This is a genomic window from Ruegeria sp. AP7, from assembly GCF_056539905.1.
The window spans coordinates 57672-287032 of the sequence record NZ_JBQFVT010000005.1 but is presented as its reverse complement, the minus strand read 5'-3'; the positions used below and the strand labels follow the sequence as shown (position 1 = coordinate 287032).

At 54.4% G+C, this 229361-nt stretch carries 204 protein-coding genes, 1 tRNA gene, 2 pseudogenes and 2 riboswitches (1 of these 209 only partly in view); of the genes and pseudogenes, 88 read left to right on the top strand and 119 right to left on the bottom strand.

Annotation, left to right across the window (positions count from 1 at the left end):
- Positions 1-122: 122 nt before the first annotated feature.
- From ACR0KN_RS12445 to glyA, 5 genes are all read right to left on the bottom strand, one after another.
- Positions 123-545, bottom strand: a complete 423-nt coding sequence (locus ACR0KN_RS12445; RefSeq protein WP_010441645.1) for a universal stress protein — start codon at positions 543-545, stop codon at positions 123-125.
- A gap of 78 nt (positions 546-623) precedes the next feature.
- A complete protein-coding gene (locus ACR0KN_RS12440; protein WP_029621957.1) occupies positions 624-1997 on the bottom strand; it encodes an alanine/glycine:cation symporter family protein in 1374 nt (457 codons plus the stop codon).
- Between the two features lie 25 nt (positions 1998-2022).
- A complete protein-coding gene (gene lipA, locus ACR0KN_RS12435) occupies positions 2023-2967 on the bottom strand; it encodes a lipoyl synthase (RefSeq protein ID WP_260027102.1) in 945 nt (314 codons plus the stop codon).
- Between the two features lie 14 nt (positions 2968-2981).
- Positions 2982-4361, bottom strand: a complete 1380-nt coding sequence (gene lpdA / locus ACR0KN_RS12430; protein ID WP_480653884.1) for a dihydrolipoyl dehydrogenase — start codon at positions 4359-4361, stop codon at positions 2982-2984.
- Positions 4362-4372: 11 nt separating this feature from the next.
- Positions 4373-5626, bottom strand: coding sequence for a serine hydroxymethyltransferase (gene glyA / locus ACR0KN_RS12425; protein WP_480653882.1), 1254 nt, complete (start codon positions 5624-5626; stop codon positions 4373-4375).
- 146 nt (positions 5627-5772) lie between these two features.
- On the opposite strand from glyA, the gene ACR0KN_RS12420 reads away from it, so the two are divergent.
- From ACR0KN_RS12420 to ACR0KN_RS12405, 4 genes are all read left to right on the top strand, one after another.
- On the top strand, positions 5773-6375 hold the full coding sequence (locus ACR0KN_RS12420; RefSeq protein ID WP_480653880.1) for a helix-turn-helix domain-containing protein: 603 nt from the start codon (positions 5773-5775) through the stop codon (positions 6373-6375).
- 91 nt (positions 6376-6466) lie between these two features.
- On the top strand, positions 6467-7426 hold the full coding sequence (locus ACR0KN_RS12415) for a dihydrodipicolinate synthase family protein (RefSeq protein WP_480653878.1): 960 nt from the start codon (positions 6467-6469) through the stop codon (positions 7424-7426).
- Positions 7417-8352: a 4-hydroxyproline epimerase gene (locus ACR0KN_RS12410; protein WP_480653876.1), complete on the top strand. Its 936-nt coding sequence runs from the start codon at positions 7417-7419 to the stop codon at positions 8350-8352. Before ACR0KN_RS12415 ends, ACR0KN_RS12410 begins: the two co-directional genes overlap by 10 nt.
- Positions 8353-8369: 17 nt before the next feature.
- Complete coding sequence (locus tag ACR0KN_RS12405; protein ID WP_480653874.1) at positions 8370-8849, top strand: putative molybdenum carrier protein; 480 nt, start codon at positions 8370-8372, stop codon at positions 8847-8849.
- Here the strand turns inward: ACR0KN_RS12405 and ACR0KN_RS12400 are convergent.
- The 3 genes from ACR0KN_RS12400 to thiB are packed head-to-tail and all read right to left on the bottom strand — an operon-like array spanning position 8837 to position 12019.
- Entirely contained in the window at positions 8837-9529 is a 693-nt protein-coding gene (locus ACR0KN_RS12400) for a thiamine ABC transporter ATP-binding protein (protein WP_480653872.1), read from the bottom strand. The two genes, ACR0KN_RS12405 and ACR0KN_RS12400, sit on opposite strands and share 13 nt — an antisense overlap.
- Positions 9516-11063: an ABC transporter permease family protein gene (locus ACR0KN_RS12395; protein WP_480653870.1), complete on the bottom strand. Its 1548-nt coding sequence runs from the start codon at positions 11061-11063 to the stop codon at positions 9516-9518. Before ACR0KN_RS12395 ends, ACR0KN_RS12400 begins: the two co-directional genes overlap by 14 nt.
- Positions 11039-12019 carry a thiamine ABC transporter substrate binding subunit gene (gene thiB, locus ACR0KN_RS12390; RefSeq protein ID WP_480653868.1) on the bottom strand — a complete coding sequence of 327 codons (981 nt, stop codon included), beginning with the start codon at positions 12017-12019 and terminating at the stop codon, positions 11039-11041. Before thiB ends, ACR0KN_RS12395 begins: the two co-directional genes overlap by 25 nt.
- Before the next feature lie 32 nt (positions 12020-12051).
- Positions 12052-12157, bottom strand: a riboswitch (TPP riboswitch).
- Positions 12158-12333: 176 nt separating this feature from the next.
- On the opposite strand from thiB, the gene ACR0KN_RS12385 reads away from it, so the two are divergent.
- A complete protein-coding gene (locus ACR0KN_RS12385) occupies positions 12334-12564 on the top strand; it encodes a type II toxin-antitoxin system CcdA family antitoxin (protein WP_170543922.1) in 231 nt (76 codons plus the stop codon).
- On the top strand, positions 12564-12863 hold the full coding sequence (locus tag ACR0KN_RS12380) for a CcdB family protein (RefSeq protein ID WP_319544483.1): 300 nt from the start codon (positions 12564-12566) through the stop codon (positions 12861-12863). The genes ACR0KN_RS12385 and ACR0KN_RS12380 overlap by 1 nt, the downstream gene beginning before the upstream one ends.
- Before the next feature lie 70 nt (positions 12864-12933).
- On the opposite strand, the gene ACR0KN_RS12375 is transcribed toward ACR0KN_RS12380, so the two are convergent.
- The 4 genes from ACR0KN_RS12375 to ACR0KN_RS12360 form a co-directional block, all read right to left on the bottom strand.
- Positions 12934-13344: a universal stress protein gene (locus tag ACR0KN_RS12375; protein WP_010441631.1), complete on the bottom strand. Its 411-nt coding sequence runs from the start codon at positions 13342-13344 to the stop codon at positions 12934-12936.
- Between the two features lie 13 nt (positions 13345-13357).
- Positions 13358-14665, bottom strand: coding sequence for a TRAP transporter large permease (locus tag ACR0KN_RS12370; protein WP_480653865.1), 1308 nt, complete (start codon positions 14663-14665; stop codon positions 13358-13360).
- Between the two features lie 161 nt (positions 14666-14826).
- Positions 14827-15876 (bottom strand): TRAP transporter substrate-binding protein, encoded by a 1050-nt coding sequence (locus ACR0KN_RS12365; RefSeq protein WP_010441629.1) that lies wholly within the window; start codon positions 15874-15876, stop codon positions 14827-14829.
- A 66-nt stretch (positions 15877-15942) separates the two neighbouring features.
- On the bottom strand, positions 15943-16443 hold the full coding sequence (locus tag ACR0KN_RS12360; RefSeq protein ID WP_170543928.1) for a TRAP transporter small permease subunit: 501 nt from the start codon (positions 16441-16443) through the stop codon (positions 15943-15945).
- Between the two features lie 630 nt (positions 16444-17073).
- On the opposite strand from ACR0KN_RS12360, the gene ACR0KN_RS12355 reads away from it, so the two are divergent.
- Complete coding sequence (locus tag ACR0KN_RS12355) at positions 17074-18549, top strand: aminotransferase-like domain-containing protein (RefSeq protein ID WP_170780536.1); 1476 nt, start codon at positions 17074-17076, stop codon at positions 18547-18549.
- 314 nt (positions 18550-18863) lie between these two features.
- Here the strand turns inward: ACR0KN_RS12355 and ACR0KN_RS12350 are convergent, their stop codons facing one another.
- From ACR0KN_RS12350 to ACR0KN_RS12340, 3 genes are all read right to left on the bottom strand, one after another.
- The gene (locus ACR0KN_RS12350; protein ID WP_480653862.1) at positions 18864-20141 is read right to left on the bottom strand and encodes a hypothetical protein; all 1278 of its coding nucleotides are present in this window, start codon (positions 20139-20141) and stop codon (positions 18864-18866) included.
- A gap of 32 nt (positions 20142-20173) precedes the next feature.
- Complete coding sequence (locus ACR0KN_RS12345; protein ID WP_480653860.1) at positions 20174-20416, bottom strand: hypothetical protein; 243 nt, start codon at positions 20414-20416, stop codon at positions 20174-20176.
- 143 nt (positions 20417-20559) lie between these two features.
- Positions 20560-21789, bottom strand: a complete 1230-nt coding sequence (locus ACR0KN_RS12340; protein ID WP_480653858.1) for an AGE family epimerase/isomerase — start codon at positions 21787-21789, stop codon at positions 20560-20562.
- A gap of 430 nt (positions 21790-22219) precedes the next feature.
- Between ACR0KN_RS12340 and ACR0KN_RS12335 the strand changes: the two genes are divergently transcribed.
- A complete protein-coding gene (locus tag ACR0KN_RS12335; protein ID WP_480653856.1) occupies positions 22220-25222 on the top strand; it encodes an ATP-binding protein in 3003 nt (1000 codons plus the stop codon).
- Here the strand turns inward: ACR0KN_RS12335 and ACR0KN_RS12330 are convergent.
- Together ACR0KN_RS12330 and ACR0KN_RS12325 are read right to left on the bottom strand one after the other, a co-directional pair.
- Positions 25219-26871, bottom strand: coding sequence for a peroxidase family protein (locus ACR0KN_RS12330; protein WP_480653854.1), 1653 nt, complete (start codon positions 26869-26871; stop codon positions 25219-25221). The genes ACR0KN_RS12335 and ACR0KN_RS12330 overlap by 4 nt on opposite strands.
- Positions 26872-26889: 18 nt before the next feature.
- Entirely contained in the window at positions 26890-27957 is a 1068-nt protein-coding gene (locus tag ACR0KN_RS12325; protein WP_480653852.1) for a catalase family protein, read from the bottom strand.
- A 331-nt stretch (positions 27958-28288) separates the two neighbouring features.
- Positions 28289-28496: riboswitch (cobalamin riboswitch) on the top strand.
- Positions 28497-28734: 238 nt separating this feature from the next.
- On the opposite strand from ACR0KN_RS12325, the gene ACR0KN_RS12320 reads away from it, so the two are divergent.
- Genes ACR0KN_RS12320 through ACR0KN_RS12305 form a run of 4 tightly spaced genes read left to right on the top strand, consistent with a single transcriptional unit; the run spans position 28735 to position 31852 of the window.
- Positions 28735-29091 carry a DUF1636 family protein gene (locus ACR0KN_RS12320; protein ID WP_480653850.1) on the top strand — a complete coding sequence of 119 codons (357 nt, stop codon included), beginning with the start codon at positions 28735-28737 and terminating at the stop codon, positions 29089-29091.
- Positions 29088-29873, top strand: coding sequence for an ABC transporter ATP-binding protein (locus ACR0KN_RS12315; RefSeq protein ID WP_480653848.1), 786 nt, complete (start codon positions 29088-29090; stop codon positions 29871-29873). Before ACR0KN_RS12320 ends, ACR0KN_RS12315 begins: the two co-directional genes overlap by 4 nt.
- A gap of 16 nt (positions 29874-29889) precedes the next feature.
- Positions 29890-30837 carry an ABC transporter substrate-binding protein gene (locus tag ACR0KN_RS12310; protein WP_480653846.1) on the top strand — a complete coding sequence of 316 codons (948 nt, stop codon included), beginning with the start codon at positions 29890-29892 and terminating at the stop codon, positions 30835-30837.
- Position 30838: 1 nt separating this feature from the next.
- Positions 30839-31852 (top strand): FecCD family ABC transporter permease, encoded by a 1014-nt coding sequence (locus ACR0KN_RS12305; protein WP_010441617.1) that lies wholly within the window; start codon positions 30839-30841, stop codon positions 31850-31852.
- A gap of 151 nt (positions 31853-32003) precedes the next feature.
- Here the strand turns inward: ACR0KN_RS12305 and ACR0KN_RS12300 are convergent, their stop codons facing one another.
- The 3 genes from ACR0KN_RS12300 to ACR0KN_RS12290 form a co-directional block, all read right to left on the bottom strand.
- Positions 32004-32369 (bottom strand): lysylphosphatidylglycerol synthase domain-containing protein, encoded by a 366-nt coding sequence (locus ACR0KN_RS12300; RefSeq protein WP_480653844.1) that lies wholly within the window; start codon positions 32367-32369, stop codon positions 32004-32006.
- An 8-nt stretch (positions 32370-32377) separates the two neighbouring features.
- Entirely contained in the window at positions 32378-32776 is a 399-nt protein-coding gene (locus ACR0KN_RS12295; protein ID WP_480653842.1) for a hypothetical protein, read from the bottom strand.
- Positions 32777-32921: 145 nt separating this feature from the next.
- Complete coding sequence (locus tag ACR0KN_RS12290; protein WP_480653840.1) at positions 32922-33266, bottom strand: O-methyltransferase; 345 nt, start codon at positions 33264-33266, stop codon at positions 32922-32924.
- A gap of 320 nt (positions 33267-33586) precedes the next feature.
- On the opposite strand from ACR0KN_RS12290, the gene ACR0KN_RS12285 reads away from it, so the two are divergent.
- The 8 genes from ACR0KN_RS12285 (at position 33587) to ACR0KN_RS12250 (ending at position 42921) form a co-directional block, all read left to right on the top strand.
- Positions 33587-34039: an Lrp/AsnC family transcriptional regulator gene (locus ACR0KN_RS12285; protein WP_010441613.1), complete on the top strand. Its 453-nt coding sequence runs from the start codon at positions 33587-33589 to the stop codon at positions 34037-34039.
- A 227-nt stretch (positions 34040-34266) separates the two neighbouring features.
- On the top strand, positions 34267-35277 hold the full coding sequence (gene dctP, locus ACR0KN_RS12280; RefSeq protein WP_480653837.1) for a TRAP transporter substrate-binding protein DctP: 1011 nt from the start codon (positions 34267-34269) through the stop codon (positions 35275-35277).
- A gap of 7 nt (positions 35278-35284) precedes the next feature.
- Positions 35285-35827 (top strand): TRAP transporter small permease, encoded by a 543-nt coding sequence (locus ACR0KN_RS12275; protein ID WP_480653835.1) that lies wholly within the window; start codon positions 35285-35287, stop codon positions 35825-35827.
- On the top strand, positions 35827-37119 hold the full coding sequence (locus tag ACR0KN_RS12270; RefSeq protein ID WP_480653833.1) for a TRAP transporter large permease: 1293 nt from the start codon (positions 35827-35829) through the stop codon (positions 37117-37119). The genes ACR0KN_RS12275 and ACR0KN_RS12270 overlap by 1 nt, the downstream gene beginning before the upstream one ends.
- 17 nt (positions 37120-37136) lie before the next feature.
- Positions 37137-37541 carry an OsmC family protein gene (locus tag ACR0KN_RS12265; RefSeq protein WP_480653831.1) on the top strand — a complete coding sequence of 135 codons (405 nt, stop codon included), beginning with the start codon at positions 37137-37139 and terminating at the stop codon, positions 37539-37541.
- A 49-nt stretch (positions 37542-37590) separates the two neighbouring features.
- Positions 37591-38787, top strand: a complete 1197-nt coding sequence (locus tag ACR0KN_RS12260; RefSeq protein WP_480653829.1) for a cytochrome P450 — start codon at positions 37591-37593, stop codon at positions 38785-38787.
- 191 nt (positions 38788-38978) lie between these two features.
- Positions 38979-40415, top strand: a complete 1437-nt coding sequence (locus ACR0KN_RS12255) for an aminotransferase class V-fold PLP-dependent enzyme (RefSeq protein WP_480653827.1) — start codon at positions 38979-38981, stop codon at positions 40413-40415.
- Positions 40416-40863: 448 nt separating this feature from the next.
- Entirely contained in the window at positions 40864-42921 is a 2058-nt protein-coding gene (locus ACR0KN_RS12250; RefSeq protein WP_480653825.1) for an adenylate/guanylate cyclase domain-containing protein, read from the top strand.
- Between the two features lie 266 nt (positions 42922-43187).
- Here ACR0KN_RS12250 and pta read toward each other — a convergent pair whose 3' ends face one another.
- From pta to ACR0KN_RS12205, 9 genes are all read right to left on the bottom strand, one after another.
- On the bottom strand, positions 43188-44195 hold the full coding sequence (gene pta / locus ACR0KN_RS12245) for a phosphate acetyltransferase (RefSeq protein ID WP_480653823.1): 1008 nt from the start codon (positions 44193-44195) through the stop codon (positions 43188-43190).
- Positions 44196-44402: 207 nt separating this feature from the next.
- Positions 44403-45467 (bottom strand): aldolase/citrate lyase family protein, encoded by a 1065-nt coding sequence (locus ACR0KN_RS12240; RefSeq protein ID WP_480653822.1) that lies wholly within the window; start codon positions 45465-45467, stop codon positions 44403-44405.
- Positions 45468-45480: 13 nt separating this feature from the next.
- Positions 45481-46281, bottom strand: coding sequence for a 2-oxo-hept-4-ene-1,7-dioate hydratase (hpaH, locus tag ACR0KN_RS12235; RefSeq protein ID WP_480653820.1), 801 nt, complete (start codon positions 46279-46281; stop codon positions 45481-45483).
- Complete coding sequence (locus tag ACR0KN_RS12230; protein WP_480653818.1) at positions 46278-47132, bottom strand: fumarylacetoacetate hydrolase family protein; 855 nt, start codon at positions 47130-47132, stop codon at positions 46278-46280. Before ACR0KN_RS12230 ends, hpaH begins: the two co-directional genes overlap by 4 nt.
- A gap of 91 nt (positions 47133-47223) precedes the next feature.
- Positions 47224-48075: a 3,4-dihydroxyphenylacetate 2,3-dioxygenase gene (gene hpaD / locus ACR0KN_RS12225; RefSeq protein ID WP_480653816.1), complete on the bottom strand. Its 852-nt coding sequence runs from the start codon at positions 48073-48075 to the stop codon at positions 47224-47226.
- A gap of 42 nt (positions 48076-48117) precedes the next feature.
- Positions 48118-49629 carry a 5-carboxymethyl-2-hydroxymuconate semialdehyde dehydrogenase gene (gene hpaE / locus ACR0KN_RS12220; protein WP_480653814.1) on the bottom strand — a complete coding sequence of 504 codons (1512 nt, stop codon included), beginning with the start codon at positions 49627-49629 and terminating at the stop codon, positions 48118-48120.
- A gap of 3 nt (positions 49630-49632) precedes the next feature.
- The gene (locus ACR0KN_RS12215; RefSeq protein ID WP_480653812.1) at positions 49633-50031 is read right to left on the bottom strand and encodes a 5-carboxymethyl-2-hydroxymuconate Delta-isomerase; all 399 of its coding nucleotides are present in this window, start codon (positions 50029-50031) and stop codon (positions 49633-49635) included.
- Positions 50032-50177: 146 nt separating this feature from the next.
- On the bottom strand, positions 50178-50891 hold the full coding sequence (locus ACR0KN_RS12210) for an aspartate/glutamate racemase family protein (protein WP_170543985.1): 714 nt from the start codon (positions 50889-50891) through the stop codon (positions 50178-50180).
- Entirely contained in the window at positions 50888-51592 is a 705-nt protein-coding gene (locus ACR0KN_RS12205) for a GntR family transcriptional regulator (RefSeq protein WP_480653810.1), read from the bottom strand. The genes ACR0KN_RS12210 and ACR0KN_RS12205 overlap by 4 nt, the downstream gene beginning before the upstream one ends.
- Positions 51593-51695: 103 nt before the next feature.
- Here ACR0KN_RS12205 and ACR0KN_RS12200 point away from each other — a divergent pair, with 103 nt between their 5' ends.
- Positions 51696-53390, top strand: coding sequence for a thiamine pyrophosphate-binding protein (locus tag ACR0KN_RS12200; RefSeq protein WP_480653808.1), 1695 nt, complete (start codon positions 51696-51698; stop codon positions 53388-53390).
- Here ACR0KN_RS12200 and ACR0KN_RS12195 read toward each other — a convergent pair.
- Positions 53351-54271, bottom strand: a complete 921-nt coding sequence (locus tag ACR0KN_RS12195) for a LysR family transcriptional regulator (protein WP_170774415.1) — start codon at positions 54269-54271, stop codon at positions 53351-53353. The two genes, ACR0KN_RS12200 and ACR0KN_RS12195, sit on opposite strands and share 40 nt — an antisense overlap.
- 97 nt (positions 54272-54368) lie before the next feature.
- On the opposite strand from ACR0KN_RS12195, the gene ACR0KN_RS12190 reads away from it, so the two are divergent.
- The 6 genes from ACR0KN_RS12190 to ACR0KN_RS12165 all read left to right on the top strand — a co-directional run bounded on the left by ACR0KN_RS12190 (position 54369) and on the right by ACR0KN_RS12165 (position 60635).
- Positions 54369-55502, top strand: coding sequence for an enolase C-terminal domain-like protein (locus ACR0KN_RS12190; RefSeq protein WP_480653806.1), 1134 nt, complete (start codon positions 54369-54371; stop codon positions 55500-55502).
- A complete protein-coding gene (locus ACR0KN_RS12185) occupies positions 55499-56749 on the top strand; it encodes an NAD(P)/FAD-dependent oxidoreductase (RefSeq protein ID WP_480653804.1) in 1251 nt (416 codons plus the stop codon). Before ACR0KN_RS12190 ends, ACR0KN_RS12185 begins: the two co-directional genes overlap by 4 nt.
- Positions 56750-56801: 52 nt before the next feature.
- Entirely contained in the window at positions 56802-57776 is a 975-nt protein-coding gene (locus tag ACR0KN_RS12180; RefSeq protein ID WP_480653802.1) for a TRAP transporter substrate-binding protein, read from the top strand.
- Positions 57777-57844: 68 nt separating this feature from the next.
- On the top strand, positions 57845-58378 hold the full coding sequence (locus ACR0KN_RS12175; protein WP_170406962.1) for a TRAP transporter small permease: 534 nt from the start codon (positions 57845-57847) through the stop codon (positions 58376-58378).
- A 4-nt stretch (positions 58379-58382) separates the two neighbouring features.
- Positions 58383-59696 carry a TRAP transporter large permease gene (locus ACR0KN_RS12170; RefSeq protein WP_010441588.1) on the top strand — a complete coding sequence of 438 codons (1314 nt, stop codon included), beginning with the start codon at positions 58383-58385 and terminating at the stop codon, positions 59694-59696.
- Between the two features lie 126 nt (positions 59697-59822).
- Complete coding sequence (locus ACR0KN_RS12165) at positions 59823-60635, top strand: hypothetical protein (protein ID WP_480653898.1); 813 nt, start codon at positions 59823-59825, stop codon at positions 60633-60635.
- Positions 60636-61245: 610 nt separating this feature from the next.
- Here the strand turns inward: ACR0KN_RS12165 and ACR0KN_RS12160 are convergent.
- Together ACR0KN_RS12160 and ACR0KN_RS12155 are read right to left on the bottom strand one after the other, a co-directional pair.
- Complete coding sequence (locus tag ACR0KN_RS12160; protein ID WP_010441586.1) at positions 61246-62568, bottom strand: UDP-glucose dehydrogenase family protein; 1323 nt, start codon at positions 62566-62568, stop codon at positions 61246-61248.
- Positions 62569-62887: 319 nt separating this feature from the next.
- Positions 62888-63805 (bottom strand): LysR substrate-binding domain-containing protein, encoded by a 918-nt coding sequence (locus tag ACR0KN_RS12155; protein ID WP_480653799.1) that lies wholly within the window; start codon positions 63803-63805, stop codon positions 62888-62890.
- Between the two features lie 189 nt (positions 63806-63994).
- Between ACR0KN_RS12155 and ACR0KN_RS12150 the strand changes: the two genes are divergently transcribed.
- From ACR0KN_RS12150 to ACR0KN_RS12135, 4 genes are read left to right on the top strand one after another with little or no spacing between them, the layout of a single operon-like run.
- Positions 63995-66448: a GcvT family protein gene (locus tag ACR0KN_RS12150; protein WP_170544003.1), complete on the top strand. Its 2454-nt coding sequence runs from the start codon at positions 63995-63997 to the stop codon at positions 66446-66448.
- Positions 66449-66463: 15 nt separating this feature from the next.
- Positions 66464-67984 carry a trimethylamine methyltransferase family protein gene (locus ACR0KN_RS12145; RefSeq protein ID WP_170544005.1) on the top strand — a complete coding sequence of 507 codons (1521 nt, stop codon included), beginning with the start codon at positions 66464-66466 and terminating at the stop codon, positions 67982-67984.
- A 60-nt stretch (positions 67985-68044) separates the two neighbouring features.
- Positions 68045-69058, top strand: coding sequence for an Ldh family oxidoreductase (locus ACR0KN_RS12140; RefSeq protein WP_480653796.1), 1014 nt, complete (start codon positions 68045-68047; stop codon positions 69056-69058).
- 11 nt (positions 69059-69069) lie between these two features.
- Positions 69070-70308 (top strand): NAD(P)/FAD-dependent oxidoreductase, encoded by a 1239-nt coding sequence (locus ACR0KN_RS12135; RefSeq protein ID WP_480653794.1) that lies wholly within the window; start codon positions 69070-69072, stop codon positions 70306-70308.
- Here ACR0KN_RS12135 and ACR0KN_RS12130 read toward each other — a convergent pair.
- Genes ACR0KN_RS12130 through ACR0KN_RS12120 form a run of 3 tightly spaced genes read right to left on the bottom strand, consistent with a single transcriptional unit; the run spans position 70289 to position 72867 of the window.
- Positions 70289-71677, bottom strand: coding sequence for an MATE family efflux transporter (locus tag ACR0KN_RS12130; RefSeq protein WP_480653792.1), 1389 nt, complete (start codon positions 71675-71677; stop codon positions 70289-70291). The two genes, ACR0KN_RS12135 and ACR0KN_RS12130, sit on opposite strands and share 20 nt — an antisense overlap.
- Positions 71678-71689: 12 nt before the next feature.
- Positions 71690-72277, bottom strand: a complete 588-nt coding sequence (locus ACR0KN_RS12125) for a helix-turn-helix domain-containing protein (RefSeq protein WP_010441577.1) — start codon at positions 72275-72277, stop codon at positions 71690-71692.
- Between the two features lie 11 nt (positions 72278-72288).
- Positions 72289-72867, bottom strand: a complete 579-nt coding sequence (locus ACR0KN_RS12120; RefSeq protein ID WP_480455438.1) for a carboxymuconolactone decarboxylase family protein — start codon at positions 72865-72867, stop codon at positions 72289-72291.
- 317 nt (positions 72868-73184) lie between these two features.
- Here ACR0KN_RS12120 and ACR0KN_RS12115 point away from each other — a divergent pair, with 317 nt between their 5' ends.
- Genes ACR0KN_RS12115 through ACR0KN_RS12100 form a run of 4 tightly spaced genes read left to right on the top strand, consistent with a single transcriptional unit; the run spans position 73185 to position 76581 of the window.
- On the top strand, positions 73185-73931 hold the full coding sequence (locus ACR0KN_RS12115) for an amino acid ABC transporter ATP-binding protein (RefSeq protein ID WP_311201795.1): 747 nt from the start codon (positions 73185-73187) through the stop codon (positions 73929-73931).
- A 1-nt stretch (position 73932) separates the two neighbouring features.
- Entirely contained in the window at positions 73933-74775 is an 843-nt protein-coding gene (locus ACR0KN_RS12110) for an amino acid ABC transporter permease (RefSeq protein WP_170780493.1), read from the top strand.
- A gap of 36 nt (positions 74776-74811) precedes the next feature.
- A complete protein-coding gene (locus ACR0KN_RS12105; protein ID WP_010441573.1) occupies positions 74812-75645 on the top strand; it encodes a transporter substrate-binding domain-containing protein in 834 nt (277 codons plus the stop codon).
- A 54-nt stretch (positions 75646-75699) separates the two neighbouring features.
- Positions 75700-76581, top strand: a complete 882-nt coding sequence (locus ACR0KN_RS12100) for an amino acid ABC transporter permease (protein WP_170475251.1) — start codon at positions 75700-75702, stop codon at positions 76579-76581.
- A 7-nt stretch (positions 76582-76588) separates the two neighbouring features.
- Here the strand turns inward: ACR0KN_RS12100 and ACR0KN_RS12095 are convergent, their stop codons facing one another.
- The 3 genes from ACR0KN_RS12095 to ACR0KN_RS12085 all read right to left on the bottom strand — a co-directional run bounded on the left by ACR0KN_RS12095 (position 76589) and on the right by ACR0KN_RS12085 (position 79093).
- Positions 76589-76906 carry a non-heme iron oxygenase ferredoxin subunit gene (locus ACR0KN_RS12095; RefSeq protein WP_480653789.1) on the bottom strand — a complete coding sequence of 106 codons (318 nt, stop codon included), beginning with the start codon at positions 76904-76906 and terminating at the stop codon, positions 76589-76591.
- A 3-nt stretch (positions 76907-76909) separates the two neighbouring features.
- Positions 76910-77854 carry a fatty acid desaturase family protein gene (locus ACR0KN_RS12090; protein ID WP_480653787.1) on the bottom strand — a complete coding sequence of 315 codons (945 nt, stop codon included), beginning with the start codon at positions 77852-77854 and terminating at the stop codon, positions 76910-76912.
- A 153-nt stretch (positions 77855-78007) separates the two neighbouring features.
- Entirely contained in the window at positions 78008-79093 is a 1086-nt protein-coding gene (locus ACR0KN_RS12085) for a hypothetical protein (protein WP_480653785.1), read from the bottom strand.
- Between the two features lie 95 nt (positions 79094-79188).
- Here ACR0KN_RS12085 and ACR0KN_RS12080 point away from each other — a divergent pair, with 95 nt between their 5' ends.
- Both ACR0KN_RS12080 and ACR0KN_RS12075 read left to right on the top strand, forming a co-directional pair.
- Positions 79189-80118, top strand: a complete 930-nt coding sequence (locus ACR0KN_RS12080) for a LysR substrate-binding domain-containing protein (RefSeq protein ID WP_480653783.1) — start codon at positions 79189-79191, stop codon at positions 80116-80118.
- 95 nt (positions 80119-80213) lie between these two features.
- Positions 80214-81263 (top strand): aromatic ring-hydroxylating dioxygenase subunit alpha, encoded by a 1050-nt coding sequence (locus tag ACR0KN_RS12075; RefSeq protein WP_480653781.1) that lies wholly within the window; start codon positions 80214-80216, stop codon positions 81261-81263.
- Positions 81264-81298: 35 nt separating this feature from the next.
- Here ACR0KN_RS12075 and ACR0KN_RS12070 read toward each other — a convergent pair whose 3' ends face one another.
- Entirely contained in the window at positions 81299-82087 is a 789-nt protein-coding gene (locus tag ACR0KN_RS12070; RefSeq protein ID WP_480653779.1) for a phytanoyl-CoA dioxygenase family protein, read from the bottom strand.
- 286 nt (positions 82088-82373) lie between these two features.
- Between ACR0KN_RS12070 and ACR0KN_RS12065 the strand changes: the two genes are divergently transcribed.
- From ACR0KN_RS12065 to ACR0KN_RS12040, 6 genes are all read left to right on the top strand, one after another.
- Positions 82374-83624 (top strand): FAD-dependent oxidoreductase, encoded by a 1251-nt coding sequence (locus ACR0KN_RS12065; RefSeq protein ID WP_480653777.1) that lies wholly within the window; start codon positions 82374-82376, stop codon positions 83622-83624.
- A 13-nt stretch (positions 83625-83637) separates the two neighbouring features.
- Positions 83638-83895: a sarcosine oxidase subunit delta gene (locus ACR0KN_RS12060; RefSeq protein ID WP_480608030.1), complete on the top strand. Its 258-nt coding sequence runs from the start codon at positions 83638-83640 to the stop codon at positions 83893-83895.
- Positions 83882-86749, top strand: a complete 2868-nt coding sequence (locus tag ACR0KN_RS12055; protein ID WP_480653775.1) for a 2Fe-2S iron-sulfur cluster-binding protein — start codon at positions 83882-83884, stop codon at positions 86747-86749. Before ACR0KN_RS12060 ends, ACR0KN_RS12055 begins: the two co-directional genes overlap by 14 nt.
- A 1-nt stretch (position 86750) precedes the next feature.
- Complete coding sequence (locus ACR0KN_RS12050) at positions 86751-87248, top strand: sarcosine oxidase subunit gamma (protein WP_480653773.1); 498 nt, start codon at positions 86751-86753, stop codon at positions 87246-87248.
- A gap of 14 nt (positions 87249-87262) precedes the next feature.
- Complete coding sequence (locus tag ACR0KN_RS12045) at positions 87263-87676, top strand: RidA family protein (RefSeq protein ID WP_480653771.1); 414 nt, start codon at positions 87263-87265, stop codon at positions 87674-87676.
- Between the two features lie 80 nt (positions 87677-87756).
- Positions 87757-88689: an AEC family transporter gene (locus ACR0KN_RS12040; protein WP_260026967.1), complete on the top strand. Its 933-nt coding sequence runs from the start codon at positions 87757-87759 to the stop codon at positions 88687-88689.
- A 14-nt stretch (positions 88690-88703) separates the two neighbouring features.
- Here the strand turns inward: ACR0KN_RS12040 and ACR0KN_RS12035 are convergent, their stop codons facing one another.
- The 7 genes from ACR0KN_RS12035 to ACR0KN_RS12005 form a co-directional block, all read right to left on the bottom strand.
- Positions 88704-89993, bottom strand: a complete 1290-nt coding sequence (locus tag ACR0KN_RS12035; protein WP_480653768.1) for an amidase — start codon at positions 89991-89993, stop codon at positions 88704-88706.
- Positions 89990-91183, bottom strand: a complete 1194-nt coding sequence (locus ACR0KN_RS12030; protein ID WP_480653766.1) for a YlbE family protein — start codon at positions 91181-91183, stop codon at positions 89990-89992. Before ACR0KN_RS12030 ends, ACR0KN_RS12035 begins: the two co-directional genes overlap by 4 nt.
- Positions 91180-91806 carry a hypothetical protein gene (locus ACR0KN_RS12025; protein WP_170475220.1) on the bottom strand — a complete coding sequence of 209 codons (627 nt, stop codon included), beginning with the start codon at positions 91804-91806 and terminating at the stop codon, positions 91180-91182. Before ACR0KN_RS12025 ends, ACR0KN_RS12030 begins: the two co-directional genes overlap by 4 nt.
- Positions 91806-92438 carry a hypothetical protein gene (locus tag ACR0KN_RS12020; RefSeq protein WP_319544545.1) on the bottom strand — a complete coding sequence of 211 codons (633 nt, stop codon included), beginning with the start codon at positions 92436-92438 and terminating at the stop codon, positions 91806-91808. The genes ACR0KN_RS12025 and ACR0KN_RS12020 overlap by 1 nt, the downstream gene beginning before the upstream one ends.
- On the bottom strand, positions 92435-93817 hold the full coding sequence (locus ACR0KN_RS12015; protein ID WP_480653763.1) for a Rieske 2Fe-2S domain-containing protein: 1383 nt from the start codon (positions 93815-93817) through the stop codon (positions 92435-92437). The genes ACR0KN_RS12020 and ACR0KN_RS12015 overlap by 4 nt, the downstream gene beginning before the upstream one ends.
- Positions 93818-94060: 243 nt before the next feature.
- Positions 94061-95521 carry an aldehyde dehydrogenase family protein gene (locus ACR0KN_RS12010; RefSeq protein WP_480653761.1) on the bottom strand — a complete coding sequence of 487 codons (1461 nt, stop codon included), beginning with the start codon at positions 95519-95521 and terminating at the stop codon, positions 94061-94063.
- Entirely contained in the window at positions 95522-96544 is a 1023-nt protein-coding gene (locus ACR0KN_RS12005) for a succinylglutamate desuccinylase/aspartoacylase family protein (protein WP_480653759.1), read from the bottom strand.
- Between the two features lie 125 nt (positions 96545-96669).
- Between ACR0KN_RS12005 and ACR0KN_RS12000 the strand changes: the two genes are divergently transcribed.
- From ACR0KN_RS12000 to ACR0KN_RS11990, 3 genes are read left to right on the top strand one after another with little or no spacing between them, the layout of a single operon-like run.
- The gene (locus tag ACR0KN_RS12000; protein WP_480653757.1) at positions 96670-97764 is read left to right on the top strand and encodes a pyridoxal phosphate-dependent aminotransferase; all 1095 of its coding nucleotides are present in this window, start codon (positions 96670-96672) and stop codon (positions 97762-97764) included.
- Positions 97764-98312: a decarboxylase gene (locus tag ACR0KN_RS11995; RefSeq protein ID WP_170544048.1), complete on the top strand. Its 549-nt coding sequence runs from the start codon at positions 97764-97766 to the stop codon at positions 98310-98312. The genes ACR0KN_RS12000 and ACR0KN_RS11995 overlap by 1 nt, the downstream gene beginning before the upstream one ends.
- Entirely contained in the window at positions 98309-98881 is a 573-nt protein-coding gene (locus ACR0KN_RS11990) for a thiamine pyrophosphate-dependent enzyme (protein WP_480653755.1), read from the top strand. The genes ACR0KN_RS11995 and ACR0KN_RS11990 overlap by 4 nt, the downstream gene beginning before the upstream one ends.
- Here the strand turns inward: ACR0KN_RS11990 and ACR0KN_RS11985 are convergent.
- The 5 genes from ACR0KN_RS11985 to ACR0KN_RS11965 form a co-directional block, all read right to left on the bottom strand.
- Positions 98868-99758, bottom strand: a complete 891-nt coding sequence (locus ACR0KN_RS11985; protein WP_480653753.1) for a LysR substrate-binding domain-containing protein — start codon at positions 99756-99758, stop codon at positions 98868-98870. The two genes, ACR0KN_RS11990 and ACR0KN_RS11985, sit on opposite strands and share 14 nt — an antisense overlap.
- A gap of 69 nt (positions 99759-99827) precedes the next feature.
- A complete protein-coding gene (locus ACR0KN_RS11980) occupies positions 99828-100409 on the bottom strand; it encodes a helix-turn-helix domain-containing protein (RefSeq protein WP_480653751.1) in 582 nt (193 codons plus the stop codon).
- 173 nt (positions 100410-100582) lie between these two features.
- A complete protein-coding gene (locus ACR0KN_RS11975; protein WP_010441544.1) occupies positions 100583-101362 on the bottom strand; it encodes a carnitinyl-CoA dehydratase in 780 nt (259 codons plus the stop codon).
- Positions 101363-101365: 3 nt separating this feature from the next.
- The gene (locus ACR0KN_RS11970; protein ID WP_480653749.1) at positions 101366-103381 is read right to left on the bottom strand and encodes an acetate--CoA ligase family protein; all 2016 of its coding nucleotides are present in this window, start codon (positions 103379-103381) and stop codon (positions 101366-101368) included.
- 7 nt (positions 103382-103388) lie between these two features.
- On the bottom strand, positions 103389-104549 hold the full coding sequence (locus tag ACR0KN_RS11965) for an acyl-CoA dehydrogenase family protein (protein WP_260026939.1): 1161 nt from the start codon (positions 104547-104549) through the stop codon (positions 103389-103391).
- A gap of 96 nt (positions 104550-104645) precedes the next feature.
- On the opposite strand from ACR0KN_RS11965, the gene ACR0KN_RS11960 reads away from it, so the two are divergent.
- Positions 104646-105563, top strand: a complete 918-nt coding sequence (locus ACR0KN_RS11960; RefSeq protein ID WP_480653747.1) for a GlxA family transcriptional regulator — start codon at positions 104646-104648, stop codon at positions 105561-105563.
- An 8-nt stretch (positions 105564-105571) separates the two neighbouring features.
- Here the strand turns inward: ACR0KN_RS11960 and ACR0KN_RS11955 are convergent, their stop codons facing one another.
- Both ACR0KN_RS11955 and ACR0KN_RS11950 read right to left on the bottom strand, forming a co-directional pair.
- The gene (locus ACR0KN_RS11955) at positions 105572-108007 is read right to left on the bottom strand and encodes a GcvT family protein (RefSeq protein ID WP_480653896.1); all 2436 of its coding nucleotides are present in this window, start codon (positions 108005-108007) and stop codon (positions 105572-105574) included.
- A gap of 440 nt (positions 108008-108447) precedes the next feature.
- A complete protein-coding gene (locus ACR0KN_RS11950) occupies positions 108448-109422 on the bottom strand; it encodes a LysR family transcriptional regulator (RefSeq protein ID WP_480653745.1) in 975 nt (324 codons plus the stop codon).
- Positions 109423-109699: 277 nt separating this feature from the next.
- Here ACR0KN_RS11950 and ACR0KN_RS11945 point away from each other — a divergent pair, with 277 nt between their 5' ends.
- Positions 109700-111388, top strand: coding sequence for a Na/Pi cotransporter family protein (locus tag ACR0KN_RS11945; RefSeq protein WP_260026933.1), 1689 nt, complete (start codon positions 109700-109702; stop codon positions 111386-111388).
- Between the two features lie 69 nt (positions 111389-111457).
- On the opposite strand, the gene ACR0KN_RS11940 is transcribed toward ACR0KN_RS11945, so the two are convergent.
- Positions 111458-112435: a LysR family transcriptional regulator gene (locus tag ACR0KN_RS11940; RefSeq protein ID WP_260026931.1), complete on the bottom strand. Its 978-nt coding sequence runs from the start codon at positions 112433-112435 to the stop codon at positions 111458-111460.
- A 175-nt stretch (positions 112436-112610) separates the two neighbouring features.
- Between ACR0KN_RS11940 and ACR0KN_RS11935 the strand changes: the two genes are divergently transcribed.
- The 3 genes from ACR0KN_RS11935 to ACR0KN_RS11925 all read left to right on the top strand — a co-directional run bounded on the left by ACR0KN_RS11935 (position 112611) and on the right by ACR0KN_RS11925 (position 115773).
- A complete protein-coding gene (locus tag ACR0KN_RS11935; protein ID WP_010441535.1) occupies positions 112611-113606 on the top strand; it encodes a taurine ABC transporter substrate-binding protein in 996 nt (331 codons plus the stop codon).
- Positions 113607-113704: 98 nt separating this feature from the next.
- On the top strand, positions 113705-114511 hold the full coding sequence (locus ACR0KN_RS11930; protein WP_010441534.1) for a taurine ABC transporter ATP-binding protein: 807 nt from the start codon (positions 113705-113707) through the stop codon (positions 114509-114511).
- Positions 114508-115773 carry an ABC transporter permease subunit gene (locus tag ACR0KN_RS11925; RefSeq protein WP_170475181.1) on the top strand — a complete coding sequence of 422 codons (1266 nt, stop codon included), beginning with the start codon at positions 114508-114510 and terminating at the stop codon, positions 115771-115773. Before ACR0KN_RS11930 ends, ACR0KN_RS11925 begins: the two co-directional genes overlap by 4 nt.
- 616 nt (positions 115774-116389) lie before the next feature.
- Here ACR0KN_RS11925 and ACR0KN_RS11920 read toward each other — a convergent pair.
- From ACR0KN_RS11920 to ACR0KN_RS11865, 12 genes are all read right to left on the bottom strand, one after another.
- A complete protein-coding gene (locus ACR0KN_RS11920; RefSeq protein WP_480653742.1) occupies positions 116390-117316 on the bottom strand; it encodes a carbohydrate kinase family protein in 927 nt (308 codons plus the stop codon).
- 38 nt (positions 117317-117354) lie between these two features.
- On the bottom strand, positions 117355-119211 hold the full coding sequence (locus ACR0KN_RS11915; RefSeq protein WP_480653739.1) for a family 1 glycosylhydrolase: 1857 nt from the start codon (positions 119209-119211) through the stop codon (positions 117355-117357).
- A gap of 67 nt (positions 119212-119278) precedes the next feature.
- Positions 119279-121192, bottom strand: coding sequence for a beta-galactosidase (locus tag ACR0KN_RS11910; RefSeq protein WP_480653737.1), 1914 nt, complete (start codon positions 121190-121192; stop codon positions 119279-119281).
- Positions 121189-122049: an SMP-30/gluconolactonase/LRE family protein gene (locus tag ACR0KN_RS11905; protein WP_170544082.1), complete on the bottom strand. Its 861-nt coding sequence runs from the start codon at positions 122047-122049 to the stop codon at positions 121189-121191. Before ACR0KN_RS11905 ends, ACR0KN_RS11910 begins: the two co-directional genes overlap by 4 nt.
- Positions 122046-122651, bottom strand: a complete 606-nt coding sequence (locus tag ACR0KN_RS11900) for a 2-dehydro-3-deoxy-6-phosphogalactonate aldolase (protein ID WP_170544084.1) — start codon at positions 122649-122651, stop codon at positions 122046-122048. Before ACR0KN_RS11900 ends, ACR0KN_RS11905 begins: the two co-directional genes overlap by 4 nt.
- Positions 122648-123541, bottom strand: coding sequence for a 2-dehydro-3-deoxygalactonokinase (locus tag ACR0KN_RS11895; RefSeq protein WP_480653734.1), 894 nt, complete (start codon positions 123539-123541; stop codon positions 122648-122650). Before ACR0KN_RS11895 ends, ACR0KN_RS11900 begins: the two co-directional genes overlap by 4 nt.
- 4 nt (positions 123542-123545) lie before the next feature.
- Positions 123546-124313: an SDR family NAD(P)-dependent oxidoreductase gene (locus tag ACR0KN_RS11890; RefSeq protein ID WP_260026920.1), complete on the bottom strand. Its 768-nt coding sequence runs from the start codon at positions 124311-124313 to the stop codon at positions 123546-123548.
- Positions 124313-126022 carry an IlvD/Edd family dehydratase gene (locus tag ACR0KN_RS11885; RefSeq protein WP_480653732.1) on the bottom strand — a complete coding sequence of 570 codons (1710 nt, stop codon included), beginning with the start codon at positions 126020-126022 and terminating at the stop codon, positions 124313-124315. Before ACR0KN_RS11885 ends, ACR0KN_RS11890 begins: the two co-directional genes overlap by 1 nt.
- A 58-nt stretch (positions 126023-126080) precedes the next feature.
- Complete coding sequence (gene melA, locus ACR0KN_RS11880) at positions 126081-127421, bottom strand: alpha-galactosidase (RefSeq protein ID WP_480653730.1); 1341 nt, start codon at positions 127419-127421, stop codon at positions 126081-126083.
- A 22-nt stretch (positions 127422-127443) separates the two neighbouring features.
- Positions 127444-128292 carry a carbohydrate ABC transporter permease gene (locus ACR0KN_RS11875; RefSeq protein WP_170475148.1) on the bottom strand — a complete coding sequence of 283 codons (849 nt, stop codon included), beginning with the start codon at positions 128290-128292 and terminating at the stop codon, positions 127444-127446.
- A gap of 1 nt (position 128293) precedes the next feature.
- Complete coding sequence (locus ACR0KN_RS11870) at positions 128294-129220, bottom strand: carbohydrate ABC transporter permease (protein ID WP_480653728.1); 927 nt, start codon at positions 129218-129220, stop codon at positions 128294-128296.
- A 93-nt stretch (positions 129221-129313) separates the two neighbouring features.
- A complete protein-coding gene (locus ACR0KN_RS11865; protein WP_480653726.1) occupies positions 129314-130573 on the bottom strand; it encodes an ABC transporter substrate-binding protein in 1260 nt (419 codons plus the stop codon).
- 140 nt (positions 130574-130713) lie between these two features.
- On the opposite strand from ACR0KN_RS11865, the gene ACR0KN_RS11860 reads away from it, so the two are divergent.
- The 3 genes from ACR0KN_RS11860 to ACR0KN_RS11850 all read left to right on the top strand — a co-directional run bounded on the left by ACR0KN_RS11860 (position 130714) and on the right by ACR0KN_RS11850 (position 133682).
- Entirely contained in the window at positions 130714-131508 is a 795-nt protein-coding gene (locus ACR0KN_RS11860) for an IclR family transcriptional regulator (protein WP_170544097.1), read from the top strand.
- Positions 131505-132563 carry an ABC transporter ATP-binding protein gene (locus ACR0KN_RS11855; protein WP_480653724.1) on the top strand — a complete coding sequence of 353 codons (1059 nt, stop codon included), beginning with the start codon at positions 131505-131507 and terminating at the stop codon, positions 132561-132563. Before ACR0KN_RS11860 ends, ACR0KN_RS11855 begins: the two co-directional genes overlap by 4 nt.
- 63 nt (positions 132564-132626) lie before the next feature.
- Entirely contained in the window at positions 132627-133682 is a 1056-nt protein-coding gene (locus ACR0KN_RS11850) for a trans-3-hydroxy-L-proline dehydratase (RefSeq protein WP_480653722.1), read from the top strand.
- A 3-nt stretch (positions 133683-133685) separates the two neighbouring features.
- Here ACR0KN_RS11850 and ACR0KN_RS11845 read toward each other — a convergent pair whose 3' ends face one another.
- Positions 133686-134267, bottom strand: coding sequence for a YceI family protein (locus ACR0KN_RS11845; protein ID WP_480653720.1), 582 nt, complete (start codon positions 134265-134267; stop codon positions 133686-133688).
- Positions 134268-134365: 98 nt separating this feature from the next.
- Between ACR0KN_RS11845 and ACR0KN_RS11840 the strand changes: the two genes are divergently transcribed.
- The 6 genes from ACR0KN_RS11840 (at position 134366) to fcl (ending at position 138972) form a co-directional block, all read left to right on the top strand.
- Positions 134366-134698, top strand: a complete 333-nt coding sequence (locus ACR0KN_RS11840) for an RNA polymerase sigma factor (protein WP_480653718.1) — start codon at positions 134366-134368, stop codon at positions 134696-134698.
- Positions 134698-134889: a sigma factor-like helix-turn-helix DNA-binding protein gene (locus ACR0KN_RS11835; RefSeq protein ID WP_480653716.1), complete on the top strand. Its 192-nt coding sequence runs from the start codon at positions 134698-134700 to the stop codon at positions 134887-134889. Before ACR0KN_RS11840 ends, ACR0KN_RS11835 begins: the two co-directional genes overlap by 1 nt.
- A complete protein-coding gene (locus ACR0KN_RS11830) occupies positions 134886-135623 on the top strand; it encodes a hypothetical protein (RefSeq protein WP_480653714.1) in 738 nt (245 codons plus the stop codon). Before ACR0KN_RS11835 ends, ACR0KN_RS11830 begins: the two co-directional genes overlap by 4 nt.
- Positions 135624-135682: 59 nt before the next feature.
- Positions 135683-136765: a helix-turn-helix domain-containing protein gene (locus tag ACR0KN_RS11825; protein ID WP_480653712.1), complete on the top strand. Its 1083-nt coding sequence runs from the start codon at positions 135683-135685 to the stop codon at positions 136763-136765.
- A gap of 94 nt (positions 136766-136859) precedes the next feature.
- Positions 136860-137984, top strand: coding sequence for a GDP-mannose 4,6-dehydratase (gene gmd, locus ACR0KN_RS11820; RefSeq protein WP_480653710.1), 1125 nt, complete (start codon positions 136860-136862; stop codon positions 137982-137984).
- A 1-nt stretch (position 137985) separates the two neighbouring features.
- Entirely contained in the window at positions 137986-138972 is a 987-nt protein-coding gene (gene fcl / locus ACR0KN_RS11815) for a GDP-L-fucose synthase (RefSeq protein WP_480653708.1), read from the top strand.
- Between the two features lie 33 nt (positions 138973-139005).
- Here the strand turns inward: fcl and ACR0KN_RS11810 are convergent, their stop codons facing one another.
- The 9 genes from ACR0KN_RS11810 to ACR0KN_RS11770 all read right to left on the bottom strand — a co-directional run bounded on the left by ACR0KN_RS11810 (position 139006) and on the right by ACR0KN_RS11770 (position 149919).
- Positions 139006-139677, bottom strand: coding sequence for a hypothetical protein (locus tag ACR0KN_RS11810; protein WP_480653707.1), 672 nt, complete (start codon positions 139675-139677; stop codon positions 139006-139008).
- Positions 139653-140081: a DUF2793 domain-containing protein gene (locus ACR0KN_RS11805; protein WP_480653705.1), complete on the bottom strand. Its 429-nt coding sequence runs from the start codon at positions 140079-140081 to the stop codon at positions 139653-139655. Before ACR0KN_RS11805 ends, ACR0KN_RS11810 begins: the two co-directional genes overlap by 25 nt.
- 192 nt (positions 140082-140273) lie before the next feature.
- Positions 140274-141710, bottom strand: a complete 1437-nt coding sequence (locus tag ACR0KN_RS11800) for a mannose-1-phosphate guanylyltransferase/mannose-6-phosphate isomerase (RefSeq protein WP_480653703.1) — start codon at positions 141708-141710, stop codon at positions 140274-140276.
- A gap of 70 nt (positions 141711-141780) precedes the next feature.
- Positions 141781-142674, bottom strand: coding sequence for a UTP--glucose-1-phosphate uridylyltransferase GalU (gene galU / locus ACR0KN_RS11795; protein ID WP_170475110.1), 894 nt, complete (start codon positions 142672-142674; stop codon positions 141781-141783).
- 253 nt (positions 142675-142927) lie between these two features.
- Positions 142928-144733, bottom strand: coding sequence for an ABC transporter ATP-binding protein (locus tag ACR0KN_RS11790; RefSeq protein WP_480653701.1), 1806 nt, complete (start codon positions 144731-144733; stop codon positions 142928-142930).
- Position 144734: 1 nt separating this feature from the next.
- Entirely contained in the window at positions 144735-145664 is a 930-nt protein-coding gene (locus ACR0KN_RS11785; protein ID WP_170475103.1) for an ABC transporter permease subunit, read from the bottom strand.
- Positions 145665-145675: 11 nt separating this feature from the next.
- Positions 145676-146599: an oligopeptide ABC transporter permease OppB gene (gene oppB, locus ACR0KN_RS11780; RefSeq protein ID WP_010441494.1), complete on the bottom strand. Its 924-nt coding sequence runs from the start codon at positions 146597-146599 to the stop codon at positions 145676-145678.
- A gap of 66 nt (positions 146600-146665) precedes the next feature.
- On the bottom strand, positions 146666-148294 hold the full coding sequence (locus ACR0KN_RS11775; protein WP_480653698.1) for a peptide ABC transporter substrate-binding protein: 1629 nt from the start codon (positions 148292-148294) through the stop codon (positions 146666-146668).
- Between the two features lie 389 nt (positions 148295-148683).
- The gene (locus tag ACR0KN_RS11770; RefSeq protein ID WP_480653696.1) at positions 148684-149919 is read right to left on the bottom strand and encodes a lytic murein transglycosylase; all 1236 of its coding nucleotides are present in this window, start codon (positions 149917-149919) and stop codon (positions 148684-148686) included.
- 147 nt (positions 149920-150066) lie between these two features.
- Between ACR0KN_RS11770 and ACR0KN_RS11765 the strand changes: the two genes are divergently transcribed.
- Genes ACR0KN_RS11765 through ACR0KN_RS11750 form a run of 4 tightly spaced genes read left to right on the top strand, consistent with a single transcriptional unit; the run spans position 150067 to position 154049 of the window.
- Complete coding sequence (locus tag ACR0KN_RS11765) at positions 150067-151014, top strand: cytochrome ubiquinol oxidase subunit II family protein (protein ID WP_480653694.1); 948 nt, start codon at positions 150067-150069, stop codon at positions 151012-151014.
- Positions 151011-153101, top strand: a complete 2091-nt coding sequence (locus tag ACR0KN_RS11760; RefSeq protein ID WP_480653692.1) for a cbb3-type cytochrome c oxidase subunit I — start codon at positions 151011-151013, stop codon at positions 153099-153101. Before ACR0KN_RS11765 ends, ACR0KN_RS11760 begins: the two co-directional genes overlap by 4 nt.
- Positions 153098-153730, top strand: a complete 633-nt coding sequence (locus ACR0KN_RS11755; RefSeq protein ID WP_010441483.1) for a cytochrome c oxidase subunit 3 — start codon at positions 153098-153100, stop codon at positions 153728-153730. Before ACR0KN_RS11760 ends, ACR0KN_RS11755 begins: the two co-directional genes overlap by 4 nt.
- Positions 153723-154049, top strand: coding sequence for a cytochrome o ubiquinol oxidase subunit IV (locus ACR0KN_RS11750; protein ID WP_170475091.1), 327 nt, complete (start codon positions 153723-153725; stop codon positions 154047-154049). The genes ACR0KN_RS11755 and ACR0KN_RS11750 overlap by 8 nt, the downstream gene beginning before the upstream one ends.
- Positions 154050-154136: 87 nt before the next feature.
- Here ACR0KN_RS11750 and crcB read toward each other — a convergent pair whose 3' ends face one another.
- The gene (crcB, locus tag ACR0KN_RS11745) at positions 154137-154499 is read right to left on the bottom strand and encodes a fluoride efflux transporter CrcB (protein ID WP_480653690.1); all 363 of its coding nucleotides are present in this window, start codon (positions 154497-154499) and stop codon (positions 154137-154139) included.
- Positions 154496-154864 (bottom strand): fluoride efflux transporter FluC, encoded by a 369-nt coding sequence (locus ACR0KN_RS11740; protein ID WP_480653688.1) that lies wholly within the window; start codon positions 154862-154864, stop codon positions 154496-154498. The genes crcB and ACR0KN_RS11740 overlap by 4 nt, the downstream gene beginning before the upstream one ends.
- A 255-nt stretch (positions 154865-155119) precedes the next feature.
- Here ACR0KN_RS11740 and ACR0KN_RS11735 point away from each other — a divergent pair, with 255 nt between their 5' ends.
- Entirely contained in the window at positions 155120-156700 is a 1581-nt protein-coding gene (locus ACR0KN_RS11735) for an FMN-binding glutamate synthase family protein (protein WP_480653686.1), read from the top strand.
- A 6-nt stretch (positions 156701-156706) separates the two neighbouring features.
- On the opposite strand, the gene ACR0KN_RS11730 is transcribed toward ACR0KN_RS11735, so the two are convergent.
- Genes ACR0KN_RS11730 through ACR0KN_RS11715 form a run of 4 tightly spaced genes read right to left on the bottom strand, consistent with a single transcriptional unit; the run spans position 156707 to position 160623 of the window.
- Positions 156707-157363 carry an ABC-type transport auxiliary lipoprotein family protein gene (locus ACR0KN_RS11730; RefSeq protein WP_480653684.1) on the bottom strand — a complete coding sequence of 219 codons (657 nt, stop codon included), beginning with the start codon at positions 157361-157363 and terminating at the stop codon, positions 156707-156709.
- Positions 157360-158676, bottom strand: a complete 1317-nt coding sequence (locus ACR0KN_RS11725; RefSeq protein WP_480653682.1) for an MlaD family protein — start codon at positions 158674-158676, stop codon at positions 157360-157362. Before ACR0KN_RS11725 ends, ACR0KN_RS11730 begins: the two co-directional genes overlap by 4 nt.
- A gap of 5 nt (positions 158677-158681) precedes the next feature.
- Positions 158682-159497 carry an ABC transporter ATP-binding protein gene (locus ACR0KN_RS11720; RefSeq protein ID WP_170475076.1) on the bottom strand — a complete coding sequence of 272 codons (816 nt, stop codon included), beginning with the start codon at positions 159495-159497 and terminating at the stop codon, positions 158682-158684.
- 1 nt (position 159498) lies between these two features.
- Entirely contained in the window at positions 159499-160623 is a 1125-nt protein-coding gene (locus ACR0KN_RS11715; protein WP_480653680.1) for an ABC transporter permease, read from the bottom strand.
- A 399-nt stretch (positions 160624-161022) separates the two neighbouring features.
- Here ACR0KN_RS11715 and aspT point away from each other — a divergent pair, with 399 nt between their 5' ends.
- The 5 genes from aspT to ACR0KN_RS11690 all read left to right on the top strand — a co-directional run bounded on the left by aspT (position 161023) and on the right by ACR0KN_RS11690 (position 167589).
- Positions 161023-162708: an aspartate-alanine antiporter gene (gene aspT / locus ACR0KN_RS11710; RefSeq protein ID WP_480653678.1), complete on the top strand. Its 1686-nt coding sequence runs from the start codon at positions 161023-161025 to the stop codon at positions 162706-162708.
- Between the two features lie 18 nt (positions 162709-162726).
- Positions 162727-164343, top strand: a complete 1617-nt coding sequence (locus tag ACR0KN_RS11705; RefSeq protein WP_480653676.1) for a bifunctional aspartate transaminase/aspartate 4-decarboxylase — start codon at positions 162727-162729, stop codon at positions 164341-164343.
- A gap of 55 nt (positions 164344-164398) precedes the next feature.
- Positions 164399-166300: a PAS-domain containing protein gene (locus tag ACR0KN_RS11700; RefSeq protein WP_480653674.1), complete on the top strand. Its 1902-nt coding sequence runs from the start codon at positions 164399-164401 to the stop codon at positions 166298-166300.
- A complete protein-coding gene (locus ACR0KN_RS11695; RefSeq protein ID WP_170544146.1) occupies positions 166301-167002 on the top strand; it encodes a response regulator transcription factor in 702 nt (233 codons plus the stop codon).
- 107 nt (positions 167003-167109) lie between these two features.
- Positions 167110-167589 (top strand): hypothetical protein, encoded by a 480-nt coding sequence (locus ACR0KN_RS11690; RefSeq protein ID WP_480653672.1) that lies wholly within the window; start codon positions 167110-167112, stop codon positions 167587-167589.
- Positions 167590-167609: 20 nt separating this feature from the next.
- On the opposite strand, the gene ACR0KN_RS11685 is transcribed toward ACR0KN_RS11690, so the two are convergent.
- The 3 genes from ACR0KN_RS11685 to ACR0KN_RS11675 all read right to left on the bottom strand — a co-directional run bounded on the left by ACR0KN_RS11685 (position 167610) and on the right by ACR0KN_RS11675 (position 171109).
- The gene (locus ACR0KN_RS11685) at positions 167610-168917 is read right to left on the bottom strand and encodes an HlyD family type I secretion periplasmic adaptor subunit (RefSeq protein ID WP_480653670.1); all 1308 of its coding nucleotides are present in this window, start codon (positions 168915-168917) and stop codon (positions 167610-167612) included.
- Complete coding sequence (locus tag ACR0KN_RS11680; RefSeq protein WP_480653668.1) at positions 168917-170656, bottom strand: type I secretion system permease/ATPase; 1740 nt, start codon at positions 170654-170656, stop codon at positions 168917-168919. The genes ACR0KN_RS11685 and ACR0KN_RS11680 overlap by 1 nt, the downstream gene beginning before the upstream one ends.
- 279 nt (positions 170657-170935) lie before the next feature.
- Positions 170936-171109, bottom strand: coding sequence for a hypothetical protein (locus ACR0KN_RS11675; protein WP_480653666.1), 174 nt, complete (start codon positions 171107-171109; stop codon positions 170936-170938).
- Here ACR0KN_RS11675 and ACR0KN_RS11670 point away from each other — a divergent pair.
- Genes ACR0KN_RS11670 through ACR0KN_RS11660 form a run of 3 tightly spaced genes read left to right on the top strand, consistent with a single transcriptional unit; the run spans position 171097 to position 171870 of the window.
- On the top strand, positions 171097-171357 hold the full coding sequence (locus ACR0KN_RS11670; protein ID WP_480607905.1) for a DegT/DnrJ/EryC1/StrS family aminotransferase: 261 nt from the start codon (positions 171097-171099) through the stop codon (positions 171355-171357). The genes ACR0KN_RS11675 and ACR0KN_RS11670 overlap by 13 nt on opposite strands.
- A 50-nt stretch (positions 171358-171407) precedes the next feature.
- A complete protein-coding gene (locus ACR0KN_RS11665) occupies positions 171408-171524 on the top strand; it encodes a hypothetical protein (protein ID WP_480653664.1) in 117 nt (38 codons plus the stop codon).
- A complete protein-coding gene (locus tag ACR0KN_RS11660) occupies positions 171487-171870 on the top strand; it encodes a DegT/DnrJ/EryC1/StrS family aminotransferase (RefSeq protein ID WP_480653662.1) in 384 nt (127 codons plus the stop codon). Before ACR0KN_RS11665 ends, ACR0KN_RS11660 begins: the two co-directional genes overlap by 38 nt.
- Positions 171871-172024: 154 nt before the next feature.
- On the opposite strand, the gene ACR0KN_RS11655 is transcribed toward ACR0KN_RS11660, so the two are convergent.
- The 5 genes from ACR0KN_RS11655 to ACR0KN_RS11635 form a co-directional block, all read right to left on the bottom strand.
- The gene (locus ACR0KN_RS11655; protein WP_480653894.1) at positions 172025-173038 is read right to left on the bottom strand and encodes an NAD-dependent epimerase/dehydratase family protein; all 1014 of its coding nucleotides are present in this window, start codon (positions 173036-173038) and stop codon (positions 172025-172027) included.
- A gap of 127 nt (positions 173039-173165) precedes the next feature.
- A complete protein-coding gene (gene phnY, locus ACR0KN_RS11650) occupies positions 173166-174614 on the bottom strand; it encodes a phosphonoacetaldehyde dehydrogenase (protein ID WP_480653660.1) in 1449 nt (482 codons plus the stop codon).
- 55 nt (positions 174615-174669) lie between these two features.
- On the bottom strand, positions 174670-175020 hold the full coding sequence (locus ACR0KN_RS11645; RefSeq protein WP_480653658.1) for a carboxymuconolactone decarboxylase family protein: 351 nt from the start codon (positions 175018-175020) through the stop codon (positions 174670-174672).
- An 11-nt stretch (positions 175021-175031) separates the two neighbouring features.
- A complete protein-coding gene (locus tag ACR0KN_RS11640) occupies positions 175032-175793 on the bottom strand; it encodes an amino acid ABC transporter permease (RefSeq protein WP_029621928.1) in 762 nt (253 codons plus the stop codon).
- Between the two features lie 10 nt (positions 175794-175803).
- Positions 175804-176544: an amino acid ABC transporter ATP-binding protein gene (locus ACR0KN_RS11635; protein WP_480653656.1), complete on the bottom strand. Its 741-nt coding sequence runs from the start codon at positions 176542-176544 to the stop codon at positions 175804-175806.
- Between the two features lie 119 nt (positions 176545-176663).
- Here ACR0KN_RS11635 and ACR0KN_RS11630 point away from each other — a divergent pair, with 119 nt between their 5' ends.
- Positions 176664-177434, top strand: a complete 771-nt coding sequence (locus ACR0KN_RS11630) for a transporter substrate-binding domain-containing protein (RefSeq protein ID WP_170544166.1) — start codon at positions 176664-176666, stop codon at positions 177432-177434.
- 45 nt (positions 177435-177479) lie between these two features.
- The gene (locus tag ACR0KN_RS11625) at positions 177480-178217 is read left to right on the top strand and encodes a creatininase family protein (protein WP_480653654.1); all 738 of its coding nucleotides are present in this window, start codon (positions 177480-177482) and stop codon (positions 178215-178217) included.
- Positions 178218-178251: 34 nt separating this feature from the next.
- Here ACR0KN_RS11625 and ACR0KN_RS11620 read toward each other — a convergent pair whose 3' ends face one another.
- The 7 genes from ACR0KN_RS11620 to ACR0KN_RS11590 form a co-directional block, all read right to left on the bottom strand.
- Positions 178252-179958: an ABC transporter ATP-binding protein gene (locus ACR0KN_RS11620; RefSeq protein WP_480653652.1), complete on the bottom strand. Its 1707-nt coding sequence runs from the start codon at positions 179956-179958 to the stop codon at positions 178252-178254.
- Between the two features lie 4 nt (positions 179959-179962).
- Complete coding sequence (locus tag ACR0KN_RS11615; RefSeq protein WP_480653650.1) at positions 179963-180913, bottom strand: ABC transporter permease; 951 nt, start codon at positions 180911-180913, stop codon at positions 179963-179965.
- Positions 180910-181887 carry an ABC transporter permease gene (locus tag ACR0KN_RS11610; RefSeq protein WP_480653648.1) on the bottom strand — a complete coding sequence of 326 codons (978 nt, stop codon included), beginning with the start codon at positions 181885-181887 and terminating at the stop codon, positions 180910-180912. Before ACR0KN_RS11610 ends, ACR0KN_RS11615 begins: the two co-directional genes overlap by 4 nt.
- 25 nt (positions 181888-181912) lie before the next feature.
- Positions 181913-182857, bottom strand: coding sequence for a glutathione S-transferase family protein (locus ACR0KN_RS11605; protein ID WP_480653646.1), 945 nt, complete (start codon positions 182855-182857; stop codon positions 181913-181915).
- A 3-nt stretch (positions 182858-182860) separates the two neighbouring features.
- A complete protein-coding gene (locus ACR0KN_RS11600) occupies positions 182861-184426 on the bottom strand; it encodes an ABC transporter substrate-binding protein (RefSeq protein WP_480653644.1) in 1566 nt (521 codons plus the stop codon).
- 149 nt (positions 184427-184575) lie between these two features.
- Positions 184576-186156: an ABC transporter substrate-binding protein gene (locus ACR0KN_RS11595; protein WP_010441423.1), complete on the bottom strand. Its 1581-nt coding sequence runs from the start codon at positions 186154-186156 to the stop codon at positions 184576-184578.
- Positions 186157-186365: 209 nt separating this feature from the next.
- Positions 186366-188672 carry a Tex family protein gene (locus tag ACR0KN_RS11590; RefSeq protein ID WP_480653642.1) on the bottom strand — a complete coding sequence of 769 codons (2307 nt, stop codon included), beginning with the start codon at positions 188670-188672 and terminating at the stop codon, positions 186366-186368.
- 169 nt (positions 188673-188841) lie between these two features.
- On the opposite strand from ACR0KN_RS11590, the gene ACR0KN_RS11585 reads away from it, so the two are divergent.
- From ACR0KN_RS11585 to ACR0KN_RS11570, 4 genes are all read left to right on the top strand, one after another.
- Positions 188842-190308, top strand: a complete 1467-nt coding sequence (locus ACR0KN_RS11585) for a DUF4153 domain-containing protein (protein ID WP_480653640.1) — start codon at positions 188842-188844, stop codon at positions 190306-190308.
- On the top strand, positions 190286-190963 hold the full coding sequence (locus tag ACR0KN_RS11580) for a response regulator transcription factor (protein ID WP_170774238.1): 678 nt from the start codon (positions 190286-190288) through the stop codon (positions 190961-190963). Before ACR0KN_RS11585 ends, ACR0KN_RS11580 begins: the two co-directional genes overlap by 23 nt.
- Positions 190951-191916 carry a sensor histidine kinase gene (locus tag ACR0KN_RS11575; protein WP_480653638.1) on the top strand — a complete coding sequence of 322 codons (966 nt, stop codon included), beginning with the start codon at positions 190951-190953 and terminating at the stop codon, positions 191914-191916. The genes ACR0KN_RS11580 and ACR0KN_RS11575 overlap by 13 nt, the downstream gene beginning before the upstream one ends.
- 211 nt (positions 191917-192127) lie before the next feature.
- Positions 192128-194341, top strand: coding sequence for an NADP-dependent isocitrate dehydrogenase (locus ACR0KN_RS11570; RefSeq protein WP_480653636.1), 2214 nt, complete (start codon positions 192128-192130; stop codon positions 194339-194341).
- Between the two features lie 389 nt (positions 194342-194730).
- Here the strand turns inward: ACR0KN_RS11570 and ACR0KN_RS11565 are convergent, their stop codons facing one another.
- The 12 genes from ACR0KN_RS11565 to ACR0KN_RS11510 form a co-directional block, all read right to left on the bottom strand.
- Positions 194731-195837 carry a transporter substrate-binding domain-containing protein gene (locus ACR0KN_RS11565; protein ID WP_170475001.1) on the bottom strand — a complete coding sequence of 369 codons (1107 nt, stop codon included), beginning with the start codon at positions 195835-195837 and terminating at the stop codon, positions 194731-194733.
- A gap of 44 nt (positions 195838-195881) precedes the next feature.
- Entirely contained in the window at positions 195882-197144 is a 1263-nt protein-coding gene (locus ACR0KN_RS11560; protein ID WP_480653634.1) for a type 2 periplasmic-binding domain-containing protein, read from the bottom strand.
- 23 nt (positions 197145-197167) lie between these two features.
- On the bottom strand, positions 197168-197947 hold the full coding sequence (locus ACR0KN_RS11555; RefSeq protein ID WP_480653632.1) for a PP2C family protein-serine/threonine phosphatase: 780 nt from the start codon (positions 197945-197947) through the stop codon (positions 197168-197170).
- Complete coding sequence (locus ACR0KN_RS11550; protein WP_480653630.1) at positions 197947-198912, bottom strand: FHA domain-containing protein; 966 nt, start codon at positions 198910-198912, stop codon at positions 197947-197949. The genes ACR0KN_RS11555 and ACR0KN_RS11550 overlap by 1 nt, the downstream gene beginning before the upstream one ends.
- 199 nt (positions 198913-199111) lie before the next feature.
- The gene (locus ACR0KN_RS11545) at positions 199112-201307 is read right to left on the bottom strand and encodes a serine/threonine-protein kinase (protein WP_480653628.1); all 2196 of its coding nucleotides are present in this window, start codon (positions 201305-201307) and stop codon (positions 199112-199114) included.
- 340 nt (positions 201308-201647) lie between these two features.
- Complete coding sequence (locus tag ACR0KN_RS11540; protein ID WP_480653626.1) at positions 201648-202937, bottom strand: dynamin family protein; 1290 nt, start codon at positions 202935-202937, stop codon at positions 201648-201650.
- On the bottom strand, positions 202934-204976 hold the full coding sequence (locus tag ACR0KN_RS11535; protein ID WP_480653624.1) for a dynamin family protein: 2043 nt from the start codon (positions 204974-204976) through the stop codon (positions 202934-202936). Before ACR0KN_RS11535 ends, ACR0KN_RS11540 begins: the two co-directional genes overlap by 4 nt.
- Positions 204977-205046: 70 nt before the next feature.
- The gene (locus ACR0KN_RS11530; protein ID WP_480653623.1) at positions 205047-205895 is read right to left on the bottom strand and encodes a hypothetical protein; all 849 of its coding nucleotides are present in this window, start codon (positions 205893-205895) and stop codon (positions 205047-205049) included.
- Positions 205896-205919: 24 nt separating this feature from the next.
- Positions 205920-206321 (bottom strand): hypothetical protein, encoded by a 402-nt coding sequence (locus tag ACR0KN_RS11525; protein WP_480653621.1) that lies wholly within the window; start codon positions 206319-206321, stop codon positions 205920-205922.
- Between the two features lie 25 nt (positions 206322-206346).
- Positions 206347-207990, bottom strand: a complete 1644-nt coding sequence (locus ACR0KN_RS11520; RefSeq protein WP_480653619.1) for a dynamin family protein — start codon at positions 207988-207990, stop codon at positions 206347-206349.
- Between the two features lie 8 nt (positions 207991-207998).
- Positions 207999-209999: a dynamin family protein gene (locus ACR0KN_RS11515; protein ID WP_170780399.1), complete on the bottom strand. Its 2001-nt coding sequence runs from the start codon at positions 209997-209999 to the stop codon at positions 207999-208001.
- Positions 210000-210001: 2 nt separating this feature from the next.
- Entirely contained in the window at positions 210002-210415 is a 414-nt protein-coding gene (locus ACR0KN_RS11510) for a hypothetical protein (RefSeq protein ID WP_170474967.1), read from the bottom strand.
- Between the two features lie 765 nt (positions 210416-211180).
- Here ACR0KN_RS11510 and ACR0KN_RS11505 point away from each other — a divergent pair.
- A tRNA-Leu gene (locus ACR0KN_RS11505) sits at positions 211181-211265 on the top strand.
- Between the two features lie 126 nt (positions 211266-211391).
- Here the strand turns inward: ACR0KN_RS11505 and ACR0KN_RS11500 are convergent.
- Positions 211392-211787 (bottom strand): annotated as a pseudogene (locus ACR0KN_RS11500) (GNAT family N-acetyltransferase); the annotation flags it as partial.
- Between the two features lie 26 nt (positions 211788-211813).
- Here ACR0KN_RS11500 and ACR0KN_RS11495 point away from each other — a divergent pair.
- Positions 211814-212992, top strand: coding sequence for an NAD(P)-binding domain-containing protein (locus ACR0KN_RS11495; protein WP_480653617.1), 1179 nt, complete (start codon positions 211814-211816; stop codon positions 212990-212992).
- A 17-nt stretch (positions 212993-213009) separates the two neighbouring features.
- Here the strand turns inward: ACR0KN_RS11495 and ACR0KN_RS11490 are convergent, their stop codons facing one another.
- The 3 genes and pseudogenes from ACR0KN_RS11490 to ACR0KN_RS11480 all read right to left on the bottom strand — a co-directional run.
- Positions 213010-214941 carry a BTAD domain-containing putative transcriptional regulator gene (locus tag ACR0KN_RS11490; protein ID WP_480653615.1) on the bottom strand — a complete coding sequence of 644 codons (1932 nt, stop codon included), beginning with the start codon at positions 214939-214941 and terminating at the stop codon, positions 213010-213012.
- A gap of 446 nt (positions 214942-215387) precedes the next feature.
- On the bottom strand, positions 215388-216446 hold the full coding sequence (locus ACR0KN_RS11485; protein WP_480653613.1) for an adenylate/guanylate cyclase domain-containing protein: 1059 nt from the start codon (positions 216444-216446) through the stop codon (positions 215388-215390).
- Positions 216447-216655: 209 nt separating this feature from the next.
- Positions 216656-216823 (bottom strand): annotated as a pseudogene (locus ACR0KN_RS11480) (transposase); the annotation flags it as partial.
- 68 nt (positions 216824-216891) lie between these two features.
- Here ACR0KN_RS11480 and ACR0KN_RS11475 point away from each other — a divergent pair.
- The gene (locus ACR0KN_RS11475; RefSeq protein WP_480653611.1) at positions 216892-218628 is read left to right on the top strand and encodes a L,D-transpeptidase family protein; all 1737 of its coding nucleotides are present in this window, start codon (positions 216892-216894) and stop codon (positions 218626-218628) included.
- Between the two features lie 281 nt (positions 218629-218909).
- Here ACR0KN_RS11475 and ACR0KN_RS11470 read toward each other — a convergent pair whose 3' ends face one another.
- The 3 genes from ACR0KN_RS11470 to ACR0KN_RS11460 all read right to left on the bottom strand — a co-directional run bounded on the left by ACR0KN_RS11470 (position 218910) and on the right by ACR0KN_RS11460 (position 220551).
- Positions 218910-219320: a phage integrase central domain-containing protein gene (locus tag ACR0KN_RS11470; RefSeq protein ID WP_480653610.1), complete on the bottom strand. Its 411-nt coding sequence runs from the start codon at positions 219318-219320 to the stop codon at positions 218910-218912.
- Positions 219321-219427: 107 nt separating this feature from the next.
- Positions 219428-219568 (bottom strand): Arm DNA-binding domain-containing protein, encoded by a 141-nt coding sequence (locus ACR0KN_RS11465; protein ID WP_480653608.1) that lies wholly within the window; start codon positions 219566-219568, stop codon positions 219428-219430.
- A 365-nt stretch (positions 219569-219933) separates the two neighbouring features.
- A complete protein-coding gene (locus tag ACR0KN_RS11460) occupies positions 219934-220551 on the bottom strand; it encodes a TetR/AcrR family transcriptional regulator (RefSeq protein ID WP_170474907.1) in 618 nt (205 codons plus the stop codon).
- Between the two features lie 161 nt (positions 220552-220712).
- Here ACR0KN_RS11460 and ACR0KN_RS11455 point away from each other — a divergent pair, with 161 nt between their 5' ends.
- The 5 genes from ACR0KN_RS11455 to ACR0KN_RS11435 all read left to right on the top strand — a co-directional run bounded on the left by ACR0KN_RS11455 (position 220713) and on the right by ACR0KN_RS11435 (position 225258).
- On the top strand, positions 220713-221642 hold the full coding sequence (locus ACR0KN_RS11455) for an AEC family transporter (protein ID WP_480653606.1): 930 nt from the start codon (positions 220713-220715) through the stop codon (positions 221640-221642).
- Between the two features lie 103 nt (positions 221643-221745).
- Positions 221746-222579 (top strand): S-formylglutathione hydrolase, encoded by an 834-nt coding sequence (gene fghA, locus ACR0KN_RS11450; RefSeq protein WP_480653604.1) that lies wholly within the window; start codon positions 221746-221748, stop codon positions 222577-222579.
- Between the two features lie 3 nt (positions 222580-222582).
- Positions 222583-224043, top strand: coding sequence for a Si-specific NAD(P)(+) transhydrogenase (gene sthA, locus ACR0KN_RS11445; protein ID WP_480653602.1), 1461 nt, complete (start codon positions 222583-222585; stop codon positions 224041-224043).
- The gene (locus ACR0KN_RS11440) at positions 224040-224495 is read left to right on the top strand and encodes a YaiI/YqxD family protein (protein WP_480653600.1); all 456 of its coding nucleotides are present in this window, start codon (positions 224040-224042) and stop codon (positions 224493-224495) included. Before sthA ends, ACR0KN_RS11440 begins: the two co-directional genes overlap by 4 nt.
- 142 nt (positions 224496-224637) lie before the next feature.
- Entirely contained in the window at positions 224638-225258 is a 621-nt protein-coding gene (locus ACR0KN_RS11435) for an HAD-IA family hydrolase (RefSeq protein ID WP_480653598.1), read from the top strand.
- Between the two features lies 1 nt (position 225259).
- Here the strand turns inward: ACR0KN_RS11435 and ACR0KN_RS11430 are convergent, their stop codons facing one another.
- The gene (locus ACR0KN_RS11430) at positions 225260-226501 is read right to left on the bottom strand and encodes an MFS transporter (RefSeq protein ID WP_480653596.1); all 1242 of its coding nucleotides are present in this window, start codon (positions 226499-226501) and stop codon (positions 225260-225262) included.
- A 147-nt stretch (positions 226502-226648) separates the two neighbouring features.
- On the opposite strand from ACR0KN_RS11430, the gene zapE reads away from it, so the two are divergent.
- Positions 226649-227707 (top strand): cell division protein ZapE, encoded by a 1059-nt coding sequence (gene zapE, locus ACR0KN_RS11425; RefSeq protein WP_480653594.1) that lies wholly within the window; start codon positions 226649-226651, stop codon positions 227705-227707.
- 65 nt (positions 227708-227772) lie between these two features.
- Here zapE and ACR0KN_RS11420 read toward each other — a convergent pair whose 3' ends face one another.
- Both ACR0KN_RS11420 and accD read right to left on the bottom strand, forming a co-directional pair.
- A complete protein-coding gene (locus ACR0KN_RS11420; RefSeq protein ID WP_480653592.1) occupies positions 227773-229047 on the bottom strand; it encodes a bifunctional folylpolyglutamate synthase/dihydrofolate synthase in 1275 nt (424 codons plus the stop codon).
- On the bottom strand, positions 229044-229361 hold the 3' portion of the coding sequence (accD, locus tag ACR0KN_RS11415) for an acetyl-CoA carboxylase, carboxyltransferase subunit beta (RefSeq protein WP_480653590.1). 615 nt of this gene lie beyond the right edge of the window; the window shows 318 of its 933 coding nt (coding positions 616-933); the start codon falls outside the window, past its right edge — the gene reads right to left on this strand; the stop codon is at positions 229044-229046. The genes ACR0KN_RS11420 and accD overlap by 4 nt, the downstream gene beginning before the upstream one ends.

Sequence of the window (229361 nt, the reverse complement as noted above, 5' to 3'; positions counted from 1 at the left end):
CCCCAATGGATACTGAACAGGCATCTCCCACCCAGCAAAATCAACCAACTTACCACCCAACTCAACATGCAAAGCGTGAAGAGGCGTGCGTTTAATCTCGCCCATAGCCAGAGCCTTTCTAATCAGCGGGATTGGTCACGAACGACTGTTACAGTGCAATGCGCGTTACGCACGACACGTGACAGGTTCGGGCCAATCTCATAATTCGGGAAATCGCCTTTGGTCGATGCCATGACGATCAGATCGAAGCCTTCCTTGTACGCAAGCTTCAGGATTTCGCGGTAGACGCTGCCTTCTTCGACATGTACTGGAACGTCACCGGCATTGCCGTGATCCAGAATGGCCTGAATCGCGTTGCGTACATGCTCTTTGGCACCCGCACCATAGTTGGCAGGCAGGTTAGGGAGCTGGATGATCTCGGGGATAACGGCCACTGCGTGCAATTCAGCACCATAGAATTTTGCCTGTTCCAGCGCGAGCGGCAGGGCGTTCTTCCATGAGCGGTCGTCGGTGTGATCAATTGGCAGCAGGATTTTCGTGGCCATCACGTCTCTCCTCGAGATATAGAAATCTGTTTCAAAGCCCGGGGGCCACTCTGGCCCCCGGGGTATGTTTATCCTGGTTTATTCGGCTGGTGTGCCACCTGGCTCTTCGGACTTGCCACCCGAAGCAAAGAACTCTTTCGTCAGCTTGATGACGATCGGGCTCAGCAGCGCCAGGGCGATCAGGTTCGGGATAGCCATCATGGCGTTCAGCGTATCGGCAAGCAGCCAGATGAAGCCTAGATCCGCGGTCGCTCCGAAATAGATCATGACAATCCACAGGACGCGGTAAGGCATCAGCGATTTGACGCCGAGCAGGAACTCGACACATTTTTCGCCGTAGAACGACCAGCCCAAGATAGTGGTGAAGGCAAAGATCGACAGAGCGATGGCGATCAGATATCCACCGATCCCCGGCAATGATAGCTCGAACGCGTGGCTGGTCAGAGCGGCACCGGATTCACCAGACGTCCATGCACCCGACGAGATGATCGCCAGACCGGTGATCGAGCAAACGATGATAGTGTCGATGAACGTCCCCAGCATCGCGATCAGGCCCTGGTTGACCGGACCTTTGGTCTCGGCTGCGGCGTGCGCGATCGGAGCGGAACCCAGACCCGCTTCGTTCGAGAAGACACCACGTGCCACACCAAAGCGGATCGCAGCCCAAACAGCGGCACCCGCGAAACCACCTTCGGCGGCCGAGGGGGTGAAGGCGTAGGTGAAGACCAGTGACAGCGCATGTCCGATGTTGCCGATGTTGATCAGCAGTACCAGCAAGCCCGCGATGATGTAGGCGATTGCCATGAACGGAACCAACTTACCGGCAACTGCACCGATCCGGGTGATGCCGCCCAAGATCACGGCTGCTGTCAGAACCATCAGAACAACACCGGTGACCGAGGTGTTGAAACCGAAATTCGCTTCCAGAACCTGGGCGACACCGTTGGCCTGTACACCGTTACCGATGCCAAAGGCTGCGACAGCTCCGAACAGAGCGAACGCAACGCCCAGCCAGGCCCATTTCGCACCCAGACCGTTTTTGATGTAGTACATCGGTCCGCCGACATAGTTACCCAGCTCGTCTTTCTCGCGGTATTTCACGGCGCAGACAGCTTCGGCATATTTGGTGGCCATGCCCACCAGGGCGGTCATCCACATCCAGAACAAGGCGCCCGGACCGCCCAGGAAGACAGCAGTGGCCACACCGGCGATGTTACCCGTACCGATTGTCGCCGACAGCGAGGTCATCAGCGCGTTGAACGGGCTGATCTGCCCTTCGCCCTGACCTTCACGGCCTTTGAACAGCAGGCTGAAGCCTGTGCCGATGCGCAGGATCGGCATGAACTTCAGCCCCACCTGCAGGAAGAAGCCAACGCCGAGGATGAGGACCAGCATTAGCGGCCCCCACACGACGCTATTAATAGCCCCTACGATTGAATTTAACGCTTCCATGGTTTCCCTCCCATTTGCGTCAGGTTTATGCCCTGTTTGCGATGGCCCGCTGGCGGGCTTGCTTAAGGGCGGCAAAGTCTTCGTCCGCGTGGAACGACGAACGGGTCAGCGGGGTTGCTGAAACGTGCAAAAAGCCCTTGGAACGCGCGATTTGTTCCAGTTGGGCGAATTCTTCCGGAGTCCAGAATCGGTCGATCGGGTGATGTTTCGGCGTCGGCTGCAGGTATTGACCGACTGTCAAGAAATCGACGTTTGCAGCACGCAGATCATCCATGACTTGTCGGACATCATTCAGTGTTTCACCTAATCCAACCATCAAACCGGATTTGGTGAAAACTTCGGGATTTGCGCGTTTGGCATCGTCCAGCAACCGTAGCGAAGTATAGTAGCGCGCACCCGGGCGTACAGTTGGGTAGAGGTGCGGAACAGTCTCAAGATTGTGGTTGAACACATCCGGAGCGGCCTCGAACACCACTTCTGAAGCTTCGCCCTTACCCAGAAAATCGGGTGTCAGAACCTCGATCGTCGTGGTAGGGTTCTGATGGCGGACCGCACGGATTGTCTGTGCAATATGCTCAGCCCCGCCATCGTTTAGGTCATCGCGATCAACAGATGTGATGACGACATGACGCAAGCCCAGTTTCTTCACCGCTGCGGCCACCCGACCAGGTTCGAAAACATCCAGGGCATCGGGACGCCCGGTTGAGACATTGCAGAATGAACAGCCGCGCGTGCAGACTTCGCCCATAATCATCATGGTAGCGTGCCGCTTAGACCAGCATTCACCGATGTTTGGGCAGGCTGCCTCTTCGCAGACCGTCACGAGATCGTGGTCCCGCATCAGGCGGCGGGTTTCATAAAACTCGGGGCCTTCTACCTTTTTCTTGCGAATCCACTTGGGTTTGCGTGGGATGACGCTATCTGCCTTTTTGGCTTTTTCCGGGTGACGGGGACGAAGCTGGATGGTCATCTGGCGGCTCCGGTTTAGGCGTGAATCGCGCGGCCTAGGGCGTCAAGGCAGGCTTCTTTGACAGCCTCACCCATCGCAGGGTGCGCATGGCAGGTTGCAGCAACTTCGGACACGGTTGCCTCCTTGGTCATTGCCAACACCAATTCTGCGATCAGATCGCCACCATGAGCACCACAGATATGCGCGCCCAGAATCTTGCCGTTAGTGTCTGCCAGTACCTTCACCGCACCGTCTGTTTCTCCGGTCGAGCGCGCGCGCGAGTTCGCCATGAAGGCGAATTTGCCGACGGAATACTCGGCCCCGGCGTCTTTCAGCGCTTCTTCGGTCAATCCTACCGAGGCGACTTCGGGATCTGTGTACACAACGCCCGGCACGGTGTTGTAATCGACATGCCCGGCTTCGCCTGCCAGCATCTCAACGCAGGCAACACCGTCTTCCTCAGCTTTATGTGCCAACATTGGGCCAGGAATGCAGTCACCGATGGCGTAAATGCCTGGCACTGATGTCTGGAATGTATTGTCAACTGCTATGACGCCACGTTGGTTCACAGCCACACCCAGCTCTTCCAAGCCAAGCCCTCGGGTGACGGGGCGGCGACCGACAGCGATCAACACCTTGTCGGCCTCAATCGCTTCTTCCTTGTCCTTGCCAACGCGATCCACGGTCAAGGTCAGACCTGCATCCGTTTTGTCGACCGATTTCAACGCCCGACCCAATTGGAACTTCAATCCACGTTTGGACAGGGCGCGCTGCGCCAGTTTGGCAATCTCACCGTCAATTCCGGGCAACACCCGATCCAGATATTCGACCACCGTGACCTTAGCGCCCAGACGTGCCCAGACCTGCCCCAGCTCCAGACCGATAACACCTGCACCGATCACCACCAGATGTTCGGGAACCGTCTCCAATGCGATCGCACCTGTTGAGCTGAGGATGTCCTGCTCGTCTATCTCGATTCCCGGCAATGGTGTGGGTTCCGAGCCCGTGGCAATCAGGATGTTCTTGGCTATGTGGACATCTTCTCCAACTTTAACTTGCCCGGCGGTGGGAATGCTGGCCCACCCCTCGATCAGATCGACGCCATTTTTCTTGAACAGGAACGCGATGCCTTTGGTCAGGTCGCCTACAATCTTGTCCTTGCGGCCCATCATCGCTGGTACATCGATGCTGGCCCCCTCGACCGCAATACCGTGGGAGGAGAGATGTGCAAGTTCGGCATATTTGGCCGAGGAGGTCAGCAACGCTTTGGAGGGTATACACCCCACATTCAAACAAGTCCCGCCGAGCGCACCACGGCCCTCAACGCACGCTACTTTCATGCCCAATTGAGCCGCGCGGATCGCGGCGACATAGCCGCCAGGTCCGCCCCCGATGACAATAAGATCGTAAGTCATTTAGTCTTCTCTCAGTAGATCGGGTGGCTTGCGCAAAGGGCGCGGACTTTTTCGCGGGTTTCCTTTTCGACGGCTTCATCCCCGTCCGGCGATTGGGCCAATGCGTCCAATACATTGCCGATCAGGTGACCGATCTGCTTGAACTCTTCCGGACCAAAGCCGCGACTACAGCCAGCTGCGGTGCCCAAACGAATGCCGCTGGTGATCGTTGGTTTCTGGGGGTCACCCGGAACGCTGTTTTTGTTGCAAGTGAAGCCTGCACGCTCGAGCGCAGCTTCAGCGTCTTTTCCGGTTACGCCGATTGGGCGCAGGTCGACCAGCATCAGGTGGTTTTCGGTTCCACCCGAAACGATATCGCAGCCGCGCGCTATCATTACATTCGCCAATGCTGACGCGCTATCCACGACACGCTTCATATACTCTTTGAATTCGGGTTTCAGTGCTTCTCCAAATGCAACGGCTTTTCCTGCAATAACATGCATCAGAGGGCCGCCCTGCAAGCCGGGGAAAACGGCTGAGTTCATCTTTTTTGCTAACGCTTCGTCGTTGGTCAGAATAACCCCGCCACGCGGTCCACGCAGGGTTTTGTGCGTGGTTGATGTTACAACGTGGGCGTGGCCAACTGGCGAAGGATGCAGACCTGTCGCGACAAGCCCTGCTATGTGGGCCATGTCGGCCAGCAACCAAGCACCAACTTCATCCGCGACGGCGCGGAAGCGTGCAAAGTCAATTTTTTGCGAATAGGCCGATGCGCCTGCAATGATCAGTTGGGGTTTTTCGGCTTTGGCAAGTGCCTCAACCTGATCATAATCAATCAGCCCGGCTTCGGTCAGTCCGTACTGGACCGGACGGAACCACTTGCCGGATTGGGCAGGTTTTGCGCCGTGAGTCAGGTGGCCACCAGCATCCAGCGACATTCCCAGGATGGTATCGCCAGGGCTAAGTAGCGCCAGTTTGACGGCCCCGTTGGCCTGTGCACCCGAATGGGGTTGGACGTTTGCATACTCGCAACCGAACAATTGTTTCAACCGTTCGATCGCTTCGGCCTCGACTTCATCCACATATTCGCATCCACCATAATAGCGGCGGCCAGGATAGCCTTCGGCATATTTGTTGGTCAGCACAGAACCCTGTGCATCAATCACAGCCTGAGAGACAATATTTTCAGAAGCGATCAGTTCGATCTGTTCAGCCTGACGTTTGCCTTCGCGCGCAATCGATGACGCGATGACCGGATCGGCTTCAATGAGCGACTTTTTGAACATTATCTCCTCCATCGACCATGTTCCCCAAACAGGAAAATAAGTTTCCTATAATGGAGAATGCGCCGATAAGGCAACAAATATTTAGCAACAGGAAAGTTGTAGGATGTTGTGGAAACCTTTAACCTTCAGAAAAAGGGGAGAATTATATGGTTGAGGACCACCCAAATGATACTTCTGGACCGGATGAATTTGGCGATGGAGCTGTACTAGGACGCTCGATCCGTGATGCGCGTCGTGAAAAAGGCTGGACTTTGGAAGAGGCTGGTCGGGCAGCGGGAATCGGTCGATCCACGCTTTCGAAAATTGAGAACAATCAAACGCGACCTAGTTTTGACATCGTGCGAAGGCTGACACAGGCACTGGGTATGAGCACGCCTCAACTGTTCCTGCAGTCAGGACAGACCGGCATATCAGGGCGACGCGATTTCACCGCCAAGGGTGAGGGTGAAATCAAGAACACACCTACCTATTTGCATGAGCTTCTGTGCACAGAGCTAACAAGCAAGCGGATGCTTCCCTATATCGCGACGATCAAAGCCAGAGATATTTCAGAGTATGATACTTGGATCAGGCACAGTGGCGAAGAGTTCATGTATGTAATCAGCGGCGAGTTGACGTTTGTATCCGAACACTATCGACCATTGCCCATGAAAGCTGGGGATTCACTATATTACGACAGTAGTATGGGGCACGGATGCATCTCAACCAGCAAAGAAGATGCCCAGGTGTTGTGGGTATCGCTCGAGTGAAACCGATGTGACGGTTTGTTTTGATAACCGCGTTGTTGTTGGGACGGAATTAGAATTTGAGCACTCTCAATCCGAACAAAAGAAGAAGCACATGACACAGAATATCTTTGCCGGCACGATGCCTGCATTAATGACACCCTGCCTGCCTAGTCGGGCGCCGGATTTCGATGCTTTGGTCAAAAAGGGCAAAGAGATGATCGACGCCGGCATGTCTGCCGTGGTGTATTGCGGATCGATGGGCGATTGGCCTTTGCTGACGGATGCGCAAAGGATGGAAGGCGTTGAAAGGCTGGTTGATGCTGGATTGCCTGTGGTTGTTGGCACAGGTGCCATTAACTCAAAATCAGCGGTCGCGCATGCAGCTCATGCGCAGAAAGTGGGCGCATCAGGTCTGATGGTTATTCCACGTGTTCTTTCGCGTGGCTCGTCGATCGCGGCACAAAAGAACCATTTCAAAGCCATCTTATCAGCAGCACCCGACGTACCAGCGATTATCTATAACAGCCCAGTATACGGTTTTGCGACCCGCGCTGACTTGTTTTTCGCACTCCGGGCCGAACATCCAAATCTGTTCGGTTTCAAGGAGTTCGGAGGCAAAGACGATCTGAGATATGCTGCCGAATTCATTACGTCTAAGGACGATCAAGTTACGTTAATGGTCGGTGTAGACACCGAGGTCTATCACGGTTTCGTAAATTGTGGAGCCACAGGGTCAATTACCGGGATCGGCACGGCGCTGCCGAAAGAGGCGCTGCTGCTTGCGGCACTGGCCAAGAAAGCCGCGACTGGTCACGCCGAAGCCCGCCTGCGCGCACGCGAATTGGATGAGGCGTTTGGCGTATTGGCCAGTTTTGACGAAGGTACGGACCTCGTTCTGTATTATAAACATCTTCTGGTTTTGAATGGCGAAGATGAATACCGCCTGCATTTCAACGAAACAGACGAGTTGTCTGACGCGCAGCGAAACTATTGCGAACAGCAGTATGAACTTTTCCGCAACTGGTTCAACGACTGGGTCCAAAAGGGTGGGGTCATCGCTGAATGCATGTGATCGACAGCCATACCGGGGGAATGCCAACGCGTGTCATTCTGGATGGCGGTCCCGATCTGGGGTCTGGCTCGGTGGCAGAGCGGGCAGAACGATTGGCGATGCAGCACGAGCAGTTCTACAAATCCATTCTGCTAGAGCCGCGTGGCCAGTCCGGAATGGTTGGTGCACTTCTTGTGGAGCCCGCAAACCCGGCCTGTGCCGCAGGCGTTATCTATTTTGACGCTGATGCGGTGCTGGGAATGTGCGGGCATGGCACGATCGGTCTGGGTGTGACACTGGCTCATTTGGGTCGGATCGGAGTCGGTGTGCACCGGATCGAAACCCCTGCAGGAGAAGTGGTGATTGACCTGAAGGACCCAAACACCGTTGAGGTTACGAATATCGAAAGCCGCCGGGTGCGTCAGGCGGTTAATATTGATGTCGACGGATACGGGCCAGTGACCGGAGACGTAGCCTATGGCGGCAATTGGTTTTTTATTGTCGACCCGAGCCCAATGACAGTTGAACCTGCAAACATCCGTTCATTGACTGACTTTACCATTGCTATCCGCGAAGCCTGTATCTCCCATGGTGTTGGCGGTGAGAATGGCGAGCCTGTCGACCATGTTATTTTGCAAGGCAAGTCTCCGAATAAAGGGGTCCACAGCCGAAACTTTGTTCTATGCCCTGATAACGATTATGACCGTTCACCCTGCGGCACCGGCAGTTCGGCGCGTTTGGCTTGTCTGGCGGCCAGCGGGCAACTGCAAGCCGGAGAAGAGATTGTGCAGGAAAGTGTGATCGGAAGCAGCTACCAGTTGTTCTATAAACCCGGAAAGGGTGGGGGTGTTGTTCCAAGTTTAACCGGGCAAGCATACGTGATGGCTGAAAGCACATTGATCTTTGCTGAGGACGATCCGTTCCGAACCGGAGTAATCAGACCGTAACCAAAGGGCAGAAATGAATGTCTGTTTCCAAAATCGTGGCGGGTGGGCAAACGGGCGTTGATTTGGCTGCACTGGATTTCGCACGAAAGCACCATATCCTTTATGGTGGTTGGGTTCCAAAAGGCAGAACAAACGAGGCCGGTCTGATCCCTGTTGAGTACGCTGGATTGGTCGAGACCCATTCACCGGAAGTGATCGAGCGGACAAAGCTGAACGTTCAGTCCAGCGATGCAACGCTGATAGTTGTGAATGGTTCAGACAGTCCTGGCACGCAACAAACAGTTGTTTTTGCAAGGGAGGCCGGAAAGCCTTACCTGGTGCTTGATGTCAGGCAGGGAACGGAGTTTTGCCAACAAAAACTGCGGGATTGGTTGCGCGCAAATCCAGTTGAAGTCTTGAACATTGCCGGTCCGCGCGGGTCAGAGGCGCCCGGTCTGGATGTGCAGGTGCGAGATCTGCTTGAGGGTTGTATCGATGAATTTGCCTACCCCAGATAATCACGCAGCGCAGGAGGTGGATTTTCAAATAGCTGCTTGGTTGCAACAGGTGCGTGTGCAACTTGATCCGTAATAAATACCGTTTGCTCGGTTATCCGAAGCGCATCCTGAGGATCATGACTAACCATAAGCAGCGTTGTTCCGGTCTCAGCCACCAGATCCGCCACCAGATCTAACATCTCGGCCTTTAGCGCAGGACCAAGGGCGGCAAAGGGTTCATCCAGCAACAAGACATCTCGCTTTTGAACCAATATCCTGGCCAGCGCAACCCGGCTCTGTTGTCCTCCGGACAATTCGGCAGGTTTTCTGGTTCCCATTTCCGGTAGGCCAACGCGATGCAAGGCTGACCTCACCATTTCCTTTTCTTCATCTGATAAGCGCCCATTCGGGCGGATGCCCAAGCCAACATTTTGGGCGGCGGTCAGATGCGGGAACAAATTTCCGTCCTGAAACAGCATCGCAAGCGGTCTTTTCCCCGGAGGCAGGGTGGTCAGACTTTGGTCATTCCAGTGCATTTGCCCGGCCTTCAAATCCCGAAATCCGGCGATGGTTTCCAGCAACGTAGATTTGCCCGCACCAGATGGGCCAATGACCGCGACCTTGGCTCCGGTTTCGATTTCGAAATCGGCATTCAGCAGAAAGCGGCCGTTCATGATGCTGCATTCGTCAAGCTTCAGCATGCCAACGCCCTCCACGATCCAGTATCCAAAACACACCCATCGAAAGCAGAAGCAGCAACAACGCTCCGCCCGCAGCCGCTTGCATTTGGTAGGCCCCCATAAGGCGATAAATCTGCAATGGAAGGGTTGCGATCTGCGCATCAGCGAACAATGCGATTACGCCAAGGTCACCCATCGACAGGGCAGCAGCCAAACCTGCAGCAAAACCGATTTGAGGGCGAAGACGCATCACTATGATACGGGTGAAAAATGTGTGCTTGTTCATATCCAAAGACAGGGCCAAACGTCTGTGCCGTTCTATCGTGTCGCGCGCAGCGGGCACGAGTATTCGAAGCGCGAAAGGCAAGGCCATCACGGCGTTAACCAGTGCAGTGACGGGAAGGGCCAGCATAGCTGGATTGGCGACAGGGCGGATCAGAATAAATAGACCGGTGCCGATAACCAGTGGTGATGCAGCGAGGCCGAGAATGCCGCACAGTTCAACGATGCCATACCTTCCGGTCGCCGCAGAAACAGCCATAGGCACCGCGAGCAGCAACAAAAGCATGGTGCTGATGGTGGCCACTAGGATCGAAGTGGCGGCTGCGCGAAACACTAGGGTGGGTAGTTCGAACAATCCCAACGCGCCTGAAATCACCACAGATGCCAATGGCAAAAGTAGGAATGTTGCTGCGGCGATAATCCAAAACGCGTCCAACAGAGGCGTTCCACCATCCCAACGGCGGACTGCACGGTTGAGGCCCGTCCCAAAGCCGTCCCCTCTCGAAAACTTCAGGGCCGCCAGTGCGGCAGCCGCAGTCAGGGCCAGTTGCAACGCGGATAGCAGCGCTGCACGGCCAAGATCGAAATCATATGTAAACGCCTGATAAATCGCGAGTTCGATCGTGGTCGCACGCGGGCCGCCGCCTAACGTTAGAGCAACGGCAAAACTGGTCAGGCAGATGGCAAAGATAACGGCCAGCACGCCGGGCAAAACGCGCCGCAGCATGGGCAATTCGATTAATCGAAACATTGCCATCCCATCGCATCCAAGCTGTGCGGCAAGACGAAATCGCTCTGCTGGAACCTCCTGCCATCCTTGCAAAATCAGCCGCGTTGCAAGAGGGAGATTGAAGAACACGTGGGCCAGAACGACACCATGCAACCCGTAAATTTGGATTGGGGGAAGGCCAAATACACCCAAAACATCCGAGATCCATCCAGAGCGGCCAAATACCTGTAGCAGTCCCAATATCGCGACGATCACCGGGAGGATGAATGGCGCCCCCAAGAGCGCTATCAATACCCGTCGTCCACGAAACCGCCGCCGCGCCAATGCGCGTGCCACTGGGATGGCCAAAATAGCACTGAACGCTGCAGAGAGCGTTGCTTGCAAAAGCGTAAAGCGCAGTGCCGCCCAGTCAGAGGGATTGAATCCGCCGCTGGTTTCGGCACGTAAGCCAACGGTGGCCAAAGTTCCCAATATCAGCGCGGCGACAAGGACCGCCGCGCTGATACCTGGCCATGAGCTTACTGGCTGAGTGCGCCCAGCCATTCCGTCAAAGCCTCTTCTCTTTTGGTTGCAGCTTCGCTGGGATCAATAATCAGAGATTTCTGAGGAACAACCAGAGTGTCAAAACCTTCGGGCAGCCCCGAGGACGGGGTGACGGCTGGATACATCCAGTTGGTTGTCGGGATGATCTGCTGGAACGCGTCGGAAACCATGAAATCCAAAAACTGGTCGGCCAATTCTGAATGATCCGAGCCAGCCAATTTTGCCGCAACTTCGATCTGCATATAATGGCCTTCGTCAAAGGCTGCAGCTGCTTTGCTGGCATCTTCCTCGGCAATCAGATGATAGGCAGGAGATGTTGTGTAGCTCAACACCATGTCAGCCTCGCCATCGAGAAACAGCCCGTAAGCTTCGGACCAGCCTTTGGTCACAGTCACGATGTTGTCGGAAAGGTCAGCCCAGATTGCCGGGGCTTCATCACCATAAGCCGCCTTGACCCACAATAGCAGGCCCAGACCCGGCGTAGATGAGCGTGGGTCTTGAATGATGATTTTAGCCTCGCTGTCCGCCAGTTCCCGAAAATTGGCGGGCGCTGACGCATCAGCGTTGTGAACAAAGGCAAAGTAACCCCAATCAAAAGGAACGAAAGTATCGTCGGTCCATTGGATTGGCAGCGCGTAATCAGCGGTTACCGAATGAGGGGCAAACAAGCCGGTTTCCTTGGCGGCGGCGATCAGATTGGTATCTAGCCCCAGCACAACATCTGCATCGGTGTTCTCACCCTCAAGACGGATGCGTGACAACAGGGCGGCACCGTCTTCGACACCCACAAGATTAAGGTCACAGTCACATACTGCCTCAAATGCTTCTTCGACTTTCGGGCCAGGGCCCCAGTCCGAGACGAAGCTGTCATACGTATAAACGGTCAACTGTGGTTTGTCGGCTGCAACAGCCGATGTTGCAGTCAGTATTCCCGCAGCAATTGCCAGATGTTTCATATCATCCTCCAATGCGGCGAGAGGGTAAGGATGGACAAAACCTGTACCTTTCCCTCCGCCGGTTCTAGCCGGTTCAGGTTCAACGGGTTTGCCAGTGGACATCTCAGCGCAGTATCGCGCGCACCCCGAGGTAGGGCTGTGATTAGGGTGACACGAGCGCAAATACAACCAAAATCCTGAGCTTCAAGCCTGCAGCATGTCGATTTTTGCCGACTCATCGTTCAGTTTGATGCCGAAATTGATGCGCGCTTTTATACGCATATTTGACGCGCATAATATATGGTGCTAAATTTGCTTATGAGGAGGTTGATTATATGAATGTCCAGGCACGGAAACCGACCAATCTGTCGCTCGATCCCGCTTTGCTTACCGAGGCTCGAAAACTGAAAGTGAACCTTTCGCGGGCCGCGGAGGAGGGGGTTCGTGCAGCCGTGGCGGCAGCCAAGGCAGAGCAATGGCAAGCGGAGAACGCCGAAGCTCTGCAAAGCTCCAACTCTTATGTTGAAAAGCATGGATTGCCTCTGGAGCGGTTTCGTCAGTTCTGATGCCGAAATACGATGTGTTTCCCAACCCGTCTGGCGATGGCTTCTTGTTGGATGTCCAATCGGATCTTCTGAGCGATCTGAACACACGTGTGGTCGTACCCCTATTGCCGAAACCGTACGCGCCGAAACCTGCAACCCGTCTTAATCCAGAGTTCATGATCATGGATGAGCCGGTTGTCATGGTGACCCAGTTTATGGCGGCTGTTCCGACAGGGGTACTCAAGTCGCCAGTAGGGAATCTCGTTGACGAGTTTGAAAAAATTACCGTTGCTGTCGATATGCTGATGCAAGGCTTCTGAAAAGAAATGGCCGGCCAAATAGGCTAGCCATCATTAAATTGCAGAAGCGGAGGGTTATTGGTCTTCGGTCCTATTTTCCACGAAGCACAACAACGCTGCATTGGGCATGCCGGACAACACGTGCAGCCGTTGAGCCGATCAGATAGTCCGAAAGACCCGGCTGATGCGACGCCACGATGATGCAATCCGCTTTGTGCTTTTCAGCCCAATCGAGGATCGAGTTTGTTGGATGCCCGGTCACGACATGCGTACTAATGTTCGAAGCCTCCACGGCTGTGCCCAGTCTCTCTTCAAACTCTGAAACGCTTTTCTGAACCTGTTCTGCAGGAAAGTACGAGCCGATATACGAAGGAAGTTCTTCGAGAACCGATAGCACCGATACGGTTCCTCCGTCTGCCAGCAGACGGCTTGCAGCATCCAGAGACAAGGAGCAGTCGTTGATGTGATCGGGTGCGACTGGAACGAGGATATGGTTATACATCGGAACCTCCGAATTATTTCAAGATGCTTGGCAGCCAGGTTGCGATCTGCGGGAAGATGAAGATTAGTGTCAGACCAACAAACTGCAGCACAACAAACGGGCCAACCGAGTTGTAGACGTCGCCCATGCTGACATCTTTGGGTAGCACCCCTTTGATCCAGAACAGCACGAAACCAAACGGAGGTGTCAGATAGGCGATCTGGATGTTCACGATGAACAATGCACCAAACCACAGCTTGTCGATTCCCAACTCGTCAATGATTGGGATGAAAAGCGGGGTGCACAGCATGATGATGGCCCAATCGTCCATCACCATACCCAGCACGAGGATGATCAGCATCATCATCAGCAAGATGCCTGTGCTGCCGCCCGGCATGGAAAGTACCAGGTTGGTCAAAAGGTCCTGGCTGCCCAGAGTATTGAACACATTCAGATAGACAGTTGCACCGATCAGGATCCACAGACCCATGCCGCTGAGTTTCAAAGTGGAAACCAGCGATTCCTTCAAAACTTCCCAGGTTAGCTTTCCGTAGATCAGGTTGATGACAAATGCACCCGCCGCACCAAATGCCGCTGCTTCGGCAGGGGTCGCGATTCCGCCCCAGATGACACCCAGAACGATGATGATCAGCAGTGCAAATGGCCAGATGCTGAGAACTGCTGTCAGTTTTTCGGCGCGGGTGAATTTCTGATCTGCAGGCAGCGCGGGGCCCAGTTCGGGCTGAATTTTGCAGCGTACGCCGATATAGATCGTATAGAATATCGCCAGCATCAGGCCCGGCAAGAGGCCTGCCATGAACAGATCACCGATCGAAACCTTGGCCAGCAAACCATAAAAGATGAAGGGAACGCTGGGAGGGATCAGCGCGCCCAACGCTCCGCCGGCTGCGATACAGCCAATTGCGATACGGCGATCATATTTATAGCGCATCATTGACGGGTAAGCGATTTGACCCATTGTGGTCGTTGCCGGTGGTGTGATGCCGGTGATGGCAGCAAACACCGTACAAACCTGTACCGTGCCCATGGCGAGACCGCCATGAATATGGCCGATCAGTTTGTACACAGCATCGTAGGCCGTCTCGGCTATCCCAGAAAATCTTATTAGTGAACCCATAAACAGGAATAGGGGAACTGTGACCAGAACCGAGTTCCAGGGCGTTGAATAGAAGGCACTTGGTACCGAAAGCAGCGCGCGGGGTTCAAAAACTAAAGCAAACAGCACTGCTGTTCCGCCAAGACCGAACGCAACTGGCAGGCCCATAAAAAGGATCCCAAACAGTATTAAGAAATACAGCGCTGTGATTAGTTCGAGGCTCATGATCTTTAGTTTCCTTACCTAGTGGCCGTTCGCGCGGTCTATGTCAGGTTGCTTGCCTGCAATCTTTCGAACGCTGGCATGCGCCTATCTAATCTGCTGGCCCAACAGTCGGGCCAGCAGAAGCGTTTTAAGCAATGCGTGAGCTTTCACGCGGCGCAGGATTATTGCGCGTTTGCCTTGTCTTCCAAGAACTTCTTGAAGATTTCGACGCCTTTGGCGTTGCCATCCGAAGCAGCTGCAACCTGCGGCCACACCTCGGCAATTGACTTTTCGCGCATACGAGCAACTTCTTCGTCGCTCAGCTCAATCACTTCACCACCGGCATCACGCAGGATCTGCAGCGCCTCTTCCACGCCTTCCGCATGCATGCGGCTGGTTTCGAAGTAGGTTTCTTCAAAGACGCCATCGATCTTTTCGCGCTGCCAGTCGGTCAGGGCATTCCAGCTTTGCAGGTTGATAAAGATTTCCTGATGCTGGGCAGGGTTCCAGCCGGGCATGATCGCATAATCGATCACTTCGTGGAACGACATGTCGTCGATGCCGCCAGTGTCCCAGTATGTGCCTTCGATCGTGCCCAGTTTGATGGCAGTATAGATTTCGCCACCATTCATCGATACCGGTGCACCGCCCATGGTCGAGTGGAAGATGGCCTGAGGACCACCGGCACGCATTTTGTGCCCTTCCAGATCTTCCATCTTTTCGACACGGAACTTGGTGAACATCGCGTTCGGGCCCTGATTGGTCCATCCAGCCCAATGCAGGTTACGGGCATGCGCCGCTTCCTGAACGATGTCGCCTACGCGATAATCAGGGTTGCCCCACATCACTTCCCAGGCTTCTTCGGTGTTGTTGGCGCCCATAGCCATACCAAACGCCAGCATGCCTTCGGGCATATCGCCACCATAGACCGAGCCCCATCCGGCATAGCCGTCGGTCAAACCAGCTGCGGCGGCGCCAAAGGCCTCTGCTCCACTGACCAGTGCCCCGGCGGGCTCAACGCGGATTTTAACGGTGCCTTCGGTCGCTTTTTCAACAGCTTCAACCCAAGGGATCAGGCCGTTGTCCCAGCCAGCATCGGTCTGGTCAAATGCGGGCTGGAAAGTCCACTCAGTGACTTCATCCGGCGGCCCGTCCTGAGCGACGGCTATGCTTGCGGTCACCGCAAAGGCGCCCGCCCACATCGTGGTGTGCATAAACCTGTTTGGTTTCATGTTAGTTTCTCCTCGTTAGTGGATCAGTTTGTTTTCGTTAAATTATGAGTAACCGGGCAAACGGCCTTAGCCCCGCCCGAAGATCGTTTGCAGATCGCGGAGCAAGTGTTTCAAGACCACCAAAAGTACCATTACACCGCTAAGCGGAATGGCAAACTTGATTGGATAGATCGGGATCGGGATAGATGTCGGAGTTTTCTGGTTGAGCATCAATGACAATGACGCGGCCTCGTATCCTTTCCAGATCAAGGCGACCAGAAACAGAATAGCGATCGGCGCCGTCAGGACGTCCAAGATCGCTTTTGATCGCTTGCTTGCATTTGCGTAGAACAGGTCAAGTTTGACAAAGCTGTCATGCTGCAGCGCGTAAACACCTCCGGTACAGGCCAGCAATACCATTGCTGCCTGCAAAGTGGTTCCAATCCACTGTGATGGTGCATTGAGTACGTAGCGCATGAACACATCCGACACACCAAATGCCATGCAATACAGGATCAGGAACCAACCGATACGGCCCATGACCTCTGAGATTGCGCTTGTCAGTTTTTCCAATCCGCGCATCAGCATTCCGACCTCACTGTGTTTTTCATGGATATGGTCCTCCCTCAAATTTCCGAGTGTAACTTCGATGTTCTCTGTCTTTGGCGGCAAAGTTCAAAGGTAACTAACTCAGACGTATTCCATACAGTCGTTGGCTGAAGCTCATCTCAGAGTGTTGACGCGTATTCCACTCATGCAAAACCATGCGAACGGTCTCCCTCCCTTATCGCATCGAACGACCCGAACTACTCATAGTTTCAGTGCGGAGCCTTCCGGATCGCTACAGCAAACGCGATGGAGTACCGCTGAGAAAGATACAGTTGCTTGTAATAATGGGTACAGATTGTATCGCGCGAGGCGTTCGGTGATCGCCACGATTTGTATCTGACCGCATACTGATGACGGGTGAACATACACACCTACCGGACCCTTATTGAAGTCACGTTTCGGTAGAAGCGCTTTTATTACATGAAGTTGGTGGAAGTTTCTTTTTGAGTTATCATCAATCGACTCGTAATCAGATCACCTGTTTCCGACTGCGATTCCGGAGAGACGAATGGGCATAACTTGCCTTTTGCCTTTCGCAAGGAACACTTGAAAACAAGGATACAGTTTGCAAGTCGCGCGGCGGAAACGTTGACTGGGGCCCTGTAGGATATGACACAACGATTGAGTATTGATAAATCTCAGTCCAGCGGCTTGCGTGACCAAATTGTCTCGCAGATATCGCGGCTCATATTTGAAGGTTTGATGCCGTCCGGTCTGAAGCTTGCGTCCTGCCGCGTGTTGGCGCGGGATTTAGATGTTTCTATTAATACGGTTGTCGCAGCCTATCGTAAGCTTGAGGAAGAACAACTGATCGAGGCACGGCCAAGATCCGGCTATTTTGTGTGTTCTGACCGCGGGATACGAACGGACAGTGATGCGATTGGCCGGTCGAATACCAGGCCCGCTACATCAATTAGCCAGAAACTGAACAAACTGCGTCGTACTGAAGAGATTGAGACAATCCCGCGCCCAATAGACTGGTATAAATACGCTTATCCCTTTGTGTGTAATCAGATCGATGATGGTGTGTTTCCAGTTGCGGATTGGCGTGAGTGCACCCGGTTGGCAATGAACCGAAAAGACCTCAAGATCTGGTCTGCAGATGGACTTTATGATGACAGCCTAGAGCTTGTCGAACAGGTCAGGCAACGCATTTTGCCACGGCGGGGAATTTTCGAGCCCAGTGAATCGATACTGATTACATTGGGTTCACAGAATGGGCTTTTTATTACCAGCCTGCTCTTTGGCGGGCGTGAACGTACTGCGGTAATGGAAGATCCGGGTTATCCGGATGCTCGCAAGATTCTTCAGGCCAATTTCGGCAAGGTGAGCTTTCAACCCGTGGATGAGGAAGGTCTCATTGTTGACGAGCGGCTGCGCGGCGCGGATCTGGTGTTCATCACGCCTAACCGGCAACACCCAACCACAGTCACGTTGTCTGAACGCCGTCGGCGAGCACTGTTGCAAGCTGCTGAGGATTATGACTTTTACATTGTCGAAGATGACTACGAATGCGACGTGGACTATCGTCATTCACCGCTTCTGCCGTTGCGGAGCCTGGATGATACCGACCGCCTGATCTATCTGGGCAGCTTATCCAAGGGGCTCTCGCCGGGTTTGCGACTGGGGTATCTGGCAGCCGCGCCTGAGTTTATCGATGCAGCGCGAGATTGCCGGGGCATGATGATGCGCCACCCACCCATGATACTGCAACATACTGCCGCCGCGTTCATCAGGTTAGGATATTACGACGGTTTGCTACGCCGGGTGCGGCAGAACTATGAACAACGCTGGCATTTGGCAGACTCGATGATTCGTGAGCGGTTACCCAGCTTTCTGAGAGCAGGTGAATTCGGTGGTACTGTTTTCGTTCTAGCCGATCCCGATGAAAAACTCGAGGCTAAGACAATTTGTGATGCAGCACTCAGACGGGGCGTAATCGTAGAGCCGATTGGACCGTGTTTCTCGAAGGCAGCGGAAGGGAAGCATCATTTCCGAGTTGGTGTCTCATCAATCCAACCGGGGTTAATCCCGCAAGGAATTGAGCTGTTATCCAACGTCGTGACTGAGTTGCAGGGCACGTGAAGGCTTGTTTGAAATGAAGCCCAAGCTGATCCCGAGAAGTCTGTGTGTAGGAGTCCGGTAAGTTTAATCGCCGAGAGCGGAGTTTTCACCCGTGAAGACCCGCACAAGCAGGCTCGAGATCCAGCTTAGGGCGTACCATGTCAGTAAAAAGCCAACACATTCCAATGCAAATGAGCCCCATTTATAAAATAAGTCGGCTATGACGAATGCACTCAACAACCACGGTCCTTCTTGGCGCAAAAAAGACTTTATTCCTTGTGATTTCATCGCTGTATGCATGGTATGATCCAATCTTTTGAAACTAATCTAGTTGGTTAGACTATTGCAGGAGGATGACGTCGAGGCGCGTCATAGCGCTGCTGTGAGAACCAAGTCATTGTTGGTTCGATGTCGCTTTGCGTGCTCCCACCTTGCAGCGTGTAGCCAGCGGCAAGCCAGGTAAATCCGTCATCTGCAATCTCGGCACAGTTCGTGTAGTCTCCCCATTTGCCCAAGGACGGCGTATGCATTCCTTGCCGCGCGAGGGACAAGCGCCAAACTCCATCTATATCGTCATAGGTACCAATGACATGACTTGGATGCAGATTGCCCCCACCGGCGAAAATCGACAGCCCGACGTCGCCGAACCGATTTACGGCTGTCGAGGGGTAGGAAAACGCGATCTGATCATTCCAGATGTCAGGTTCGTCGATCAGGGACATTGTGGCTTCGTTGATGCGAACGGTCCGGACAAATGGGTTTGGCCTGTTGGCTTGTTGGTTGGCTGTCCACATGAACCCCAGCGCGCCTCGCCCTAACCAACCTGCCATTATGCGTGGATCGGTCCTGGACATCCAGTCGCCGCCTCCGACTGTAGGCGCGGAATAGCTGCCCGCAAACCACGGGGTGACATCGATGTCGAATTCATCAACGTCCGGTGAGTTCTCTGGCCACCTGAACACACGGATTTGCGAGTTCGAATTGTGGCTGGCGAAGTACATCGAACCGCGCGCGCCCTGAACACAACGTAGTGAGAAATTGTGCTGCGTTTCGAATATGTCAAAAGATAATCCAGCGGCAGCTGCAAGTTCGTCCAGCGATATTCGCAATATGACGCACCTCCTAAAAAGGTTGCTGCTGGCCGAGAACACGTTGGTTCCCGCATACAGGTAGTTTTCTGAAAGAGAGACATGGTTGTAGTCAAACCATTCGCCGTTCCACGATGGGTCAATTCCCGCCGGTGTGAAATCCCAGAGGTTCCAGTTGTCATTTCCAAGTGTGCGGCCTTGCTTGACCGCAACACGTAATGTGTTGGTCCCGTTCTGTTCGATATATTGAAGCAGCCAGATCAATAAATCCCGGCTTGGGTCATAAATGGTGGTCTGATCGCAGCAAAAACCTCCATCTGCTGGCGGAAACAAGGTGAAGGGGCTCATATGCGACCAGCTTTGGCCACCATCCAATGACCGGCTGGCGTACCAGTTTCCAGTGGCCAGTATCTGATTTCCGTTGTTTGAGACTGTGGGCTCGCCGACTGTCGACGTTTGCCCGTTTGTATCAAAATCTGTTAGATTTACTGTGTTGAATATCCTTGGCTGATGGGTCGAGGGCATGGCAGCCTCCGTAATATTAATGTCAAAATGTGTCAGTAATCCAATTCGGTTGGATCTGCCTCGCTTGCAGAACTGGCAGAGTTGTCTTCCTCTAATGGCGGACCACCCTTTCGGCGAACCTTTGAAACTTTCTCGTCGCGTTCACTAAGAGTTTGGGGTGTCATCAGGCCCGATGCTTCTGCCCTTTCACCTAAAGCTGATTGGGCAGACGGTTGCGGTCGAACCTCGACATTTCCTTTGCGGGTAATGTGCTTTTTGCTAGCTTGATTTGCCATTCATCTCTCCTATCCGTTCGTTTGGAAACGTATCCGAATTGGCAGGTCGTCAGATGATGTTGAATATGGCTACACTACCAGATTTCCCCCGATTCTTCAATTGAAGGGCTTCTGCACGCTTTTGAATGACAGGGATTGGCAGGTCAAAACGGCAGCATTCTCGATAGGCGACCTGAACACGGAAACAGGCAGGCCTGTAGGGAATGATAGATGTCTGGTTTCCCGTTAAAGATGGATGTTATGACCTTGCCGTTTTCGTCCACAGCCGGAAACCAGCCGCCGTTTTGATGATCCACAAATCGTTCATTCGCATAACCCCAGAGAGTTCTGTACCAGTGCTCATCTTCTGCTTTTCTATCAATTCTGATCAATGCAGCGACGGCACTGATCGCTTCGGTTACAGGCCACCAGAACCGGTTCTCGTTTGAAACTTGTCCATCAAAGTCCAACGTATAAGCGATGCCTCCGCCGGGAAGCCAGGCATCACGCAGGGCCTGTTCAATCAACTGACGCGCAGAATGCGGTGCGTCGGTGTTCGGGCGACCCGACAGATCCCAATATTGCAATTGCAATCGTCCCAATTCAAACGAATGTCCTGGAGTTGTACCGGCTGGCCTAAACATCGGGTTGCCCGCATATGTGCGATCAATCTGCCAGTCGCTCGTGTAGTGTTCTGGCAATCGCCAGTTTTCTTGGGGTGCGACTTTGCCGACAAAGAAATCCAGAATGCGGCCTGCACGAGATAAATATACCTTGTCCCCCGTTGCTTCAAACGCGGTAAGCAAGGCTTCGACACCATGCATATTTGCATTCATCCCGCGATAGTCGGAGAACGGCGTCCAATCTCTGTTCCATTCGTCGCAAAACAGTCCCGCTTCTTCGTCCCAAAAATGTGTATCCAGAACCTTTCGAGCGTAAGTCATGAGCCTGTCCGCGCCCGGATGACCTGCCTGCTTTGCGCTCGCCGCCGCAAGAAGAACAAAGACGTGCCCGTAAGCCAGTTTGCGATCATCAACGACGCGGTCACCTTCCAGCGCCCAGAAAAATCCACCAAATTCCGCGTCTCGGTGATAGCGCTCAAGATATGCCATACCCTGGTCAACTATCTTTTCGGTACCCTTAAATCCGAAGAGATGACCCAAGGCATAAGAATGGATCATTCTGGTGGTCGTGTGCAGTTCCTGCACCTCGCCAGGCAGGGGGGTGCCGTCATGATCAAGCAGAAAGAAACCAGGCCCATTTCGGCAGCTTGCACTGAAAAATTCAAGCTGATGACGAGCCTGTTCCATCAACCAGTTCTGGTGCTCTGGCGTGTCCAGCCAAAAACCTGTTTCAGAATCCAGCCCGACCGGAAGTAGCTTATCAGTTGTCATTCTTATCGTCCCACCTGCGTTAAACGACGGTGCACGCCGCGTCTCACAATACCGCCATTGAGGTTTTCAATGCTGCAATCGCATCAATTCTTCCAGAATGGTAGATGCCTAATTTTGAGGAAACACTACCACCCCCGATTTGTTTGACCAGACCACGGGAGTTTAGGGCAATTTTTGTGTAGTGATTGGTGAAATTGGACCAATGAAGTTTCGCACGGGAAGGCAGTCTGCACATGAGTAACGCTGGACATAGCCAGATAGCCTTGCATCATATAGGCTGTGTTCGCAGCTTACATGGCGCCAGACTGCGATGGCGAGTGCAGGTTTATATGAGGCTTTGCGAGGGGGGCATGTTCTCATTGTTCAGTGTTGGTTCAATTGTGAGCAAACAATCGCATAGTCATGCGATGTCTGAAAACGGTGTGAGCTGATGGTACTACACCCGGCTGGTCCTGATACTGATCTTGGCGCGATGGAGCATCGCCATCTCACAGTCATGATGGTGGATCTTGTCGGATCAACTGTTCTTGCCCAGACCCTTGATCCCGAGGATTTGCTATCGACCACGCTGCGCTATCAGAAATTGGTCGAACATGCCACCAATGCCTTTGGAGGCAGCGTGCTGCAGATCGTCGGTGACGGAGTTTTGGTGGTCTTTGGGTGGCCTTCTTCCTGTGAAAACAATGCCGAAAGGGCCATGCGCTCGGCTTTGCGCATACATTCTGATCTGGCCGAGTTGTCTGGCCCGACCGAATTGAAGTGCCGCATCGGAATCGCTTCTGGCGTCGTGCTGGTCGGGGATATTGCACTCGGGAGCAACATCCAGCCGGATGCGATCTTTGGATCTACGCTGAATCTTGCTGCGCGGTTACAGGCCCTTGCTGAACCCGGTGGGACGCTGATATCCGCTGCGACCCGCGCACTGGGGGGCGAGCAGCTTGAGTTCGATGGCCTGGGTGCAAAGAGCCTTGCAGGATTTGATCGGCCCGTTCCAGTGTATCGCTTGGCAGGTGAGACCCGAATTCAGGTATTGGATAAAGACCGGATACCTTTGATCGGGCGGGACGCTGAGAGAGCACAACTTCATGCGGCTTGGTCTGACGTGGAAACCGGCAAAGGAAGGGTAATTTATCTGCAAGGTGAAGCAGGAATTGGAAAATCCCACTTGATCCGGGACCTGCGTACGTCGGTGGGGCCCCAGGCCTGGGTGACGTATCATTGCAGTCCTTTTCATGTGAGCTCACCCTTTTTTCCATTCATCTCACAAATTGAACGCTGGTGCGGAATTCTCGACAGCGACGACATCGCGATCCGACGAAACCGAATGACGGAACATCTGGGCTATATTCTGGATGACGGCCAGTTGGGCACCTTGTTTTTTGTTCTCGCGCCAGGACCCGGCGATCATGGACCCGCCAGCGAAGAGGCGCTGCGCGCCGAAATCGTTACGATATTCCGTCGTGTCTTTGAAGGGTTAAGCCGCGAAGGGCCGGTGCTTGTCGTGGTCGAGGATTTGCAATGGGCAGATCCGTCGACCCTTTCGGTTCTTCAAGCTGTGGCAGAGCATCTTAGCAAATTACCTGTTCTGCTATTGTTGGCCGGGCGAAATCCTGTCACGCGGGCTATGGAAGAAAGCATCCCTTCGCTGCAGATAACTGCACTATCACCGCTGGATGATGACACCGCTGCGGTTTTGGCCGGTGCCGCATCAAATGCGCGGCTTAGTGATGAAACCATGGCGCAGATCGTGACCCGTGGGAACGGCATTCCTCTTTTCATCAAAGAATGCGCGACTGCTATGGCAGCATCACCCCAACGTGGGCTGGGGGTCATTCCCGCGACACTTCACGACCTATTGGCGCAGCAAATAGACGAAGTGGGTGAATTGCGCCGTACAGCTGTCGAGGCGGCAGTCATAGGTAGTACATTTGGCGTACCTATGATGGCGCATATCAGCGGCATCTCAGAAGCCGAAGCTGATGAGGCAATACGCCAGTTAGCATCAACAGGTTTACTGCAACACTTACCCGGTACAGGGAAAAATGCGAGCGGGGCCTGGCGGTTCAGGCACGAACTTGTCCGCGAAGCGGCCTATCAAAGCCTCGTACGAGACCGGCGGGCGCATTTACATCGACGCGCAGCCGAAGCACTGAACGCACAGCCTGAGGCGGCCCGAAAACCGGAACAGATTGCACGTCACTGGGAGTTGGCAGGTGCGCCCGACAAAGCCGTGGCTGCCTGGATCGAAGCCGCTCGCATAAACCTGCGTCGCCATGCCAATCAAGAAGGTGCGCAGCAAGTTAGAAACGGACTGCGATTGCTGCAGAAACTGCCTGCCGAACATCGTGAAGAGGCAGAACTTTCCTTGCAGTTTCTACTTGCAGCCGCCGAACGCGTCCGGATCGGATATGGCGCGGATTCTGCAATTTCAGCGTTCGACCGTAGCTTTGAGCTTTCCAAGAAACTCGGAGATCGCCGCACTTTGGTGCGCGCCGGTAGGGGTCTCTTTACCGCTGCGATGGTCAAAGGGGATTATCGCAAGGCCGAGCATTGGGGACAGGCGATGATCGATGCCCATGATGATCACCATACGTGCATGGTCGGCAATTACATACGTGGATCAGCGCTTGCACCGCGTGGACAGTTCATAGCTGCGGCGACTGCGCTGGAAAAAGCAGCTTTGCACGCCGAAGCACACGCTGCTGAGGCAGGAAACGATCCGGATGTCGCGGCGATGTTACAGATCGAGAGCATGGCTGCCTTGGTCGACAGTTTCCTGGGGAATACTGAACGTGCTTTGGCTCGCGCCAAAAGTGCGGTTGATGCTGCAGGGGCATCGGGGCAGTCGCTGACGGTGGCAAATGCGATGCATTGGCAGACCGAGATCTACATGCAGACCGATCATCCGGATTATCCGCATATGGCAAAGACTTTTGCAAAGATCGTGCGAGACAGTGTTGGCCCATATTACAACGCGGTTGCAACCGCGCATCTCGCGGGTGCGTCGATACGTTCGGGCGAACCAGCAAAGGGCGTCGCCTTGCTGCAATCGGCCTGGGAAAAAATGCATGCGACCGGAGCCAAGGCGGCAGGTGTTCTTGTCCATACTGAACTTGCGCGTGGCTTTCTCGCGCTTGGTCAAATCCTGCAAGGTCTGGAAGCAGTTGATGCTGGTTTAAGATTTGCGGATCAAACCGGAGAGCGGAATTACGAAGCCGAGCTAAACCGGATCAGAGCTGCGCTGCTGGCAAAGCAGGAAGACGCTTCTGATGAGGCCGAGGCCGCGTGCCGAACGGCGATACAAGTGGCCCGTGATCAGGGAGCTGCTCTGTATGAGAAACGAGCATTAGAAGATCTGGCCCGTCTGCGACCAGTTGACCCTGAGATTGCTGCACGTCTTGCCAAGCTGAATGATGCCGGGGTTTCGGCCTAGCGCCTTCGGCCCAATGCACAGTCATCCGGGGCAAGATTCAGACCAACAAATTCAGCGACCTGCGCAAATGAAGAGGTTTTTAGCAGCAGCCGATGACCCGTTTGCGAAAAGGTCTTGGCCGAGTACAGGTTCTTTGAGACCATTGGGTTGTTCATGAGTTGCGTGATCGCGTCATACCCCACCATTGACGTCATCAAGTCACCCATAATGACGGTCCCCTTGTGCTGCTCGGCGAACAAGCCCGGAAACAACTCGATCCGATCAACATTGCAATACATTCTGCTCAGGTCGGCGATTAGCTCGTCGGCGAAGGGCTGATCCCCCACAAGATCCGCGATGCTCGAGTGTACTCGACGTTTAAAATGATGACGATAGGCGTTCAGTGAGGGAAGTCGTGCTTTGCGTGTAAGGGCAATCGTTGCTTCGACCGGTGAGGGCACACCTTCTGCAGGCCTTTCGAACAGAAAATCAGGTGTATTGCGCAGCGATATCCTGGCTGCTGGTTGGCGCGAGAGCGAGCGGATCATTTCCTCAAGTCCCGTTTGTTCGACGAGGCGAGGGTTGAACCGGAATCCAGTCGGCTCGACCTGAGTGCCGTCGATGATGAAACGCTCGGGGATCATTGAATGCCAACGGTAAAGCAAATTGAATTCAATCGCGATTTGGTTTGAATGATGCCAACGCTGCCAGCGGTTGACGCCGACCGGCAGATGAAAAGGCATGTTTGCCACGTGGCTGATATAGTCCTCAATCACCAGCTTGATCAGCAGCGCGATCAGAGTGCACCGCGTGGTTTGGAACACGCGCTCTTTATCCCAACCGTCAGTGCCGCGTTTCTCGCGCCAGAGAAGATCGGCAAATGTATTGTGCGCGCGCATCATCAATGTGTTGATGGCAGTATAGCCGATCGTGCCGTTGCCGTTGTCCAGGCCGGTTGCGTGAAAATCAAGCAGCCTTTGATCGACTTGTTGGCGTGTCAGCTCGGGATGTGCGCGTTTCAAGGAGTTACGCAGCTTGCACGGATCATGCAGGGGCCGCGCGGCATTGTCACCCTCGGCGAGACTGCCATCAAATGGCGGGGCCAGCTTAACTCCACCGGATTGATCTTTTTTGAACAGCTTCGGCGGCCACATCTCGCCATTGTCGTCCATCCGAAACGCCAGTCGGTGGGTCATTTCGCCTGTTTCGGGGTCTCTTTCGCGCAGCATATCAGTTTGAAAATCGTTCAATCCGTAGATCTGGCATAAATCGACTTCGTGGTTTGAATCAGTCTGATCAAACGGTCCGGTTGGCCCGAAGGTCCGCAGAAAGCTGTCGGTGAACCATTGCGCGACCGAGATGAAAAGAACGGTCGTGCCTTGCGGGCACAACAAGGTAAGCGGGCTGCCATCTATCTGAGTTCTTCGGCGAAACAAGTCGGCCACTTCACTTTCCGATGGCAGGATCGGCGAAGGATCTTCGGGCGTTGTGTGACGACCAATCCAACGGTTGGAATAGACGCCTGGCCAGCTGGTATAGTCCGCGCCCAATGTATAGGGTCGCGGCCGGTGCACCCGCGCTGCATTCGCAAGCCTCATGGCTGAGATATAGCTTGTCGTGCGTGGTGCGATCTTGAACCCAAGATTGATAAGATCATCAATATTCAGCATCTAAATGGCTCCAATTGATCATCGGTTTGGAAAACGGGCGCGGGCGAGGCTAAGGTAAGTCTTAAGCCGGATTGCGTTGATCGGGCCCAGAGGTTTGTGCTCGGCGGTCACACGCCATGGCGAAAATGACAGGGTATCACCATCGAGCGGATCGAATTCTGCATCTTTTTCCATGATAATATCTGCGATGGGTGTAACCGTTCGATGAAACGGGTCGAGTGGTGCGTCCGGCTCTGGACCGCAGGCCCATCTGACGCGGTTGTCGAGCGGATCGAAGTCGCCATCGTTTCGCGGTGGTTCGATTATACAGAACTCAAATCGATTGCCGTCACTGGCGACGTCCTGACGGAGTTTCAGGCTGATGCCGTCATGCTCGTCCACCGGTTTGGTTGCTACCTTATGTCGAACGCTGCGGGCGAGGTATCGTACTGTCAGGTCAGTCCCCAGCCGATAGGGCGTCGTTGACCAGAAATGCGCCTCGAATGGCGACTGCATGTAGTTCGAGGCAAAATCGCTCGCAGTCTGAAGACTTCGCCTGCCTTTTTGTGTGGCAAATGCGCGAAACAGGGCCACCAACCCTCGAGTGATCAGCTTCAATGACCAGCTGCGACGCTTATTTGCCGCGTGTTGTAGGGCTTGCAGAGTAGCGATCAGTCTGCTTAGCCGTTCATAATCGTCGGAAAGGTAGCTGGGGAAAGTGTCCCGATCGACAAGAACAAAGTCGAACTCATCGCTGATTTGCGAGATGTTGAGTTGTGAAAGTGCCTCGACGTCGATCAGTTTGGTGCCCGGCACATCAAATAGCTTGACCGCCATTCCATGGGCATCGGTTTTACGATCATCCAGATGCGCACCGTTGGAAAAGCGAACTGCTGCAGAATAACTTACTGCTTTTTCGAAAAGGCCATGGCGCAACCTTTCCGGCAGATCGTCCCGGATTGTGAAAGTGGCTTTGACACATCCATGGCTGCGCCCATGTTGCGCTCTTAACCTTCGACCTTTCCACTTCGCGATCGCTTCAAAATTCTGATCGATGATATCGTCAACCACGTCTTCAGGTGAAGTGTTTGGCAAAGAATGTGTCACGAACCCCCTTTTCCCGAGCAAGCCCAGGCAATAATTAACCTCTACAAAAATATCCGACAGCCAGCCCCTTCTAAATGCCCGTAGATTAACCCTTTTTGGTTTTTCTTTCAAACGAAGTGACTTATGGCAGCCTTATTGCCTCATTCCCTTCGATGTCAAACAGCCGTTTTCGCGTCAGAATGAAGTATACCGGTCAATAGTTGGTAGGGTGGGATTCATCGATTTACGACTTCAAAACGGACACGGTTGGCGCCGTATTCGCTAGTGTTGCGTTGGCTTACTTTCGAAGACTTAAGCTTGGAGAAAGTTATTGACGCATTTCTTGATCTCGGGCACTCAGGCAGCAGATGGTTCCCAACGATACGTCAGAGGGATGAAAAGGGAATACGGTGAGGAATGCCAAGCGGCGCCAATTCCGTAACTGCCCCCGCAACTGTAAGCGGTGAGCTATGCCAAATAGCCACTGACCCCAAGGGTCGGGAAGGTTGGCCAAGCGCAGACCCGCAAGTCAGGAGACCTGCCATCAATTGTTCAACCAACCCGGGGCGGGGCGTCCTGGAAGGAGGTATTGATGACACGTTTCACACGTGTGCACACGACTGGCAGCTTCCGTCTGCGCTTGGAAACAAGCGGAGTGAGAAATGCGAAAATAGCTGATCAATACATTGTCGACAACGTGAACCGCCGATGCGGGGAGCCCAACGCGGTGTTCAGAATAATCAGAGCGTTACGATATAACATTGCAAAAACTTTAATTGCGCAATAAACGGTGGCGAGATGACGAACAATGTTGATCATATCCTTCTTGTCTGCGCGAGCTGCAGAAGTGGCGAAAGTGCAGACAAAGTACCCCAGGCGTTGAAGCATATATTGCCGAGGGAATTTGTGATCCGCTCTGTGAATTGTATGGCGGGTTGTGAAAGGCCAACCACCATCGGCTTTCAGGCCCGTGGCAAAGCACAATATCTATTTGGTGACATTTCTACAGATGAAGATTTGGACGCGATCGTTGAATTTGCCCATCAGTATCTGCGCAGTGGCGATGGTTGGACAAATGCCACTGATCGGCCACGGGCATTGTTCACGAAAACTCTCTCACGCCTGCCGCGTATTGAGCTTGAGGAAGCGCTATGACCAAGCAAAGCTTTCTGATTGCCGAAAATCTGGAATATTACGCGCTTAACGGAGATATCTTGTTGCAAGGCGTTTCGTTCGCCTTGGACGAGGGCGCTATTCTTGCGATCGCTGGTCCGAACGGGGCAGGTAAAACAACGCTTTTGAATCTACTCTGTGGTGCCGAAGCACTGGCATTGGGGGATGTGCGTATGAATGGACAAAGCCTCAAGCACCTATCCGCAAAAGAACGCGCCCGCATGATAGCCGTTGTCAGCCAGCAGGAATTTCCTGATGGGCGTCTGTCACTGCGTGATTATGTGGCATTGGGTCAGATTCCCATTCGCGCAGATCGCTCGGCCGAAGATCATGCATGCGAACTGAACCGGATACTTGACCTCACTGATCTGGCTCCATTGGCAGAAAAGCGGATGGCTCAGCTTTCTGGGGGCGAGCGTCAGCGTGCGCATATTGCGCGCGCCTTGGCACAAAACCCCTCTTTGCTGTTTCTCGATGAACCCACCAATCATCTGGATCCAGACGCAAAGGGGCGGATGCTATCGCTGGTCGCCGATCTTGGGGTCACAGTGGTAATGATCGTGCACGATCTGGTCATGATCCCTGAATTCGCCACACATGTTGCTTTGATGAAATCCACGCGCCTGACCGGATTTGGCACGGTCGCCGAAGTTCTGACGCCCGAACGGGTCCGTGAAACCTTTGGCGTGGATTATCTGTGCTTTCACCATGAGGGTCGCGTGATACCGGCTCTTGATATCCGAAGAACCACTGTTTCTACATAAACTCAGGAGAATATTGATGAAACACATCTGGTCCGTGGCTTTGGTCACTGCCATTGCAAGTAGCGCTGCAGCGCAGGAAGTCACCGTAGACAATTGCGGCGAACCCCTTGTGTTTGAGACGTTGCCGGAACGGTTGGTCGTGCATGACATGAACATGACGGATATGGCTTTTGCTTTGGGGCTACAGGACAAGATCGTCGGCCTCACCGGGATCACCGGCTGGTACAAGACCAGCCCGGAATTCGATACCTTGCGGGGTGACATTCCGGAGCTAGCGCCGAAATACCCCACTGTTGAGAACCTCGTCGCAGCGGACCCAGATTTGTTTTTCGCGGGCTGGTATTATGGAATGAAACCGGGTGGGGATGTGACACCAGCCACATTGGAGCCCTTCGGGATCAAAACCATGATCCTGACCGAAAGCTGTGTGCATTTGGACAAGGATCGCCCCGAGTCCAGCATGGACCTGCTGTTTGACGATGTTCTGCGTCTTGGCAAGGTTATGCAGGTCGAGGACAAGGCCGAGGCGCTAGTGAGCGAATGGAAAGACGAATTGGCCGCGATCGAGGCGCAAACGACCGAGTTGCCGAAACCTCGAGTTTTCTTGTTGGATGGTCCGGCGGATGCACCGTTCACTGCTGGGAAGTTTGCCATTCCCGATGCTATGATCGCTGCGGCGGGTGGTGAGAATGTCACCCATGACATGGATACAAGCTGGGGGCGTAGTTCCTGGGAAGCCGTGGCCGCATCTAACCCCGAATTCCTGGTGCTGCTGGATTATCAGACCGGCAACGGCGCGGCAGATACCTTCAAATTCCTGCAAGAGCATCCGGTGATGTCGCAGACAGATGCCGTCAAGAATGAGCGTTGGATCGGCTTGCGGTACGAAGAATTGACACCTGGCCCCGCAAATATTGAGGCGATCTCGAAAATGGCTCAAGCGATGCATCCGGGCCTCAACTGATATGGGCCGATTTGGCTTAACACTTCTGCTGGGGGCGGCTATTTTGGCCGCCCTTGTGCTGGTTTCCACGATTTACGGAACCACCTCGATCCCGGTGTCTGAGACATTTACTGCAATTATGCGTGGCACGGGTATCGACGACGGCGAGATGTCTCCGATGCACCGGATCGTGTTTGATCTCAGGTTGCCCCGTGCATTGTTCGCCGCTGTGATAGGCGCCGGACTTGGTATCGTTGGCGTCGTCCTACAAACCACCACTCGCAACGATCTTGCCGACCCTTTTCTCTTTGGCTTGTCTTCGGGGGCCGCCGCAGGTGCGGTGTTTGTCATCACCGTAACCGGAGATGTGCTGGGTTTTTGGACACTGCCGCTCGCCGCCTTCTGCGGAGGGCTCGTCGCGTCGGGCGTTGTATTGGCGCTGGTTCACGGTTTGCGCACAAGTGCGCCAGAGAAACTAATCCTGGCGGGATTGGCGGTTTCATTCCTGTTTTCAGCCATCACCAATTACTTGATATTTGCGGGTGACAACCGCGCTGCCCACTCGGTGATCTTCTGGATGTTAGGTGGATTGGGCTTGGCCCGCTGGGAGACGTTTCCCCTTGTTTGTGTTGGGCTGATCCTGATCCTAACGTATTCGCTGTATCGCAGTCGTTGGTTGGACGCGCTGCTTACGGGGGATTTAACCGCAGCAACTCTTGGGGTCCCTGTTCAGGGATTGAGATTCAGCATGTTTTTCACGGCAGCTTTGGCAACTGCAGTTTTTGTCTCAGTGGCGGGTGTGATCGGATTTGTTGGCCTAATGGTGCCACACATAGCCCGCGGAATTGCGGGACCTTTGCACAGCCACCTTGTACCGACTGCCGCGATTGTTGGCGCTGCGTTATTGACCGGTTCGGATATTCTCAGCAGGCTTTTGCTGGCGCCACAGGAGTTGCCAGTAGGGATTGTCACGACTTCCATAGGTTCGGTTTTTGTATTTTTGCTTTTGTTCAGAACAGCAAGAAACCAGCGGTGAATTTAAGTGACTAACAGCCGCAGCTATCGCTTTCCGGATTTAATCGCATCTCCGCTTCTTGATGGTCGCAATGAGCCTAAAACTGCCAACTTCTCAATAGTTTACTCTATTTGAAAGGTGCAGTCGGGCTACAAGTTTGGCAAACAAATGATCATTCTACTTTTGGCGAGATACGCCACAGAAAAGCGCCGCCGATAAAGAATGCCAGATCACCGAGTGATGTGACCACGCGGAACAACCCGATTGCAATCAGCGCTTCTGCCTCAGGTATGTAGGCCTGTAAGAAGATGAGCAGAACAAACTCACGTATTCCGATCCCTCCAGGCGCGCCAGGAGTGACATAGCCTAACAGCCAAGACGTCACGGCAATGACTATGATGGCAGGGTCATAGTCACCGGAAACCAATCCAACCAATACCAACAAAGTAAAGCCCATGGCTAAGAAGAAGATGGAAGCAAGCAACGATCCGTAGATAAGCCTTTGTCGCGACGGCGTGTTGGGGTGCGCTCCAAGCATTCTTCAAATTAGTTGATCAGCAAAATGGCAATAACCATCGCTGTCGGTACAAGCCAATGAATAGGTATGACCTCAGATATTTCTAGTGAGTGGGGAGCTGCACCAAATGTAAATCCAATTAGAGCGAAAAGCCCGGCGACCAGAATAAGAGTGCAAATTTCAAGAATATTTGCGAGTGCCAACCCACCCTGACTTGCTCCATGGTCAGCCATAAAGAAATGCCGGCCCAAATATTGAAACACGGCTCCCGGTAGATATTTCGCGATCTGCGTTTTGGAGTAGGTTGAAAACGTCAGTGCACGTGAAAATGTTTGGTCTTGCGTTCCCTGGACCAGCCCCTGCCAAAGCTCGGCCAATAGCAGCAAAGCGGTTGCATAATAAAATATTGCCGCAAATACGATTGCCACGCCTGCCAGCCAGGGGACCAAGCCGCAATTTGGGACCAGTGCTGTGCAACCGCGACGGTAAAATGGTACAAAGTCACGGCAAAAATGGCCCAGCCTATCACGCGTAGCGCGGGGCGCTGTCCACACCCTAACTTGTTTGGAAGTGTCATTTCTCTGCTACAGGGGTGGGTTGGATCAGTGTCGTTTGATCGGGGTAGGGCAGTGATGGAACGCGCCCCCGGTAGGTCTTGATCTGTGCCTCTACCGCTTCAATCGGGCTGCGATACTCCCGTCTGCCAGAGTTATCAAATACGATCATGCCACCAGGTGCAACGTGTGCTATCCCGTGCCTCAAACAAGCCACCCGTGCGCGTCCGTGTATGATGACGTCGAATGGACCTTCTGCGCCTTCGATTGCAGTGACATAATTTTCGAAGCTGCGCGAAGTATTGCCAGGTTTTTTTGATCCGTATTCTGGATTGTAGTTGGCATCGGGCTCAATCAGCCTCAATTCAACGTTGGAAAACGCGCTCAGCCGGTTGGAAATTACAGGATGCCAATCGACATCATGTTCGACACTGGTGACATGATGAGCGCGCCGCGCGGCCCAGATTGTGCTTGCACCGCTGCCGTATTCAAAAGCGCGTGGGGTGTCTCGCTGGGCGAGAAAAGTGTCGACCTTGTCGATGGACGAGTCTGGCGGTTGATAGGGCTCGATTCATTTCGTGGGGTCAGAGAAATCGTGGCAGACCCAATACTATTGTGTTGTGTGTAAGAGATTCCTGTGTTTTTTGTTGTTTTGTGGGTCAATTGAATGAATTGCGTGCGTATATGGATGACAAAGACTTAAAAATCATTGAGGCATTGCAAAAGAACAGTTCTCTTTCTCAGCGAGAGCTTGCCGAAAAGGTCAACTTGTCTCAGAACGCCTGTTGGCGACGCTTGCAGCGGTTGAACGAGACCGGCGTAATCGTTGGTTCGACGGTGCGCGTTAACCGCGAGAAACTTGGCCTCGGCTTGGTAGTCTTCATGATGGTGAAAACGCGCCATCATTCGACGGAATGGCTTGATGCATTCCGCCGCGCCGTATTGAAAATTCCGGATGTCGTAGATTTTTTCCGGATCGGGGGCGATTACGACTACATGATAAAGGTCATCACTGAGGATATGAACTCGTATGATCTGGTATATCAGCGCTTGATTTCAGAAGTAGAGCTTGACTCGGTTACCTCCTATTTCTCTATGGAAGCAATTGCTGAGCAGCGGCCATTAAAAATCTCTTGAACTTTGATATTCACGTGAACAGCCCGATTTGGTTGGTCCAAACTAATTGTAAGTGCATGATTGGATTGTTTTCGATTGGGAAGAATCGCACTAGGGGCGATCGCAAGCTTTAGGCGAAGTTTTCCCCATTCTTGTGGTCACATACACAGGATAATCTGAAATCGGTTGATATTTTGGTGATAATATTCACCAGGTCGCAGATATCATTTCCATCAGGAGGACACGATATGAATAGACTTATCCAAGCTGCCGCATTCGGTATTTCGGGTATAGGAGCAGCCATTTCGCCAGCGATGGCCGATGAGTGGCGCTTTAACAACTTTCTTCCGGAAACGCGCCCGGAAACGGCTGAGCTGGAGCAATTCGTCGAAGATGTGAACGGCGCACTCGCGGAAGGCTCTGAGATTACTCTCTACAGCGGCGGTTCGCTGGGTTTGCCCAACACGGATACCTTGCGTTTTTTGCCCAAAGGCGCGGTGGAAATGAGCTTGATGTGGGCCAACTATTTAGGGCGTGACGCTCCTGCGCTAAGCTCCGTAGTTGTTCAGGGCACCATCGGCTCGATCGAGGAGTTCGAAAAAGCAATCCCGACAGTCCGCGATATCTATGAAGAAGAGTTTGCTGACTGGGGTGTGTCCTCAGTGGGTTATGTCGCAATCCCGATGCTGTCGGTTTCAGTTTTCTGCCGGGATGAGCCCGTGCGCACCCTTGAGGATCTGAAATCAAAGAAGCTGCGTGTCTGGGCGCGTGATCAGGTCGAAACCTTCACCCGTCTGGGTGTTGCCGCGCAGATCATCCCACAAGAAGAAATGTATGTGGCGCTCAAGACCGGGGTCGTTGACTGTGCCCTTTACCCGGCGCTCTATGCGCATACGGTCTCGTTGCAGGAAGTGGCCAAGTATGCGTCATTCCTTTATCCGATGGCATCCGGCCCATACGTAATCGGTGTGGCCACCGACAAGTGGGACGCGACGGATGAGGCGACCAAAGCGGCGATCACTGCAGCAGCAGATGATTTGTGGGACCGTACCAACCAGTATGAAGATGACTTCGAGCGTGAGCTTGCTGCCCGTGAAAAACTTGGTGAAGAGGGTGTGACCTGGGGTGAAGACTTCTCTGACGAAGACCGGGCCCTCTTTGTGTCCTCGGTAACCGAAACATGGAAAATGCTGGCGGAAGAAGCTGGTGGAAACGCACCGGCCTACCGCGAACGTATTCTGACCGCTTTGGGCCGCTAATTCAAAGATGGCAACAAGATTAAAACACCTAATCGCGCGAGGGCTGGATCGTCTGGCCCTTGCGTGTGCGGCGGCATCAGCACTGGGAATGATTGCCATTGTTGGCATTATCGTAACCAGTGTCCTGATGCGTAAGTTTGCCAACTCGCCTCTTCACATCACAGAGGAAGTGGTTGGACTGTTATTGAGCGTCTCGTTATTTTTGGGTTTGCCGATGGTCACCTTGCGGGCCAAACATGTGCGCGTTTCGCTGTTGGCCGACAGGCTAAAAGGCAAGATGCATGTCGTTGTGCAGATAACCGCGCTGCTGGTTGGTATAGTCTTCTTTCTCTGGTTGATCGTCGAGACGATTCCTTGGTTCGAGTTTGCTTTCAAGCGCAATCTCAAGACGGAAACCACCCGGATTCTGCTCTATCCCTGGATGGCGTTAATGCCGATCTCTCTGACGCTAACCCTATCCATTTTTGTGGCCCGTCTGGTCGGTGTTCTAGACCGAGTGGATGACTCAGAAACAGATATGGAACAGAGCTTTACCGACGAGGCCCGCTAATGTCATTTTGGCTTACTCTGATTGGGGTGCTGGTTGCCACCGCCGGTACTGGCGTCGCTTTGGGTGCCGCATTGGGCCTGACTGGGCTTATTATCCTTTACTTTTTCTCAAACGGCGCGACCTCGCTTGCAATCGACGCAATCTGGAGCGTTTTCAACTCGTTCACACTCAGCGCGGTGCCAATGTTCATCTTGCTTGGTGAGGTGTTGCTGCGGAGCGGAATCAGCGAGAAAGCCTATTCCGCATTCTCGCCTCTGTTTTGGCGAATTCCAGGTGGGTTGCTGCACACTAACATTGCGGTTTGCACATTGTTTGGAGCTGTCAGCGGTTCGAGCCTTTCGACAGCAGCCGCGGTCGGATCGGTTGCTTATCCTGAAATGTCCAAGCGCGGCTATGACAAAGACACCGTGGTTGGAAGTCTGGCCGGCGGAGGCACACTGGGATTACTAATACCGCCGAGCCTATCTTTCTTGATTTACGGCGCATTGACGGAAACCTCGATCGGCCGCCTGTTTGCCGCAGGCATTATTCCGGGTTTCCTAGTGGGTCTGATGTTCATGGCCTATCTGTTCGTCAAATGCTCTCGCAACCCATCGATCGCTCCACGTAACCAGGAGCCGGTATCGTTGTGGCAAGCCTTAGCAGGCTTCAAACAGATTTGGCCTCTCCTAGTCCTGATTTTTGCCGTGATCGGCAGCATTGTGGGTGGTTTGGCTACGCCAACCGAAGCCGCAGGTGTGGGCGTTGTGCTGGCAGTCATTATCTCTTCGATTTGGGGGGATTTGACCTGGAAGAAATTGGTTGAGGCGGTGTATCAGTCCGTTCTGTTGTTCGCTGCAGTTGGTTTTCTGGTGCTGGGCGCAACCATTTTGGCGAAATCCACAAGTATCCTGGGTGTCCCTCAGCAAATTCTCGAGGTGGTCGCAGAAAGCGGCTTGGGAACCTACAGTGTGCTGTTAATCGTCGTTCTGATTTATCTGATCCTGGGATGTTTCTTCGACGGATTGTCCCTGATGATCATGACGTTGCCGGTCGTATTTCCGCTTTTGACGGGCTTGGGGTTTGATCCGATCTGGATCGGAGTAATCATCACCATCGTGATCGAGATCGGACAGGTCACACCCCCGGTGGGACTTAATCTTTCTGTCCTGACGGCGCTGACCAATAATGAAGTCAGCTTGGGACGCGTCGCGGCGGCAACAGTGCCTTACTGGTTGATCCATTTGTTCGCCATTCTGGTGCTGACCATGTTCCCTGCATTGGCGCTTTTCCTGCCAAATCTGCTATTCTGATAAAGGAGCTCAGCCCTATGGTTCTGAAAGTGAGGCCCAAGAGTTTCGGACCGGTCTTTGTGTTCTTCGATGGAAGCGCACAACTCAGCTATGCCTATGGGGATACTGACGACATTACTCCTCATCCGCCGCATGAAACTCCGGTGGACACGATGATTGCTTCGCTTGGTTCATGTATCATACGCTCAGTCGAGTGGGCGGCTGCGCAACGTAAATCGCAGTTGAACCCTTTCACAGTCAAAATTGTAGGCACCAAGTCTCCTGAATTGCCCGGTCGGTTGGAGAAGGCCGAGATCACGATCATCGGCGACGTGGTGGATGATGAGGTGATGGCCACCCGCATCTTGAAGCAGGCCAAAGCTATTTGCACTGTCAGCAACTCATTGAACACCGAAGTCGAGATCAACATTCAGGCGGCCTGATCGCCTGAATGCCGCTGCGAGCCAATTTCTGGGTACAAGGAGCAGAGCCATGACTGAAATCTCTGCTGCGAGGCACGAAGTTCCCGTAGATTCCGACACGACCCTTGAAATGCTCGACAGAGATCCAGCCTCTGTCTATCGACGTTTGCGGCGCGAAACGCCTGTGGTCCGGATAGAGGCGATCGGCCGGATTGTTTTGACCAAGGCAGACGACACCTATCTGGCCAAAACGGATACACAACATTTTCATTCCTCCGATTCCAGGACGGCAATGGAACGAGCGTTTGGTGGCAACACGTTGATGCGTAAAGATGGTCCGGCGCATCTGGACGAGCGAAATGCAATGGTGGAAACCTTTCATGCTCGCCACATTTGCGATACCTGGAGGGCTAGGTTCCAAGCAGTCACTGAATTGGCTGTATCCGCTTTGCGCGATCAGACCACAACGGACCTTCGCCAGACCTTGGCGGCTCCGCTATCGGCGCTCTACCTGCAACACGTTTTAGGCATCCAGCCTGACGATCAGGATCAACTTTTCAGTTGGGCGAATGCCTTGATCACGGGGGCCATGAACTCAGGTTTTGACCCGGCCGTATTTGCGCTCAGCGATCGTGCCAACGATGAAATGAACCGGTGTTTTGACAGGATGGTCGATTTTCATCGCGAAAACCCCAATCCTTCCGTTTTGTCAGTGATGGTCAATGCGCCTAATCCACTTTCACTAAGTCAGATACGCACAAATCTAAAAATCTGTATCGGGGGCGCGGTGGTCGAAAGCCGTGATGCGATTTCAACCACGATCCACGGGCTTCTACGCAATCCGGATCAGCTAAATCACTGCATAGAATCCGATCGTTGGGACTCGGCATGTGAGGAAGGGCTGCGCTGGGTTACCCCTATTCAGACCAGCCCACGTATAGTTGCCAGTGAAATTGCCCTACGCGGAGTAACGTTGCCCAAAGGTGAAACAATCATGGTTGTGCAGGGCTCGGCCAATCATGATGAAGACTACTGGCAGGACCCTCATCTGTTCAATATTCATCGCCCGCTTAGTGCAAACCAGACCTTTGGGTTGGGTCCGCATCGGTGTATGGGGGGCGATCTGTATCGTCGTCTGGTAAGCGATGCGCTGCTGCCGTATTTGTTCCGGTGTTTTCCAAATATGCAGGCCGATCCCTCGCGGGAAGTAGAGTTCAGGGGTTTTGCTTTTCGTGGCCCGACTTCACTGCCGGTTTTTCTCCGTTGAGTTTGACAAATGCGGAGGTGGCGCTAAACGAGCGCCTCGATAACGGTGTGGCAGAAACTTAGAGTTGGCAAATTAACCCAATAACGGCCCTATTATTCGTTCATAATTATCGATTATTATGCCAATGGTGATAACTTTGGGTCATATTTTTCTATTGTTGCATATAAAATACTCATCAAAGGAGTATTCACATGTCGCTTGCAGATTTTCGTAGTTCTCTAAAATCCGATAACCTTGTTCGCAACTTGCGCGAAGGCGTAATTGGTGACGGGGCAAGCATCCCGGGCCTGTTTGGCGATGTATCACTCGTTTACGCAGATTATGTTGCCTCCGGACGGGCTCTTGCTCAGGTTGAGGACTACATCCGAGATTCCGTGCTGCCCTATTATGCCAACAGCCATACCGAAGCATCGTTCTGCGGTTCCTTTATGACCCGCCTGCGCGCCGAAGCCCGGGCTGAAATCTCGCGTCTTACCAATGCTGCAGGGTGCAGCACGATATTTACCGGTTCTGGTGCTACTGCAGGCCTTAACCGGCTTGTCGCGCTGTTTGGTATCAACGACGCTGCCAAGGCTGTTGTTTTTATTGGTCCTTACGAGCACCATTCCAATCTGCTGCCATGGCGTGAATCAAAAGCTGAAGTAGTGGAAATCCCCGAAGCCGCAGAAGGTGGCCCTGATCTGGCGCTGCTTGAAGCGGCATTGAAGGATCATGCTGACGCTGACGTCAAAATCGGCAGTTTTTCGGCAGCGTCCAATGTCACGGGTATTGTCACTCCGACCGATGAGGTCACGCGCTTGCTCAAGTCCCATGGTGCATTGTCGGTCTGGGATTACGCAGGGGCTGGTCCCTATCTGCCGATTGATATGAACCCCGCAGATGATTGCCAAAAAGACGCAGTCGTTGTTTCACCACACAAGTTTCCGGGGGGGCCTGGAGGCAGCGGGGTATTGATAGTGCGCGATGATACTGTTTGTCTGGATATCCCATCGTGGCCAGGAGGAGGGACGGTAACCTTCGTGTCGCCGTGGGATCATCGGTACTCATCCGATATAGCAGCCCGCGAAGAGGCAGGCACCCCCAATGTTATTGGTGATATTCGCGCCGCGCTGGCCTTTATCGTCAAAGACGAAATTGGTCAGGCCTTCATCTCTGCACGCGAAGCAGAGATGAACGAAATGGCATTGAAGGCGTGGTCAAAAAACCCGCAACTGACCCTGTTGGGCGTTGATCATCCGCATCGATTGCCAATCTTTTCATTTCGGGTGAGCCGTGCCGATGGATCGCGTTTCCACCACCAGCTTTTTACCCGAATGCTAAGCGACGTTTATGGTATTCAGGTACGAGGTGGATGTGCCTGCGCAGGTCCGTATGCGCATCGGCTTCTGGAAATAGGACAACCTGAATCCGAACAGCTATTCAGCGATCTGCGGGATGGAAAAGAGTTGCTTAAACCGGGTTGGGTACGTCTGAATTTCAGTTACCTGATGGATGACGCGAAAGTTCAGTGCATCATCGATTGTGTGAACGAATTGACCGGTCGTCTCGACGAGTTGGAAGTGCGTTACATGTCCGATCCAGCAACCGCTCGTTTCGCTATCAATTCCGACGCGCTTGAAGTGGCGTAGTAGGCGATATCGAGAACTTACGGCGGTCGGACCTCCCTCGGTGGGTCTGGCCAATTTTCTTACTGTCTGATTGTGACAACAGCCGGGAACGGGTCGTTTTGCAACGATTGAAATATCGAAGTTCAGTTTCTATCACACACGGGGGCTTGAACATTGAACCTGGGATTAGTGCGACTGATTTTCATTTGTACCGTGACTGGGTAGAGGTCGTTGGCCCTTCGAATTCTAAGGCGCGGGTTCGTTCAATGTGAATTGATTACGCTGCTACCAGTTTGTGTGCGATCATTCACCGAGAAAGAGGTCATTTGGCACGGCGCGTCAAATGGTCAGGCTATTTAGTGGTCAATCTGGGTAGATTGGCCATGTCGGGCCGGGGCATGAGGAATCATATGGTCGAATCGCGCAGTGAAATTGCATTTTCCCGACGATGTATCGTGTTGGAGCAGACATGCGCATCAGTGTAGGGATCGCGGTGACTCTGCTGGTTGCGTTGTCGATTGGCGTGTCAACTTTTCTGGTGCATTCGCTTTGGTGGACGACTGCACGCGAGAACAGCCGAATGCTGGCGGCTGAGATCAATAGTCAGATCGCAAATACTGTTCGGATCGAAGTTGGCCTGACGCTAAGATCTGCCGAGGCAGCCTGGGCAGCTGTGCGAACCATCTTTGTTCAGGACGTCATCGCCACGCGACAGGCCGACAAACGCGAGTTTGTCTTTCTGTCGCAACTGCAGGCGCAACCAAACATTTCGTGGATCATGTTTGGTTGGCCGGACGGGAATTACTTCGCCGCTCATCGCTTGGGGGATGGTGGGCTTGAGATGATCGAGATCGACAGCGAAATCCGAGATGGAATGCTGCGGACTGACCGATACATTTTTATCCCGGGCGATATTCAGTTCGAAGAACGGGCTTTCTCGGCGACAACCTTTGATCCGCGTGATCACGCTTGGTATCGGAATTTCATAGGCCGGGGCACTGCCGACTGGATCGAAGCCCGCGATCTGCCCGGTGGTCACAAGACGGTTTATGCGTTTGCAGGCCCCGTCGACGTAAATCGTAAGCGTCAGGGTGTACTGGCTGTTGTCATCGAAACTGACAGACTGTCGCGTTTTCTGGGCACACTGCGACCTGGTGAATTTGGCGCTGCATTTATTCTTGACGCTGACGGGAAAGTGATCGCAGTTCCTGATCCCGAGGCGGATGAGATCACACCTGCCCGGATGGGTGAAGGTCAGCTTTACGAAGTTGCCAAGAAGTCCGGGCAGCAACTGCTGGGGAATTCGATTTCGCGCGCGTCCATGAACTCTACAACTAGGATTGTGAACGATGGTGTGCCCTATGCAGTGGCTCTGACACCGTTGGGGTTTTATGGGTGGCGCGTGGCGACGGTTATTCCCGAGTCTGCTTTCTTGTCCGGAATCAATCAGACACTGGTGAACTTGCTCTATATTCTGGTCGGAGTTGTCGTCGTTGCAACGGCGCTGGCAATTTGGCTTGTCCGAACGGTTGTCGCAAATCCTTTGGCACGCATCGTCGAAGACCTGAGCCGCGTTGAAAGATTTGATACTGAAAAGATCACCCGCAGACCCTCAAAGCTTCGCGAACTTTCGAATCTTTCAGCGGCAACCGCGAATATGGCGGCAGGCCTATCGGCCTTTCGCAAATATGTACCAACTGATCTTGTTCGGATGTTGGTTGCAGAGGGGATCAAAACGCAGCCGGGCGGAGACCTAAAGCGAATTTCAGTTCTGTTTTGTGATGTGGCTGGTTTTACAGGGCTTTCGGAAAAGCTGGGCCCCGAAATTGTTCAGTTAATGGCGCCGTTCTTCAGCGCTGCATCTTCCGCTATCGCCCGACATGATGGGACGATTGATAAGTTTATGGGTGATGCTGTCATGGCCTTCTGGGGTGCCCCGCGTGCCGACGCCGATCACGCCGAACATGCCTGCAGGGCGTCTTTGGATCTTGTCGAATCCGTTGCCGCAACAGGTATCAAAGATGATGAGGGGCGCCCCCTGAGCATACGTGTGGGACTAAATACAGGCGATGCGCTGGTCGGGAATATCGGTTCAGAAGAGCGATTGAATTATACAGCGATAGGCGACGCTGTTAATATTGCCAGCCGTCTGGAAGGTGCCAACAAGATTTATGGAACTTCGGTTCTGATCGGCCCGGAAACGCGCCGTGCTGCAAGTGATTCAATTGTAGTACGCGAGCTCGACACATTGGCAGTTTATGGTCGAACAGGTGGTCTGGTGATTTATGAGTTAATCGAAATGGCCGACAGTTCTGCGGGATCGCATTCATGGATAAAAGCTTACGAAGAAGGACTTGAGCACTACCGAAACCTCCGTTTCGAAGCGGCGATCCGGGCTTTCGAAGCTGCAGAACGAGGCCGGGGCGGTGATCAGGCTTCAGCTATAATGATAGAGCGCTCAAACACCTATCTGGTGTCGCCACCACCGGTAGACTGGAACGGGGTTGCTATAGCGGACTCCAAGTGAATTGACGGGCTTGGGCTATCATCAAGAAATGGTGCTTACACCGCAGTCCCCGGCGCCGCCGAACTATACACCTCGGTGCTGACCCCAAGGTTTCGGATGTATCAGATATCCAGCGTGCAAAATGCGACAAGAAGGAGATCGCCTCCCGATGTTTCATTTTCAGGTAGGTGAGGGAGAGACGCATTGGCGGAGACCATTCAGACAGGTCCTTTAAGTGTCTTGAATGGGTCGCTAGCCTGTCAAAACTGAAGGCCAGGTGCCTGATTCTAGGATTCAATTGCCTGAAGGATGGTCACAGCGATAATCTGTGTCACATCCTCTGCACTACAGCCCCGCGAGAGGTCGTTGGCTGGTTTGGCTAGGCCCTGAAGAACCGGTCCAATTGCCAGATAACCGCCTAACCGCTGGGTCATCTTATAGCCAATATTCCCGGCATCCAGATTTGGGAAAATCTTGATGTTCGCCTGTCCGGCAACTGTCGATCCGGGTGATTTGCGTTCGCCGATCGATGGAACAAATGCGGCGTCAAATTGCAATTCTCCATCAACATTCAATTCCGGGTGTTTCGCCCGGAGTATTTCTGTTGCGTTGACTACTTTGTCGACCGACGGGTGGCGTGCGCTGCCCTTGGTTGAAAAGCTCAGCATCGCGATTTTTGGTTCTTCCCGCAGCAAGGCACGCGCGGAAACCGCCGACGCAGCAGCAATACTCGCCAATTCTTCCGAATTCGGGTCTATTACTAATCCGCAGTCAGAATACAGCATCGCCCGTGCACCGGGTTGTGCGTTTTCGGGCGGGTACATCAGAAAAAAGGATGACACCATTCCAGCGCCAGGTTTCATGCCAATGACCTGAATTGCGGTTCTGACAACATCGCCAGTTGTATGTACCGCTCCTCCCACTGTGCCTGTTGCGTGTCCGAGTCTCACCAGCATCGCCGCATAGACCAATGGCGTTTCCGCCGCCTGTCGCGCCTTGGCTTCGTCAACACCCTTGTGTTTTCGCAGGTTATAATACTCGGCTGCAAAAGCCTCAGTCAGGGAAGATTGGGCCGGGTCGTGGATCGAGATACCGTCGCCTGCTGATGCGTCTTCGGCCTGCAATGCGGCTTCAACCTCTGTTTTTGGTCCGACCAGAATGATATCGGCGACACCGGCACTATGTGCCGCCAGCGCCCCTGCTACTATCCGCGGGTCTGCTCCTTCGCTCAGCGCCACAACAGGGCGGGTTGTCGGCGCATTCGCCTTCAGCAGCTCGATTGGCGTCAAGGTCATCGGTACCCGTCCTTCTCCACTAGAATTGGCAGCAACGCTCGGTTGAGGACATTGGAGTACACCAATTGGCTTGCCCGTAGTTGCACTGCGCCGGTTCGTCTCACAAACAATGGTTTTGTTCAATGCGTCAAACGGCGCGACGCTGCCAGTAAGCGACCAGAAGTGGGCCAGTTGTTGACTCGTCGCTGTCAAATCTGCGTGAACGGATCAGGAAGAACTCTGATCCCAGATCGGCGTGCATTCTTCGCGGAAGGCGAAGCGTAAGAGGTGTTGTTCAATAATCTGTTTCCAATGCTCCAGGTCACCGCGCGCGCCCGTTGTAGCGACAATCGACAGATAGTCTTGGGTCGCCGACATCTCGACAGATTTGCCATCCGAAAAGTTGATCCGGCCGTGCGTCTCGTTGAATTCAACCTCGGCCTTGTGCGACCAGTGCTTGCAGAGTTGTTGCAGATATTTGCTGCTGTTGGCCGAGGTCATCCGTCCCGATGCTGTCTGGTCAGGAAGCAGGCTCAACGCTTGTTGCGCGCTCGTGCGAATAGCACTAGCAAACCGGGTTACATCAATGTCGGTGGCTACAAAGGTTGCACCCAGATCAAGACATTGGCGTTGCATCTCGGGTTCCGTGGTCAGAATACCCGCTGCCTTGCCAGTAGCCACTGTGCGTTTTATGGCATCAAGCACGGCGGCTTTGACCTCTGGGTGTCCTGCCTGGCCGATATGGCCCATATCAGCAGCCAGATCTGCTGGTCCAATAAAGACCCCGTCAACCTCGGTCTCCAGTATTCCGTCAAGTGCCGCCATGCCGGCACGGTTTTCAACCTGAACGATCAGACATATCTGGTCATCTGCAGTGGTGAGATAGTCGTCGATTGCGGCGAACATCGACGCCCTAGCTAAAGACGAACCGACACCGCGTGACCCAATAGGCGGATACCGAACCGCCCGAACCAGTTCTTCTGCCTGATCCTTAGTTTCAACCATTGGTACAAGGAGACTTTGAATACCCGCATCCAGATATTGCTTGATCAACCATGTTTCGCCGATCGGCAAGCGGGCGAGTGGTATGCTGTCGGAGGCTTCAATCACGCGCACCTGTTCCAGTATCGAGCGCAGATCATTCGGGGCATGTTCGCCATCTACTAGCAGCCAATCAAATCCGGCGGTTGCCGAGATTTCGGCGGCGTATGGACTTGCCAAGCCAATCCAGCAACCCATTTGGGGGCGTTTTTCTTTTAGCGCGATCTTAAAGCGGTTTGTTGGGGCAGGCATGGCGAACTCTCTTTTAAGCGAAGCGAATGTCAACGGACCCAAACGCGCCGAAATCAGCATGGATTTCGGTCCCGGAAGGGCATTCGACCGGTCGGATAAAACTACCGGACAGGATAATCTGGCCGGGCTCAATGCTTTGGCCATATGTGGCCATGCGGCGCGCCAGCCAAACAACGCTTTCGATTGGGTCGTTCAGCACACCCGCTCCCAGTCCGGTTTCTTCGATTTCACCGTTGCGGAATGTCAGAGCTCCGACCCATCGCAGATCGGCAGCATCGATCTTATGACGCGCAGCACCCAACACAATGCCAGCATTGGCCGCATTGTCACTGATGGTATCGAACACGGTTCGGGTCTTGCCGGTCTCGGGGTCTACACGCTGGATCCGCGTATCGAGAATTTCGATGGCAGGTGCGACATATTCAGTGGCTGCAATCACATCTTCTCGGCTCACGTTGTCTCCACCCAACGGAGATTTGGTGACAAAGGCGATCTCAGCTTCGATGCGGGGCTGAATGAATCGGTCGGCAGGCACGGTTGCGCCATTGTCAAAGATCATGTCGTCAAACAGGATACCGCTGTCAGGGATATCGATGTTTAGCGCGTATTGCATCGCTTTCGAGGTTAGGCCGATCTTCCAACCAACCACGCTGCGACCCTCGGCCAACTTGGCGCGGTAGATAGCGTTTTGTACCTCATAAGCATCATCCATCCCCATCTCAGGATGACGCAAAGACAGAAGGCCGATCTGATTGCCGCTGCGTTCGGCGTCAAGCAAGTCTGCAGCGGCTTTTGCGTGTTCGGCGGGCGTCATACAATTTCGTCCTCGATGCCATTGCGCAAAGTCCCAATGCCTTCGACTTCGATTTCGACCACGTCGCCTGGCTTGAGGTATTTAGGCGGATCAAACCGCGCACCCGCGCCTGTGGGCGTGCCGGTAACGATTATATCCCCAGGCTGCAGGGTCATGAAGGTCGAGATATATTCGATCTCGCGTCGGATCGGAAACATCATGCGGTTCAGCGTATCGTCCTGACGTACCTCTCCGTTGACGCGGGTGACGATACGGGCGTCATCCAGCTGAGAGGCGTTGGTAAATGGCACCAGCCACGGCCCGATGGACCCAGAACGATCCCAGTTCTTGCCTTGCGTGACGTTAAATTTCGCGTGCCTGACCCAATCGCGGATCGTGCCTTCGTTGCACAGTGTCAGCGCTGCGACATGGTCATAGGCCTGATCCTGAGGGATACGTCGCCCCGTTTTGCCGATGACAATCGCAACCTCGCCTTCGTAGTCCAATGTGTGGTTTTCGGGAGGACGAACGAGGTTTTGTTCATGACCCGTAAATCCACTGGCGAAACGTGGAAACAGCGACATGTATTTCGGTTGCGCGCTGCCATCTTTGTACTCGGCATTCCGATCAGGGAAATTTACTCCAACGCACAGGATGCGCCGCGCATTGGGCATGACCATTTCATAGGTGAACTCGGTGTGTGTCACAGGTTTGCCTTTGGCAACCGCCCCTAGCTGGTCCAATGCACCTGCAGCTATAACATCATACAGAGATGGCCAGTGGGGAAAATCCGGCGAAAGGGCGATCATGCCCTCATCGGCAACCGCCCCGTAGAATAGTTCTTCATTGGCTGTGTAAGTTGCATAGCGCATTGATTTTTATCCTCGTTAGCGGGGTCCGGTCTCATACTGAAATTCAACTGTTAGCCGCCACACTCAGGTTCTGATTCAGCAATTCGAGGGTTCAAACGGGGAAGATGACATTGGTCTGTCCGGTGCCCGAGCTGGGGAAGTACTCAGTCACGACCTCGCACTTCTTGTCATAGGCATCCCATCCCAGTGCGCCATACAGCATCGCCGTGTCGTGCATCGAACCTTCACCACAGCAGAAAGTGGCATAGTCGCCCAGCATTTTGAGGAATGTGGCGTGGTCGCCGTTCTTCCACATTTCAAGAACGTGCAAGTCCATCTGGCGGTTGAATTCCGAGCTGATGGTAAATGTGCCGTTATTGGCAGCGTAATCCTTGTTGGCCCAGATCTTGTGCGACAGGGAACCGGACGCGACCAGCAGCACCTTCTCATCGCTGGCCTCGACCGCCTCGCGAATGGCTTCACCGATGATCCGACTTTCGTCGTGATCGTGAACCGTGGCCCAAGCAGCGACGGAGACGACCTTCATGTCATGCTCGCGGCTCATGAACCGCATCGGGACCAAAGTGCCATATTCCAGTTCAAGACTGTCCAGATGATGCGCAAGCGTATAGGCGCCCTTATCCGATGCGATTTTGGCAATCGCATCCCCCATTTCCGGGTTGCCCCGATACGAATAAGGCAGGTTTTGAATGAACTGAGGGAATTCGTTTGAGGTGAACAGCCCCTCGAACTTCTCGTTCGCGTTGATGTGGAACCCGGCATTGATCACCCAATGGGTGTCACAAATAACCACTGTGGTTGCACCCAGCTCTTTCGCGCGACGTGCGATTTCGCGGTGACCGTCAATGGCTGGCTGACGTTTGCCTTTTATCGGCCCTTCCTGCTCGGACATAAGCAGCGTGGGTACGTGGGTCATCTTTGCAGCAAGAACGATTTCGCCCATGATCTCCTCCTGAATTTTCAGTCTTTCGAGCGGGTTGGCCTATTATAGCTTACCCAATTGCATGATTTTGTGTTGCCCTGTGGCAAACCCGATATGCTTTTGTTCCATATAGAACTCAAAGCTCCAATCGCCGCCATCGCGACCTATGCCGGATGCCTTTACCCCGCCAAACGGTGTGAGTAGGTGTCGAACGTTCTCCGAGTTTACCCATATCATCCCAGCCTCGAGCTTGTCGGTAAAGCGTAGGGCGCGGGTCAGATCGTTGGTCCAGACATAACCGGTCAGGCCATAGTCGGTGTCGTTCGCCATAGTCAGCGCCTCGTCCTCGGTCGAGAAGGGGATTGAGGTCAGAACGGGTCCAAATATTTCCTCTCGCGCAATCCGCATCTGGTTATTGGCGTTAGTGAACAGGGTGGGGCGGACAAAATAGCCTTCGTCGCCGACCTTTTCGCCACCTGCAGCGATTGTGGCACCGTCAGCCTTGGCGATGTCAAAGTAGCTGGTGACTTTGTTGTAGTGTTCTTCGGTTACAATCGGGCCAATCTCGGTTGCTGGGTCCAGCGGATGCCCGACCTTGATGTTGTTGACACGTTCAATCAAGCGGGCTTCGAATTCCTCTTTGATCGTATCTTGTACCAGCAAACGCGACGATGAAGTACAGCGCTCACCGTTGATCGAATAAATCATGAAGATTACCGCATCCAGCGCACGATCCAGATCGGCGTCATCAAACACGATCACTGGATTTTTTCCGCCTAGTTCAAGATGCATCCGCTTCAGTGTATCTGCCCCTTGCTTGGTGATAATGCTTCCGGTGCGGCTTTCACCTACAAAAGCAATTGCTTTGATCGCAGGATGCTCAGTCAGACGTTTGCCTGCATCATGACCAAAACCGTTTACGGTGTTCAGAACACCTGGTGGAAGCCCGGCCTCTTCTGCAATTTCTACTAGCAGTCTTGCGGTTAGCGGGCTATCTTCGGCCGGTTTGTGAACTACGGTGCAGCCCGCAGCCAACGCAGGAGCGATCTTCCATGTGCTCAGCATGAACGGCGTGTTCCATGGCGTGATCACACCCACAGGGCCGATCGGTACGCGGGTGGTAACATTCATCAAGGTTGGTGATTTCAACTGCTGACCATCGCGGGCCTGCACCACCTGATCAGCAAAATAGCGAAAGTTCTCGGCCCCGCGCAAAGCTGCCTTGGACATGAACCGCCATGTCTGTCCCGTGTCCCAGCATTCGCATAGGGCAATCTCTTCGGCGCGCGTCTCGATTGCGTCAGCAATGTTGATCAGAATTTTCTTTCGTTCTGTTGCGGGCATGTCCCGCCACGCTGGAAATGCGTCCTTTGCGGCTTGGGCCGCCGCATCTACATCAGCCTCAGTGCTGCGGGCCACATCACAGATGGTGCTTTTATCAACTGGTGTCGTGGATTGAAACACACCACCAGAGCCATCGTGGTCTTTCCCATTGATCCGGTTTCTGATTCCAGTTTCCTTGAAACGGGTCAGATAGCCAGCCAGTTTTTCGATATTGCTGTCCAGTGCGCTCATGTATCAGGTCTCCTGACGGGCCGCGCCCATATGGTCGCGGATCGTGCCGGTTTTTGGGGAAAGCTCAGGGTCTATGTCACGCATTTCCAGCGACAATGCGATTGAATGGCGGGCCATAGCCGGGGCCAGATAAGTATTGGCTGCCTCAAAGATGCGCCGAGTGGCATCTTGTTTCACATCTTCACTGCGACCTGCGCGCAGGCGGATCGAGATATCGATAAACCCGTGGGCCGGGTTTCCATCGGCGATGGCATAGTGATCGACCCGCACCGCGCGAATGCGAATTCCGGGCGTTGGGAAGGTATCAATATCCGCCGCTGCCGCGCGGAGGCATTCGCACAGACCGCTCATGTCCACGATATTTTCGAGGTTTCCCGAGTAGTCGACGTGAAAATGCGGCATAGCCCCTCTCTCTGCGATTATTTGATAAACATGTTAAGTAATGTGCCCGCTGAGGTCAAGCGCTTTCCTTAACATATTAACCGTAGGGAAGGTGATATGGGCTTCCTAAGTTAAGTGTGTAGGGGCAGTTCCTATGTTCTGGGACTTTACAGGTACTCAGGCGGAGTTAGTCCGGCATGAAACCAGTTTATGAAAGACACGATGGAAAATACGGGCAGGCCTGTCGCTTTTTGAATATCCGGCGCGTAGGGACACATATTGGTGCATTCCAACACGATGGCGCCAAGGTCGGGATTGTCGGACTGAAGGGCAAGCGCCGCTTTGACATTGTCGGTGCGGGCTTTGTCCACATCCAATGTCAGTTTGTTTTCAAGGATCGCCGAGGTAAATTCGATACCTCCTTCGGTTGTGCCGATTGGTGTGCCCTCGGGAACACGAGCTTTTCTTAGGTGTTCTTTGCTCAGCGTCGATGCGGAAATGGTCAGTACTCCGGCATGTTTTCCCGCAGGCAAAACGCGATTGACCATCTCAACCTGCATCAAAGAGGAGGTTGCTACAGGGACAGATACCGCGTCGGCCAGTTCTTCCTGAAACAGCGAGAGAAAGCCGCAATTGGTGGTGATCCCGTCCACCCCATCTTTGACAAGGTCTCTTGCGGCGTCGATGAACGCGTCCAGCAGCCCTTCTGCCCGTTGCCGGACCACAAGATCAGGTGAAGCGTTGCGAACAATGCGATACAACACCGGGAACGACCATGTCTGCGCATTCCCCATATCGCCGGGAACCCGCGGAAACTGGGCGTCCAGCATGAGAATCCCGACGGATGCACCATAGATAGATTTGCCACCCTTCGCGATCATGACTGCGCCTCCTGAATGATGCGGGTCGAGATATCTTTGGACCCTTCCATGTAGATACTGGATATCCCATGGCGCACCGCATCCTGCACCTGATCCATCCGCTTGTTGATGTGGGTGCCCAAAACCCGTGCAGCTTCATCGGCATCTCGGTCCATCAGTGCCTGCATGACACGTTTATGCTCGTCTTTCGATCGCTGAACCCGGTCAAGGCTCATGGAAATCCAGCGAATATAGCGAATGCGCTCGTTGATCCGTGTCAGCGTCTGCAGCAACTCTTTGTTTCCGGATAGTTTGGCTATTCCTAAATGGAATGCCTCGTCCCGGGTCACCGCTTCTTCGACCGTCAATCCGGTGATATCGATACCGGTTGCATACAGCTCATCATGGAGCGCCTGCAATTGTTCTAAAGAGGCTTTAGTACACGCCGCTCGGACTGCGGCGGTTTCGATGATTTGGCGCAACTCGAACAAGTCAAAAATGCTTTGGGCATCCAGAGGGCGGCAAAAAAAACCCTGTCCTGGGCGAAAGTCGAACAATCTCTCTGCGACCAACCGGTTCAAAGCCTCACGCAATGGGGTCCGGCTGACGCCCAATTCTTTCGATAGTGCGACTTCGTTCAATCGATCGCCGGGACGCAGGCGGAATGAGACCGCCATCGCCTTCACCTGATCGTAGATGTCATCAACGCGTGGACCCGCCATAAGCATTTCTCCTTGATCTACAGGTGCCACACGCCGTTCTTGAAATCAATATACAAAACTGTATACAGTACTGTGTGCAGGAAGAATCGAAAGGGTATCTACCATGACGGGAACGAATTATCTGACCGGAGCCGAAGCAATGGTTCGTATGCTGGAAGCGCATGGTGTGAAGCACATGTTTGGCTTGTGTGGTGATACAACCCTGCCGTTCTATGACGCGCTGGCCCGCATGGATCATGGTATTCAGCACATTCTGACCCGGGACGAGCGTCATGCAGCCTATATGGCAGATGGTTACGCACGGGTGACTGGTAAGCCAGGTGTATGCGAAGGCCCTTCTGGGGGTGGGGCGACCTACATTCTACCCGGTGTGGTCGAGGCCAATGAAAGCTCGGTCCCTATATTGGCAATTACCTCAGATGTGGCAACGACCAGTCGGGGGAAGTATCCGCTCACCGAATTGGACCAGCCCGCGTTGTTCAAACCGCTGGCTAAGTGGAACGCATCACTGGATGATGCCACGCGACTGCCAGCCATGGTGCGTGCTGCTTTTCGAGCGATGACAACTGGAACTCCCGGGGCCACACATCTTGCTCTGCCCTTTGACACTCAGAAAGCGCCGGTCGATGAGGCCGAAATCTGGGCGGATGCCCGGCATCGCAGTTATCCAGCCGAGCGCGCAGGGCCTGATCCGGACGCGATCGAGGCGGCAGCAGAAATACTCGCGGGATCGAAATCCGCAGTGGCGGTCTGCGGGGGAGGACCTGTTTTGTCCGGAGCAACAGACGCCCTGCGCCGTGTCGCGGCGCTGTTGGATATGCCCGTTGCCACGACAGTATCCGGGCAGGGTTCCATCGCCGAAACAGATACTCTTGCCTTGGGTGTCGTCGGGTCGAATGGCGGGGTACCTGCCACCCGTGCAGTGGTGGACGCAGCCGATGTCGTTCTTTTCATCGGCTGTCGTGCAGGATCAGTTACGACTGAACGCTGGAGAAGCCCCGCGCGCAATGCCACTATCATTCATATCGACAGTGAACCGATGGTGATCGGGGCCAATTATCCGACCGAGGTTGCAATTTGTGCCGACGCCCGATTGGCGCTTGAGGCTTTGGCCCAAGCGCTGGGAGAACGGAGTGATCTGCCAAAGCTTGGTGGTGCTGCCAAAGCCAGCGCCGCATGGGCGGCCAAGATGGCGGCCTTCAACTCACTCGCTGCTAGCCACAAAACACCGATCCGTCCCGAAGCGGTTATGGCTTCGCTGATGGATATTTTGGATGACGATTCGATTGTGGTCGCTGATCCAGGCACGCCATGTCCTTATTTCAGTGCACATTACCGCTGGCGGAAACCCGGTCGGCATTTCATTACCAATCGAGCCCATGGGGCGCTGGGGTATTCTTTGGGTGCTGCTATGGGCGCACATGTCGGGCGGCCTTCGGTCAAGACGTTATCCGTGATGGGGGACGGCTCTTTTGGATTCACCTGTGGTGAGTTCGAAACCATGGTGCGACACAACATGCCGATCACATCGATCGTGTTCTCGAATTCAGTCTTTGGCTGGATCAAAGCGGGACAGAACGCGGGGTTTGGCCAGCGCTACTACAACGTCGATTTCAACCGCACCGACCACGCCGCCGTCGCAAGCGCCTTTGGTGTGAAATCCTGGACAGTCAAAGACCCTGAGGATCTACCGAAAGTTCTGAAACAGGCGATTGAGCATGATGGACCGACACTGGTCGACATCCATTCCCAACAGCTTCACGAAGCGGCAGCACCCGTCTCAGAGTGGGTCGCGTAGGAGGCGATCGAAGGGGTTAGTTGGGCCATAAAATCCTGAGCAATCGTTGAAAGAGGGCGTCCTTTGGCGGTGATGATTGCCAGATCCAGCATCACGGCGGGTCGGAAAGGTCGGGTTTGATACCCGCTCTCGCCATCAAAAGTAACGGTAAAGGGGTCGATCATCGCAACCCCCATACCTTGCTTAACGAAGCTCAGCAGATTTTCGGACAGATGGGTGTGGATCTGAGTCCGCCAGGTGCGCCCCGCGGATTGGAAGATGTCCCTGGTCCGCCTGTGTGTTTGATGTTCAGGACCCATCACGATGAACGGTTCATTTTCGAGTATCTCGGGTGTGAGCACATCATGGGCAGCCAATGGGCTTCCTTCTGGGAAGGTTGCCAGCGTTTCAAACTGAAAGACTTGGTAGTTTAGCGTGTCATGCAGAATGGGCATCTCAACAATGCCGATCTCAAACAAGCCAGAGATTACCCACTCTTGAATCTTCGAGGAATATTGCGATTGAAAACTTACCGATAGGTTCGGGCGGCTTTTGGCGAAGCGAGCAATCTCACGCGGCATGAAGCCGAAGGATAAAAGATGTGGTGCGGCGATCTGCAATTGGCCGGGGTGCTTGTTCTGCAGATCCGTGACGGCCTGCGCCACGTGGTCCAGGCCTCGAACAACCGTATCAACCTCGCGATACAGCAATTCAGCTTCTGGCGTAGGCAGAAGGCGTCCTTTGTTACGCTCAAATAGAGGTAGCCGCGCTTCTCGTTCGAGTTGGGCCAGAAGGTTACTGATACCCGGCTGTGAGATTCCAAGCACCGAAGCCGCGCCTGTCACGGTTCCGGTCTCCATTATTGCATGAAAGGCTTGCAGCTGACGAAAACGCAGGGACATGTTTTACAGTATCATTTTTTCTGATGATCTCTAGATAATATAGTATTTGAAATGATAGCTCGGTCAAGGCAGGCTCTCGCCATAGGCTGGGGGCGCAATGGGAAATCTGTCACAGAAAATCATAGGCTATGATCTTTGGCACCTTGAGTTGCCGGTTACCTCGCGCCGAGATCACGGTATTGGGTCCGTTGAAGGCGTCTGCGAAGTCGTTGTTCTGCGTCTCAAGTCCGAAGACGGCAACGAAGGGTTTGGTGAAGCGTCCCCTTGGTCCGTTTTCACAGGCACCCCCGAAGCCACCTACGCAGCCCTGGATCGTTATCTGCGCCCACTCGTGGTCGGAGAGGTGGTAGCTAATCGGTCAGCGATCATGGCGCGGGCGGCTTATGCGGTCGCACATTGCACCGAAGCGAAGGCCGCATTGGAGACTGCGTTGCTTGATCTTGCAGGCAGGATCAGCGGAGTTCCGGTTTGGTCCCTTCTGGGTGGGCGGTGTCGTGAGACCATCCCGCTCAGTTGCTCTATCGCGAATCCAGATTTTGTGCAGGATATTGACCTCTTGGCTCGGTTGCAGACGGATGGTGTTCGCCTTGTGAAGCTCAAAACCGGGTTCAAAGATCACGCCTTTGATATCATGCGACTAGAGTATCTCGCTCAGAATTATCCGGAGCTTTCGGTTCGAGTGGACTATAATCAGGGGCTCAGTATTGAGGACGCTCCCGCTCAGGTACGTGATGTTGCGCAATTCGCTCCGGATTTCATCGAGCAACCCGTCCGGGCCCACCATTTCGGTATGATGGGCAAGCTACGACAAATGATCGACGTACCGCTGCTGGCCGATGAGAGTGTCTTTGGCCCTGAAGATATGGAACGTGCCGCGCGCGAGGGCATTTGTGATGGGGTATCTGTGAAAATCATGAAATCCGGTGGTCTGACCCGGGGGCAGTCTGTGGCCCGTGTTGCTGCAGCACACGGTCTGACAGCCTATGGCGGCGATATGTTCGAGGCTGGACTGGCACATCTGGCAGGAACGCACATGATTGCGGCAACCCCTGAGATCACGTTGGGCTGCGAGTTCTACCAAGCTTCCTATTTCCTGAAAGAAGACATTCTGGAAAGCCCCTTCCAAGTCAGCGGCGGCCAGGTGGTCGTCCCTGACGCTCCTGGTCTCGGCAATAGGCCAGACATAGCCAAACTTGACCATTATGCAGTGGCAAAGGCGGTGGCGGCGTGAGCGAGAAGAAGACCATAGCGATCATCGGTGCCGGGATCGTCGGCGTGTCTGCTGCGGTATGGCTGCAGAGGGAAGGACATAAGGTAATCCTGATCGACAAGGCGGGACCGGGGGAGGGGACCTCCCACGGCAATGGGGGCGTGCTGGCGTCCTGCTCGATTGTGCCAGTGACTGTTCCGGGGCTTCTCAGAAAAGCGCCCAAAATGCTGCTCAGCCCGTCGCAGCCATTGTTTTTGAAATGGGGGTACCTGCCAAAGCTGGTCCCTTGGATGACCCGCTATCTGAGTCATGCGAATGCATCAGATGTGGAACGCATCGCTGCAGCTCTGACACCAATTGTTGGCGATAGCCTGAACGACCATAAAGCGCTGGCCGAGGGCACTGGCGCTGAAAAGTGGATCGTGCCATCCGACTACCTGTTCCTCTACAAAGACCGGACGCATTACAAGGAAGACGCATTTGGGTGGGACATTCGTCGTCGGAACGGTTTCATATGGGACGAGTTGGAAGGCCCAGCCTTCCATGCCTATGACCCGGTCTATAGTGAAGACATCGGTTTTGCTGCGAAGCTCTCGGACCACGGCCACATCACTGACCCGGGTCGCTATGTCAAAGATCTGGCGGCGTATGTGGAAGCAAATGGAGGCACGATCCTTCGTGCCGCAGTCGATGATGTGGTTCAGGAGAATGGAAAGGTAACCGGCGTTCGTACGGGTGGGGAAACCATCGCGTGCGAAACTGCGATCGTAACCGCAGGCGTTTGGTCAGGACCTTTAGCCAAGCGTTTGGGCATTTCTGTTCCCCTTGAGAGCGAACGCGGCTATCATCTTGAATTGGTGGAGCCTTCTGCCATGCCGCGCAGTCCGGTCATGGTGGTTTCTGGCAAATTTGTTGCCACACCGATGGATGGCCGCATTCGTTTGGCTGGCATTGTGGAGTTTGGCGGACTTGATGCGCCACCCTCGCGCGCGCCGTTTGAATTGATGCGCAAGAATGCCCGGATGGCTTTCCCGGGTTTGACATGGAAGGAGGAAGTGGAATGGATGGGGCACCGCCCAGCACCAACTGACTCGATCCCAATTATTGGTGAGGCTCCGGGGATCAGCGGTGCGTATATGGGCTTTGGGCACCATCACATAGGCCTGACAGGCGGGCCGAAAACGGGGCGACTTCTGGCCCAGATGATTGCGGGCAGAACCCCGAACACAGACATGAGCGTCTATGCACCCTCGCGTTTCGCAATATAGAAATGACTGGCGAAGAACGCCGGCGCGTCAAAACTTAACAGGGAGAAACATGATGAAAAAACTGACAAGCCTTCTGGCGGCAACCGCTCTGACAGCTGCCGCAGTCGCACCTGCAATGGCCGAGAAATGGGATATGCCGATGGCCTATTCGGCATCAAACTTCCACTCGGCCACGGGCGCGGAATTTGCCAAATGCGTGACCACCGGCACAGGTGGAGAGATTGAGATTGTCACGCACCCTTCTGGCTCGCTGTTCAAAGGTGCCGACATCAAGCGTGCGATCCAGACCGGGCAAGCCCCAATTGGTGAGCGTCTGCTGTCTGGTCACCAGAACGAAAACGCTCTGTTCGGGTTTGACTCGATCCCGTTCCTGGCAACGTCATTTGATGACAGCGCCAAACTTTGGGAGGCCGCCAAACCTTCGATTGAAAATCTGCTGGCCGAGCAGAACCTGACCCTGCTCTATGCCGTGCCATGGCCACCGCAAGGTCTGTACTTCAAGAACGAAGTGAACTCGGTCGCGGATATGGAAGGGATCAAGTTCCGGTCCTACAACAATGCCACTTCGCGGTTGGCCGAGTTGACCGGGATGCTACCAGTCACTATCGAGGCGGCTGAGATCAGCCAGGCCTTTGCAACCGGTGTGGCGGATTCCATGGTGTCGTCCGGTTCAACTGGATATGACCGCAAGGTCTGGGAAAGCCTGAACTACTTCTATGAGGTGGATGCCTGGCTGCCGCGCAACTATGTGATGGTCAACTCAGAGGTGTGGTCTGGTGTTTCGGACGCCAATAAGAATGTGATCAAAGGCTGTGCGGAACTGGCCGAGTATGCCGGTAACTGGCGCGCCAAGGAATATACCGGCTTTACGCTTCAGGGTCTGCGCGATGGCGGTATGACCGTTGGTCCTGCGTCCGAGCAGATGACGAATGAGCTGAAAGAAATCGGCGTCACCATGACGAACGAGTGGCTTGAGGCCGCTGGTGACGAAGGCAAAGCCATCGTCGACGCGTTCAACTCTCAGTAACCACTCCAATGCGGGCGGCGGTCCAACCTGCCGCCTGCTCCCAATCTACAAAACACAGCGGGGACAGCATGGCGGCAATGCGAGGGCTCAGGTCCGTACTGGATTTCATCTATCTGGCAGCAGGGGTTCTGGCGGCGCTCAGCCTGATTGCCATTCTGGTGTTGATTGTGGTGCAAATGCTGGCCCGTTGGACCGGCGAAGTTTTTCCCGGCGCTCCGGATTATGCAGGATACGCGATGGCTGCTGCGTCGTTTCTGGCCTTCGCCAACGCCCTAAACCGGGGCAGCCATATTCGGGTTTCCATCCTTTTGAATGCGGTTCCCGATGGCTTTCGCAGAATTCTCGAAATCTGGTGCTTTGCCATCGGCTCTGCCGTCATGTGGTATTTCTGCTGGTACGCCTATCGATTTGTGTACTGGAGTTGGAAGTTCAACGACATAAGCCAGGGGCAGGACAAAACCGCCCTTTGGATACCTCAATCAACCATGCTGATCGGAGCGGTCATTCTCGCCATCGCGCTCACCGATCACCTGTTCCACGTCCTGTTCAAGGGTGATCACCGCATCACCCGTGATCTGGCCGATCAGAGCCACGGAGAGTAAGAGCATGGAGAATATATCCGTCATTATCCTCTTCCTCTTTGTCCTCTTCACCTTGCTGGGCACCGGTGTCTGGGTCGGTCTGGCCCTTATGGGCGTCGCATGGGTCGGGATGGAACTATTCACAACACGCCCTGTGGGCGATGTGATGATCACGACTATCTGGTCAGCGTCGTCATCCTGGACACTGACCGCCTTGCCGATGTTCATCTGGATGGGCGAAATCCTCTACCGCACGCGATTATCCGAAGACATGTTCAAAGGGCTCTCACCGTGGATGGCACCTTTGCCTGGCGGGTTAGTGCATACGAATATCGTAGGCTGTACTGTGTTTGCTGCGGTCTCGGGGTCTTCTGCGGCCACGCTGACTACGGTTGGCAAGATGTCTATCCCGGAACTGCGAAAGCGCAACTACCCCGAACGCATGGTCATCGGCACACTAACCGGAGCGGCAACGCTTGGGCTAATGATCCCACCGTCGTTGACGTTGATCGTCTATGGGGTGACAATCAATGAATCGATTACCAAGCTGTTCTTTGCGGGTATTCTGCCTGGCCTTGTGCTGGCTGCGATGTTTATGGGCTACGTCGCCATCTATTCCAAAGTTGGCAAAGACTGGAACCCCAACGACGAGGGCAAGTTGACCTTTTCCGAAAAGGTCAAGAACTCTCGTTTCCTATTACCGGTGATCTTGCTGATTATGGTGGTAATCGGGTCTATGTATCTGGGATATGCCACCGCGACCGAGGCGGCCGCATTTGGCGTGATCGGAGGTCTGTTGTTGGCCGCGGGGCAGGGGTCGCTGAATTGGAAGACCTTCACTGAAAGCCTGATGGGCGCGACTCGTACCAGCGCAATGATCGCCCTGATCCTTGCAGGCGCTGCGTTCCTGTCACTGTCGATGGGCTTTACCGGCCTGCCGCGGGGGCTGGCTGACCTGATCGCGGGGTGGGAGTTGACACGGTTCGAACTTTTGATGGTCCTGCTGGTTTTCTATGTCATTTTGGGTTGTTTTCTCGATGGGATTTCTTCGGTCGTGCTGACCATGGCCGTTGTCGAACCGATGATCCGTGACGCCGGGATTGATCTCATCTGGTTCGGGATTTTCATCGTGGTCGTCGTCGAGATGGCGCAGATCACACCGCCCATCGGGTTCAACCTGTTCGTGATGCAAGGGATGACCAACCACGAGATGAGCTATATCGCGCGTGCTGCTATCCCTATGTTCCTGATCATGGTGCTCATGGTTTTTGTTCTGATCTGGTTCCCTGAACTGGCCACCTGGTTGCCTGAAAACCTGCGCCAAAGTCCGGGCGGGTAGAACGCCTTGAACCCGCTTCACCTCGCGGCACGTCACGGCCCATATGTCTTGGTGTCGGGGCTTGTCGCAGGCCTTTTGTTACCAGGACTGGCCGAACCAATGCGGCCGTTCCTGCCACCCTTGGTCATGGTGTTGCTTTTTCTAACGCTGCTGCGGATGAAACCAGGTGCCATTTTGGGTTCGCTGGTTGATCTGAAGCAGGTTGCCGTAACAATCGTTGCCTTTCAGCTGGCCATGCCGCTGTTGGTGGCGGGAGTAGGTATTGTTTGTGGCTGGACTGATACTCCGGTCTTTCTGTCTTTGCTAATCATGGCAGCGGCTCCATCTATTTCGGGCAGCCCCAATATGTGCCTGATGATGGGATATCCCGCAGAATACGCGATGCGGCTGGTCGTGGCGGGGACTGCTGTGTTGCCAATTACCGCCTTACCAATTTTTTGGCTGATGCCTGAATTGGGTGATATGCAGGCTGTGTTGATGACCACCCTTCGATTGTTTCTTACCATCGTGGTCGCTATCCTCTCTGCCGTTGTGTTGCGGAGGACGGTTCTTCGCGAGCCGTCAGACGCCACGCTTCTAAATATGGAAGGTGCGGCAACGATCACGCTTGCCGTATTTGTTGTCGGCCTGATGCCATCATTGAGTGCGGTGGCCATAGTTAACCCAGGAGCGGCTATATTTTGGATTGTGTTTGCTTGTGTTATTAATTTTGGCGCTCAGGTGGTCTCGTTCCGATTGACGCGCACTAGTCTCCCTCCTGCAAAGGCAACAGCGGTTTCCTTGATAGCTGGAAACCGGAACATTGCTATCTTCTTCGTCGCGCTACCCCCTGAAGTAACTCTGCCCATCATGGTATTTATCGGGGCCTATCAGATCCCGATGTATCTTACGCCGCTGATCATGGGTCGGTTGTATCGGCAGGCAGATCCAGTGGCTTGACTTTCTAAGTTACGGATGCGGCCAGCAAACTCGTCAGAACGCTTATTCAACAATCAAAGAAACGAAAGTCTAATTCTAACTAAGAAATGTTGCCCGTATAGCGACCAGATTTCAACGCATGCCTGATGCGCGCGGTACTTGGAGTGTAGAAGCAAATCGGAAATTTTAGTCGGACAATTTAGGAGCCGATTATTAGGGGTTGTTGCTGGCTTGATCGTTGGACCAAACGATGCGTTCGTGATTTTTCTGACAGCCCGTTTAGATGGATGGCTGCGCTGCTGACCCGACCTGGTGGATTAGCCCTGAATAACCCAGCTTTCAACAAACTTGAATGGCCTCCAATTGAGCCAGGTGGATTTCATAAAATCCTCTTTTGTGCCGATGCTCATCGCTCTGATTTCGTAGGCTGGCTCTCTGGGGAATGGCTCTGTGACCTCAGGCGGCCATTGCAACGGGCTTTCCGTTCGCGATTGTTCTGGCGCTGACTTGCGTGTCGATCTTTATCGGCCTGACGAATAAACGACGCCGTCGCTAGGGTGTAATAAAAATTTGCCCGGCTAAATGCCGGGCAATTTTCATTGTTAGGTATAAAATTACATCTCGTGGCTGGTCACATCTGTGTGTGATCGCCAACTCCGACGCCGACATAGGTCTCAAACCCTGAGCCTAACACCAACGCGGAAGAGTAGATGTTGCGCAGATCAACCATGCGGGCCGATTTCATAGTTTCTGCCAGGTCATTCAGATTCAAGGCACGGAATTCGTTCCACTCTGTCAGCAAAACAACAACATCAGCTTCTGCGGCCGCAGCATAAGGATCATCCAACCATTCGACACCCGGCAGCAGCGCCTCGCCTTCGGCACGACCTTGCGGATCAACCACGCGCACACGGGCACCGCCACCAATTAGGGCCGGAACGATCGTCAGAGACGGTGCATCGCGCATGTCGTCAGTGTTGGGTTTGAAGGTCACACCCAGCACCGCAACCGTTTTGCCGTTGAAGTTGTCGTCGCAGGCTTCCCGGATCTTTTCGATCATCCGCTTCTTGACCTCGTCATTGACGCGGATGACGGTTTCGGTGATCTGCATTGGATGCGCGTGATCCTGCCCGATCCGTGCAAGTGCAGCGGTATCTTTCGGGAAACAAGAGCCACCATAGCCGGGCCCGGCGTGCAGGAATTTGTTGCCAATCCGTCCATCAAGACCGATGCCACGTGCGACCTCCTTAACATCGCCGCCGGCACGTTCACACAGCCCCGCAATTTCGTTGATGAAGGTGATTTTTGTCGCCAGAAATGCGTTTGCGGCGTATTTGATCATCTCGGCACTTTCCAGATCGGTGGTCAGGATCGGGAAATCCCGCAGATAGAGTGGGCGATATATTTCCGCCATAACCTCTGCCGCGCGTTCGCTTTCGACGCCTACAACAACACGGTCAGGGCGCATAAAATCATCGATTGCTGCACCTTCGCGCAAGAATTCTGGGTTCGAAGCTACATCAAAACTCGCCTTGGGATTGGCAGCTGATACGACTGCATGAACCTTGCGATTGGTACCAACCGGGACAGTCGATTTGGTGACTACGACCGTATATTCAGTTATAGCTTGCGCGATCTCTTCGGCGGCAGCCATCACATAAGTCAGGTCAGCATGTCCATCGCCGCGTCGAGTTGGCGTTCCGACTGCGATGAACACAGCGTCTGCTCCATCGACCGCTGACGCTAAGTCAGTGGTGAATGTCAGACGGCCTGCAGACACATTCTTGGCCATAAGTACATCGAGGCCCGGTTCATAAATCGGCACCTCGCCGGCCTGAAGCATTTCGATCTTGCGCTCAGATTTATCAACGCAAACAACGTCGTGCCCGAAATCTGAAAAGCAAACTCCGGACACCAGGCCGACATATCCGGTACCAATCATAGCAATACGCACTAATCAAATTCCTTCTTTTTCCCGCCAGCGGTGCGCTTCCGGTTGGAACCACACACTTAACCATTGCTCAGCACATGGGCGCAGTACCGATATTGGTGTCCGGAACATTTCACCGGGATGCAACTCTTTGCGACGGAATATGCCTTTTAGGGGGGAATGTTCAAGTGAGTTTGTTTACTCTGACGGTCGCGCCTAAACCATTGAATAAGAGCATTGGTTGTTTGTCCGGTGAAGAATGACTGATAAGTGACAATAGGTTTTTGCTGCTGCCAATATAAGGTTAGAGCGACCGACAACGATACGTGATCGCTCAAAACAATCAGGGCATCGAGAAATCGCTCGGATCGCGGTGTTCTTGAATCGCCTCACCCAACCATTTGAATACGAGCTTTGCGCGGTCGGATGAGGTGTTGTGCAGTTTAACGTAAAAATCCAGTTGTGACGAAATGGTCTGCGGCAACAACTTAACGAGTTTGCCGGATGCGATTAGCTCCGAAGTCAAGCCCTCCCATCCCAAAACTGCCCCCATATCGTCCTGAGCGGCTTGAAGCGCAATCGTGTAATTGTTGACGCGATGGGCGGAGTTCAAAGGGCCCTCATACCCCAGTTTTTGTGTCCACGCGCGCCAGTCAGTCCATCCGGTATCCGGGGCATCGAGATGAATGAGTGGAAGCCCCGCGATTTCGTCGACCCGCTCAATCGGGTTTTGTTCTGCAAACCGGGGGCTGCACAAGGCCATGATGTTGTCATGAAACAGAGTCTTGAAAATACCTGTTTCACGGCTGGAATCTCCGTAATGGATGCTCAAATCACACTTCGAAGAGTCGACGCCCAGATCTGTTACAACCTGTGTAACGGAAACATGTCCGTGTTGTTTCCAGAATTGGGCAAGGCGTGGCGTGAGCCAGAGTGAGCTTACCGCTGTTGTCGAGCGGATCGTCACTCCTTTTTTGTCGTATTGGCGCCGCAATTGCCCAAGGGCCTCGCTGATCCCTTCTAGGCTGCGTTGCAGTGAGACAAGTAGGTATGCCCCACTTTCAGTCAGTTCAACACCGCGATGATGGCGCACAAACAACCCGCATTGCAGTTCGTTCTCGAGCGCTTTGACCTGATGGCTGATCGCGGCCGGGGTGACGTTGAGTTCTTCAGCCGCCGTCTTGAAGCTGACATGCCGGGCGGCTGCTTCGAAGCTGATCAGCGAACTAAGAGGTGGTAGATCGTAGGGACGGTTGGGCAAGATGTTTTGACCTGTGGTGGATCGATTGCCTGATAAATTAAAGGAGATAGTCTGGCTATTGATTTAACTGATCTAATGCAGAGTGAATCTTTTTGCAATTGTCGGCCAGCAGTTCCCGATGAAAATGCTCCCCAACCGGTTTGCAATGCGATCCCTTGTTGGTCGTGCACAGTTTGAAGGAGTTGCGGAATGCAGTCACATGCAAAAGTCGTGGTTGTCGGAGGAGGTTGCGTAGGGGCGTCGATCCTTTACGGGCTGACCGAACATGGCTGCACAGATGCGGTCATGCTGGAACGTACAACACTAACCTCCGGCTCGACCTGGCATGCAGCGGGTCTGTTGGTGACCTTCGTGCGGTCGCACAATGTGTCGAAGATGACGATGGAAACCATCCGCATCTATACTGAGGTTGAAGAAAAGATGGGCAGCTCGGTCGGGTTGCGGAAGGTTGGTCAGCTGCGGGTCGCCAATACTGAAAAGCGCTGGGACGAGTTCCAGTCTTATATCTCGATTGCCGAGGCGGCTGGCGTACCTTGCAAGCTGCTGACCCCTGAAGAGATTGCCGAAGTCCATCCGTTGCTAAACCAGAGCCCGGACATTCGGGGTGGTATCCTGCATACCGAAGACGGGTACGTGAATCCGGCCGATATCACCATGGCGCTCGCCAAGCTGGCACGCGATGCAGGTGCCAAGGTTTACCAGAACACCGAGGCTCAGGCCTATGAAAAGCTGGACAACGGCCATTGGAAAGTGACCACCAGCCAGGGTGAAATAACCTGTGAACATCTGATCTTCGCCACTGGCAACTATGCCCGCGAAAACGCACGCCGCGTGGGGTTGGATCTGCCCTGTATTCCGATCGTTCACCAGTATTGGACCACCGAGACCGTACCGCTGCTGAAAGAGCGCCGGGCGGAGGGCTTGCCAGAATTCCCGATCCTGCGGGATGAAGATTACGGCGCTTATATGCGCGAAGATGTGGGCGGCATCCAGTTCGGGCCCTATGAATTCACCAAAGACCTCAAGCTATTTGCCGAAGACCGCGTGCCACCGGAATTTGGTGCTGATCTACTGCCCGAGGATTTCGACGCCGTGGAAACTCAGTGGGAACGCGCGATTGAAAGGGTGCCCACACTGGGCGAGGTTGGGATCAAAGCCAACACCCGCGGTCCATTTCAGATGACACCGGACGAGCTGCCTTTGGCCGGTCCGGCGCCGGGACATGAGAACCTCTGGCTGGCCGAAGGCATGCCCGGTGGCATTCTGTGGGGCGGGACGGTTGGCAACCGTCTGGCCAAGTGGATCGTCGATGGCGATCCGGGCATGGATATGTCGGAACTCGATCCGCGCAGGTTCTCGGATTATGCCTCCAAGCGCTGGACCATGGATAAGGTGCGCGAGACATGGGGCACCCATATGGATGCGCATGTGCCGGGCGAGGACTTCCCCGATGCGCGTCCTATGAAGACCGTCGGGTCATATGATCTGCTGACCGCACAAGGAGCAGTCTGGACCAGCTTCAATGGCTACGAATTCCCGCGCTGGTTCGCCAAATCACCCGAAGAAGCGATCCCCGAACACAGCTTCCGTCGCACCAATCATATGGAGCGGGTTCAGGAAGAGGTGCGAACTACACGTGAAGAAGCTGGTTTCATCGAAATGTCTCCGATGGCCAAATTCACCGTTCGCGGACCGGGGGCTGCACAGTGGTTAGACAGCATCATGGCCAACAAACTGCCAAAAGTGGGCCGCATGACCCTGTCGCTGATGCTGAACGACAAGGGCGGCATGGATGCGGAATACACCATCGTGCGCTATGCCGACGACGATTTCTACCTGATCTCAACACCGAACTGGCGGGCCTATAACTGGGACCAACTACAGCGCGCGCTGCCGCGCGACGGGTCTGTCGTGATCGAGGATATCTCAGAGCAGCTGGGCGTGATCGCACTAGCCGGGCCCAAGGCACGCGAAATCTTACAGCCGCTGACGGACAATGATCTGTCAAATGAAGCCTTCCCGTGGCTCTCGGCGCAGATGGGTGAGGTGGGCTATGCCAAAGGTGTGCACCTGCTGCGTGTCTCGTATACCGGAGAGCTTGGATGGGAACTGCATCACCCGGTTGGGTATAATCGCCACCTCGTTGATCTGCTGCTGAAGACCGGCGTGAAACCCTTCGGTCTTGAGGCGCTGGAATCGATGCGACTTGAGAAATCCTATCGCGCCATCAATCGCGAGATTTGCAAGGACCTGACACCCTATGAGGCCGATCTGGGCCGTTTCGTGGCGATGACAGAAAAGATCGGCGGGCAGGTGGCCGAACGTGACTTCATCGGCAAAGCCGCGCTGCAGAAGCAGCAGGCCGATGGCGGATACAACACGCTGGTCACACTGAAGCTGCCGTTCTGCGATACCTCGGTGATGTTCGACGAAGGCGTCTATGCCGATGGTAAGTTGATCGGGCGGGTCACCTCGGGCGGGTTCTCGTATTACTGCAACCACGACATTGCGATGGCACTGGTGCCACAGGACATGACGGCACCCGGCGCCAAAATGCAGGTGCTTATCCACAATGAAATGCGCGAGGCCGAAGTGATCGATACCTGCGCCGTTGATCCCACCAGCGCCCGCGCGCGCGCCTGATCCGGAGGAATTGAGATGGCAGAAGTCAAAGCACGCTCGGGCCGTGGCGGCGGACGTGCCGCGCGGGTCAAGGCTCGCACCAACCCGCCCCCCGTCTACCTGTCGACGCTCAACCGCAAGGTGGGACCAATTGATCTGCTTGGCCCCGAAGGCGTTGAGAAGATTCACAACGCCGCAATGACGATCCTTGAGACAACAGGCATTGAATTCCGTGACCCCGTCGCCTTAGCCGACTGGAAGAAGTACGGTGCGGATGTGCAGGGTGAACGGGTGCGTATCGGGCGCGAGATGCTGATGGACCTGATCTCGGCCGTTCCCCCAGAGTGGGGCTATGCCGCACGCAACCCGGAACGCTCGCTTCGGGTGGGCAATCAGCATTCGGTCTTTGCCAACGCTTATGGTGCGCCGTTTGTCTACGGTCTGGATGGCGTGCGCCGCCCTTCGATGCTTGAGGATGCACATAATTTCTTCAAGCTCAGCCAAATGAGCCAGTCGATGATGGTGCCGGGTATTTTGCCGGTTGAGCCGCAGGATGTGCCCGTCCCGCAACGCCATCTAGAGTTGGTTCATGCCGCACTGACCTTGACGGACAAACCGATCAAAGGTTCGGTGCTGTCGGAACAGGCGGCACTGGATTCGGTTGAGATGACTCGCATCGTGTTTGGTGAGGAATTTGTCGACAACAATGTGGTAATGGCGGCCCTACTGAACTGCAACACACCGCTCGTCTGGGATGAGACCATGTTGCAAAGCTTGCGCGTCTATGCCGCTGCCAACCAGCCCTGCCTGCTGTCGCCCTTTGTCCTTGCCGGGGCAAGCACACCTGCCAGCCCGCAGGGCGGTGTCGCGCTGCTGATCGCCGAATCGCTGGCGGGAATGGCTTACAGCCAAATCATCCGGCGCGGAGCACCTATGGTATTGGGCGTCGCGATCATGGGCGTTTCGATGAAGACAGGCGCACCGATGATGGGGTCCCCGGAGCCCGGTTTGATGAACCTTTTGGTGGGTCAGATGGCGCGGTTCTACGGTGTGCCGTGGCGAACCTGCACCATGTGGACCGGATCGAAATCCCCGGATATGCAGGCTGCGTTCGACACCGCCAACACCATGTGGCCGGTACTGCTGGGCGGTGCAAACTACATCGTACACTCGGCAGGCTTTCTTGAGGGCGCGCTTGGGGTCAGCTATTCGAAATGGGTGCAGGACGCATTGCAGTTGGAAAACTTCCACCGTTTCTTCAGCGGCCTGCAAGAGGAAAATCTGGACGCTTTGCTGGGCGATATCGAAAACATCGGACCCGGCGGACATTTCCTAGGCACCGACCACACGCGTGAGAACCCCATGCACATGAACCACTTGCAAAACAATGACAGTTTTGAACAGTGGGAAGCTGAGGGCTCGAAAACCGCCGAAGTCGTTGGTACGGAAGAGGCGCAGCGTATGCTAAACACCTATGTGCGGCCGCCAATGCCGGATGATCAGCGCGGTGCGTTGGATGAGTTCGTCGCCAAAAAGCGGTTGGAATACAGCGCTTGATTAATCTGGAAAGCGGGCGCTAACGTGCCCGGTTCATAACCCAAGGACAGGATCACGCACATGACCGATGACTCGACGACAACGCTCTCACTCGACGAGGTAAGGGAGTTGGCCAGGTCTGTGTTTGTGGCTGCGGGAGTGGATGAGCACGGTACCGCAGTATTGGCCGATCTTGTTCGAATGAGCGAACGAGACGGGCCACGAAGCCATGGCTTACGAATGTTGCCTGTTTATGCGCAGAGCTTTGCTTCGGGCTACGCCAACCCCGCCGCCAACCCGAGCGTTGAACGTATCGCTCCGGGTGTTTTACGAGGGGATGGCGACAATGGTTATTACCAGATCGTGGCCGCCAAAGCGCGGAACGAGCTTATTGAGATGGCGCGCGAGAACGGGATTGCGGCATTCAGTTGTGCCAATTGCCACCATTTGGGGGCGTTACGGTTCGATACCGGTCCGTTAGCTGAGGCTGGACTGGTCGCGCTAGGTGTCGTGAACTCGCTTTCCATGGTGGTGCCACAAGGGGGCGTTCGCCCGGTTTTTGGCACCAATCCGATGTCTTTTGCCTGCCCTCGACCTGGGGGTGAGCCGGTCGTCTGGGATCAGGCATCGTCCATGGTGGCACTTATGGATATTCGCATGGCAGCTGCGGAAGGGCATGATTTACCACGTCCTGCAGGGCTTGATCCAGAGGGACAACCGACACGTGACCCCAACGCCATACTGGAAACCCGCAGTTTGTTGCCATTTGGTGAACACAAGGGAGCAGCGATTGCATTCCTGATCGAGGTCCTCGGTGCAGCACTGGCTGGCGGAACCTTGTCCGTCGATAACGCCAAGCGCGAAGCGCACGGGGCGTTAAATATCAAAGGCGGCAACACGCTGATCGCAATTGATCCGGCGCGGTTTGGCAACGAAGCGTTTGGAGAATATGTCCAGCGCATTTGCGGCGAGATTGAAGGTAATGGCGATGCACGCGTCCCCGGAGATGGAAGGTTGAAGAATCGCGCTGCTGCCGAAGCGGATGGAGTTCGTGTCACTGCCGAATTGATGGCACAACTGCGCGAACTTCAGTAGAGGCCGCACGAATGTCTCGGGTCGTTGTAATCGGTGGCGGTGTTGTCGGAATTTCCTGTGCTTTAAAACTGCAGTCGCAGGGGCACTCTGTCACGGTCGTTGAACCCGGACCGGTGGGTGAGGGGGCAAGCTGGGCCTCCTGCGGCTGTATCGCGGTTGGCGAGATCGTACCTTTGTCGCAGCCGGGGATGCTGATGAAAGTGCCGGGTTGGTTGCTGGATTCCGAGGCCCCGCTTTCTTTGAGGCCAGCCTCGGCATTGAAGCTGATGCCTTGGTTTGTGCGGTTCACAGCCAATGCGCGGCGTTCGAAGATGCGGGCGATTACCGCCGATCTGGCACGTCTCACCTTTGCTGCCACTGATGATTTCAAAGCGCAGCTCGCAGATGTTGGTCACCCAGAGCTTTTGGTTGAGCGACCAGTGATCAAGCTGTTTGATGATGACAATGACCTTGCGACCATGCGCGCAGCCTTTGATCTCGCGCGTGAGTTCGGGTGCACCATCGACCAGGTATCAGGCCATGAAGCGCATGAGATGGACCCCGCTATTGCGCCCGATTTCAAATATGCAGCGCTGTTACGGGATTGGAGCTTTGTGACAGATCCAAAACTGTTGGTCGAAATACTGATGCAGAGCTTCACCCAACGGGGCGGGGAGATTGTCTCGAATGCAGCGGTCGACTTTACGCGTGATGGTCAACATATCCAAAACGTGCATACCGGCGACGGGCGCACGCTAAGCGCGGATGAGTTTGTAGTTGCCGCAGGCACGCATTCGCGCGTTTTGGCTAAGAAGTTGAATATTCCACTGCGCATGGAGGGTGTCATGGGATACTCAACTGCTTTGCACGACAGTCGAATCGATCTGCGCCACACGGTGTTTTACGCAAAGGGCGGGTTTGGCATCACGCCTTATGAGGATGCGCTGGCCGTGGCAGGCACCGCAGAGTTTGCGGACTTGAATGCGCAGCCCGATTGGAACCGGGCCGATGTACTGGTCAAACGTGCGCACCGCGTATTGCCGGGGTTGAGGACTGAGAAATTTGAGCGCCGCATGGGTCGTCGCCCTTTTACGCCTGATACACGCCCGATCATTGGCCGCAGCAGGCGTCTGACCAATGTCACTTTTGCTACGGGCCACGGGCAACTGGGTCTGACATTGGGAGCGACGACGGCGCGACTTGTTGCAGATGTAATCGCTGGCAGGGTACCGAGCATCGATATACAGGCCTTCAGCCCGGATCGGTTCTAAAACTAAGCCAGAGCCCGCCCAATTCCTTATGGGCGACGTAAGATGCCACCAAAAGCCCGATCATCCATCCAGTGATCACGGCACAGGCGGTTCCAAACCAGACACCGATTTCGTTGAAGCCGAGAACGCCGATAAAAATCCAGACAAAAAAGGCGACGCCAAATCCCTGACGATAGAGGCTAATCCATACTGTCCAGATTGGGCGTTTTAACGCCTGCAGCAGCGAGTTGATTGAAAACAGCATCATATAGAATGGAAGGATCAGGCTATCGACACGCAGATAGCTGAGCCCCACGCGAATAACTTCGGGATCTTCAGTAAAGAGACCCAGCAGAGACCGGCCAAATATCCACAGGATAGGGGCCGCAATAGCGGTCATGACCAGCCCGACTTTCCAACAATAAAACAGGGCTTCGCGCACCCTTTCATAGTCCCGTGCCCCGAAATTCTGAGACGCGATGGGAAGCAGCGCACCAGTGACCCCGAGCACAGGCAATAGTAGAATCTGCTCCAACCTAATAGCGACACCGAAGCCCGCAATCGCGTGCTCGCCGAAGATTTTCAACGCGAACTGCACGACGAAACCTGATAGAAGCATCACGATGAACGATGTGGCCGTTGGAAGGACTTGAACTGAGATTTCCTTGAACTTTTGCAGGCGCGGAATGAAATTTCTTGCCCGCATGCGCCTCATTCTTCGGCGTCTGAGCACCTGGCGGATCATGAACACCATCACACCGGTTTGGCTGATTACCGTAGAAATGGCGAGGCCATCGAACCCGATGCCGGTGATCACGCCCGGGATACCAAAAATCAACAACGGATTGAGACCAATATTGGCAAAAAACGCAACGATAAGAGCGCGTTGCATCGAAACCGCGTCCCCATGTGCTTGAAGAATTCCGTTGCATCCAAAGGCCAAAAGGAACCCGGGCAGGGCCAGTAATAGCCAGTAGAAATAGCGTAATCCCGCTTCGCGATATGGTCCCGGTTCCGAAACCAATTGAATAAGTGCCGGGCCGTACCAAAGCCCTGCCAATGCCAAAACTCCGGCTGCGATGAAACCGTAGATCATCCCTTGAGCTGCAAACCGCCGTGCCGCGCGATTATCACCGGCACCCAAGGCATTACCGACGAGCGCGCTCATTGCTGCGCCCAATCCAACTCCGACCGAGATTGCGATGAAGAATGCCTGAAAACCCAATGCCAGGCCTGCTTGCGCACTGGTCGAAAGGAGCCCCGCAAAGAACATATCTACGACGTTGTAGAGCGTGTTGAACAGCATCCCAATTGCCGCTGGGATGGCTAAGGTTCGAAAATGGGCTGAGATCGGCCCGCGTGTCAGATCAATATCAGTTGGGGCAGCCATCTCAGTAAGCCCCTAAGGGCGCTCAGCTTGAACGGTGAGGAAGACGAACTCGGGCGTCAGAACCTCTTCAAAGCCGTGGTTCAATTCCGCATCAACACTAATACTATCCCCGGCTGAAAGCGTGAACCTTGCTTCGCCATAGCGATAGACTGCCTGCCCTTCGAGGACCTGAACAAACACAACGCCGTGCCCGACATAGGTGGGCGGTTGTCCCTCATCCCTTAACAGCGTTACGCGACGGGCCTGGAATCGCAGGTCTTTCCGAGAGTGCAATGCAAGGTTGACATATTCATGCGAATGTCCACCGGCCAAGCGAGTGGACTTCAACCCTTCGCCATGGCGCACGAGGGTATAGTCGGTGTGATCAGTTCTTGCTTCGCGAAACAGTGAAACGATGGGGACTTCTAGTGCTTCCGCCAATGCCGCAAGAGTGTCAATCGAAGGTGAAACCAGCCCATTTTCGATACGGCTGACCATCGCAGCCGAAATACCCGATTGTTCGGCAAGCCGGCGGGCGGATTGCTTCCGGCTTTGACGCAGCTCCCTCAGAGAGGCGCCAATGGCACGGTCAATCTGTCTTCCCGGCGTGTCAACTTGCATGAAACGTCCCGTCAATCTTCGCCGTAGTAGCCTACGACGTCTCCTTTTGTTGTGACACCCAGACCATTCAGCAACCGATTGGCATAATTGAAATATCCCACGATTTGATTGATTTCGAGGATCTCACCGTCTTCCCAGCCAGCATCTTTCAAGGCGTCTACATCCGATTCTTCCATGGTGCCCGGCGACAGCGTCAGCTTCTCAGCATAGCTCAACGCGGCCAGATGGGCGCCCTCGAACGCATCCTGAGGGCGATGCGCCATAAGCGCAGCCTCAATTGAGTCGGCGCGTGCGTCGTCACCGATCAGATGACGGGCGTTTGCCCAGTGGTTGGCATAGGAGTAAGGGCACGTGTTCAGCGTGGAAACGTAGGAGCTTATGACTTCCTGAAACCACATAGGCACTGAATTGGCGTCATCATGAAGGCAGGCGCGATACAAAATGACGTGCCCTTTCATGGTGTTGGGACGTAGCGAATGGACACGCATCACGTTGTCCACTGTCCCATGCGGTGTACGCGCTAAATCAAGGGTATTCTTCAAATGTTCGTCGGCATCTTCGTCAGATATCATCCGAATCCAGGCAGACATTCATTCGTCCTTCTATAGTTTATTTTCGTATTTCGAGGCGGCGACAGAGCGCCCGTTGAGTTTTTTTATTGACGAATATTGCACATTAAGCAACCATATTGATTAGCGCGCAACAGATTTGAGGATTCTGAAGCTTTGCCAGATTGCTCCGCTTTGCCAAATTCAAAGCTGCAGATGTCTTGTGCCAACAGGCATGACGACGGATCGCGGTTGATCAAATGCGCGCAAAGTCGAAATGCGCCTGGTTTGTTGACGGGCTATACTCGCAACCTCAAAGGTCAGCTATTGCGTCTGACCCGGATATCGACAGGTTCGGCATGACTCAGCCCTCCCCCATGATAGAAGTGACCAATCTTGATAAGTATTATGGCACTTTCCATGCACTCAAGAATATCGATCTGACTGTTCATCAGGGTGAAAAGGTTGTGATCTGCGGCCCGTCTGGGTCGGGAAAATCCACGCTGATCCGTTGTTTCAACGGGTTGGAATGGCATAACTCTGGACGTCTCGTGATTGATGGCATCGAAGTTTACAAAGACGCAAAAGAAATACGTGAGTTGCGGCAAGAAGTCGGAATGGTGTTTCAGCAGTTTAACCTGTTTCCGCATTTGACCGTGCTTGAAAACCTGATGATCGGGCCGATGAAGGTGCGAAAGATTTCCAAAGCTCAGGCCGAGGAAACCGCACGCAATTATCTTGATCGTGTTCACATTCCCGAGCAGGCCGACAAGTATCCGGCGCAATTGTCGGGTGGGCAACAACAGCGCGTTGCCATCGCGCGGTCCTTGTGCATGGAAACCCGGATCATGCTGTTTGATGAGCCGACCTCTGCGCTTGATCCAGAGATGATTAATGAAGTGCTGGATGTGATGGTGGAACTTGCCGATACCGGTATGACCATGGTTGTTGTCACCCATGAGATGGGGTTTGCCCGTAAGGTCGCTGACACTATGGTCTTCATGGAGGCCGGGCAGATCGTGGAAATTTCACCTCCAGAACAGTTCTTTACCAACCCGTCCAGCGAACGCTGTCGCCTGTTCCTGAACCAGATATTGGAGCACTGACGTGACCGATCTGGGCATATCACGGGGAAAAGGGCAGTCTTTGCCGAAACCGCCCTTCTATAAGCGGTTCTTTGGCTCGGTGTTTGTCTCGGTCGCGATTTATGCAATCATCGTTGGGCTAATTGCCTATGGCTCGTACGTTGGTGCTCAGGGAATGGGGTATAACTGGCAATGGTACCGGGTGCCGCAGTTCCTATACCGCAACACAGAAATCGGCTTTGAGTGGGGTGAGATACCCATAGGGTTGGTCGCAACGATCAAATTGTCTGTCATTTCTTTCCTGTTGGCCACTGCTATTGGACTCCTGGTCGCGTTGCTGCGTCTATCCGGCCTGGTAATTGGTACGGCTGTAGCAGTTGGCTTCCTTGAACTTATCCGAAACATTCCTCTGCTGGTTCTGCTTTATCTGTTCTACTACGTGCTGGGTCCGATCTTTGGTTTTGACCGGTATACCGCCAGTATTCTGACCTTGGCGGTGTTTCATTCGGCGCTGATATCCGAAATTCTGCGGGCTGGGATTAATGCCATCCCAACTGGTCAGTGGGAGGCGGCTAAATCCATCGGGATGACCCCCTATCAGACCTATCGTTACATCATCCTTCCGCAATCTGTTCGGTTTATGTTGCCGCCGATGACGGGCGAGGTTGTTCACCTAATCAAATCCTCGGCCATTGTCAGCGTCATTGCCGTCGCCGAGCTGACCACCTTCGGACGCAACATCATATCCGACACTTACATGAGTTTTGAAATCTGGTTCACCATCGCACTGGTCTATCTGGTGGTGACCCTGATCCTGTCGATCGGCGTAAGTTATCTGGAGAAGAAATATGCCGTCGACCAATAACCACATGAACTTAACCGGACAACAAGGAGAACCAAGATGAAGCTATCTCGCAGAATGCTCGGGGTTGCCCTGGGCGCGGTCGTGGCAACTGGCATGGCGACCTCAAGCTGGGCGCAAAGCGCAACTCAGGAACTGTCCAGCGAAAGTGTAATTGAAACGATCAAACAGGATGGGGTGATCCGGATTGGCCTATCGCTGTTCGTGCCTTGGTCGATGCGTGACAAGAACGGCGATCTGATCGGGTTCGAACTGGATGTTGGCAGAAAATTGGCCGAAGACATGGGCGTTGAGGTCGAGTTTGTTCCAACTGCCTGGGATGGCATTATCCCGGCCCTTGTGTCTGGTAATTTCGACGTGATCATCTCGGGCATGTCGGTGACTGCACAGCGGAACCTGACGATCAACTTCACCGACCCATATGCCTATTCTGGCTTGGCCATTCTGGCCAACAAAGAGTTGACTGCAGGCATGGCGCGAGAAGACTTGAACTCATCTGACGTTACCTTTGCTGCGCGTCGTGGCGCAACGCCGGCAACCGTGATTGCCAAGGCATTCCCTGAGGCTAATCTGCTGTTGTTTGATGAAGATGGCGCATCGACTCAGGAAGTGCTGAATGGCAACGCCCACGCCACAATGGCATCGCAGCCAACGCCCAACCGCGAGGCGGGGCGCAATCCGGAAACACTGGTTGTGCTTGAAGGTGAGCTGTTTGATCCACGAGGTGAGGCGTTTGGGATGCGCAAAGGAGATCCCGACGCGATGAACTTCTTTAACAACTGGATTGCACAGAATTGGCGGTCCGGCTGGCTGGAAGAGCGCCACAATTACTGGTTTGCCACTGAAGAGTGGGCCGACCAGGTCGCCCAATAACCACTCTGACTGGGGGCGGACCCACCGCCCCTGGTCCTTATGCGGAGCGCTTTGGTGCAGGAATTCCTTAGAAAACTCAGATGGCCTGACTATGTGATCGTGGCAGTTTTGATAACCTTCTTTGGGTATATCTGGCTGTCGATCGAAGGTACGCTGAATTACAAATGGCGTTGGGAACTGATCCCAAGCTATATTGTTGGCTGGCATTCCGGGCGCGAAGAGTATTTTGCAAATCTGCTGCTGCAGGGTTTAGCAGCGACGGTTCGCATCAGCATCTATTCGGGTATTCTGGCGCTCATTCTTGGTACAATTCTGGGAATTGCACGCTGTTCGGCCAATCTGACCATACGCATGCTTGCGCGGACCTATCTTGAGTTTTTGCGTAATGTTCCCCCCGTCGTCGTTGTCTTCATCTTTTTCTTTTTCCTATCTCAACAACTGATCGATGCGCTGAACCTTGAACGTTGGGCGCGCGGTATTGCACGGCAGGAAAACAACCAGATCTGGACCTTCTTCTTCGGCGAAATGCGTCGCTTTCCTTCGCTTGTTTCAGGGGTGATCGTTCTGGCCCTGTTTGAAAGTGCGTTTGTCGGCGAAATCGTGCGTGCCGGAATTCAGTCGATCCCGAAGGGTCAGCGCGAGGCGGCACGCTCGATCGGGATGAGCCGTATGCAAGAGCTGCGCTACGTTGTGCTGCCGCAGGCGATGAAAAAGGTTGTGCCCCCGCTAGCCAACCAGTTCATTTCATTGATCAAGGACAGCTCGATCCTGTCGCTGATCTCGGTGCAGGAACTAACCTACAAAACCGTCGAACTGGTCGCCTCGTCCCGGATGATCTTCGAGGCGTGGATTACAACAGCGGCGTTCTATTTTGTTGTCTGCTTTGGTCTCAGCCGCATCTTTGCGCGGCTCGAGAAGCGATCTGAAAAGCGTTAGGTTCAGGTCACATTCGGACCTGAACCATCCCGTCTTGCACCCGTGTTTCGAATACGCGCATCGCGCGGGTTGCCGGTGCTGAAACGGGCTTGCCGTCCCGGACATCGAATGCGCCCTGATGTAATGGGCATTCGATCACGTGGCCGTCAAAATAACCGTCGCATAGATCGGCCCCACCATGGTTACACAAAGCCAGTGAGGCGTAGACACCACTGGGTGTATCGTAAACGGCAATCAAACGAGGCCCGATTTCCACGCGCGTGACCCAGTTCTGCTCTAGTTTTGAAACTTCGATCACATCGCGCCAGGGTTTTTCTGTTTTCATCACTCAGGCCCTTGCATTCCGCTGCATGATCTGACGCAGAATGTCGCGATGCGCGGCCAGGTACCCGCCTTTTTCGACGAAGATATGATCCTTTAGCTTTTCATGCAGGCGGGGCAGAGCGTGGAAAGGGACCGAGGCGACATAGTGATGCTCGGCGTGATAGTTCATGTTCCAGCACAAAAAGGACATCGGTTTTGACACCAGATTGGTACGGGTGTTTTCTGACATCTGCGCCACGGTGGGCCGCCCGACATGTTCTGTCATGCGCACAAAGCGCATCACCGGCTCACCCAGAAACAGTGGTATGATCCAGTACCAGATCAAGCCCCACCAACCGGTGACCGCCATTACCAGCAATATCGTCGCGTAAATGGCCAACATCCGGCGCGCGTCCCAATAGACCGATTGATGTTCTTCTTTGGGAATAAATCGCAGTTCAACGTCGCTGAGTTTGCCATAGGCATGCCGGAACAGTTCAGTGAATTTGCCGCGCCAGTAGGGTAGGGCAGATAAATACAGAAAATACTGACCAAGTGTTTTCGGAAGCGGGATCAATTCGGGATCTTCTCCGGTCAGTTGGGTATAGGTGTGATGGTCACAATGCTCGTACCGAAAGAACCGGTGTGGCAGGATGATAATCAGGCCGCAAATCTGCCCGACCAGATCGTTCAGCCAGCGGGTACGAAACACCGTGTAGTGGACACACTCATGTTGTAGTGAGAAATGGTGAACCAGGACGACGCCCTGCAGAAACATCGCGGGCCAGATCAGCCAACTGTTCCAAGCCAGGGTGATCAGAGTTGTGGTGCAGGTCAGTACCAAAATCCAAAGTGCAAGATGACGCAATCCAGGCGCGTTCGAGCGTTGCATGAATCCTTTGAGTTCTTCGCGCGTCAGTTTTCCTTCGGCCAGTGCCTGAGTCAGCGGCGTGACGATAGCTTTTGACATGTGATTTCCATGAGTTTGCCGGAGCGGGGGTCTTGCCCTCTACGCATATACCGGCACCGGAGACGGGAGTGCTCCGCACCATAGGACCAACTCGATCAGGTCCTATTAACAAGATTATTTCGACAGGTGATGATTCGATCAAGCCGCGATTGATCAACTCGCGACCCTTAATCCGATATCAGGGTCGGGATATTCGAACAGGCTTGCGGCACAAGGGTATTGATCCAGAATGGTTTGCCCGTTGGGCAACCGATCCGCATGAAAAACGCCGTTGTTCCAGTAGGTCACGCCGTCAATCTCGATTGTCGGGTCGATGACATTCCAGCTGATTTCACCGGGCGCGTAGGCCCCGCAGGTGTGGAAGTGCAGGATGCGCGGGTTGCCAAAGGCAGACCCGCCCCAGCGTTCGTAGTTGTCGCGCATGTCCCAAGGATAACCACAGCCTGGGTGAATGCCTGCATGCCAGGAATGAACGAAGCTACGGTCGATACCTAAATCTCCTGCGACCCGGTCATAATGTGCTTCGGCTTTGAACGCATTGGCAGGGTCGCCTTCGAAACGCAGCAACCGCCCGTTCTCCATTATTGCAAAGACCGGGCGGTCGAATTCAATCGTATAGTCGTCATAGTATTTCGAACCTGTTCCCGTCAGAAAACTGATAGCTACGCGACCTGAGAAACTGTAAGCCGGAACAGGGGTAAAGACGGACATTGGAAAGCGCAGAATCGAGGTGTCACCTGTTGGTTTCAGGTTCATAATCGGTCGGCCACGAACATCAGTGCCCAGCGGGCAGGCCAGGCGTACCTCAGTCGATGAGTCCAGCACTGCGTTGATATCGGCCTTAAGATCCATGAACGCATCGTGGTGGCCATTAGAAAAGCCCGAGCCCAGCATCTCTTTGGACAATGCAAAGCTGACAATAATCTTCTTGCCCTGCGGCATATCCGAAAACCGCAACTGATCCCCAAGCCGGGCAAGGAACAGAATAATGTCGGCTTCTTCGAACCGTGCCATAAGATCAGGTGTCAGATGCGGATTGTCGGGGTTAAAGCCGACATCGACGGTATCGACGGTCATTCCCAGATTATGGGCTACTCGGCTCACGACATCTACGCATTCGGCATCGAAGTACCCAAACTCAGGTGGCTCATATGCAATCAACAACTTGTCGCCCGTAGATGCGCGGGCGCAGTTGATCAGCAGATTTTGAGCGCCCCGCTCCGGCGTCATATCAGACATCGACACATCCTGATTGCTTAGTATCTCAGATTTACGATCCGATGCGGGAGCTAATCCATTTGAAAGTATTAATGGCTCACATTAGGGTCACTAATATGATCTTGAACCTGCCCTATTCTGCATTGCGTGCCTTCGAGGCGGTTGTGCGCCATTCTGGATTTTCTCCTGCTGCCGACGAGTTAGGGGTCAGTCAGAGCGCGGTTAGTCAGCATGTCAGGACACTGGAAGAGTGGTTGGGCAGGGATTTACTCGTGCGCGGTGCGCGGCAATCGCGTCCAACCCGGGAAGGCGAACAACTAGCGCTGGCTATTGCAGAAGGATTGGGACGCATATCAGAAGTGTGCGCCCAATTGCGGGACCGCACACGCTCGGATCGAACAATAGTCATCTCATGTCTGCCCGGATTTGCTTTTAACTGGTTGTTTCCAAGGCTACTGCACTTCGATCTGGCACATCCTGACCTTTCAATATCAATTGCGACCGACACCGGTTACCACCCGTTCTCCGGAGCGGATTCAGATATCGGTATCCGATACGGGCTTGGAGAATATCCGGGGTTGGAAGTTGATTTGTTGATGCGGGAAAGGCTGTTTCCGGTTTGCGCCCCTTCACTTGCCTCATCGCTGACAAGCATACAGGATTTGGCGCAACACACCTTGCTTGTTGATGAAAACCTCCATCACGGCACATCCAGCCCTACTTGGGAATTCTGGGCACGGCAGAGTGGCTTGACCATGCCTTCATCGCCGCGGACACGCCGATTGGGGCAGTCAAATATGGTCATTCAAGCCGCTATCGAAGGGTTGGGCGTAGCGTTAGGCCGCGAGCCATTGGTCATTGATGCACTATGTGATGGCAGGCTGGTTCGTCCGTTTTCGGAAATGACCTTGTCGCCTTTATCATATTGGCTTGTGCGACGCCCAGAGACAAAGGATAGCCAGAAGGTCAACGAGTTTCTGAACTGGATAAAAGCCGAAGCAGCATCTCAGCCAGACTTGCCACCGCTTGCGCCAAATTCGAATTAGCCCACCTTATATCTTTTATTACCAATCCGGCATGGCGTATTGCCAATCGAATGCCATAATGCCCCTAGCTACCGGATCGATAAGGAGAGCAGCCCATGTATCTCAGGAATTGTTGGTATGTCGCCGCCTGGAGCAAGGATATCGGCCGTGAGCTGAAAGCGGAAACCTATCTGGGTGAAAATGTTGTGCTTTATCGACAGCAAGATGGCACTCCGGTCGCGTTGGAAGATGCTTGCCCACACCGTAAGCTGCCGTTGTCGAAAGGGAATCTGATAGGAGACATCGTAGAATGCGGCTATCACGGATTGACCTTCGATTGCTCGGGGAAATGCACGGATAGCCCGACACAGCGCGGGATGACGCCCCGCCGCGCGGTCGTGAAATCCTATCCGGTTGTTGATCGCTATCGCCTGCTTTGGATTTGGATGGGCGATCCCGAGTTGGCCAACCTTGATCTGATTTTCCCTATCGAGAACTTTGACAACCCAACCTGGGGCATGACCGATGGCGGCGTGATGGACATCGATTGCCACTACCTTTGGGTCTGTGACAACCTGCTTGATCCCAGCCATGTGGCCTGGGTTCACGTCTCTTCATTTGCAGGGGCCGGAACGGATGAAGAGCCCCTGAATGTTGAAAAAACCGATCGAGGCGTGATCGTTTCTCGCTGGATTGAGAATAAGCCGCCGTCGCCTTACTACTCCAAACTGGTCGCATTTGAAGGCGAATGTGATCGCCTGCAGCATTATGAGATGTGCCTCCCGGCGATCGGATTGAACAAATCCATCTATACGCCAGTCGGCACCGGCGGCTATGACATAGATCCGGTCGAGCAGACCTTTATCAATATTTCGTACAACTTCATGACACCGATAAACGAAGATGAAACCAGATATTTCTGGTTCCAGCATCGTAATTCTGACCCTGACAATGCAGAGGTTTCGAAATTCATGAACGATGGTGCCCGGATGGCGTTTATTGAGGATAAAGAAGTATTGGAAGAGGTGCACAAGGGCATGAAGAACGCAAAGACGCCTCATATCGATCTGGGTCTGGATGCCGGGGCAAAGATTTATCGGCGCGTTTTGGATCGGGCAATTGAAGCTGAAACAACGGTAACCGAAAGCGCGCTAAAGCAAGCCTGATTTCTGGTTCGGGGCCGGATCGCCGGCCCCGTATCTTAGGCAGTTTCATAGATGATTGGAAACCGGCCCCCTGCAAAGGGTGCGCCGGGTTTCAAACTATCGTCATGTAGCCATTCTGTAACCGAATCCCGAGGTTCATAGGTCGCGCCGTCAACTGCAAATCGTATTGCGTATCCGCGCCTGCGACGTGTCGAAGTCCGATTGCCCATAGCCGAATGTACGGTCATTCCGTCAAAGGCGAGTGCGTCGCCAGGTTTCATGTTTTCAAAGTGGAAGATGTCATATTGGGCACGGTCGGCCTCAAAATCCGGCATGTCTATGTAATCCGGATTATCTTCTTCCAGATAGTGCAGGAAACCGCCTTGCTGATCGGTTTTGAAAGGCCGGTATTTTGCGCCCCATGCATGTGATCCACGCACAAATTCCAGTGCTCCATTGTCGGGGTCAACCGGGTCAAGCGCGATCCACATCGTCATGATCGGTCCTGCCACGGGCCAATAGGGCTGATCCGTGTGCCATCCGGTTTGAGTCCGCGTTCCCGGCTCTTTTACGAAAATCTGGTCATAGATTAACGATGTCCATGGACTGCCCGATACCTCAGCTACGCGTTGTCCGATATCCGATGTCAGGCAATAGTCCTGAAAAGTGCCGGGGTTTTCACGCATGTTTTTATACGCAAAGTATCGGTCACCTTTTGTGACTTCGGTATCAACTGCATCCTGCAATTTGCTTAGCCAGTCGTCTGACAGGATACTTTTTAACAATACGACGCCGTCGCGCGCGTAGGATTCCTGCACGTCCTTAAGTTCATTTGGCTTGGTCATCTGATCCATCCATTTAGTTTCCACTCCGTTTCCGGGCGGGTTCGTAAATTGGCGCGAAGCGCCGCGATCCACGTGGTGTCAGTAAGATGGAGAACTGCGGCAATTGATGATGAAACAAGGCCACCGCGACCGGGCAGACCATTTGCCAGCGAGGTTCCGGTGAAACTGTTTAATGCGGAAGTTCATGACTCACCGTACAACAATTTGGTTAAACGGCCAATAGTTTTGCGTAATGGTAAAATAATTTATTGACCGTACATTTCTTGTGGTCAATATTGGGATCACCATGCAAAAATATTCTGTGTTCTCGCTCGCCCGGAATGCACTTTCAGGGCACCGAAACTGGTCGCGGGCTTGGCGTTTCCCCCCGCTCAAAGACCAGTATGAGGTTGTTGTGATCGGTGCTGGGGGGCACGGTCTTGCGACCGCCTATTATCTCGCCAAAGAATTCGACATCACAGACGTCGCTGTGGTTGAAAAAGGTTGGCTGGGTGGTGGCAATATCGCTCGTAATACGGTGACCATCCGTTCCAATTACATGCGGGACGAGTCGATCCCCTTCTACGTCAAATCCGTTGCCATGTATGAGGGTCTGACGCACGAACTGAACTTCAACATGATGCATTCGAAGCGCACCATGGTGGATGTTGTGCAAACCTGGCCCAAGTTGCGCGAGCTCAGGCGACGGCAACTGGCGATGGATATTTACGGATCGACCTACGAACAGATATCGGAGAACGAACTGCGAAGAAGAATTCCAGCGCTGACCGGGGGCGGCCCGGATGCGCGTTTGCCTGTAATTTGCGGGATGGTGCATACGGATGCTGGCGTGAACAGGCATGATGCAGTGGCGTGGGGATATGCGCGCGCGGCTGATGCGCTTGGGGTCGAGATACACCAGCAAACCGCAGTTCAATCTCTGATCTGCGGGGCTGATGGCCATATCAGCGGTGTCGAAACCAATCGCGGTACGATTCGTGCCAAGAAAGTTGTTGTCGCCGTCTCAGGCCATACCACAACGTTGACCGAAACCGTCGGGCTGAAGCTACCTTTGCGCACGATGAACCTGACGGCATTTGTGTCCGAGCCGGTGAAACCATTAGTGGACGTCATAGTGAACTGCCCTGACAGCGGGTTCTATTTTAGCCAATCCGACAAGGGCGAGATGGTGATCGGTGGTGCACCGGATATGGGTCAGAGTTTCCGACGCGATATTAAGCAGAACGTGTTCGAAGACACGGTAACCGCGATGCTTTCCCTGTTCCCGTCGTTCAAGAAACTCAAACTTATGCGGCAATGGGGCGGGCATCTGGACATTGCTCACGATGCCTCACCCATTATGGATCAGACAGATTTGCCCGGTTTGTTTGTGACAGCCGGTTGGTGGGGCGGATACAAGGCCATCCCCGCAGGTGGGTTGACGCTTGCCCATCTGGTGGCCAAGGGCGAGCCTCATCCACTGATGTCTTCATTTACGCTCAACCGGTTTCGCCATCTGGATTTTGTGATGGAAGCCGGGACAACGACGGCGCGTTAGGAGGGTAAGGTTCATGATGCTAATTCCCTGCCCATTCTGCGGCAAACGTAATGAAAGCGAATTTATCTTTGGAGGCGCGGTCGGTGCAGACCGCCCCGACCCGAACAGCGTTAGCGACGCGGAATGGGTCGAGTATCTGACCGTGGTGCCAAACCCCTTAGGCCCGGTTCAGGAACGGTGGTGGCATGCGCGAGGTTGTGGCGAGTGGGTCACGATTTGGCGTGATACCCGGACCCATGACATCGTGGAGGCCCCAGATGACTCAGAATAACCGCTGTGCATCTGGTGGGCGGATTGATCGAAGCCGAACTCTGCGATTTACCTTCAATGGCAAATCCTATGAGGGGTTTGAAGGCGATACTCTGGCCACGGCCTTATTGGCCAACGGTGTTCGTGTTACGGCGCGCAGTTTTAAGTATCACCGCCCTCGTGGCATTGTTGGTCATGGTCCCGAAGAACCCGCGACAATGGTGGAGCTGGATGGTGAGGATGCCTCGGGAAACCGCCCGGCAACCACCGTCCCTTTGCGCGACGGGCTAAGCGCGCGTTCGGTGAATTGCTGGCCATCGCCCGAGTTTGATCTTGGCAGTGTTAATCAACTGTTCAGCCGTTTCATACCGGCCGGTTTTTATTACAAGACGTTCAAATGGCCCAATTGGCATCTTTTTGAGCCTTCAATTCGCAAAGCTGCCGGGTTGGCTGCTGCACCGGCTCAGCCGCCATCCTCGGGGCATTTCGAAGCGCGCCACGCCCATGCTGATGTTTTGGTCGCTGGCGCAGGCCCCGCCGGATTAAAGGCAGCGCTTAAGGCAGGACGGGCGGGTAAGCGCGTATTCCTAGCCGACGAAGGCTCAGAGGCAGGCGGCAGCCTGTTGAACCGCGATCTTTCCATCGATGGGCAACCTGCAATGGGTTGGGTGGAGGCTGCCGTTCAGGAGCTGCGCAAGATGGCCAATGTCACCCATCTGCAGAATGCGACTGTCTGGGCATATCGCGAACACAATTTGATGATTGTAAATGAGCGTAATCCTGTACAGGGAAGCATCATTGAGCGTTCTTGGCGCGTGAGGGCGGGGGAAGTGGTTATCGCCACAGGCGCAACCGAACGTGCCATGGTATTCAGCAACAACGACCGGCCCGGGGTTATGTTGGCATCGTCGGTACAGGCTTACTGCAACCGTTGGGGGGTTACCCCCGGAAAAAGAGTGGTCCTGTTTACCAACAACAACAGTGTATATGCGGTCGCCTCTGATCTGATCGCGGCAGGGGTGCGGGTTGAGGCTATCCTCGACAGTCGCTCAAGCGTACCTCAGGCCGCACTGGAATTGGTGCCCGAAATCACTGTGCAATCTTCAACCGTTGTTGGAGATGTGCGCGGTCATAAAGGGGTCAAAGCAGTAAAAGCCGTTTCCACATCGGGTTCTGTAAACTGGATTGAATGCGATTTGCTTGCGCATTCAGGGGGATGGAACCCGACTGTACATTTGTGGTCTCAATCTCGCAGCACGCTAAGGTTTGACGAAGATTTGGCTGCCTTTCTTCCTTATCAACCAGTGCAGAACTGCACAGCGGTTGGCGCAGCGGCTGGGCAACTGACACTTGATCAGATTATCGATGGGGGTGAGGAGCTTGTATATGAGATCGAACCTCTTTGGCGGGTAGACCTACCTGACCAGCGCGGAAAGGCGTTTCTGGATATTCAGAATGACGTGTCTGTCAGTGATGTGCATCTGGCTTTGCGCGAGGGCTATGACAATGTCGAACACGTCAAACGCTATACCACCGGCGGCATGGGTATTGATCAGGGTAAGACCGGGAACATCAACATCATCGGCACTGTTGCGATGCAAAAAGATGTGCCGTTGCAAGAGGTCGGAACAACCACTTTCCGCTCGCCCTACACGCCTGTGTCCTTCGGTGCGATCGGCGGGCTACGCGAGGATTCGGTTCTGTTCCCCTATCGGAACACGCCAGTCACCCAGTGGAACAAAGACAATGGTGCGGTCATGTATGAGGCCGGTGCGCGTTGGCGGCGACCGGGTTTTTTCCCTCAACAGGGTGAAGGCCTGCAAGACGCAGTGAACCGTGAATGCCGTGCCGTTCGGAAAGGCGTTGGCGTCTATGATGGCTCACCGTTAGGGACATTCGAGTTGAAAGGCCGCGATGTCCCGCAATTCCTGGATTTTATCTATGCGAACGTGATGTCTACGCTGACGCCTGGCAATGGTCGTTACGGGCTGATGCTATCGGATGATGGGCTGATCTTGGATGATGGCGTGGTGTTCCGGCTTGATGAACACAGATGGCTTGTTTCCACCTCTACCGCTCATGCGGATTCAATAAATCAGCATATGGAAAAGCTGCTTCAGACAGAATTCCCGGATTGGCAGGTGATGATCACGACAGTGACAAGCCAATGGAACAACGCCACGATTTGCGGCCCGCGCGCGCGCGATGTGATGCAGGCTATTGGCACAGATGTCGACCTCTCGCCCGAGGCGTTTCCATTCATGTCTTTCAGGGATGGGACCGTCGCAGGTTTTCCCGCGCGCATCGTACGCGTCAGTTTCACGGGTGAACTTTCCTTTGAAGTCAATGTTGCCCCACGCCACATGGCGGCGTTATGGGCCAAGGTGATGGAAGCAGGCGCCCCCTTTGGGATCCTCCCGGTGGGCTCGGAATCGAACCACGTGCTGCGCGTCGAAAAAGGTTTTCTGTCGCTGGGACACGAAGTCGACGGCACAGTGGATGCCTATGACCTTGGGATGGGTTGGGCAATGTCGAAGAAAAAGACAGACTATCTTGGCAAACGCTCAATACAGCTGCGTCGCGAAGGAAAAGCAATTCGGCGGGAGTTGGTGGGCATTCTACCCGAAGATCACAACAGGCAAGTGCCAGAAGGCGCGCCGCTAACCCCCGGTGGCCTTAAAGAGGCCACCGAAGGCCTTGTAACTGCCTGCGTCTGGAGTGTTGTGAACGATCGCTGGGTCGGGTTGGCATTGCTGAAGAATGGTCATAGCCGACACGGGGAAACTGCTCATGTCCGCCTGAAAGATGAAGTGATCCCGGTCAAAATCACCAAGCCGGTGTTCCACGATCCCGACGGCAAGCTCTTGAGGTCCTGAGATGACTTATGACGTGGCAATAGTGCGCCAACCCCTAAACGCGCTGTTTGATCTCAAAGGGAGTTCAGCTGCCATTCAAAACTGGGCAGCTGATGTTCTGTCGACACTGCCAGAGCGGCCAAACTCGCGGTCAGGTCAAGCTTCAGTCGAATTGTATTATGTCGGGCGAAACCACTGGATCGCGCGCGCTCCGCTGGAGCAGGAAGCCGAACTGGAGAAACGCCTCAGCCCAACCAATTGCCCGGCGGAAATCAGCATCGTGCGGGTTTCGGATACGCTGACATTCTTTCGAATGACCGGTCCGCAAGCGGATGAAGTGATGTCCATTGCGTGTCCGTTGGATATACATGAAACTGAGTTCGGCGAAGAAACCGTGACCTATACTGAATTGTTTGGCCTCAAAGCACTAATTATGCGGTGTGAAGATGGTTTTGAATTTGCCGTAGAGCAGAGCTTTGGCGATATGGTCGAGGATTATCTTTCCCGTGCCGTCGCTTAGAGGGAAAAAAGCGAATGGCACGAACACATATTCACAAATATCAAACCCGCTATCACGCTCAGGCGACCTATTCCAAGGCGATCCGGGCGCGGGGCGATTTTGTCTTCATGCAGGGCCAAGTTGGAACCTTGCTGGATGGGACACTCATCGGCGAAGGTGATCCTGGTGCCCAGGCGGATCAGGCCTGCCGCAATATTCAACGCTGGATGGAAGAGGCCGGAGGCAGCCTTGCCGATGTTTGCAAGCTGACGGTCTATGTCACTGATATTTCCTACCGGCCCGCCGTTTACGAGGCGATCAACCGCTGGTTCGAGGGCGTGCATCACTGTTCGACCGGGGTTGTCGTGCAAGGCTTGGCCGACCCTTCACTGTTGATTGAAATTGATGCAATGGCTGTGATCGACGAAGACACGGACGAAAGCGCTTGAATGGGTGGCGGTCGAGTTGTGTAGAATATCACTGTATGACAGTATGTCGAAGTGCAGCCCAGATTTATTATTGATTTGAGATGCTTACAATTCTGACTTCGATATTACCGATCTTTTTGATTATTGCGTTGGGTCTGGCCCTTCGTAAAGGTGGAATTCCCAGCACCGATTTCTGGAACCTGAATGACAAGCTGGTTTATTGGGTTTTGATGCCCTGCCTGTTATTCACGAAGATCTCGTTATCGCCGTTAGATAAATCTGCGCTTGGCCTTTATTCGATGACCATATTGGGTGGGTTTTTGGCGGCGCTGGTATTTGCAGTCATCAGTGCCCGTCTGATGGGATATGCGGCACCGCAGGCGACGTCGATCTTGCAGGGAAGTGCGCGACATAACTCATTCATAGGCCTTGCGCTTGCAGCCAATCTTTACGGTCCAGTGGGGTTTGACATCGCTATTCTGGCGACAGCCATATTGGTGCCTATCACCAACATCGTCATGGTGGTCATGATGGTGGGGGCATTGAAACAGGATTCTGCGACCCGATTGCCAGTCGCTATCCTGCGTGAGCTTGGGCGAAATCCCTATGTCATCTCGATCCTATTGGCGATTGGGGCCAACCAGATGATCGGTGACCGCATTCCTGTTGTCCACGAGGTGGCTGACATTCTTGGGGCGGGCGCATTGCCCATTACTCTGCTGGCTGTTGGCGCAAACCTGCGTGTCCGGGCGATGGCGGCGAGTGCGCTCCCTCTAATGCTGGCTATTGTCGGCAAGATGATGGTGTTTCCGGTTGCTGCGCTATGTATCGGAATACTTGTCGGGTTACCTCAGGATGTTTTGCAGATTGCCGTGGTCTATTCCGTGGTGCCTACGGGGGCTTCATCGTACACTTTGTCCAAGCAACTAGGCGGGGACGCGCCTTTGATGGCCGCAATCGTCACGCTTCAGACCTTGATAGCAGCCGTTAGTATACCAATTTCGTTGGCGATATTGTTGCCGTTAATCGGTTAGACGAACCGAAAAATTCAACCCAATGGGTTTAGGATGTTACTGACCCATTGCGCAATATCCAGTAGCCGGGCGTCACAGCCCTTTGGCGCAACAAGCTGTATCCCTAGTGGCAATCCATTTTGGTCGGTCCCAAATGGGATAGCTATTGAAGGAACCTGCAAAAGGTTCCACATGCGCGAGAACAAGGGATCTCCGGTCGCTTCCAGGCCCACCGGGGCCGGACCTGGCGCAGATGGCACCAGAAGGGCATCGGTATCCCCAAAAATCTGTTCCAATACTAATCCAGCACGATCACGGAGGATCAGAGCATGCTGGTAATCCACCTCGCTGATCTTTAACCCGGCTTCGGTCAGCGCGTGAAATTGAGGACTGATCGCTGGCAATCCTTTTTCAAATTCATCAAGGCGTAGTCGTGCGGCCTCGTAGGCCATAATGGTATGATGTGCCGCTGTTAGGTCAGCAAGGATTGCAGGATGGGCAATTTCACCAGCTTCCGATCCTGCGACTGCAATGGCGGACATAGCACGGGTGCAGGTGTCACGCATCTCAATCGAGCCATCCATCCAGTGTGGTCCGCGCATCAGGCTGATCCGCGGCAAACTGTCATCAAAACGCGCTGGTTGAGGCGGCTCGATGCCGCGTAGAACCGCATCGGTAAGTGCAAGATCATATGGATGACGGGCGAGTACCCCAAGCGTATCAAGGCTTGGTGACAACCCCATCACACCGGAAAGCGGGTAGCCATGGATCGTAGGGCGAAATCCATAAACTCCGCAATATGCAGCCGGTCGGATCAATGATGCCGCCGTCTGTGATCCAAAAGCCAGCGGAGCCATGAAATCAGCAACTGCTGCTGCAGAACCCGAGGATGAGCCGCCCGGAGTATGGCCTGGATTGTGCGGGTTCGCTGTTTTTCCGGGCCGGAAATAGGCGAACTCGGTCGTAACTGTCTTGCCGATAGGAATGGCGCCCACATCGAGAAGCATTTGAACGCAGGCCGCGTTCATTACCGGTTGTCGATTAGAATACAGGTCACTGCCCCAACCGGTCGGCATGTCATCGGTATCGATGATATCCTTGATTACGAATGGGACACCATGGAGCGGCCCGTCTGATTGCCGATTATCGGCAGCCAGTGCCCGATCCATGGCGCGATCTGCATCAAGGTACTCAAATGCCCCGAGCACAGGTTCGCGAAGTGCGATCCGTTCGAGATGTGCCTGCATGACCTCCGATGGCTTGACTTCTCTTATCCGGATCAGTCGGGCCAGGTCGTGCGCGCTGCGGCGACATAAATCACTCATGCCTTGAGTACTTTCACCGCAGCTGAAAATGGATCGACCGGCATGTCATAGATGCCACCACCCAACCGACCGGCCTGACCCAACCTATCAAGTATGCCAAGCCCAACTGCTGGACCAGAACCTTGCGCCACCGCTCCGCGCGCGGTTGAGCCAAGCCGAATATCCAGTGATCGAAAATAGGGATGAGAACCTGCTGACAGACCTGTCATCCGTGCGTTGGAATTGTCAGGTAGGTATGCGCCGAGAACCTTTTTCTGCTCGGGGCTAAGTTCGATGGCCATGGCACCAAGGCCAAAGGCCTCGACCACGGCGCTGTCTCCGATGGCGCCCAGGGCGCGGTCTTCGGGTAAGTCGGTATCGAAGCGACCCCTGGGCGGTGCTGCGGGAACCGTAAACCACTGTCCCGGCAGGCCCGAGATCTGAATGCCGACCTCTCGCCCATTTCCACCTGCTGCCGTCACAAAACTGGAGCCTTCGACACCTTCGGCAAGCTTCATCATTAGCTTGGTCGCCGCCATCCAGAGGTTCAGGAACAGCGAAGGAGAGTTCGCCATGAACTCCAGAACATCTTCGTCATTGATGCCATCGGATGTGCGATCCTTAAGTTCCTCAACCAACGCTTCTGTTGCGACGGGTGTGCGCCCGTGGCAATCATCGCCACCTACCAACCCCGTAACCGCCAATGGAACCAACGCAATCCCTTCGGCCAGACCGTTTTGCAGCACATCCAGAAAGCGCGTGTTCAGCCAGCGGATATGTTTGAGGACAGCGTCCGAGCGCAGACCCAATCGCAGCGATGGGCGTGCACCTCCATTGATGGGGGAGAAAACCCGTGTCTGACCGCGCCATGCGTCGTAGACCGAATGCAACGGCATGGAGGCGGACACCACGGCTGCCAGCGGTGTGACGACGTCGTGATCCTGTGCCGGGCGTAACGCGATCTCACCTGCCATGATCATCGCTTCGGCCTGATCAAAGTCGCGGGACAGACCTTCCCAAACTGCAGCAACACAAGCTGAATTGAGGATCGGAGCGGTGATATCTGTGGGGCGCGAAAAGGCTGGACCTGCGTGCAACAGTACATTTTCTGGCAGGTCAAGCGCGTCAGCTGCGGTGTTGAATCGATTCCAGACCGGTTGCGTGACCATCGCCCGATCAAAGGCCAACTGGTCCGACGAGTGCAGGGTCATGATCCCTCCGGAGGAATGATCCAAGTTTCCGAGAAATAGAGAAATGCGGTTGTGGTCTCGTACCCGGCCTGCACGCGCGTACCCAACTTGCCCGGCAACACGTGGCCATTGACGATGATCTGGGCCGCATGGGCAGGAACCAGTAGCGAGAACATGTTTTGCTCACCCGATGCGACCTCATGCGGGGACAGTTCCAATGCACGAGGTGCTTCGAAGCCTTCCCAAACCAGCTCAACCGTCAAAGGGCCGCCTGCAATTGTTTCGGTATACCGATGGCTCATCGGGTCGCCCGAACTGCGCACGGCATGTGCCCCAATTTCAGGCAGGGTTGCGAACGAAGGCGCATTGGCAAAGGCAGCCAGTTTACTGATAAAGTTCTTTTTCAGGAACGCGGTTAGTTCGGGATTGTCGCTGAGGATGACATTTGGGGCATTCGGTGGACCCTCAACCTGATCAGGCGATCCCAGAAGCAACAGCACCTGCCCCTGACCGACCGGAGACCAAGCCACCCGAAAGAATAGCGCCATGGCGCTAAAATTGCCATTCTCGTCTTTAAGCAGTATGCCCGGGTTTTCGCCTGTCCAGTCAACAACGCCGGGGGTGATGGGCTCGTTCAGGGGCATCAGGTGTCCTCCGCAGGGGTAACCCAGGTTTCCGAGAAGGCCAGAAAGGCCGTGCTCATCGTGCGTCCAAAGAATTGGCGATCTGCCACCTGACCGCGCAGGGCGGTGCCGTTGATCCTGACCTGAGCCTGTTTGGCCTCAAGAAATACGGAATACATCTCGTGTTCTTTGGTCGCCGAGTTTTCGCGTGTGACTTCCACCGGCAGCGGTGGCCCCATATCCTGCCAGATCATGTCCAATGTCACACCCGAACCACGCAAGGTCTCGGAATAGCGTGTCTTGAGGTCGCCGGGCCGCTTTTCAACGCTGTCACAATCCAGCCAGGTCATGGCCTGCAAGCCCGGTTTGCCAACAAATGTTGGCATCTTGGATACCCAGCCTTCAACGATCCAACGCATCATACGCTGGTTGTCGGTCATGATCAGGTTTGGGACTTTCGGCCAGCCGCTGGCCTCGTCCGGAGCGCCCAATACAATTGCTGCATGACCACGCCCATATGGCGACAGAACAACGCGAAAGAACAACGCCAGCGTATCGTAATGGGCCTGATCGGGCTGCTGTTTCAGATAGATGCCCGGGTTCTCGCCCGACCAATCAACCCGGCCGGGGTTGTGAGGGATTCGAGTGCTCATGACCAGCTTGCCTCGTATTCTTTCAAAGCGTTTTCGATGAAAGTGCGGCGCTCGAACCCCTGCAGATGATCGCCGGACTTCAGAATATCAGCAACCTTGAACGAGACTTCTTTCTGCAGGGCGCCATCATCACGACCTTCCTGCAACGGGATTTTCAACACGGTATCCCCGGCATAAGTCGGGATTATACCCTTGAAATTGTCAGTTGGCTGTGCAGGTGGAGTTCCATTTCCCAGGGCCCGGATTGCGTTGCGCAACATCCGGCGCGCCTTGGCCACGCCCCGATCTGTGAATGACAGGTTCTCTCGGGCATGGATGTTGATCGGGCCCTGGCTGACCCAAGCATCATAATCACCGGGATCGCGTTGCCGCATTTCATAGGGGCGATCCGGACCCTGGCCGTAGAAATCGGTTTTGCCAAAGCCCACTTCGTCCCGATTGGTCATGCCGCGCGGGTCGTCGTTGAACCGCTCTTCCCGAAAGTGACGCCAGGCGATGACCATGGTGTTGGTGTCATCAATCGGAGTGATCCATCGTGACAGCCCACCGCGTCCAAAGTACCTTGATCGATCCGGAATTGGGAAATGCCCGCCATTCTGAGTGAACGATGGCAACATGTGGTCATGTACTCGCACCCAGATGAAATCACCATCCCGACGCACATTGGTATAGAAATCGCCGGTCTGACTATCGTGAAACTCAATCATCGGCATATGCGCGAATGCTTCGTGGAACTGCACCCGCGCAGCCTTGGTGTGCAGATAGACCACATGAAACGGGTCCCACGCGTTCTCCATCACCTGTAGCCAGTTGCAAGGTGACTTGATGAGATACGGTACCAGTTCATCACCTTCATCATCGAAAGTATCCATAACCGGGAAAGGCGGTGTCTTATCTGCCGGACCCATATAGGCAAAAGCCAACCCTTTGTATTCGATGATCGGGTACGCCCCGAGACAGGCCTTTTTCTTGACCTGAGACGCAGGGGGTTCGCATGGTGTTTCCAGAACTGTCCCATCCAAACCATACTTCCAGCCATGGTAAGAGCAGCGAATGCCGCCTTCTTCCACGATGCCGAATTCCAGGCTCATGTTTCGGTGGCAGCAATGCAGATGGGTGCATCCCAGCCTGCCATTTTTCTTTTCGCGAAACAGGATCAGATCCTCGCCCAGAATTCGGAGGCGATAAGGAAGATCTCCAATTTGATCAGTCATGGCGACGGGCATCCAAAACCGGCGCAGATACTCGCCGCAGGGTGTTCCCGGACCAACCTCGGTCAATTCCGGGTCGTAGTTTTCTGACCAGACACCTTGCTGATCGTGACCGCGAAAATCCCCTTTTGGAACCGTGAATGGGCTGTTGTCAGATGGGGTGTTCATTTTTGGCCTTCCAGTCGTCGTGGCTTACGCACCCAGCGATTGGCTTCTGCATGTCTCGAACTCCCACTCGGGAATGACCTGCCGATGTCTCATGCCGGATATGGCTGGACGCTGCAGTGCGCGAATGCTCTGCAAATCTAGCGCTCTCTAATACATCATATTTTTTTATTGATAGTGCCATCCATATGTCAATTAATTATTTCTTCGCAATTCTGCGTCCTGCCAATTTTTCGGCCAACACAATTAAAGGAACGGGTTGGAGACAGGTGTTGTTCCGGTCCAGATTGACTTGACCTGCAGGAAATCGGTGATTGCGCCCGGCCCCAGTTCCCGCCCATATCCCGACAGTTTGACGCCACCGATCGGGCTACCTGGATCAACGCTGCGGTAGTGGTTGATGTAAACGGTGCCCGCACATATCGCTTCGGCAACTCGGGCGGCTTTCGCTGCATCCGTGGTCCAAACCCCGGCGGACAGTCCATAGTCGCTGTCATTAGCGAGCGCGATGGCTTCGTCCTCGGATTCAAATGTGGTGATTGAAAGCACAGGGCCGAAAACCTCTTCTCGCCAGATCTGCATGTCCGGAGAGACCTGATCAAAGATCGTTGGCCCGACATAGTAGCCGCCAATCCCTTTCACTGCTTGGGTGCCGTCCAGCAGGCAATTGGCGCCGTCTGCCTTTGCTTGTTCGATCATCGCAGTAACCTTTCTCAGATGCGGCTCATTGGCGAGCGGTGCAATCTGAGTGTTCGCGTCAAATGGGTCGCCTGGTTTCAGTGAACGGGATCGTTCCAGCAGTCGCGAGATCATTGCGTCTTTGATCCGAGCTTCGACAATTAGCCTAGAACCCGCGACACAAGTCTGGCCATTTGACAGGAAAATGCCTGACATCACTCCGTTGATCGCCGAATCCAGATCACAATCGGCGAACACAACCTGAGGCGACTTGCCGCCCAGCTCGAGCGTTGTGGGCACGACTTGACCCGCGGCAGCCTGAGCGACCTTGCGGCCACCGATATCTGAGCCGGTGAAACTTACTTTGCGTGTCAACGGATGCCGAACAAGTGCCTCGCCAACTTCGTGGCCCCATCCCGTCACCACGTTCAACACACCCGGTGGAAGACCCGCCTCGCAAACAAGTCGGGCGAATTCCAGGGTTGAGGCTGACGCCATTTCCGACGGTTTGACCACAACCGTGTTTCCCGCGGCCAGAGCCGGAGCCAGCTTCCATGCCAGGATCATCAGGGGCGAGTTCCATGGTGTAATTGCGACCACCACACCGTAGGGCGACCAGTGTCCTTCGCTTGTGACCCCAAGCGTGGAATTACTCTGCGGAACAGGGGCTAGTTTGCGCGCTTCGGCAGCAAAATGACGATACCAGGTATGCAATCCAGAAAATTGACCACGTACCTCGGTAATGCGCTTGCCATTATCCAGAATCTCCGGCTCAACAAGTTCTTCCCAACGCTCCTCAAGCATATCAGCCATAGTATCAAGCATGTCGGCGCGCCCTGAAGGATCAAGCTGGGCCCACGGCCCTGCGCGAAAGGCGAGGTCCGCATCTCGTATCGCTACATCTGCCTCAGTTGTGTCGCACTTGGCGATATGGCTCCAGACCTGCCCGGTTGCAGGATTGATACTGGGTATGGTGTCCCCTTGCCAATCTATGAACTTACCTGAAATGAATGGAGTGTAGGATCGCATTCAGTCTCCTTTCGATGCGTTCTGAGCTACCAGCGCCAGCAGGTCGCCCCGACACACCATCCCGCGATTGCCATGCGCGAGCACAAATCCGCTGTTGGGAAAATTTAGTTTCAGAGCGGGTCGGCCAGGATTATCGGGAAAACGCAGATGCCCCGCCAAATCACCCGCCTGAACTGCTTGCCCAGCACAAACATATCGGTCGAATAAGCCATTTTCGGGGGCATAGAGTGAGTCATGCGGGGATGCGATCTCAACCTGCCGCGGGGGTGTTCCAATACCAGAGCTGCCTTCTAGAAGCCCGAGTTCGGTTAGGCAGCGCATCAAACCTGTTTCTGCGGCATCTACAATTTCGGGTGTAATATTGCCGCCACCGCCTAACTCGGTTGCGATCATAGGAACACCTGCGCGCTCTGCTGCTGCGTTGACTGAACGATTGTCATTATGTGCGCCCAATACCCAGATCAGCGGCAATCCGAACGCGCTGGCCAGATCAAGGTTCGCTTTGGTCAGCTTGGGGTCAGCACAGCGCGACGCCAGTGCGCAAGGTGTAAAGACCGAAGCCTTGCCGCCCGAATGCAGGTCGATTACCGCATCAACACGTGGCAGCAGCACTGTTTCCATATAGTGCGCCAACATCGCCGTTGGCCCGCCGTCGGGGTCACCGGGAAAGGCGCGGTTCAAGTTTTGTCCGTCCAGCGGAGATACGCGTGAGGAGCTGGCGACTGCCGGAGCGTTCAGGGCTGGTATCGTGATGATCTGCCCGGCAATCTGTGAGGGGTCCAGCCGCTCGGCTAGCCGCAATATTGCAGCGGGGCCTTCGAATTCATCACCATGAGTTCCACCTAGCAGCAGAACCGTCGGGCCGTCAGATCCGCGAAGACTGGCGATCGCAATGGGGTGATATCCCAGTGGCACGGTGTTGTCTGACCACTTCAGCATTAAATCCCCGGTCTGTTTGCCCGGAGAATCCAGATTAATGGTTGCATGCACTCTGCTGGGTTGCGTTTGTTTCGCCTCTGCCATGGCAGGTCCTTTGTTCAATATGCTCCCCCATATACCATAATGTATTTGCAAGTGAATTGGCATATGAATAAATATGTGTGATATATTAGTTGAGCAGCGTGATTGATCCGTTTCGAGGAAGCAATATGACCATAGTTCTGGCAAAATCTGGAATCGAAAACATCAAGCCACATATGGTGGGTGCGCCGATAGAAGCCGGGCAACCTGCGACCGTGCTATTGAATTCCAACGAAAGTGTTTTTGGACCGAGTCCCAATGCGCGTGCGGCGGCGCGCGCCGCCATGAGCGATATTGAGCGCTACCTAGAGAACCCTGATCGTGTTCTTGCGCCTGCTATCGCGCGGCATTTCGATCTGGACGAAACATGGATAACAACGGGACAAGGTTCGGATGATTTGTTGGCTCGATTGGCCAGAGCCTATTTGGGGCCGGGCACCGAGCTGATCCGAAGCGCAAACGGATATCTAAAGGTTCCAAACTACGTTTATGCAAATGATGCCGATGTAATTTCAGTCGCTGATGACGGCTTCAAGCCTTCGGTTGACCGAATGATTGATGCCGTGACCAATCGAACGCGGATTGTATATCTTGCGAACCCGGAAAACCCCGCTGGAACCTATTTGAACGGATCGGAAGTTAGGCGGTTACACGCTGCGTTGCCCAAGGACGTGTTGCTGGTGATTGATGCGGCATACGAAGAATATGTCGACGCCGAAGACTATGAACCAGCGCACAAGCTGGTGGAAGAGGCCAGCAACGTTGTTATGTGCCGGACATTTTCTAAGATCTACGGCTTGGCCGGAGCGCGGGTAGGATGGGTGTTTGGCCCTCCGGATATCCTGGATAGTATTCGGCGTATTGCCTTGACCTTTCCCGTTGCTTCGCCTTCGGCGGTTGCAGCGATTGCAGCGCTTGAAGATCAGGCACACACACGCTTTGTGTTTGATGCCAATCAGCGTGGGCGCCAGTGGCTTTCCTCGGAAATGCAATCGCTGGGTCTCACGATAGTGTCAAGTCAGACCAATTTTCTTTTGGTCCATTTTCCAGATCCGGTGAAATCTGCCGAAGGGGTCGACCTCTTCTTGCGCCAGAATGGTATTGCAGTACGGCGTTTGGCCTCGGCTGCCTACAAGGATTATATTCGCATAACCATTGGGCGGTCCCATGAACTGCAAGCTGTGCGAGATGGTATAGCTGAATTTTTGAATGGGGCGGGCTAATGGGTGGATCACTTCAACCTGCCGCAAGTGCTCGGGATATTGCCTTTCCGTCGGGTGCTGGCATCATCGCCTGCATAAAGCAATCGGATATTCGGGAAATTGTTGCCCTGCCGGATATCGTCACAAGTGACGGTTTACTTTGGCCGATTTCGAAAGATCCCGATTTTCGCCTGACCCGCATCTGTAAAGAAGATGAGGGTGTTAGCATCTGTGGGGCGATGTCATACAACGGCACTCGGGCGTTATTGATGATGCAGCAAACCGGGTTGATGGATTCTCTGAACGCCATTCGGGCAATTGGCATGGACTATGAGTTGCCCATCGTCATGATGGTCGGATTGCAGGGAAAAGAGCCCGATGTGCAACCCGACCAATCAGCTTCATACGGGGTGCGGATTATCCAACCGGTGCTGGATGCGATGGAAATATCGCACTCACTAATCGAAGAGCCTGAAGATATTGATCATATTCCGCAAGCCGTCGATGAGGCATACAACGCGTCGTGCCCCCATGTATTCCTGATTGGACGGAGCCCGGAGGCAACATGATCATTGACCGTGATGATGCGCTTGCTGCGTTGATACCCCATGTGAATGAACGGGATATCGTTGTGGCCGTATATCAAAGCTGCTTTGATTGGCTGCAACTCAATCCTCGTGACTTGAACTATGTAGCGGTCGGAGCAATGGGTCAGGCCAGTTCACACGGTTTAGGTTTGGCGTTGGCCAATCCAGACAGGCGCGTGATTGTTTTGGATGGGGATGGCAGCCTGTTGTTGAATCTGGGTTCTCTGGTCACGATAGCAAACTCAGGCGTAACCAATTTGTATCACTTCGTGGCGGCCAACCGGGTGTATGAGGTGAATGGTGCGCATCCGCTGCCCGGCGCTGATCGGGTAGATTTCGTTGGGTTTGCGCGTTCAGCCGGATATGCCGGGTCACAGGGTTTTCGCGAGCTGAAACTGTTTGCAGACGCGTTACCATATATTCTGAATACGCCGGGCCCTCAGTTTGTTTCGATGGAGATTCAGCCGGGCAAATCCTATCCACGTGACTATGACTATATTCACAGCGCAAAGGCGCGACAAAGCTTTCGGGATGCGCTCAATCGGAGCTAAGCGTGTCCTTCGCTATTTCGAGAAAGATATTTGCAACAGCGGATAGTGGTCTGTTGTTGGACCAGAAAAGCACTGTTTGAAAATTTAGTGGTGCAGCAAACGGCAGTACAGCGCATCCTGGAACGGTTTCGGAAAGGCCTTTGGACATTCCAACAATCGACACTCCAAGCCCTCGCGCGACAAGACGACAGACGCCATCCGTAGTTCGAGTTTCATATTTTAGGCTACGCGAAATCGATTTGGCATCGAAAAAGCGGTCGACCTCGAACCGGAAGCGGGATGACCCCATGTAGGATATAAAACTCTCATCCGCCAAATCTCGTGCGTGAATGACGGATTTGTCTTCTAGCCGGTGGCCCTTGGGCAAAACGCAGTATACATCGTCATCCGACAGCATCAGGCTGTTAAAAGATGGGTTAGACGGGACGCTGGACGTAATCCCAAAATCAAAACTCTGCGATACCAGCCATTCCACTGAATCGTCATTGGCCTCAAATTCCAACCGCGCCATAGCCTCGGGGCAGGCCAATGCGAATAATCTGATCAGATCAGGGGCCAGTTGCGTTGCGAAGGCTGGGGTGGTCACCAGGCTTAGCCGCGCGTGTCCAAAACTGCCGATCGCTGTCGCCGCCTGCTTGATGTGTTCCATACCGCTGACGGCTTGGCGCACTTCCTGTACAAGCAGCCGCGCTTCGTCTGTTGGAACCAGGACCCTTCCTGAGCGTTGAAACAGAGCAAATCCGACTTCAGCCTCAAGATCTGCGATTAGCCGACTAACTGCAGGTTGCGAAATGCCCAGCATTGTCGCGGCTTCTGTTACAGATCCGGTCGATACCACGGATCGAAATGCATCGACCTGTCGAAAGGTAATTTTCATTCTCTAGGTCTTTTCACTCCCGGGTCACTTAGGCAAGGGTTCAGGCGCGGTGACGCCAGCAGATGGTCATTACTGTGGCCGGGTTGAAACGGTAATGAACTCTATCTCGTCCGATAGGATTTCGTGTACTCCGTGTGGTAGTTTGGCGTCAAAGCTAAGCGTGTCACCTGTTGCCATAAGAAATTCTTCGGCACCGCAAATATACCGGGCACGCCCATTGATCATGTATATGAATACATGTCCCTCGTGTTGGTATTTGGGCAAGGTGTTTTGGTCTTGCTTAGAAATACGGATGCGCGCGGATTGAAAGGACCCGCCCGGCCCGCTGTGCTTACCCAGTGTCAGGTAGTCATGTGCGTGGTCATGCGTAATCCGCCGTGACGGCAACCCTGTGCCTGCGGGAACATGGTGAACGTCTGCCGTGTGCTCGGAATGGCTGAACAACGCCATCAGAGATACCGACAAGGCATCGGCCAAAGCCTGCAATGTGCCAAGAGAAGGCGAAACGTGGCCGTTCTCGATTCTGCTGATCATCGCCGTCGACAGGTTTGCCAGAGTTGCCAGTTCTGTGACGGTCAGGTTTCGCTCTTGCCGCAGTCTTTGCAGAGTGCGACCGATCTCTAGTTCAGTCTCTGATTTTTTGTCCTGCATCAGGTCACGTTGATCCCAAATATATGCATAAAGCAATTTGTGACCTGATTTTCAGGCGTGTAAAGTATGATCTACTCAAAAATTGAGCTGACTTTGATGAACTAGCTCGACCTGTGTGATCAAGGGCTGTTCTTCTCGGATTCATTTACGTAGTTAGAAAACGAATGGGTTTGTTATTTCCCTTTCCAGACCGGGTCGCGCTTCTCAGCGAAGGCCCTTGCGCCTTCAAGCTGATCTTCACTGGAATAAAGTACATCTACCGTACGCAACTGCCGTTTGGTGATGCGGTTCATCGCATCCTGAAACTTGCTGTCTTCGGCTTCGCGCACAACTTCTTTGATCGCTGCATAGACAAGTGGTGGACCCGAGGCGAGCAGGCGCGCAAGCTCCCAAGCGCGATCCATGAGCTGATCGGAAGGCAAAATCTCATTGACCAATCCCCAGCGGTGGCCTTCTTCGGCATCGAACCAGCGACCTGTCAGAAGCAATTCCATTGCGATGTGATAGGGGATGCGTTTAGGCAGTTTGACGCTGGCGGCATCCGCGACGGTGCCAGACCTGATTTCAGGCAAGGCAAAGGTAGCGTGATCTGCGGCCAGAATCATGTCGGCTGAAATCGCAAGTTCCAACCCACCCCCGCAGGCAATTCCATTGACGGCGGCGATGACTGGCTTGTTGAGGTCGCGCAACTCTTGCAGCCCGCCAAAGCCACCCACACCATAATCCCCATCCACCGCGTCGCCGTCGGCGGCCGCTTTCAGGTCCCAGCCGGGGCAAAAAAACTTTTCGCCTGCACCAGTCAGAATGGCGACGCGCAATTCGGGGTCATCGCGAAACTCAGCAAAGACCTGCCCCATGACGCGGCTGGTGGCCAGATCGATGGCGTTGGCCTTAGGGCGGTCCAGAGTAACCTCAAGGATTGCGCCCTCGCGGCGGGTCTTGATCGGGTCCATATCTCAGGCCTTTCTGATTAGGGCATCCACTGCAACCGCGCGGGTCGGCGTGCAAAGAAGCGGGTTGATTTCGACCTCGCCGAGCGTATCGGCATTGTGCACGACATAGTTCTGAACGGCCAGAACAGCGGCAATGATCTCATCCATATCAGCCGCTAGTTGGCCGCGATAGCCGGCCAGAAGCGGGGCGATCTTTAGCGCGTCGAGCGCGCCACGAATATCATCGGGCGTCGTCGGTATCAGCAGCGAAGCGGTATCACGCAAGATCTCGGTCAGGACACCACCCGCGCCGAGGGTCAGAACAAACCCATGGGCGGGGTCGCGCACGACGCCGACCAGCAGTTCGGCCACGGTTCCCGAGATCATCTCTTCGATCAGGATCTCGTCGGTTCCGATTTCTGCGGCAACTTTCGGCACGTCAGAGGCCTGAACTCCCAGTCTCACGGCGGCGTGTTCGGACTTATGGGCAAGTCCGACGCCCTTGACGGCGAAAGGCGCGCTCATCTCGTGTGTCGCGCATTGGGCTTCTTCTGCGCTCCGAACCGAACGGTTCTGGGGCACACGCAGGCCATGACCTGCAAGTGCCTGCTTGGCGTCCGCTTCGGTCAAAGTTCGTTTGGCTTCCAGGTCGCCTGGCAAGCAGATTGGTTCGTGCGAAGGCGCACTGATCTGACCCGCGGCCCGAGTAGCAGCGAGAGTTTCACTTAAGCCCATGAACGGAACCACTTCACCCGCCATCAAGGTTTGCGCGACATCCTCTGGCAGCAACTCGGGCAAGGTCGCCGCCACAGCAAATCGTGCGCCGGTTTCTTCCCGCACCTTGAGTGCCGCGTTCGTTGCACAAGCCCAATCCGTCAAGTCGGTGGTTGGATAGTCGACGATCGAGATGGTCAGATCGATATCGTCCCCGGTCATCCCGGCCCAGGCCCTCGCCATTGCTGCTTCGTCGCGCCAGACATACGTGTGATAGTCGAGCGGATTGTTCAGCGCGACCATCGGACCAAGCGCATCGCGCAATCGGGTTTCTTTGTCTTCGCTCAGTTTGGGAAAGCTGAGGCCTGTGCCAACTGCCATATCCGCGATCAGGCTTGCCTCGCCTCCGGAACAGCTGATCGATGCAATGTTGGCTCCTGTTAACGGTCCGTAGCAGTGCAGCAATTTCAGCGTTTCTAAAAACTCTGGGAGAGACTGTAGTCGTGGGATGCCCAACCGGTTCAGCAAAGCCTGCGCGCCCGCGTCGCTGCCTGCCAGTGAAGCGGTATGTGACACAGTCGCTGCCTGCGCCTGTTCAGACGCACCAACCTTCAGCGCGATCAGGGGAACGCTTTTCTCAAAAGCCTTGGCGGCAAGGGCTTCCCATTCGCGGACATCCTTGAAGCCTTCGATATGCAGACCTACTGCAGTGACCCGCGGGTCATCGATCAGCGCTGCAGCGATCTCTGCCTGGCTGGTTTGTGCCATGTTTCCACAGGTCACCATATAGGCAATCGGCAGGGCACGTCGCTGCATCGTCAGGTTGATCGAGATGTTTGAGCTTTGGGTCAGAATGGCGACGCCGCGCTCAACTGGAACTGCTCCATGTTGGTCAGGCCATAACAGCGCCCCGTCCAACGCGTTGATAAAGCCATAACAGTTTGGCCCCAGAATGGGCATGGAACCTGCCGCTTTGATCAACTCTGATTGCAAGTCTCCACCCGTGTCATCCTCGGCCACAGCTTCCGAGAATCCAGATGCAAAGCAAACTGCACCACCGCTGCCCATTTCGGACAAAATCTGTACCGCCTCAATCGTGGCGTGTCGATTGATGCCGACAAAGGCGGCATCCGGGGCGGAGCGCAGGTCCTCAAGCCGCGCGTAGGCTCTGTGCCCTGCGAGTCCAGCCGCCTTGGGGTGAACGGGCCAGATGTCCCCGGCATAGCCCATACGTTGGGATTGCTGGATAACCTGCTGGCACCACGCACCACCGCCGATGACCGCTATGGATTTCGGACGCAGAAGGCGAGAGATATCCTTGCTCATCTACGCCTCAGGCACCCAGAGGCCGCAGCAGATCACGGCTGATGATGTGGCGTTGAATTTCGCTCGTGCCGTCCCAGATTCGTTCGACCCGCGCATCCCTCCAGAACCGTTCGATCGGGAAATCGTCCATCAGCCCCATCCCGCCATAGATCTGCAGCGTGGTATCCGTCACCCGCGCCAGCATCTCCGAAGCGTAGACTTTGGCCGACGCAATCTCGCGGTTTGAGGGCAAGTCCTGATCCAGTCGCCATGCGGCTGAGAGTGTCAGCCAATCGGCGGCGTCGATCTCGGTGATCATGTCGGCGATCTGGAAGCTAACACCCTGAAACTTGCCGATTGGTTGGCCAAACTGCTTGCGTTCAGCGGCGTAATTCAGCGCGTAATCAAAACAGCGCCGCGCCCGCCCGACTGAGAAGGCAGCGACCGTCAGGCGCGTCGCGTAAAGCCATTCGTTCATCACGGCGAAACCGCCATCGACCTCGCCCAAAACCTGTGCGTCTGGCAGGCGGCAATTGTCGAAGTACAGGATGTAATTCTTGTAGCCCTTGTGGCTTACCGAATTGTACCCCTCGCGCACCTCAAAACCCGGCGTACCCCGATCCACAAGGAAGGTGGTGATACGCTTTTTTGGGCCTTTCGGGGTTTCATCCACACCTGTTGCGATGAACACGATGAAGAAATCAGCATGTTCTGCGCCTGATATGAAGTGTTTCGAACCGTTTACGACCCAATCGTCGCCATCGCGAACCGCCTGGCATTTCATGCCTCGGACGTCCGAACCCGCGTCGGGTTCGGTCATCGCCAGCGCGTCCATTTTTTCACCGCGTACAGCGGGCAACAGATAGCGTTCACGCTGCTCGTCATTACACGCCATCAGAATGTTCTGCGGGCGACCGAAGAAATGGGTCAATGCCATGGACCCGCGACCCAGTTCGCGCTCAACCAGAGTGAAGTCGAGATGCGACAGACCTGCACCGCCCACTTCTTCAGGGAAGTTGCAGGCATAAAAGCCAAGATCGATGCACTTCCGCTTGATCTGTTCGCCCAATTCGGTCGGGACTTGGCCGGTCCGTTCGACCTCGGCCTCATGCGGATAGATCTCATTCTCGACAAAACTGCGCACGGTCGAGACGATCATGTCCTGTTCTTCGGATAAGCCAAATTGCATAACGCGGTTCCCCTGATGCCTGATTGGGAATGAAACGGCATTGTCTGGGCCTATGACATGCACTAATCGTAGCTTATCATGCAGAGTTAGAAAAAATTGACTCAGACCTACAACTTCCTGCTGTTCGATGGTTTCTCGAACCTGTGCCTTGCCAACATGGTTGAGCCGCTGCGCGCCGCGAACACTTTGGCGGGGCAGCATCTCTATGCCTGGCAATTCTATTCGCCTGACGGTGCACCTGTGGAAAGTTCCAGTGGGTTACAGGTGGCACCTCACGGTGCCATCGGGGCTGCAATAGGCGATGCTCTGATCGTCATGCCGTCATATGGATATCTGGAGCATTCTGTTTCCGAAACGTTGCGCGCTTTGCGTCGTGCGGCAAGTCGACATTCTCGGCTGGCTGGCCTGGATACCGGAAGTTGGTTGCTTGCTGATGCAGGTCTGTTGAACGGGTATCGCGCAACCATTCACTGGGATGAATTATCGCGGTTCGAAGAGGCATTTCCAGACGTTGATGCCCTGCAAGAGCGCTTTGTGATCGACCGCAACCGGATCACCTGTTCCGGCGCTATGGCGGCTTATGATCTGGCCACGGCGCTGATCCTTGCGGACCATGGACCATTGCTGTCGATGGAGGTCGCGCATCTTCTGATGAACCGTGGCGAACCAAGCGCTGCTTCGCCACGGATGAAATCCGAAGACAGGCTTGTGAATCGGGTGCTGGGCGTCATGCAGGGCACGTTAGATGCGCCGGTATTGATAAAGGATATCGCTCGCCAGCTTGGGTGTTCTCAGAAGAAGATTGAAACCCGGGTTTTGGCCGAGCTGGGCGTAACACCGCAGGCGCTCTATCGTCGCCTGCGTCTGAATCTGGCGCGCAAACTTGCGGTCGAGACCCAGCAATCCGTGGCCGAAATCGCCAGCCGCTGCGGGTATGAAAACCCCAGTGCCATGACGCGTGCGTTCCGGGCTCAATTCGGGCAGACGCCAACTGCCTATCGGAACGGCGGGTAGCTTCCGGATCAGCTACGCACGCGTGAGAGGTCTGGGTCATAGGGGGAAAGTGCTATCACCTCGGCGCTGATCATTTCTCCACACAGGTCAAGCTGCATTCGGCTGCCGGGTTCGGAAAATTCTGGTTTCACAAAGCCATAGGCAAGGTTTAGCCCAGTTCGGTGGCCCCAGTCACCTGACGTGATCGTACCAACAACCATGTCGCCCGACATCAGCGAGGCTCCACCATGTGCAGGCGCTTTAGCTGTGTCGATTTTCAGGCTTACCAGTTTCTTTTGCGGGCCGTTCTCAAGGCGTCTCTGCAAGGCGTTTCGGCCAATGAAATCACCCTTGGTCAATTTCACGAACCGATCCAAACCCGTCTCGAACGGATCAAATTCTGTGAGCAAATCAGCTTTCCAGTGCAAGAACCCTTTCTCCATCCGCATGGACTCTACGGCGCGTGCCCCAAAGAGTTTCATGCCATGTGTCTCACCCGCTTTTCTGAGCGCCAGATAGGCCGCATATAGCGAGGCGTTCGGGACATGTATCTCGTAGGCCAGTTCCCCTGAGAAGCTGATATTCAACACTGTTGCTGGCGCGAACCCAACAAAGCACTCGCGCACAGACAGCCAGGGAAAGGCGTCTCGCGACCAGTCTCCTCGGGCACAAGCGGACAGCACGTCGCGCGATTTGGGACCGGCCAGCACCAGTATGGTCTGATCATTGGTGAGCGATCGGATTTGCACATCTTCGCCTTCGCGCAGATGCACCTGTAACCAGTCCATGTCGTGATACTCACTGGCTGCCGCCGAGCCGTACCAGACCCGCGCCGGGCCGCGATCGCTGGCGGGCAGGTTGGCGATTGTGGCCTCAGCTTTGATCATGCCGTGGTGGTTCAGCAGATAACCAAGGCCAACCCGCCCGTCGCGTTTCGTCACCGCGCCGCACATCATCCGATCCAGAAACTCATGCCGATCGGATCCGGTGATTTCCAGCCGGTTGAAGCCGCTAACTTCGGCCAGTCCGACATTTTCCTGAAGGTTACTGATTTCCGCTGCGACGACGTCAAACGTCTCATCAAAACTGAAACTCAGTGTTGGGTGAAAGTCAGACGCTGGCTTGATGTAGTCGACCCGCTCCCAGCCGTTGACCACTGTAAATTCGGCCCCTTCTGCTGCGAAGATCGGGGTCAGCGGTGTGGTTTTGGCAGGGCGGCCGGCAGGCCGGTGTTCGTGAGGAAAATGAAAGCGGAATTCATTTTGGTAGTCCTCGATTGCTTTCAACGCGGTCAGCTCCACATTGGTGTGGCCGGTAAACCGGCGCGGATCAAGGCACCACGTGTCATAACAGGCCTCGCCTTGAACGATCTGTTGGGCCAGCAGCCAGCCATGGCCACCCCCTTCGCCCAGACCTGCGCGCAGGCCGATGATGCAGAAAGCATTGCGCTTGCCGGGGATCGGCCCGACCAAAGGTGCGCCGTCTATCGTGTAGGTTATCGGACCATTCACCACGGTGTGGATGCCGACCTCCATCAGTGCGGGCATGCGTGCGAAAGCGCCCTCCAGCACATCCGTCACGCGGTCCAGATCGTCAGGGCACAACGCGTTGACAAAATTCGGATCGATCCCGTCCATGCCCCAGGTTTTGCAATCCTGCTCATAGAAGCCGACCAGCAAACCGTTCTTTTCCTGACGGCAATAATAGTCACTGATCGGACAGCGGAGCAGGGGCATGCGATGACCTGCTTCGCGGATTGCCGCGATCTCTTCGGTCAGGAAATACTGATGCTCCATCGAGGCAACGGGGTGGTGTACACCCATCATCGCGCCCACTTCGTTGACCCGATAGCCGCAAGCGTTAACCACTATATCGCAATCAATATCGCCGTGCTCGGTGTGAACCGTCCACGTATCGTCCTTGTGCTGCGTCAGCCCGGTGACCGGAGTGTTGCGATAAACCTCGGCCCCGGCTTTGCGCGCACGGCGTGCCAGAGCTTGGCACAGCTGTGCCGGATCGATGTCGCCATCAAGCGGATCCCACAGCCCACCCAATAGGTTATCAGTCGAGATCAGCGGGTGGCGGCGGGCGCATTCTTCGGCATCTATGACCTCAAAATGCACATCCATTCCGCGCGCCATGGAAGCAAAGTGGCGATACCCCTGCATCTGCTCCGGCGTGTTGGCTAGCCTGATACCGCCGTCGCCATGATGGTAGTTGATCGGGTAGTCTGGATCCTCGGCCAATTCCTTGTACAGATTGATCGAGTGCGTTTTCAGTCCAACCATAGTCTGATTCATGCCAAAATTGGTCACCTGCGCAGCCGAATGCCAGGTTGTGCCGCTGGTTAGTTCGTTGCGTTCTACCAGTACTACGTCAGTCCAACCCTCTTGGGTCAGATGATACAGTGTCGAACACCCAGCGATACCGCCGCCAATGACAACAACCTTGGTACGCGATTTCATGGCATCACCCTCCGGCTCGTTTTTTTTGGGATTAGCGCGATCTGCGGTGTAGATCACAAGCGCTGCGACCTTTTTGATCACAAAATCGGAAATAAAAAAGCAAAATATCGCAATAAACTGCATGTGATCAACATAAGTGACCAGCATTATGTTGAATCGCTCAACCTCATGCACCCCGAGGATCACATGGGCTTTTTCACTAACGATATGGTGCAGGGCATGAAGCGCATTTCCACCGCCAAAGGGCGAGATCGCCTCTTTCGTTCGCTCGCAGACCGGGGCGATCCATGGCATGGGCAGAGAACGGAACATTAAAGGCCCGAATGCGGGCACCCAGGGGCGTATGAGATTTGCAGGCCATTCTCACCGCTTGCCTATCCGTCGATCAGGATGGGCATATCCGGGAACAAACTAATATCTCTGAAGAGCTTGGGTCGGTTTTATTCAATCAATTTGAAACTGTCTGCCAGCCAAGGGATCTCTGCGCACAGCGGAGCGATGATACGGTTGCTGATCAGTGATCGTGTTTTATCTTCCACCAATTCAACAACGGATCTGGAGCAATCTGGCGTCGTGACCAGCGCCAGAGTGCGCGCAAAGCTTTTACTTGGAAACGGGTGCATACGCAGGTCGGCTTGAAACCGTTTCGCCCGCGAATACAGCAGTGGGGTTGTAATGGTCCAACCAGCACCGGCTGACACCATCGACATCAGCGTCTGGTTATTGCTGCATTCAAATCTGTGAGAGGCTGATATCCCTATCCGCCGTAGTTGAGCTTCTATCTGACGCGCGATGTAAAGGTTGCTGGAAAACCTCAGGAACGGAAGTTTAGTGCGGCCTTTGACAATATCGCTCAAAGGCGCCTCGTTGGCCCTGGGCAATATGATGACAAATGGATCACTTAGAAGCGGACGATCTTGCAGATCACGTAACCTTTCGCTGGGTGTGGTGGATATTCCCAGGTCCAACTGTCGATCTCGCAACATCTCGATAATCGAATGGCTGGAATCTGTGTGATACATGAAATTGCAGGCAGGCATGCTCGATGACAGGTAAACGGCCAGTTCCGGTATAATGTCGCTGTCAAAATCTTCGATGGTCCCCAATCGAAGATGGCTGGCTTCGGATACGCTTCCTGCCGACGCCTCAGCCTTTGCTATCCGGATCAACTGTAATGCATCGTCAATGTTTCGTAGAAAAGCCTTTCCTTTTGGGGTCAGAACCATTGGTCTGCGCGAGTGATTGAACAGTTCAACCCCCAGATGGTCTTCGAGATTACGCAGATGGTGCGACACTGTGCTGACAGTAAGACCTGTTTCTTTCGCCGCTGCTTGCAGCGATCCTTTTTGAGCACAAATCTGAAACAGTTCCAACCATTTGAGACTAAGATCTTTGGGGGCAGATTGGCGCGGCATTTTAAATCCTATAGATACAGGCATACCTGCGAATAATTAAGCGGCTCATGCGAACATTGATATCAAATTATCGAAATCTGGCACCCGTTTCTCAAATACCAAACGCTGATTTGAAAATCTGCAATGCGACTTGCAATTGGTCTGCCCTGCCAAATACATTTGTACTTCGACGCCAGTCGCTAGATGTCGTATCGCCACCATTGTTTGCCTCGTTTGTGCTTGAATTTCATAGAATTTGGACGTTAAACAGGCCGATGCAGCAGAAAGACCGCACCGCATGGCAATACTAGTATTTCTTACTCAACTGGCCGGAGCCACAATGCTCTTGCTGTTTGCGGTTCGAATGGTCCGAACAGGGATTGAGCGGAGTTACGGCGCCTCGTTCCAGCGTGTGCTGACACGAAACAACAGCATGATGGGTTCCAGCCTGACAGGGATGCTTTTGGCCGTTGTTCTACAGAGCTCGGCTGCGGTGGCGCTGCTGGCCTCAGGGTTCGCGGCGGGCGGATATCTGGCTTTCCCGGCCGGTCTGGCGATTGTCTTGGGGGGTGACCTTGGTTCCGCCCTTGTGATTCAGATACTGTCATTCCGTCTTGACTGGCTCGTACCGCTACTATTGGCCATCGGCGGTTGGTTATTTGTCAAAACCGAACGAAAGCGGCCACGTCAAATCGGTCGAATTCTGATGGGTGTCGCCTTTATTTTGATTTCTCTGCGGTTTTTGCGTGAAGCCATGGACCCGATCCGGGACAGCGCGTTCTTGCCCGCAATCGCTGACTATCTCGTGCGCGATTATGTGACTGCATTCATTGTCGGAGGTGCGCTGGCCTTTGTCATGCATAGTTCAGTTGCGGCCATTTTGATGTGCGTCACGCTCGTCCAGATAGGTGCATTGCCGTTTTCTGCCGGATTGTCATTGGTGCTAGGCGCAAATTTGGGCAGTGCGCTCATACCAGTTTGGTTGACGCGTGGGATGGATATACGTGCCCGGCGCATTCCTTACGCAAATCTTGCGCTTCGCGGGGTCTGGGCCGTGCTATGCCTGTTTGCCGCGAACTTGGCTTTGCGCGCTGGGATGATCGGCAGCGACTATCAGGGACAGATGCTGGTCAATGCGCATTTGGCGTTCAATGCGTCGCTCCTGATCTTGTCTTTACCCTTCTGCGGAATGTTGCAGGCTCCGTTCATGCGGCTGCTACCGGATGAAAAACCAGTCGTAGAAGCCAACCCGCTCGCTCGGCCCGCAAGCGCCCTTGATCCACAAGTGGCGGGGTCTCCAACCCTGGCGATCTCGGCCCTCAAACGCGAGCTGGTTCGAATGGCTGATCTTGTGCAGTTGATGTTCAGCCCCTTGCTGGGGCTCTACCGATCTGGTGAACCCGAGCAGATCAAGGCAATTCAGGCTATAGATCAGGATGTTAACCAATGCTTGACAGATATCCGGGCATTTGTCGCAGCATTGCCTGCGGACAAGATGGATTCGAAAAACTCTGATGCAGCCCGCGATATGCTGGAATATGCAGTCCGGTTGGAAACGGCAGGCGACGTGGTGGCAAAGCGCCTGACGGTGCTGGCCGGTGAATTGCGGGAAACAGGAAAACAGTTTTCGCCAGAGGGATGGTCGGAAGTGCAACAGATGCACGAGAAAATACTGGCCAATCTGAAACTGGCGACAAACGTCATTATTTCGGAAGATCTGGAAAGTGCACGGCTTCTGAACTTGGAAAAGACTGAGATCAAGCGTGCCGAACGTGACAGCAGAAAACGTCATTTCCGCCGTTTGCAAAATGGCATGGCAGAAAGCTTCGAAACCAGCGATGTGCATCTCGAGACCCTACGGGCGCTTCGTGAATTCAATAGTCATATCGCCGCTATTTCGACGCCGATCCTCTACTCCAGCGGTCAGTTGCTTGAGACAAGGTTGATCGAAGAATTGCCCCCCCGTGAGCAAGAGGCTGAAACCTAGCGGGTACATGACGGCTGCAACGTCTGCCGTGCTGAAACATCCGTCGGCTAAGCTCGTATGACGAAGCGTTTACAATTCGGCCGGAGTGGGGATTGTTCGGAAATCATCTTCCAACCACTGGAACCGCGATATCATAGGTTCGGTGACGTGTTGACGGATCAGCTTTTGCAATACGTTGTGGATCAACCGGGTCGTCGATGACGGATATACATCCGTTGTAAATAACGACACGGTGCGGGCAAAACTTTTGCCGGGAAAAGGCATCGCCCGCGTGTTTTTGTGGAAGCGACGCGCACGATAGTAGCTGGCGGCGGTTGTGATGGTCCAACCACTGCCTCCTGCGACCAGCCCGATAATGGATTGATTGCACTCAAGTTCGAAACGGTTGGGCAAAATTATCTTGCTGCGCGTAAGCTGCATCTCAATAAGCTTGCCGATGGCGAGATCCCGCGAGTATCGAAGAAACGGCAGAGTACTATCCGGGTTGGCAAGGTCTTCAACCGGACCATCGAAGGCGGGTGGAATTATCACGATGAACGGATCACGAAGTAGGGGAAACTCTTTCAGCCCCTCGACGTGGTAGGAAGGTCGGGTTGCGACACCTGCATCCAAACCCTGCGATTGAAGCTTGTCGATGATCTCGTGGCTTTGGCGCGTAAAGTGGCGAAAGCTGCATCGCGGCAGCCGAGCCGAAAGAAGAGTAAACAAATCGGGCGCAACACGGCTGTCGAAATCATCTATCAAACCCAAACGCAAATCTGTTGCATGCTGCCAGCTGCCCGAGCGCAGCTCAGCCTCTCCACGTTTCAGAGCCATCAGGCCTTCGTGGACATGTCGGGAGAACACTGTGCCAGCAGGCGTTAATCCCATCGGTCGGCGGCTGTGATCCACTAGTTCCACGTCCAGAGCCCGTTCAAGGCTGCGCAGATGATTTGAAACCGTGCTGATTGACAAACCGGTTTCAACAGACACCTTTTGGATCGACCCCAATTTCGAGACCAGTTGAAAGATTTCAAGCCATCTGAGGCTAAGTGATTTTTTGGTCACTGCAGGCCCTTCCAAAGAACTATTTATCAAAAGCGAAACAAAGTTACGGTTTTTTCGCAACATGTTTTTTGATTTACGAAATTGAGCCTTACCGACTATGGTTTCTCTTACTGATCCGTAGTCGACCATCGGAAATGGTCGAACTGACGGAACCAGCAGGGAGAAAATAATCGAAATGATCAAAAAATATCTGCTTACAACGGCCTATGCCGGGATTGCCGCTGTAACCGCCTCACAAGCCGCAGCGCTTGATGAAATAACGGTTGCGTACTTTTTGGAATGGCCGATGCCGTTCCAGTATGCGAAAGCAAACGGGACCTATGAAGACGAGATGGGGGTCAAGATCAATTGGGTGTCCTTCGACACGGGCACTGCAATGTCTGCCGCCATGGCTTCAGGCGACGTTCAGATCGCGGTCAGCCAGGGTGTACCGCCTTTTGTCGTAGCCACGTCTGCCGGTCAGGATCTGCAGGCCGTGGATGTCGCGGTAAGCTATTCGGACAATGACAATTGTGTCGTCGCTGAAGCGCTTGAAATCGACAAGACAAATGCAGGTGAGCTGAATGGCAAGAAGGTTGGCGTACCGATTGGGACCGCCGCGCATTATGGCTTCTTGTCACAGATGGACCATTTTGGCGTCGATCTAAGCTCGCTGGAAATTGTCGATATGGCGCCTGCCGATGGGGCAGCCGCCTTTGCGCAAGGCAACCTGGACATGGTGTGCGGCTGGGGTGGTGCGCTGCGGCGCATGACCGAGCACGGCAATATCTTGCTGACTGGTGCTGAGAAGGAAGAGCTTGGCATTCTTGTTTTCGATGTGACCAGTGCTCCGTCTTCCTTCATCGAAGAAGAACCGGAACTACTCTCGAAGTTTCTCAAAGTGACCGCAGACGCCAATGCGCAATGGGCCGCTGGGGACAACAAGGATGATATGTTGGCAGTCATCGCCAAGGATGCAGGTATGGATCCAAGCGATGCTGCAGCAACGATCGCTACATTCAGTTTCCCGACGGCCGAAGAGCAATTGTCGGACAAGTGGCTAGGTGGTGGTGCCCAAGACTTTATGAAGGGCGTCGCGAACGTCTTTGTATCAGCGGGTAGCATCGATTCCGCGCTGGATTCCTATGAAGGTGCTGTGAATGCAGATCCGCTGAGCTCAGCCTCAAACTGAGATCGGGACGAACATTCGACAACTAAAATAATGCAGATCGCTGGGGACTGGTCCGGTTGCGGGCCGGTCCCCAGATGCAACAGCAGGAAGGAAACAGAATGCCTGAATTGGACATCGTAGACCTGTCCATGCGTTTTGACTTGCCTAACGGTACTTCAGTGCAGGCGCTCCAGGACGTATCGCTTAGTCTGAAAGAAGGTGAACTGGTCTCGGTTCTTGGCCCATCAGGATGCGGCAAGACAACTTTGCTGAACATTGTTGCGGGCTTTCTTGCACCGACCTCAGGGCGCATCGAACTGAACGGGCATTTGGTCAAAGGCCCGGATGCAGAGCGCGGAATGGTGTTCCAGAAAGGCGCGTTGTTCGAATGGATGAACGTACGCGAGAATGTGGATTTTGGGCCACGTATGAAGGGCATGCCCAAAGCTGAGCGAGACAAGATCTCGGATCATTTGCTTGAGGTGGTCGGCTTACAGGATTTCAAGGAAAAGGCTGTTTACGAATTGTCTGGGGGTATGCAGCAGCGCGTCGCGCTGGCGCGATGCCTGGCAAACGAGCCCGATGTGATCCTGATGGATGAACCGCTTGGTGCTTTGGACGCGTTGACCCGTGAAAAAATGCAGGGCCTGGTTCTGAAGCTATGGAAAGAAACTGGTAAGACAATCATTCTGATCACCCACTCGGTGGAAGAAGCCCTGTTGCTGGGTGAGCGGCTGATAGTTATGGCCCCGCGCCCTGGACGAATTCACAAGGAATATAATCTGCCATTTGCCGAGCGTGGTGTGAACGCTGATCTTCGTGACGTGAAAAAGTCCGAGGGCTTTGCGGAAACGCGCGACGAAATCCTTTCGATGATTTGGGAAATGGAAGAGGAAATCATGGGCCGGACGGAGCAAGCATCATGATGGTACTTCTTTTTTATATCGGCCTGTTCGGCGGCGCATTTCTGATCGTACATCTGCTACGCAGGGGTTTGCAAAGCCGCCAGGACTTTACGAGCCTCAAAACTGTGACGTTTGGCGACGAAAGTGCTGTACGCGCAGACCGGGCAGCATCGATTATATCGATCCTTGTGATCTTTGTGATTTGGGCCGCGTTTACCGGTTCAAAACTGCTGCCCATCCATGTCCCTGGCCCCTTTGTCGGGGATTTGCAGTTTACGTACACAGTCGAAGACGCAAACGGCAACACAGATGATGCCACGATCTATGTAAAAGTTCCCCCTTTTGGAGAGGAGGCGGAGAACTTTGAAGTTGAGCCTGGTGATGGCTTTGCCAAGGATGTCGCCTTTGTCGCGCCCAGCGGTCGTTCCTCGACCATCTTGTTCGACAAAAATGATGAGGTGAAGCGCAAAGATGGCGCGAAGATCATCGCCATCAATGGCACGGCGATTGGTGAGGATGGCTCTGTTAGCGTGGGCGATGGCACAGTATCACTGACCGGAAAAGGCGCGATCAGCTTCACTCCGGCGCAGGGTATGCAGATGAACCCGATCTGGTTGCCGGCACCCGAGACCGTTGTCGCGCGCTTCTTCGAGATCGCCAGCGAAGGCTATCAGAACTTCTCGCTTTGGCAGCATCTTGGTTGGTCGTTGTTGCGGGTTATCGCGGGCTTCGTCGCCGGGGCGCTCATCGGCATTCCGCTCGGATACGCCATGGGATTGTCTGGCTGGTTCCGGGGCTGGTTTGACCCAATCGTAGAGTTCATGCGCCCTGTGCCGCCATTGGCGCTGATCCCGTTGGTCATCATCTGGTTTGGCATCTGGGAGACCGGCAAGATCGTCCTGTTGTTCCTAGCGGCGCTTTGGATCATGACTATTGCTGCACGTGCAGGTGTGTCTGGTGTGAACATCTCAAAAATCCACGCGGCATACTCGCTGGGGGCGTCGAAGTGGCAGATCATGCGCCATGTGATTGTACCCAACTCGTTGCCCGAGATATTCACCGGCGCACGCGTCGCCATGGGTGTATGCTGGGGTACTGTTGTGGCGGCCGAACTTGTCGCGGCACAGAAAGGGGCTGGTATGATGATCATCGCGGCCTCGAAATTCCAGCTGACGGATATTGTCATCATGGGCATCGTGCTTATCGGCATCATTGGCTATGGCATCGATATCCTGATGCGCAAGGCTGAAAACTGGCTGGTTCCGTGGAAAGGCCGGAGCTGACCTTCATCACCGAAGTCAGCTTTTGCTGATTTAACAACTAAGCTGCCTCCGAATAATATTGGGGGCAGCTCTTTATTTGAAGCTGGTCTCTTGCCTCGTGTTGGTTGGCAGCAAAGCACTTCTTTGTTTCCATATCCAAAGAAAGTCCGATGTTAGATAGCGTGAGGATCTAGCTGCGCGCTCTCAGGGGAGCAAAATGTGGCAAGCACATAATGGCGTATTGCGGTATCGGTGCCGGGATATTGGCGGACGCCGATGCACGGTTTCTGGATGGTCTGATCTCAAGGCTGAAGAGAATCTTTACCAATTGGTTAACGGGTGAGGTCGCACCAATCATACTTGACTGGATCAGGTTGATGCTCAGTCACTTCAGCCGATCGGGTTCTCAGCGTCGCCAGCGTGCCTGCAGGCCACAATCTGTCTCATCTCGTGCACCTCAAACCTAGCGCCAAGATATCCGTAGAGGAATTGAGTTGATCCGCAGATAGCTATCTGCTTGGGCAAGACCTGACCGTGTTGCAGTCAAACTGCCAAATTCACTACGTTTGAAGGAGCATAATATTCGCTGAAGGGTGACCTCAAGATGTTTTCCATCACTTCCGGCGTCTGTCCAAAATCAGAGGTCCTGCGCCCAGGGTGGGTTTGCGCCGGCGCGCGAAACGGTCACCGCGGCAACTTTTGCCCCAAACTCCAGCGCGTCACGTAAACTGTTTGACGGCAAGGCGCGCAGGGATGGCTTATCTAATTGACCCGCGTAACTTAGTGCGGCCAGCACGCCCGCATTGAATGTATCTCCGGCACCGACGGTATCGACGACTTTAACCTTCTGAACTGGTACCGAGACCTCAGTTCCATCCGCTAGATAGCCGGATGCACCGTCACCCCCTTTGGTCACGATCACGACAGCAGGACCTGCTTGTAGCAGCAGTGGGACTTTCTCGGCATGGCTTTCGGGACCGGGGATAATCCAATCAAGATCCTCGTCTGATACCTTAATTATGTCAGTCTTGGCTATCATGTGGTTCAGCCGGGTCCGGTATCGGGTCTGATCCTTAATGAACCCCGGGCGAATGTTCGGGTCCAGCATTACCGCACGCTCTGCGCCATGGCGTTCAAGCAAGGCAGCGTAGGCATCGGCGCAGGGTTCGCAGGCCAAGCTGATCCCACCAAAATACAATGCCGAGATGCCCGGTAGTTTATCGGGCATATCTTCTGGCCTCAGCATTCGCCCAGCAGAATTCTCATCAACAAAACTGTAGGTGGCATGCCCGTCTTTCAACTGCACAAAAGCCAGCGTCGTTGGACGATCCGAGCGAACAGCATGTGTAGTTGTGACGTGGCTGATTTGTAGGGCGGCTATTAGTTGTTCCCCGAACATATCCGTTGACAAACCTGTCAATAGACCCGTCGAGACGCCCAAGCGCCCCAACGCGACCGCGGTATTGAAGATGGCTCCGCCTGAGTGAGGAACAAAACCCTTTGCACCCGAAACCGTTGGTTCTGCGATCATGTCGATCAGAGCTTCTCCGCAGCACAGGATCATCCTGCAGTCCTTCGTTGTTCAGAAAAGGCGTGGTTAGTTTAACGTGCGAGCGCATTCTTACAGAAATTGTTAGCGCCAACAATGCCAAATTCATCCTGTTCCGAAACATACAAGTTCATCGCTTTACGCAAATCATCGAAACGTCCGCCAGCGTTGAATGCACGTAGAAAATCCTGGCCGAACAACCAACGGTTCTTTTCAGCCACCCCTCCAACTAGAAACACCCCACCTGTAGGCGTCAGGGCGACGGCAAGGTCTCCCATAAGTGCACCCAGATGTTCGGTAAACATACGAGCGGCTTTTACCGCGCAGGCATCAGAGCCGTCTTGCGCATCCTGAAGAATGTCTTTTGCTGAACGCATGGCGACATTGTGCTGACCTTCAGTCATCCCAATCGCCTGATAAAGCACCGGCAGCCCGGTGCCGCTTAGAAACATCTCGGCTTCGATGGCCAGCGTATCACTGAAGAAACACTCTGGTACGATCTGACGTGCGGCGTTAAAAACCTCGACCTCATCCAGATGGCGCGGCGATAGACCCATATGGCCCCCCTCGCCAGACACAGTGTGAAAATGACCCTCGGAGTAGAGCAGGGCGCCTACACCCAATCCTGTCCCCGGCCCGACGACCAAGCGCGTCCCTAGAGGCGGTGACGCCTCACCCTGCAGAACTTCGACATCATTCTGGGTAATTTCGGCAACTGACCAAGCAGCTGCTGTGAAATCGTTTATGACATAGGTGTGGTGCGCGCCTGTGGCTTTGGCCAGAGCGCCCTCAGAGAGATCTAGATTGGCGTTGGTCAGACGAATTGTGCCATTCTTAACAGGTCCTGCACCTGCGGCGACAACCGCGCGCGGTTGGGTGCCAACTTCGTCACATAATTCATGAAGCGCCTCCTGCAGATCGCTGACGGTCCCGGTGGGGTGCTTGCGAAGATCAGTCAGTTCCCCCTCAGTCACGACGCCAAGTCTTGTATTGGTGCCACCGATATCGGCAACAAGGTTCCAATGCGCGTGTAGCCCTCCTTTGGGGCGAACCCATGGCGCAGGCTGGCTGCCAACATTCAGGAGTAGCTGAAGCGCATCGGCTGTGCTGCTACTCTCGCATTCAAAGAAAGCCCCTTGAATCAAGCTGCCCTGTTTCAGAGCGATGTGTATCGCATCCAATCCATAGGTCAGGTCTGAAGCATCATTCGAAGCCACATTGATGAAAACCGGCAATGGCTTTTTGTGTTCAGGAATTATGTTCAGCACGGTGTCAACATCGACGTCCTGACTTACTGTCACGCTGAGCCAGTCAATCGGTTCTGCGATGGTCGCTAAATCATCTGACCAGTTGTCGGGAAGGTAATTCTCCACTCGGTCCAGCAGCACCTCGGGGTACTTCGCGTTCAGAATTGAAGCGAGCAAGACTGGTTCAAGCTCTGCGCCTAGGTTGGTCAAACCATAGCTGCGCATTTCTTGACGAGCAGCGCCTTGAGCAAGCAGTTGATGGTGCAGACTGCGCGCTTCGATGCGTGGGCTGCCTTGGTTTTTTGTCCTCAGGCACGATGTTGAGACCTTGAATAGGCGATCGCCCATCCGCGCCACGATTGTTTCAGCGAAAGCCGAGAAATATGCGGCTATTTCTCGATTGCACCAGCCGCCAATGTCTTCCAGTGCTGGGGGTAACTCTGAATGATCTAGCACCACACATGGCCGGAGGTTCAGAGACAGAATTTGATCGATCCGCTGTTCGCACTGATCCAACGCATCAGTATCAAGTGTGCGACCATCTGGCAGGATATCAATCCAACGGATTGGGATGCGGTACATATCTAACCCTGTGGCCATTTCAGCAGGGGCATTCGCCCCAAATAGGAAGCCATCGGGAAAGTCTGAACGGGTGTAATTCATTGTCGCAACCTGTTGGAGCCATGTCCTGCGCCATGCCCTCTATCAGGTTATGTTAGCGGTATCTATATTAACGTTGATATGAGCCGTTTTTCCTAAACAGGACATCACAACCTTCGATCTGAAGGCCGTTCCACGAAACCGGATGCGCATTGTAATTGATCAATACCTCATGCGACTGCGTCTCGCGCCGTCGTAGTCCCGGTAGCATTGGGTGGAGCACAAGATTGGTGTCCTGAGCAGCCATCGTAATCACCCGCTCCCAAAGCGCCTCATCCGGGAATCCGGCCAGATACCAAAGCCCTGCTTCGCCATGGAGAGCTGGCGTGCCATCGGTGAATGTTAGCAGGGTCTTGGCTCCACCCGACAAACGTTCAACCCAATGTTCCGACTTGCCACCCCCGTCGACGGTGCGGACCACGCTGGGTGGTAGCGTTTCGATCAGGTCGACATGAGTATCAAGATAGTCAAGGCCGGGACGCCCTTCGCGAGGGATTTGAAAGTCTTCCGTGATTGCTCCGCTACGCGGACCCAGAATGGCCAGATCACAACCCTGTATCAGCCGCTGTTCCAGATCGCCCAGCACGGCTACGCCCGGTGCGAGGATCAGGTTGTAGTGCTTTTCGCCGACCATAGACGGAGAAAGAAAGTCCACTGACAATCCGGCTCGTCGCAATGCGCGGTAGGCTGAGAACACCAACTTGAAATAGTCGAATCCGGCACCCTGAGGCTGCGTGGACCATGCCCAGTCCGACGCATAGTCGAACACAATCGCTACAGGCGCGCGTGCCGGATGGACCTCGCCCAGTGTAGCCAGATCAATGGCAGTTTGGCGCGCCTCAGCCAATCCGGGTGCGTCGTGGCCATTTGGGGTCATCAGGCCAGCATGCATCTGTTCCTGACCGAACGGTGCTTGTCGCCAGCGGAAGTAGCTAATAACTTCGGCTCCGTGTGCCACGGCCTCAAGCGACCACAGGCGCACCATACCGGGCAGGGGGGCTGGGTTGTATGGGGCCCAATTTACCGGACCCGGTTGTTGCTCCATCACCCACCAGCGGCCATGACCCACAGCGCGGTAGAGGTCGTGGTGAAAGGCCTGCATATCGGGATCGCCCTGCTGCAGAAACGCGGTTTTGTGCGCCTCATCCGCTTCCAGACGATCCGACAGAAAGCCAATCGGATAGCTGTCCCATGTGGCGATATCGAGATCATTCCCGACATCGAAATGATCAAATTCCAGCACGCGACCCATATAATTGTGCAACAATGGTGCATCCGTCAGCGGGCGCAGCGCGTCGACCTGGGCTTTGTTGAACACCACCACCTGATCCGAACTGAACCTGCGAAACGCCAAGACATGCGCTGGGTTCGGCTCGGTCACGGTTTGGTTCGGCAACTCGATCTGATCGAAGCTATTATACTCCATCGACCAGAACACATTGCCCCATGCTGTGTTCAGTGCATCGATCGAGCTGTAGCGATCCGCGAGCCAGCGGCGAAACGCTTTCAAAGCGGCGTCGCTGTAGCTGATTGTCGTATCGTGACAGCCATATTCGTTGTCGATCTGCCACGCCGCGATATGCGGGTTACGGCCATAACGTTGACCTATAATCTGCGCGATCCGCGTGCATTCGCTGATATAGCCTGCGTGACTAAAACAATAGTGCCGGCGCGAGCCAAATTTGCGCGGATCACCATTGGTGTCCATGGCCAGTATGTCGGGATACTTGTCTAGCATCCAACGTGGCGGAGTTGCCGTCGGTGTGCCCAGCACAATCTTCAAGCCCGCGGCGCCCAGGGTTTCAATCGCGCGATCCAACCAGCCAAACTGTAGATCGCCCGGAGTGGGCTCCATCCGGCTCCAAGCAAATTCTCCGATCCTGACCCAGGTCAGGCCGGTCTCGATCATGCGTGACGCGTCTTTGGCCCAATTCTCTTCGGGCCAGTGTTCAGGGTAATAGCAGACGCCAAGTTCTGGCTTCATATGATAACTCTGTGCTCCGCTTGACCTTCGCCAACATTTGCGGCGGCGAGGGTCATGCCGTTTGTTGGTGTTTTTGTCAGTGTGTCGGCTTCAAGCCCTTGTCGGGCGGAGGTGCAAAACAGCGTTGTCAGATCGTTGCCACCAAAACTCGGGCACGACGTGTGTTTGGCGTTGAAATGGACTGATTTCAAGAATTGACCGGCTGGCGTATAGGCCGCGACTCGGCTTGCACCCCATTGAGCGATCCAGATATTGCCGGTGCTATCGACAACAGCCCCATCCGGGTTCAAGCCGTCGCTTTGCAGGTCAAGGAACACGGCGGCTTCGCCGATGGGCCAGCCAGTCTCCGCATCCAGTTCCCAGCGCATGACCTGTTTGGTCAAAGTATCGCTGTAATAGGCACAGGCGCGGTCAGGCGCGAAACAGATCGCGTTCGAAATCGTCACATCCCGAACCAATGGCCTTAGCTCACCTTTCCAATACCGGTAAATCGATCCGGCGCCCTTTTCAGCATTCTTGCCCATGGTGCCAATCCAGAACCCGCCCCAAGGATCGGCGCGGCCGTCATTAGATCGAGTCACCGGGTTGTCGGCCTCAATCGGAACAATCAAATCCTTGGCGTGGCTACCCAGCTCAAATCGCCACAGACCTGTCTCTGATGCGATCAGCAGGGTTTCGTTGTCGAGCCAACCAGCGGCGGAGACATGTTCTTCAAATTCCCAGACCCGAGCTTGGTTGCCTTCTCTGGACATCAGGCGATTGCTAAGAATGTCAAACCAGAAGAGTTGTTTTCGCTCCGGGTGCCACAATGGTCCTTCACCCAATTCGCAGGGGCGATCATCGTAAACGTGGCTCATTTCGTTGACTCGTCATAGGCTGCCACGATCTGCTGGGCGTGGTCTGATACTTCAGCAACAGACATGCCAGGCTTGTAAAGCGCTGAGCCAATCCCGAAGCCATCGGCACTGGCCTTGATCCATTGATCAAAATTCTCTGGGCCCGCGCCACCGACGGCATATACCTGCGTGTCAGGTGGTAGTATGGCCCGCATTGCGGCCAAGCCTGAGGGGCCAGCCATCGACCCGGGGAACAATTTCAACCCAGTTGCTCCAGCTTGTAGGGCCGTGAAAGCTTCGGTCGGGGTGAAAACGCCTGGCCAGCTTTGCAATTCAAGTGCAATAGCACGTTGGACTACCGATACATTGCAATTCGGTGAAACGATAAGTTTGCCGCCAGCGTCCGCTACCGCATCAACCTGATCAGGGGTAAGCACAGTTCCTGCGCCAATAAGTGCCCGATCACCGATATCCGAGGCTAGGATACGGATGCTTTCCAGAGGATCGGGTGAATTCAGCGGTACTTCGATCCGGTCAATACCCGCTTGCACCAACGCGTGCCCGACAGGCCCCGCCTCATCAGGTGTCAGCCCGCGCAAGATGGCGATTATGGGACGGCTCATGCGGTTTGCCTCGTGAGTGTGCGGGCCTGTGCCAGCCCCGCAAGTGTTGTCGCGGTTGCGTCAACGGTTTCGACCAATGCGCCTTGTTGCTGTAGTGCGGTGGCGTAGGCCTTGGTTAGACTTTCCGAGCCGATGACTGCCAATTGCTGACCCAGCCAATAGGGCCGCGATGCGGCAAGCTCTGCACCTATCAGGAAGCCCGAAAGACTGGCATGCGCGATGTTCTTATTCTGACCATGCAGCAAGTCAGCCGCCCGTAATCCAAAGAGTCGCGCAGCAAGCTGTTCAGGTTTCGACAGCGTATCCGCCACAGCGTCAATGAAGCTTGCTTCGTCCCATCCATCATCAATTGAATGCCGAAGAACGGATTGCCCGCGCAGCAGATCAAACATCTCACCGGTCATAAAGGTTCGGAAACTGACGACTTCACCAGCACTGATCTGGGCCCATTTTGTATGCGTGCCGGGCAGGCAAATCACACCGTCCCAATTCTGATGCGCACTGAGGAACCCTGCGATCTGAGTCTCTTCACCGCGCATCACATCGGGGGGGCTGTTCTGCTTTAGTCCTGGAACTACGAAGGCCCGAATACGCGGATCGGTGTTTGGAACGCGGAAGGGTACGACCGGGATTGGCTCGGACGGCACGGCGGAATAGGGCGCCTCGACCCAGCCCTGGCGCGCACCAACCATTCCGCAGGCGATCACGTCTACTGGCTTCTCAGGCAGCCAGTCTTTGATCAGAGCCAACAGGGCTGCCTGAAAATCTCCCCCAGCCGTGCGCGACATACCATCCTGCGAAACCGCCTGAGCGATCACTCTTTCTCCCTGCATGGCCCAGACGCGCAGATGAGAGGTACCCCAGTCAACAGCGATCCACTCAACATTCATAGCGTTACCCCGTTACCACAACGCCGCCGTCGACAACCATGCATTGACCCGTCATGGCACGGCTTGCGCTTGAGGCCAGAAACAGGGTTGGTGCGATCATGTCTTCGGGCGTTAGATGTTCTTTCAGGCATTGGCGATCCAAATGCGCGGCCAGATCTTCGGGCGTTGCCCACATGTCCAGCTGTTTCTGCGTCAGAACCCATCCGGGTGCCAATGCGTTGACGCGGATTTTTTGTGGCCCAAGCTCGCGCGCCAAAGAACGCGTCATTCCAGTGATTGCCGCGTTTGAGCTGGTGTAGATCGGATAGCCTGCATTCCCCATCATGTAACTGATTGAACTGAAATTGATGATCGACCCGCCGTTGTCTTTCATCTGCCGCGCGGCTTCCTGACAGGCAAAGTAATAAGCTTTGAGGTTCACCTCGATCATCCAGTCCCAGAAATCGGGAGTGGTTTCCTCAAGCGAGTGACGCTTGTCGTTGGCCGCGTTGTTGACCAGCACTTTCAGCGGGCCGTGGGCCTCGGCTGCTTTGGCCATGGTGGCATGCAACAACTCGGTATCGGTCATGTCACCCTGCAGGAAGAACGGTGCGCGGCCATGCTTGTCACGCATCTCTTCGACGAAAGCGCTCGCATCGGAACGACCTATGAAGGCAACATTTGCACCTTGGCCCATGAAGCCATCGGTTAGTGCCGCGCCAACACCCGATCCACCGCCGGTAATGTATACGGATGCACCGCGCAGGTCTTGAAATGTAGCTGGTTGATCCATCAGTGGCTCTCTCTCGTCACGAGGCGCGTGTCTTTGCCCGCAAGGAAATCAAGGTCGGCGCCCTGATCGGCTTGCAGCACGTGGTCGATATAGAGTTTCGCATATCCACGCGTGTAATGCGGATCGTCCGGTTGCCACAGGGCGCGGCGGACGTCCAGTTCCTTTTCGTCAACCAGCAGTTCCAGTTCGCCTTTGCTGGCGGACACTCGGATGCGGTCACCAGTTTTGACCAAGGCGAGTGTACCACCGGCCTGCGCCTCAGGGCTAACATGCAGGATCACCGTGCCGAAGGCTGTGCCCGACATGCGCGCGTCCGAGATACGGATCATGTCGCGCACACCTTCTTTGACCAGCTTCGCCGGGATCGGCATGTTCCCAACCTCCGGCATGCCCGGATAGCCCTTGGGGCCACAGCCTTTGAGCACCAGAATGGTCTCGGGTGTGACAGGCAGGTCGTCGCGGTCGATATTTGCTTTAAGGTCCTCGATGCTCTCGAAAACATATGCTTCTGCCTCGGTTTCCAACAGTGCGTCTGTGGCCGCCGAAGGTTTCACGATCGCCCCGTTGGGCGCAAGATTTCCGCGCAGAACCCGCAGGCCAGCGGCGGGTTTTACCGGATCGTCGAAGGGGCGAATGACATCTGTGTTGAAACATTCAGCGCCTTCATAATACGCCGAGATATCCTTGTTCAGAACCGTTTTAGCTGGGCGCAGGAAAGGTTTGAGTTCGCTCAGAACCACTGGCACGCCGCCCGCATAACAGAAATCCTCCATCAGGTATTTGCCTGAGGGCATGCAGTTGACTAGCAGTGGGATTTCTGACCCGATTTCAAAGTCTTTTAACGTCAGATCGACGCCCACGCGCCCTGCCAGTGCCAACAGGTGAACCACCGCATTTGTTGATCCTCCGACGGCCGCATTGGCGAGAATGGCGTTTTCAAAGGCTTCCTTGGTCAGAATGTCCGAGGGTTTGAGGTCTTCGTCCACCATCTCGACAATTCGTTTGCCGGTCAGATGCGCCAGTGCCATGCGACGGGCATCAACGGCGGGCAGGGCGGCGTTGGTGGGCAGAGACATGCCCATCGCCTCAACCAGCGAGGCCATGGTACTAGCGGTGCCCATGGTCATGCATACACCCGCGCTGCGCGACATGCCGGATTCCGCGCTCATGAATTCCTGCAGGGTCATTTCTCCGGCACGAACCGCCTCGGAAAACTTCCAGACATCCGTGCCCGAGCCGATATCCTGACCCCGGTACTTACCGTTCAGCATCGGGCCTGAGCTGACCACGATGGAAGGCAAATCGACCGAGGCTGCCCCCATCAGCTGCCCGGGTGTGGTCTTATCACATCCCCCCAGTAGGACAACGCCGTCGATACCATAGGCGCGGATGGATTCCTCAACATCCATCGCCAGCAGATTGCGAAATAGCATGGCGGTGGGCTTCATCTGAGTCTCGCCCAGCGACATTACCGGGAATTCGACAGGGAAGCCGCCCGCCTCCCACACACCCCGTTTGACACCCTCGGCCAGGTCACGCAGGCCCGAGTTGCAGGGCGTCAGTTCTGACCATGTATTACAAATGCCAATGATGGGGCGTCCGTCGAACGCATGGTCCGGAAAGCCCTGGTTCTTCATCCACGACCGATGAATGAACCCGTCCTTGTCAAGTTTTCCGTACCAATGTTGAGAACGGCGTTTTTTGGTCATTTTTGGCTCTGTCTGTCTGGCTTGCGATGGAGTTGATTGTTTTTCGAATAAATGAAGATCAGGCCGCACGGGCTGATTGGCACCAATCGGGTAGCCAGTCGCCATGGGCGGAAAGCAGATCGGTGACGAGGCTGCGAATTTGGCGCAGATCCAACTCCGCCGCAGTATGGGGATCCATCATGGCGGCGTGATAGATGTATTCTGGGTTCTCTTCGGTCAGTGCACGAACCGTCAACTCTTGCACGTTGATCTGGGTCCGCATCAGAGCGATCAGCTGCGGCGGGATATCCGTAACCACTGAAGGTTGGACGCCATTTGCGTCGATTAGACACGGAGTTTCAACCGCGGCTCCAAGCGGCAGTTGCGGAATTTGACCCGTATTCGGTAGGTTGCCGTAAGCTGTGTAAGGCGTATCTGTCACGATTGCGTTCATAAGGTCGGCGGCAAATTCGTGGCTTCGGGTTACTTCGATATCCCGACCATCGGTCAGTGTCTTGGCTTGGTCCTTCCAATTGGCCACCTGCTCGACGCAGCGGGTCGGGTATTCGTCCAGCGGTATGCTGAACTGTTCGATCAGGTCATTGCGTCCGTCTTTGATGAACCAAGGAACGTATTCTGCCAAATGCTCGGAACTTTCGGTGCAGAAGTAACCGAGATGATCCATCACTTCGTACCGGACTTTGTTCGGACAACGAGGCATGAGAAGCGGAGGCTTGGGCAGGTGCCCGGCTTGATAGCCCTGTCGCAGAGCAGGATAGATATCGCGGTCCTCATGCTCGAGTTTGAGAAAGAAGGCGACGTGGTTAATGCCTGCAACTTTGTAGCGAATATCCGCCTTGGGCAGATCCAGATCATGCGCCAGTTCCTCGACTGTGTTCTGGACAGAATGACACAGACCCACATGCTTTAGTGCGGGAAAATGCTCGGCCAAAGCCCAGGTATTGATGGCCATCGGATTCACGTATTGCAGTAGCGTCGCATTGGGGCAGAGTTGCATTATGTCCTGCGCGACACCCCACAGAACGGGCACAGTACGTAGGCCGCGCATGATACCGCCTACACCCAGCGTATCAGCGATGGTTTGGCGCAGGCCGTATTGTTTCGGGACTTCGAAATCAGTCACAGTGCACGGCTCATATCCGCCGACCTGAAAGGCAGTAATCACGAAATCCGCGCCGTCCAGCGCCGCGCGGCGATCCGTGTGGGTCGCGACGGTCGCACCCGTGCCGACTGATCGGATCATGGCCTTGGCCACAGCCTCGCTCTCGGCCAAGCGCACCGGATCAATATCCATCAACGCAAAATGGCTGTCGGCGAGGGCAGGGGTGAGCAGGGCGTCGCCCACGATATTCTGCATGAAGATCGTGGAACCCGCACCTACAAAGGTGATCTTGGTCATGAGGTAAACCTCTGGTTTGGCGTTATTTTACAGCACCGAGGGTCAGGCCCGCGATAAAGTGTTTCTGCATCAGGAAGAACATGGCAACAGGTGGTAGGGCTGCCACAATTGAACCGGCACTCATCAGCTGATAGGCGGCACGGAATTGGGCGTTGAAGCTGGTGATCCCGGCGGTCACGGGCTGACTTTCGGCGCCTTGGGTCAGGACAACCGCCCAGAAATAATCGTTCCAGATGAAGGTGAAGATCAGCACGCTGAGCGCGGCAATTGCGGGCTTCATTAGCGGTAGGACCACATACCAGAAAATCCGCCATTCGCTGATACCTTCAACCCTCGCCGCCTCGATGAGTTCGAAGGGTAGGGCGCGGATGAAGTTGCGCATGAAGAGTGTGCAGAAGCCGGTCTGGAAGGCGATATGGAACAGAACAAGCCCGGTTTTGGTGTTGTAGAGGCCCAGTTCCAAAGTCAGATCGCGTACGGGGACCATCAAAATCTGGAAGGGGACAAAGTTGCCCGCCACGAACATGAAGAAGATCCAAAGGTTCGATTTGAACTTGTAGATTCCAAGCGCAAATCCGGTCATGCAGCTGAGCGCCACGGCTCCGATCACGGTGGGTACGGTGATCAGGAATGAGTTCAGCAAATATCGAGGCATGTCTGAATTAAAGAAGACCTGCCCATAGTTGAAAGCGCCCTCAAAGCTGGACGGCATGCCCCAATAGTTCGCGTTGGTGAAGTCTGCCGCCGGTTTGACCGAGAACAGGGCGACCGCCAGCAACGGCCCCAGCCACAGCAACAGCGCCAGAGGCAGCATCGCCTGATAGGTGATCTGGGCCGCGCGGGGTTGTTTTTCGATGGGTTTGGGAAACATCTCAGTGCCCCTTTTCTTCGCGATACATCGACCACAGGAAATAGGCGATGAAGCAGAGCATGATGAGGAACAGGATCACCGCGATGGCGGCTCCATATCCCATGCGGAAACCGTATTCGGACAGGGCGACTTCGAACATGTAATAGGCCAGCACACGGGACGACCCAAAAGGCCCCCCCTGTGTCATGATCGAGATCAGGTCAAAGCTGCGCAACGCACCGATGATGGTTACGACAAAAGCGATGAACGTCGCGGGTCGCAGTTGCGGCAGGATGATGTGCCACAGCATCCGCCCACCTTTTGCACCGTCAAGCCGTCCGGCCTCGATTTGCTCGGGGTCAACGGCGTTCAGGCCGGTGAGGTAGAGGATCATGCAATAGGCGGTTTGCGGCCAGAGCCCTGCGAAGATGATGCCATAGGTAACGAACCGTTCGTCGCCCAACACATTCAGCGGGCCCATACCGAATAAACCTAGGAATTCGTTCAACAATCCGAATGTCGGGTCGTAGAACCATGTGAAAACAAGGCCAACAACAACCTGAGAGATGACGAACGGAAAGAAGAACAAAGACTTATAGAGCCGTATGCCCCAGACCGTCTGATTCAGAAACAGTGCGATGAACAGGCCTGCGGGAATTGCAGCAAGATACAGGACCAACCAGATCAGGTTGTTCTTGAGCGAAATGTAGAATGCGTCACGGTCGACCCATTCCCAATACAGATCCTCGTAGTTGCGCATGCCTACATATTCGGCGGCTCCCAGCCCATCCCACTCGTAAAGAGACAGGTTGAAGGACTGAAAGACCGGGATGATCACATAGACCAAGAAGAACAGCAGGCCCGGAGCCAGAAACAGCCACGGCGCGATGCGCTGCTGGTTTCTGTGGAACCAGCTTTCCTGTTCTAGGGTGTCAACTACAGCGGTCATGGAACATCTCTGGTTAGGGGGTTAAGGCGGGCTGAAGCCCGCCCTACGATTTTGAATGGTTTAAGGCCGAACTGAGTTCGGCCCTAATTACACTTAGTTGTCGTAGATGCGCTCACGCGCGCGTTCCAGCTTGGCCAGAATCTTATCCGCGTTGTCAGGCTTGACCATGAATTCCTGGAAGCCCTCCATCGAGACCTTGGCCATTTCTGCTGGTGCGTCACGGTCCCAGAACTGGGCAACACCGCCAGGGCTGTTCGACGACAGCATCGTGAAACCTTGCTGCAGGAACTTGTCGTCATCTACCGCAGATTGCGCGTTCACAGGCAACTGGCCGAGGTTTGCACCGTTGTTGATTTCGGTCTGCTCGTCCGCGGAAACCGCAAAACGCAGGAACTCACGCGCGGCTTCCTTGTTTGAGGCATTGGCCGGAATGTGGAACGTGTCCGTCGGCGCATCTTCGGCCAGTTCGACATCGGGGTTGATGGCAACGAACTGGTAGAAATCCAGCTGATCGTCCGTCAGACCCGCCTCACGCAGGGGCGCCACGGCGAAGTTGCCCATCAGATAGGCCGCCGCCTCGCCGTTGACCATGAAGGGCAGGGCTTCCTGCCAGCTATAAGTCTGGTGATTGTCGATGAACGCGCCCATGTCGATCAGCTGTTTCCAGTTGGCGAAGGTCTGCTTGACCCGGTCGTCTTCCCAGCTGATTTCACCATTTGCGAGTTGGTTGTGGAAATCGAACCCGTTGGTGCGCATATTCAAGTAGTCAAACCAGCCACCAGCTGTCCACAAGAACTTGGTGCCGATGGTGTAGCAGGCGCGGCCTGAATCAACTATCTTCTGGCAATTGGCCAGCTCGTCTTCCCAAGTGGTTGGCTCGGTCAAGCCAAGTTCATCAAAGATGTCTTTGCGATAGTAAACCCCCCATTGATAGTATGTGTACGGGACACCCCATTGCTTTCCATCAATGGTCATCGCGCCTTTGGTCGATGCCAGATTGTCGGCGATTTCAGGCTCGGCCCACAGATCTGAGACGTCCTCGAACAGGCCCGCCTCGACATATGGCTTCATCCGGTTGGCAGCGTACCACGTGGCAACGTCAGGCGTGTCCGCCGTCAGGAAGTTGCGGATCTGAGTCTTGTATGCCTCACGGTCGATCACGGTGGTCTCGATTTCCAGACCGGGATGTTCAGCCGCGAATCGCTCGATCATCGCTTCCATCGTCGCGCGCGGCGCCGGGTTGGATGTATCGAGGAAGATTCGCAGCTCGCCGGTCAGCTCAGCTGCAACAGGCGCAGCAAGTGCCACACTGGCAGCCAAAGCAGCTGCTGTGCGCTTGAACATGGAATGCATAGTTTCCTCCCTTAAGCTTCCATATTGGTTCCAAATATTGAAACCTTGTTTTATATATTGAAAACTACACATCGACTCGGCTAGTCTTGTCAAGACCCTCGTACCCATAGCCGGGGGAAAATGGAGGAGAACAGGCACCCGTGGCAGGTGACGGAACAATAGGAAAAGCATGTGATGTGTTGGAACAGGTCGCGGCCTTCGGGCGCCCTGTGCGGTTTGGGGAATTGCTGGAAAGCAGCAAATTCCCCAAGGCGACGCTGTATCGCTTTCTGCAATCGCTGACCAATCAGGGCATGCTGCATTACGAACCGGAACGGCAAACATATTCTCCGGGGATGCGGTTGGTGCGGTTGGCTCATTCGGCATGGACCCAAAGCTCGCTTGCGCCCATTGCGCGGCCTTTCTTGGACGCCCTCAGCGCCGAGACAGGGGAAACGGTGCACCTGGCGCAGCTTGATTCCGGTCAGGTGCTTTACGTGGATAAACGCAATGCTCAGCGACCGATCGAGATGTATTCCGAGGCCGGCAAGGTTGGCCCGGCTTATTGTACCGGCGTCGGTAAGGCGATGATGGCTTATCTGGACGAGGCTCAGTTGGAGAAGACGATCTCGCAACAAAGCTTTCACCGATTCACCGACAAGACACTGGCCTCGGAGAAGGCATTGCGAGCCGATCTCGAGCTGATCCGCAACCGGGGTTACGCGGTTGATGATGAAGAGCATGAGCCCGGCATCATCTGTATTGCCTGCCCGATCCTGACCTCCGGGGGCCGCATGTTAGGGGCTCTATCGGTGACGGGATCGACCGGAAGGATGGATTTCGAACAATTAAAATCTTGGGTGCCACGCGTCCGGCGCGTCGCTGAGCAGATTGGCACAGAAGCACAGGCGTGGCGGTTCCCCGAGGGCCAACAGAATAGGATGCAAGCAACATGACAGGTGTAACCCTGAAAGGCGCGATCAAACGGTATGGCCAGACTCAGGTCATTCACGGGATCGATCTGCAGATTGAAGATGGCGAGTTTTGCGTGTTCGTGGGCCCTTCGGGCTGCGGCAAGTCTACGTTGTTGCGGATGATCGCGGGGCTTGAGGAAACCTCGGATGGTGAGATCCATATCGGTGCACGTGAAGTCACGCATGTCGACCCGGCCAAGCGGGGGGTGGCGATGGTGTTCCAGACCTATGCGCTGTATCCGCATATGACCGTGGCCGAGAATATGGGCTTTGGCCTGCGGATGAACGGTGTAGCCAAGGCTGAGATTGACCAGAAGGTTCAGGAAGCGTCGAATATCCTGAAACTCGATCAATATCTGCAACGCAAACCAAAAGCGTTGTCTGGTGGTCAGCGTCAGCGAGTGGCAATCGGGCGTGCCATTGTACGCGGCCCGGAAGTGTTCCTATTTGACGAGCCGCTATCGAACCTTGACGCGGAATTGCGTGTTGAAATGCGGGTCGAGATTGCACGACTTCATCAGGAAATCGGCGCAACGATGATCTATGTTACGCATGATCAGGTCGAGGCGATGACCATGGCCGACAAGATTGTGGTATTGCGCGACGGCCGGATCGAGCAGGTGGGTGCCCCAATGGACCTGTATCGTGACCCCGATAACAGATTCGTGGCGGGCTTCATTGGCTCTCCGGCCATGAACTTCTTAGAGTGCGATGTCGTGGATGGCATGGTGCGGCACCTTGCGCTGACTGATGCGATCCCGGTCACCGAAAGCGTTCCGAATGGGGCAACGAAAGTGACTCTGGGCATTCGCCCGGAGCATATTCAGGTGGATCGAAGCGGTGACACCTGCACTGTTGATCTGACCGAAGCGCTGGGTGGTGTATCCTATTCTTATCTGCTGACGCCCAATGGCGATAAGCTGATTGTGGAAGAGCGGGACGACCAACGCAGTACGACCGGTGACCGTATCGGGCTTTCGATCCGGCCCGAACGCGCGATGCTGTTCGATCCCGAGTCGGGTCAGCGGCTGCGATAGGGCTTGCCAGACCGAAGTTGTTTTGCATGACTGCGCATTAACCAGCGGCTTTCAGGAGGCCATATGCGCAGTTCCAAAACCATCCATGTGATCTCGGCCCACGCCGAAGGTGAGGTAGGCGATGTCATCGTCGGAGGGGTCGCCCCGCCTCCGGGCGAGACCGTGTGGGACCAGAGGGCCTTTATCGCCGAAGACCAGACCCTGCGGGATTTCATGCTGAACGAACCCCGCGGCGGTGTCTTTCGCCATGTGAATCTGCTGGTGCCACCAAAAAACCCCGAGGCCGATGCTGCTTTCATCATCATGGAGCCGGAAGACACGCCGCCGATGTCCGGTTCGAATTCCATCTGCGTCTCTACGGTATTGCTGGATAGCGGCATCCTTCCGATGCATGAACCAGAAACTCGTTTGACATTGGAAGCTCCGGGGGGGCTGGTTCGCGTTCGCGCCGAATGCCGAAATGGCAAGGCAGAACGCATCTATGTGCAGAACGTGCCAAGTTTCGTCGACAAGCTGGATGCCCGGATCGAGGTTGAGGGCATCGGGACGCTGCGCGTAGATACCGCGTTTGGTGGCGACAGTTTTGTAATTGTCGATGCAGCTGGTCTGGGTTTTGACCTGACGCCTGATGAAGGCGCTGATCTTGCCAGAACCGGTGCGCGTATCACCGATGCGGCCAATGAGCAGCTTGGCTTTAATCATCCCACCAAGGACTGGAACCACATTTCATTCTGCCAGATCGCAGGCCCGTTGGATCGGCAGGGTGATATCCTCACCGGTCGTAATACCGTCGCCATCAAACCCGGCAAGCTGGATCGTTCGCCCTGCGGCACCGGTGCTTCGGCCCGAATGGCTGTTTTGCTGGCCAAAGGTCAGATGTCGATGAATGACCGCTATCACGCGCGCTCGGTTATCGACAGCGAGTTTCGCTGCCGCATCGTGGATCAGCTCGATCTGAATGGGCGCGTGGCGATCACCCCGGAAATCTCAGGGCGGAGTTGGATTACGGGCACGCACCAGCACATGCTGGACCCGGAAGACCCTTGGCCCGGTGGCTACCGCTTGAGCGATACTTGGGGGGCAAAGTCGGGGTCAAAATTGACCCCGTACTTTGGTTGATCTTCAGGTATCGAGATTGAACATCAGTCTTGCAGTCACTGGTACAGTACGAGTGATGCTGGGAAGTTGCGCCAGCTCCATTAGCTTGTCGACACCTGCTGAGACGCCCGCATCCTCGGTGCTGATGAAGACCATATCGTTGGTTGACACCATGACAGTGTCTTCGGCCACGCGCAAAATGAACATATCGGTGTAGAACTCAACCTCCGTTCCCGCCAAGGACAGTTTGGCATCCACTTCAACCGTGTTGCTGGAACCCACATCCAACTTGGACACCTCATCCAAATCAATCTCTGCGGTCAGTGTGGCTGTTGCTGCCTTGCGGAACACATGTTCGATCATCCGCTCGTTGCGGATATCGATATTCGTTTCGACCGAGGACAGGTCGATATCGATCTCAACTTTGCCATCCTCGCTGACCTGGCCTGATACATTGGTGAAGGAATTGACCTCGCCCACATCGACGATCTTAACCGTGCCATAGGCCAGATGAGAGGCGCTGGGATTCAGTGTCCAATCAGCGGCCAGCGCGGGACCTGCAACAAAAGCCGACGCAATCGTGATTGTTTTGAACAGAAGTTTCATTTCATTCCTCCAGAGTCTATGACAGTTCAGACCAAGCGGGCCCGGTCCCATGACAAAGCAAACACACACAGGTCGCGATTTATTCGATGAGTGTTGAGATGAACACCGAACAAGCCGTGCGCGGCGCGATCCAGGCCCATTCGAAACGGGTCTGGCGGTTTGGATTGGCGCTGTCGGGTGCATCGGATGTTGCGGACAATTTGCTGCAGGCAACAGCCTTGCGGGCGTTAGAAAAGCACCATCAGGTAACTTCATATGATCGGTTGGACAGCTGGCTGATGACGATCTGCCGCTCGATCTGGTTGAACGAGATACGGGCACGGTCTGTGCGCAAGGCGCAAGCATTGTCGGTTACACCTGAGGCGGAATTGGTGGACACGGACCCGATTCAGAAACGAATATTTTCGCCGCTCAGGTGTTTACTCAAGTGATGCAACTGCCAGAGGCGCAGCGCGAAACGGTGATGCTTGTATTTGTAGAAGGGTACAGTTACCGCGAAGCTGCGGCCATGCTGGATGTTCCCATCGGCACAATCATGAGCCGGTTGTCCAACGCCCGGCAGAAACTGAAAACCGTAATGCAGCACGAAGCGGACGACGCGGTGCAACGGAGTGGCAAATGAAGTTTTCCGACGAAACACTTCTGGCCTATCTGGAGGGCAGCCTTGATGAGGCCGAAGTCCACGCCATCGAAGCGGCCGTGGCAGAGGATACGGGTCTTGAAGCCCGTTTGATGGCGTTGGATCCGTTTGCCCCTGTTGTGCAGCAGGTTTTTGATGACGTCCCGGCTGAGGTTCCTGAAATTGATCTACCTGCGCCCACTCCGCAGCAATACAAATCAGGACCTCTTCGATTGCTAGCGGTTGCGGCTTCGGTTGCCGTTATCGCAGTATCCGCAACCTTCTGGGTGACGCGTCCGAAGGCTTTGGGCTGGGCAGAGCAAGCCGCAATTTATCAATCACTCTATTCAGCCGAAACGATTGCTGATCTGGATAACTCTCCGCAAAAACTGGACGCGCAATTTGCTCAGGCTGAGGCTCAACTCGGCCGATCCTTAAATCGGGAGGTGCTGGAAAATCTTCCCGGCCTCGACCTGAAGCGCACACAGGTTTTATCATTCAAAGGCAAGCCATTGGTTCAGGTTGTCTTTGCTGATGCACAAGGAAATCCATTTGCGTTCTGCGTGATCCGGCAAGGTCCAAATGCCCCATCGAAGGCAGTTAATCTTGCAGTGCTGAGCGGCCTATCAACCGCGACATGGGCAAAAGATGGGTATGGTTATATGCTGTTGGGTGGCGATCGCGAGACAGATCTGAGTGGAGAGCTGCATGCTCTGACCGTGGCCTTTGCGGGTTGATTATCGGGATTTCGGGAAACCCCTTGTGAACTGCGGCAAATGCTCGAAGAATGCCAGATATGAAGCCGATCCCTCAAGAACCGGACCAAGACGATGATGAGGCCCTGGACGCAGGGCCGCGCAGCATCTATGACACCGATCCACCGGATGAAGAGGATCTATGGTTTCTCCCTCCAGCGGATGAAGAAGATCCTGAAGAATTTCTTCCGTCTGTCCCAACGCCTGATCAAAGCCTCCTTTTTGATCCAAGGGATTGGCGTGCGGCTCAATCTGAACTGTCCGCTGAGCTTGCCGATCTGGCCGTGACTTTTGGGGCACTGGATGAACGTTTGCGCGCAGGGCCGAAAGGATGGGGTCACCGTCTGGCCTTGATGGAAGTGTCGGATTTGGGCTGGTGGACCGGAGACCGGATCAGCGTCGACCGTCTCGCGCTATGGACCGGATTGCGGATCGGTGCGACGAGTGATGACGTTCAGGCATTGTACCGGGCAGGTTGGGCGGTGCGGCGACTATCCTCGGGTGCCGGGCCATCGGAGGGCGGATGGGACGCTGGGCTGACCGCTTTTCTGGATCGTCAGGGCCAGGGCATCGAGGATGCCCCAGAGACCGTGACAGATCTGGCCGAAGTGATGCGGAATGTGGTTGCGTTGCACCCGTTGACTCAGGCTGCAATCGGGTTCCACGCGTGGCGCGCTCTCTCTCCGGGCATAGGACAGGATACCGAAGCTGCCGTTATTGCAGCCCGCCATGCGGCATCGATGGGGCGAGGTGGAGCATTGTTCATGCCGCTTTCCTTGTCGGGACCGGGTGCGTTGCGCGGTGCAGGCTCATTGGATGAAAAGCTATCCGCCTGGATAGGCGGGGCAGGTCAGGCCTCGCTTGCAGCTCTGCTGCATCTGGACCGGATCAGCGCTTGGGAAGGACGTGCCCGCGAGGCTGTATCAGATCTGAGTGGGCGAACTCCACCAGTGTTGATCGACGCGCTAACAGCTTGGCCGATGGTGTCGGCACCATTGGCCGAAGAGCTGACCCGGGCCTCGCGCGCGGCGGTACAGCGAAATCTGGATAAATTCAGCGACAGGGGGCTGATCCGCGAGTTGACAGGGCAGGGCCGCTATCGAGTCTGGACAGCGGCATTATAACCGATCTTTCGAATTCCCCGTTAGCTTGCATTTGGCCGAGTCTTGCTGTTTCTGGAAGGATAAACAGGCGAAGTAGAACCATCGGGGCACAATCATGAGCAAATCAGCACTGATAACCGGTATTACGGGTCAGGATGGCTCTTACCTGGCCGAGCTGTTGCTTGCCAAAGGCTATGACGTTCACGGTATCAAACGTCGCGCATCGTCTTTCAATACGCAGCGGATTGATCATATCTATCAGGATCCGCATGAACCAGATCCCAGACTGCATCTGCATTATGGTGATCTAAGCGATACCTCGAACCTGACCCGGATCATTCAGGAAGTGCAACCCGACGAGGTCTATAACCTTGGTGCGCAATCCCATGTTGCGGTGAGTTTTGAATCGCCTGAATACACTGCGGATGTGGATGGGTTGGGTACGCTACGCCTGCTCGAAGCGATCCGGTTTCTGGGACTGGAGGGCAAGACCCGGTTTTATCAGGCCTCCACCTCAGAGCTCTATGGTTTGGTACAGGAAACACCGCAACGCGAGACAACGCCTTTTCACCCGCGCTCACCCTATGGGGTCGCCAAGCTGTATTCCTATTGGATAACAGTAAATTATCGAGAGGCATACGGGATGTACGCCTGCAACGGTATTTTGTTCAATCACGAAAGCCCCCGGCGAGGTGAGACCTTTGTGACTCGTAAGATCACTCGTGGCCTTGCAAACATCGCGCAAGGTTTGGATGACTGTTTGCATATGGGTAATATCGATAGTTTGCGCGATTGGGGGCACGCGCGGGACTATGTGAAGATGCAGTGGCTGATGCTGCAACAGGAGACGCCCGAGGACTTTGTAATCGCCACCGGCAAGCAGTATTCCGTGCGCCAATTCATCGAATGGTCTGCCAGCGAGCTGGGTTTGGTGCTGGAGTTTTCAGGGGAAGGCGTCGAGGAAATTGCGATTGTTCGCGAACTAGTGGGTGATAAGGCGCCTGCCCTGAAAGCTGGCGATATCGTGATGCGGATCAACCCGCGTTATTTCCGACCGGCCGAGGTTGATACGCTGTTGGGAGACCCGTCCAAGGCCAAGCAAAAACTAGGTTGGGAACCCGAGACCTCTGTGCAAGATCTATGCGCCGAAATGGTTGCCGAAGATTTGGAAATCGCACGGCGCAATGCCCTGCTCAAAGAACACGGGATGGCTGCGCCAGTCACACGGGAAAACGGCTGAAATGGGCAGTTCGCGCAGAATATATGTAGCGGGTCATCGCGGCATGGTCGGAAGCGCGATTCTGCGAAGGCTGCAGCAGCGCCAGCAGGCAGGTGAAAAACTCGAGCTAATCACGCGGACGCGGAGCGAATTGGATCTGACCGATCAGGTTCAGGTTCAGAATTTCATGCGCTCAGAACGTCCGGACATCGTGATTTTGGCCGCCGCCCGTGTTGGCGGTATCTATGCGAACAACACATATCCGGCGGATTTCATCTACGAAAACCTGATGATCGAATGCAATGTGATCCATCAGGCGTTTTCGGCAGGTATAAAACAGCTGCTGCTACTTGGAAGTTCCTGCATTTATCCGCGCTCAACACACCAGCCAATGCGCGAAGACGCGCTTTTGACCGGGCCGCTGGAGCCGACAAATGAACCTTACGCCATCGCCAAGATTGCCGGAATCAAGCTTTGTGAAAGCTATAACAGGCAGCACGGCGTAGACTACCGGTCCGTCATGCCGACCAACCTTTATGGACCCGGAGACAACTTTCACCCTGAAAACAGTCACGTGCTCCCGGCACTGATCCGACGTTTTCACGAGGCACAGCGTGATGGGCTAGATGAAGTTGTCATATGGGGAACCGGAAATCCGCGACGCGAGTTCTTGCATGTTGATGATGTGGCCGAGGCGTCGGTGTTTGTTTTGGACCTGCCGCGCAAAATATATGAGGCAAATACTGATCCAATGTTAAGCCACATTAATGTGGGTACGGGCAGCGATACATCGATCGCAGACCTCGCAACGATCATTGCGGGTGTCGTCGGTTTCACTGGCCAGATCACGTATGATCCAGACAAACCGGATGGCACGATGCAAAAACTGATGGATGTATCGCGCCTCGTAGGTATGGGCTGGAGTGCTGGCATCAGTCTTAACGACGGAATTCGCCAGACCTATGCGTGGTTTCTAGATCAATCAGAAACCGATCTGCGCGAAAGGTGACCGCCCGCGCAATGGCCCGGACGGTCTGAGCTGTCAGAACCAGCGGCCGATGGCGATCATTGATGGTTCAATATTTGTGGCATCCGAAATTGCCGCCAGCACCTGGAATGTCGCTTGTGTTTCCGATGGCGTGTCAAATCCTACAAACCGCCCGAGCCCGCCACCATTCCCGCTAAGGGCTGGTTTGCTGCCAGCGGCAAAAGCGATGGGAAAATTCCAGTTGGCAGAACCGCTGGTGAACAAGGCACCGGTTGCGGTCGTAGATCCGACAGCATCAAGAGTTGTTGTACAAATTTGGGTACCGTCAGCAAATCGCGTGTAGTCTCCATTTGTATTACTGCCATGCTCGATCACAGCCCCAGAAGGTACACCACTGTTTTGTGACACTGTGCCCAGTACGTTGCCCGGCCCGTATCCATAATCTGCCCGCATCAGGCGACCAGGCGTGGTATCATTGGCGCTGCACTGTATGGCTGCGCCACCCGCTATACCAGATGAGGCGTCAAACCGTAGTGCTTCAACCCAGCTCCCGCCATCTGGCGAGACTTTGATCGAGAACTCCGTGTTGCCAGAAAGGCCCATCTCGGCGTGACCGGTCCAGTTGGATTGAAACAAAAGCGAGGCCGTGTCGCCGTCGCTGGCTTTGTTGACCTTCAACTGATGACCACCACCTTCATGGGTTAGCAACGTCGCAGGGCTACGCACCGCCAGCCGGTTGGTGCGTTGGATCCGGTTGCGACGCCAATTCCTGGCAGATTCTGCAAATCGACAGGCGGGTCGATCCAGGCGGATCCGTTCGAGATTTTCAACTGCTCCGAGCTTTGGTCCCAGGCCCGCCACCCCAATTCCGGCGCTAAGAAATGCCATCCGTGGTCCAGCCACGCTGCCAATTGGCCGTCGTGACCAGCCCAAGCGCCCGTGGGCGCCGTGCCGAGTGCATGCATTTCCCCCTGATCGGGTGCAGCGGGCGGTATTGTCGCTTCGATGGAGACTATGCTCAGTTGGACTACAACATCGAGTGTACGAAGCGCCTCGTTATTGGCCACGTGTTTCTGGGCCTGAGACGGTTGTATAAAGGGCAGGTTCAAACGGGGTGAGTTCTGTGGCACGGGCGTCCTCCTGAGATGTCGCTTTGACAATGATCGCGCGCCACCCTGCCGCAATATTAGTGAAACCCACCTGACGAACCCGGACGCTGGGTTTTTGATTTGTTAGGATTTGAGAAGTGTCAAAAAGCCACCTGCATTGCAAATGGCGGGATTTAATCAGAGACGAAGGGCTACTAGCGCCACCTACCCAAGTTAATCACGCGCATATACATCTTCGTAGCGAATAATGTCGTCTTCACCCAGATATGTCCCGGTTTGTACTTCGATCAGGACCATGGGGACTTTGCCGGGGTTCACCATCCGGTGAACCGCACCCAAAGGCACATAGACCGACTGGTTTTCTGACACCAGTTGAACATCGTCATTTATCGTCACTTCGGCGGTGCCCTCCACGACGATCCAGTGCTCGGACCGATGATGGTGAGATTGCAGACTCAGCGATGCACCGGGATGGACATGGATACGCTTGACCTGGAACCGGTCTCCGATGACGAGGCTTTCGAACCAACCCCAGGGTCGATGATCGACGGGCAGGGATTCCGCCTGCTTGGCGCCTTTTGCTTTCAGGGCTGTGACGGCCTGTTTGACATCCTGCGCGCGGTCCATGCTGGCCACCAGAACTGCATCGGGCATCGCGACTGTAATCACGTTTTCCAGCCCCATCGCCACGACCTCCTGTGCAGGAGATTCTGAGCGCACCAGCACATTGTGGCAATCAATGGCAGTGACTTCACCGGCGGTAGCGACCCCATTTGCATCGGGGTTGCTGAGCTCCTGCACCGCCGACCAACTGCCTACATCTGACCAACCGGCTGCATAAGGAACAACGCTGAGGTTGCTGGCCTTTTCCATAACCGCATAGTCGATCGATATGTCCTGAACTGAGTTCCAAGCGATGGGGTCAAGCCGCAGAAAGCCCAGGTCAGACTGAGCCTGATCAACAGCGTTCTGAACCGGAGCTACAAGATCCGGCGCATGTTGGTCATAGGCCGCAAGGATATCGCGGACCGCAAACAGAAAGATGCCGGAATTCCAAAGGTAACTACCTTCGGACACCATCGTTTCGGCGCTCTTCAGGTTGGGCTTTTCAACAAAGCGATCGAGAGGAATCGACGCACCCGACACGTCGGGAATCTGCCGAAGTTTGAGATAACCATATCCAGTCTCTGGCCCGTCAGGCGTGATTCCGAATGTAACAAGGTCTCCGCGCTCATCAATCGTACGGATACCTTCCGCAACTGCCTCGTGAAAGGCCTGAGCATCCGGAATGACGTGATCGGATGCGGCCACCAGCATCAATGCATCGGGATCGCTGGACGAAAGGTGCAGAGCTGCCGCCAGGACAGCCGGAGCGGTGTTGCGCCCTTCAGGTTCAATAAGTATCGGGCCTGGGTCAATTCCTACGGCCATCAACTGCTCAGGTACAACGAAACGAAATGCTTCATTGGTTAACAGCAACGGCTTTGCGTAAGGCGTTTCGACGGGTCCTTTAAGACGCTTTGCACATTGCTGCAAAAGGCTGGTTTCACCAATCAGCGGCACGAATTGTTTTGGGTAGCTTTTGCGTGACAGGGGCCATAACCGTGTTCCGGAGCCACCGCATAAAATTACCGGATAGACGGTCCTCATGCTGCCCTCGCTCTCTGTGTTCTTGGGGTCGAGCTATTGCAATGAATGCCAACTGGTTGAAGCATCTTACCTATTGCGCGGCCTGGTCCGACGAAACGATATCATGCAGATACTGACTTAAATCATCACGCAGATCGTCGCGGGCCAGCGCAAACGATACCGTGGCCTGAAGGAAACCGGCCTTTGAGCCACAATCAAATCGTTGGCCTTCAAATTTGTAACCAAATACAGGAACGCCATTTCCGATATCCTCGGCGATCGCGTCAGTCAGCTGGATTTCGCCTCCGCTGCCTTTCTTCTTCTGGTTCAAATTGTACAGTACCGAGGGGCCCAAAATATAACGACCAATTACGGCGAGATTTGATGGTGCCTCCTCAGGTTTTGGTTTTTCAACCATTCCCTTGGCTCGGACAACCGTACCGACGTTTTGGCCTGTATCCAAAATACCGTAAGAGCTTGTCTTTTCGTTTGGAACTTCCATCGCAGCAACCATATTGCCACCGGTTTCCTCATAGGCCTCGACCATTTGCTGCAGGCAGGGTTTGCCAGCAGCAATAACATCATCGGGCAGCATTACCGCAAAGGGCTCATCTCCGATCAGTCGCCGTGCACACCAAACTGCATGTCCAAGCCCCAGCGCCTTGTGCTGGCGAATATAGGCGATCGCGCCGCTTTCCATATTGGTCGCGTTCAATATCTCAAGCAAATCGTCTTTGCCCTTGGATTTCAAGTCCTGCTCCAACACAAGGTTGTGGTCAAAGTAATCCTCAAGCGCTGACTTCCCGCGTGACGTCACGAAGATAAACTCGGTGATCCCGGCTGCCCGCGCTTCGTCAATTGCATATTGAACCAGCGGTCTATCGACCAAAGTCATGATCTCTTTCGGCACCGATTTGGTCGCCGGTAAAAAGCGCGTCCCCATACCCGCGACGGGGAAAATAGCCTTTGTGACTTTGCGTGCCATGTTACCTCATGATTTCCATAGTCTGCCCGAACGCTTTGTAGGCGCTGGGGTTCTCACATAAAACTTAAATTCGCATCAATCAATCTCACCCGACAGTAGTGCAGCGGGCACGATGGAATCTGCCATTAACCTGCACGCAGAGTCAAAACGAAACACACCCAAACGTGGTTCTAGCCAAGGTACACAGAGTACTTGGTGCGCCGAAAAGTAGGATTCGCGCCCCTGAAACCTTCAAGCTTCGGGGCGCGAATAGTCAGGAGTTAGCCATAATCGCATCAAGCGGATCATGTTCGGCAACGAAATGGTCAGGAGCGATTTCGCTAAGCCGCGGGACATAGTCCGTTTCACCCGAGGACAACTTGCTGGGTAAGAAACGCAATGTGGCCTTGGGATCCATCGGAGACGGTAATTCACCTGGTATTTTAAGCCTTTGACGGTTACGCTCAACATCCGGATCAGGAATCGGAACCGCCGATATCAGGGATTTGGTGTAGGGGTGTATTGGTTCAGAACATATTACTTCACCATCGCCCAATTCGACAATGCGACCCAAGTACAAAACCATGATTCGGTTAGACACTGCGCGTACAACTGACAGGTCATGACTAATGAAAATCATCGACAAACCGAACTCTTGTTGCAATTCTCGCAACAATTCCACGATTTGAGCCTGAATGGACACGTCCAGTGCCGATACGGCTTCATCGCAAATGATCAACTTTGGTTTGTTGATCATTGCCCGAGCGATTCCGACGCGCTGATTTTGCCCACCTGACAGTTCATGTGGATAACGGTTGATCATATTGGTTGGCAGGCCAACACGTTCCATCATCTCGGCGACCAGGTCCTTACGTTCGCGTTCCGTCAGGTCTGGGCGATAGGTTTTTAATGGTTCCGCGATTGAGGCCGAGATTGTCATCCGTGGATCAAGGCTGGCGAGTGGATCCTGGAATACAATCTGAAGATCCTTGCGGTATTTGTTCAACTCGGACCGTTTCAACCCGACGATCGGATGGCCCAGCCAGCTGACGTTGCCCGCACTGGGTTCGATCAGTTGTAGAACCGCCCGCGCCAGCGTGGACTTGCCGCAACCGGATTCACCCACAACACCCAGCGTTTCGCCCTTGCGAATATCAAAGCTGACACCATCCACGGCCTTGAGAGGCACCTTGTGGCCGAACAATCCGCCCGGAACATGGATTGGGAAATGAACCTTGACGTCGTCAACGCGCAGCAGTGGCTCTTCGATCTTGCCCAAGGCTTTGGGCGCGTCACCGGCGTCGATGCGAGGCATCGCCTCAAGCAGGGTGCGGGTGTACTCGTGTTGCGGTGCGCGAAAGACTTCACGGGTTTCCCCGGCCTCGACAAATTGACCAAGGCGCATGACCTGTATGCGGTCACACATCCGCGCGACGACGCCCATGTCATGGGTGATCAAAGCAATGGCTGTGCCTTCGTCTTTTTGCAGTCGCACCATCAGGTCCAGAATGTCGGCCTGTACGGTGACGTCCAGCGCCGTTGTGGGTTCATCCGCGATCAGCAATTTCGGGTTGCACAGCATCGACATGGCAATCATGACCCGCTGACGCATCCCGCCCGACAGCTCGTGCGGGTACTGATCCAGTCGCCGTTTCGCCTCGGGGATGCGGACGCGGTCCAGCCATTCAAGGCATCGCGCTTTGGCGGCAGAGCCCTGCAAACCCTCATGCACTTGCAAAACTTCGCGCATCTGTTGACCGACTCGCAAATGCGGGGTCAGGGCGGTGAGCGGGTCCTGAAAGATCATACCGACATCATCGCCGCGGATGCGGTTCAGCTTGTTCACTGGCAGGTTCAGGATTTCCTGACCGTTCAGCATGGCAGACCCCGTTGCGCGGCCAGCCGGAGGCAATAGCCCCATCGCTGCCATGAAGGTCTGGCTTTTGCCCGACCCACTTTCGCCGACGATGCCCAAACACTCGCCTGGATTGATGTCGAAACTGATGCCCTTGACGGCTTCGACGATGCCATCCGGGGTGTCGAACTGAACGCTCAGGTCTTTGATGGAAAATAGACTCATATCAGCGATCCTTCGGGTCCAGAGCGTCACGCAAACCATCACCGATAAAAAACATGGTGATGATGATGGCGACGTAGAAAGTCAGGGGATAAAGAAGCTGCCACAAAGTGCCATAGCCCATCGTCCCGGCACCTTCGGCAATCAGGCGGCCCAAAGAGGTGTAGGGTTCCGAGATCCCGAGACCCAAAAACGAAATGAAGCTTTCGGTCAGGATCATTTCGGGCACCAACAGCGAGGCGTACACGATCACAACGCCCAACAGGTTGGGCAGAATGTGGCGATACATGATGGTAAACTCACTGACACCGGCGGCGCGAGCGGCTTCGATGAATTCGCGGTTCTTCAGCGTCAGGGTTTGCCCCCGAACGATCCGCGCCATGGTCAGCCAACCGACTGCACCCAACGCGATGAACAGCATGAAAAAGGACCGCCCTGCCACGACCAGCAGAAGGATGATGATCAGAGTTGCCGGGATCGCCAGAAGTATGTCGACAAAGCGCATCATGGCGCTGTCGGTACGCCCTCCGATATAACCAGCGGCAATGCCATAGCAAGTGCCAACGATCAACGCAGTTGCTGCCCCAATCAGACCAACCAGTAGCGATGTGGTGGTCGCCTGAATGACACGGCTGTAAAGGTCGCGCCCCAGATCATCGACACCGAAATAGTGACCAGTCTCGATCGAGGGCATTCCCATGCCGCGTACGTCACCCATAACGTTCCAGTCGATCTCTTCGTTGGACCAAGCTGCAAAATATGGCCCGATAATCGTGAACAGCACGATCAGACCCAAAACAAAAACACTGGCCATTGCGGCCTTGTTGCGGACAAAACGCATACGTGCGTCCTGCCAGAGCGAGCGCCCCTGAATGACCGTGTAATCTGTGATTTCTTCGGCCAGATGGGCGGCTTTTTGAGATTTTCCGAGCATGAGCCTGCCCCTCAGTAACGAATTTTCGGATCAAACCAGGCATAAGCCAGGTCGGTCAGAAGGTTCACGACAACGGTCAATGCGCCATAGAGAATGGTGACCCCCAGCAGCACCGCATAGTCACGCGATAGTGCAGAGCCCACATAGGCCTGACCCAGACCACCGGTCGAGAAATAGATATCGACAAAGACTGAACCCGTAAGCACGTAGACGAACACCGGCCCGAGATATGAGACAACCGGCAACAACGTAGGTTTCAACGCATGACGCCAAATTACGGTTCTGGTCGGCAAGCCCTTGGCGCGCGCGGTACGGATGAAGTTCGAGTTCAGAACCTCGAGCATCGACGAACGCGTGATCCGCGCAATCGAACCCATATAGGATGTTGCCAGCGCAATCACCGGCATGACCAGATATTGCCATTGACCTCCGTTCCAGCCGCCTCCCGGCAACCAGCCCAGCCAAAGGGTGAAGGTAAGGATCAGGATCGGCCCCATGATGAAGTTTGGCAGAGCTTGCGCCGCGATACCAAGGCCAACGGCGAAATAATCGATCCAGCTATTGTGTTTGATCGCGGCTGCGATCCCAAGGCTTACACCAACGGCTGTTGCGACAAGAAATGAAAGCGAGCCATAGGTCAGAGAAATCGGAAACCCTTGGGCGATGATATCGTTGACGTCCCTGTCCTTGAATTTGAAGGACGGGCCGAAATCAAAATGCACGACGATGTTGTACAGGTAGTCCCAGAGCTGTTTCCACAACGGTTGGTCCAACCCATAGCGCGCCTCAATATTGGCCAGAACCTGCGGCGGCAGCGGCCGTTCTGAAGTAAATGGCCCGCCGGGTGCTACGTGCATCAGGAAAAAACAGGCGACGATCAGCAACAGGATCGTCGGAATGGCGATCAGCAGTCGCCGCAGACTGTAGGCAAGCATTTCATGCCCCCATGTTTATTGGCCCTGCCCCGGAAACCTCCAGGACAGGGCGTGGTTCTATCACAATTATTCGGCGACCTTGTACAGGTTCTTCGAATACCAGTTCTGCTCGACGTTGTTGACGGGCCAGTTCCCAACATCGCTGTCCATCATGTAAACGCCTGCATAGTGATAGATCGGGATTACAGGAGTTTCCTGTGCAATAATCCGTTCTACTTCGGTATAAAGCGGTGCCGGATCGTCCGAAGTTTTGGCTTCGGCCAGCAGCTCATCAACGCGTGCGTTGTTGTACTTACCGTCGTTGTAACCGGAATCCGATTGCAGCAGATCAAGGAAGGTCGAGGCTTCGTTATAGTCGCCACACCATGCGCCGCGAGCCAGTTCGAAGTTCTGGTTACCGCGCTCTTCCAGGAACACTTTCCATTCCATGTTTGCCAGCTCGGCATTGACGCCCAGCTTCTGTTTCCACATCTGGCTGAGTGCCACGGCCACTTTCTTGTGCGCCTCTGAGGTGTTGTAAACCATCTCAAAGCTCAGCGGATTATCCGGACCATAGCCCGCTCCTGCCAGCAACTCTTTTGCAAGCTCATCGCGCTCAGCCTGGCTCATCGAAGCCATCTCCACGTCCGGAACCGTGAAGTTGGCAGTGGCGGCGGGTGCGAACGTGTAAGCCTGGGGCTGACCACCAGCCATCACTTTTTCAGTGATGATCGCGCGATCCACGGCCAGCGACAGGGCCTGACGGACGTTGGGGTTCTTGAACGCTTCGGGACCGCTGTCAGAGACGTTGAAGGTATAGTAATAGTTGCACAAACGAGGGAAGCTGATGGCTTCATCCGGATGCTCCTGCTGCAGGCGCGGGAACTGACCAGCAGGAACTTCGGTGCGATCCAACTCGCCCGCAAGGTAGCGGGTCAGGGCGACATTCTCGTCATTGATGACCAATGCCACAACTTTTTCGATGATGGTGTTGTCATTGTCCCAGTACATCTCGTTGCGCTCACGCACCGAACGTTCCTGTGGCAGATGCTCGGTCAGGACATAGGCGCCGTTCGATACGATGTTTTCCGGCTTGGTCCATGCATCACCAAATTCTTCAATCACTTTCTGCGGCGCAGGGAAGGTTGTCGAATGCGTGGTCATCTGAGGGAAATAGGGGAGGGGCGTGCTCAGTGTGACTTCTAAAGTGTGGTCGTCAATGGCTTTGACACCCAGATCATCCACTGATTTTTCACCCGCAATGATCTCAGCCGCGTTTTCAATCGACATCAGTTCCATGAACCACGCGTAGGGCGATGACAGCTCAGGATCGACAGCACGTTTCCAGGCAAAAACGAAGTCACCTGCGGTAACCGGATCTCCGTTTGACCATTTAGCGTTATCGCGGAGGGTAAACGTATACACATCCTTGGTGTCATTGACCGAGTATTCGGTGGCAACGCCGGGGACCAGATTACCATCTTCGTCCTGGTTCATGAGACCTTCGAACAAGTCGCGCACGATTTCGGCGCCCGACACATCTTCGACCACTTGCGGGTCGACCGAGCTGTGCTCGTCCAAAATGCGATAGATAAACGTCTGGTCATCCGCCAGCGCTTCGCCGGTTTCGGGGTGGGTTCCTGCAGCGATTGCTGCGCCAGTTATGATGGTCGAGGACAAAAGCCCCGCCAATGAAGTACGGACAATTTTGTGCATGTGATTACTCCCATTATTATGTGGTGTCGGGCTATCATGCTATTGCAGCGGATACCCATCTACCTGTGTGTCTCCGACAATTGCCGTGCGTTCACCTTGATCTAGATCGCGGCAGAGTCCAAATTTCAGACCATTTCCATTGGGCAGCGTCGGAAAGCCGATTGCGAAAGTTTTCTTTCACTGCTGCAAAATCTGCTGGTTTTTGGAGAAAGGTAAAGAGTTTTAAGTCGAATTGCAGGCTCAAAGATCGATTGAAACCGTAACGTAAGGGAGCATCGAAAGATTATTCTGAAACGCTTTGTTTTGGTGACATTTTCGTGAAGTCATACAAATTGCAAAGGGCGAATGGGTTTTCGTCAACACGCGCAAATGGCGAATCAGGGCAATTTTCAGGGCTTCAGCGCTGCCTTCAAACGGTCATTTGGAAAACATGTCGGCGCACGGCCTGATGCGGCTTGCCAGCGACCGATCGAACGCCGGGTTTTATATCCAGGCAGACCATCGATGCCGCCTACATCATGACCCTGTTCAACAAGCACTTGCTGCATTGTTGCGATGTCCGACCGATAGAGGTTACCGACGTCACCCCAGCGCCCGCGAAAATCGCCGACACCGTATTGGATGCGATCGCCGACATGGCCCACAAACAAAGCGTAGAGGTCACTGGTATTATAGTCTTTGAGGACATAAAAATTAGGCGTGACGATGAAAGCCGGGCCGCTGCGACCTGCGGGCATCATCAGATAACCTTCGGCAGACAGTTCGTGCGCTGGAAAAGGTTTGCCGGAAACACGGCTGACGCCCATTGCTGCCCAATCCCGAACAAGACGCCCTTGATCAGGCCCCTCTAAGGCGCATGAAACGGTATTGGGCAGATTAACCTCAAATCCCCAATCGCGATCCGCAATCCATCCGTGCTCTTCAAGATAGACTCCAATCGACGCAATAGTATCTGCGGCTGAGCCCCAGATGTCCGCCCTGCCATCGCCATCGCCATCGCGCGCATAAGTCAGAAAATTTGTTGGCATGAATTGTGGCTGACCCAATGCTCCTGCCCAACTACTCTTTAGCTCTCTTCCTTGCGCATGACCCGCTTCAGCAATTTGCAGTGCTGCGATCAGTTCTGCGGTGAAATAGTCGGCGCGCGTGCTCATGAACCCTTTCGTGCTCAGAACCTGAAATGCATCGTGTCGGATCGGCACCTGACCATATCCACTCTCGCGCCCCCAAATGGCCAGAATGATGCGGGCGGGCACACCGGTTTCAGCTTCAACGCGTACCAGGGTATCTGCGTGACGCCTGGCCATTTTACGGCCGACCGACGTGGCGCCCTGTACGGATCCGGCATTAAAATACCGACCCGGCGAGCCAAACTCGGCTTGACGCTGCACCTTTGGTGTTTTTTGAGGGCTGCCCGGTGGCACCAGATCCGGCAGATCCCAATTTAGTTTCACCCCATCAAAAGCTTGCCTAAAAGTTTGCTTGGAAACACCCTTAGCCTTTGCTTGTGGCCAGACGGTATTTTGCAGCCAGCTCTGAAACTGACGTTCAACAAAAACACGATCCTGCGCCAACAAAGGAGCTGCCAGAACAATCAGGAAGAGAACAGTGGAAACGATACGCATGGAACCGATCTTGCGCGCCCGCGACGTGGTGTCAACAATCGCCTTTAGAAGCAAAATCGCAAAAGTCCTTGAGAAAATCCGTGACTCTGCCGATAGTTGCCGGGAACCCCCGCCGCAAGAGGATCATCAGGCGTGACCTTTTCCCGGATGTCTTCGATCGCAGTGCCCGCTCTGGTGACGCTAGTTGCGCTGTTGCTGACAGTGCAGGCCGCTGGGGCAAGTGATAGTTTCATGGACCCACAGGGGCCAATCGCCGAAATCCAAAAAAAGCACCTTCTGCGAGCGACCGCTCTGATCCTGATTGCGGTGATCCCGGTTTTGGTCTTGGTGCCGCTGCTCGCTTATAGGTATCGCCGACGTAAAGGTGGAAACGCATATTACAAACCGCACTGGGATTTCTCGGCAAAGCTTGAGGTATTGATGTGGGGTGTACCGGTGCTGATTGTGGCGATCCTGTCATTCTACCTTTGGAAAACCACATACCGTCTTGATCCCTATGCAGCCCCGTTCGGGGAGGAGCCTGCCTTGCGGGTACAGGTGGTTGGTCTCGATTGGAAATGGCTGTTCATCTACCCCGATCTTGGAATCGCCACAGTCGGAGAGTTTGGCATCCCCATCAAAAAGCAGGTCGCGATTACGCTGACGACCGACACAGTGATGCAATCGTTTATGATCCCTGCATTGGCTGGGCAAATCTACGCCATGCCTGGCATGACAACGCAACTGCATGTGGTGGCCGACTCGCCCAATACGATGCAGGGTGAGAACACGCAGTATAATGGTCGCGGGTTCACCAAGCAGAAATTTCTAACGCAGGCTATGCAACCCGTAGATTTCGAGGCCTGGGTCGCCAGCGTCCGGGCGCATGGTATTCCGTTGACAGAAGACACGTATCAGACACTGGCCATGCGCACGGATCGGGACGAAGTTCAGGCGGCGTTAGGAACCGAACTCATGCCGCTGAACGCGCTTTATTTTACACTGGAAGAACGTGATTTGTTCCGCTCGATCCTGCATCGTTATCACAGCGGAGAGCCTCTTGCCCTTGGCCAGCAACCCGGCACCACTGCGTACGGGTCGGAGGCAAAACAATGACTTCAGTCGAGACTGGCATTTTGGGTCGCCTGAGTTGGGATGCGTTGCCGATCACCGGGCTCATCCGGGCGCCCGATGCCAATGAAATCGTCGCCAACGCTGCGGCCGGTATAGTGATAGTGGGCGCTTTGACGGTGCTGTTCCTACTAACGTGGTTTCGCCTTTGGAGCCCTCTCTGGCGGGATTGGTTGACCAGCGCTGATCACAAGAAAATCGGCATCATGTATATCGTCTTTGCCATCGTCATGCTGGCACGGGGCGTGTTGGAAGGTGTTGTGATGCGGGCCCAACAGGCGGCAGGTCCGGGCGATGGATTTCTGGAGCCCGAACACTTTGCTGAGCTATTCAGTACCCACGGCACCATCATGATCTTCTTCGTTGCCGTCCCCTTTGTCTTTGGTGTGGCAAACTATCTGGTTCCGTTGATGATCGGCGCGCGGGACGTTGCATTTCCGGTTATGAACCAAATCAGCCTTGGCCTGACGGTATCGTCCGGCATGATGTTGATGGTCTCGCTGGTGGTTGGCGAGTTTTCGACCGGAGGTTGGACCGCATATCCGCCTTACACAGGCGCCGCGTTCAATCCCGGCGTCGGGCCGGATTATTGGATTTGGGCCATTGTTGTCTCGGGCGTAGGCACCACTCTCACTGGTATCAATTTTGCCGTTACAATTTACAAGCTGCGTGCGCCTGGGATGAAATTCATGCGGCTGCCGATGTATTGCTGGACGATCATCTGTAGCTCAATCCTGATCGTCTTTGCCATGCCGCCCCTTGGCGTGGCGGCGCTGTTGCTGGCCGCTGATCGGTATCTAGATTTCCATTTCTTCACCAATGATCTTGGTGGAAACATGATGAACTATGCCAACCTGTTCTGGCTGTTCGGCCACCCCGAGGTCTATCTACTGGTCTTGCCAGCATATGGGATCTATTCCGAAATCTTTGCCACTTTTTCGGCCAAGCGTCTCTATGGCTACAACTCGCTGGTCATTGCCACGATGTCGATTGCAGTATTGTCTTTCACAGTATGGCTGCATCATTTCTTCACCATGGGCCAAAGCGCGCTGATCAACGCGGTATTCGGCATTGCGACGATGCTGATCGCGATCCCAACCGGTGTGAAAGTCTATGACTGGATGGCCACGCTCTATCGCGGGCGGATACGGTTTTCCGTTCCGATGCTCTATGGTCTAACCTTTTTGATGCTGTTCGTGATTGGTGGCCTTAGCGGGGTAATCCTGGCCAATCCGACGATTGACTATCAGGTCCACAACACGTTGTTCCTTGTGGCGCATTTCCACAACGTCCTTTTGCCCGGAGTACTGTTTGCGCTACTCGCGGGCTATAATTACTGGTTCCCGAAAGCCTTCGGTTTTCGCCTCAACGAATTCTGGGGACGCGCCTCAGTCGTCTGCTGGACCGTGGGTTTCTTGCTGACTTTTATGCCGCTTTACTTTGTTGGTTTGATGGGAATGCCGCGCCGGTCCTACAGTTGGGAGGACCCGAGTTTTCACCCCTACATGATCATTGCCGTAATTGGTGCATTGGTCATCACCTGCGGGTTGTTCTCGATCCTCATTCAACTTTGGGTCAGTATCCGCAATCGTGAACAAACCCGTGCTCCGATAGGTGATCCGTGGGATGGGCGTACACTGGAATGGTCTATCCCGTCTCCGCCACCGCCCTACAACTTTGCCATCATCCCGGAGATCACCGACCGCGACAACTTTGCCGCCGCCAAAGAGCGTGCTGCAGCTTATCCAAAACCTGAAGCCTATGAAGATATCGAGATGCCGCGCAATACCGGCATCGGGTTCATCCTCTGCGTTCTCAGCGGTGTCTGGATGTTCGCACTGGTTTGGTGGATTTGGTGGCTGGCGCTCCTGATGACGATTACTATCATCCTGGCAATTATCATCTGGAGCTTTGATACCAGCACCGAAATCATCATTCCTGCCGAAGAGGTCCGCAAAGACCATGAAGCTTGGCTGGACCTTGTCCATAGTACTGCAGCAGTGGATCGCGATTATGAAATCGCCCCAGAAAATCGCGGTCTCGCACGCCCGGATATGGAGGCCGTGACATGAGGCGCGCACCCACGCAAAGCTATCCGGGCATCAACCTTGGCGAAGGCCATGCAAGCGCCCACAAAGCCACCGAAGTTGTCACTTTTGGCTTCTGGGTCTTTCTTATGAGCGATCTGGTCTATTTCGGCCTGATGTTCGCGATCTACATCACGATGATTGATGCTCAGGCCGGTGGGCCCGGACCACATGAATTGTTTGATCTGAAAAGCATCTTTGCTCAAACCCTGATATTGTTGACCAGCAGTCTGACCGTAGGGCTGGCAATGCTGGCGTTGAAATATAACTTGCCGCGAGCGCGGATCGTTCTGTGGTTTGGGGTAACACTGGTGCTGGGGCTTAGCTTTCTGGTTCTGGAGATCCGCGATTTTCTGAACATGGCAGCCCAGGGCGGTATCCCTCAGCGCAGTGGATTTTTGTCGGCTTTCTATGGCCTTGTGCCACTGCACGGTCTGCATGTCGCGTCGGGGTGTCTGTGGCTGATCGTCTTGGGCATTCAGCTAAGAATGTTCGGACTAACTGACTTGTTGATGTCCCGTATGGTGCGACTGGCATTGTTCTGGCACTTCCTTGATCTGATCTGGGTCGGCATCATCACAATTGTGTATTTCGGAGGGCTGACCTATGGATAGACGCGCTGACCTGCACAAGCGAGAGCGTCGCCGATATGTTATCGGATATGGTGGGTCTCTTCTGCTGACGCTGGCGGTCTTCTTAATCGCGCACCGATACGGGATTGAAACCAAAGGGGTCTATCTTAGCATCGGCCTACTGGGCTTGGCACAGTTGGTTGTGCAGTTGGTGTACTTTCTTCATATCGACAGGCGGCGCAGCAGCCGAGAGGATTTGGACCTGATCCTTTTCTCAACGCTGGTCTTATTGATTATCATCGGCGGGACGGTCTGGATTCTAGGTAATTTGGCCATTCGGATGCACATGCAGATGATGTGATCCGCCAAGCCCTGACCCGCTTGTAGCCGCATCAGGAATGGTTCTTCGCACCACTATCATTGGTTCCATAACCGGTAACTCGATTGGTCAGGCCATCAGGACCAATCCTAACCAAAGCGCGATCCAGCATAAAACCAGACTGAGAATAATGTTGCCAGCTGCGAATGCGAAGGTTCTTTCACGGTTCAACTGCAGTGACTGGTAAGCAAAGCTGGAAAACGTTGTGAAGCCACCGCAGAAGCCAAATACCAATCGGTTCTGTTGCTCGCTCATTTCGATTTCCCCGCCGAGATAACCAACCCAGAGACCAAGCAGAAGGCTTCCCGCCACATTCACGATCAGTGTAGCGTAAGGCAGATCGTGGGTCACCTGCAGCGTCAACCAGTGGCGCAGTACAGCACCTGCTCCTCCTCCCAGCGCAAACATGACGTGCAGATACAGGTCGTTCATTCTGGATGCCTCCAAGGCAAGTACTTTCGACCCAACGCTTCACCCAAAGCCGCTGCGGTTAAGCCAATTGCAATTTCTGCCCCGAAGGCGGTGATGACGTACCAACCAGTGGTTTCGGCCAAACGCTCCAACTCGGCCACAAATGACGAAAAAGTAGAAAGGCCGCCGCAAAACCCAACAGCACCCAAGTGCAGCACATGTGCATGAACTTTGTGGCGGATAGAATAGAGCCAGCCAAGGATGAAGCAGGCCACAATGTTAATACCGAACGTCTCTGTCAGGAATGGAGCACCGGGTATCGGCACCATGAACAGTTCGCGCAGCAGCGAACCCGCAGCGCCACCAACAAAGACGGCTGCGTACATCTGGGCACTACGCCTGAGGGCAGGTGCAGTTTGTGACACTTAGATTGATCCCGCTCTTACTGTGTCTTATCCCGCATATAGATTGCGAATGGACCGATCAACTGCCCTTGCTAACTCAACCGTTACTAACGACCGATTAGCAAGGTCTTGCAAATTCAGTTGAATCTGGTTCACGTTTAAAAACATCTGCCGGGCTTCGAGCCCACGATCCAGCCGAGGATACACAGCTCTTTACGCCACTCAGGGAGGTCAGGGATGATTGTTCGCAGACTATATTATGTGCTCAGCTTTGTGGTCCTGCCACTTACCCTATTGTTGGGGTATTTCTGGTCCCCTGCGAATTGGCTGTTGGTCATTCTGATCCCGTACGCGATTGTAGGAATGTACGATATGCTGACGACCAAGCATAACGTATTGAACAACTATCCCGTTCTCGGCCACTTCCGCTATATGCTGGAATTTGTCAGCCCCGAAATCCGGCAGTATTTTGTGGAAACCAACGAAAGTGGCCGACCTTTCAATCGGATTATCCGCAGTCTGGTCTATTCCCGCGCCAAAGGGCAGGTGGACACGCAGGCATTTGGGACCCAGTACGACATACTGAGTGTCGGTTATCATCGTTCAAATCACTCGCTTTCGCCAAAACATGTCGATGAAAGTGAGGAGCGGATTATGCTTGGCGGGCCTCAATGCGACAAACCCTATAACGCTTCGCGCCTGAATGTTTCAGCGATGAGCTTTGGCGCACTCAGCGCAAATGCGATCCGGGCACTGAACGGTGGTGCCAAGGATGGCGGGTTTGCACATAATACCGGCGAAGGAGGGCTGTCCCCGCACCATCTGGCAGAGGGTGGTGACATCATCTGGCAAATCGGAACAGGGTATTTTGGATGTCGCACCGCCGATGGGGGGTTCGCCAAGGACAAATTCGCCGAAAAAGCCAAATTGGATGTGGTGAAGGCAATCGAGATTAAGCTTTCACAAGGGGCAAAACCGTCTCATGGAGGGGTATTGCCGGCCGCAAAGGTGGACGAGGAAATCGCGGAAATCCGAGGCGTTCCTGTGCATCAGGATGTAATTTCACCCCCTATACACTCGGCGTTCGATGGGCCGACAGGGTTGATGCAATTTGTTCAGCATCTGCGGGAAATGTCTGGCGGTAAGCCGATTGGCTTCAAACTGTGCATCGGCCAACCTTCGGAATTCATGGCGATCTGTAAAGCCATGTTGGAAACCGGCATACTGCCCGATTTTATTACCGTTGATGGTGCCGAAGGAGGGACCGGCGCGGCGCCGGTTGAATTTACCAACCGTCTGGGGATGCCCCTGAACGAAGGGTTGATCTTTGTAAACAATTGCCTGCGTGGGATTGGAGTGCGCGACAAGGTGCGCGTGATTTGCTCGGGCAAGGTTGCGACGGGTTTCGACATGGTCGAGAAAATGGCCTTGGGTGCTGATATGTGCAACGCGGCGCGGGCGATGATGTTTGCCGTTGGGTGCATTCAAGCACTGCACTGCAATACCAATCGGTGCCCTTCGGGCGTGGCGACGCAGGATCCGATCCGGGGCCGAGCGGTAAACGTGCCGCAGAAACGTCAGCGTGTGCACCGGTTCCATGACGCGACATTGGAAAGCTTCCGCGAGATCTTGGGTGCTATGGGCAAAGCCAAGGTTTCTGAATTGCGACCCAGCGATATCCTCCGTCGCATGGCAGATGAGGGAGAGCGATCTTACGCTGAGCTTTACAGCTTTCTGGAAGAAGACGCTTTGCTGGGCAAAACCGTGCCGCAGGAATATGCTGCGGATTGGCAGGCAGCTTCGGCCAGCCAGTTCTGACAACACCTAGCTTTGGCTTGATCGTGGGTTGTTCTGCACGTGAGTATTAATTTTGCGGATACTCCATTCGACCGCATCCCGCATGGTCCGGCCCAAGGCCACATCAAATGCTTCGACTAGATCAGGGGTCTGATCAGTTGTGGCCATTACGTTTTCCCTGAACGAGCTAGAGGCGATAATCTTGTCCTCGTACTCATCGATGATTTTGATGTTGATGCGAACTTCCACGCGCACCGTTTTTGAGTCTCCCGTTTCGCTGACGACTATGCCCTGAAACTCGCGCAAATCGGGTGCAATCACATAATCAGCCCGCAGGCCAACCGTCGATCGCCCCACGGCCGCAACCTTGCCGGAGTTTTCATAGCTTTCGACCATCAGCGCCTGAACGATCAATGGCGCGCGATCCACCCAACGGGCCCGAGGTAGGTATTGAACTTGCAGCAAGGTCGGCTGAACGGCGATCTGATCGGTGTTTACCGCTGCCGTCGCTGTGGGTTCTTCAACAACGATCTGTTTCTGTATGCGCGGCAGCGAAGACGAGAACGTGCTCTTTGGGGTTAGCAAATAGAGATCGTTGGGCTTTGAGGCTTGCCGTAGCGTTCCTAGACCGGTGCAACCCGTCATTGCGGCCAATATCAGAGACAGTGTTAAGGGCCGTATCATTGACGAAACTCCGATGCTTGGGTACCTAACAAAAAGCGGGCGGGGTCGCGTTCGACCTTGTCGACCAGTCGGTCGAGACTAATCACCAGACGCTGCGATTCCTCGATGAAGCGGATAAACTGAGGCAAGCCAACGCGCAAGAAATCCGAGACCTGACGGCGGTTATCCTGAACGACGCCATCGATGGTACCCAACAGATCTGACGCCGATTTAGAAGCGCTCAGGACGTCGTCTGATATTTCGTCAATTTTTTCGGTGATGTTCGAGACGGTTTCCGCGACTTGATTGGCTGCCTTACTTACATCGGCTGCGACCGGAGATATATCCTCGTCCATCACGCGATTGGCCGAGTCGAATGCTCGCTCGGCCGAGTCTAGCGCCCCTTTGGCCGAGTTCATCGTGGATGTAACCGATTCAAGGGTCGTGTTTGCGTTCAGAACAGTTTCACTTATCACGCCAAGTGTCAGGCTGCCCTCATCTGACAGTCGGGTCAGCCTTTCGGCAAGGATTGAACCCCGCTCGATAAATGGTCGAATTTCCTCCTGAATTACGTTTTCAGCGCTGGCAATGGCGGTGTTTGCAGTCTCGAGAGTTGTTTTGGCAGTTTCTGACGTCTCTTTGATGCTCTTGAGCGTATCGGTTCCTGTGCTCAACGTTGTTTCGGCCGTGTTCGCTAACGTATCCAATCTCTTGGTGAATTCGCCAACATCTTTAGCGGCACCGCCCAGATCCGACGAAAGCGACTGGAAATCCGTCAGTGTTTTATCCAGTTTGCCCGACGCTTCTGCCAGATTGTTCAGGATATCAGACACCGCCTTGCGATTGTTCTCATCTACAACGGAATTGAGGTTCTCCAGCAGGGTGACCGCCTTTTCCAGAACCTCTGGTGCGCCTTCGAGTAAGGACTGGATCGAGCTGCGCTTGCTTGTGATGACGCTGTTTTGGGGCAATTTCTGTGCAGTTGGTGATCCGCCGGACAACTCAACATATGCCACGCCGGTGACGCCCAGAGACTGCAATTGCGCGATAGTTTCCTTGGTGACGGGGATGCCTGCATCAATCTCTAGCCGAACCCTTACTTTCGAGGGGTCATTTTTGTCCAGATCCAGGGAAATCACCTGTCCCACCGGCAAGCCGTTATAGTTCACACCACCGGCGGCAGACAGGCCCGAGACATTGTCGAACAACACATCATAGTATGCGTATTGACGGGTTACTTCGAATTTGGCGAGCCATAGGAAGAACCCGAAGGCACCAAGAATGCCCGCCAAGGTGAACGCACCAATCAGGATATAATTCGCTCGGGTCTCCATCGCCTCTACCTGTCCTGCCCCTTCTGTTGTGCCGCACGGGCGCGGGGGCCTGTGAAATATTCCTGAACCCAAGGATGGTCGACCTTGGTCATCTCTTCTATCGGACCTTCAACCAGCACACGCTTTTCCGCAAGTACAGCGATGCGGTCACAAATGGCGTATAAACTGTCCAGATCATGCGTCACCATGAACACAGTCAGACCAAGCGCGTGCTGAAGTTCACCAATCAATTCATCATAAGCGGCAGCCCCGATCGGGTCCAACCCAGCGGTTGGTTCGTCCAGAAACACGATTTCGGGATCCAACGACAGGGCGCGGGCCAACGCGGCGCGTTTTCGCATACCCCCGGACAGTTCCGAGGGGAATTTGCTGCAACTTAGCTGAGGTAGTCCGACCAGACTGATCTTAAGTCCCCCAAGCGCGGCCATCAGTTTTTCACTTATGCCGGTATGTTCACGCAGAGGCGCCATCACGTTTTGCAGCACGGTCAGCGAGGAAAACAGCGCTCCGTCCTGAAAGGCGACACCCCAGCTTTTTTCGATGCGCTGACGCTCTTCTTCGGGGCCGTTCAGGACATCAACACCCAGAACTTCGATGCTGCCCGACTTAGGCTTGTTCAACCCAACGATCGTGCGCAATAGCACCGACTTACCGGTGCCCGAGCCACCGACAACACCCAGAACTTCACCACGCCAGACATCCAGATCAAGATTGTCATGGACCACTTGATCTCCAAACTGATTGGTCAGATGGCGCACACGAATAACGGCTTCACGTTTCGTATCGGATTGGGTTTTGTTTTGCAGCGCGGCCCCATCCATCTCATATCCCCATTTCTGAGAAAAAGATCGAGAACAGCGCGTCTATCGCAATTACCATGAAGATCGATTGCACGACCGAGGATGTCGTCCGCTGACCAACACTTTCGGATGAGCCTTTGACCTGCATGGCTTGCCAGCAGGCAATAACTCCGATCACCAACGCGAAGAAAGGAGCTTTGATCATTCCAACGGCAAGTTGTGCCACCCCAGTATTTTCCTTCAACCGGGTCAGGAACATGCCGGGGCTCACTCCAAGGTCGATCCAACTCATCAAAGCGCCACCGATTAAACCTGCCATGTCGGCCACAAATCCCAGGATTGGCAGCATGATAAGCAAGGCTACGACACGCGGGATGACGAGAACTTCGATCGGGTCAAGCCCGAGTGTCCGCATCGCATCAATTTCTTCCTGCACCTTCATGGAGCCGATTGAGGCGGTAAAGGCCGATCCAGAACGGCCTGCGACTATAATAGCGGTTAGCAGGATACCCAGCTCTCGCAGGATAGAGATTGAGATCAGCTCCACTACAAAGATCTCGGCCCCAAACTGTTTTAACTGAGTCGCGCCCTGGAACGCTAAGACAACCCCAATCAAAAAGCCCATCAAGGAAACGATCGGCAGAGCTTTGAAGCCGACCTGCTCCATCTGCGAGAACAATGCAGCACGCCGCAACCGCCAGGGCATGATCAAAGTTCGAACCAAGCGATGCAGGGTAAGGCCCAGGAAGCCGACGATCGACAACGTGTCTTGCCAGGCACCAAAAGTCTTTTGACCGACCCGAGCAACCCAGTTCACAAAACCCTGCGGCGGCAGCTCCTCTCCGGCCGCATCGGGTATGTTGTGCGATACCGTCTCGATCAACGAAGAATGCGCTGGGGCCACCCCTTCAAGCCGAACCTGGGTCCCATTGGAACTCATCCGTCGTACGAGGTTGGCAACAAGCCATGCCCCTCCGGTATCCAAAGACTCGACTTGTGACATGTCTATCGTAGCATCTTGCCCGTTGGGCGTAAGAGCCGCAAAATCCCCTTCAACACGATCCAACAATTGCGTGCGCAAGTCCCCCGATATCCGTATGCAAACGCCGGTTGCGCTCGTCTCAGAATTTATCGTCGGCCGTGTCATAGCCGTATGTGATGGCAAACACTTGGGGCCTGCAATGGATTTGTTCAAATAAGCTAAGATTTTACCCTCACGCATGGCGAGTGTGCGACAGTGAAATTCGGGGCGAAGATTGCTAAAGAAACAGTGCAACTGGTCGAAACCTGTCATTTGAATACCAAGAATCTGCCGGGCAAACCTCGAAAGGTATTGATAGGCGTGCGGGAGCAAAACAGGTTAATATTCAGATAATTATGGACAAGTATCCTTCTTGAGGTATCGTGTGCTGGAAATTTCAAATTGTGGTTGAGTTTGTCGAATGGGCAGCTTGGTCGGCAAATAGATTAGCTTGTAGGGCGCATTTCTGCCTCGCCACCGCCGCTTGCACCACATGCCTTTTGCGCACGAACTGAGAGGTGGATGATGGTCAATTGGTTGGTGAATATTCTACAGAATTATCCTGAGCTGGCGGTATTTTTGTCGATCGGTATCGGTTTCTTAGTCGGCCCGTGGAAGGTGATGGGATTCAGCCTGGGCACAGTCACCGCAACGTTGCTGGCGGCTGTGGTGATTGGTCAAGCCCAGATTGACATCGACTCGGCCGTTAAATCGACATTCTTCATTATGTTTATATTTGCCGTGGGCTACGGTGTCGGACCGCAGTTCATTCGCGGTTTGAAGGCAGACGGCGCGCGCGAGGTGCTCTTTGCGCTCAGCGTGCTCGCGCTTTGCCTTGTTATTCCGATCATCGCAGCCAAGGTGGCGGGGCTGGAGCTTGGCTATGCAGCAGGGCTTTATGCCGGATCGCAGACGATTTCGGCGGCGATTGGAGTTGCCACTGACCAGATCGGTCAGCTGGGCCTGTCTGCGGAACAGGCCAAGACCTATGCTAACCAGATTCCGATCGCCTATGCGGTGACCTACATCTACGGCACTATCGGGTCGGCCATCATTCTGGCCAAGATCGGCCCGCGCCTGATCGGCGTCGATCTTGTCGCGGCCTGCAAGGAGTATGAGGCCAAGCTGGGTGGCACGACATCGGTGGAAACCGGTGATGGCATCGTCTCAGCTTATCGCGCGATCGAGGCGCGGGCCTTCGAGATCCCAGAAGGTAGCGATCTGCTGGGGCAACCGGTCAAAAACCTGATGCCCGGTATCCGCATCTATGCCGAACGCCTTAGACGCGACGGGAAGATCATTGAGGTAGACGATAACACCGTATTGCAGGTCGGAGATATCGTGATGTTCTCAGGCCGCCGCGCTGATCTGGTGGGGTTGCTTGAGACCAACCTCACAGAAGCTGATGCGCCTGATCTACTGAGTATTCCATCGGAAAAGCTGGATGTGCTGATCACCAGCAAAGAGGTGTATAACAAGACGCTTGAAGAACTAAGCAAATTGTCGATCGCGCGGGGCATTTATGTCTCGAAACTGATGCGCAACATGCAGGATTTGCCGCTGCTGCCAGGCACCGTTGTTCATCGAGGTGACATCGTCACAATTCAGGGCAGCAAACGGCACGTTGAGGCCGCAATTGCCCAGATCGGCTATGCAGACCGCCCGGTAGACACCACGGATCTGGCCTTTGTAGGTTGGGGCATATTCATCGGTGGGATCATCGGAACTCTGTCAGTCATAATGGGTGGTTTTCCGATCAGCCTTTCCACCACAGGAGGCGCGCTACTGGCCGGGCTGGTGCTGGGCTGGCTGCGCACTGTCCATCCGACATTTGGCCGAATACCTGGCCCGGCGCTTTGGTTGATGAACACTCTGGGTCTGAACGTGTTTATCGCGGTGATCGGGATCACCGCAGGGCCGGGATTTGTCGCGGGGCTGCAACAGGCTGGTATTGCGCTGTTGCTGTGGGGGATCGTCGCAACTTCGTTGCCGATGATCTTTGCGGTTTATGTCGGGCATTACGTGTTCAAATTCCACCCGGCTATTCTGTTTGGTGCCTGCGCAGGTGCGCGCACCACCACTGCCGCATTGGGTATGATCCAAGAAGCCGCGCAAAGTCGCATCCCGGCGCTCGGCTACGGAATGCCGTATGCGATAGGGAACACATTGCTGACCATCTTCGGGATGGTCGTCGTTTTGATCTTAAGCTGATTTGGAGAGGTTCACCTTATGGATAGAGTAACGCTGCACGATTACGAAGCACTCAGCCCGTTTCAGATCAAAGATGAGCTGATCAAACTGGCATCGGCTGAGGCGCACAAGGCCAACAGCGCCTTTCTGAATGCAGGACGAGGCAATCCCAACTGGATCGCCACCCGCCCACGCGAAGCGTTCTTTGCCCTTGGGCAATTTGCAATAACTGAATCCAAACGCGTGATGGACCATCCTGCTGGTTTAGGCGGAATGCCTGCGCAGAAAGGCTGCCATGAACGGCTACAGAGTTGGGCGTCAGATCATTCTGAAACACCGGGCGTCGACACGCTGCTTGAGGTCGTGGCGCATGCCATTTCTGCATTTGATTTCGACGCCGATGAGTTTGTGCATGAGCTGACGGATTCGATCATCGGTGACAACTATCCGGTCCCCGACCGCATTCTAAGACACAATTCCGCCATCGCCCATGAGTACCTGATGTGGTCCATGTGCCGAGGCCACCGGCCTGACGCTCAGTTCGATCTGTTCGCAGTCGAAGGCGGCACGGCGGCGATGTGCTACATCTTCAAGTCTCTGAAAGCCAATCGGCTGCTGAACCCCGGCGATACCATTGCGCTATGCACACCGATATTCACCCCCTATCTGGAAATGCCAGAGCTGGAGGATTACAGCCTTGAATCTGTCCATGTCGAGACCGACGAGGAAGACGGGTTCCAACTGACCGACGACGCTGTGGAAAAGTTGAAAGATCCCAAAGTAAAGGCGTTCTTTCTGGTCAATCCCGGTAATCCGTCTTCAGTTGCGCTCAACACCGCTTCGTTGCGCAAGTTGGCGGATTTAGTGGAAAATCAACGTCCTGACTTGATCGTGCTGACAGATGATGTCTACGGCACCTTTGTGCATGATTTTACCTCGGTCATGGGCCATCTGCCGCGCAATACGATCGGAGTATATTCCTATTCGAAGTATTTTGGCTGCACCGGCTGGCGGCTTGGTGTGATTGCCGTAGCGCAAGACAATATCTTCGATCTGAAACTGGCGGATCATCCGGACGAGATCAAACAGGCCTTGGACAAGCGCTATGGCACGCTCAGCCTGACGCCACGGGATATCCGCTTTATCGACCGGTTAGTGGCCGATAGTCGCGATGTCGCTCTAAACCACACAGCGGGTCTATCACTGCCGCAGCAGGTTATGATGACTCTGTTTTCGCTGTGCGAATTGGTCGATAGCAAGAAAATCTATCAGACCGCCTGCATGGAACTGGTTCATCGCCGTTTTAAACTCCTGACCGAAGCGATGGGGATCGAGGTGCAGGCAGGTGAGCACTACGACGCATATTACGGCATCATCGATTTTGAATACTGGCTGCGAAAATTTGTCGGCGAAGATGTCGTGGCATGGATTAAACAGAATGTTCACCCGTTGGATATCGCGTTCAAGCTGGCCGAAGATTATGGCATAGTTTTGCTGAACGGCAGCGGATTTGATGCACCCGGATGGTCCGCTCGCGTGTCCTTCGCAAACCTGCCGGATGAAGCCTATTCGCAGATCGGAACAGCCGTTCGATCAGTTGCGCGGGGTTACGTGCAGGCTTACCGTGCCGCGAACAATTTGCCGCTGCATGGCTAGATCAAATTCCCTACACCTGTGCCTGAACTGGTGTTACCCATAGGCGCAGGGGAGGATGAATTTGGAGATATCCGAACAACGCATTAAGGCGATGACAACGGCTGGCCTGAACCTGATCGGGCAAGCGCTGTCGATCTATGACAGTCAGTTGCGCCTTGTAGTCAGCAATCTGAGATTTCAGGAAATGTTCGGTTTACCGGATGAACTTGTCGAACCAGGTGCATTGTTCCACGACACCATTCACTTTCTCGCCAGCCGTGGCGAGTACGGCCCGGACGGTGATGTCGCCGAAATGGTTGAGACCCGTGTTGCTCAGGCGTTGGCGTTCGAGCCACACTACATGGAGCGTACTCGACCTAATGGCCAGGTGATCTCGGTCGAAGGTGCGCCCTTGCCGAATGGTGGTTGGGTGGCTGTTTACACAGACATTACGCGCACCAAGCAGGTCGAAGAATTGCTGCGAACCCGCTCAGAAGAACTGTCCGACCAACTTTTAGGACACGCCGAAGAGCTTTCGGCAACAAACCGGAAACTGGCTGCAACGATTACGGCGCTTGAAGAGGCTAAGCGCCAGTTGACCGAGATCGAGGCGCGCACGCGGATGACAACCGAGATGATGCCGGCTCATATCGCGCATCTGGATACTGATGGACGATACGATTACTCAAACCGCCGCCTCAGTTCGGTTATGCCCGGCCGCCCGTCTGACATTCTGGGCCTTCACATATCAAAGGCCTTGGGGCAATCGGCCTATGATCGGGTAAAACCGCATCTGGAACAGGCGTATGGCGGCCAACCATCGGTTTTTGAGTTTACCGAGGATCAGGATTCGCGCCGCATTCGCGTGTCCTTCACGCCAGACAAAGCTGGTGGCGTTTATGTCATGTCGGTGGATATTACCGAAGAGACACAGGCTCGTGTCGCCCTTCAGCAAACGCGACGCAGAGCGATGGCGGCGCAAATGACCAGCGGGCTCGCCCATGACTTTTCGAATTTGTTGACCATCATATTGGGAATGCAGGCGCGACTTGAGAAGATGGATTTGCCTGTCGAGGCAGGTCAGCTTGTATCAGCCACGCAGCAGACCGCACGGCGAGGCGGGCATTTGTTGAACCGCATCGCAGACATGACTGGCAATCGCACGCCCCAACCACAGGCGACGGATATGCGCGGGCTACTCGAGGATTTGCGCATTCTGGCCACACCTTCCTTACCGCGCGGAATGGGACTGTCGGTCGTAAATACTTTGCCCAATAAGCCGTTGATGCTTGATCCAGGTATGGTGCAGGATGCTCTGCTAAATCTCGTGCTGAATGCCCGAGACGCCTGTGGTACGTCCGGTCAAATTACCATCAGTGTGCATGCGATCGGAACCATTTGGATCGAAATTACGGTCTCGGACACGGGTTCAGGCTTTACTCCGGAAGCGCTGGAGCAAGCATTAAATCCGTTCTTTACCACCAAAGGCAGCGATGGATCGGGGCTGGGACTTCCGATGGTTTATGACACCGTAAAGCTCGCCGGGGGCGATCTGAATTTACGGAACACGCCTTCTGGTGCATCGGTTGTAATACGCCTGCCTTTCCGACCAGCGCCGCCCTCTCAGGCGGGTCTTGTACTTTTGGTGGAGGACAACGATGAATTGCGCAGCCAATTTCGGGAAATTCTGATTGGATTGGGCTGTTCCGTCATCGAAGCGAGTTCGGTTGAAGAAGCACTTACTTTGACGTCCGATATTGAAGATATCACGCTGGTGCTATCAGACATCCGGCTTGAGGGTGAAGGCACCGGCATCGATATCGTCGACCATCTGAGTGGTGCTTTGCCTTGCATCCTGATGACATCCCTACCGATTTCCGATCCGTTGCATCATCAAGCGCTGAAACGCGCGCCTGTCCTGAGCAAACCTTTCACGCCAGAGCAGCTTTCCGCTCTGATCCGTACCGAGGCCGCGTAGATGACACAACCATTGGTGACCATTCTTGATGATGAACCTGAAATACGGCACATTTTGACAGGCGCTCTCGAAGATGCGGGTTTTCGAACCCAAAGCTTTGCGCGCGCGCGTGAATTCGAAGCGTCGTTGAAGCGGGTCACGCCAGATGTCTGCCTTGTGGATTTGTCGCTCCCTGATACTGATGGACTGGCACTGGTACATCGCCTTGCGCTCGAGCAGGGGGCCGCTGTCATTATCATCTCGGGCCGGGCACAGGTGCAGGATCGAGTGACAGGGCTCGAACTTGGGGCGGACGACTACATAACCAAACCTTTCGACCCCGCAGAGGTCATCGCGCGTGTTCGCGCCCGTTTGCGGTCTACTGGTCCTGCTGTGCAAAACTCAGATGCCGCCGAATTCAACGGATGGACCGCGCATTTTGACCGATATGTTCTGATTGATGAAAATGGTGCGGAAACACCATTCAGCCACGCCGAAGGTGAGGTTCTGCGCCTCTTCCTCGAAAGTCCCAAACGCCTTATCAGTCGGGCCCGTATGCAAGAGATTTTAGGTGGTGGCGCGGGTGACAGCTTTGATAGGGCGATGGATGTACGTATCTCACGGTTGCGGACAAAATTGGGAGAGGACCCCAAAAATCCGCGCCTGATCAAAACTATCTACGGGGCAGGGTACATCTTTCTAGGCGACGTTGCCTGGCGATGAGCATCCCCTTCAAACAATTGTCAATTTACCGCCACGACGAATGAACCGGCATTTCTTGAGGCGAAAGCTCATTCGCGAAATGCCCGGTCCTTGATCTTCAATACCGGTTGGATCAGGTAATCCGGTTTACGCCTGATGGAGGCTCCACTCTCACAGCGCAAGCCAATGAAAATGGTGAATTCGATTTGGAAGTACCGGATGGAACGTTTCGCGGGCAATTGGAAATCATCAAGTCTTATTCGACAGCGAGCAGCGAAATTACCACGCTGGATGCTCTTCAGGTTTTGCGTATGTCCATAGGCCTCGACCCAACTTGGGGGGCTGCCGCTGCAGAGAATTTCATCGCAGCCGACATAACCCAAGATGGGTCGGTTAATGCCCTCGACGCGCTTGCTATTCTACAAGTCGCGGTTGGACAACCCACCGCACATGGGGCCGGATGGGTATTTCTGGACGCGAACGAAGTTTTGTCTGATATCTCCAGAAACAATGTGAATTACGATACAAGCGTCGATGTCACCATAATAGATGGCGCTTTGACGCTTGATATGACTGCAATACTCCTGGGAAATGTCGAAGCAGTTTGAGCATGGGCTTCAGGCCCCGATCACTCCCTGAATGCGCGATAAAAATAGTCAGCCAATGGTTTGATCAGATAGGATAGAGGCGTACGCTCATCTGTCTTAATCATAGCTTCAACTGGCATTCCAGGCAGCAGTTCCTGACCGTTGAGACGATCAAGCTGGCCTTCATCGGGCACCACTTCGGCCCGATAGAAAGTAAAGCCGCTGGCCTCATCGGTGAACGTGTCAGCCGAAACGTTGACTACATGGCCTTCGATCTCGGGGGTATCACGCTGGTTGAAGGCTGGGAACCGAAGGGCGACATCCTGTCCACGATGCAACTGATCCACATGCAATGCGTCAACACGCGCGGCAACCAGTAACGGAGTGTCCTGAGGAACTACGTACATCATCGGTTCACCGGGTTGTATGACCGACTGAATCGCAAAAACCTGGCTGTCATAAACTGTGCCGGCAACGGGAGCGCGAATATCCAGACGCGACAAACGCTCGGTTAGTGCAAGGCGCCTTTCTGCCAACTCAACTGCACGAGATTGGACGTCTCGAAGTTCGGTAATCGCCTCTTCGCGGCGGGTGGCCTGCAGTTCGACAATCTGAATTTCGGTCGTTGCGATCTGGCCCTTGAGCCGTGCAATGGTCGATTCAAGCCGCCCTATTTGTCCGGTAAGATTTGCCTCTTCTCTTTGTAGGGCAGAGACACGGCTTGCTTGTGTCAGACCGCGTTGCAGCAAACCCTGCTGATCTTCAAGTTCGGTTCTGATGAGTTCAACTTGCGTATTCAGTGATGAAAGCTGAGCCTGAATACCTTCAATCTCATTTCCGATCTGAACCTTTTGTTTGCCTAACTGGTCAATCTGTTGGGTCAGCGTGTCAAGTCTTGCATTGAACAATCGTTGCTGGCCCGCCAGCAAATCGTCACCGATTGTTTCATTGGATTTGAGCTCCTGCAGGCTTTGGGCAAGTGCATCGACATTCGCGCCATCCCTCTCTGCCTCAAGCCGAGCTTTTCGGGCAAGCAACTCGAACAGCTGTGATTCAACGATGGTTGTCTCCGACGCCAGAAAAGTATCGTCGAGCCTCAGCATCAATGCGCCTTCAGTGACACTATCACCGTCACGCACGAAGATTTCACCGACTACCCCGCCATCCGGATGTTCGATCACCTGACGGTTGCTTTGGACTTCAATCACACCCTGGGAAATGATCGCCCCGGCCAGTTCGGTTCGGACGCTCCAGATTCCTAACCCTAACACCAGAATTGCCAGGGCCAACAAGCCGACAACGGCTGGTGCCGTGATGCTCCAGGCTGGACGTGAACTCTTGTCTGACATCATTCACCCACCTTATTCAGATGCCGTTTTATGACGTTGGCGTTTTGCACCATTGTATTCAGCACCTCATCGCGCCCGCCGGATTTTACGATCTGACCCTTTTCAACGACGACAAGATCATCGCACTCTGAGATAGCTTGCGGGCGGTGGGTCATGATGATGGTGGATTTGCCTGCTTTCTTAAGCTCGCGTACCGCAGTGTTCAAAGCCAGAGTTCCATCGGCGTCCAAAGCCGAGTTGGGTTCATCCAAGATCAACACAACAGGATTGCCATAGAGTGCCCGCGCAAGTGCAATGCGTTGTTTCTGACCACCCGAGAGCTGACTATCGTTCCCCTCAAGGAACGTGTCATAGCCCTTCTCAAGGCCGAGAATCAAATCATGTGCATTGGCCGTTTTCGCTGCTGCAACTACCGCTTCGGGATCAGGTGACTGAGACATACGGGCAATATTCTCGGCCACAGTACCATTGAACAAGGTAACTTGTTGCGGGAGATAACCAATGTGCTGCCCCAGATCGTCAGGATCGTATTGGTCCAGCGTCGCACCCCCCAAACGGATTTCACCCGCTGCAGGGGGCCATAAACCAAGCAGCGCCTTGGCAAGCGTTGTTTTGCCAGATCCGCTTTTACCGATGACGCCTAGCGCTCTGCCGGGCTCCAGCTCAAGCGCGGCATTGCGCAATGTAGGGGTTTTGGCGCCGGGCGGAATTACGGTCAAACCTTTTGCCACAAGATGCGCCTTTGGGGTTGGCAGCTTAGTGCGCGATGCCTCTGGCGGTGTGGAGTCGAGAAAATGGTTCAGGTTGATCCAGGCTGTACGCGCGCGTTCTATCATTGACCATTGGCCCACCGCCATCTCAATCGGTGCCAAAGCACGACCCAATAGGATAGTGCCTGCGATCATCGCACCGGGCGTCATTTCATTGCGAAGAACAAGCCATGCACCTAATGCCAACATCGCAGATTGAAGAAACAGCCGAAGTGATTTGGTGAGTGAGGTGAAACTGCCTGTCCAGTCACTGGCGGAAATCGACTGCGAGAGCGCTTCGGTCCGCTGGTTCAGCCAACGCTTAGATACATCCTCCTGCATTCCTTGCGATCTCACCACTTCGGCAGCTTGCCGGGCATGTTCAGAAAATGCGTTGGCTTTGGCAGTCGCCACCTGCGCTTCTGCGACCTTACGGTGCGTTAAACCTTGGTTGAGCAGAGCAATCACTACCAAAAGTGTACCACCAGCCACCGCCAGCCAGCCCAGCAATGGGTGAAACAGAAAAATCGCAGCAAGAAATACTGGGGTCCATGGAATGTCCATCACTGCAAGCAAAACAGGGGAGGCGCATAACGAGCGAATCGACTCCAAATCGCGCAACGCCGTAGCAGGCGCTGACCGAATTTGCGGAAACAAGGCACGCCGCATCGTTCCTTCAAACACGCGCTCATCGAGGGATGACTGGAAACGGGCGCCAAATCTGGCAACGATCCGGCCACGTGCATAGTCCAGCATCGCCATCAGCGCATAAAGCAATGCGACAAGCAGAAACAGAGCTGACAGTGTTTCGGTCGAGCGTGACCCAAGGACCCGGTCATATACTTGCAGCATAAACAGAGGGCCGGTCAACATCAGCAAGTTGACAAACACACTGAATAGGAACGCAAGCGCAAGGAAGCTGTTGCCTTGGTTGCGGACTTTTCTCAGCTCGTGTCGCTGGGGTGGGGTGTTGCGATTTTTCAAACTCACACGAACGGCCCTTGATTGCTCACATCGAGAACTCGTCAAAAGCCGAATTTCCAGAACCCGAAATCGACCTGACAATTGTGGCAACTATATCTGCGCGCTTATGCAGGGACAACGCGCGTTATCCGCTGCTTAGTAGCTTTCGGCGGTGATTATGCTGTTGCTCGTTCGAAAATGGCAGGAACACGCCGACTGCCTTAGCGTGATCCGCGCCGGCCTTGGAAAACTCCGCCAGCCATTTTCAGTCGGAGTTTACTTTAACTTCCAAAACAAGGCAGCCATTCAGGCGCGAACCGCTTTACTGCGTTCATTGAGTACATTTGCAAGTTTGCCAAATACATTCACATGCACCGCGGTGTTGACTTCGCCAGCCAACTCAATGAACCGGGTGTCGACGCCATACTCGCGCGCTTTCCAGAGAGCAGATCCCAGAGCATCCAGAGATGTTCTTTTCATTAAGAAATTTCTCGCTTTTTGGATTTGCAGAGTTTTGCACCAATATCTCGCGGATCACTCAAACCCAAGATGGGGTCTCTACCAGTCGCCCTGTCAGAAAAGACAATGGGTATTTGTTTGCAGATAACGTGCGACGCACTCAGTTTGAGAATTCATTCACCGGCACCAAATATTGCATCAGATGTGCTAACGGGACAGATGCCTTGCAGGTTGCTCTAATGGCGCTAGAGGTTAGGCCGATTGATTAAATCATCACACCTGGTTTTCCTAAATCGCGACGGCGAAATTTATCAGGCTATTGGGAACGACACCAGGTTATGTCGACATTGATCCCACCACCTATAGTCTTGACCCCAATAAGTTGGACTCGGCCGATAATGTCCCGGACCCCGGCCACTACCCCTGTGTCGCTTAATGGGCAGCCTGCTGATTTCGACCACATAAATGAAGTTGCTTCGGCACATGGTTTGCCTGTGATCGAAGATAGGGCGCAGAGCTTTGGCGGATCTCTGCACGGCAGGCCTTCAGGGAACTTGTCAAAAATCTCGTGCTCCAGCTTCCTTCCATCGAAGCCGACTGGTTGTTACGGTGATCGGGGCGCTATCTTCACTTCGGATGATGAACTGAGCGTTGTCCTCAGTCAGATTGCTCGGCATGGGCAGGATCGGTGCTATTACCGCCTGAGAGTAGGAATAAACAACCCACCGCGTCAGATCCTAATGCAGATCTGCCAGTTGGCGATTAGGCAGCAGCAGGTGTGATCAGCCTGACAATGCTCCCATACCTACAGGAACAGACGCAAGCACGGATCTTCGACGCATTGAAACAAGCAATTTGATAACTGTAGTGACCCTAAGGGGACCCGCCTAGTTTCTCAGAGTAGCGGTTGTTTTAAGATTGACCAAATCGCAGGCTCTATTTGCTGTAATAGTCGCGATACCAGTTTACAAAAGCCTGAATGCCGTCCTTGATTTCTGTCTTTGGGCGATAGGCAGTCAATCGGTGCAGCAAATCGGCATTGGCCCAAGTCGCGGGCACGTCTCCCATCTGCATCTCCATGTAGTTTCGGATCGCGGGCTTGCCGAGGCTTTCTTCGATCGCGTCAACGAAAGCCAACAGGCGCACTTTGTCAGAGTTACCAATGTTAACAATGCGGTATGGCGCGACAGGGCTTAAGCTATCGCCTTCAGCGATATCGTCAGGAGATTCGGGCCGAACCGGAGCGACATCGATTAAAAGCGAAATGGCTCGCACCAGATCATCAACATGTGTGAAGTCCCGATACATGTCGCCATGATTGTAGATGTCGATGGGCCGATCTTCTAGGATCGCATCTGTAAATTTAAAAAAGGCAAGATCCGGACGCCCCCAGGGGCCGTAGACCGTGAATACGCGAAACATGGTTGTCGGCAGATCCCAAAGGTGCGCATAGGAATGCCCCATCGCTTCGTTCGCTTTCTTGGTCGCAGCGTACATCGTAAGTTGATGATCTGCCTTCTCGCATTCGTCAAAAGGCATATCAGGATTAGCCCCATAGATTGACGAGGTGGAGGCCATCAGCAAGTGCTGTACTTTATGCCGCCGTGCCGCTTCCATCACGTTAAATGTTCCGACAACATTGCTTTCGACATAGGTGCGCGGGTTTTCCAAGCTATACCGGACGCCGGCCTGCGCCGCGAGGTGGATGATCACGTTCGGTTCGAATGCGTCAGCCATTCGATCGAAGCTCTCAGTGTCTTCCAGCATCCCTTCGTCACACGAAAAGTTCGGGTTTTCCAACAACAGCGCGTGCCGGCTCTGCTTGAGGCGGACATCGTAGTAATCCGTCATCCCGTCATAGCCGTGAACGCGATTACCATTCTCAAGCAAAAGTTTGCCAAGATGAAATCCGATAAATCCGACGGTGCCTGTGATCAGAACCTTTTGCATGATGTTGCTTACTTGTGTCTGGGCTTGGCGCTTGCGTCCACCGGCACATATGACGCCTACAGTCCTACGGCTCAAGCCGTCATTTCCCTATTGGCCGGTTTTCACTTTTCTATCCAAATCAACCTGCTCATCCGGGCCAGGGGAGCGAATAGGTTTTGACATTCGTAAAGAACTTCATGGCCTCAATGACCCCTTCTTTGACACCATTTCCTGAGTCTTTGATGCCTCCGAACGGGGACATCTCGATGCGATACCCGGGTTGTTCCCAGATGTTGCAGGTGCCAACATTCAGACCATTGATATAGGCAATGGCACGATTAAGGTCGTTGGTGCAGACGCCCGAACTAAGACCAAACCCCGTAGAATTCGAGATGCGTATCACCGCTTCGTCATCTTCAGGCACGCGAATGATCGGGATGATGGGGCCAAAGGTTTCCTCCATGACGAGTTCGCAGTCATAGGGCACTTTGTCGACCACGATGGGCGGTAGCAATGCGCCCTGACGGCCAGGGTGGTATAGTATTTCGGCTCCTGCTTTCTCAGCAAGATGAACGCGTTTATCAAATAGTTCAGCGGCTTCGTCGTGGATAACACAACCCAGCTCAGTCTCGGGGTCTTGCGGATCTCCAAATTTGATCTTCTTCGCCTTCTCCAGAACCGATGCCATAAACTTGTCGGCCACGCTGTCCTGCACCAGAATACGTTTGATTGCGGTGCAACGCTGGCCAGAGTTTCCGGTAGCACCTGCCACCGCAATTCCAGCAGCCTTTTCAAGATCGGCGTCACACAGATCGTTCAGAACTATAAGTGGATCATTGCCGCCAAGCTCAAGCGCCTGACGCTTAAATGCGGCCTTCTCCGCTATCATCTTGCCCACTGGCACACCACCGGTGAATGTGATGATGTCAATGTTTTCATTGGTGATCATCTCATCGCCGATATCCTGCGGCCACCCGGTGATCACCTGAAACATCTCAGGGGGCAGACCGGCTTCGTACAGGATGTCCGCCAGTGTCAGACAAGTCAGTGGAGTAAGCTCGGTTGGTTTACAAACCATGCAATTGTTTGTTGCAATTGACGGAGCAACCTTGTGGCTGACCATGTTCAAAGGGTGGTTAAAGGGGGTGATCGCGCTGATTGCGTTCACCGGTTCGCGCATAGTGAAAATCTTGCGGGCCCTGCCATTATGCGTCAAATCGCACGAAAATATCTCACCATCATCCCTCAGCGCTTCACCGGCTGCGAATTGAAACACATCCTGCGCGCGTTTTGTCTCATAAATTGCGTGCTGATGGCAGATGCCCAGCTCTAGCACGAGCCATTTAACCAGATAGCCACGGCGCAACCCGATTAACTCTGATGTCCGTTGTAGGATCTGGTTACGCTCATGGCGTGTCAGGCTGGGTTTGTATCGAGCGGCAACCTCAAAAGCGCGACGCGCATGTTCGGCTTGGCCAGCAGGAACATTGCCGACAACTTCATTGGTATAAGGGTAGTGGACCGGAATTGTCTCATTTGCAAAGACGACCTCGCCACCGATCCTCATCCCCTCGGTTCTGATTTCGTTTGCTGACATGTCCCGAACATTCCTACATTAAGCGAATGAGCGGGAATATGTCATCCAAATCAGATCATGTCTCGCCCGATTGCTCTGAAAACACATCAAACGCTTTCAGTGCCTTGGCGCTGTAGGCATATGACGGTCCGCCCCCCATGTAGGTCGCCATAGCCAGAGCCTCGCACAGTTCGCCGCGGGTCGCACCCAAACGAACCAAAGAACGGACATGGAAACCGATGCAGCTATCGCATCGCGTGGCGATCGCAATGCCAAGGGCCATGAACTCCTTGGTTTTCTCACTCAGTACACCGTCCGTTTTGGCAGCTTTACCCATAATGCCAAACCCACGCGCGGTTTCCGGCACTTCCTTTGAGAACACACCGATATTGGCCTCGGTTTCGGCCATGAAGTCTTTCCAGTCCAACTGTTTTCTCCTTATCCGCGTTCATCCGCGCCCATACGACGCTCTAACCAACGGACGCCAGCACTGATTATCAAGACCAGCACCAGATATTCAAAGATCAGCAAAGTATAGATTTCGAGCGGACGATATTCGGTCACCACTAGCTCGTTCGCGCGGCGTGTCAGTTCCTGCATACCAATGACGCTCGCAAAAGCGCTCATTTTCACGATGTAAATGAACTGATTGGCCAATGGCGGCAAAATGCGTCGGATTGCCTGCGGCAGGATCACATAGCGCATAGTCTGAAAGTAGTTCAGCCCGATTGTCTGCGCAGCTTCGCTTTGGCCTTTGGCAATTGATTGAATCCCGGCGCGGTAAATCTCAGCGGTAAAGGCACTGTCCGAGATTGCCAATGTGATGATCGCCCCCCAGAATGGATCGATGGGTATATTCATTCCCATCGACTGAAAGACGATTGGCAAACCATAAAAGACCCAAAACAACATCGGAAGCAGAGGGATCGAGCGGACAAACTCCACGTAGATCCGGTTCACCAGTCGCCAACCACGTTTTTCAGACAGACCTGGCAGCGCTACCAGCAGACCAATCACAATCGACATGATTGCCGCGATCAGCGATATCTGGATCGTCGCACCCATCCCAGACACCAGAAACTTGACATTGGTCCAGCCTGATGCGGTGGTGGGGTCAATCACATACCAGCCCCATGTCTGCGACGACGAACACCCAGCTAAAAGTACGAACAGGGGGAGGAACAGGAGCGGTTTCTTCATGACATCCAACTCAATGTTGCAGAATCTGGCTTAAGAATTTCTGACACCGCTCAGACCGCGGATTAGTAAAGAAATGCTCGGGTTTTCCTTGTTCGACAATCTCACCCGCATCCATAAACACCATGTTGTCTGCAACTTTGCGTGCAAAACCCATCTCGTGGGTGACAACCACCATGGTCATTCCTTCCTGCGCCAGTTCAACCATCACGTCGAGGACTTCGGAAATCATTTCGGGGTCCAGGGCCGAGGTGGGTTCGTCAAACAACAAAACCCTCGGCTCCATGCAAAGCGAACGAGCGATGGCCACACGTTGCTGTTGTCCACCTGAAAGCTGAATAGGACGTTTGTCGGCCTGGTCCGGGATATGGACCCGTTCAAGGTAATGGCGGGCTTTTTCTTCGGCCTCTTTTTTGCTCAAGCCTCTTGCTTTGATCGGACCCAAAGTCAGATTTTCCAGCACGGTCAAATGCGGGAAAAGATTAAACTGCTGGAACACCATCCCGACTTCTGATCGAATTGTGGCGACGGATTGGGCGTCATCTGACAGCTCTGCCCCGTCTATGCGGATCGTACCTTTTTGGTGTTTTTCAAGCTGGTTGATGCATCTTACAACCGTCGATTTTCCAGAACCGGAAGGCCCACAGATTACAACTTTTTCACCGCTGTTTATCGTAAGATTGATATCCTTGAGCACATGAAATGTGCCATACCACTTGTTTACGTCGACTAACTCGATCGCGGCGTCTGGCATTGGCTGGCCTGCCTTTGTTATTCTCAGTCAATTATTTTCTTGAGGTTAGCGTGGTCTTTGCGCTTAGATCAAGAAACAATCCAGCTAAACTAGCCGACTGCCACCAACAGGAGAAATACATGAAACATCTTTTCAAAGTAGCCATTGCCGCTGCGTTTGGCCTAGCGATTGGTAGCGCCGCTCAGGCCCAGTCTGCACTGAATGAAATCCTGGATTCTGGTGTGATGAAAGTCGGGACAACTGGAGATTGGAATCCAATGTCGCTGCGCGATCCTGCGACTAACAGCTACAAGGGTTATGATATAGATATCATGAACGCATTGGCTGCAGATCTTGGCGTCGAAGTTGAATATGTTCCGACAGACTGGAAAACCCTGGTCAATGGGGTGGTCGCCGGGAAATATCATATCACCGGCTCGGCTTCGATTTCTCCGCCGCGCTTGAAGGTTGCCGGTTTCTCTGACAGCTACATCTCTGTTGAACTGTTCCCGTACACGACCAAAGACAAGGCCGATAAATTTGACGGGTATGACTCGATCAACAAACCCGGTGTAAAAGTCGCAACAACCCTGGGTACTACCTTTGAAAAACGTGTGCGCGAATGGTTCCCCGATGCTGATATCAAGGTGGTCGAAGCTCCGGCGCGCGGTTTTCAGGAGGTGCTTGCCGGTCGGGCGGATGTGTTCATCACGTCGAATATCGAAGGCTCGACGCTAGAGGCCAAGTTTCCGGTTGTTCGTGTGAAGAATGCTGGCCCCCGGTCGCCATCCCCGATCGCGATGCTGTTGCCACAAGATGATCAGGTCTGGATCAATTATGTAAACAGCTGGATCGAAGTGAAAAAAGCTCAGGGCTTCTTCGATGAAAACCAGAAGCGGTGGGGTCTCTGATCACGGCTAACACCGCAGCAATGATCAAGACTTGGACAGGAAGTCATGAAGCTTGATCACATGACCTGGTACGAGGTCGACGCTCGTATAAATCAAGGCGCTGCGGTGTTGCTTCCGGTGGGTTCGACCGAACAGCATGGTCCGATGGGTCGCATAGGTACGGACACTATTTGCGCTGAGGCAGTTGCGCTTGCAGCCGCCAGTCGATGCGGGGGGATCGTTGCACCCCCGCTGGCCTACACCCCCGCGCCGTTCAATACAGGCTTTCCCGGTACGGTTTCGGTTTCGGCCGAAGTATTTCAGATGCTGGCAAATGAAGTCATTGCGGGATTGCTGGCACAAGGGTTTCGTGGCGTGTTCGTAGTGAATGGGCATGGTGCCAATCTGGAACCCCTCCGCACCATCAAATCCACTCTTCCTGACAACCAGATGATGATCCGAAGCTGGTGGGAGCCCGACACTGTAAACACGCTACGCAGACAGCTATACGGCGAATGGGAAGGGATGCATGCAACTCCATCCGAAATCGCAATAACGCAATCTCTACTCGGCGTATTGCCAGCAAACCAAGCTGCCGAACCACCAAGGAAACTCACTGCAGAATATGTGCGGGATCACGCAGGCGACCGACATGGTCCACCCGATGAACATCGTGCAGAATTCCCAGATGGGCGAGTCGGCTCACACTCTGCCCTCGCCAACCCGAAGGATGGTGAACGCCTGCTGACCATGGCTGCGATCGCAATTGCGAACGAATTCCGTTCATTTGAGCAAGATCGATAGTCAAAAGATGCTGAAGTGAAAGGGTAAGTGTTGTCTACTCCGCCTCAAGACCATCGGTCGACAGGTCATCAAGCTTTGGCATAAGCCGCAGTAATTCGCTTGCGTATTCGGTTTTCGGATTGGCAAACAACTCGCTGGTCTCCTGTACCTCGACGATTTGGCCCTGCTTCATGACCGCAACCCGGTCGCACATCTGGCGGACGACGGGCAAGTCGTGGCTGATAAACAACATTGTCAGGCCCAGATGCTCTTGCAAATCCTTCAGGATGTTCAGAATCTGAGCCTGAATCGATACGTCAAGCGCGCTCGTTGGCTCATCGCAGATCAGGAACCGGGGTTGTGTCGCCAAAGCGCGGGCGATCGAAATACGCTGCCGCTGACCACCCGAAAACTCGTGCGGGTATTTTTGACCGGCTCCGGAACCCAGACCCACCTGATCCAACAATTCATCCACCCGGCGCTTGATGTGTGCGCCATCCATCAGGCGATGATGGCGAATTGGCTCGGCAACAATTTCATCCACCCGCATCCGAGGGTTGAGGGAAGAGTAGGGGTCCTGAAAGATCATCTGGATGTTCTTTCGGTACTCGTCTTGCACCGCACGATTGCTTAGATCACTGACCTGCTGGCCCTGAAAATCGATCGTGCCTCCGTCAACCGGGTAGAGCCCGGCGATCATCCGCGCGACGGTCGATTTACCCGAGCCTGATTCACCCACGACCCCGAAGACCTCGCCCGCGTGAATATCGAAGCTGACACTATCAACGGCTGTAAAATATGTCCGATCCCAAGGCAACAGGCCACGTTTCTGCAGGAATTTTTTGGTCAGGTTGCGGATTTCAAAGATTGGATTGGTGGTGTCGTTGTCCACCTTTGGCCAATGGCGTGCCATATCTTCTATAGCAAAGCGTGTTTCACGCCCACCGTAGCTGATCTGGGGGAAGCGATGCAATTTCAGTGTCGGGCGCGGTACAGCAGCGATCAAGGACTTGGTGTATTCGTGTTGTGGCTGGCCCATCACCTGCGCAGTGGTACCGCTTTCAACCACCTTTCCCGCATACATCACAGTCACCCGATCCGTGGTGTCTGCGATCACGCCCATATCATGGGTAATCAGGATGACACCTACTTGACGCTCCTGCGCCAGTTCCTTGATCAGGTCCAGAATTTGCGCCTGAACTGAAACGTCCAACGCCGTAGTGGGTTCGTCCGCAATGATCACATCCGGTTCGGTGCACAAGGCCAGCGCGATGACTACACGCTGGCGCATCCCGCCTGAAAACTGATGCGGGTATTGATCAAGCCGCGTGTCCGGGTCCGGAATGCCCACGCGGTCAATTAGGTCTCGGGCGCGTTTGTTTGCCTCGGCTTCGGTACCGCCTAGATGGGTCTGGATCGTTTCAACCAGTTGCTCGCGCACTGTGAACAGAGGGTTCAATGAGGTCAGCGGATCCTGAAAGATCATCGAGATCTTCTTGCCGCGAAGCCCTCGCATCGCCTCGGCATCAATGCCACTGATCTGCTCGCCGCCCAGCTTGATCTGGCCACTGGCGATACGTCCGGGACGTTCCAGCAGGCCCATGACAGCGGCGCCGATTGTGGATTTACCGGCACCGGATTCCCCCACAAGCCCGTGAATTTCACCGGGCTCAACGGACAGGCTGGCGTGATCCACCGCTGTGAAAAGCTGGCGGCGGGTCGGAAACTCAACGGTGAGGTCTTGGATAGTCAAAAGGCTCATGAAATCACCGCAGTTTGGGGTTCAGCGCGTCACGCAGCCAGTCGCCCAGCAGGTTGACCGACAAGGCAAGGGCCAGCAGCGTACAGGCCGGGAAGAACAAGATCCACCACTCGCCCGAGAACAAGAAGCCTTGGCCGATACGGATTAGTGTGCCCAGAGATGGCTGGGTCGGGGGTGCGCCAACGCCTAAGAAGCTCAGCGTCGCCTCAGCGATAATGGCCAGCGCCAGCGAAATTGTGGCGATGACCAGAACGGGGCTCAGGACATTGGGCAGGATGTGGCGGAACATGATTGGGAACGACCCCCGGCCGATCAGGCGCGCGGCTTGTACATATTCCTTGTTCTTCTCAACCAACGCCGCACCACGCACGACCCGCGCGAACTGCACCCAGTCCGACAGCGCTATCGCAATGATCAGAACATAGATTGCCATCTCATCACGGTATTCCGGCGGGGTTATCCCTTTGGCGATACCGAAGATCAGCATTGCCACAAGAATGGCAGGAAAAGTCAGCTGCACATCGGCGATCCGCATGATCAGTGTTTCGATCCAACCGCCGAAATAAGCCGCGACCAGCCCTAGGATCACTCCGATAACAAGTGCCAGAAGCACCGCCGATGCCCCGACGAACAGCGAAATACGCAAACCATAAAGAATGGTGGAGAACACATCGCGCCCTTGATCGTCGGTACCCAACAGGAAGGTTTCTTGCGTAAAGGCATTCGGTGTGCCCGGCGGTGTGAAACCGTTCATCAGGTTCAGCGTTGCGGGGTCGAACGGGTTATAAGGCGCGATCAGCGGCGCGAAGATCGCTGCCAGCACTAGAATGACGACAACCAGCGAGGCGATCACAGCAACCGGGGAATGCCGGAATGACCATGCGAAGTCGCTGTCCCAAAACTTGGCCATGCGCGTCTTAGGTGTGGCTTTCGGAGTATCCATGGTATCGCTCATGTGGCCCTCGCGTCGACACGCAGACGCGGGTCAATCGCATAATAAAGAAGATCGACAATCAGGTTGATCGTCACGAACATCACCGAAATCAGCATTAGATAGGCCGCCATCACGGGAATATCGACAAACTGGATTGCGTTGATGAAAAGCAGGCCCACACCGGGCCACTGAAACACTGTCTCAGTGATGATGGCGAATGCGATGATCGAACCCAGCTGCAAACCCGTTATGGTGATCACCGGCACCAGCGTATTCTTCAGCGCGTGGCGGAAGTTGATGACGCGATCTGAAAGCCCACGGGCACGTGCGAACCGGACATAGTCGGCGCGCAGCACCTCAAGCATTTCGGATCGGACCAGCCGCATGATCAGCGTCATCTGATAAAGGCCCAAGGTAATTGCAGGCAAAATCAGCGCCTTGAGGCCAGAGGCCGTCAGAAACCCGGTTGACCAATGCCCAATCATAACGGTCTTGCCCCTCCCGAAGCTGGGCAGTAGGTCAAGCTCGACCGAGAAAATATAGATCAGCAGGATACCTATTAGGAATGTAGGTAACGAAACCCCGATCAGGGAAACCGTCATGATCACATTCGCAGCAATCCCTTGTCGTCGGATCGCAGTAAAGACACCCAGCGCGATGCCCATGGTGATTGCCAGAAATCCGGAAACAAAGGCCAATTCCAGCGTTGCGGGAGCCCGCTCAAGCAGGATAGTCGAGACCGGTCGGCCCTGCCGGTAGGATACTCCGAAATTACCCTGTACAGCACCTTGTAGGAACTTGGCGTATTGCACCACAAAAGGCTGATCCAGCCCAAGTTCGGTGCGCAGGCGGTCGATGTCAGCCTGCGTACGCTCCTGTCCCAGCATGTTGTCGATCGGGTCGCCAACAAAGCGGAACATCGAGAATGCTACCAGCCCCACGACCAGAAGTACGATGATGGACTGGAACATCCTTCGGACGATAAATGCGAACATTGATTTTCCCCATTGGTGGGTCTGTCTATGCTTTAACCGACCGGGTGGTCAAGCTATCTCGGCCATGCGGAGTGGTCCAATCGATTTCCGGACCCAACGGCACGATACCCAGCGGATTGCGCAGCTCGGAAGGTGAGAAATAACCCAGTTTGTAAATGTCGAACTTCACCGTCTCAGCGACACCCGGCAGCATATAGAGCTCTCGCGCATAGCCCCAGAGATTTGGATAGTCGATCAGGCGGCGCAGATTGCATTTGAAGGCGTAATGGTACGCGACATCAAAACGAGCCAGTGTCGGGAACAGGCGCAGATCGGCCTCGGTCAGGGCATCACCGCAGAGATAGCGGTTGGCGGCCAAATGTGCATCGATTTCATCCATCGTGGCGAAGACATCTTGGAATCCCGCCTCATAAGCCTCTTGTGTGCGTGCAAAACCTGCGCGGTAGACCCCGTTGTTGAGGCGCGTATAGATTTTGTCATTCCACGCTTCGATTTGATCAAGCTTTTCTGGTGGTGCCAGATTTGGGCCATGGCCCGGCAGGGTGCCCAGCTTCCGCACCAGATCAGCGGATTCGTTTGAGACGGCCTTGTCGTGAAGCCTATCCCAAAGCAGCGGTACCGTGATCCGCCCGGTATAAGCGGGGGTCACGCGGGCATAGGCGTGATGCAAAGCGCTCGCGCCATAAACCGCGTCGGCGCCTTCTGCATAAACCCAACCATCTGCTGTGCGACGCGGTTCGGCATAGGCAACCGTGACGAGATCCTGCAGACCTTTGAGGGCAAGGACCAATAAAACCCGATGCGCCCAAGGGCAATTCCACGCCGCGTAAAGGTGAAACCGCTCTGGTTCCAGTGCCGTATCGGGTAAAGCGTTACGGATGGTCGAGGCTTGACGGCGAAACGCGCCGTCAAGCGCGCTATCGGGCGCCGGGTCTTCTGCATGATAGACACCGGCAATCATCAGGCCCATTGCTCAGTTCACCGTCACCCAGCGCAGAAGGAAGAAGTTGTCCGGGCGCTGTGTCAGCTCGACATTGTTGCGCGTGCCCCAGACCAACGGTTGAACATACATCGGTACGTAGACCTGTTCGTCCTGATAAATCTGCGTCACCTCATCCAGCATGGCTTGCCGCTTGGTCTGATCCAGCTCGGATTGGATCATCGGTAACAGCTCATCGACCCGCGCATTCGAGAATCCACCGAAGTTCCAGCTGCCCAGCTTTTTCTCTTCGTTTGGAGTGGCGACGAGGAAGCGGACCGGATGTTCAGCGTCAAACGTACCTGGGCTCCAGCCCAGAAGATACATGTCATAATTGTCCTCACGCAGCTCCGGCCAGTAGTTCCGCACAGGCATTGCATCCAACTCGGCCGTTATGCCGATTTGCGCAAGCATGCCAACAACTGCCTGACAGACGGCCTCATCATTCAGATAGCGGTCGTTCGGACATTTCAGGCCAAACGAGAATCCATCTGCATAGCCTGCTTCGGCAAGCAGGGCCTTCGCAGCTTCTACATCAAACGCTGGACGTTCCGCATTGGCGTCGGAAAATCCACTCATCGCCGGGCTGACGAGTTGTGAGGCGGGTTCAGCATTGCCTCGCATGATCGTGGCCAGAATGGCATCCACATTGACGGCTTGTGCAACTGCCTGGCGCACGCGTGCATCACGGAACGGATTTGGCTTGCCTGCATCGTCGGTGTATTTCAGGGCTTCGGCTTCGTGGTCGAAGCCCAGCATGATCACACGTGCTTCGATGCCCTGAATGACATCAACATCTGCGTTCTGCTGCAGCCGAGCGACGTCCTGAATTGGTACAGGGTTGATCATGTCCACGTCACCCGAAAGCAAAGCTGCAACGGCAGTCGCCGGGTTCTGGATCGGATTAAATTCAGCACGGGTGATGTTGTGTTCGACATCTCCCCACCAACCCTCAAATGGTTCCAGCACAGTTTTGAGGCCTGGCTCACGCTCGGTGACTTTGAATGCCCCGGTGCCATTGGCATTGATGGTTGCGTAGTTGCCGGTCTCTTTGTCAGGCACCACCGCGTCGTTGGCTTCGGTCCAGCCCTGATCCATGATCATCCAGTTGGCAATCGAAGACGGGAACAGAGGGTTCGGTGCAGTCGTCATGATATCGACGGTGTAGTCATCGACCACGACGACATCACTGACAGGGGCGAACCAACTGCGGGTATCTGCCGCTTCGCCTGATGCGCGTTGATAGCTGAACAGGACATCCTGTGCGTCAAAGTTGCTGCCATCGTGGAATGTTACGCCTTCACGCAGCTTAAACCGCCAACCTTCACCATCTCCAATCGGCTCCCAGCTGACGGCCAGTGCGGGCTCGACGCTCATGTCCTTGCCGCGGCGGACCAGACCTTCGTAAACGTTGTTCAGGAACCCAAGTACGGGGGCTGAGTTAACCGCATGGGGGTCCATCGTCTGCGGATCGGTGGTCGAGGCCCATTTGAAATCGGCGGCCTGTGCGGTGCTGGCAAGCAACATGGCCAGGCCAATGGCACTTTTTCTGAAGATCATGGCGAAAACTCCCTGTTATCGCTGAAACAATCCAGCTTTTTAGCCACCACGTAAAGACACTCTCGGTTTGAGATCACAGTCCCGTTACCTGCGGCACAAACAAGAACAGGGCGCGAAAACGCGCCCTGATCAACATCCAAATGGATGGTTTAGTTCATCTCGAAGTATTTGATCTTCGGTGAATCTTCCGGTTCAACGATGGTGCCGACGCCCGATTTCATACCCCAGTTCAATACCTGGTGGTGGATCGGGATATACAGCTGCTCGTCCTGAACAACCTGCCAGATGTCTCCGATCTGCTGATCGCGCGCGGGCAGATCGGTTTCCGAGGCTAGGGCTACGATCTTGGCATCCAAATCCGGGTTGGAGTAACGCGTGCCGTTCCAAGAGCCATACTTCTCACCCTTCGAGTGCACCAAGAAGTTGAAGATGTATTCCGAGTCATATGTCGGAACACCCCAACCCAGCATGTAGAAGTCTGTCTCCAGATTGTTGATCAGCGGGAAATGCTGAGCCTTCGGTTTGGCGTCTAGGTTCACGGTGACCCCGATCTGGGCCAACATGCCAACCGCCGCCTGACAAATTGCCTCATCATTGATGTAGCGATCATTCGGGCAGTTCAGGGTCAGCGAGAATCCGTCAGGATAGCCCGCTTCGGCCATCAGCGCCTTGGCCCCTTCGATATCGGTTGACGAAGACGCGTCCATATCTGCGTCCCAACCATTCACAAACGGGGGTGAGATCATGCCCGCAGGAGCAGACTGGCCACGCATCACGACCTGTTTGATCGCATCACGATTGATCGCTTTCGACATCGCCTGACGAACTCGGACATCAGCCAGCGGATTTTTACCATCCACATTGTCCGAGGTCAGATCGGCGTCACCCATGTTCATACCAAAGAAGATCACCCGGTTCTGTGGTGCGGTCCGTACATCCAGCCCATCGGTTCCGGCGACACGCTCAAGATCCTGCACCGGTACGTCCTGAATGAAATCCACTTCACCCGACAACAAGGCAGCGACGCGTGTCGCGGCGTTCTGGATTGGGGTGTAGACGATCTCGGTCACTTGAAGCGGGAACTCATCCTTGCCCCAGTAATTCTCATTGGCAGTCAGAACGGTTTTCACGTCCGGTTCGCGGCTGACCAGCTTGTAAGGTCCGGTGCCATTGGCGTTCTTAGCTGCAAAGGTATCCTCACCGCCTTCATAGTCCTGCACCTTGACGGCATTGTTTGCCTCAGCCCAATCCTTGTCCATCATGAACATGTTGGTCAGGTTGTTGGGCATGATCGGGTTTGGGCCATCAGTTTCGATTTCAACCGTGAACTTGTCGGGTGCACGCACCTCTTTCACCGAAGCAAGCAGTTCCTTGTAATCGGAATCCGGCGTCATGGCGCGGTTTAGCGAGAATACAACGTCATCGCTGTCAAACTCGGCCCCATCGTGAAACGTGACGCCTTCGCGTAGTTTAAATACCCAGACGTTCGGGTTGTCTTCGGACGGCGCCCATTCAGTTGCCAGAGAGGGTACTAATGCACCGGAATGATCACGCATCACCAGAGTTTCCATGATCTGGTGCGCCATGGCCGAAGTTGGACCCTCGTTCTGCGCGTGCGGGTCCAGCGTCAGTGCATCACCGGCACGCGCCCAACGCAGCGTTTCCGCCGAAGCACCCGCCGCGATCATCGCTGTTGCGCTGGCGGCAAGCATCAGAGTTTTGAATGACATAAGTCGTCTCCCCATTTTTTGTTGTGACCGCATTTTCATGCGGTTGGCCGAATTTGTCGGCCATCATGGATCAGCATCATCCAGATCATCGCCCGAGTTGCAACACCCGAATGTTAGCGCCCCGTTTTGTCCTCGGCTCTGCTGGGGATCAGTTGACTGGTATGCCGTGAGGAACACGCCGCCTAGTTGCCTTGTGCAGGGGTTGCAACCTAACGTTTGTTGAAGGCGTCTCTGAGGGCGTCACCAAAAGCACCATTCTGGGTGCACTGGCCGCCATGTCCGCGCCGCTGTTCCCCCGGCTTGACTGGTCGCGCGGGTTTGCCCTTGCCACGAAGCGCATTGTCCTCACGGGCAGAAGCTCCACCATCCTTGCGCATGGTCAACCCAATGCGTTTACGAGGTACGTCGACCTCAACCACCCTGACTTTGACAACCTGCCCTGTCTTAACCACTTCATGCGGATCTTTTACGAACCGATCGGCCAGTTGGCTGACATGAACCAACCCGTCCTGATGCACACCGATGTCAACAAATGCGCCGAAGGCGGCCACATTGGTAACGGTACCTTCTAAAACCATGCCAGGTTTCAGGTCTGTGATCTCTTCAACACCATCGGTAAAGGAAGCGGTTTTGAAACTTGGCCGGGGGTCTCGGCCTGGCTTTTCAAGTTCGGTGAATATGTCTCGCACCGTGGGTAAACCGAAATTGTCGTTAACAAACTGTTCGGCGCGCAGGCCTTTCAAGGCACCGTCATGCCCCATGATCTGGCGAATATCCCGACCGCAGGCCACGACCACCCGGCGCGCGACATCATAGGCTTCGGGGTGAACCGAAGACGCATCCAGAGGTTCTGATCCATCCCGGATACGCAAGAAACCTGCGCATTGTTCAAAGGCGCGTGGGCCAAGGCGGGCCACCTTCAGCAAATCCTGACGAGACGCGAAGGCACCGTGGATGTCCCTGTGGGTTACGATCGCATCAGCCAAACCCGGACCAAGACCTGATACATGTGATAGAAGGGGTGCCGATGCAGTGTTCAGGTTTACACCCACAGCGTTCACCACATCTTCGATCACCGATTCCAGCGATTGTGACAAACGGTGCTGATCGACATCATGCTGGTACTGACCAACGCCAATGCTTTTTGGCTCAATCTTGACCAGTTCGGCCAACGGGTCTTGCAGGCGGCGTGCGATCGAAACCGCCCCACGCAGCGAAACGTCAAGATCAGGAAATTCACGCGCAGCAAGTTCGGAAGCGGAGTAGACAGAAGCTCCGGCTTCGGACACAACGACCTTGGTGGGCGCTTTAATCGTGTTGGGCAGCAGCGACAGCGTGTCTGCCACCAAACGTTCGGTCTCGCGGCTGGCTGTGCCGTTGCCAATGGCAATAAGCTCGATCTTATGGGTGGCGATGAGTTTCAGGATCGCAGCCTGCGCACCTCGCAGGTCGTTCTTGGGCTGAAAAGGATAGAGTGTATCCGTTGCAACCACCTTGCCGGTTGCATCCACTACGGCTGCCTTGACGCCAGTGCGTATGCCGGGATCCAACCCCAGCGTCGGGCGTGCACCTGCCGGAGCTGCAAACAACAGGTCTTTGAGGTTGCGCGAAAACACCTGGATTGCCTCGTCCTGCGCGCGGCTGCGCAGGTCAGCCATCAACTCGACCATCATCGACAGCGACAGCTTGACCCGCCATGTCCAACCCGCAACCTTACGCAGCCACTTGTCCCCTGGCGCGTCACTTCGTGTGTTCAGATGTGCCGCCACCATGGCCTCGGCCCGTGCAGCCCCTGCCTCGGGTTCCGGCGCGATATCGAGTGTTACGATACCTTCCTTTGAGGCACGCAACATTGCGAGCGCCCGATGCGATGGAGTCTTGGACCAAAGCTCCGAGTGATCGAAGTAATCACTGAACTTGGCGCCCTCCTGTTCTTTTCCCTCGACAACTTTCGCACTCAGCAGCGCTTCGCGTTGCATGAAGTTGCGCAGTTCTCCCAACAGTACAGCGTTCTCGGTCAGTCGTTCCGTGATGATGTCACGTGCGCCATTCAGGGCGTCTCTGGCCGTGGGAATGACCTCATTCAGATACTTCTCGGCCAAGCCCTCTGGCTCCGCTAAACGGTCAGTCAGAATGGCATCGGCCAGTGGTTCCAAGCCTTTCTCACGGGCAATCATCGCCTTGGTTCGACGCTTGGGCTTGTAGGGAAGATAAATGTCTTCGAGTTGCGCCTTGGTCTCGGCCTGGACAATCGATTTCACCAAATTATCCGTCAGTTTCCCCTGATCTTTGATCGAGGCCAGAATTGTCTCGCGTCGGGCCTCAAGCTCGCGCAGATAAGTTAAGCGGTCGGACAGAGTGCGCAGTTGTGTATCGTCCAAGCCACCCGTCACTTCCTTCCGATAGCGGGCGACAAATGGCACGGTCGCACCTTCCTCCAACAATCGAACGGCGGCCCCAACTTGTTCCGGACGTGCGTTGATTTCGGTGGCGATAGTGCGGGCGATACGGTCCAAGGGGGCCTCCTGACTTACGGTTGGAAAACCGTCTTAGCCAGCTAAAGGTGCAAGGGAAAGAGGCCTTGATCTGGGAAAAAACGTCTCTGCACAAAATCTGCACGACCGCTGTGCGGTGATCTGCACCCAAGCGGGCCAAATAGGGCTAGCATAAACAAGGAGCAGTAATATGGGACAGTTCATCGTGCGCGGTGTTCCTGCGTCGGTTTTACAGGATAGTTGGTGGCTTGACGCCGCTGACAAGAATCCGAGCAAAGAAGATGGCACATCGGGACCAAGTAATCGCGATGCCACCGTCGGATTGGTCACTCTGGTTGCACTAGCAGATGTATTGTTTTTCGAACATGCGCCCGGCATTTCTTTAGCGGCCTATGCGCTCGCGGTTGCCGGAGTTGTTTGGGTATTGCTGGGCCGCCGTGCTGGTATGACGGGACCGGCGGTGCTTTTGGTACTCAGCATATTGCCGGTCGTGGAATATGTTCAGGCCTTGTCCTTGGCCTTCTTGCTGGGCGGATCGACCGTGGCGTTATGTTGGGCCGTGTCAGGGCAATGTCAGGGGACCTCGGTGCGCCGGTTTCTGTCCCAATATCCCTTGCTATCGATCAGACAAGGGATTGAGGCGGCTCAACACGGTCATTCTATATCTAAGGACCAAAGGATAGCGCATCGCATTTTGCGTGAGTGGAGCTTTCCCGTTGGTGGGGCATTGGTTCTGGCCTCTCTGATAATATCAGCCAATCCAGTCTTATCGGAATGGAGTGATCGGATATGGCGTTTTGATCTGCGCTTCGATCGGCTGTTGTTTTGGTTCGGAGTCGCAATACTCATCTGGCCGATCCTCGCGGTTGTCCGACAACCAGAATTGCTATCCCCGCGGTTAGGACCCAAGCAGAGGCGTGGCTTTCCAGCGTTTGGCGTGAACGCACAGTCTGTTGCCAACGCACTGATCAAATTCAACATGCTTCTGGCGATCCAAACCGGTATGGATGTCGTGTATCTGTGGGGTAGCGCGGAACTTCCCAAAGGGATGAGCTATGCGGAATATGCGCATCGCGGCGCCTATCCGTTGCTGGCAACGGCCTTGCTTGCAGGTGCGTTTGCGCTGGTTGCACGGCCTTTTTTGAACGAGAGGTCAGGGCTGACAAGATGGATGATGTTATGGCTTGCGCAGAACGTGCTGCTGGTGATCTCTTCCATGATGCGCTTATCGCTATATGTGGAATCCTACGGGTTGACCTACCTACGGGTTCACGCTGCGATCTGGATGGTGCTTGTTGTAGTGGGATTGAGCCTGACTGGATGGCAAATTCTGAAAGGCAAATCGAACCGGTGGCTAATGGTCCGATCAATAGCTTTGGGGATTATCGTGCTCTATGCGTGCTGTTTTGTAAATTTCGCCGCATTGATTGCCCGCTGGAATATTGAGCATCCGGTTCGGTTTGATTTCTACTACGCATGCCAGCTCAATCATATGGCTGCGGCCGAATTGATGAAAGACAGCCGACTGCGGGATTGCGCAACCCCTCCGGTCATCGACAATTGGAGGAATTGGGGCTTTCGCGCAGATCGGGTGATCCGTAATCTGAACGCCGAAACATTGCCGGAGAAGGTTGATGAAAATCCTCGTCGTGGATGATGATCCGCGCCTGCGCGAGTTGGTTTCGATCACGCTCGAGCGGGCAGGCTATCAGACGGTCACAGCGCGAGACGGTCAGATGGCGCTGACCCATGCGATACGGGAAGCGCCTGATCTGGTTGTGCTGGACGTCGGCTTGCCCGAGCTTGACGGACTTGAGGTCTGTCGTCGCCTGCGGGCGCGTTCTGACGTACCGATCCTGTTCCTGACCGCACGCGATGATGAGATAGACCGAATTTTGGGTCTTGAACTGGGGGCCGACGATTACGTCACCAAACCTTTCAGCCCGCGCGAACTGGTTGCGCGGATCAAAGCCATCCTCAAACGCAGTACCGCAGAAGGCTCGACCACGTTTCTTCGGCATGGCCCTGTAGAGTTGGATGTTTCCGGCCATTCGGTTTGGGTTGATGGGTCTATGCTTGCGTTGACCGCAACCGAGTTGTCAATCCTGCGCCGATTGATGCAAACACCCGAGGCTATAGTCTCGCGCCCTCAATTGATCGATGCGATCTATGGCGCAGGTAGCGCCGTAGCCGACCGCACACTGGACAGTCATCTAAGGAATCTTCGCCGCAAGCTTGGGGATCAAGGCTGGATCGGGGCTATCGAGACCGTGCACGGAATCGGGTTACGGATGGGCACATGGCCGGGTTAAGGCGCAAGTGGCGTCCTTCATTGGGATTTGTTCTTGGCGGAGGTCTTGCAGGTACGCTCGTTTTGTCTCTGCTGGGTCTGATTGCTTTGCGCTACCTTGGACCTGAAATCGGATTTCGCAATGCTGCAGGTCTTCTGGCGGTCCTGATCGGCTGCGCGACCGGAGTGCTTGGGTATCTTATGGTCCGGCTATTACTCCGACCGATTTCGGCGCTCGCTTCTTATTCAAGCGCGGTGGAACAGGGTCAGCCGGCCGAGCCACCCGATCACTTTGGAACGCAGGAGCTGTCTCGCCTCGCCGGTTCAGTGCTGAGTATGGCAGATACTTTACAACGGCGCGAAGCTTCGATCCGTGTGTTTGCAGATCACGTCACACATGAGCTGAAAACCCCGGTCACAGCAATCCGTGCTGCAGGCGAGTTATTGACGGAGGCCGATGCACTTACAGATCAGGATCGCACATTGTTACACCAGATACTGGGCGCAAGCGATCAAATGCAAATGCAGCTTGCCGCCTTGAATCGTGTTGCCCAGGCAAGGGTGCCTGAACACCATGGAACATCTACGATTGCTGGACTTGCTCACAAAATGCGTACGTCATTTCCCGAGCTGGATATCAGCGTTGAAGGGTGCGAGCGGACCTTTCCTCTTGCCTCTTCTGGTCTGTGGATTGTGTTGAACCAACTGTTAGACAATGCCCGCCGACACGGGGCAGGGCGGGTGGCCCTGACGGCGGAAGACGAACGGTTGATAATTCAGGATGATGGACCTGGCATATCCGATTGGAACCGGGATCATATCTTCAATCCGTTCTTCACCACGGCCCGCGAACGGGGAGGGACCGGTATGGGATTGACTATCGTCGCTAATCTGATGAGCGCGCATGGCGGGCATATTGCGCTGATCCCTTCCGATAGAGGTACGCAGTTTGAAATCCGTTTCCCAGATGGGTGAAAACTAGGCATCAGCAAAAGGTATTAAGGCCCGTGTCAATTTGCGCCTCTGTATTCGATTGATCCTAAGCCAATCCTCATTTATTGGAGGCCCTGTCAAATCAGAGTCACCCGTGGGGCCGACGTGTCCCCTTACGGCTCGGTGCCAAAACTACAGCGGCACATACTCTTGGATCGCACGCCCCTGAAAGGCTTAAAAAAGGTAAGGGAATATGGCAGAAAAATCGAACTTCGACGTATTGTATACCATTGTAGACGAAGCGCCGGAACTGGCGAGCGCCTCGTTCCTGCCCATCATCCGCAAGTTTGCATCAGCCGCTGGTGTCAGCGTTGGAACCAAAGACATTTCGCTTGCCGGGCGTATTATCGCGACCTTCCCCGAGAACCTGACAGACGAACAACGCATCACTGATGACCTAGCTGCATTGGGTGAGTTGGTGAAAACTCCAGATGCAAATGTGATCAAACTGCCGAACATCTCGGCCTCGGTACCGCAATTGGTGGCTGCCATCGAAGAGCTGCAGTCGCAGGGCTACAACATTCCAAACTACCCTGAAGAGCCTTCGACAGATGAAGAAAAGGCAATCCGCGCGCGGTATGACGCCATCAAAGGATCAGCTGTGAACCCTGTGCTACGGGAAGGCAACAGCGACCGCCGTGCTGCACGTGCCGTAAAGAATTATGCTCAGAAAAACCCGCATTCGATGGGGGAATGGAGCGCTGACAGCAAGACCAAAGTTTCGTCGATGTCAGGCGACGACTTTTACGCCAACGAGAAATCGGCAACTATCACGACGGCGCAGGCTGGCGATGCAAAGATTGAATTCGTCGGTAAAGACGGCGGGGTAACAGTTCTGAAAGACGGTTGGCCTCTGGCTGAAGGTACCGTGGCGGATGCAACTTTTATGTCGGTCAAGGCTCTGTCCTCCTTCCTTGCAGACGCCATCGAAGACACCAAGAAAGACGCCACCATGTTCTCGCTGCACATGAAGGCGACAATGATGAAGGTCAGTGACCCAATCATCTTTGGTTATGCTGTCAAAGCTTGGCTGGCGCCAGTATTCGAGAAATTTGGCGCACAACTGGATGCGTTGGGCGTAAATCCGAACTCGGGGCTCGGTGATCTGCTTGAACGGGTTCAGGGCAACGCAGAAATCGTCGCCGCAATCGACGCGATCAAAGGAGATCGCCCCTCGATGTACATGGTGGACTCTGATCGCGGCATCACCAACCTGCACGTCCCGTCAGATGTGATCATTGACGCGTCGATGCCCGCCGTGATCCGCGCTGGCGGCAAAGGTTGGGACGAAGCTGGTGCCAAGGGCGATACCAACTGCGTGATCCCTGACCGTTGCTATGCACCAGTATATGATGAGGCCATCAAATTTTTCAAATCCAATGGCGCATTGAACCCAGCCACCGCTGGTGCCGTCGCCAACGTTGGACTGATGGCGCAGAAAGCCGAGGAATACGGATCGCACCCGACGACGTTCGAGGCACCCGCAGATGGAACCATCCGTATCGTGCTGGCCAATGGCGAAACGCTGCATGAGCATGCAGTTGAAAAGGGTGACATTTGGCGCGCCTGTACCGTCAAGAAAGCTCCGATCGAGAACTGGATCCAACTGGCGATGGACCGTCAGCGCCTGACTGGTTCCGAGGCCATCTTCTGGCTAGATGCCAACCGCGCCCATGACGCCGAGCTAATCAAATACGTTAAACCGGCGCTTGAGGCCGCAGGCGTGGCCGACAAGTTCCTAATCATGGCCCCGCGCGAGGCAACCCGCCAGTCGTTGGAGACCATCACGGCAGGCAAAGACAGCATCGCCATCACCGGTAATGTGTTGCGGGACTACCTGACCGATCTGTTCCCAATTCTGGAGCTCGGTACGTCAGCCAAGATGCTGTCGATTGTTAAATTGATGAATGGCGGTGGTCTGTTTGAGACCGGCGCGGGCGGTTCGGCTCCGAAGCACGTGCAGCAGTTGGTCGAAGAAAACCACCTGCGCTGGGACTCCATGGGTGAGTTCTGTGCACTCGGAGAGTCTCTTAACTTCCTGGCAGAAAGTAAGGGCAACGCCAAAGCAGGCGTGCTGGGTGCGGCTGCTGAAGCGGCGACACAGGGTATTCTGGACAACAACAAGTCGCCCATTCGTAAGGTTGGTCAGCCGGACAACCGCGATAGCCACTATTGGTTCGCCCGCTACTGGGCCGAGGCTCTGGCGGCGCAATCCGATGATGCTGATCTTGCCGCCGAGTTTGGACCGCTTGCAAAAGAGCTGGCAGACAAGGAAGAACAGATTCTGGCAGAGCTGGCAGCAGCCCAAGGCGCGCCTGCGGATTTGGGTGGTTATTATCACACCGATCCCGCCAAAGCGGCAGCCGTAATGCGGCCAAGTGCGACGTTGAACGCGCTTATTGACTGAGCGCGGTTCAGGCACCGATGCCCAAAAAATATACCGGCCCCATTGCGGGCCGGTTTTTTTGTTTCCAGAATAAGAAAAGGGCCGACCCCCATAGCCAGCCCTTTTCTGAGTGAGTGGTGGGGCTTTCGCCTCACCGGTGCAGTTGAGTTAATCCTACGCTTATTACTCGCGCTGAATATTGGGGGATTCCCGTAGGAAGCTGCTTTTTATTAGCAAAAAGCGTTTTTTGTTAACCTTATGTCTGCGCTTTAAGCCCAATACACTGTTTTCGACCCGTGATTCTTCGCTTTGTGGTTCTTGCGCTCTACTACTCTCTTTCGTCAGTAAGAACCTGATAAAAAAAGGCCGGTCAAAAGACCGGCCCAAAAATGGTCGTATCGACCGAGGGATTAGTTGGATGCCGCGTTAAGCTTTTCGTTTTGTTCGCGCAGCGTGTCCGAGATAATCGCATACCATTCGCCGGATTCACGCATCTCAATCAGACCCTTGTTCATCATCGCTATGTATTCGCGTGCGAACGGGTTGGTGCGATGTGCGAGGAAGCTCATCGACGACAGAGTGGATACATACGGGTTTTCAACGATGTCAGCCGAAGTCAAACCCATGTCTTTCATTGTCGACGCGAACAGATCGACCTCGAACGCGGCCACATCTGCGGTTCCGGTCAATACCGCATCAAGGCAATCTCGGGCCGAATTGGGCTGAACAACAGTTGTATTCTCGCGGTTCAGACCTTGTTCTTCCAGTACAACCATGCTCCAGCCTGCCATACGGCAAATGGTTGATCCCTCAAGGTCTGAAAAATCCGTAGCCTTTGCGTACTCGCTTTCAGGCAAAGTGAAGAAGCCGCCGACGATGTCATATACCGGAACAGAAGCGACAAATTGGGTGCAGCGGGCTTCGGTCTCTGCAGACCACTCATAAGAGCGGTTGGTACAATCCGGTACAGTCCACGCGATCGAAATATCAAACGCACCCAATGGCAACAGTGTATCCAGATGCGAACTCCAGTCATCTACAAAGCTGACTGAAAAGTCGCGGCTGTTGCCTGCGCGCTGGAGGCTTGTTGTAGCCAGTCGGGTCATGATGCCGCCACCGTTCAGGGCTTCAGTCGTGAACGGTTCCCAACCGTTGCCTGCGACCATCTTGATCGGCGGTGCATAGACGTTCGAGCGTTTGACACTCGCTGCACGCTTTTCTTCAGCAGCAATCAGTTCTTGCGCGCTCTGGCCGTTTGGCAGGCTGCCATCCTCACAGGGCAAAGCCAGAACCAAGCCATTTTCAAGCGAACCTGGATTGGTGATCGCGTTGCGGTTCGCGTTGAATATCGGCTGATAGTTCGAGGTGCCATAGGCTGCGATGGCAATGGTTGCCAGTGTGTCACCATCCTGAACGGTATAGTTAGAGCAGGCCTCTTGTGCGGCAGCTGCGCCTGCGCTCAGGGCAGTGAGGGCTGTTGCCGACAGTACTGCTTTCTTCAGTTTCTTGTTAAACATGTCCACTTCCTCCAGACTTTTGTTTTGTCAGGCCTTCGGGGGCCTTAGCCATTTTCCATTTGATAGCGCAGTGCGGTTGATACGATGTCGCGCCACTCGCCAGATTGCTGCATGATCGCCAGACCCTGGTTGAGCGTCTCAAGGACGGCTTCCCCATCTGGATTATCTTTGTGGGTCATGACGTTAAGCGACTTGATTGCCGCCAGGTTGGGATTTTCGATGATCTGATGCTCATAGCCGAGCCGTCCGATTGCCTCGACCGCCAAGTGGGCTTCGATTGCGACAATATCGGCGGAGCCATCCATGACCGCATGGAAACAATCATCCGGCGATACCGGCCGCATCAGGGTGATTGCCGGCTCATAGAGACCGACCGCATCCATATGTGACAGCGACCAGCCTTCTGGCCGACAGATCGTGGCGCCAGCGAAATCCGAATAGGTCAGAGTCTGTTCGTAGCCCGACCCGCCCTTCGCAAAGAAGGTATCTACAACTTCGTAGAACGGGTTCGAGAAGTTATAGGTTTCGCACCGAGTACGGTCCTTTTCAGACAGACCATCTGCTGCTTCGCAATTTGGACGCGACCAAGGGAATGTGGCATCAAACGCAAGCGTTGGCATCAGAAGATCGAGATGCGAAGACCAGTCATTCACAAACTGAATTTTGTACGGTTGTTCGGGCGCGGCTCGCAGCATCGCTGTTTCCACGAGGTTTGTATAAAGCCCACGATTTGGTAATGCCTCGTCCGTGAACGGAGCATAGTTGCCACCTGTGATCATCAAGATCTGACGGTCACGAACTTCCGGGCGCTCGCCACCCTTTGCGTCTCGGATCAGCGCTGCACCTTCGGCACGAGCGGCTTCGATCTCTTCCAAAGCCGCCGCTTTTGCAGCAACTACCGCATCTTCGCTTGCTTTTTGCGCTTCTGCCTCAGCAGCAGCCACGCGTGCCTCTGCTGCGGCAATGGCTTTTTCGGCGCGCTCTTCCGCTGCTTTAACTAATTCCGCCGCCATTTCCGCCGCTATACGACCAGCCTCGGTATCAGGAACCAGAGCTTCACGCCCCAAATCCTCCAGACAGGGAAATGTCAAAATATCTCCAACACGAATGATATTTGGGTTCGAGCCAATTACATCGCGGTTTGCATCGTATATTGGCCGATAGTCTTCGGTCGCATACACCGCGATCGCCAACTCCCGTAGGCTATCACCGCGTTGGATCTCGTAGGTTGAACACGCCTCTTGCGCTGAAGCCGTCCCTGTTGCGGCTGCAAGAGCGAGGCCGGATATGATAAGATGGTTTCTCATTTTTTCCTGTTTCTCTGCCTAGTTCATGTCTGTGCCGGTTTAACCACGGCGATTGAAATGTTGTCCTGATCCGGGTCTGCTTTGGCCTTCAGCGCCTGAAGAAGCGCGTCGGCGATATCGCGGGCCGGAGATTGATTATGAGTGCGCAGCAAAGTCTCGATCTCGGTGTTATCGAGATATTGCAGTCCATCACTGCCAAGGATCAGAATATCTGCCGGCACCAGATCTAAAGGCTGTTCCGGGCAATCAACCTTCGGGATTGCAGCGCCCATGATGACCGAGGTCAGCTGGTTGCGATCCGGATGCATCTGCGCCTCTTTTGCGCTGAGCAGACCCTGCGCGATCTGTGCATCGATCATCGGGGCCATCGAGTGGTCCTCGTTGATCTGTGACAGGGTATCATCGCGAAACAGATACAAGGGGCTATCGCCGATCGAAATCCAAAAGATCCGCTGTTCCAATATCAGCATGCCCAGAAGGGTAGAGCCCAAGTTGACCTTGTTCTCTTCGCCATGGCTGGCGATTGCGGCGTTAGCCTGCATTGCGGCCATCGGCAGAGCGTCGAGCAGTGCACTCTGAACAAGATCAGGCTCATCCAACTGGGCATCCATCGCGTCGCGCCAGGCAGAAATGATCAGCTGCGAGGCAACTTCACCCGCATCATGGCCACCCATACCATCGGCAACGACGACATATCCTGCATCCGCCGTATCAGAGACCCGTGCGGCAATCGCGTCTTCCTGCGAGTCGCGCTGACCCTGGTCGAGGATCAGGGCAATATCATATGCAGGGGTCGCCAGCATTAATCGGCATCCCGCCAGTCAAAGCCATCATCGCAGAAGGCCATGAAACGGATCGATGTCTCGCTGATGCGGATAGAGTCTCCGTTTGACAGGGCAATGGTGCTCAGCACGGGTTTGCCATTCAGACGGACCAGATTGGCCTTGCCGCCATGACCCAGATAACATTTCCGATCCTCAGGATCATAGGCGATAACAGCATGGTTGCTGCGCGAGATTCCGGTATCTCCGAAATCCAGCTGAATAGCTTGATCATCGTTCCGACCGATCTGCATCAACCCTTCGGTTAATGTGATTGCGGCACCTCGGCCCGGACCGGCGGTTACAACCAACCATCCGACAGGGAAAGTTTGTTGCACGGCCTCGGCTTTTGCGACAGGTTCGGATGTTTCCATCAAGTCCTGAACATGCGTGTCTGCCCGTTCAAAGCCCAGGAAAGTGGTCTTCACACGCGAACGCCGGTCTTCTGAAGGCGCGGCTGGCGCTTCAGGTTCAGTCACTTCTACAACCGAGACAGCCTCCGGTTCGGGTGCGGGCTCAGGCTCCGCAATTGCTTCTATCTCAGCTTGGGCTTCAAAGGCTTCCTCAGGCTCCGCAGTCGCAATTTCCGCGACGGCGGCGAGTGTCTTGTCGTCCTCGGCTTCATCCTCAGTGCTGAGATGAAGCGTCACGATTTGCTCGTCTTCGTCTTCAGCTTCCTGCAAGTCAGACGCTTCTTCTTCCACAATTTCTTCAACGATCTGATCTTCTTCGAACTCCGGCATAGGCTCTTCCGGGATCAATTCGTCAGATTCTTCATAGTTGTCTGAGCTCACGTTGCCACCAGCCAGTGCAGCGCGCAGCGCGTTGAAGTCGGCAATTGGCTCAGGCTTTTCGTCCTGTACTACGTCTGCTTCTACCGCTTCATCTTCTTTCGGTTTGCCGGCACCCTCGAGAAGCCGGCTAAGAGGGCTTTTGTATTTAAACATGGTGACGACACCTTCTTTGTTTTCTGTTGCGGGGATCAGCCCGCAGGATGGCTACTAACCGCTGCCTAAAAGGGCAGAGGCACTATTGAATAAGAAACAGGGAAACTCTTACTTCGCGACGGGCCGGCTCCCGACGGGGCGACGATGGAGATGCCGCCCCCAGTACACACACTGGCGATTTTCACATAAACCGGTTCAATTACTCCTGCGTTAGCTGCATAACCGCAGTGCCTTCTCCGCCATTGCGCAGTATGATCAAGCGCGCCTGGGGCTGATTGTCGGAAGCAAGAACAGCGAGAACGTCATCAAGGCTTTCTGGCTGGTCGAGTGCCGTACCTGTCTGCGCTTCACGCAGAACAACATCACCTTTTTGTAAGCCCCCGACGCCGTTCTCCGGGACAGAGGCGACAACGGTTTGCCACCCCGCGTCACCTGCATGATGGGCTTTGAAAGTGTATCCGTTCTGCAATCCAAACATTCGGTGAGCAGGCAGTGCCAAAAGCCCGTTTTGTGCACGCGTCTGACCCAGTTCACGATAGCGCGCCGCAACACGGATATACCCGTCCGGATCGACCGAGAAATTATCCAGAACCTGTGAAACCAGAGTTGCGTCCGGGCGGATCGGCTCGCTGTTGAGCCTAAAGATCGTGGTTCCACGCTTCACCCAGTCGCCGATGACTGCCGTGTCCAGGTTCGCGTCGACATCATTGATCGCAATGACACTGCCTGTCGCACTGCGACGTTTGGAGATGTCAAATGGCACTTCAATATCCCAATGTCCAAAGGCCACTTGATTTTCCGCCAGAGTCACCGGTTCTGAAGTGGTCTCATCGTTCAGCGCTGTCTGTACCGCTGCCTCTTCGGTTTCATCTGAGGGAGCGGGTTCCGCATCAACTGCAGCGGGCGCCTCTGATGCCACTTGTGTTTGCTCGACAGGATCTTCCTGTTTGGTTTCTGTTTCTACAACCGGTTCTGCCTGTGCATCTTCTGGGTCTGCCGCTACGACCTCAGGCTCTGTGACCGAGATAGTTTCAACCTGTTGCGGTTCGGTCTGGGAAACTGCGGCCTGCTCGATCGGCTCCGGCGTTGCCTCGATGGAGTCGGGTGTTACCTGAGTTGCCTCATGTGTCGGCTGATCACTTGACAACATGAAGTACCCACCGGCTGCCAACGCCGCCGCGACGACAACGGCACCTGCTATTACCTTGCCACTGCCACCTGAACCGCTTTTGATAACGGTATCTACTGCTGCGACGGCTTCGTCTTTGGGTGCAAATTTTGCGAGATCGTCTTCGGATTTTTCCTCATTGCCAAGCGCCAGATCAGAATTCCCTGCAAGCAAGGCAGTCACAACAGCTTCGGCATTCTCGCTTTCCGCTTTGATCCGTTCTTTTTCGGCCTGCTCGTCTTTACGATCCATGCCTACAATGACTGAGACCGGGCGGTAGGCGAAACTGTCGAACATCACCCCGGGACCACGGAACATGCGCAACCAGTCCAACGCGGTTTGCAAGCGGTCAGGGGTGTGAACCTCCATCGCCTTATCAATCGCCTCGAGGAATCCATCGGGATAGCCTTTGAAACGTCCGGCTAGCGGGATGTATGGGTCGTCTTGTCCGTTGTTGAATGCGCTCAGACGTGTCTGACCATCAATCGGCCGCTCGCCACCAATCGCGTGATACAGGGTTGCAGCAAGCACATAAAGATCACTGCTAGGCCCTTGTTCCGCCCCACGCACGTAAAATTCGTGTGGTGAATACCCATCCTTGATCACGCGCAACGTCAACAGGGCCGCTGATTTGTTTGCCGCCTGTTCGCGTGCTGCGCCAAAGTCGATCAGGACCGGCTCGCCGTTTTCGTCAATCAGGATATTGTCCGGCGATATGTCGCGATGCAACATGCCGCTTTGGTGAATGAACGACACCGCAGAAAGCATCTTTTCGGTGACCTGAACGATGAAATCAGGCCCGCTTTTGTTGTCAGGATTTTCGACATAGTCCAACAGATCGCAGCCACGGATCAGGTCCATAGCGATATAGGCGGTGTTGTTGTCTTCAAACACCTGATGCACGTCGACAATGTTTGGGTGGACTAGCCGCGCATGGTTGCGCGCTTCCTGAATAAACAGATCGATAATGGCGCGGAGATCATCCTTGTGGTCGGGATTGGCGGCTTCGACCAGATCACCATTCCGCTGACAAAGTGCGCCAGGATAGCATTCCTTGATGACTACATCGCGATCCAGACTATCGCGTGCGAGATAGGTTATACCAAATCCACCGTTGCTTAGAAAACGGAGAATTTCATACTGACCGCGCAGCAGCTTCGCGCCTGGCCGCAGTCCTTCGATCTGAGGTTCGTCGTGCGTTGTGCCGACAGCCTGGTTGTGGCTCATTTCTTCCCGCCCATTCTACTCGTTTTTTGCGGCTTAGATAACCAGGGCTTTAGCCCGCGAACTCACAACCAAACACAACCGCAGGACACTTTAGACGGTTAGACGTTTCAAATTTGACTTTATTTGGGCCACCTGATGGCTTCACTAAGGATCAAAAATTCAGAAATCACACATATAGTAACTCCTAGCACTTTGCATACAATATAGTGTATTCCTAAGGTGATCTAATCGGATTCTATAACTTCAAAAACCGCGCTTGGTCCACGAAATCGAAACAATAGCGCGGTGATTCCGATCCTTTCGAATCGCTGCGTTGCGGCTCAATTATTGCGGGAAAAACTCACGTTCCGGTTTTCGGAGGGGCAGACGCGACCGAGCTGCCGGCCCATGCAAGGTTATCGCTAAGCTGTGCAAGGATGCTGATCGCGTCTTTGATAGGTGCATCGCCACTCTCGAATTGTAGTAGCAACAGCAGGTCGGTTGCCTTTTCGAACTCAGCCGGAATCCAATCAGCCTCGGGGTCGATTTCGGATCCGGATTCCAACCTCTCGGCAAAATCCTCAACAATTTCCTGACAACTTTGCAGAAAGGCCGCAGGCTCGATATCCGAGCTTTCACGCAGGTCGTTGTAGATACTGGCTATGGCTGCAAGCCAATCTTCAAGAATTGGATTATCCAGAGGGGGCAGGGCGGTTTCTAAGCTTGATTGGACCGCAAAGCCATCAGACTTAGCGTCACGTTCTTCTTCAACCCCCGTGAGTTCTTCCATATAAGGCAGAAATTCTTCGACCAAGTCCTTCTGAGCCGCTTCAAGATCATGGCGTCGATGGTCAGACGCAACACTTAGTACCTGTTCGGCCAAATTTTGGCCGCCACAGGTCTCCCAAAGATCAAAGTCGGGCTCGGGTTCCTGCTCCATTGCACGCACGGCAACCGGCGTGCCAATGGGTACAACCGCACGGAACAGATCACCTTTTTCTTTATTCAGTCGGGCAACAACCCGATCCAGTGAATCCCGAACCGGAGGCAAGTCGGCGTGGGTTACGGCCAACAAGCTGTTATCGCGCAGCTTCTGTGGCACCTGCGCCCACAAGTGCCGTTCAGTTTCGCGCCAGGCGTTGGTTCCGTTGGTACACCAAATGGCGCAGTCCACATACTCCAGCAATCCCAGTGTCTGCTTGTATGTATCATCCAAAGCACCGGCACCGGGCAGGTCGAATAGCGAGATCTCTTGTAAGGCAGGGGTATTCAACCCGACCGAGATGAAATCAGGTTCGTCAGCTGCGGCTTTTTCCAGCGCTATCCCTGAGTAGACCTTGGGTTCTTTGTCCCACCAACCAACGGAGGTTTCAGGTGTATCAGCGTAAGCGACGATAACCAGCGGCAATTTCAGATGCTGCGGCCCGGTGGGCAGAATGTCAGCACCTGCAAGCATGTTCGCAAGGCTGGACTTCCCGGCGCCAAATTCCCCGGCAAAACCGATGGACACCGCGTTCGAAAGCCGCTCTGCATGAGCCAAGGCACGGGAACGCATATCGTCCAGCTCAACCGACGAAGGGGCGTTTTCAGTAGCGGTCAGGAAACGCTCTAACTGGCGCACTTCCTTCTCGGTTCCGGGGAATTCAATCATTCTGCGGCCTCTGCCTGTCGAGTGTCCACGGGTGCGGTTCCATGCACCGCACCCAGTTCATCGCTGATGCGGCGGGCCTGGTCAACCGCACGTTGAGCGTCGGCACGAGCATTTGTATCGTCGGTTCCGGCGCGATGTTCCAGATGTCCGGCAAGCAGTGCCAAATAGTGATCCAGCACCGTTTGCATGCGTTCGATCAGATCGATTCTGGCGGTATCCACCAGATCGTCACCAATCATCTCGAATTCCTGTACGATCATTCTTTCCGCCCGGTTCAGAACGCTGCGGCGCGAAATCAGTCGCGATAGCCATGTCACACGCAGTTCGACCGTAATTCCCCGCGTCAATGCACTGGTGTCTGGTCTGAACCAACGCACTGCGCTGGTATTCATGCGATTGTCCACCGGCTCCTGCCAACCAGGCAGGGCACGCAGGGCAGCATTGCTTTGCATGTCGATCGCATAGAGCTCACTAAGCATGCGTTGACGCACCACCTGAGTCGCGCCTTGAACAAGCTCTCGCATCCGCTCACGCAGCGGTGTGAAATTCAACTCGGTATCACCGTCTTTGTTCAACAGAGGGGATTGGCCATCGGGACCACGTACGACAATCGAAACGGCCTCGGCAACCGTATCGTCCATTACTCCACGCAGATTGGCCAGCACGTCATCCATGTCGTTGGTGATCGCCCGGGATTTCTCTGCAATCAACGCGCGCAGATCTGTAAGTGTCTTGTTATTTTCTTCAACATTTGCCGTGTCAGGCCCGTCCTGCTCCTCAATCGCACGGAGCCTCGCGTTGCTGCGCTCAAGCTCACCCTGGGCGAAGCTGTTGAGGTGCTGCCAAGCCATATTGAGTTGTTCCTGACGTGGGCCTTCCGTCAGAGCTTTGGTCACATGGCGGCGCAAATCGGGCAGGCCCGACGCGATCATTGCGGCAAAACGTAATACGCCTTCGCGGCTGATCGGGCCGGCGCCTTGCTTGATCTCTTCGACGCCATCCAGGTATTGCTTCATCTGCTCAGGATGCGCCCGAAGCCAAGCGAGAATCTGATCGTGGTCAATGCCGGTTTCATCACCGGTCAAAGCGTAATGCGCCCATTGGGCGCTGCCCATCAGGACATCGACATCCGAATTACCTAAAGCATTCTCAAGCCCGTCCAACACATCAGCGCGCACCTTCGTGGCATCCTCTGCACCGCCGCCCAATTCATCGACACGGTTGATGAAAACCACAATCTGACCAAGCTCTAGCGCTTGCATCAAACGGAACAATTTCAGATCCGCGCGCGACAACGCCTGATGCGCCGAAAGCACCACCACAAAGAAATCTGATTCCTTGAGGTATTGGCGCGAAATTTCCTCGCGGATCAGCAGCGGGTCATTGACACCCGGTGTATCGGTAACGGTTACCGGATACGGGAAATGACCGATGTCAAAGTAGACCTCGGCCTTGCGGGTGATATCGCTATAAAGACCTCGGTCCGAACCGGGGTCATGTTCCCCTTCATCCGTTGGGTCATCTCCGGCACAAACATATCGTGCCAGATCGTCTGATGTTAGTTCATCTAGATCGTGATGCTGGCCCAACAAGTGTTTGTAGCTGTCACCAAGACGCAGCTTGGCGCGGGTTTTCATCGCCTCAACCTGCTCTTCGATCATCTCGCGTTTATAGCTGTCTTCCTCGTCCGGGAACATATTGCGCAGCTCTTCGCCTTCAGCGATCAGAGCTTGCCATTGGCGATTGTCGAAGAAGTGAAACTCGGCACCCGATTTCCTGCCGGATGGATGGCCGAAATGCATGTCGGTGATCACAGTTGTCCAAGGGTTCACGTCTGAGGGTAGATATTCCGCCTGTCCGGTGAAACCATTGATCAAGCGAGACTTGCCAGCCTTGATCTGGCCTACGAAAGCGATCGAAGGCTTGAGGTTCGACAGATCGTCAACAATGCGTGAGATGAAATGACGTGTCTCGTCATTGCTCATCCCATTCATGTCTTCTGCGATGCGAATAAGCTCGCGGCGGTTTAACTCACTCATAAGATTTACCCTGGTAACTCGTATTTATCATCTAGCTTTGCAAAATGGACACTATTTGGCAGGAACGCGGTCATTCGACGGCGTTTTTCAAAGATTTCCACAGGTTGACAGCAGCGCCCAGCTTACGGGTGTCATGAAACGCGGCTGCAACGTCCTCATCATCGCGCAGGATCGCAAGGCCAACACCTTGACCCCCGGATGGTCGCATTACGATCAATTGCGGCTCTGACAGTATGTTAGATACATCTGCTTGCCAGCCGAGGAGATCTTTGGTGAAACGCGCCAAAAGGTTTTCGTCTGGATGCGCAGGCTGCCCTTCGGAACAAAGCCCATCAAATTTGACCTCATCGCTGATCAGAAAGCGCCCCAAAGCAAAGCGTTCAGAACCTTCATAGAATGCTTCAGTGATCCCCGATGGGCTCTGTTGATCCGTTTCTGCTTCAGGCTCAGGGGTGGCATCCGGAACAATCGTCATACGCCGCTCATCCGGTAGAACAATATTCCCGCAAGCCGCCTCTACCTCAGAAAATGTTATGCCCACATCATCCGCTTCAAGCGCCGAATCTGGTCTGAGCGAAATCAACTCTAAAGGGCCGGGGGCGATCGCGATGTCAGAAACCAGTTGGGCCAGTCGGCCCGTCAAGTTTTCACGGGCATCGGTTTCAAAATCGGGCAAAGGCCCCGAAACACAGCGAAAGACATCGGTGATCCGAGAGCTGTTCACTTCAACCGCCAGCATTCCCCCGTCGGCCGCCTTGAACTCTAGCCTCCTTGGCAGGATCGTGCCGCGAATAGCGTTCAGTACCTCACCTCGTCTTGCCTTCGCAGTTTCGCCCGAAAGATAGACTGCGGGAGATAAGCGCGCGACCGAAGATTGCCCGATTTCTTCGAGCAATTCGAGTATTTCGCCATCCATCATACCGTGAACCCCCTCTGGTTCCGTCTATACCGCAGCAGCCACCGAGCTGAGGCTGAGATGTGATTTTGTAAGCGCAAGCCCGGTATTCGCACTATCGCGACAGATATAGCAGACAACGTGATCCGGGTATCTCGGCGTTCTCAGAAAGATATGTATACGATCATTGGCGAACACCGCGATTTCCCCAAATCCGGGGTGTTCCGTTTCATCTATCTGTGCCGTGCGCAACAATTCCTCAAAGCCTTTTGTGCCACGGCTTTGAAACAGGTTAGCAACTGAAAGCGCCAGATTTTCTAAAGCATCTGAACTCTCTCGGTCTGCAGCATCAATGCCCAACAGCATCCCTGTTTCCATATCAACATACCCGGCTGCAACGCAGTCGGGTATGGTCTCGATGGCCGAGGCTAAGGCGGATTCTATCGACATTCAGATATCCACCTCAAAGAATGTTTCAGATCGCATGCCATTCTGCTCCACCGTTTTTGCGCGCTTCCGCCACCGGTCGCATGCTGGCTTCGCTATTGCGAGAGGTGTGCTCCAGCGCAATCTGATCATACTCGGACAAAAACGCAGCAAAAGCGCTTTTCAAACCTTGGGCATCATCAGGCAGACTTTCCCGCGCTACGATCTCGCTCCACATCGCAGATGCGCTGAGTGGCGATTCCGAGGGCAGACCGCTTGGATCGGCTGCTTGTTCTTCAGACGCTTCTTCATTCGATTTCGCTTCGCCACTCAATTCAACCACCTTGGCTGGCGTGAGTGAGTTTGATTCCGGTTCCGGCTCGTATTCTTCTGTAGATTCCTCAGATTGCTCCGAAAGCAATGACGTAATCGACGAGATAGACACTTCGATGTCCGAACCCGAGCTCTCCTCATCGACCAAAGTCTCCTCGGATGTCGAGGCTTCTACCGTTGCATCTTGTTCATCTTCGGGACCGAGAATAATTAGCTCCGCATCCTCTTGGTCCTCTTCTTCATCCATGAAAGCAAACTCATCGACGTCATGGGTCGGGTTCGCCAAAAGGTTCAGATCCAGCGGGTCATCGGATTGTTCTGAGAATACGGAGCGCAGATCTTCATCAGCTGGTTCTGCTTCAGAGGTCATTTCGGCGCGCATCCGTTCTGCCTCGTCCACGTCAATTCGCGGGCGCTCAGCCTCTTCTGAGCGGCGTTCGACGCGGGCAGGGCGGATTGGAAAGCTTGTGACAACATCACTGTTCGCTTCAGCCGGAGTGTCAGCCAGCGGATCCTGATGCACCAACGGCACATCTTCCATTCGGCTTTCCGGATGCAAATGGCTCACTTTTGGTGCTTCGGACAGGGATTTATCAATTTGATAGCGGGCTAGCATATCCGCTCGCTTGTCCATAATCTGCTCGGTGATCTCCAGGAAACTGTCGACCATCTTACCACCACCGCTGCGTGACCAAAGTTCGGCATCACCGGTTTTGTCACGGGCCATGATGGCATCACGGGCCGAGAACAGGATCGTGCGATTGAACAAATGACCCGCTTCGCGATTTACGCGGCGCAAGACCTTTTGCCTGTCTTTCTGATTCAAAGCATCCGCACGTGTCACCAGCAGCAGCGATTTATGCTGCAGCCTTTCCGGCAGCGAAACCCAGGTGGCACGTTCAGTCTCTCGCCAGGCTTGGGTCGAGTGGGTGCACCACAACACACCATTGGCTTGGCCAACTGCACGCTGCCAGACATCCGTCGAAATCTTCGGGTCCGAAATCCCGGGTGTGTCGATCAAGTCGACCGCCTCAAGAATATCGGCCTCAAGGAAGATGCGAATGAACTGGGCGTCGTTGACACCAACCTGTTCAAGCTGATCCAACTCGATATTCTGCGTACTGCCATCATGGCGTTTGATATAAGCGGGTCGATTGCCCCAGCTGAACCAGATCGGCGGCAGCTGCGTAGCTGTGACCTGCGTTGGCAGTGCCTGTTTGCGCAGCAGGAAATTCATCAACGTCGATTTGCCTGCACTGAATTCCCCCATAAGCGCAAACACGGGTTTGCGGCGGGACCACTGCTCGATGCGGTTCCATGTCTTGGGAGAGACGAAGCGGGTTTGTGATTTTTTTACCATAACTCTTCTTATGCTGCTTCGTTACTAAGGTCTTTCAGGATATCGCCCAGAATATCGTCACGCGATTTCTGTGGCTTCTGCTCGGCGATCTGTGCCGCAGCCCTGTCAGGTGAATGCGAGATGCTGAGCAACGTATCTTTCTGCTCGACCATAAAGTCGGTCAGCGTAGCACGTACATTCTCCAGCACGGCGGCAATCTGGTTCTCCTCGATATCTTTGGTGATCGAGTTCGCCTCAGATGCGATCAAGCGCGTGTAGTCTGCGGCATAGGCCTCAAAGCCCTTTCGGCGTTGCCACCATCGGCGCCACCATGTGCTTTGCAGGTCCAGCGCAATAGTGCGCCCAATCCCGAGTGGCGGAGGCACGCGTGGCACGATCGGAGCTTCGATATTGAATTCACCCAAATGGTTGCCCAATAGTTTCTGGTACAGAGCCTCAACATCCGCCGCAGCAGCCGAATACAGCGCACCGGCTTCCTTGCGCATCGAACGGGCAAAGCTGAAATATGCGGCTTTCTGCAAAGTTCGTAGCCCGGCCGGGTCATATTGCCATGTACCCTGCTCTCCATTTTGCTCAAGATGTGAGATCAGAGAATCGGTCGCGCGCTTGACAAAATTCGCTTCTGCCGAGGCAAGTCGCTCCAGTACCTTGTCGCGCAGTTTGGTTGTCAGCTCGGAAGCTTTCTTTTCGTATTCGGCTGTAACCCTCGCAATCGCGTCTTCTGGCGACGCACCATCTAAATCCCGAACAATTCCATCCGAGTTTGACAAGGTCTTAGCAACAGCTGTCGCCCGAATCTGACTGGCGATATTGCGCGCCCGATGCCGGACGCGATCCAAAAGCCGCGTTCCGGCGCCTTCGGCAATACGCTCATTCATCGCGAGCAACAAATCGGGCAGGCCGGAAAGCGCCCAGATCTTGTCGAGTGACGCCGCCTGATCACCGAAACCGGCAGCCAGGTAGAAAGTGTTCAATGCCTCGCGCGATTCTTCTGTCAGAATGTCCGGGTTTCCAGTGAGAGCGGCCTCAGCCCACAGGGCGCTGCCAAAGACAACGCTTGTGTTGGCGTCAATGTTGTTCTGCTTCAGGGTGTCCTGGATGCGATCGCGAATCTCGGGGACCTGATTGACCGGGTCAGACAATTCATCAATCCGGTTCACAAACAGAATGATCTGCCGGTTTTCGAACTGAGCGATAATACGCATCAGCGCCATATCCATCGTGGTCAGTGCCTGGCTTGCAGCCAATACAACTATGCAAACCTCTGACCCTCGCAGGCTGCGCAAAGTGATCTGTTCGCGCACCATGAATGTATCGTTCACGCCCGGCGTATCGCACAGCTTAAGCGAAATCGGATATTGCGGGATATCCATAAACAGCTCTGCTGATTTTGTCACATCCGCAAAGCGGCCCGTCTTTGGGTCGATATCTGGGTCATCCTCATCCCCAAGACAGACATACCGTTGGACAAGTTCATCATCGAAATAGTCATACTGGTGACTTTGGCCAAGGATCAGATCGAAGTGTTTGCCCAACCTTTGCTCGGACTTAAACTTCATCTCCCCGATCTGACGACGGATGTCATCCATCTCATCATCAGCACCAGCACGGTTTGCGAGTTCGCCAAGGCGACCGCCGCCAACCATCAGGTTGTCCCATTCTTCCTGCTCGAAAAAGGTAAACTTGGACTTGGTGCCCCCTTCAGTCCGGGTATTGATATTCAGCGTGGTCACCACAGACGTCCATGGGTTCACATCCGAGGGTAGCAGATTTGGTCGCCCCGCCAGAATGTTGACGATGGACGATTTCCCGGCCTTTACCTGCCCCACCATTGTGACGCTGGCCGAGAAATTCTCCATTTTAGTCTTGAGCGCAGCGAGCCGCGCGGAAGAACGCGCATCCGCCACCTCTGTCAGTTGGTCGATCTGCGTCGTCAACGAAGTCATTGTCTCTGTCATTTCGGACAGAGCCTCGTTTCCTACAGACAGAAGGTGGTCGTTACGCGCCATGGTTAGCCTCCGGTACCTGTTGCGGCAAATTGGTCCCCTGCCCCGTCCGGCAGGCTCGCAAGCGTGTCGATGCGCGCGATAAGGTCCAATGCGTTACCGAGGATCACAGCCTCGGTTTGCGGTGAAATTGATTCATATGCGAAGGAATCAGCAAGCACTTCGATAGAACTGAAGCCTTCCCCATTTTCCAGGCAGGCGACACGGCGCCCCGTTGGAAAATCTTCTGATTTGTTTGCCGGCAAAGGCATGCGGGCATTCGCCAGCAAATAGCGATTGCCCGAGTGGGTTTTGAGCGCAACGCCGAAACCCGTGCCAGGATGCTGGCGGTTCAGAGTTTTTAGCTCGCCGATAAAACTTTCTCGGGCAAGACTTACAACGTCCTGCTCGGAAGCAGCGGATTTGATCAGGTTGGTCACGACAGAGACCCTTGTTCTGGAGTTGAGCAGAAACTCGCACGGTGCCAGAAGGCAAAAAGACTCATTAACTCCTGCGTTCAATCAATTACGATTTCCGCGGTGTTATTTTGACGCGAATAGGATATTTTGGCGTTTGAAATGTGGCACAAATAAGGTGGCGGACCTCATAAATACCTCAACCTATAAGAGAATGCCTGAAAAGCACGCACCAACTGGACCCGTAACCGATTCCAATACTGACAACTCTAATCTGGTGCGCTGGATCAGAGTTGAGCCTCAATATATCTTATATTTATATGTTTTTTAACAAAATTAATCGATCCCCCTCGCTAGGTGTAACTTTGCTTAAATTTCCTTCAGACTTCTCACACAACACCCAATATTTCACTCTGGCGACCCTTCGCCTACGAACCTCGTGATGAGCTCAACTTATAGGTGCAACACACTTACGATCAAAAAAAGTCCACAAGTTCACCTTTTGGAAACAATAATAGTGTCAAGATTGAGCCTATTCTGACATCTCGACGAACAGAAAATCTCTGCACTTTGATCTAAATAAGCCCGCCCTTCAAAGACATTTCCTCTTCTACGGATTGCCACTTCGGACTTGCACTCGATTCTCAGGAGTTTGGATGAAGTGCAATTCGACGTCTTATTGTTTCTCGTATGACGATAATAATCTTGTGTATTGTCGCACTTTACCTCTCGCGCTCCCTCAAAAGCTTTGCTATTGAGCGCCTCGTCGCGATGCTTTGGCATCGGGTTGCGGGTGTGGCGAAATTGGTAGACGCACCAGATTTAGGTTCTGGCGCCGCAAGGCGTGGGGGTTCAAGTCCCTCCACCCGCACCAAAAAATGTACCAATAATTATTCAATTACAAAGAGTTATATGATTTTGTCTGCTGTTAACCCCACTAACAGACCAACTTTGGTTTTATGATGGAATGCGCGAATCTCTGGTCTGCGAACTCGGAGAGCTATGGCAAACTTTCTGGCCCGGGATGACGCCAGATTTGCATCGCTCCAAGCACAGGGTGATGGAAAGGCGCCTCAAATTTAGCGCCCAAGCGTTTTGCCAGTGCAAAAGATCGGGGATTGTTATCGACGATCAAGCTGATTGCGGTCGTCCAGCCGATAGTTGAATACGCAAATTCGCGAGCCGCAAGCGAGGCTTCGAAAGCGATGCCCTTACCCTCGCCGCCTTCGAAGACTGACCAAGCAACTTCAGGCTCAGGCCAACCTTCGGGAAACCACAACCCTACCACCCCAAAAGGCTCATCAGATAAGCGGTCTGCGACGATCCAACGACCAAATCCACGCAGAACCCAATGGCCAAACAGTTCACCGAATTGAGCATAGGCCTCTGAGCGAGTGAAAGGACCGCCAAGCGGGTCTCGCCATGGGCCGGTGCCTCGCTGAACACAACATCGACCACGTGATCCTCGAAAGGGGGCAAATCGCTGAACGGTGGCGCAGTGAACGCTGGGATTCGCTGCGCATGCTGACCCCCAACTGGCAAAGCCGCCTGCCGCACTGGCACTATCAGGGCGACGACCCTGACAGTTTCATGTCCATGGGCGAGTTTATCCGCCATCTGGAAGCATATGCAGAGTCCTATGAAGCGCCCGTTGAAACGGGAACGACTGTATTGGCGGTCGAGCGCCGAAAGGATGGAGCCTTTAAGGTTGCCACGGACAGAGTCGAATGGATTTCTTCAAACCTGGTGGTTGCAACCGGTTTTTGCGATATCCCCCGCGTGCCAGGCTTTGCGGCGGATTTGCCCAAAGACATTGCTCAGATCGTGCCCGCGCAGTACCGCAATCCCGGGCAAGTGCCCATGGGTCACGTTCTGATCGTCGGCGCTTCGGCCACGGGGCTGCAAATCGGCGAAGAGTTGTTGGACGCTGGACACGAAGTCACCGTTGCGGTCGGCACTCATATCCGGGTTCCGCGCCGTTATCGGGGCAAAGACATCCTCTACTGGATGGACGCCATTGGCGCTTTTGCGGCACAGGCCGATCCGAAGGACGAGCGTTCAATGCCGCCCCCCCAGTTGGTTGGATCACTGGACAACCACGATCTGGACCTGAACTCCCTCCAAAGTCGCGGCGCCCGCCTGGCTGGTCACGCAACCGGGGTAACCGGCCGCTCCATTCGGTTTGCCGGCGATCTTGACGAGACCGTTCGCAAAGCCGATGCGCAGATGTTCGATATCCTCGGAAAGATTGACGGGTACATTGCCGCCAATGGTATTGATGCGCCGCAATCCGAACCTGATGCAATCCAGCCGGTAACGTTGCCCGTTGCCCCGGAAACTTTGGATATAGACGCAGAAAACATCCGCTCTGTCATCTGGGCGACGGGATATTCCCGCCAGTATCCGTGGCTCAAGGTCCCGGTCGTGGATGAACGTGGCGAGATCGAGCACAACAACGGTGTGACACCGGTCGAGGGCTTGTATGTTCTCGGTATGCGCTTTCAGAGAACAAAGGGCTCCAATATCACTGACGGTGTCGGCCGCGACGCAGAGTACTTGACCGACCATTTGATCGCGAGAAAACAGGCCCGTGCCGCCTGACCGGGCGCACGCGGCCCCTAAAGAACCGAACGCAGCGCGTCGAGGATCAACTCACTGTCTTCGGCGCGCTCGTACGGCAAAGTCTTTGCAAACACTTCAGCGTCAAAACCCGGCAGCGCGGTGCGGAGCGTGTCCAGGGCTTTCTGGGTAAGACGTTTGTCCCCCAGCTTCGTGCTTGCCACGATGCCATATACGAGGTCGTCGCTTCTTGGCCTTCCGATCCGATCCAAAATGTCCAAAGCTTCGCTGTAACGTTCAAGGTGGACCAGCGCGCGGGCCAGATGGCTCCAATATCGTTGAGGGTGATAGGGGTTCAGTTTCAAAGATTTTCGCACCCATATCTCGCCCTCTGCAGCTTGTCCCGCAAAGGTCAAAAGCTCTCCCATCGCGCAGATCGAACGGTCATCATTCGGGTTGAGAAACAATGCGCGTTCCTGATGCCAGAGCGCGCGACGCAGATTGCCACGGGTTAGGTAGACCTGTGCCAGAACACGGTGGCACTCGCTTTCATCCTCATCCAGTTCCAAGCCCCGTTCGGCCGCTGCTTGCGCCTTGTCGACGAGTTCTGCGATGCCGCCCAAATTGTGGACCATCGCCTGACCATAGCCGCACGCCAACCACGCATGTGCGATCGCGTAATTCGGTTCGCGTTGGATCGCGAGCTCAAAGCAATCGATGCAGGCCTGGCAATCTTCGGCCGTAAATAGGTGGTGGTGATACTTCCCTCTGAGCATGATGTCATAGGCTTCGAGCCGTTCGACCGGAACAGAACGCGCTTGTTTGAGCCTTGCAGTTTCAACCCGGCCCACAAGCGTGGCAACCAGGGTCGACACGATGTCGTTTTGGACTGCGAACACGTCCTCCAATTGGCGGTTGTATTGTTCCCCCCAAATCGTTCGTTTGTTTTCAATGTCCAGCAGTTGCACGTTGATACGTACTGCTGCATTTGATCGACGAACGCTTCCCCGTACCAGATAATTTGCGCCAAGGGCCGCTGCGGCTTCGTATTCAGGGACATCATTGCCGCGGTAAACAAAGGATGAGTCGCGTGCTATCACTTGCAGATCGTGAAACCGTGACAGCGCAGTTGTCATATCCTCAGTTATCCCGTCTGCAAAGTACAGATCGTCCTCTCCAGAAAGGTTGTCGAATGGCAAGACAGCTATGATTGGCGAGGATTCACCGGGTTCAGGGGGCTCGTATTGCACATTTTGCCCGCACTCCTCACTATGGCCGCCCGTACGTATCTCTTCGTACATGGCCAAAGTCGCAGCCTCTGGTTTCACCCCGAGTTCGCGCTCCAGCGCATCGACGCAAATCTGATACTGCCTGATTGCTTCCGAGCGGTGCCCGCGTCGTGCAAGCATGTTCATCAATGCGCGATGTGCACTTTCGCAAGCCGGATCCATTTGCAATCGCTTCCGAACAACCCCTTCGGCTTCTTCGCTTCTGCCCTCTTCGAGCAACACCTCCGAGAGGCGATCAATGATCGTGCAGGCGCTCTCGTGAAGGCGTTGACGCGTGTCGCGAAGCCAGTCCTCAAACGCAGGGGCATTTATCTGAATACCTTCCAGAAGGTCGCCTTTGTAATGCTCAAGGCACGAAAAAAGCCTTGTCGGGTCATCGCTTTCGACACCATTGAGAAATTCGGCTATGTCCGACGAACACACGTTTCTGTCGAGCTCAAGATACTGACCGTTTGAAGCAATAACCGCTCCACAATACTGCTTGATGTTCGACAATGTCTGGCGCAGGTTATGTCGGGCCCGGTCGTCTCCAGTTTCACCCCAAAGAAGCGCAGCCAAATGTTCCCTGGTTTTCGGGCCGGCATTTTCCACAGCGAGATAAGCCAAAAGCGACTGCGCTTTTTTTGCGATAGGACCACGTGGCTGACGTGCAGATACAACTTCAAAACGACCAAGAAAGTTCAGGTTTACTTGCTCTTTCATTACCGAAGTATACTCTGAATTTGTTGAGCGAAAAGAGTAACAGATTTGGCTAGACGGGCATTCATAAAGAATGCAGCTGAATTTTTTCGCAACAGCACAATGTTCGCTTCGGACTCTTACCTATCATCTGAGTCGATTTATCGGGCTTCATGTGTCTGAATGGCTGCTTTTGAGGTTTGTACGAGATCATTTTACGCGTGCAGAGAATATCTTGAATCCGCCCGAAGTACCGAATGCTACGCTTGAACCTGAGGTCTGCGTTGGGCTCAACGCAGACCTTCAAATTACGAAGGACCTGCTCTACCAGCTGAGCTATTGAGGCTTTCAGGCCCTACTATGACCCAACTAATTCTATGATTTTGCCGAGAACCCTTTGGTTTTACAAGTCATTCTCGCGGGGACCCGCTAATTACGAAGAACGATTGAACTCCTAACAAGAGAGAGTATCACTTCGCCTGATGGGAGAGGCTGACAACGCGAAAAATCTGAACAGGGTTGCCGATGCCCTTCAGTTCCCGTTCCCCTAGTTCTTGGGTCTCCACATGTTGTTCTATGTCTAGAAGCGCCCGTTGGTTCAAAAGGATCTGCCCGTCGCTGGCAAAGTCGCAAAGCCTGGATGCGGTGTTCACAACTCCACCGATTGCGGTGTAGTCGGCGCGACCATGAAACCCGATAAGCCCAAGCGTCGCGTAACCACTACTGATCCCAATACCCAAACCCATCGCGTGCCCGAGTTTCTGCCAGGGTGCACGTATTCCCTCGAAGGCTTCGCTTATTTCTTTAGCCAGCCGCACGGCTTGCAGAACGGGCTGATCGCAGGGAACCGGATCATTGAAGAACACCATCAATCCGTCTCCTGCTCGGTATCCGATTGTTCCCTTGTGTTGGGCAACTAAATGACCGACTTCATCGTGGAAATGCTGGAGAAGGGTGATGACATCTTCTGGCTCAATCGCCTCGGAAATCGCCGTGAAATTGCGGATGTCGCAGAATAGGCAAGCGATGTATTGACGATGAGTTTTAAGAAGCTCGTCAGAGTTTTCTTCTACGACAAGCTCCGCAACCTGAGGAGCAAGGAATTGTTTGAGTCGCGCCAGCCTGTCAATCTCGCCTTCCTGACGCTTTACCTTCTCGGTCAGTCTTTCGTTCAATGCCTCTATTTCATGTGTCTGGTTGCGAACCGTGTGGTTCAAAGCATCGAGTATAAAGTTCTGGTTTAGCAAAGCCGCGATCACCAAAAGCACATAGGCGAGCGCTTCGACACGTTCGTCATAGCCGAAGTACAGCGTGACAATCAGGATGACGGCAGCAATCCCTCCGAGGACGAGTGGAAGCTCCTTGGCATGCCGTTTCCGGTCTCTCCATAGGAAACTAACCGCCAATAATGCAAACACCCACATGAGCACCGCTTGCGCATGTGGGTTTATGGAAAGCGCTTCATAACCAACCAAATAGGTCAGCAAAATCCCGGAATAGCACGTGGCCAAAGAAGCCAGAGCAGCCAAGACAGCCCCGATCCCGATTGGCATCGAAATTCTGAACTCCTCTGTTGCCACGCCGATACCGTCGTCCACAACACGCGGCGAAGGTTCCGCGGCAGAGTCATTTCTGTGTTCGGGATCAGACATGGTCCTCGTTTGCGCTTGGCTGCTGGTAGAGTACGTTTGAATTGAGGTTGCGTCAAAATCACATACCTGCATGGGGCAGTTGCGGGTTTCAGCCTCCCGAACATGATCTCGATCCGATTGCGACGTTTGTAGCGACGCTTGTCGTACTTAACCGCTTTCTTCCGCCGCTTCCGGCCTGGGATGCACGCGCGTATCCCTTCGTCTTTCAACGCTTCCCGGAACCAATCAGCGTCATATCCGCGATCCCAAAGCAGACGTTCTCAAGTTTTCACCCATCGTCTGTTCTATCGGCAACGCCGACATACGCAGATATTTGTCGTCGATGCGGCGCGAACAAGATCCGAGGCCAATAAATTCCAATTTGATTATACATAATGTTGAAGTATCTTACGACGAAGAAACGACATATAGATTGAAAGTGACGGAGTGGATGGTGAAATGTCTTAAATCAGCAGTTGCAACTGTACTGACCGCAACGCTGATGACATGCCCCAATTTAGGCGCAGCAGACCAAGTCTCGGAGCAGATAGAAGCGTTGCTACGGTCAAATACGAATGCGAGTAGCGCACTTTCTAACAATAAAAGTTTGGACGCAGGAAACCTTGTGCCTCGTTTCTATACAGACCGAGAATTTGCGCCAGCTTGGACAAGTTTTGAATTGGTTGACGAGCTATTTGAGGAGTTGGATGGAGCAATTGATCAGGGCTTTACGCCGAGCGACTTCAAACTAAAAGAGCTTCGATCCGCTTTCAAAAACTCACAGGGTGGCGATGCCTCAAATAAAGCGCTGTTCGATATTTTGGCGACCGACGCCGCAGTAAAACTTGTGCATCATTTGGTTTTTGGAAAAGTCGATCCAAATGCATTGGATGACGATTGGAACTTCTCAAAACCAGTAATTCAACAAGACCCTTCCATTGTATTGAGCCAATTTCTTCAAGGTGAAGGCTTCAGCGCTTTGATTGAACGCATCGATATCGACAATGCGCAATATACGATGCTCGTTGATGCATTGCGCAAATACAGAGCTATTGCATCAAAGGGAGGCTGGAACAAAGTCCCGGAAGAAACGGTTCTGAAGCCGGAAATGGTGGATCCTGCCGTCGCCGAACTGCGCAAAAGGTTAGCGACAGAAGGCTACGATGGAACAAATGAGTTTCCAGAAATCAGCCAAAACGGCATAAATCCAGCTTGGGTTTATGACGATTACTTGGTGCAACTGGTAAAAACCTTTCAAAATCGTCACGGCTTGGAGGCAGATGGTGTCGTTGGTGGTAAGACCTTCGGGTCTCTCAACAAACCCGTCGAAGATCGCATAAATAAGTTACGCCTCAGCCTGGAACGAGGCCGTTGGCTCATGCGGGAAATCGACGAGGATTTCGTGCTGGTAAATATTGCAGGCGCTCGTACTTACTTGGTCACATCTGGCGGGACGCTTTGGACCACCCGGTCAATCACAGGATCAGCCTACCGCAAAACCCCAGTGTTCCGAGATGAAATTGAATACATAGAATTCAATCCGACTTGGACCGTTCCCGCCTCGATTTTTCGGAAAGACAAGCTTTCGCGCATCCGCAAGGATCCAGCCTATCTGGCGCGCAACAATTACGTAATTCGGAACAAAGACGGGCAGACAATTCCTGCCAACGCTGTGAACTGGGGAGCAAAGAACCCCGCCGTCACTTTGGTTCAGCAGCCGGGCCCAGACAATGCGTTAGGTTTAGTCAAGTTCATGTTTCCCAATAAATACGCTGTGTACTTGCATGATACCAACGACCGCAGTCTTTTCGACCGAAATGAGCGGAACCTAAGTTCCGGCTGCGTTCGTCTTGAGTATCCGTTCGAATTTGCCAGCCTTTTGATGGAGGGACAGCCCGACTGGAGCCGGCAAAAGATGCAATCCATTTTGGATAGTGGAAAGACAACGCGAGTTAACCTACCCGAGCCCATGCCGGTCCTTTTGACCTATTGGACTGCTTGGGTCGAAGCTGGGGCCGTTCATTTCCGTGAGGATCCATACGAACGAGATGCTCGAATCCTTGCAGCTTTGGATCGATGAACACGTCATCCTCAGAGAGATGCGCAATTCCATATTCAAGCTGCAATAATTGTCGTCACCAAAATGAACCAGCGCAGCTGCGTTCAGGACTCCCAAGCCCTCAACGCGCAGTGCAGTGCCGAGTGGCCGCTCTGGGCCGTCTACTAGACTTTGCAATATCCGGTTACTGCGCATTGCCGTCGTTAGCGTGTACTGCGGCAACCCGTAACTTTGGGCTCGGTGCGGTCATTCACCTGGTTTGGTCGAATGACTGCTTTGCGTAGGTGACCAGGTAGTACCAGTCAATGGATACGCTTTTGCAATTCCCTATGGGCGCGGATCAGGTCATTGATCCTCTTGCGCGCTTCCTCAGCTTCACTCGACCGTTCCCCATGCTTCCAAAACGGATGGCTTGGCCCAGTAGCATGCCCACCTCTAGAAGCTTGGAACATCTGACCAAGGTAGTGCCGGGATGTTTTTTTGGGTTTATGGCGTTGCTTCCCCAGTAGTGCCCGAGCTTTCATTGTAGCTTGCAGGTCAACATCCAATCCCAACGCAGCTGCATGCTTCAGACAGATGCCAAGGCGATCCATTGCCTTGATAGCGGTTTCGGCTTTCTCGTGCCAAATCGGTGCTAGGGTGTCTCTTATATCGATCTGGTCAATGTCGGCGACAGGAACCTTGCCCAGCTTCGGCAGAACTTGCAGCTCCAAGCGAGAATACCACGCCCTGCCTTACCATCGCCCTTTAGCTCTGCCTTGCGGGTTTAAAACGCATCAATGGCAATGTCTTTGAGCAGGTTCAAATTTCGCTCTGCCTGTCAACGCTCCCACTCTCGCTCTTTTATCGGGTCCAGGTTCCTGCGAACGACTGCGCGCCATTTCTCAGCTTCTTCGCGCGCCTCTTTCAGCGATACGCCCGGATAGGCTCCGAGGCCCATTTCTCTACGGCGTCCGTACACGGTGACCAATAGTACCCACTTGCCCTGCCTGGCATCGCGCTAATGCAGGCAGAGCCCGCCACCATCGCCGTATTTGCCGGCATCGGCAGTTCTGACCTTTGCTCCACTTAGCTTGTTGGATTGGCGCATGGCTGGATAGATTCTCAAATTGGTCCAACTTTCAGTCCCACTTCTATATCTTGTTCATAACGGAGTACCTCGGAGCAACCCGGAATGGTAAATATCTGTATTTACGATGTTTAATCATTTTTGTTGAACACACCGGAACAGCAAAGAACGTATAGGAAAGCGTATTCAATGCCCTCCACCCGCACCACAAAACTTCACAGAATCGATTCGTTGCTCTGACGTTGGGTCGGTCAAACTCAAACGCCGTATCGTGCCATAAACATATCGACCGCCTGCATAGCAACCTCGTCAATCTCACTTTGGCTGAAACTGTTTTGGATACCAAAAGCGGCTCGTCCCCATAGCCTTACCTTACACAGCTCCGAAAACTGTTCGGCCGCAATATTGACGTCTTCGACAGCCAACTCTCCTTTTGCGACCGCTTTGGTCAGATACTCTGCCATCTGCCGCCGACCATTCTGAGGGCCCGCTTCAAAAAAGGCCTTACCGAGCTCCGGGAATCTGTCTCGCTCGGCGACGCAAATGCGAAAGACTTGCTGCGCAAAATCTGAAACCAGAAATGCAGTAAGCTGAGTTGCTGCAATTGTTAGCACCTCGCGCGCAGGTTTGGTCTCGTCAATCATTGACAGGATACGCTCGGACATTAACCGACACTCAGTCTGGGCGACTTCGGTGAACAACAGACGCTTGTCGGGGAAGTAGCTATAGAGAGTGGCCTTCGACACGCCCGCTGATCGCGCAATGTCATCAACGCTCGCGCCTTCGAACCCATCCGCCATGAACACCTCGCGCGCCCCGCGCAAAACCTGATCGAATTTTCGGCCTGTACGCAGGATGGCGGCGGCTTGAGTCATGATGTCTCCTGAATGCGATATTCTACAACACTATAAACCGTTCGGTTCAGTTTCAACGCATTTCAACTGAATCGCGGTTTTGTCACAACGTTTAACCGTCAAGAGTAGCTTCTGCCGCGCGTCGCCCTTGCGACCCCGGCCTTTCATGCTAACACACAGCCATGGTTGAGATCTTTCTGCGCACATTGCCGTTCTTCGCAATCATCGGCCTGGGATTTTGGGCCGGTCGCAGCCGATTTTTCCCGCCCGAGGCAACTGCCTATCTGACCAAGTTCGTATTTTTCTTCGCCTTGTCTGCAATGCTGTTTCGATTTGCAGCCACCCTGCCCTTTGCCGAGATCTTCAATGGTCGCCTTGTAATCGGATATTTGATTGGAACAGCGGGCGTCTACGCACTAGCAACTGTTGTCGCCTATCTGCGCGGATTGGATGTTCCGACGGCTGCTGTTGAAGCTCAATGCGCCGCGATCGGCAATGTGGGGTTCCTGGGCTTGCCAATGCTGGCGCTCTTGTTTTCTGAAGCGGCCATAGGACCCGTGATGCTGGTTCTAACCGTTGATCTTGTTGTGTTTTCCTCTTTGATCGTAATTTTGATCAACGGTGGTCGAGATGGCCGGCTCGGTCTTGCGACGGTGCGCTTGATTGGGGTTGGCTTGCTGAGAAACCCAATGATCTTGTCAATCTCTGCCGGGTTGATCTGGTCGGCATTCAATGTGCCCGTCCCAGCCCCTTTGAACGACTTTTTAACAATTCTGGGGGGTGCGGCGACACCGGGTGCGTTGTTTGCCATTGGCGCGTCACTTGCCGACAAATCGGCGGAACGCATACAGATTGCGGGTTGGCTGAGTTTTAGCAAACTGGTTCTACATCCCCTTTTTGTCGCGCTTATGGTGATCTGGCTGATTCCGGTTGCATCCTTTCCAGCCATGGTCGCCATCGCGGCGGCGTCTTTACCCGTCGCGGGCAATGTCTACATGCTGGCCGCGCATTACGGTGTGGCCCCGCAGCGCGCATCTGCGGCAATCTTATTGTCAACCTTGGCCAGCATCCTGACTGTCCCGCTGGTAATTGGTTGGGTCAGCACCCTCTGATCTTCAAACTTTTCTAATAATCCACCCGCCGGTAGCACTCGCACTTTACGCGGACGCGACAGAGCGATAGCCATGACGCCGACACAACGTAAGGATCAGAGCGATGGAAACCCTTTCGGAAAATGCCTGTTTTGGCGGTGTGCAAGGCGTCTATCGCCATGCCTCCTCGGCTTGCAAATGTGATATGACAATTGGTCTTTTCCTTCCGGCCGAGGCAAAGGACGGCCCGGTTCCGATTTTGTGGTATCTATCAGGCCTGACCTGCACACATGAAAACGCAATGACCAAAGCCGGAGCGCAAGGCTGGGCGGCAGAACAAGGTATTGCTCTAGTGTTCCCCGATACGTCACCTCGCGGAGATGGGGTCGCGGATCATGAAGATTATGACCTTGGTCAGGGCGCGGGATTCTACGTCAACGCCACTCAAAAACCTTGGGCCCCTCACTTCAACATGTGGGACTATGTCGCCGAGGAACTACCTGCGCTGTTGGTAGAGAGCTTTGCAATCGATGCCGACCGCCAGGCAATCACCGGGCATTCGATGGGCGGACATGGTGCATTGACGCTGGCGATGAATCTGCCTGGGCGGTATCGGTCGGTTTCAGCCTTCTCGCCGATTTCAAACCCGATCGGGGCGGATTGGGGTCGCAAGCAGCTCAGCGCCTATCTAGGCGATGATGAAGCGGCATGGGCTAAGCATGACGCGTCGGCGATGATGAAAAGCACCGGCTTCAACGGTCCCATCCTGATCGATACTGGTGCAAATGACCAATTCATGGACCTGTTGCGCCCAGAAGCATTGGCGCAGGCAATCGCCGAACGTCGCCAACAAGCCACCTATCGTCTGCAGCCGGGATATGATCATTCCTACTATTTCGTGTCTACCTTTATGGAGGACCACATCACCTTCCACGCCGAAGCATTGTATGGGGAATAAGGCATGAGCAAATATGATTACGACTTGATCATCATTGGCTCAGGTCCTTCGGGGCGCGCGGCGGCTATTCAGGCCGGAAAACTGCAGCGCAGGGTGCTGGTGATTGACCGCAAAGACCGTTTGGGAGGCGTTTCAGTGCATACTGGGACAATCCCGTCCAAAACTTTACGGGAAACGGTGCTGAACCTGTCAGGCTGGCGTGAACGCAGTTTTTATGGGCGCTCCTACCGGGTTAAGGATCAGATCAGTGCGGAAGATCTGAAGGCACGGCTACACATGACGCTCGACCATGAGGTCGACGTGCTGGAACACCAATTCAACCGAAACCATGTGGAAACGCTGAGCGGGCTAGCCAAGTTCATCGGACCGCATGAGGTTGAGGTCGCAACCGACGCAGGCGAAACAACACGTTTGACAGCTGCAAAATTCCTGATCGCGACCGGCACCAAAACATATCGCCCCGATTACGTTCCCTTCAACGGCAAAACCGTCGTCGACGGAGATGACTTCCTAGAGATGGAAGAAATACCGCGTTCGCTTTGTGTGATCGGTGCCGGTGTGATCGGTGTTGAATACGCGACCATGTTCTCGGCGCTGGATGTTCGCGTTACGCTGATTGAACCACGCGAGACATTTCTAGATTTCATCGACAAGACGCTAATCCACGACTTCACACACCAAGTTCGTGAAAATGGTGTTGATCTGCGGTTGGGCTCGGCCGTCGAAAAGATCGAAGATGCGGGCAGTCATGTCGAGATTACACTGGACAACGGGCGCCATGTCCGGGCTGAGATGTTGTTGTTTGCCGCGGGGCGCATGGGTGCAACCTCGGCCCTGAACCTAGACGCTGTGGGGATTGAAACCGATCATCGCAATCGGATCAGCGTGGACCGAAAGAGTTATCAAACCTCGGTGCCTCATATCTATGCCACCGGAGATGTCATCGGGCATCCCTCGCTGGCCTCAACGTCTTTGCAGCAAGGGCGAGTCGCCGCCTGTCATGCGCTTGAGACACCGACCTTGCCGGAAAGCCCCTGGTATCCGTACGGGATCTACTCGGTTCCCGAAATCTCTACTTGCGGCATGTCTGAAGAAGAACTGCAGGAACGTGGCATCCCCTACGAGGTCGGCGTGGCTCGGTTCCGCGAAACCTCGCGCGGGCATATCATGGGGTTGGAACATGGGATGCTGAAGATGCTGTTCTCGCTCAAGACCCGCCGCGTCTTAGGAGTGCAGATTGTAGGTGAAGGGGCGACAGAGCTAATCCATATTGCGCAGGCGGTGCTGAACCTGAAAGGCACGGTGGATTACTTCGTGCAAAATACGTTCAACTACCCGACTTTGGCCGAAGCTTACAAAATTGCGGGATTGGACGCTTTTAACCGGATGCCTATTCCCGAAGAGTTCAAGGTACGCAAATCCACCTCGAAGGCGAAAGTGTCGACAAAGGCCGAAGACGCGTGACGATGCTTTACATCGATGGCGACGCTTGCCCTGTGAAGGCCGAGGCCGAACGCGTCGCAACCCGACACAAAGTACCAATGGTCCTGGTCTCCAATGGTGGGCTGCGCCCCTCGGCCAACCCGCTGGTACAGGTGGTGATTGTCGCGGCCGGTGCGGATGAGGCGGATAAATGGATCGCAGAGCGCTGCGGTGCAGGCGATATCGTGGTGACGTCAGACATCCCGCTTGCCGCGAAGTGCATCGAAGCCGATGCTCGTGCGTTGCGCCCGAACGGTGAGGCCTTTACGGCAGCCAATATCGGCCAGCAACTGGCGATGCGCGATCTGATGGCGGATCTTCGTGCTGCAAATCCTCTGGGAACTGGTGGCGGCGGCAAATCGTTCGGCAAAGCAGATCGATCTCGTTTTCTTGACGTGCTTGAGCGAGAGATTCGCGCCGCATTGCGCGGGTAGCGCTCCCGCCGGTCCGTGGCGCATCAAAGATGCGCAACGTCCCGTTGGGCCGGGCAGCGCGTACCGCGCTGTGGATGGTGCTTGCATCTTCGTCCGGTGCTTGGTTCAGTCGGCGGCAATTGATTAGGTATGGGATTACCGTATGACCATCGAAGCCGTCATATTTGACATCGGAAACGTACTAATCGAATGGCAACCCGAGCGCTACTATGATCGCGTGATCGGGGAGGAACGTCGGCGTGCCATGTTTGCCGAGGTCGATCTGCATGGAATGAATGATCTGGTGGATCAGGGCCATCACTTCACCGATACGATTTACAGGTGGGCGGACAAGTACCCGGATTGGCGAGACGAAATTCGGATGTGGCACGACAACTGGATCGAACTGGCCGCGCCCGAAATCCCGCATTCAGCACGACTGTTGCGAGCGCTACGCACCAAGAAAATACCTGTTTTTGCGCTGACCAATTTTGGGGTTCAGAACTTCGACTATGCCACCACCGTTTATCCGTTTCTGAACGAATTTGATCGCCAGTATGTCTCGGGCCGGATGAAAGCGGTTAAGCCTCATACCCCTATTTATGAGATGGTAGAGGCCGATTGCGGCATCGACCCTGCTGCTCTTTTGTTTGCTGATGACAGGATCGAAAACCTCGAAACGGCCAAGGCGCGAGGGTGGCAGACCCATCACTTCATCGGCCCAAAAGGTTGGGCGGATCGGTTGGTGTCGGAGGGACTGTTGACCAAGGAGGAGGCCGATTAGGTCAGACTGCCACGCTAGCTGGTTCGCGGTTTTCCCGGATGGGCAGGTGAATGATGGCACTGAAGGCCCCGATGGCGACCCCGATCCACCAAACCATGGTGTAATCACCAAATTGATCGTACATGCGTCCGCCCAGCCAGATGCCCAGGAAGCTACCGATTTGATGACTCAGGAATACGATGCCGTAGAGCGTTCCCATGTATCGCAGGCCATAAAGATGCGCGACAAGTCCAGACGTCAGCGGCACTGTTGCCAACCAAAGCGATCCCATCACCAGTGAGAACGCGATCACCGACAAGGGCGTGATTGGGAACACGATGAAAGCCCCTGCCGCAATCGTACGGCCAGTATACACGGCAGCTAGCAGATATTTCTTCGGAAAGTGGTTTCCCGCCCAGCCTGCCAGAAGCGTTCCACCGATATTGGCCAACCCAATCAACGAAATGGCTATTGCACCCAAGGCCGATGTCGTGGTGATGCCCATTGAATACAACAGGCCCCCGGGCTGGATCGGGCCACACATCTCGGTAACAAAAGCGGGAAAATGCGCAGTGACAAAGCCCAGTTGATAGCCACAGCTGAAAAAACCAATTGCAATCAGTGAATAAGAAGGGTCGCGGAAGGCTTTGGAAAGGATTTGCCCCATGCTTTCTTCGAGCTCAGTTTTGCTGATCGGTAGAGGCGCCCGCATAAACGGCAAGGTTAGGATCAAAGCGAGAATTGCTACGGCAAAGACAAGGAATACCTGCTGCCAGGGTAGAAAAGTCAGCAACCATTCGGCCGTCGGAGCACCGATAACCTGCCCGAAGCTGCCCGCCGCTGTGACAATCGCCAGTGACATTGACCGGTTCGCGTCGGATGAGGCACGACCAACAACCGCTAGCACAACGCCAAATCCTGTTCCGGCGATCCCGAAACCAACAAGCCACGCATAAATTTGATGTTCAAATGGTGTGACAGACCAAGCCGTCAGCACCATACCCGCCGCATAGGTCAAAGCACCCAGAACAATGGCGCGCCGATCACCGATCTTTTCCGCGATAGCACCAAAGATCGGCTGACCGATTCCCCAGGCCAGATTCTGAATCGCTATGGCCATAGAAAAGTCGCTGCGCAGCCAGCCGAACTCATCTGCAATTGGGATTTGAAACACGCCAAAAGAAGCGCGCACCGCAAAGCCGACGGTAATGACGATGCAACCGACGATCAGGATCGGATTCATCAGGCGGGTAGATTGCGGCATTGGGCCTCCAGGGAGTGGTTCGTAAAGACGTTAGCGGCGCGACCACAGACGTCAATTCAGGAGTTTTGCGACGCCAGTTCAGCAAAATTGATGTGTCGGGAAAAAGGTTTCTTTTCAATACGTGAACCGGGCGGTATGGCTCAAGACATGACGGATTTAACTTCGCTCTACGAGGATCGCATCGCCGATGGTTCTCTTACACGGGATGACGCCCAGGAAGCGGTGCTACCCCGGTTTGATCGCATTCGGGCGGCACTGGCTGAACCGGTTAAGCGTAGTTTTTTTCGCAAGGCCCCTCCGCCGCCCAAAGGCTTGTATCTTTGGGGTGGCGTCGGGCGCGGCAAGTCAATGCTGATGGACATGTTTGTTGATACACTGGGCGATACCCCGGTTCGTCGGGTCCATTTCCACGCATTCATGCAGGAAATTCACGCAGGCTTGCACAAGGCACGTGAAGACGGTGTCGAAGATGCGCTGGCGCCGGTCGCCGATGCCGTGGTCAAGTCTGTGCGTGTTCTGGCTTTTGATGAGATGCAGATCACCGATATCACAGATGCAATGATCGTCGGACGGCTGTTTGATTTGCTTCATAATGGTGGGGTTGTTGTTGTCACGACATCAAACCGCCATCCGGATGATCTGTACAAGGATGGGCTGAACCGGCAACTGTTTCTGCCTTTCATCCAGCACATCAAAGAACAATTGGAAGTATGGGAGCTGGTTTCACCCACCGACTACAGGCAGAACCGGCTTGAAGGTTCTCCGGTCTACTTCACGCCCATCGGACCCGAGGCGCGAGAGAAGATTCGTGCTGTGTGGAATGATTTGTCAGGTGGGCCGGCGGAGCCTTTGGCTTTGCAGGTCAAGGGACGCGAAGTTGTTCTGCCCGCGTTCCGAAACGGAGTGGCGCGAGCATCGTTTTATGATCTTTGCGGACGGATGCTGGGCCCCGGCGACTATTTGGCAATAGCGGAAGCGTTGAAGGTGCTGGTGTTGGAAGACATCCCGCGATTGTCACGCAACAATTTTAACGAGGCCAAGCGCTTCGTGACCCTGATTGACGCTCTGTATGAGGGAAAGGTCCGGCTAATCTGTTCTGCCGCTGCTGAGCCCGAGATGCTGTATGTCGAAGGGGAAGGTACATTCGAGTTCGAACGTTCAGCGTCACGGCTGCGTGAGATGCAGGATAAGGATTGGGGGAAATAGGGTACCTCGCCCCCGCCCAAGCTAAATGCGCGGGTTCCCCGGAGTATTTTTGACTGAGTACCGGATCAGGCGTTTTCTCGGAGAATGTTCCCTGCGAGATAAAGGGACCCGCAAATCAAAACCCGCGCGTGAGGGGTTTGGGCAGTGATTGCCGCAAGCGCGTCTGCAACGCTGTCAGCGGTTGTTGCGGTCAGATTCACTTTGGCGGCTGCAGCGGCTGTGTCTTCAGCGCTCAGCGTATTCTGTTCGCCGGGAATGGAGACAGCGGTCAGGCTGGCAGCTTTTGTGGCCAAAGGTGCGAGATAGCCAGTGACATCCTTGGTGTTTAGCATACCGCAAATCATATGCGTCGGTCGTTCTGGCAATGACAATAAAACATCAGCCAACGCCGCCCCTGCAGCTGCATTGTGACCGCCATCAAGCCACAGCTCGGCTTGAGGGGCTTGCTCGACCAGAGGGCCGGTTTTCAGCCGCTGCATTCGGGCAGGCCATTCGGCTTTGGTGACCGCAGCCTCGTAGGCATCATCACCCATTTGTAGGTGGCGCAATGCAGCCAAAGCGGCACCTGCGTTATGAATTTGATGGCCTCCCAACAGGTTGGGCATGGGCAGATCGCGCAACCCGGTTTCATCCTGATAGATCAGGCGGCCATTTTCCGTGTGCACATGCCAGTGCTGTCCGTGTATGAACAGCGGAGCGCCGAGACGAGCCGCCGTGTATTCGATGACTTCCAGCGCCTCATCCTGTTGCGGGCCGACAATACAGGGAACCCCTGGTTTGATGATTCCCGCCTTTTCAGCGGCGATCTTGCCAAGTGTATCGCCAAGAAACTGCTCATGGTCGATTGAGACGGGTGTGATTACCGTCAACGCAGGTTGATCAATCACATTCGTGGCGTCCAGTCGCCCGCCCAATCCAACCTCAAGCAATGTATAATCGGCTTTTGAACGAGAAAACGCGAGCAGTGCAGCGCTGGTTGTGATTTCAAAATAGGTGATGTTTTCACCACCATTGGCGGCATAACACTCATCCAGAACGGCGGTGAGGTCGGCTTCGGAAATCAACTCACCACCCAACCGGATTCGTTCGTGAAACCGGGCCAGATGTGGAGACGTATAGGCATGGACCGCGCGCCCTGCCCCCTCAAGACCTGCCCGGATCATGGCTTGGGTCGAGCCTTTGCCGTTGGTTCCAGCGATATGGATGACAGGCGGCAGTTTTGTTTGCGGATTGTCGAGCGCAGCCAGTAAACGCCAAACCCGGTCCAAGGTCAGATCAATGATCTTGGGGTGCAGCGCCATCATCCGGTCGAGGAAGACATCCGAGGATTGGGCAGTCATTTTTTGACCGCTTCCTCGGCAGGCGCCTCTGAAGTGGCCTCTTCGGGTTCAGGCGCGGGTAAGTCGCCTTTGATCGCTGGGGGCTGCTTCATAAGCATGCGGGTGATCGTGATCAATTCTTCCCGCATCTCGGTACGTTTCGTCACGCGATCAAGCATGCCGTGATCCAACAGATATTCGGCGCGCTGGAATCCTTCGGGCAGTTTTTCGCGGATCGTCTGTTCGATAACGCGTGGTCCAGCGAAACAGATCAATGCATTGGGCTCCGAAATGTGAACGTCACCCAGCATGGCATAAGATGCGGTGACGCCGCC

Bases quoted from the DNA above. Each gene is read 5' to 3' on its own strand.
- ACR0KN_RS12115 (WP_311201795.1), top strand. From the start codon at position 73,185: ATGACTCAGCCCTCCCCCATGATAGAAGTGACCAATCTTGATAAGTAT.
- ACR0KN_RS11720 (WP_170475076.1), bottom strand. From the start codon at position 159,497: ATGGATGGGGCCGCGCTGCAAAACAAAACCCAATCCGATACGAAACGT.
- ACR0KN_RS12270 (WP_480653833.1), top strand. From the start codon at position 35,827: ATGTCATTTTGGCTTACTCTGATTGGGGTGCTGGTTGCCACCGCCGGT.
- ACR0KN_RS11635 (WP_480653656.1), bottom strand. From the start codon at position 176,544: ATGCCAGACGCCGCGATCGAGTTAGTCGACGTAAACAAGTGGTATGGC.
- ACR0KN_RS12265 (WP_480653831.1), top strand. From the start codon at position 37,137: ATGGTTCTGAAAGTGAGGCCCAAGAGTTTCGGACCGGTCTTTGTGTTC.
- ACR0KN_RS11870 (WP_480653728.1), bottom strand. From the start codon at position 129,220: ATGACCGCTGTAGTTGACACCCTAGAACAGGAAAGCTGGTTCCACAGA.
- ACR0KN_RS12085 (WP_480653785.1), bottom strand. From the start codon at position 79,093: ATGTCTGATATGACGCCGGAGCGGGGCGCTCAAAATCTGCTGATCAAC.
- ACR0KN_RS12205 (WP_480653810.1), bottom strand. From the start codon at position 51,592: ATGGCGGGTCCACGCGTTGATGACATCTACGATCAGGTGAAGGCGATG.
- ACR0KN_RS12350 (WP_480653862.1), bottom strand. From the start codon at position 20,141: ATGCCCTCGACCCATCAGCCAAGGATATTCAACACAGTAAATCTAACA.
- ACR0KN_RS12275 (WP_480653835.1), top strand. From the start codon at position 35,285: ATGGCAACAAGATTAAAACACCTAATCGCGCGAGGGCTGGATCGTCTG.
- ACR0KN_RS12015 (WP_480653763.1), bottom strand. From the start codon at position 93,817: ATGAACACCCCATCTGACAACAGCCCATTCACGGTTCCAAAAGGGGAT.
- ACR0KN_RS12020 (WP_319544545.1), bottom strand. From the start codon at position 92,438: ATGAGCACTCGAATCCCTCACAACCCCGGCCGGGTTGATTGGTCGGGC.
- thiB (WP_480653868.1), bottom strand. From the start codon at position 12,019: ATGAAACATCTGGCAATTGCTGCGGGAATACTGACTGCAACATCGGCT.
- ACR0KN_RS11715 (WP_480653680.1), bottom strand. From the start codon at position 160,623: ATGACACGGCCGACGATAAATTCTGAGACGAGCGCAACCGGCGTTTGC.
- ACR0KN_RS12380 (WP_319544483.1), top strand. From the start codon at position 12,564: ATGCCGAAATACGATGTGTTTCCCAACCCGTCTGGCGATGGCTTCTTG.
- ACR0KN_RS11750 (WP_170475091.1), top strand. From the start codon at position 153,723: ATGGATAGACGCGCTGACCTGCACAAGCGAGAGCGTCGCCGATATGTT.
- ACR0KN_RS12305 (WP_010441617.1), top strand. From the start codon at position 30,839: ATGGGCCGATTTGGCTTAACACTTCTGCTGGGGGCGGCTATTTTGGCC.
- ACR0KN_RS11830 (WP_480653714.1), top strand. From the start codon at position 134,886: ATGAAGTTTTCCGACGAAACACTTCTGGCCTATCTGGAGGGCAGCCTT.
- ACR0KN_RS11555 (WP_480653632.1), bottom strand. From the start codon at position 197,947: ATGCTGGCGACCCCTGCATATGATATTGCCCTGATCCTCGACCAGGGT.
- ACR0KN_RS12035 (WP_480653768.1), bottom strand. From the start codon at position 89,993: ATGAGTGATTTATGTCGCCGCAGCGCGCACGACCTGGCCCGACTGATC.
- ACR0KN_RS12320 (WP_480653850.1), top strand. From the start codon at position 28,735: ATGACGAACAATGTTGATCATATCCTTCTTGTCTGCGCGAGCTGCAGA.
- ACR0KN_RS11540 (WP_480653626.1), bottom strand. From the start codon at position 202,937: ATGATTGAATTCCCCGGAACCGAGAAGGAAGTGCGCCAGTTAGAGCGT.
- ACR0KN_RS12055 (WP_480653775.1), top strand. From the start codon at position 83,882: ATGACTCAGAATAACCGCTGTGCATCTGGTGGGCGGATTGATCGAAGC.
- ACR0KN_RS11705 (WP_480653676.1), top strand. From the start codon at position 162,727: ATGGATAGAGTAACGCTGCACGATTACGAAGCACTCAGCCCGTTTCAG.
- pta (WP_480653823.1), bottom strand. From the start codon at position 44,195: ATGACCTTGACGCCAATCGAGCTGCTGAAGGCGAATGCGCCGACAACC.
- ACR0KN_RS12050 (WP_480653773.1), top strand. From the start codon at position 86,751: ATGACTTATGACGTGGCAATAGTGCGCCAACCCCTAAACGCGCTGTTT.
- ACR0KN_RS12210 (WP_170543985.1), bottom strand. From the start codon at position 50,891: ATGATCGCGAAGGGTGGCAAATCTATCTATGGTGCATCCGTCGGGATT.
- ACR0KN_RS12395 (WP_480653870.1), bottom strand. From the start codon at position 11,063: ATGGCTGGGCGCACTCAGCCAGTAAGCTCATGGCCAGGTATCAGCGCG.
- ACR0KN_RS11620 (WP_480653652.1), bottom strand. From the start codon at position 179,958: ATGAGCCTTTTGACTATCCAAGACCTCACCGTTGAGTTTCCGACCCGC.
- ACR0KN_RS11865 (WP_480653726.1), bottom strand. From the start codon at position 130,573: ATGCATTCCATGTTCAAGCGCACAGCAGCTGCTTTGGCTGCCAGTGTG.
- ACR0KN_RS12420 (WP_480653880.1), top strand. From the start codon at position 5,773: ATGGTTGAGGACCACCCAAATGATACTTCTGGACCGGATGAATTTGGC.
- ACR0KN_RS11890 (WP_260026920.1), bottom strand. From the start codon at position 124,313: ATGGATCAACCAGCTACATTTCAAGACCTGCGCGGTGCATCCGTATAC.
- ACR0KN_RS12065 (WP_480653777.1), top strand. From the start codon at position 82,374: ATGCAAAAATATTCTGTGTTCTCGCTCGCCCGGAATGCACTTTCAGGG.
- ACR0KN_RS12125 (WP_010441577.1), bottom strand. From the start codon at position 72,277: ATGCAAGTTGACACGCCGGGAAGACAGATTGACCGTGCCATTGGCGCC.
- lipA (WP_260027102.1), bottom strand. From the start codon at position 2,967: ATGACCATCCAGCTTCGTCCCCGTCACCCGGAAAAAGCCAAAAAGGCA.
- ACR0KN_RS12330 (WP_480653854.1), bottom strand. From the start codon at position 26,871: ATGCTGAATATTGATGATCTTATCAATCTTGGGTTCAAGATCGCACCA.
- ACR0KN_RS12070 (WP_480653779.1), bottom strand. From the start codon at position 82,087: ATGACCAAGCCAAATGAACTTAAGGACGTGCAGGAATCCTACGCGCGC.
- ACR0KN_RS11615 (WP_480653650.1), bottom strand. From the start codon at position 180,913: ATGAGCGATACCATGGATACTCCGAAAGCCACACCTAAGACGCGCATG.
- ACR0KN_RS12040 (WP_260026967.1), top strand. From the start codon at position 87,757: ATGCTTACAATTCTGACTTCGATATTACCGATCTTTTTGATTATTGCG.
- galU (WP_170475110.1), bottom strand. From the start codon at position 142,674: ATGGCACGCAAAGTCACAAAGGCTATTTTCCCCGTCGCGGGTATGGGG.
- ACR0KN_RS11825 (WP_480653712.1), top strand. From the start codon at position 135,683: ATGAAGCCGATCCCTCAAGAACCGGACCAAGACGATGATGAGGCCCTG.
- ACR0KN_RS11550 (WP_480653630.1), bottom strand. From the start codon at position 198,912: ATGTTTAAATACAAAAGCCCTCTTAGCCGGCTTCTCGAGGGTGCCGGC.
- ACR0KN_RS11855 (WP_480653724.1), top strand. From the start codon at position 131,505: ATGACAGGTGTAACCCTGAAAGGCGCGATCAAACGGTATGGCCAGACT.
- ACR0KN_RS11585 (WP_480653640.1), top strand. From the start codon at position 188,842: ATGGGACAGTTCATCGTGCGCGGTGTTCCTGCGTCGGTTTTACAGGAT.
- ACR0KN_RS11695 (WP_170544146.1), top strand. From the start codon at position 166,301: ATGACACAACCATTGGTGACCATTCTTGATGATGAACCTGAAATACGG.
- ACR0KN_RS12410 (WP_480653876.1), top strand. From the start codon at position 7,417: ATGCATGTGATCGACAGCCATACCGGGGGAATGCCAACGCGTGTCATT.
- ACR0KN_RS11755 (WP_010441483.1), top strand. From the start codon at position 153,098: ATGAGGCGCGCACCCACGCAAAGCTATCCGGGCATCAACCTTGGCGAA.
- ACR0KN_RS11455 (WP_480653606.1), top strand. From the start codon at position 220,713: ATGGTTGAGATCTTTCTGCGCACATTGCCGTTCTTCGCAATCATCGGC.
- ACR0KN_RS11565 (WP_170475001.1), bottom strand. From the start codon at position 195,837: ATGTTTAACAAGAAACTGAAGAAAGCAGTACTGTCGGCAACAGCCCTC.
- ACR0KN_RS12255 (WP_480653827.1), top strand. From the start codon at position 38,979: ATGTCGCTTGCAGATTTTCGTAGTTCTCTAAAATCCGATAACCTTGTT.
- ACR0KN_RS11765 (WP_480653694.1), top strand. From the start codon at position 150,067: ATGTCTTCGATCGCAGTGCCCGCTCTGGTGACGCTAGTTGCGCTGTTG.
- ACR0KN_RS12130 (WP_480653792.1), bottom strand. From the start codon at position 71,677: ATGGCTGCCCCAACTGATATTGATCTGACACGCGGGCCGATCTCAGCC.
- ACR0KN_RS11460 (WP_170474907.1), bottom strand. From the start codon at position 220,551: ATGACTCAAGCCGCCGCCATCCTGCGTACAGGCCGAAAATTCGATCAG.
- ACR0KN_RS11930 (WP_010441534.1), top strand. From the start codon at position 113,705: ATGCCTGAATTGGACATCGTAGACCTGTCCATGCGTTTTGACTTGCCT.
- ACR0KN_RS11520 (WP_480653619.1), bottom strand. From the start codon at position 207,990: ATGGTAAAAAAATCACAAACCCGCTTCGTCTCTCCCAAGACATGGAAC.
- ACR0KN_RS12095 (WP_480653789.1), bottom strand. From the start codon at position 76,906: ATGAAAACAGAAAAACCCTGGCGCGATGTGATCGAAGTTTCAAAACTA.
- ACR0KN_RS12250 (WP_480653825.1), top strand. From the start codon at position 40,864: ATGCGCATCAGTGTAGGGATCGCGGTGACTCTGCTGGTTGCGTTGTCG.
- ACR0KN_RS11670 (WP_480607905.1), top strand. From the start codon at position 171,097: ATGTTCTTTTCATTAAGAAATTTCTCGCTTTTTGGATTTGCAGAGTTT.
- ACR0KN_RS12120 (WP_480455438.1), bottom strand. From the start codon at position 72,867: ATGTCTGCCTGGATTCGGATGATATCTGACGAAGATGCCGACGAACAT.
- ACR0KN_RS12340 (WP_480653858.1), bottom strand. From the start codon at position 21,789: ATGACAACTGATAAGCTACTTCCGGTCGGGCTGGATTCTGAAACAGGT.
- ACR0KN_RS11575 (WP_480653638.1), top strand. From the start codon at position 190,951: ATGGCCGGGTTAAGGCGCAAGTGGCGTCCTTCATTGGGATTTGTTCTT.
- ACR0KN_RS11950 (WP_480653745.1), bottom strand. From the start codon at position 109,422: ATGCCGCGCCAATCTGCCCCCAAAGATCTTAGTCTCAAATGGTTGGAA.
- ACR0KN_RS12370 (WP_480653865.1), bottom strand. From the start codon at position 14,665: ATGAGCCTCGAACTAATCACAGCGCTGTATTTCTTAATACTGTTTGGG.
- ACR0KN_RS12445 (WP_010441645.1), bottom strand. From the start codon at position 545: ATGGCCACGAAAATCCTGCTGCCAATTGATCACACCGACGACCGCTCA.
- ACR0KN_RS12105 (WP_010441573.1), top strand. From the start codon at position 74,812: ATGAAGCTATCTCGCAGAATGCTCGGGGTTGCCCTGGGCGCGGTCGTG.
- ACR0KN_RS11835 (WP_480653716.1), top strand. From the start codon at position 134,698: ATGCAACTGCCAGAGGCGCAGCGCGAAACGGTGATGCTTGTATTTGTA.
- ACR0KN_RS11995 (WP_170544048.1), top strand. From the start codon at position 97,764: ATGGGTGGATCACTTCAACCTGCCGCAAGTGCTCGGGATATTGCCTTT.
- ACR0KN_RS11560 (WP_480653634.1), bottom strand. From the start codon at position 197,144: ATGAGAAACCATCTTATCATATCCGGCCTCGCTCTTGCAGCCGCAACA.
- ACR0KN_RS12415 (WP_480653878.1), top strand. From the start codon at position 6,467: ATGACACAGAATATCTTTGCCGGCACGATGCCTGCATTAATGACACCC.
- lpdA (WP_480653884.1), bottom strand. From the start codon at position 4,361: ATGACTTACGATCTTATTGTCATCGGGGGCGGACCTGGCGGCTATGTC.
- ACR0KN_RS11970 (WP_480653749.1), bottom strand. From the start codon at position 103,381: ATGAGCAAGGATATCTCTCGCCTTCTGCGTCCGAAATCCATAGCGGTC.
- ACR0KN_RS12375 (WP_010441631.1), bottom strand. From the start codon at position 13,344: ATGTATAACCATATCCTCGTTCCAGTCGCACCCGATCACATCAACGAC.
- ACR0KN_RS12335 (WP_480653856.1), top strand. From the start codon at position 22,220: ATGGTACTACACCCGGCTGGTCCTGATACTGATCTTGGCGCGATGGAG.
- ACR0KN_RS11850 (WP_480653722.1), top strand. From the start codon at position 132,627: ATGCGCAGTTCCAAAACCATCCATGTGATCTCGGCCCACGCCGAAGGT.
- ACR0KN_RS12000 (WP_480653757.1), top strand. From the start codon at position 96,670: ATGACCATAGTTCTGGCAAAATCTGGAATCGAAAACATCAAGCCACAT.
- ACR0KN_RS11435 (WP_480653598.1), top strand. From the start codon at position 224,638: ATGACCATCGAAGCCGTCATATTTGACATCGGAAACGTACTAATCGAA.
- ACR0KN_RS11775 (WP_480653698.1), bottom strand. From the start codon at position 148,294: ATGCACAAAATTGTCCGTACTTCATTGGCGGGGCTTTTGTCCTCGACC.
- ACR0KN_RS12135 (WP_480653794.1), top strand. From the start codon at position 69,070: ATGTCTCGGGTCGTTGTAATCGGTGGCGGTGTTGTCGGAATTTCCTGT.
- ACR0KN_RS11955 (WP_480653896.1), bottom strand. From the start codon at position 108,007: ATGAAATCGCGTACCAAGGTTGTTGTCATTGGCGGCGGTATCGCTGGG.
- ACR0KN_RS11840 (WP_480653718.1), top strand. From the start codon at position 134,366: ATGAACACCGAACAAGCCGTGCGCGGCGCGATCCAGGCCCATTCGAAA.
- oppB (WP_010441494.1), bottom strand. From the start codon at position 146,599: ATGCTTGCCTACAGTCTGCGGCGACTGCTGATCGCCATTCCGACGATC.
- ACR0KN_RS12190 (WP_480653806.1), top strand. From the start codon at position 54,369: ATGGGAAATCTGTCACAGAAAATCATAGGCTATGATCTTTGGCACCTT.
- ACR0KN_RS11740 (WP_480653688.1), bottom strand. From the start codon at position 154,864: ATGTACGCAGCCGTCTTTGTTGGTGGCGCTGCGGGTTCGCTGCTGCGC.
- ACR0KN_RS12005 (WP_480653759.1), bottom strand. From the start codon at position 96,544: ATGGCAGAGGCGAAACAAACGCAACCCAGCAGAGTGCATGCAACCATT.
- ACR0KN_RS12150 (WP_170544003.1), top strand. From the start codon at position 63,995: ATGCAGTCACATGCAAAAGTCGTGGTTGTCGGAGGAGGTTGCGTAGGG.
- ACR0KN_RS11420 (WP_480653592.1), bottom strand. From the start codon at position 229,047: ATGACTGCCCAATCCTCGGATGTCTTCCTCGACCGGATGATGGCGCTG.
- fghA (WP_480653604.1), top strand. From the start codon at position 221,746: ATGGAAACCCTTTCGGAAAATGCCTGTTTTGGCGGTGTGCAAGGCGTC.
- ACR0KN_RS12400 (WP_480653872.1), bottom strand. From the start codon at position 9,529: ATGCTGAAGCTTGACGAATGCAGCATCATGAACGGCCGCTTTCTGCTG.
- ACR0KN_RS12080 (WP_480653783.1), top strand. From the start codon at position 79,189: ATGATCTTGAACCTGCCCTATTCTGCATTGCGTGCCTTCGAGGCGGTT.
- glyA (WP_480653882.1), bottom strand. From the start codon at position 5,626: ATGTTCAAAAAGTCGCTCATTGAAGCCGATCCGGTCATCGCGTCATCG.
- ACR0KN_RS12230 (WP_480653818.1), bottom strand. From the start codon at position 47,132: ATGCGCTATGCAACTTACACAGCCAATGAAGAACTATTCTACGGGGCG.
- phnY (WP_480653660.1), bottom strand. From the start codon at position 174,614: ATGTCAGCAAACGAAATCAGAACCGAGGGGATGAGGATCGGTGGCGAG.
- ACR0KN_RS11990 (WP_480653755.1), top strand. From the start codon at position 98,309: ATGATCATTGACCGTGATGATGCGCTTGCTGCGTTGATACCCCATGTG.
- ACR0KN_RS11580 (WP_170774238.1), top strand. From the start codon at position 190,286: ATGAAAATCCTCGTCGTGGATGATGATCCGCGCCTGCGCGAGTTGGTT.
- ACR0KN_RS11490 (WP_480653615.1), bottom strand. From the start codon at position 214,941: ATGAAAGAGCAAGTAAACCTGAACTTTCTTGGTCGTTTTGAAGTTGTA.
- ACR0KN_RS11655 (WP_480653894.1), bottom strand. From the start codon at position 173,038: ATGCAAAAGGTTCTGATCACAGGCACCGTCGGATTTATCGGATTTCAT.
- ACR0KN_RS11920 (WP_480653742.1), bottom strand. From the start codon at position 117,316: ATGATCCTGTGCTGCGGAGAAGCTCTGATCGACATGATCGCAGAACCA.
- ACR0KN_RS12165 (WP_480653898.1), top strand. From the start codon at position 59,823: ATGGTGTTGCTTTTTCTAACGCTGCTGCGGATGAAACCAGGTGCCATT.
- hpaE (WP_480653814.1), bottom strand. From the start codon at position 49,629: ATGAGCGCACTGGACAGCAATATCGAAAAACTGGCTGGCTATCTGACC.
- ACR0KN_RS12300 (WP_480653844.1), bottom strand. From the start codon at position 32,369: ATGCTTGGAGCGCACCCCAACACGCCGTCGCGACAAAGGCTTATCTAC.
- ACR0KN_RS12345 (WP_480653860.1), bottom strand. From the start codon at position 20,416: ATGGCAAATCAAGCTAGCAAAAAGCACATTACCCGCAAAGGAAATGTC.
- ACR0KN_RS11675 (WP_480653666.1), bottom strand. From the start codon at position 171,109: ATGAAAAGAACATCTCTGGATGCTCTGGGATCTGCTCTCTGGAAAGCG.
- ACR0KN_RS11910 (WP_480653737.1), bottom strand. From the start codon at position 121,192: ATGAAGCCAGAACTTGGCGTCTGCTATTACCCTGAACACTGGCCCGAA.
- ACR0KN_RS12385 (WP_170543922.1), top strand. From the start codon at position 12,334: ATGAATGTCCAGGCACGGAAACCGACCAATCTGTCGCTCGATCCCGCT.
- ACR0KN_RS11730 (WP_480653684.1), bottom strand. From the start codon at position 157,363: ATGATACGGCCCTTAACACTGTCTCTGATATTGGCCGCAATGACGGGT.
- hpaH (WP_480653820.1), bottom strand. From the start codon at position 46,281: ATGACGCCCGCCGAACACGCAAAAGCCGCTGCAGACTTGCTTGACGCC.
- ACR0KN_RS11430 (WP_480653596.1), bottom strand. From the start codon at position 226,501: ATGCCGCAATCTACCCGCCTGATGAATCCGATCCTGATCGTCGGTTGC.
- melA (WP_480653730.1), bottom strand. From the start codon at position 127,421: ATGACCAAGATCACCTTTGTAGGTGCGGGTTCCACGATCTTCATGCAG.
- gmd (WP_480653710.1), top strand. From the start codon at position 136,860: ATGAGCAAATCAGCACTGATAACCGGTATTACGGGTCAGGATGGCTCT.
- ACR0KN_RS11770 (WP_480653696.1), bottom strand. From the start codon at position 149,919: ATGCGTATCGTTTCCACTGTTCTCTTCCTGATTGTTCTGGCAGCTCCT.
- ACR0KN_RS11610 (WP_480653648.1), bottom strand. From the start codon at position 181,887: ATGTTCGCATTTATCGTCCGAAGGATGTTCCAGTCCATCATCGTACTT.
- ACR0KN_RS12365 (WP_010441629.1), bottom strand. From the start codon at position 15,876: ATGAAACCAAACAGGTTTATGCACACCACGATGTGGGCGGGCGCCTTT.
- crcB (WP_480653690.1), bottom strand. From the start codon at position 154,499: ATGAACGACCTGTATCTGCACGTCATGTTTGCGCTGGGAGGAGGAGCA.
- ACR0KN_RS11570 (WP_480653636.1), top strand. From the start codon at position 192,128: ATGGCAGAAAAATCGAACTTCGACGTATTGTATACCATTGTAGACGAA.
- ACR0KN_RS11945 (WP_260026933.1), top strand. From the start codon at position 109,700: ATGGCAATACTAGTATTTCTTACTCAACTGGCCGGAGCCACAATGCTC.
- ACR0KN_RS12175 (WP_170406962.1), top strand. From the start codon at position 57,845: ATGGCGGCAATGCGAGGGCTCAGGTCCGTACTGGATTTCATCTATCTG.
- ACR0KN_RS11625 (WP_480653654.1), top strand. From the start codon at position 177,480: ATGAAGCTTGATCACATGACCTGGTACGAGGTCGACGCTCGTATAAAT.
- ACR0KN_RS12240 (WP_480653822.1), bottom strand. From the start codon at position 45,467: ATGCCTGCCCCAACAAACCGCTTTAAGATCGCGCTAAAAGAAAAACGC.
- ACR0KN_RS11515 (WP_170780399.1), bottom strand. From the start codon at position 209,999: ATGGCGCGTAACGACCACCTTCTGTCTGTAGGAAACGAGGCTCTGTCC.
- ACR0KN_RS11475 (WP_480653611.1), top strand. From the start codon at position 216,892: ATGCGGCGCGAACAAGATCCGAGGCCAATAAATTCCAATTTGATTATA.
- ACR0KN_RS12355 (WP_170780536.1), top strand. From the start codon at position 17,074: ATGACACAACGATTGAGTATTGATAAATCTCAGTCCAGCGGCTTGCGT.
- ACR0KN_RS12145 (WP_170544005.1), top strand. From the start codon at position 66,464: ATGGCAGAAGTCAAAGCACGCTCGGGCCGTGGCGGCGGACGTGCCGCG.
- ACR0KN_RS11495 (WP_480653617.1), top strand. From the start codon at position 211,814: ATGGGCCGGTGCCTCGCTGAACACAACATCGACCACGTGATCCTCGAA.
- fcl (WP_480653708.1), top strand. From the start codon at position 137,986: ATGGGCAGTTCGCGCAGAATATATGTAGCGGGTCATCGCGGCATGGTC.
- ACR0KN_RS11760 (WP_480653692.1), top strand. From the start codon at position 151,011: ATGACTTCAGTCGAGACTGGCATTTTGGGTCGCCTGAGTTGGGATGCG.
- ACR0KN_RS12440 (WP_029621957.1), bottom strand. From the start codon at position 1,997: ATGGAAGCGTTAAATTCAATCGTAGGGGCTATTAATAGCGTCGTGTGG.
- ACR0KN_RS11605 (WP_480653646.1), bottom strand. From the start codon at position 182,857: ATGGGCCTGATGATTGCCGGTGTCTATCATGCAGAAGACCCGGCGCCC.
- ACR0KN_RS11545 (WP_480653628.1), bottom strand. From the start codon at position 201,307: ATGAGCCACAACCAGGCTGTCGGCACAACGCACGACGAACCTCAGATC.
- ACR0KN_RS12025 (WP_170475220.1), bottom strand. From the start codon at position 91,806: ATGCCCCTGAACGAGCCCATCACCCCCGGCGTTGTTGACTGGACAGGC.
- ACR0KN_RS12090 (WP_480653787.1), bottom strand. From the start codon at position 77,854: ATGTCAAAAGCTATCGTCACGCCGCTGACTCAGGCACTGGCCGAAGGA.
- ACR0KN_RS11700 (WP_480653674.1), top strand. From the start codon at position 164,399: ATGAATTTGGAGATATCCGAACAACGCATTAAGGCGATGACAACGGCT.
- ACR0KN_RS11905 (WP_170544082.1), bottom strand. From the start codon at position 122,049: ATGAGCCACGTTTACGATGATCGCCCCTGCGAATTGGGTGAAGGACCA.
- ACR0KN_RS11925 (WP_170475181.1), top strand. From the start codon at position 114,508: ATGATGGTACTTCTTTTTTATATCGGCCTGTTCGGCGGCGCATTTCTG.
- ACR0KN_RS11630 (WP_170544166.1), top strand. From the start codon at position 176,664: ATGAAACATCTTTTCAAAGTAGCCATTGCCGCTGCGTTTGGCCTAGCG.
- ACR0KN_RS12030 (WP_480653766.1), bottom strand. From the start codon at position 91,183: ATGACCCTGCACTCGTCGGACCAGTTGGCCTTTGATCGGGCGATGGTC.
- ACR0KN_RS12170 (WP_010441588.1), top strand. From the start codon at position 58,383: ATGGAGAATATATCCGTCATTATCCTCTTCCTCTTTGTCCTCTTCACC.
- ACR0KN_RS11735 (WP_480653686.1), top strand. From the start codon at position 155,120: ATGATTGTTCGCAGACTATATTATGTGCTCAGCTTTGTGGTCCTGCCA.
- ACR0KN_RS12310 (WP_480653846.1), top strand. From the start codon at position 29,890: ATGAAACACATCTGGTCCGTGGCTTTGGTCACTGCCATTGCAAGTAGC.
- ACR0KN_RS11530 (WP_480653623.1), bottom strand. From the start codon at position 205,895: ATGATGGATGGCGAAATACTCGAATTGCTCGAAGAAATCGGGCAATCT.
- ACR0KN_RS11535 (WP_480653624.1), bottom strand. From the start codon at position 204,976: ATGAGTGAGTTAAACCGCCGCGAGCTTATTCGCATCGCAGAAGACATG.
- ACR0KN_RS12180 (WP_480653802.1), top strand. From the start codon at position 56,802: ATGAAAAAACTGACAAGCCTTCTGGCGGCAACCGCTCTGACAGCTGCC.
- ACR0KN_RS11935 (WP_010441535.1), top strand. From the start codon at position 112,611: ATGATCAAAAAATATCTGCTTACAACGGCCTATGCCGGGATTGCCGCT.
- ACR0KN_RS12200 (WP_480653808.1), top strand. From the start codon at position 51,696: ATGACGGGAACGAATTATCTGACCGGAGCCGAAGCAATGGTTCGTATG.
- ACR0KN_RS11895 (WP_480653734.1), bottom strand. From the start codon at position 123,541: ATGAATGTTGAGTGGATCGCTGTTGACTGGGGTACCTCTCATCTGCGC.
- ACR0KN_RS11845 (WP_480653720.1), bottom strand. From the start codon at position 134,267: ATGAAACTTCTGTTCAAAACAATCACGATTGCGTCGGCTTTTGTTGCA.
- ACR0KN_RS12315 (WP_480653848.1), top strand. From the start codon at position 29,088: ATGACCAAGCAAAGCTTTCTGATTGCCGAAAATCTGGAATATTACGCG.
- zapE (WP_480653594.1), top strand. From the start codon at position 226,649: ATGACGGATTTAACTTCGCTCTACGAGGATCGCATCGCCGATGGTTCT.
- ACR0KN_RS11595 (WP_010441423.1), bottom strand. From the start codon at position 186,156: ATGTCATTCAAAACTCTGATGCTTGCCGCCAGCGCAACAGCGATGATC.
- ACR0KN_RS12405 (WP_480653874.1), top strand. From the start codon at position 8,370: ATGTCTGTTTCCAAAATCGTGGCGGGTGGGCAAACGGGCGTTGATTTG.
- ACR0KN_RS12060 (WP_480608030.1), top strand. From the start codon at position 83,638: ATGATGCTAATTCCCTGCCCATTCTGCGGCAAACGTAATGAAAGCGAA.
- ACR0KN_RS12010 (WP_480653761.1), bottom strand. From the start codon at position 95,521: ATGCGATCCTACACTCCATTCATTTCAGGTAAGTTCATAGATTGGCAA.
- ACR0KN_RS12140 (WP_480653796.1), top strand. From the start codon at position 68,045: ATGACCGATGACTCGACGACAACGCTCTCACTCGACGAGGTAAGGGAG.
- ACR0KN_RS11790 (WP_480653701.1), bottom strand. From the start codon at position 144,733: ATGAGTCTATTTTCCATCAAAGACCTGAGCGTTCAGTTCGACACCCCG.
- ACR0KN_RS11725 (WP_480653682.1), bottom strand. From the start codon at position 158,676: ATGGAGACCCGAGCGAATTATATCCTGATTGGTGCGTTCACCTTGGCG.
- ACR0KN_RS12260 (WP_480653829.1), top strand. From the start codon at position 37,591: ATGACTGAAATCTCTGCTGCGAGGCACGAAGTTCCCGTAGATTCCGAC.
- dctP (WP_480653837.1), top strand. From the start codon at position 34,267: ATGAATAGACTTATCCAAGCTGCCGCATTCGGTATTTCGGGTATAGGA.
- ACR0KN_RS11525 (WP_480653621.1), bottom strand. From the start codon at position 206,321: ATGTCGATAGAATCCGCCTTAGCCTCGGCCATCGAGACCATACCCGAC.
- hpaD (WP_480653816.1), bottom strand. From the start codon at position 48,075: ATGGGCGAAATCGTTCTTGCTGCAAAGATGACCCACGTACCCACGCTG.
- ACR0KN_RS11975 (WP_010441544.1), bottom strand. From the start codon at position 101,362: ATGGACCCGATCAAGACCCGCCGCGAGGGCGCAATCCTTGAGGTTACT.
- ACR0KN_RS11875 (WP_170475148.1), bottom strand. From the start codon at position 128,292: ATGTTTCCCAAACCCATCGAAAAACAACCCCGCGCGGCCCAGATCACC.
- ACR0KN_RS11885 (WP_480653732.1), bottom strand. From the start codon at position 126,022: ATGACCAAAAAACGCCGTTCTCAACATTGGTACGGAAAACTTGACAAG.
- ACR0KN_RS12075 (WP_480653781.1), top strand. From the start codon at position 80,214: ATGTATCTCAGGAATTGTTGGTATGTCGCCGCCTGGAGCAAGGATATC.
- aspT (WP_480653678.1), top strand. From the start codon at position 161,023: ATGGTCAATTGGTTGGTGAATATTCTACAGAATTATCCTGAGCTGGCG.
- ACR0KN_RS11785 (WP_170475103.1), bottom strand. From the start codon at position 145,664: ATGCTCGGAAAATCTCAAAAAGCCGCCCATCTGGCCGAAGAAATCACA.
- ACR0KN_RS11980 (WP_480653751.1), bottom strand. From the start codon at position 100,409: ATGCAGGACAAAAAATCAGAGACTGAACTAGAGATCGGTCGCACTCTG.
- ACR0KN_RS12215 (WP_480653812.1), bottom strand. From the start codon at position 50,031: ATGCCGCATTTTCACGTCGACTACTCGGGAAACCTCGAAAATATCGTG.
- ACR0KN_RS12195 (WP_170774415.1), bottom strand. From the start codon at position 54,271: ATGTCCCTGCGTTTTCGTCAGCTGCAAGCCTTTCATGCAATAATGGAG.
- ACR0KN_RS11965 (WP_260026939.1), bottom strand. From the start codon at position 104,549: ATGCAATTTGGCTTATCCGAAGAACAGGACATGATCGTCTCGACCGTG.
- ACR0KN_RS11685 (WP_480653670.1), bottom strand. From the start codon at position 168,917: ATGTCAGACAAGAGTTCACGTCCAGCCTGGAGCATCACGGCACCAGCC.
- ACR0KN_RS11660 (WP_480653662.1), top strand. From the start codon at position 171,487: ATGTCCCGGACCCCGGCCACTACCCCTGTGTCGCTTAATGGGCAGCCT.
- ACR0KN_RS11640 (WP_029621928.1), bottom strand. From the start codon at position 175,793: ATGAAGAAACCGCTCCTGTTCCTCCCCCTGTTCGTACTTTTAGCTGGG.
- ACR0KN_RS12360 (WP_170543928.1), bottom strand. From the start codon at position 16,443: ATGCTGATGCGCGGATTGGAAAAACTGACAAGCGCAATCTCAGAGGTC.
- ACR0KN_RS12285 (WP_010441613.1), top strand. From the start codon at position 33,587: ATGGATGACAAAGACTTAAAAATCATTGAGGCATTGCAAAAGAACAGT.
- ACR0KN_RS11900 (WP_170544084.1), bottom strand. From the start codon at position 122,651: ATGAGCCGTCCCATAATCGCCATCTTGCGCGGGCTGACACCTGATGAG.
- ACR0KN_RS12045 (WP_480653771.1), top strand. From the start codon at position 87,263: ATGGCACGAACACATATTCACAAATATCAAACCCGCTATCACGCTCAG.
- sthA (WP_480653602.1), top strand. From the start codon at position 222,583: ATGAGCAAATATGATTACGACTTGATCATCATTGGCTCAGGTCCTTCG.
- ACR0KN_RS11985 (WP_480653753.1), bottom strand. From the start codon at position 99,758: ATGAAAATTACCTTTCGACAGGTCGATGCATTTCGATCCGTGGTATCG.
- ACR0KN_RS11800 (WP_480653703.1), bottom strand. From the start codon at position 141,710: ATGAGGACCGTCTATCCGGTAATTTTATGCGGTGGCTCCGGAACACGG.
- ACR0KN_RS11600 (WP_480653644.1), bottom strand. From the start codon at position 184,426: ATGATCTTCAGAAAAAGTGCCATTGGCCTGGCCATGTTGCTTGCCAGC.
- ACR0KN_RS11915 (WP_480653739.1), bottom strand. From the start codon at position 119,211: ATGAATTACACCCGTTCAGACTTTCCCGATGGCTTCCTATTTGGGGCG.